The organism is Micromonospora sp. L32, from assembly GCF_052068055.1.
GTDB classification, from domain to species: Bacteria; Actinomycetota; Actinomycetes; order Mycobacteriales; family Micromonosporaceae; genus Micromonospora; species Micromonospora purpureochromogenes.
In genome coordinates this window covers 54,911-279,672 of the sequence record NZ_JBQHDD010000005.1, presented here as the reverse complement: position 1 = coordinate 279,672, position 224,762 = coordinate 54,911, and the positions used below count along the sequence as shown (strand labels likewise).

At 72.8% G+C, this 224,762-nt stretch carries 208 protein-coding genes, 2 pseudogenes and 1 riboswitch (2 of these 211 running past the window's edge); of the genes and pseudogenes, 107 read left to right on the top strand and 103 right to left on the bottom strand.

What is annotated here, in order from left to right; translation table 11 throughout:
- On the top strand, positions 1-908 hold the 3' portion of the coding sequence (locus tag ACTMTB_RS16170) for a chitosanase (RefSeq protein WP_441146410.1). Its footprint begins 298 nt before the window's first position; the window shows 908 of its 1,206 coding nt (coding positions 299-1,206); its start codon lies off the left edge, out of view; it ends in the stop codon at positions 906-908.
- A gap of 204 nt (positions 909-1,112) precedes the next feature.
- On the top strand, positions 1,113-1,706 hold the full coding sequence (locus tag ACTMTB_RS16165) for a TetR/AcrR family transcriptional regulator (RefSeq protein WP_441146408.1): 594 nt from the start codon (positions 1,113-1,115) through the stop codon (positions 1,704-1,706).
- A gap of 67 nt (positions 1,707-1,773) precedes the next feature.
- Here the strand turns inward: ACTMTB_RS16165 and ACTMTB_RS16160 are convergent.
- Positions 1,774-2,898 (bottom strand): annotated as a pseudogene (locus ACTMTB_RS16160) (IS630 family transposase).
- 78 nt (positions 2,899-2,976) lie between these two features.
- Positions 2,977-3,462: an LIC_13387 family protein gene (locus ACTMTB_RS16155; RefSeq protein ID WP_441146406.1), complete on the bottom strand. Its 486-nt coding sequence runs from the start codon at positions 3,460-3,462 to the stop codon at positions 2,977-2,979.
- Between the two features lie 66 nt (positions 3,463-3,528).
- On the opposite strand from ACTMTB_RS16155, the gene ACTMTB_RS16150 reads away from it, so the two are divergent.
- Positions 3,529-4,113, top strand: coding sequence for a TetR/AcrR family transcriptional regulator (locus ACTMTB_RS16150; RefSeq protein ID WP_441146404.1), 585 nt, complete (start codon positions 3,529-3,531; stop codon positions 4,111-4,113).
- A 21-nt stretch (positions 4,114-4,134) separates the two neighbouring features.
- Here ACTMTB_RS16150 and ACTMTB_RS16145 read toward each other — a convergent pair whose 3' ends face one another.
- From ACTMTB_RS16145 to ACTMTB_RS16135, 3 genes are read right to left on the bottom strand one after another with little or no spacing between them, the layout of a single operon-like run.
- Complete coding sequence (locus tag ACTMTB_RS16145) at positions 4,135-4,365, bottom strand: hypothetical protein (protein WP_441146402.1); 231 nt, start codon at positions 4,363-4,365, stop codon at positions 4,135-4,137.
- 20 nt (positions 4,366-4,385) lie between these two features.
- Positions 4,386-5,249, bottom strand: a complete 864-nt coding sequence (locus ACTMTB_RS16140; protein ID WP_441146400.1) for a diacylglycerol/lipid kinase family protein — start codon at positions 5,247-5,249, stop codon at positions 4,386-4,388.
- On the bottom strand, positions 5,250-6,812 hold the full coding sequence (locus tag ACTMTB_RS16135; RefSeq protein WP_441146398.1) for an FAD-binding oxidoreductase: 1,563 nt from the start codon (positions 6,810-6,812) through the stop codon (positions 5,250-5,252).
- Between the two features lie 46 nt (positions 6,813-6,858).
- On the opposite strand from ACTMTB_RS16135, the gene ACTMTB_RS16130 reads away from it, so the two are divergent.
- Both ACTMTB_RS16130 and helR read left to right on the top strand, forming a co-directional pair.
- On the top strand, positions 6,859-8,412 hold the full coding sequence (locus ACTMTB_RS16130; protein WP_441146396.1) for a glycerol-3-phosphate dehydrogenase/oxidase: 1,554 nt from the start codon (positions 6,859-6,861) through the stop codon (positions 8,410-8,412).
- A 641-nt stretch (positions 8,413-9,053) separates the two neighbouring features.
- Entirely contained in the window at positions 9,054-11,198 is a 2,145-nt protein-coding gene (gene helR / locus ACTMTB_RS16125; RefSeq protein ID WP_441146813.1) for an RNA polymerase recycling motor ATPase HelR, read from the top strand.
- 127 nt (positions 11,199-11,325) lie between these two features.
- Here the strand turns inward: helR and ACTMTB_RS16120 are convergent, their stop codons facing one another.
- The 7 genes from ACTMTB_RS16120 to ACTMTB_RS16090 all read right to left on the bottom strand — a co-directional run bounded on the left by ACTMTB_RS16120 (position 11,326) and on the right by ACTMTB_RS16090 (position 20,846).
- Positions 11,326-11,907 carry a TetR/AcrR family transcriptional regulator gene (locus tag ACTMTB_RS16120; protein ID WP_441146394.1) on the bottom strand — a complete coding sequence of 194 codons (582 nt, stop codon included), beginning with the start codon at positions 11,905-11,907 and terminating at the stop codon, positions 11,326-11,328.
- Positions 11,908-11,960: 53 nt separating this feature from the next.
- Complete coding sequence (locus ACTMTB_RS16115; protein ID WP_441146392.1) at positions 11,961-12,593, bottom strand: PH domain-containing protein; 633 nt, start codon at positions 12,591-12,593, stop codon at positions 11,961-11,963.
- Between the two features lie 69 nt (positions 12,594-12,662).
- Entirely contained in the window at positions 12,663-15,086 is a 2,424-nt protein-coding gene (locus ACTMTB_RS16110; protein WP_441146390.1) for a PEP/pyruvate-binding domain-containing protein, read from the bottom strand.
- 425 nt (positions 15,087-15,511) lie between these two features.
- Positions 15,512-16,462 carry an NADP-dependent oxidoreductase gene (locus tag ACTMTB_RS16105; protein WP_441146388.1) on the bottom strand — a complete coding sequence of 317 codons (951 nt, stop codon included), beginning with the start codon at positions 16,460-16,462 and terminating at the stop codon, positions 15,512-15,514.
- A gap of 226 nt (positions 16,463-16,688) precedes the next feature.
- Positions 16,689-18,845, bottom strand: coding sequence for an amylo-alpha-1,6-glucosidase (locus tag ACTMTB_RS16100; RefSeq protein WP_441146386.1), 2,157 nt, complete (start codon positions 18,843-18,845; stop codon positions 16,689-16,691).
- A 212-nt stretch (positions 18,846-19,057) separates the two neighbouring features.
- The gene (locus ACTMTB_RS16095; RefSeq protein WP_441146384.1) at positions 19,058-19,969 is read right to left on the bottom strand and encodes an MBL fold metallo-hydrolase; all 912 of its coding nucleotides are present in this window, start codon (positions 19,967-19,969) and stop codon (positions 19,058-19,060) included.
- 259 nt (positions 19,970-20,228) lie between these two features.
- Entirely contained in the window at positions 20,229-20,846 is a 618-nt protein-coding gene (locus ACTMTB_RS16090; protein ID WP_441146382.1) for a TetR family transcriptional regulator C-terminal domain-containing protein, read from the bottom strand.
- A gap of 138 nt (positions 20,847-20,984) precedes the next feature.
- On the opposite strand from ACTMTB_RS16090, the gene ACTMTB_RS16085 reads away from it, so the two are divergent.
- Both ACTMTB_RS16085 and ACTMTB_RS16080 read left to right on the top strand, forming a co-directional pair.
- Complete coding sequence (locus ACTMTB_RS16085; RefSeq protein WP_441146380.1) at positions 20,985-21,701, top strand: SDR family NAD(P)-dependent oxidoreductase; 717 nt, start codon at positions 20,985-20,987, stop codon at positions 21,699-21,701.
- Between the two features lie 35 nt (positions 21,702-21,736).
- Entirely contained in the window at positions 21,737-21,976 is a 240-nt protein-coding gene (locus tag ACTMTB_RS16080; protein WP_441146378.1) for a tautomerase family protein, read from the top strand.
- 314 nt (positions 21,977-22,290) lie between these two features.
- Here ACTMTB_RS16080 and ACTMTB_RS16075 read toward each other — a convergent pair whose 3' ends face one another.
- Entirely contained in the window at positions 22,291-22,800 is a 510-nt protein-coding gene (locus tag ACTMTB_RS16075) for an RrF2 family transcriptional regulator (protein ID WP_441146376.1), read from the bottom strand.
- Positions 22,801-22,855: 55 nt separating this feature from the next.
- Between ACTMTB_RS16075 and ACTMTB_RS16070 the strand changes: the two genes are divergently transcribed.
- Positions 22,856-23,668 carry an SDR family oxidoreductase gene (locus ACTMTB_RS16070; RefSeq protein ID WP_441146374.1) on the top strand — a complete coding sequence of 271 codons (813 nt, stop codon included), beginning with the start codon at positions 22,856-22,858 and terminating at the stop codon, positions 23,666-23,668.
- Positions 23,669-23,775: 107 nt separating this feature from the next.
- On the opposite strand, the gene ACTMTB_RS16065 is transcribed toward ACTMTB_RS16070, so the two are convergent.
- From ACTMTB_RS16065 to ACTMTB_RS16055, 3 genes are all read right to left on the bottom strand, one after another.
- Positions 23,776-24,357, bottom strand: coding sequence for a hemerythrin domain-containing protein (locus ACTMTB_RS16065; RefSeq protein WP_441146372.1), 582 nt, complete (start codon positions 24,355-24,357; stop codon positions 23,776-23,778).
- Positions 24,350-25,564 (bottom strand): hypothetical protein, encoded by a 1,215-nt coding sequence (locus ACTMTB_RS16060; protein ID WP_441146370.1) that lies wholly within the window; start codon positions 25,562-25,564, stop codon positions 24,350-24,352. Before ACTMTB_RS16060 ends, ACTMTB_RS16065 begins: the two co-directional genes overlap by 8 nt.
- A 97-nt stretch (positions 25,565-25,661) precedes the next feature.
- Positions 25,662-26,108, bottom strand: coding sequence for an STAS domain-containing protein (locus tag ACTMTB_RS16055; protein ID WP_441146368.1), 447 nt, complete (start codon positions 26,106-26,108; stop codon positions 25,662-25,664).
- Between the two features lie 378 nt (positions 26,109-26,486).
- Here ACTMTB_RS16055 and ACTMTB_RS16050 point away from each other — a divergent pair, with 378 nt between their 5' ends.
- Positions 26,487-28,271, top strand: coding sequence for an N-acetylglutaminylglutamine amidotransferase (locus tag ACTMTB_RS16050; RefSeq protein WP_441146811.1), 1,785 nt, complete (start codon positions 26,487-26,489; stop codon positions 28,269-28,271).
- Between the two features lie 46 nt (positions 28,272-28,317).
- Here ACTMTB_RS16050 and ACTMTB_RS16045 read toward each other — a convergent pair whose 3' ends face one another.
- Positions 28,318-29,454: a carboxylate-amine ligase gene (locus ACTMTB_RS16045; RefSeq protein WP_441146809.1), complete on the bottom strand. Its 1,137-nt coding sequence runs from the start codon at positions 29,452-29,454 to the stop codon at positions 28,318-28,320.
- Positions 29,455-29,772: 318 nt separating this feature from the next.
- Between ACTMTB_RS16045 and ACTMTB_RS16040 the strand changes: the two genes are divergently transcribed.
- From ACTMTB_RS16040 to ACTMTB_RS16030, 3 genes are read left to right on the top strand one after another with little or no spacing between them, the layout of a single operon-like run.
- Complete coding sequence (locus ACTMTB_RS16040; RefSeq protein WP_441146366.1) at positions 29,773-31,593, top strand: glycoside hydrolase family 3 protein; 1,821 nt, start codon at positions 29,773-29,775, stop codon at positions 31,591-31,593.
- 10 nt (positions 31,594-31,603) lie between these two features.
- A complete protein-coding gene (locus tag ACTMTB_RS16035) occupies positions 31,604-32,911 on the top strand; it encodes an exo-beta-N-acetylmuramidase NamZ family protein (RefSeq protein ID WP_441146364.1) in 1,308 nt (435 codons plus the stop codon).
- 11 nt (positions 32,912-32,922) lie between these two features.
- A complete protein-coding gene (locus tag ACTMTB_RS16030; RefSeq protein WP_441146362.1) occupies positions 32,923-34,743 on the top strand; it encodes a serine hydrolase in 1,821 nt (606 codons plus the stop codon).
- A 33-nt stretch (positions 34,744-34,776) separates the two neighbouring features.
- On the opposite strand, the gene ACTMTB_RS16025 is transcribed toward ACTMTB_RS16030, so the two are convergent.
- On the bottom strand, positions 34,777-36,195 hold the full coding sequence (locus ACTMTB_RS16025; RefSeq protein ID WP_441146360.1) for a WGR domain-containing protein: 1,419 nt from the start codon (positions 36,193-36,195) through the stop codon (positions 34,777-34,779).
- Between the two features lie 172 nt (positions 36,196-36,367).
- Positions 36,368-36,844, bottom strand: coding sequence for a heme-degrading domain-containing protein (locus ACTMTB_RS16020; protein WP_441146358.1), 477 nt, complete (start codon positions 36,842-36,844; stop codon positions 36,368-36,370).
- Between the two features lie 183 nt (positions 36,845-37,027).
- Here ACTMTB_RS16020 and ACTMTB_RS16015 point away from each other — a divergent pair, with 183 nt between their 5' ends.
- Positions 37,028-37,387, top strand: coding sequence for an MmcQ/YjbR family DNA-binding protein (locus tag ACTMTB_RS16015; RefSeq protein WP_441146356.1), 360 nt, complete (start codon positions 37,028-37,030; stop codon positions 37,385-37,387).
- Here the strand turns inward: ACTMTB_RS16015 and ACTMTB_RS16010 are convergent.
- Entirely contained in the window at positions 37,374-38,408 is a 1,035-nt protein-coding gene (locus tag ACTMTB_RS16010; RefSeq protein ID WP_441146354.1) for an endonuclease/exonuclease/phosphatase family protein, read from the bottom strand. The genes ACTMTB_RS16015 and ACTMTB_RS16010 overlap by 14 nt on opposite strands.
- Positions 38,409-38,673: 265 nt before the next feature.
- Here ACTMTB_RS16010 and ACTMTB_RS16005 point away from each other — a divergent pair, with 265 nt between their 5' ends.
- The 3 genes from ACTMTB_RS16005 to ACTMTB_RS15995 all read left to right on the top strand — a co-directional run bounded on the left by ACTMTB_RS16005 (position 38,674) and on the right by ACTMTB_RS15995 (position 41,540).
- On the top strand, positions 38,674-39,645 hold the full coding sequence (locus tag ACTMTB_RS16005) for a quinone oxidoreductase family protein (protein ID WP_441146352.1): 972 nt from the start codon (positions 38,674-38,676) through the stop codon (positions 39,643-39,645).
- Positions 39,646-39,741: 96 nt separating this feature from the next.
- Complete coding sequence (locus ACTMTB_RS16000; RefSeq protein ID WP_441146350.1) at positions 39,742-40,290, top strand: hypothetical protein; 549 nt, start codon at positions 39,742-39,744, stop codon at positions 40,288-40,290.
- Between the two features lie 812 nt (positions 40,291-41,102).
- Positions 41,103-41,540, top strand: coding sequence for a hypothetical protein (locus ACTMTB_RS15995; protein ID WP_441146348.1), 438 nt, complete (start codon positions 41,103-41,105; stop codon positions 41,538-41,540).
- A 166-nt stretch (positions 41,541-41,706) separates the two neighbouring features.
- Here ACTMTB_RS15995 and ACTMTB_RS15990 read toward each other — a convergent pair whose 3' ends face one another.
- From ACTMTB_RS15990 to ACTMTB_RS15980, 3 genes are read right to left on the bottom strand one after another with little or no spacing between them, the layout of a single operon-like run.
- A complete protein-coding gene (locus ACTMTB_RS15990) occupies positions 41,707-42,420 on the bottom strand; it encodes an NADPH-dependent F420 reductase (RefSeq protein WP_441146346.1) in 714 nt (237 codons plus the stop codon).
- Between the two features lie 34 nt (positions 42,421-42,454).
- Positions 42,455-43,486, bottom strand: a complete 1,032-nt coding sequence (locus ACTMTB_RS15985) for an LLM class flavin-dependent oxidoreductase (RefSeq protein WP_357613875.1) — start codon at positions 43,484-43,486, stop codon at positions 42,455-42,457.
- The gene (locus ACTMTB_RS15980) at positions 43,479-44,528 is read right to left on the bottom strand and encodes an LLM class flavin-dependent oxidoreductase (protein WP_441146344.1); all 1,050 of its coding nucleotides are present in this window, start codon (positions 44,526-44,528) and stop codon (positions 43,479-43,481) included. The genes ACTMTB_RS15985 and ACTMTB_RS15980 overlap by 8 nt, the downstream gene beginning before the upstream one ends.
- Before the next feature lie 112 nt (positions 44,529-44,640).
- Here ACTMTB_RS15980 and ACTMTB_RS15975 point away from each other — a divergent pair, with 112 nt between their 5' ends.
- The 6 genes from ACTMTB_RS15975 to ACTMTB_RS15950 all read left to right on the top strand — a co-directional run bounded on the left by ACTMTB_RS15975 (position 44,641) and on the right by ACTMTB_RS15950 (position 51,959).
- Complete coding sequence (locus tag ACTMTB_RS15975; RefSeq protein ID WP_441146342.1) at positions 44,641-45,153, top strand: MarR family winged helix-turn-helix transcriptional regulator; 513 nt, start codon at positions 44,641-44,643, stop codon at positions 45,151-45,153.
- 300 nt (positions 45,154-45,453) lie between these two features.
- The gene (locus ACTMTB_RS15970; RefSeq protein ID WP_441146340.1) at positions 45,454-46,620 is read left to right on the top strand and encodes a glycosyltransferase family 39 protein; all 1,167 of its coding nucleotides are present in this window, start codon (positions 45,454-45,456) and stop codon (positions 46,618-46,620) included.
- Positions 46,621-46,906: 286 nt separating this feature from the next.
- Positions 46,907-48,640 carry a glycosyltransferase family 2 protein gene (locus ACTMTB_RS15965; protein WP_441146338.1) on the top strand — a complete coding sequence of 578 codons (1,734 nt, stop codon included), beginning with the start codon at positions 46,907-46,909 and terminating at the stop codon, positions 48,638-48,640.
- 14 nt (positions 48,641-48,654) lie between these two features.
- Positions 48,655-49,785 (top strand): glycoside hydrolase family 26 protein, encoded by a 1,131-nt coding sequence (locus ACTMTB_RS15960; RefSeq protein WP_441146336.1) that lies wholly within the window; start codon positions 48,655-48,657, stop codon positions 49,783-49,785.
- A gap of 119 nt (positions 49,786-49,904) precedes the next feature.
- A complete protein-coding gene (locus ACTMTB_RS15955) occupies positions 49,905-51,071 on the top strand; it encodes a glycoside hydrolase family 26 protein (protein ID WP_441146334.1) in 1,167 nt (388 codons plus the stop codon).
- A 150-nt stretch (positions 51,072-51,221) separates the two neighbouring features.
- Complete coding sequence (locus tag ACTMTB_RS15950) at positions 51,222-51,959, top strand: hypothetical protein (protein ID WP_441146332.1); 738 nt, start codon at positions 51,222-51,224, stop codon at positions 51,957-51,959.
- Positions 51,960-52,012: 53 nt separating this feature from the next.
- Here ACTMTB_RS15950 and ACTMTB_RS15945 read toward each other — a convergent pair whose 3' ends face one another.
- A complete protein-coding gene (locus ACTMTB_RS15945) occupies positions 52,013-53,299 on the bottom strand; it encodes an erythromycin esterase family protein (RefSeq protein WP_441146330.1) in 1,287 nt (428 codons plus the stop codon).
- Between the two features lie 321 nt (positions 53,300-53,620).
- Between ACTMTB_RS15945 and ACTMTB_RS15940 the strand changes: the two genes are divergently transcribed.
- Complete coding sequence (locus ACTMTB_RS15940; protein WP_210775735.1) at positions 53,621-54,073, top strand: DUF6098 family protein; 453 nt, start codon at positions 53,621-53,623, stop codon at positions 54,071-54,073.
- A gap of 42 nt (positions 54,074-54,115) precedes the next feature.
- On the opposite strand, the gene ACTMTB_RS15935 is transcribed toward ACTMTB_RS15940, so the two are convergent.
- The 6 genes from ACTMTB_RS15935 to ACTMTB_RS15910 form a co-directional block, all read right to left on the bottom strand.
- On the bottom strand, positions 54,116-55,129 hold the full coding sequence (locus ACTMTB_RS15935; protein ID WP_441146328.1) for a radical SAM/SPASM domain-containing protein: 1,014 nt from the start codon (positions 55,127-55,129) through the stop codon (positions 54,116-54,118).
- Between the two features lie 84 nt (positions 55,130-55,213).
- The gene (locus ACTMTB_RS15930; protein ID WP_210775737.1) at positions 55,214-55,384 is read right to left on the bottom strand and encodes a hypothetical protein; all 171 of its coding nucleotides are present in this window, start codon (positions 55,382-55,384) and stop codon (positions 55,214-55,216) included.
- 151 nt (positions 55,385-55,535) lie between these two features.
- On the bottom strand, positions 55,536-55,943 hold the full coding sequence (locus ACTMTB_RS15925; protein WP_441146325.1) for a hypothetical protein: 408 nt from the start codon (positions 55,941-55,943) through the stop codon (positions 55,536-55,538).
- 235 nt (positions 55,944-56,178) lie between these two features.
- Positions 56,179-56,802 (bottom strand): TetR/AcrR family transcriptional regulator, encoded by a 624-nt coding sequence (locus ACTMTB_RS15920; RefSeq protein WP_441146323.1) that lies wholly within the window; start codon positions 56,800-56,802, stop codon positions 56,179-56,181.
- Positions 56,803-56,880: 78 nt separating this feature from the next.
- Positions 56,881-57,609 carry an alpha/beta fold hydrolase gene (locus ACTMTB_RS15915; RefSeq protein WP_441146321.1) on the bottom strand — a complete coding sequence of 243 codons (729 nt, stop codon included), beginning with the start codon at positions 57,607-57,609 and terminating at the stop codon, positions 56,881-56,883.
- A gap of 114 nt (positions 57,610-57,723) precedes the next feature.
- A complete protein-coding gene (locus ACTMTB_RS15910; protein WP_441146319.1) occupies positions 57,724-59,571 on the bottom strand; it encodes a glycoside hydrolase family 15 protein in 1,848 nt (615 codons plus the stop codon).
- A 106-nt stretch (positions 59,572-59,677) separates the two neighbouring features.
- Between ACTMTB_RS15910 and ACTMTB_RS15905 the strand changes: the two genes are divergently transcribed.
- Positions 59,678-60,151 (top strand): molybdenum cofactor biosysynthesis protein, encoded by a 474-nt coding sequence (locus ACTMTB_RS15905; protein WP_441146317.1) that lies wholly within the window; start codon positions 59,678-59,680, stop codon positions 60,149-60,151.
- A gap of 73 nt (positions 60,152-60,224) precedes the next feature.
- Here ACTMTB_RS15905 and ACTMTB_RS15900 read toward each other — a convergent pair whose 3' ends face one another.
- The 3 genes from ACTMTB_RS15900 to ACTMTB_RS15890 all read right to left on the bottom strand — a co-directional run bounded on the left by ACTMTB_RS15900 (position 60,225) and on the right by ACTMTB_RS15890 (position 64,137).
- Positions 60,225-60,974, bottom strand: a complete 750-nt coding sequence (locus tag ACTMTB_RS15900; RefSeq protein WP_441146315.1) for an SDR family oxidoreductase — start codon at positions 60,972-60,974, stop codon at positions 60,225-60,227.
- 44 nt (positions 60,975-61,018) lie between these two features.
- Positions 61,019-61,924, bottom strand: a complete 906-nt coding sequence (locus ACTMTB_RS15895) for a TIGR03620 family F420-dependent LLM class oxidoreductase (protein ID WP_441146313.1) — start codon at positions 61,922-61,924, stop codon at positions 61,019-61,021.
- A gap of 254 nt (positions 61,925-62,178) precedes the next feature.
- Positions 62,179-64,137, bottom strand: coding sequence for a glycosyl hydrolase family 28-related protein (locus ACTMTB_RS15890; protein WP_441146311.1), 1,959 nt, complete (start codon positions 64,135-64,137; stop codon positions 62,179-62,181).
- A gap of 348 nt (positions 64,138-64,485) precedes the next feature.
- Here ACTMTB_RS15890 and ACTMTB_RS15885 point away from each other — a divergent pair, with 348 nt between their 5' ends.
- From ACTMTB_RS15885 to ACTMTB_RS15855, 7 genes are all read left to right on the top strand, one after another.
- Positions 64,486-65,487, top strand: a complete 1,002-nt coding sequence (locus ACTMTB_RS15885) for a LacI family DNA-binding transcriptional regulator (RefSeq protein ID WP_088961541.1) — start codon at positions 64,486-64,488, stop codon at positions 65,485-65,487.
- Positions 65,488-66,002: 515 nt separating this feature from the next.
- Positions 66,003-67,379 carry an ABC transporter substrate-binding protein gene (locus tag ACTMTB_RS15880; RefSeq protein ID WP_441146308.1) on the top strand — a complete coding sequence of 459 codons (1,377 nt, stop codon included), beginning with the start codon at positions 66,003-66,005 and terminating at the stop codon, positions 67,377-67,379.
- Between the two features lie 81 nt (positions 67,380-67,460).
- Positions 67,461-68,417, top strand: coding sequence for a carbohydrate ABC transporter permease (locus ACTMTB_RS15875; RefSeq protein WP_441146306.1), 957 nt, complete (start codon positions 67,461-67,463; stop codon positions 68,415-68,417).
- 13 nt (positions 68,418-68,430) lie between these two features.
- Positions 68,431-69,318 (top strand): carbohydrate ABC transporter permease, encoded by an 888-nt coding sequence (locus tag ACTMTB_RS15870; protein WP_441146304.1) that lies wholly within the window; start codon positions 68,431-68,433, stop codon positions 69,316-69,318.
- A gap of 77 nt (positions 69,319-69,395) precedes the next feature.
- The gene (locus tag ACTMTB_RS15865) at positions 69,396-71,048 is read left to right on the top strand and encodes a glycoside hydrolase family 13 protein (protein ID WP_441146302.1); all 1,653 of its coding nucleotides are present in this window, start codon (positions 69,396-69,398) and stop codon (positions 71,046-71,048) included.
- 182 nt (positions 71,049-71,230) lie between these two features.
- The gene (locus ACTMTB_RS15860; protein ID WP_441146300.1) at positions 71,231-74,095 is read left to right on the top strand and encodes a discoidin domain-containing protein; all 2,865 of its coding nucleotides are present in this window, start codon (positions 71,231-71,233) and stop codon (positions 74,093-74,095) included.
- Positions 74,096-74,220: 125 nt separating this feature from the next.
- Positions 74,221-77,874 carry a discoidin domain-containing protein gene (locus ACTMTB_RS15855; protein ID WP_441146298.1) on the top strand — a complete coding sequence of 1,218 codons (3,654 nt, stop codon included), beginning with the start codon at positions 74,221-74,223 and terminating at the stop codon, positions 77,872-77,874.
- Between the two features lie 147 nt (positions 77,875-78,021).
- Here the strand turns inward: ACTMTB_RS15855 and ACTMTB_RS15850 are convergent, their stop codons facing one another.
- Positions 78,022-78,255 (bottom strand): hypothetical protein, encoded by a 234-nt coding sequence (locus tag ACTMTB_RS15850; RefSeq protein WP_441146296.1) that lies wholly within the window; start codon positions 78,253-78,255, stop codon positions 78,022-78,024.
- Positions 78,256-78,511: 256 nt separating this feature from the next.
- Between ACTMTB_RS15850 and ACTMTB_RS15845 the strand changes: the two genes are divergently transcribed.
- Positions 78,512-79,603, top strand: coding sequence for an NYN domain-containing protein (locus ACTMTB_RS15845; RefSeq protein ID WP_441146294.1), 1,092 nt, complete (start codon positions 78,512-78,514; stop codon positions 79,601-79,603).
- Positions 79,604-79,672: 69 nt separating this feature from the next.
- Here the strand turns inward: ACTMTB_RS15845 and ACTMTB_RS15840 are convergent, their stop codons facing one another.
- From ACTMTB_RS15840 to ACTMTB_RS15830, 3 genes are read right to left on the bottom strand one after another with little or no spacing between them, the layout of a single operon-like run.
- A complete protein-coding gene (locus tag ACTMTB_RS15840; protein WP_441146292.1) occupies positions 79,673-80,338 on the bottom strand; it encodes a DUF3618 domain-containing protein in 666 nt (221 codons plus the stop codon).
- Between the two features lie 17 nt (positions 80,339-80,355).
- Positions 80,356-80,766 (bottom strand): phage holin family protein, encoded by a 411-nt coding sequence (locus tag ACTMTB_RS15835; RefSeq protein WP_357615854.1) that lies wholly within the window; start codon positions 80,764-80,766, stop codon positions 80,356-80,358.
- The gene (locus tag ACTMTB_RS15830) at positions 80,763-81,416 is read right to left on the bottom strand and encodes a hypothetical protein (RefSeq protein ID WP_441146290.1); all 654 of its coding nucleotides are present in this window, start codon (positions 81,414-81,416) and stop codon (positions 80,763-80,765) included. The genes ACTMTB_RS15835 and ACTMTB_RS15830 overlap by 4 nt, the downstream gene beginning before the upstream one ends.
- Before the next feature lie 181 nt (positions 81,417-81,597).
- On the opposite strand from ACTMTB_RS15830, the gene ACTMTB_RS15825 reads away from it, so the two are divergent.
- Entirely contained in the window at positions 81,598-81,834 is a 237-nt protein-coding gene (locus ACTMTB_RS15825; protein ID WP_441146288.1) for a hypothetical protein, read from the top strand.
- A gap of 36 nt (positions 81,835-81,870) precedes the next feature.
- Here the strand turns inward: ACTMTB_RS15825 and ACTMTB_RS15820 are convergent, their stop codons facing one another.
- Together ACTMTB_RS15820 and ACTMTB_RS15815 are read right to left on the bottom strand one after the other, a co-directional pair.
- Positions 81,871-82,314 (bottom strand): hypothetical protein, encoded by a 444-nt coding sequence (locus tag ACTMTB_RS15820; RefSeq protein ID WP_441146286.1) that lies wholly within the window; start codon positions 82,312-82,314, stop codon positions 81,871-81,873.
- Entirely contained in the window at positions 82,307-83,587 is a 1,281-nt protein-coding gene (locus ACTMTB_RS15815; RefSeq protein WP_441146807.1) for a molybdopterin-dependent oxidoreductase, read from the bottom strand. Before ACTMTB_RS15815 ends, ACTMTB_RS15820 begins: the two co-directional genes overlap by 8 nt.
- Before the next feature lie 329 nt (positions 83,588-83,916).
- Between ACTMTB_RS15815 and ACTMTB_RS15810 the strand changes: the two genes are divergently transcribed.
- Complete coding sequence (locus tag ACTMTB_RS15810) at positions 83,917-84,978, top strand: NAD-dependent epimerase/dehydratase family protein (RefSeq protein WP_441146285.1); 1,062 nt, start codon at positions 83,917-83,919, stop codon at positions 84,976-84,978.
- 133 nt (positions 84,979-85,111) lie between these two features.
- Here ACTMTB_RS15810 and ACTMTB_RS15805 read toward each other — a convergent pair whose 3' ends face one another.
- Positions 85,112-86,623, bottom strand: a complete 1,512-nt coding sequence (locus ACTMTB_RS15805; protein WP_441146283.1) for a hypothetical protein — start codon at positions 86,621-86,623, stop codon at positions 85,112-85,114.
- Between the two features lie 145 nt (positions 86,624-86,768).
- On the opposite strand from ACTMTB_RS15805, the gene ACTMTB_RS15800 reads away from it, so the two are divergent.
- The 3 genes from ACTMTB_RS15800 to ACTMTB_RS15790 are packed head-to-tail and all read left to right on the top strand — an operon-like array spanning position 86,769 to position 88,749.
- Positions 86,769-87,443, top strand: coding sequence for a glycosyltransferase family 2 protein (locus tag ACTMTB_RS15800; RefSeq protein WP_358009356.1), 675 nt, complete (start codon positions 86,769-86,771; stop codon positions 87,441-87,443).
- Positions 87,440-88,114 carry a TIGR04282 family arsenosugar biosynthesis glycosyltransferase gene (locus ACTMTB_RS15795; RefSeq protein WP_441146281.1) on the top strand — a complete coding sequence of 225 codons (675 nt, stop codon included), beginning with the start codon at positions 87,440-87,442 and terminating at the stop codon, positions 88,112-88,114. Before ACTMTB_RS15800 ends, ACTMTB_RS15795 begins: the two co-directional genes overlap by 4 nt.
- Complete coding sequence (locus tag ACTMTB_RS15790; protein ID WP_441146279.1) at positions 88,111-88,749, top strand: methyltransferase domain-containing protein; 639 nt, start codon at positions 88,111-88,113, stop codon at positions 88,747-88,749. The genes ACTMTB_RS15795 and ACTMTB_RS15790 overlap by 4 nt, the downstream gene beginning before the upstream one ends.
- A 50-nt stretch (positions 88,750-88,799) precedes the next feature.
- Here the strand turns inward: ACTMTB_RS15790 and ACTMTB_RS15785 are convergent, their stop codons facing one another.
- From ACTMTB_RS15785 to ACTMTB_RS15740, 10 genes are all read right to left on the bottom strand, one after another.
- On the bottom strand, positions 88,800-89,828 hold the full coding sequence (locus ACTMTB_RS15785; RefSeq protein WP_441146277.1) for a sensor histidine kinase: 1,029 nt from the start codon (positions 89,826-89,828) through the stop codon (positions 88,800-88,802).
- Positions 89,821-90,516: a response regulator transcription factor gene (locus ACTMTB_RS15780; RefSeq protein ID WP_441146275.1), complete on the bottom strand. Its 696-nt coding sequence runs from the start codon at positions 90,514-90,516 to the stop codon at positions 89,821-89,823. Before ACTMTB_RS15780 ends, ACTMTB_RS15785 begins: the two co-directional genes overlap by 8 nt.
- A gap of 105 nt (positions 90,517-90,621) precedes the next feature.
- Positions 90,622-91,194 (bottom strand): sigma-70 family RNA polymerase sigma factor, encoded by a 573-nt coding sequence (locus tag ACTMTB_RS15775; RefSeq protein WP_441146273.1) that lies wholly within the window; start codon positions 91,192-91,194, stop codon positions 90,622-90,624.
- 86 nt (positions 91,195-91,280) lie between these two features.
- Positions 91,281-91,988: a RibD family protein gene (locus tag ACTMTB_RS15770; RefSeq protein WP_441146271.1), complete on the bottom strand. Its 708-nt coding sequence runs from the start codon at positions 91,986-91,988 to the stop codon at positions 91,281-91,283.
- A 1-nt stretch (position 91,989) separates the two neighbouring features.
- Positions 91,990-92,643, bottom strand: coding sequence for a GTP cyclohydrolase II (locus ACTMTB_RS15765; protein ID WP_441146269.1), 654 nt, complete (start codon positions 92,641-92,643; stop codon positions 91,990-91,992).
- Positions 92,644-92,655: 12 nt separating this feature from the next.
- The gene (locus ACTMTB_RS15760; protein WP_441146267.1) at positions 92,656-93,681 is read right to left on the bottom strand and encodes a lysylphosphatidylglycerol synthase domain-containing protein; all 1,026 of its coding nucleotides are present in this window, start codon (positions 93,679-93,681) and stop codon (positions 92,656-92,658) included.
- A 56-nt stretch (positions 93,682-93,737) separates the two neighbouring features.
- Positions 93,738-94,559, bottom strand: coding sequence for a class I SAM-dependent methyltransferase (locus ACTMTB_RS15755; protein ID WP_441146265.1), 822 nt, complete (start codon positions 94,557-94,559; stop codon positions 93,738-93,740).
- The gene (locus ACTMTB_RS15750) at positions 94,556-95,590 is read right to left on the bottom strand and encodes a glycosyltransferase family 4 protein (protein ID WP_441146262.1); all 1,035 of its coding nucleotides are present in this window, start codon (positions 95,588-95,590) and stop codon (positions 94,556-94,558) included. The genes ACTMTB_RS15755 and ACTMTB_RS15750 overlap by 4 nt, the downstream gene beginning before the upstream one ends.
- A gap of 3 nt (positions 95,591-95,593) precedes the next feature.
- Positions 95,594-95,992 carry a 6-pyruvoyl trahydropterin synthase family protein gene (locus tag ACTMTB_RS15745; protein ID WP_088961569.1) on the bottom strand — a complete coding sequence of 133 codons (399 nt, stop codon included), beginning with the start codon at positions 95,990-95,992 and terminating at the stop codon, positions 95,594-95,596.
- A 4-nt stretch (positions 95,993-95,996) separates the two neighbouring features.
- A complete protein-coding gene (locus ACTMTB_RS15740) occupies positions 95,997-96,977 on the bottom strand; it encodes a zinc-dependent alcohol dehydrogenase (protein ID WP_441146260.1) in 981 nt (326 codons plus the stop codon).
- Positions 96,978-97,072: 95 nt separating this feature from the next.
- Here ACTMTB_RS15740 and ACTMTB_RS15735 point away from each other — a divergent pair.
- Both ACTMTB_RS15735 and ACTMTB_RS15730 read left to right on the top strand, forming a co-directional pair.
- Positions 97,073-99,663, top strand: a pseudogene (locus ACTMTB_RS15735) (CDP-alcohol phosphatidyltransferase family protein).
- Between the two features lie 91 nt (positions 99,664-99,754).
- Complete coding sequence (locus tag ACTMTB_RS15730; protein WP_441146258.1) at positions 99,755-100,090, top strand: hypothetical protein; 336 nt, start codon at positions 99,755-99,757, stop codon at positions 100,088-100,090.
- 78 nt (positions 100,091-100,168) lie between these two features.
- On the opposite strand, the gene ACTMTB_RS15725 is transcribed toward ACTMTB_RS15730, so the two are convergent.
- From ACTMTB_RS15725 to ACTMTB_RS15710, 4 genes are read right to left on the bottom strand one after another with little or no spacing between them, the layout of a single operon-like run.
- The gene (locus tag ACTMTB_RS15725) at positions 100,169-101,293 is read right to left on the bottom strand and encodes an FUSC family protein (protein WP_441146256.1); all 1,125 of its coding nucleotides are present in this window, start codon (positions 101,291-101,293) and stop codon (positions 100,169-100,171) included.
- Between the two features lie 39 nt (positions 101,294-101,332).
- Entirely contained in the window at positions 101,333-102,133 is an 801-nt protein-coding gene (locus ACTMTB_RS15720) for an ABC transporter ATP-binding protein (protein WP_346539900.1), read from the bottom strand.
- A gap of 43 nt (positions 102,134-102,176) precedes the next feature.
- Positions 102,177-103,199 carry a FecCD family ABC transporter permease gene (locus tag ACTMTB_RS15715; protein ID WP_441146254.1) on the bottom strand — a complete coding sequence of 341 codons (1,023 nt, stop codon included), beginning with the start codon at positions 103,197-103,199 and terminating at the stop codon, positions 102,177-102,179.
- The gene (locus ACTMTB_RS15710) at positions 103,196-104,245 is read right to left on the bottom strand and encodes a FecCD family ABC transporter permease (protein WP_441146252.1); all 1,050 of its coding nucleotides are present in this window, start codon (positions 104,243-104,245) and stop codon (positions 103,196-103,198) included. Before ACTMTB_RS15710 ends, ACTMTB_RS15715 begins: the two co-directional genes overlap by 4 nt.
- A gap of 83 nt (positions 104,246-104,328) precedes the next feature.
- Here ACTMTB_RS15710 and ACTMTB_RS15705 point away from each other — a divergent pair, with 83 nt between their 5' ends.
- Positions 104,329-105,360 (top strand): ABC transporter substrate-binding protein, encoded by a 1,032-nt coding sequence (locus ACTMTB_RS15705; RefSeq protein ID WP_441146250.1) that lies wholly within the window; start codon positions 104,329-104,331, stop codon positions 105,358-105,360.
- A gap of 4 nt (positions 105,361-105,364) precedes the next feature.
- Positions 105,365-106,210, top strand: a complete 846-nt coding sequence (locus tag ACTMTB_RS15700) for a siderophore-interacting protein (protein ID WP_441146248.1) — start codon at positions 105,365-105,367, stop codon at positions 106,208-106,210.
- A 123-nt stretch (positions 106,211-106,333) separates the two neighbouring features.
- Here the strand turns inward: ACTMTB_RS15700 and sigJ are convergent, their stop codons facing one another.
- Together sigJ and ACTMTB_RS15690 are read right to left on the bottom strand one after the other, a co-directional pair.
- On the bottom strand, positions 106,334-107,224 hold the full coding sequence (gene sigJ, locus ACTMTB_RS15695) for an RNA polymerase sigma factor SigJ (protein WP_441146246.1): 891 nt from the start codon (positions 107,222-107,224) through the stop codon (positions 106,334-106,336).
- 134 nt (positions 107,225-107,358) lie between these two features.
- Positions 107,359-107,679: a hypothetical protein gene (locus ACTMTB_RS15690; protein ID WP_441146244.1), complete on the bottom strand. Its 321-nt coding sequence runs from the start codon at positions 107,677-107,679 to the stop codon at positions 107,359-107,361.
- Between the two features lie 123 nt (positions 107,680-107,802).
- Between ACTMTB_RS15690 and ACTMTB_RS15685 the strand changes: the two genes are divergently transcribed.
- From ACTMTB_RS15685 to ACTMTB_RS15670, 4 genes are all read left to right on the top strand, one after another.
- On the top strand, positions 107,803-108,246 hold the full coding sequence (locus ACTMTB_RS15685) for a hypothetical protein (RefSeq protein ID WP_441146242.1): 444 nt from the start codon (positions 107,803-107,805) through the stop codon (positions 108,244-108,246).
- Between the two features lie 94 nt (positions 108,247-108,340).
- Positions 108,341-108,799 (top strand): DUF4383 domain-containing protein, encoded by a 459-nt coding sequence (locus tag ACTMTB_RS15680; protein ID WP_441146240.1) that lies wholly within the window; start codon positions 108,341-108,343, stop codon positions 108,797-108,799.
- 107 nt (positions 108,800-108,906) lie between these two features.
- A complete protein-coding gene (locus ACTMTB_RS15675; RefSeq protein WP_154936336.1) occupies positions 108,907-109,458 on the top strand; it encodes a PadR family transcriptional regulator in 552 nt (183 codons plus the stop codon).
- A 24-nt stretch (positions 109,459-109,482) separates the two neighbouring features.
- Positions 109,483-111,201 (top strand): acyl-CoA dehydrogenase, encoded by a 1,719-nt coding sequence (locus ACTMTB_RS15670; RefSeq protein ID WP_441146238.1) that lies wholly within the window; start codon positions 109,483-109,485, stop codon positions 111,199-111,201.
- Between the two features lie 121 nt (positions 111,202-111,322).
- Here the strand turns inward: ACTMTB_RS15670 and ACTMTB_RS15665 are convergent, their stop codons facing one another.
- The 4 genes from ACTMTB_RS15665 to pgi all read right to left on the bottom strand — a co-directional run bounded on the left by ACTMTB_RS15665 (position 111,323) and on the right by pgi (position 115,301).
- Positions 111,323-112,006 carry a lysoplasmalogenase gene (locus ACTMTB_RS15665; RefSeq protein WP_441146236.1) on the bottom strand — a complete coding sequence of 228 codons (684 nt, stop codon included), beginning with the start codon at positions 112,004-112,006 and terminating at the stop codon, positions 111,323-111,325.
- Positions 112,003-112,842, bottom strand: a complete 840-nt coding sequence (locus ACTMTB_RS15660) for a sterol desaturase family protein (protein ID WP_441146234.1) — start codon at positions 112,840-112,842, stop codon at positions 112,003-112,005. Before ACTMTB_RS15660 ends, ACTMTB_RS15665 begins: the two co-directional genes overlap by 4 nt.
- A complete protein-coding gene (locus ACTMTB_RS15655) occupies positions 112,830-113,555 on the bottom strand; it encodes a FadR/GntR family transcriptional regulator (protein ID WP_441146232.1) in 726 nt (241 codons plus the stop codon). Before ACTMTB_RS15655 ends, ACTMTB_RS15660 begins: the two co-directional genes overlap by 13 nt.
- A 108-nt stretch (positions 113,556-113,663) precedes the next feature.
- Positions 113,664-115,301 (bottom strand): glucose-6-phosphate isomerase, encoded by a 1,638-nt coding sequence (gene pgi / locus ACTMTB_RS15650; RefSeq protein WP_441146230.1) that lies wholly within the window; start codon positions 115,299-115,301, stop codon positions 113,664-113,666.
- Positions 115,302-115,538: 237 nt separating this feature from the next.
- Here pgi and ACTMTB_RS15645 point away from each other — a divergent pair, with 237 nt between their 5' ends.
- Complete coding sequence (locus ACTMTB_RS15645) at positions 115,539-117,500, top strand: ABC transporter ATP-binding protein (protein ID WP_441146228.1); 1,962 nt, start codon at positions 115,539-115,541, stop codon at positions 117,498-117,500.
- A gap of 343 nt (positions 117,501-117,843) precedes the next feature.
- Positions 117,844-119,250, top strand: a complete 1,407-nt coding sequence (locus ACTMTB_RS15640) for an endo-1,4-beta-xylanase (protein WP_441146226.1) — start codon at positions 117,844-117,846, stop codon at positions 119,248-119,250.
- Positions 119,251-119,399: 149 nt separating this feature from the next.
- On the opposite strand, the gene ACTMTB_RS15635 is transcribed toward ACTMTB_RS15640, so the two are convergent.
- The 6 genes from ACTMTB_RS15635 to ACTMTB_RS15610 all read right to left on the bottom strand — a co-directional run bounded on the left by ACTMTB_RS15635 (position 119,400) and on the right by ACTMTB_RS15610 (position 123,186).
- Positions 119,400-119,909 (bottom strand): NUDIX domain-containing protein, encoded by a 510-nt coding sequence (locus tag ACTMTB_RS15635; protein WP_441146224.1) that lies wholly within the window; start codon positions 119,907-119,909, stop codon positions 119,400-119,402.
- 11 nt (positions 119,910-119,920) lie between these two features.
- Positions 119,921-120,511: an NADAR family protein gene (locus tag ACTMTB_RS15630; protein WP_441146222.1), complete on the bottom strand. Its 591-nt coding sequence runs from the start codon at positions 120,509-120,511 to the stop codon at positions 119,921-119,923.
- Positions 120,512-120,683: 172 nt separating this feature from the next.
- Positions 120,684-121,325, bottom strand: a complete 642-nt coding sequence (locus ACTMTB_RS15625) for an SRPBCC family protein (RefSeq protein WP_441146220.1) — start codon at positions 121,323-121,325, stop codon at positions 120,684-120,686.
- Positions 121,325-121,687: an ArsR/SmtB family transcription factor gene (locus ACTMTB_RS15620; protein WP_210776895.1), complete on the bottom strand. Its 363-nt coding sequence runs from the start codon at positions 121,685-121,687 to the stop codon at positions 121,325-121,327. Before ACTMTB_RS15620 ends, ACTMTB_RS15625 begins: the two co-directional genes overlap by 1 nt.
- 35 nt (positions 121,688-121,722) lie before the next feature.
- Positions 121,723-122,394, bottom strand: coding sequence for a peptidoglycan recognition protein family protein (locus ACTMTB_RS15615; RefSeq protein ID WP_441146218.1), 672 nt, complete (start codon positions 122,392-122,394; stop codon positions 121,723-121,725).
- Positions 122,395-122,454: 60 nt separating this feature from the next.
- Complete coding sequence (locus ACTMTB_RS15610) at positions 122,455-123,186, bottom strand: lysozyme (protein WP_441146216.1); 732 nt, start codon at positions 123,184-123,186, stop codon at positions 122,455-122,457.
- 230 nt (positions 123,187-123,416) lie between these two features.
- On the opposite strand from ACTMTB_RS15610, the gene ACTMTB_RS15605 reads away from it, so the two are divergent.
- The 4 genes from ACTMTB_RS15605 to ACTMTB_RS15590 all read left to right on the top strand — a co-directional run bounded on the left by ACTMTB_RS15605 (position 123,417) and on the right by ACTMTB_RS15590 (position 126,696).
- Positions 123,417-123,959, top strand: coding sequence for a carboxymuconolactone decarboxylase family protein (locus tag ACTMTB_RS15605; protein ID WP_334570531.1), 543 nt, complete (start codon positions 123,417-123,419; stop codon positions 123,957-123,959).
- Positions 123,960-124,040: 81 nt separating this feature from the next.
- On the top strand, positions 124,041-124,388 hold the full coding sequence (locus ACTMTB_RS15600) for a YciI family protein (RefSeq protein WP_280840507.1): 348 nt from the start codon (positions 124,041-124,043) through the stop codon (positions 124,386-124,388).
- Entirely contained in the window at positions 124,385-125,623 is a 1,239-nt protein-coding gene (locus ACTMTB_RS15595) for an RNA polymerase sigma factor (protein ID WP_441146213.1), read from the top strand. Before ACTMTB_RS15600 ends, ACTMTB_RS15595 begins: the two co-directional genes overlap by 4 nt.
- 161 nt (positions 125,624-125,784) lie before the next feature.
- Positions 125,785-126,696, top strand: coding sequence for a DUF559 domain-containing protein (locus tag ACTMTB_RS15590; RefSeq protein WP_441146212.1), 912 nt, complete (start codon positions 125,785-125,787; stop codon positions 126,694-126,696).
- A 152-nt stretch (positions 126,697-126,848) separates the two neighbouring features.
- Here the strand turns inward: ACTMTB_RS15590 and ACTMTB_RS15585 are convergent, their stop codons facing one another.
- Positions 126,849-127,277, bottom strand: a complete 429-nt coding sequence (locus ACTMTB_RS15585; RefSeq protein WP_308495234.1) for a MarR family winged helix-turn-helix transcriptional regulator — start codon at positions 127,275-127,277, stop codon at positions 126,849-126,851.
- 81 nt (positions 127,278-127,358) lie between these two features.
- Between ACTMTB_RS15585 and ACTMTB_RS15580 the strand changes: the two genes are divergently transcribed.
- Positions 127,359-129,161, top strand: coding sequence for an ABC transporter ATP-binding protein (locus ACTMTB_RS15580; protein WP_441146209.1), 1,803 nt, complete (start codon positions 127,359-127,361; stop codon positions 129,159-129,161).
- A 98-nt stretch (positions 129,162-129,259) separates the two neighbouring features.
- Positions 129,260-129,886 carry a hypothetical protein gene (locus ACTMTB_RS15575; protein WP_441146207.1) on the top strand — a complete coding sequence of 209 codons (627 nt, stop codon included), beginning with the start codon at positions 129,260-129,262 and terminating at the stop codon, positions 129,884-129,886.
- Between the two features lie 10 nt (positions 129,887-129,896).
- Here the strand turns inward: ACTMTB_RS15575 and ACTMTB_RS15570 are convergent, their stop codons facing one another.
- From ACTMTB_RS15570 to ACTMTB_RS15560, 3 genes are all read right to left on the bottom strand, one after another.
- Positions 129,897-130,580, bottom strand: coding sequence for a DUF1345 domain-containing protein (locus ACTMTB_RS15570; RefSeq protein ID WP_441146205.1), 684 nt, complete (start codon positions 130,578-130,580; stop codon positions 129,897-129,899).
- A 125-nt stretch (positions 130,581-130,705) separates the two neighbouring features.
- Positions 130,706-131,107, bottom strand: a complete 402-nt coding sequence (locus ACTMTB_RS15565; RefSeq protein ID WP_441146203.1) for a hypothetical protein — start codon at positions 131,105-131,107, stop codon at positions 130,706-130,708.
- Positions 131,108-131,228: 121 nt separating this feature from the next.
- Positions 131,229-131,714 (bottom strand): hypothetical protein, encoded by a 486-nt coding sequence (locus ACTMTB_RS15560; protein WP_441146201.1) that lies wholly within the window; start codon positions 131,712-131,714, stop codon positions 131,229-131,231.
- Positions 131,715-131,821: 107 nt separating this feature from the next.
- Between ACTMTB_RS15560 and ACTMTB_RS15555 the strand changes: the two genes are divergently transcribed.
- Complete coding sequence (locus tag ACTMTB_RS15555) at positions 131,822-132,466, top strand: hypothetical protein (RefSeq protein WP_441146199.1); 645 nt, start codon at positions 131,822-131,824, stop codon at positions 132,464-132,466.
- A 255-nt stretch (positions 132,467-132,721) separates the two neighbouring features.
- On the opposite strand, the gene ACTMTB_RS15550 is transcribed toward ACTMTB_RS15555, so the two are convergent.
- Positions 132,722-133,132, bottom strand: coding sequence for a hypothetical protein (locus tag ACTMTB_RS15550; RefSeq protein WP_441146197.1), 411 nt, complete (start codon positions 133,130-133,132; stop codon positions 132,722-132,724).
- Positions 133,133-133,230: 98 nt separating this feature from the next.
- On the opposite strand from ACTMTB_RS15550, the gene pglW reads away from it, so the two are divergent.
- The gene (gene pglW / locus ACTMTB_RS15545; RefSeq protein ID WP_441146195.1) at positions 133,231-137,658 is read left to right on the top strand and encodes a BREX system serine/threonine kinase PglW; all 4,428 of its coding nucleotides are present in this window, start codon (positions 133,231-133,233) and stop codon (positions 137,656-137,658) included.
- A gap of 21 nt (positions 137,659-137,679) precedes the next feature.
- Positions 137,680-138,048: a DUF3024 domain-containing protein gene (locus ACTMTB_RS15540; RefSeq protein ID WP_441146193.1), complete on the top strand. Its 369-nt coding sequence runs from the start codon at positions 137,680-137,682 to the stop codon at positions 138,046-138,048.
- A gap of 13 nt (positions 138,049-138,061) precedes the next feature.
- Here the strand turns inward: ACTMTB_RS15540 and ACTMTB_RS15535 are convergent, their stop codons facing one another.
- Positions 138,062-138,265 carry a type II toxin-antitoxin system VapB family antitoxin gene (locus ACTMTB_RS15535; RefSeq protein ID WP_441146191.1) on the bottom strand — a complete coding sequence of 68 codons (204 nt, stop codon included), beginning with the start codon at positions 138,263-138,265 and terminating at the stop codon, positions 138,062-138,064.
- Positions 138,266-138,308: 43 nt separating this feature from the next.
- Positions 138,309-138,899: a hypothetical protein gene (locus ACTMTB_RS15530; RefSeq protein ID WP_441146189.1), complete on the bottom strand. Its 591-nt coding sequence runs from the start codon at positions 138,897-138,899 to the stop codon at positions 138,309-138,311.
- A gap of 60 nt (positions 138,900-138,959) precedes the next feature.
- Here ACTMTB_RS15530 and brig1 point away from each other — a divergent pair, with 60 nt between their 5' ends.
- Both brig1 and ACTMTB_RS15520 read left to right on the top strand, forming a co-directional pair.
- Positions 138,960-139,844, top strand: coding sequence for an anti-phage DNA glycosylase Brig1 (brig1, locus tag ACTMTB_RS15525; protein ID WP_441146187.1), 885 nt, complete (start codon positions 138,960-138,962; stop codon positions 139,842-139,844).
- Entirely contained in the window at positions 139,841-140,755 is a 915-nt protein-coding gene (locus ACTMTB_RS15520; RefSeq protein WP_441146185.1) for a hypothetical protein, read from the top strand. Before brig1 ends, ACTMTB_RS15520 begins: the two co-directional genes overlap by 4 nt.
- Here the strand turns inward: ACTMTB_RS15520 and ACTMTB_RS15515 are convergent.
- Both ACTMTB_RS15515 and ACTMTB_RS15510 read right to left on the bottom strand, forming a co-directional pair.
- Entirely contained in the window at positions 140,740-141,759 is a 1,020-nt protein-coding gene (locus ACTMTB_RS15515) for an ADP-ribosylglycohydrolase family protein (RefSeq protein ID WP_441146183.1), read from the bottom strand. The genes ACTMTB_RS15520 and ACTMTB_RS15515 overlap by 16 nt on opposite strands.
- 270 nt (positions 141,760-142,029) lie before the next feature.
- Entirely contained in the window at positions 142,030-142,323 is a 294-nt protein-coding gene (locus ACTMTB_RS15510; protein WP_441146181.1) for a DivIVA domain-containing protein, read from the bottom strand.
- A gap of 315 nt (positions 142,324-142,638) precedes the next feature.
- On the opposite strand from ACTMTB_RS15510, the gene ACTMTB_RS15505 reads away from it, so the two are divergent.
- The 13 genes from ACTMTB_RS15505 (at position 142,639) to ACTMTB_RS15445 (ending at position 157,449) form a co-directional block, all read left to right on the top strand.
- Positions 142,639-142,878, top strand: a complete 240-nt coding sequence (locus ACTMTB_RS15505; RefSeq protein WP_441146179.1) for a winged helix-turn-helix domain-containing protein — start codon at positions 142,639-142,641, stop codon at positions 142,876-142,878.
- A gap of 71 nt (positions 142,879-142,949) precedes the next feature.
- Complete coding sequence (gene pglX, locus ACTMTB_RS15500; RefSeq protein WP_441146177.1) at positions 142,950-146,540, top strand: BREX-2 system adenine-specific DNA-methyltransferase PglX; 3,591 nt, start codon at positions 142,950-142,952, stop codon at positions 146,538-146,540.
- Between the two features lie 51 nt (positions 146,541-146,591).
- Positions 146,592-147,830 (top strand): hypothetical protein, encoded by a 1,239-nt coding sequence (locus tag ACTMTB_RS15495; RefSeq protein WP_441146175.1) that lies wholly within the window; start codon positions 146,592-146,594, stop codon positions 147,828-147,830.
- Between the two features lie 79 nt (positions 147,831-147,909).
- Positions 147,910-148,272 carry a DUF7008 domain-containing protein gene (locus ACTMTB_RS15490; protein ID WP_441146173.1) on the top strand — a complete coding sequence of 121 codons (363 nt, stop codon included), beginning with the start codon at positions 147,910-147,912 and terminating at the stop codon, positions 148,270-148,272.
- A 219-nt stretch (positions 148,273-148,491) separates the two neighbouring features.
- On the top strand, positions 148,492-151,359 hold the full coding sequence (locus ACTMTB_RS15485; RefSeq protein WP_441146171.1) for a hypothetical protein: 2,868 nt from the start codon (positions 148,492-148,494) through the stop codon (positions 151,357-151,359).
- A 32-nt stretch (positions 151,360-151,391) separates the two neighbouring features.
- Positions 151,392-151,613, top strand: coding sequence for a hypothetical protein (locus ACTMTB_RS15480; protein ID WP_280840486.1), 222 nt, complete (start codon positions 151,392-151,394; stop codon positions 151,611-151,613).
- 256 nt (positions 151,614-151,869) lie between these two features.
- A complete protein-coding gene (locus ACTMTB_RS15475; protein WP_441146168.1) occupies positions 151,870-152,409 on the top strand; it encodes a restriction endonuclease in 540 nt (179 codons plus the stop codon).
- Between the two features lie 75 nt (positions 152,410-152,484).
- A complete protein-coding gene (locus ACTMTB_RS15470; protein WP_441146166.1) occupies positions 152,485-154,257 on the top strand; it encodes a DUF262 domain-containing protein in 1,773 nt (590 codons plus the stop codon).
- A 112-nt stretch (positions 154,258-154,369) separates the two neighbouring features.
- Positions 154,370-154,882 (top strand): hypothetical protein, encoded by a 513-nt coding sequence (locus ACTMTB_RS15465; protein ID WP_441146164.1) that lies wholly within the window; start codon positions 154,370-154,372, stop codon positions 154,880-154,882.
- Positions 154,883-155,096: 214 nt separating this feature from the next.
- Positions 155,097-155,519: a YbaB/EbfC family nucleoid-associated protein gene (locus ACTMTB_RS15460; protein WP_441146162.1), complete on the top strand. Its 423-nt coding sequence runs from the start codon at positions 155,097-155,099 to the stop codon at positions 155,517-155,519.
- Positions 155,520-155,522: 3 nt separating this feature from the next.
- Positions 155,523-155,840, top strand: a complete 318-nt coding sequence (locus tag ACTMTB_RS15455) for a type VII secretion target (RefSeq protein WP_441146160.1) — start codon at positions 155,523-155,525, stop codon at positions 155,838-155,840.
- Between the two features lie 149 nt (positions 155,841-155,989).
- Positions 155,990-157,075: a WXG100 family type VII secretion target gene (locus ACTMTB_RS15450; RefSeq protein ID WP_441146158.1), complete on the top strand. Its 1,086-nt coding sequence runs from the start codon at positions 155,990-155,992 to the stop codon at positions 157,073-157,075.
- 44 nt (positions 157,076-157,119) lie between these two features.
- Complete coding sequence (locus ACTMTB_RS15445; RefSeq protein ID WP_441146156.1) at positions 157,120-157,449, top strand: hypothetical protein; 330 nt, start codon at positions 157,120-157,122, stop codon at positions 157,447-157,449.
- 82 nt (positions 157,450-157,531) lie between these two features.
- Here the strand turns inward: ACTMTB_RS15445 and ACTMTB_RS15440 are convergent, their stop codons facing one another.
- Complete coding sequence (locus ACTMTB_RS15440; protein ID WP_441146154.1) at positions 157,532-158,209, bottom strand: hypothetical protein; 678 nt, start codon at positions 158,207-158,209, stop codon at positions 157,532-157,534.
- A gap of 591 nt (positions 158,210-158,800) precedes the next feature.
- Here ACTMTB_RS15440 and ACTMTB_RS15435 point away from each other — a divergent pair.
- The 3 genes from ACTMTB_RS15435 to ACTMTB_RS15425 all read left to right on the top strand — a co-directional run bounded on the left by ACTMTB_RS15435 (position 158,801) and on the right by ACTMTB_RS15425 (position 161,057).
- Complete coding sequence (locus tag ACTMTB_RS15435) at positions 158,801-159,418, top strand: hypothetical protein (protein ID WP_441146152.1); 618 nt, start codon at positions 158,801-158,803, stop codon at positions 159,416-159,418.
- An 82-nt stretch (positions 159,419-159,500) separates the two neighbouring features.
- Entirely contained in the window at positions 159,501-159,935 is a 435-nt protein-coding gene (locus ACTMTB_RS15430; protein ID WP_441146150.1) for a DUF7008 domain-containing protein, read from the top strand.
- Between the two features lie 231 nt (positions 159,936-160,166).
- Positions 160,167-161,057: an RICIN domain-containing protein gene (locus tag ACTMTB_RS15425; protein ID WP_441146805.1), complete on the top strand. Its 891-nt coding sequence runs from the start codon at positions 160,167-160,169 to the stop codon at positions 161,055-161,057.
- Between the two features lie 244 nt (positions 161,058-161,301).
- Here ACTMTB_RS15425 and ACTMTB_RS15420 read toward each other — a convergent pair whose 3' ends face one another.
- Positions 161,302-162,144, bottom strand: a complete 843-nt coding sequence (locus ACTMTB_RS15420) for a hypothetical protein (RefSeq protein ID WP_441146148.1) — start codon at positions 162,142-162,144, stop codon at positions 161,302-161,304.
- 351 nt (positions 162,145-162,495) lie between these two features.
- On the opposite strand from ACTMTB_RS15420, the gene pglY reads away from it, so the two are divergent.
- The 4 genes from pglY to ACTMTB_RS15400 are packed head-to-tail and all read left to right on the top strand — an operon-like array spanning position 162,496 to position 172,377.
- On the top strand, positions 162,496-166,212 hold the full coding sequence (pglY, locus tag ACTMTB_RS15415; RefSeq protein ID WP_441146146.1) for a BREX-2 system ATPase PglY: 3,717 nt from the start codon (positions 162,496-162,498) through the stop codon (positions 166,210-166,212).
- Complete coding sequence (gene pglZ / locus ACTMTB_RS15410) at positions 166,209-168,950, top strand: BREX-2 system phosphatase PglZ (protein ID WP_441146144.1); 2,742 nt, start codon at positions 166,209-166,211, stop codon at positions 168,948-168,950. The genes pglY and pglZ overlap by 4 nt, the downstream gene beginning before the upstream one ends.
- On the top strand, positions 168,947-170,272 hold the full coding sequence (gene brxD, locus ACTMTB_RS15405; protein WP_441146142.1) for a BREX system ATP-binding protein BrxD: 1,326 nt from the start codon (positions 168,947-168,949) through the stop codon (positions 170,270-170,272). The genes pglZ and brxD overlap by 4 nt, the downstream gene beginning before the upstream one ends.
- Positions 170,272-172,377: a DEAD/DEAH box helicase gene (locus ACTMTB_RS15400; RefSeq protein WP_441146140.1), complete on the top strand. Its 2,106-nt coding sequence runs from the start codon at positions 170,272-170,274 to the stop codon at positions 172,375-172,377. The genes brxD and ACTMTB_RS15400 overlap by 1 nt, the downstream gene beginning before the upstream one ends.
- 58 nt (positions 172,378-172,435) lie before the next feature.
- On the opposite strand, the gene ACTMTB_RS15395 is transcribed toward ACTMTB_RS15400, so the two are convergent.
- A complete protein-coding gene (locus ACTMTB_RS15395) occupies positions 172,436-172,954 on the bottom strand; it encodes a hypothetical protein (protein WP_441146138.1) in 519 nt (172 codons plus the stop codon).
- 194 nt (positions 172,955-173,148) lie between these two features.
- Here ACTMTB_RS15395 and ACTMTB_RS15390 point away from each other — a divergent pair, with 194 nt between their 5' ends.
- Complete coding sequence (locus ACTMTB_RS15390) at positions 173,149-173,586, top strand: ribonuclease domain-containing protein (RefSeq protein WP_441146803.1); 438 nt, start codon at positions 173,149-173,151, stop codon at positions 173,584-173,586.
- A gap of 57 nt (positions 173,587-173,643) precedes the next feature.
- Positions 173,644-174,063 (top strand): barstar family protein, encoded by a 420-nt coding sequence (locus tag ACTMTB_RS15385; RefSeq protein WP_441146137.1) that lies wholly within the window; start codon positions 173,644-173,646, stop codon positions 174,061-174,063.
- Here the strand turns inward: ACTMTB_RS15385 and ACTMTB_RS15380 are convergent.
- The 3 genes from ACTMTB_RS15380 to ACTMTB_RS15370 form a co-directional block, all read right to left on the bottom strand.
- On the bottom strand, positions 174,035-174,751 hold the full coding sequence (locus ACTMTB_RS15380) for an HD domain-containing protein (RefSeq protein ID WP_441146135.1): 717 nt from the start codon (positions 174,749-174,751) through the stop codon (positions 174,035-174,037). The genes ACTMTB_RS15385 and ACTMTB_RS15380 overlap by 29 nt on opposite strands.
- 59 nt (positions 174,752-174,810) lie before the next feature.
- The gene (locus ACTMTB_RS15375) at positions 174,811-175,230 is read right to left on the bottom strand and encodes an ATP-binding protein (RefSeq protein ID WP_441146133.1); all 420 of its coding nucleotides are present in this window, start codon (positions 175,228-175,230) and stop codon (positions 174,811-174,813) included.
- Positions 175,231-175,301: 71 nt separating this feature from the next.
- Positions 175,302-176,309: a LacI family DNA-binding transcriptional regulator gene (locus ACTMTB_RS15370; protein ID WP_441146132.1), complete on the bottom strand. Its 1,008-nt coding sequence runs from the start codon at positions 176,307-176,309 to the stop codon at positions 175,302-175,304.
- Positions 176,310-176,439: 130 nt separating this feature from the next.
- Between ACTMTB_RS15370 and ACTMTB_RS15365 the strand changes: the two genes are divergently transcribed.
- Positions 176,440-176,706, top strand: a complete 267-nt coding sequence (locus tag ACTMTB_RS15365; RefSeq protein WP_441146130.1) for a TIM barrel protein — start codon at positions 176,440-176,442, stop codon at positions 176,704-176,706.
- A 159-nt stretch (positions 176,707-176,865) separates the two neighbouring features.
- Here the strand turns inward: ACTMTB_RS15365 and ACTMTB_RS15360 are convergent, their stop codons facing one another.
- The 16 genes from ACTMTB_RS15360 to ACTMTB_RS15285 form a co-directional block, all read right to left on the bottom strand.
- A complete protein-coding gene (locus ACTMTB_RS15360; RefSeq protein WP_441146128.1) occupies positions 176,866-177,621 on the bottom strand; it encodes a hypothetical protein in 756 nt (251 codons plus the stop codon).
- A 135-nt stretch (positions 177,622-177,756) separates the two neighbouring features.
- Entirely contained in the window at positions 177,757-178,215 is a 459-nt protein-coding gene (locus ACTMTB_RS15355; RefSeq protein ID WP_441146126.1) for a hypothetical protein, read from the bottom strand.
- Positions 178,212-179,147: a hypothetical protein gene (locus tag ACTMTB_RS15350; RefSeq protein WP_441146124.1), complete on the bottom strand. Its 936-nt coding sequence runs from the start codon at positions 179,145-179,147 to the stop codon at positions 178,212-178,214. Before ACTMTB_RS15350 ends, ACTMTB_RS15355 begins: the two co-directional genes overlap by 4 nt.
- Positions 179,144-179,794 carry a phage tail protein gene (locus ACTMTB_RS15345; protein WP_441146123.1) on the bottom strand — a complete coding sequence of 217 codons (651 nt, stop codon included), beginning with the start codon at positions 179,792-179,794 and terminating at the stop codon, positions 179,144-179,146. The genes ACTMTB_RS15350 and ACTMTB_RS15345 overlap by 4 nt, the downstream gene beginning before the upstream one ends.
- Positions 179,775-182,396 (bottom strand): putative baseplate assembly protein, encoded by a 2,622-nt coding sequence (locus ACTMTB_RS15340; protein ID WP_441146122.1) that lies wholly within the window; start codon positions 182,394-182,396, stop codon positions 179,775-179,777. Before ACTMTB_RS15340 ends, ACTMTB_RS15345 begins: the two co-directional genes overlap by 20 nt.
- Positions 182,393-182,851: a GPW/gp25 family protein gene (locus ACTMTB_RS15335; RefSeq protein ID WP_357610724.1), complete on the bottom strand. Its 459-nt coding sequence runs from the start codon at positions 182,849-182,851 to the stop codon at positions 182,393-182,395. The genes ACTMTB_RS15340 and ACTMTB_RS15335 overlap by 4 nt, the downstream gene beginning before the upstream one ends.
- Positions 182,848-183,186 carry a hypothetical protein gene (locus ACTMTB_RS15330; RefSeq protein WP_441146121.1) on the bottom strand — a complete coding sequence of 113 codons (339 nt, stop codon included), beginning with the start codon at positions 183,184-183,186 and terminating at the stop codon, positions 182,848-182,850. The genes ACTMTB_RS15335 and ACTMTB_RS15330 overlap by 4 nt, the downstream gene beginning before the upstream one ends.
- Entirely contained in the window at positions 183,186-184,763 is a 1,578-nt protein-coding gene (locus tag ACTMTB_RS15325) for a phage baseplate assembly protein V (RefSeq protein ID WP_441146119.1), read from the bottom strand. Before ACTMTB_RS15325 ends, ACTMTB_RS15330 begins: the two co-directional genes overlap by 1 nt.
- Positions 184,760-185,512, bottom strand: a complete 753-nt coding sequence (locus ACTMTB_RS15320) for a CIS tube protein (protein WP_441146118.1) — start codon at positions 185,510-185,512, stop codon at positions 184,760-184,762. The genes ACTMTB_RS15325 and ACTMTB_RS15320 overlap by 4 nt, the downstream gene beginning before the upstream one ends.
- Entirely contained in the window at positions 185,512-187,194 is a 1,683-nt protein-coding gene (locus tag ACTMTB_RS15315) for a hypothetical protein (RefSeq protein WP_441146117.1), read from the bottom strand. The genes ACTMTB_RS15320 and ACTMTB_RS15315 overlap by 1 nt, the downstream gene beginning before the upstream one ends.
- Complete coding sequence (locus tag ACTMTB_RS15310) at positions 187,166-187,651, bottom strand: phage tail protein (protein WP_088961616.1); 486 nt, start codon at positions 187,649-187,651, stop codon at positions 187,166-187,168. The genes ACTMTB_RS15315 and ACTMTB_RS15310 overlap by 29 nt, the downstream gene beginning before the upstream one ends.
- A 1-nt stretch (position 187,652) precedes the next feature.
- Positions 187,653-188,894, bottom strand: coding sequence for a phage tail sheath family protein (locus ACTMTB_RS15305; RefSeq protein ID WP_441146116.1), 1,242 nt, complete (start codon positions 188,892-188,894; stop codon positions 187,653-187,655).
- A 30-nt stretch (positions 188,895-188,924) separates the two neighbouring features.
- On the bottom strand, positions 188,925-189,620 hold the full coding sequence (locus tag ACTMTB_RS15300; RefSeq protein ID WP_441146114.1) for a carboxypeptidase-like regulatory domain-containing protein: 696 nt from the start codon (positions 189,618-189,620) through the stop codon (positions 188,925-188,927).
- On the bottom strand, positions 189,617-190,225 hold the full coding sequence (locus ACTMTB_RS15295; protein WP_280836563.1) for a glycine zipper family protein: 609 nt from the start codon (positions 190,223-190,225) through the stop codon (positions 189,617-189,619). Before ACTMTB_RS15295 ends, ACTMTB_RS15300 begins: the two co-directional genes overlap by 4 nt.
- 14 nt (positions 190,226-190,239) lie before the next feature.
- The gene (locus tag ACTMTB_RS15290; RefSeq protein WP_441146112.1) at positions 190,240-190,587 is read right to left on the bottom strand and encodes a hypothetical protein; all 348 of its coding nucleotides are present in this window, start codon (positions 190,585-190,587) and stop codon (positions 190,240-190,242) included.
- A gap of 117 nt (positions 190,588-190,704) precedes the next feature.
- Complete coding sequence (locus ACTMTB_RS15285; protein ID WP_441146110.1) at positions 190,705-191,439, bottom strand: LppM family (lipo)protein; 735 nt, start codon at positions 191,437-191,439, stop codon at positions 190,705-190,707.
- A 381-nt stretch (positions 191,440-191,820) separates the two neighbouring features.
- Between ACTMTB_RS15285 and ACTMTB_RS15280 the strand changes: the two genes are divergently transcribed.
- Genes ACTMTB_RS15280 through ACTMTB_RS15270 form a run of 3 tightly spaced genes read left to right on the top strand, consistent with a single transcriptional unit; the run spans position 191,821 to position 193,292 of the window.
- Positions 191,821-192,306, top strand: a complete 486-nt coding sequence (locus ACTMTB_RS15280) for an RrF2 family transcriptional regulator (RefSeq protein WP_280836566.1) — start codon at positions 191,821-191,823, stop codon at positions 192,304-192,306.
- A gap of 27 nt (positions 192,307-192,333) precedes the next feature.
- Positions 192,334-192,810: a cupin domain-containing protein gene (locus tag ACTMTB_RS15275; protein WP_154936386.1), complete on the top strand. Its 477-nt coding sequence runs from the start codon at positions 192,334-192,336 to the stop codon at positions 192,808-192,810.
- 56 nt (positions 192,811-192,866) lie between these two features.
- Positions 192,867-193,292, top strand: a complete 426-nt coding sequence (locus ACTMTB_RS15270) for an NUDIX domain-containing protein (RefSeq protein WP_441146107.1) — start codon at positions 192,867-192,869, stop codon at positions 193,290-193,292.
- Between the two features lie 52 nt (positions 193,293-193,344).
- Here ACTMTB_RS15270 and ACTMTB_RS15265 read toward each other — a convergent pair whose 3' ends face one another.
- On the bottom strand, positions 193,345-194,505 hold the full coding sequence (locus ACTMTB_RS15265; RefSeq protein WP_441146105.1) for an FAD-dependent oxidoreductase: 1,161 nt from the start codon (positions 194,503-194,505) through the stop codon (positions 193,345-193,347).
- Between the two features lie 68 nt (positions 194,506-194,573).
- Between ACTMTB_RS15265 and ACTMTB_RS15260 the strand changes: the two genes are divergently transcribed.
- A complete protein-coding gene (locus tag ACTMTB_RS15260) occupies positions 194,574-195,203 on the top strand; it encodes a TetR/AcrR family transcriptional regulator (protein WP_441146103.1) in 630 nt (209 codons plus the stop codon).
- A gap of 99 nt (positions 195,204-195,302) precedes the next feature.
- On the opposite strand, the gene ACTMTB_RS15255 is transcribed toward ACTMTB_RS15260, so the two are convergent.
- Positions 195,303-196,241 carry an AraC family transcriptional regulator gene (locus ACTMTB_RS15255; RefSeq protein ID WP_280836570.1) on the bottom strand — a complete coding sequence of 313 codons (939 nt, stop codon included), beginning with the start codon at positions 196,239-196,241 and terminating at the stop codon, positions 195,303-195,305.
- A gap of 81 nt (positions 196,242-196,322) precedes the next feature.
- Between ACTMTB_RS15255 and ACTMTB_RS15250 the strand changes: the two genes are divergently transcribed.
- The 5 genes from ACTMTB_RS15250 (at position 196,323) to ACTMTB_RS15230 (ending at position 201,030) form a co-directional block, all read left to right on the top strand.
- The gene (locus tag ACTMTB_RS15250; protein WP_441146101.1) at positions 196,323-197,144 is read left to right on the top strand and encodes an NmrA family transcriptional regulator; all 822 of its coding nucleotides are present in this window, start codon (positions 196,323-196,325) and stop codon (positions 197,142-197,144) included.
- A 48-nt stretch (positions 197,145-197,192) separates the two neighbouring features.
- Positions 197,193-198,317, top strand: a complete 1,125-nt coding sequence (locus tag ACTMTB_RS15245) for an FUSC family protein (protein WP_441146099.1) — start codon at positions 197,193-197,195, stop codon at positions 198,315-198,317.
- Positions 198,318-198,413: 96 nt separating this feature from the next.
- Positions 198,414-199,625 carry an MFS transporter gene (locus tag ACTMTB_RS15240; RefSeq protein ID WP_441146097.1) on the top strand — a complete coding sequence of 404 codons (1,212 nt, stop codon included), beginning with the start codon at positions 198,414-198,416 and terminating at the stop codon, positions 199,623-199,625.
- An 80-nt stretch (positions 199,626-199,705) separates the two neighbouring features.
- Entirely contained in the window at positions 199,706-200,602 is an 897-nt protein-coding gene (locus ACTMTB_RS15235) for an aldo/keto reductase (RefSeq protein WP_441146095.1), read from the top strand.
- A gap of 92 nt (positions 200,603-200,694) precedes the next feature.
- A complete protein-coding gene (locus ACTMTB_RS15230) occupies positions 200,695-201,030 on the top strand; it encodes a hypothetical protein (RefSeq protein ID WP_441146094.1) in 336 nt (111 codons plus the stop codon).
- Positions 201,031-201,034: 4 nt separating this feature from the next.
- Here the strand turns inward: ACTMTB_RS15230 and ACTMTB_RS15225 are convergent, their stop codons facing one another.
- Positions 201,035-201,664 carry an MBL fold metallo-hydrolase gene (locus ACTMTB_RS15225; RefSeq protein ID WP_441146092.1) on the bottom strand — a complete coding sequence of 210 codons (630 nt, stop codon included), beginning with the start codon at positions 201,662-201,664 and terminating at the stop codon, positions 201,035-201,037.
- A 429-nt stretch (positions 201,665-202,093) separates the two neighbouring features.
- Positions 202,094-202,223, top strand: a riboswitch (cobalamin riboswitch).
- A gap of 334 nt (positions 202,224-202,557) precedes the next feature.
- Here ACTMTB_RS15225 and cobN point away from each other — a divergent pair.
- The 13 genes from cobN (at position 202,558) to cobA (ending at position 219,969) form a co-directional block, all read left to right on the top strand.
- A complete protein-coding gene (cobN, locus tag ACTMTB_RS15220) occupies positions 202,558-206,235 on the top strand; it encodes a cobaltochelatase subunit CobN (RefSeq protein ID WP_441146090.1) in 3,678 nt (1,225 codons plus the stop codon).
- The gene (locus ACTMTB_RS15215) at positions 206,232-208,520 is read left to right on the top strand and encodes a putative cobaltochelatase (protein WP_441146088.1); all 2,289 of its coding nucleotides are present in this window, start codon (positions 206,232-206,234) and stop codon (positions 208,518-208,520) included. Before cobN ends, ACTMTB_RS15215 begins: the two co-directional genes overlap by 4 nt.
- Complete coding sequence (gene cobO / locus ACTMTB_RS15210) at positions 208,520-209,131, top strand: cob(I)yrinic acid a,c-diamide adenosyltransferase (protein ID WP_441146086.1); 612 nt, start codon at positions 208,520-208,522, stop codon at positions 209,129-209,131. Before ACTMTB_RS15215 ends, cobO begins: the two co-directional genes overlap by 1 nt.
- Complete coding sequence (locus ACTMTB_RS15205) at positions 209,125-210,489, top strand: cobyrinate a,c-diamide synthase (protein ID WP_441146084.1); 1,365 nt, start codon at positions 209,125-209,127, stop codon at positions 210,487-210,489. The genes cobO and ACTMTB_RS15205 overlap by 7 nt, the downstream gene beginning before the upstream one ends.
- Complete coding sequence (gene cobI / locus ACTMTB_RS15200; protein ID WP_441146082.1) at positions 210,486-211,238, top strand: precorrin-2 C(20)-methyltransferase; 753 nt, start codon at positions 210,486-210,488, stop codon at positions 211,236-211,238. Before ACTMTB_RS15205 ends, cobI begins: the two co-directional genes overlap by 4 nt.
- Positions 211,235-212,065, top strand: coding sequence for a precorrin-4 C(11)-methyltransferase (gene cobM, locus ACTMTB_RS15195; RefSeq protein WP_441146080.1), 831 nt, complete (start codon positions 211,235-211,237; stop codon positions 212,063-212,065). Before cobI ends, cobM begins: the two co-directional genes overlap by 4 nt.
- Positions 212,062-213,213 carry a cobalt-precorrin-5B (C(1))-methyltransferase gene (locus ACTMTB_RS15190; protein WP_441146078.1) on the top strand — a complete coding sequence of 384 codons (1,152 nt, stop codon included), beginning with the start codon at positions 212,062-212,064 and terminating at the stop codon, positions 213,211-213,213. Before cobM ends, ACTMTB_RS15190 begins: the two co-directional genes overlap by 4 nt.
- A gap of 5 nt (positions 213,214-213,218) precedes the next feature.
- On the top strand, positions 213,219-214,571 hold the full coding sequence (gene cbiE, locus ACTMTB_RS15185; protein ID WP_441146801.1) for a precorrin-6y C5,15-methyltransferase (decarboxylating) subunit CbiE: 1,353 nt from the start codon (positions 213,219-213,221) through the stop codon (positions 214,569-214,571).
- A 194-nt stretch (positions 214,572-214,765) separates the two neighbouring features.
- Complete coding sequence (gene cobJ, locus ACTMTB_RS15180; protein ID WP_441146799.1) at positions 214,766-216,436, top strand: precorrin-3B C(17)-methyltransferase; 1,671 nt, start codon at positions 214,766-214,768, stop codon at positions 216,434-216,436.
- Entirely contained in the window at positions 216,424-216,615 is a 192-nt protein-coding gene (locus tag ACTMTB_RS15175; protein WP_441146076.1) for a 4Fe-4S binding protein, read from the top strand. The genes cobJ and ACTMTB_RS15175 overlap by 13 nt, the downstream gene beginning before the upstream one ends.
- Complete coding sequence (locus tag ACTMTB_RS15170) at positions 216,612-217,697, top strand: HoxN/HupN/NixA family nickel/cobalt transporter (protein WP_441146074.1); 1,086 nt, start codon at positions 216,612-216,614, stop codon at positions 217,695-217,697. Before ACTMTB_RS15175 ends, ACTMTB_RS15170 begins: the two co-directional genes overlap by 4 nt.
- Entirely contained in the window at positions 217,694-218,290 is a 597-nt protein-coding gene (locus ACTMTB_RS15165) for a precorrin-8X methylmutase (protein WP_280836586.1), read from the top strand. The genes ACTMTB_RS15170 and ACTMTB_RS15165 overlap by 4 nt, the downstream gene beginning before the upstream one ends.
- Entirely contained in the window at positions 218,287-219,969 is a 1,683-nt protein-coding gene (cobA, locus tag ACTMTB_RS15160) for a uroporphyrinogen-III C-methyltransferase (protein WP_441146072.1), read from the top strand. The genes ACTMTB_RS15165 and cobA overlap by 4 nt, the downstream gene beginning before the upstream one ends.
- 69 nt (positions 219,970-220,038) lie before the next feature.
- Here the strand turns inward: cobA and crcB are convergent, their stop codons facing one another.
- Positions 220,039-220,401, bottom strand: a complete 363-nt coding sequence (gene crcB / locus ACTMTB_RS15155) for a fluoride efflux transporter CrcB (protein WP_441146070.1) — start codon at positions 220,399-220,401, stop codon at positions 220,039-220,041.
- Positions 220,398-220,877 (bottom strand): FluC/FEX family fluoride channel, encoded by a 480-nt coding sequence (locus ACTMTB_RS15150; protein WP_441146068.1) that lies wholly within the window; start codon positions 220,875-220,877, stop codon positions 220,398-220,400. Before ACTMTB_RS15150 ends, crcB begins: the two co-directional genes overlap by 4 nt.
- 184 nt (positions 220,878-221,061) lie before the next feature.
- Here ACTMTB_RS15150 and ACTMTB_RS15145 point away from each other — a divergent pair, with 184 nt between their 5' ends.
- Positions 221,062-221,499, top strand: coding sequence for a DUF6766 family protein (locus tag ACTMTB_RS15145; protein ID WP_441146066.1), 438 nt, complete (start codon positions 221,062-221,064; stop codon positions 221,497-221,499).
- A gap of 68 nt (positions 221,500-221,567) precedes the next feature.
- Here ACTMTB_RS15145 and ACTMTB_RS15140 read toward each other — a convergent pair whose 3' ends face one another.
- The gene (locus ACTMTB_RS15140; protein ID WP_441146064.1) at positions 221,568-222,617 is read right to left on the bottom strand and encodes a hypothetical protein; all 1,050 of its coding nucleotides are present in this window, start codon (positions 222,615-222,617) and stop codon (positions 221,568-221,570) included.
- Positions 222,618-222,794: 177 nt separating this feature from the next.
- On the opposite strand from ACTMTB_RS15140, the gene paaK reads away from it, so the two are divergent.
- The 3 genes in view from paaK to ACTMTB_RS15125 are tightly spaced (at most 49 nt apart) and all read left to right on the top strand, a layout consistent with a single transcriptional unit that may run on beyond the window.
- Positions 222,795-224,102: a phenylacetate--CoA ligase PaaK gene (gene paaK, locus ACTMTB_RS15135; RefSeq protein WP_441146062.1), complete on the top strand. Its 1,308-nt coding sequence runs from the start codon at positions 222,795-222,797 to the stop codon at positions 224,100-224,102.
- Position 224,103: 1 nt separating this feature from the next.
- Positions 224,104-224,532, top strand: coding sequence for a hydroxyphenylacetyl-CoA thioesterase PaaI (gene paaI, locus ACTMTB_RS15130; protein ID WP_441146060.1), 429 nt, complete (start codon positions 224,104-224,106; stop codon positions 224,530-224,532).
- Between the two features lie 49 nt (positions 224,533-224,581).
- Positions 224,582-224,762, top strand: the beginning of a protein-coding gene (locus ACTMTB_RS15125) for a dienelactone hydrolase family protein (RefSeq protein ID WP_441146058.1). The gene runs 404 nt beyond the window's last position; only the first 181 of its 585 coding nucleotides appear in the window; the start codon lies at positions 224,582-224,584; the stop codon falls past the right edge of the window.

Below are 224,762 nucleotides of genomic sequence, written 5' to 3'. Positions count from 1 at the left end.
AGCTGTACGACTGCAACGGCACCGGCGCCCAGAAGTGGGCCGCCAGCAACGGCGCGCTGGTCAACACCGGCTCGGGCAAGTGCCTCGACACCACGGACTGGAGCACGGCCAACGGCACCCGGTTGCAGATCTGGAGTTGCTCCGGCAACGCCAACCAGCGGTGGGTCCTGCCCGGCGGCGGTGCCACGCCCAGCCCGTCCGCCCCGGCCGGCGCCCCCCTCGACGACCCGGCGAAGAAGGACGTCGCCATGCAGCTCGTCTCGGCGGCGGAGAACTCCTCCCTCGACTGGCGCGCGCAGTTCTCCTACATCGAGGACATCGGCGACGGGCGGGGCTACACCGCCGGCATCATCGGTTTCTGCTCCGGCACGGGCGACATGCTCGCACTGGTGGAGGCTTACACGAGGACCAAGCCCGGCAACGTGTTGGCCGGGTACCTGCCGGCCCTGCGCGCCGTCAACGGCACCGACTCGCACGCCGGCCTCGACCCGTACTTCCCCCGCGACTGGCGGACCGCCGCCGCGGACCCGGTGTTCCGGGTCGCGCAGGAGGCCGAGCGGGACCGGGTGTACTTCAACCCGTCGGTACGCGACGGCAAGGCCGACGGCGTACGGGCGCTCGGGCAGTTCGCCTACTACGACGCGGCGGTGATGCACGGCTATGAGGGCATGCGAGGGATCCGCAGCCGTGCCCTCATCCGAGCGAAGCCGCCGGCGCAGGGCGGCGACGAGCGGACCTGGCTGAACGCCTTTCTTGATGAGCGGGTCACCGAGATGAGGAAGGAGCCGGCTCACTCGGACACCTCCCGCGTCGACACCGCCCAGCGGGTCTTTCTCAACAACGGCAACTTCAACCTGAACACGCCGCTGGTTTTCGCCGTCTACGGCGACCAGTACCGCATCGGCTGACGCCCTCCCGGTCGCGATGGGTAGGTCGTTCCCTGTCACGCCTGCCCGCCGGGCCCGCGCCGACGGCCGGCGGGCCGGTCGCGCTCCCGCGCCGGGGGAGTGGCGTCACCGGCCGCGCCCGGATCGGCACTCCCGCGGTCACCATGACCCGCATGTCGTCCACGCCCGGGGCGGCCGGAACAGGGGGCGTGGTAGACATTCCGCGTGGTGGAGGTGAGCCAGCCCGGCGAGCGCGGCGTCGACGACGCGGTCCTGGACGCTGCCCGGGACTGTGTCCTCGCCTACGGGGTGCGGCGCACGACGCTGACGGACGTGGCGCGACGTGCCGGGGTCTCGCGGATGACGGTCTACCGGCGCTGGCCCGACGTGCAGTCGCTGATCGGGGACCTGATGAGCCGGGAGTGGCATCAGGTGCTGATGGAGGCCGCGGACGACGGGCGCGCGGGCTCGGCCCGGTCGCGCCTGGTCTCGCGGGTGGTGGCGGCGGCCCGGGTGCTGCGGAGTCACCCGTTGCTGTGCAAGATTCGCGACGTCGATCCGGAGGTGCTGCTGCCGTACCTGCTCGACCGGCGCGGCAACGGCCAGGACGAGATGCTGCGGTTTCTCGTGGCGGCGCTGGTCGATGGCCATCAGGACGGCTCGGTCCGCGCCGACGATGCCGAGGTGCTGGCCCGCATGGTCTACCTGACCACGCAGTCCTTCGTACTGTCCCTCCGCACGGTCGCCGATGACGTGCCGGTCGCCGAGTTCGACCGGGAGCTGGCCCGGCTGGTCGACGGCTACCTGCGGCCGGACTAGGGCTGCCTGGAAGTCGCCGTATCCGCGGTACCTAGCGCCGTGACCAAGAAGGTTTGAGGTGTTGGGGTCAGGCTGCTCGTGCGGCGGGTTGGCCCCAGCGGCGTTGTCGTTCGCTGCGGACGCGGGCTCGTTCGCGGCGTTGGGCGGCCAGGACTTCGGGGTGGCGGGCGTTGGCGTTGCGCCAGCGTAGGTAGGCGTGCAGTTTCCGGGCCCGAACCGGGTGGTTCGGGTGGCTCGAGCCGGCGATCACGAAGGTCCGTAGCGGCCCGAACTGGGCTTCGATCGGGTTGGCCCAGGACGCATACGTCGGGGTGAAGCACAGTTCGATTTTGTTGCGGGCCGCCCAGGCGCGGATGGGTTTGCCCTTGTGCGCGGACAGGTTGTCCAGGATGACGTAGATCGGTGCCCCGTCCGGCCGGGCCCGGCGGATGGACTTGAGCGCCGCCAGGGTGTTCGCGGCGCTCTTGCGCCGGTGCACGACGCCCCAGAGCTGGTCGTCGCCAACGCTGTAGCAGCCGTGGAACTGCCGCACGCCGTGCAGCTTGTGATAGTTCGCCGGTAGCCGGTCGGGATGCCCGGCAGGCGCCCATCCGGCCCTGCCGTGCGGGCGGATGGCGAGCGGGCCAAACTCGTCGAATGCGAACGCCCGCTGCGAAAAATGGCTGCTCACATACTCGATGCGGGCGAGTTTGGCGTCCCGGTCCGGGTCGGTGGACTCCTTCCACGTCTTGGTCCGCTGGAAGGTGATGCCGTGCCGCTGCAGGATCTGCCGCAGCCGTTCACGCCCGATCACGATCGGACGGGCCGGCTGCATGGTGAGGTAGTCGGCGAGCTTGCGGATACTCTACCGGGTGAACGGCCGCCCCAACGCTTCGGGGCGGGCCGTGGCCGTCGTGACGATGAACTGCTCGTCATCCGTGCTGATCTGGCGGGGACGGCCACCCGCCCACCGAGGGTCCAGGCAGGTCATGCCCATCTCGTTGAACCGGTGGATGACCTGCCGGATCGTGTCCTCGTCGGCCCGTACTAGGCGGGCAATGGCCGGGACGGTGTTGCCGCCGGCCGAGGCGAGCACGATCATGGCCCGCCGTGATCGGATCGGTGAGCCGGTGCCCCGGCGGGTGATGCGCAGCAGCTGCTGACCTTCCTGATCGGTCAGCCGCCGTACGCGTACAGGATCTGCTACCAGCACAGCCTGAACGCCACAACGCCACCCGGCCGACAGCCCGGGCGTGTCATCCAACACCATGAACGTTGTTTGGTCACGGCACTAGCGTCCTGCCGTCGTCGGACTGGCGCCGCGAGAGCTTGGTGTGCTCGTCGGCGTCGTCGCACGGCGTGACGCGCCCAGCGCCACCGCGAAAGCCACGGACGCGACGGTCATCAGGACGATCGGAGGAGCAGGCAGCAGCAGCAGCGCCGTGGCCAGCAGCGCGAGGGACAGCGCGAGCATGAGGGCGACTTGCGCCTGCTCTGCGGCCCGGCCGTGACGAGTCATGAGCAGAATCGACACACCCCAGGCCACCAGCAGAACGGACATCGCGACGCTGAAGCCCTGCATGAGGTCGGCGACGCTGTGGCTCGGGGTCATCGGGAAGCGCGCCTGCTCCATCTGGCGCGCGACAGCGAGCATGTCACCCGTGGACGGCATGAGGCTCGCCAGGGTGACATGACCGGTCCCGGTCAGCACGAAGGCCCACCCACCGACGCGCACTGCCGTCCTCTGGCGACGGCCAACCTTGTCTTTAATGATCATCAACTCGCCCCTCTGCGTAACGACTCTACAGATGTCGAGCCGACTCTACTGTTGTAGAGTGAGGCCATGTCAACTGAGCGACTGTCAGCGATCGCAGACGCGGGACTGCGGTTGATCGCGCGAGAAGGGCTTCGCGGCCTGACGCACCGGGCAGTCGACGCCGAGGCCGGGCTGCCGGTCGGATCGACCAGCTACTACTTCCGCAAGCGCGACGACCTCGTGACAGCGTGCGTCCGGCGCCTAGTCGAGATCGACCTGCTCGAGATTGCGGCTACCGGCATCGCCGATCGCGTGATGACCGCCGAACAGCTCGCGGACATGGGCGCCGACCTGATGTGGCACTGGATCACCGTTGACGCGCACCGCCACCTCGCCCGCTACGAGCTGCTCCTGCACTCGCGCCGGCGCCCGGAGCTGGCGGCGGAACTGGTCGACGCAGGAGACAGGCTGAGGGTGGCCATTGCTGCCATGCTCCAGACGCAGAACTGCGCCCAGCCGGCATCAACCGCCGCATGGTTCGTGAGCTGCATCGACGGTGTGGTGCTGGACCAGCTGACCGGGCCGGGCCAACGTCGGATGTCCCGGTCCGACCTGCGCGCTTTTGCGATGGCCCTCGTCCGCGCAGCGCTCGCCGACCCCGACGACAGCTGAAGGTACGGGACCGGACGCACCTTAGTCGGCACTGGCAACAGTCAATGGGACGGTGTTGCCGCCGGCCGAGGCGAGCACGATCATGGCCCGCCGTGATCGGATCGGTGAGCCGGTGCCCCGGCGGGTGATGCGCAGCAGCTGCTGACCTTCCTGATCGGTCAGCCGCCGTACGCGTACAGGATCTGCTACCAGCACAGCCTGAACGCCACAACGCCACCCGGCCGACAGCCCGGGCGTGTCATCCAACACCATGAACGTTCTTGGTCACGGCACTAGCCGCAGATGATCCGCAGCGCGCGCGGGCGGAGCTTGACGTGCACCTGGTCGCCCCGGCCGATCGGGTCGCCGTCCCCGTACGCGACCACCGGCCGGTCGGCGCGTACCGTGACCGAGCTGCCGCGGTAGGACGTGACCTGCCGGCGTCCGAGGTGCCAGCCGGCGCGCATCTGTCGTAGAACGACCGGGAACAGCAGCTTCGGAGCGTGTCGGACCACGACGACGTCCAGCGCTCCGTCGTCGGGCTGCGCCATCGGGGCGATGTGCAGCCCGCGGCCGTAGTACCCGCAGTTGGCCACCACCACCGTGTAGGCGTGCAGCTCCTCCGTCCGGCCGTCCACGGTGATGGTGTACCGGGTCCGTGGCCAGCGCAGCAGCGCCCGCAGTCCGGTGGTGGGATACACCAGCGACGCGGGCAGGCGGGACCGGTTGGCCAGTTCGTTGGCGGCCGCGTCGACGCCCGTGTAGACGCTGCCGACGACCGTCTGCCCGGCGACGCGGAGCACGTCGAGGTGCCGGGGCCGGCCGTGCAGCAGCAGGTCGGCGACGGCATCGGGGGAGTGCGGCAACCGCAGCTGGCGGGCGAAGTCGTTGCCGCGCCCGGCCGGGATGACGCCGAGCAGGCCGCCCAGGTCGGCGACCACCCCGGCGAGCAGCCGGATGGTGCCGTCACCGCCGGCCGCGACCACCACCTCGTCGTCCTGCACCGCGGCGGCGGCGCGCTGGCGGGCCTGCTCGACGGTCTGCGTGTACTCCACCCGGATCCGCGCGCCGGCGGCGCGGAGCTGGTGGGCCACCGGCATCACGCGGGACAGTCCTCGGCGCGCGGCCGGCCCGAGGATCACGGTGAAGGCGCGCACCTACGGCACCAGGATGCCGGGGTTGAGGATGCCGGCCGGGTCCAGCTGCTGCTTGACCGCCCGGAGCAGGTCCACGGCGACGTCTCCGATCTCGGCCGCGTACCAGGTGCGGTGGTCCGCGCCGACTCCGTGGTGGTGGCTGATCGTGGCGCCGGTGGCGGCGATCGCCTCGCTGGCCGCCGCCTTCGCCGTCCGCCAGCGGCCGATCGGGTCCGGTCCGGGCGAGCAGATCACCGTGAAGTACAGCGAGGCGCCGGTCTCGTAGACGTGGGAGACGTGGCCCAGCACCAGCGCCCCGTCGGGCAGCGCGTCGAGGATCGCCTGGCGGACCCGGCCGTGCACCTCCGGCAGCGCCGACCAGTACGCCGCGGTCTCCAGCGTCTCCGCGAACGCCCCGGCGTCCAGCAGCGCGTCCCGCAGGTAGGGGGCGTCGAAGCGGTGCCGTGCCCACTGTTGCCCGGCCTCCTCACCCAGCGGCACCCCGCCGTGCGCGGCCAGCACATCGGCGGCGGCCTCGACGGTGGGCAGGACCTCCTCGCCCTCGTACCCGGCGACCAGCAGGCAGCCTCCCTCGGAGCGTCCGGAGCCGGCGGCCCCGATCATGGTCTCGATCTCGTCGGAGAGCCGCAGCAGCGTGGGTCGCGGCCCGTCCTGCGCCAGCCGCCGTACCGCGTGCAGGCCGTCGGCGAACGACTCGAACCGCCAGCCCTCGTAGTGTGACCGCGCGGGCAGCGGGCGTACCCGCACGGTGACGTCGGTGATGACGCCGAGCGTCCCCTCGCTGCCCAGGAAGAGCTGTCGCAGGTCGGGACCGGCGGCCGAGGCGGGAGCCCGGCCCACTTGGACCGTGCCCCGAGGGGTGGCGACGGTCAACCCCATCACCATGTCGTCGAAGCGGCCGTAGCCGGCCGACGCCTGGCCGGACGAGCGGGTGGCGGCGAATCCGCCGATGGTGGCGTACTCGTAGGACTGGGGGACGTGGCCGAGGGTGAATCCGTGCTCGGCGAGCAGCTCGGTCGCCTGCGGGGCGCGCAGCCCCGCCTGCAGGGTGGCGGTCCGGGACACCGGGTCGACGGCGAGAAGCTGGTTCAGCCGTCCCAGGTCGAGGGCGACGTGCTGAGCCGCGGCGGGGGTGAGCCCACCCACCACCGAGGTGCCGCCACCGAAGGGGACCACGGCCACCCCGAGCCGGGAACAGATGTCGAGGACGGAGACCACCTGGCGGTGGTCGGCCGGGCGGATCACCGCCTGCGGGGCCAGGCGTACGTCGCCGTGTCGCTCCCGCAACAGGTCCGGCGTCGACATCCCCGAGGCGTGGCGTACCCGGGCCTCCTGGGTGGTGATCACGTGCCCGTCGCCGACCACCTGCCGCAGCGCGTCGAGAACCGCGCCGTCCAACTCGCAGTCCGGCACCGCAACCGCCGCCAGTGCCACGACCGACGGCGGGGGCGTCAGGTCGAGCACCTGCGCCAGCAGGCGCGACGCGGAGTCCGGCAGCTTCACGTCCTTCGCGGTTCCCCAGCGAGCCCAGCCGGCGGTCGACGCTTCCCCTCGTGCATCCATGTGTGACAGAGTTACATCGGATGTCACTTGAGCGCAAGGAGGGTGTGTGAACGCATCGTTGACCGGCGCAGGCCGGGAGCGGGACCTGGCCGAGCTGGCCGCCGGCAACGTCGTCGACGTCCTCGTCGTCGGGCTCGGCGTCACCGGTGCCGGGGTGGCGCTCGATGCCGCGAGCCGTGGCCTGTCCGTGGTCGCCGTCGACGCCAACGACCTGGCCCACGGCACCTCCCGGTGGAGCTCCAAGCTCGTCCACGGCGGCCTGCGCTACCTCGCCCACGGCCAGGTCGGAATCGCCTACGAGAGCGCCGTCGAACGCCACGTCCTGCTGACCCGCACCGCCCCGCACCTGACGCGCCCCCTGCCGATGCTGCTTGCCGCGACCGGCTACACCACCGGTTGGCAGGACCGCGCCGCGGCAGCCGGCCTCCGCGCCGGAGACCTGTTGCGCACCTGTGCCGGAACCTCCCGCCGGACCCTGCCGGGCACCCGCCGGCTCGGCGCGGCCGAGGCGAGCGCGATGGCACCGGCGCTGCGCCCGGCCGGCCTCCGCGGAGCCCACCTGTCCTGGGACGGCCAGCTCTGCGACGACGCCCGCCTGGTCGTCGGAGTGGCCCGCGCCGCCGCGGCGCGATCTGCCCGCATCCTGCCCCGCTGTCGCGCCACCGAACTGCACCGCGACGGCGCCACCATCGAGGACACCCTCACCGGGGCCCGTCTGCACGTCACCGCGCGCGTCGTGATCAACGCCGCCGGTGTGTGGGCGAGCAGCCTGACGCCGCACGTACGCCTGCGCCCGTCCCGCGGCACCCACATCGTCCTGTCCGCCGCCCGCCTGGGCGGGCTCTGGACCGGACTGACCATCCCGGTACCCGGGCAGTTCACCCGCTACGTCTTCGCCCTGCCCCAGACCGACGGTCTGGTCTACGCCGGGCTGACCGACGAAGCGGTGGACGGACCGGTGCCGGACGTGCCGGAGCCCGCCGACGCCGACGTCGCATTCCTGCTCGACGTGCTCAACAGCGTCCTCGACCAGCCCCTGCGACCCACCGACGTGCTCGGCGCCTTCGCGGGACTCCGCCCGCTGCTCGCCGACGCGGACGCCCGGACCGCCGACCTCTCCCGACGACACGCCGTCATCGACGACCCGGACGGGATCATCAGCGTGGTCGGCGGCAAGCTCACCACCTACCGACGGATGGCGGAGGACGCCGTCGACACCGCCGTCCGCCGGCGCCGCCTCGCCGCCGGCGCCTGCCGCACCCGCCGCCTCCCGCTGCCCGGCGCCGCCAGCAGGGCCCAGTTGGCCCGGGTCCCCGCGCCGCGCCGGCTCGTGCAGCGGTACGGCACCGAAGCGGTCGACGTGCTGGCCGAGGCGCCGGCCGACCTCCGCCAGCCGATCGGCCCCGACATCCCGGTCACCGGCGCCGAACTGCTCTGGGCCGCCCGCCACGAACTCGCCCTCACCGTCGACGACCTGCTCGACCGACGCACCCGGATCGGACTCGTCCCGGCACACCGCGAGGCCGCGCTGCCCGTGGCGCGGGACGTTCTCGCGCTGGCTGCCGACGGCACGGCGAACCCCACCGGAGCGTCGGCCTGAACGCGCAGCACCGCCTTGGCGGGTGCGTCCACCGTCCCGCCCCGGATCCGGTGGCCTTGCGGATGAGCCTCCGGCCGACACAGCCGTCCGATCGTCAGCGCCAGGCCACGCCAGAAGCCGAACCGTTCGAACGATAGGTGTGCCCAGACCTCGGTCTGGTACCGGCGGATGAGGCCGATGGCCAACCGTCGGCCCGCCTTGGGCTGAAGCGGGTGGAGAAGTTCCCGTTCCGCGGCTGCATCCGCAGGGCCCACCGGAGATCCTCCTGGGCCACCGGTCGTACGCGGCACGCCGGGCTTCGCGGGGAGGTTGTCCGGCCAGCGGACGATCAAGGGAAGGAAACACCTACTCCCTTCCACTTTCAACATATAGCGCACCGGGGGACTTGCCGCAAGACCCGGGTCGTGCCGCAAAATTGCCGGCCGAGGCCAGAACCTACGGAAAATGGGAGTCGCGAAAACGAGTTGGTGGGGTTCCTGGACGGCGGCGCACCACCGGTAGGCGTGGGCCTCGGCAGCACGCAAGTGCGCGCATCGGAAGACGTCGCCCGGGTGGCCATCGAGGCGATCCGTGCGCAGAGCCGCCGCGCCCTCGTCTCCCTCTGCAAGCGATCTCAGATCGGAGCTGATGACGTGAATTCCCTGACCACCAGCGCGTTCGACCTTCCCGAGCACCTTTCCCCCAAGGCCGACCCGACGCTGATCGCCCGCGACGAGCAGCACTTCGCGGCCCTCGCGGCGAGCCTGGAGCAGTCGATCGCCGACCTGTCCGACCGCCTCGATGCCGCGCGCAAGGCGCCCGGCGGCAAAGGCCGGCAGGCGGTGGACCGGGACCAGGAGGTCCGCCGGCTGACCGCTCGCCTGCGTGCCCTGCGGCGTTTCGGTGTGGACCTGTGCATCGGACGCATGGTCAGCGAAGACAACCCTGAGCCGGTGTACGTCGGACGACGTGGCCTCACGGACAGCGAAGGTCGCCGGCTGCTGCTCGACTGGCGCTCCCCAGCGGCTGAGCCGTTCTTCGGGGCGACCCACGCCAACCCGATGGGTCTGGCGAGCCGCCGCAGGTATCGCTGGACCCGTGGCCGGATCAGCGACTACTGGGACGAGGTGTTCACCTCGGACGGGCTGGAAGGGCACGCCGCGCTCGACGACCAGTCCGCCTTCATCGCCAGCCTGGGCACCAGCCGGTCGGCCCGGATGCGGGACGTGCTCGGCACGATCCAGGCCGACCAGGACGCCATCATCCGCGCGGGATCGAGCGGCGCGCTCGTCGTCGACGGCGGTCCGGGTACCGGCAAGACCGTCGTCGCTCTGCACCGCACCGCCTACCTCCGCTACGCCGACCCTCGCCTCGGTCATCGCCGCGGCGGCGTGCTGTTCGTCGGTCCGCACCAGCCCTACCTGGCCTACGTCGCCGACGTCCTCCCCAGCCTCGGCGAAGAGGACGTGCAGACCTGCACCCTGCGGGACCTGGTGCCCGAGGGTGCCGCGGCAACCGTCGAGACCGATCCGGACGTGGCCCTCCTGAAGTCGTCCGCGGACCTGGTGAAGGCGATCGAGGCGGCGGTCAGGTTCTACGAGGAGCCGCCGACCAAGGGAATGACGATCACCACCGACGAGTCCGACATCTGGCTGAGCGCCGAAGACTGGGCCGAGGCGTTTGAAGCACCGGACCCCGGTGTCCCGCACAACGAGGCGCGCGACGATATCTGGGAAGAGCTGCTGACGATCCTGATGGAGAAGTACGACGGCGATGAGCCGGACGACCTGGTCCGCAGATCGCTGATGCGGAACAGGGAACTGCTCACGACCTTCAACCGCGCCTGGCCGCTGCTCGAAGCGACCGACCTCGTCGGAGACCTGTGGTCGGTGCCCGCCTATCTGCGCAAGTGCGCTCCCTGGCTCAGCCCGGACGACATTCGGAAGCTGCAGCGCGGCAACGCCCAGGCCTGGACGGTGTCCGACCTGCCGTACCTGGATGCGGCACGGCAGCGGCTCGGCGACCCGGAGGCGTCAGGGCGTAAGCGTCAGCACGAGGCCCTTGTCGCGGTCGAACGCGCGCGCATGGCCACGGTCGTCGACGAGCTGATCGAGGCCCACGCCTATGACGACGGCGAAGGGGTGCTGTCGAGCCTGCGCCAACTGGATCTCCAGGATGCTCTGGTCGACGAGACCGCACTGCCCAGCACCGACCCGGATCTGCTCGCCGGCCCGTTCGCGCACATCGTCGTGGACGAGGCGCAGGAACTGACCGACGCGGAGTGGCAGATGTTGCTGCTCCGCTGCCCGTCCCGGAGCTTCACCATCGTCGGGGACCGCGCCCAGGCCCGGCACGGGTTCACGGAGTCGTGGCAGGAACGGCTCGAGCGGATCGGGCTCGACCGGATCAACCTGGCCTCCCTGAGCATCAACTACCGGACGCCGGAGGAGGTCATGGCGGAAGCCGAGCCGGTCATCCGGGCCGTGCTGCCGGACGCCAACGTGCCGACCTCCATCCGCAGCAGCGGCGTCCCCGTCGTACCCGGATCTGCTTCTGATCTGAACTCGATCCTCGACACCTGGCTCGCGGCGCACGCCGACGGGATCGCCTGCGTCATCGGCGACCCCACATTCCAGCCGGCGTCCCGCGTCCGGTCGCTGACCCCGGAACTGTCGAAGGGGCTCGAATTCGACCTGGTCGTCCTCATCGACCCGGAGGCATTCGGCGAAGGCATCGAAGGAGCGGTCGACCGCTATGTCGCGATGACCCGAGCCACTCAGCAACTCGTCATCCTCACGACATCCTGACACCGTGATCGCCGCCTGACGATCATCAGGACCGCAGCGGGCGGGTCCAGTTAGCCTCCGGCGGAGGGAACATGGCGGCGTTGTCTCGGGGGCAGTCCTTCCTGGACTGGTCCGCCTGCCGACGAGGTCAGGCACCAGCCGACGAGCCGAAGAGCAGGTCGAGGTGGGCATCCAGCGCACCCAACGCCTCCTCGGAGGTGTACTGCCCGCCGAGCAGATAGACGCCCAGCCCTTCCATCAGCGCCAGCAGGCCGGCCGCGGCGGCGACGGCGTTTCGAGACGGGAGGACGCTGGCGATGAACGCGGTCAGCTGCACGGTGTCCTCGCGCAGGCTGGGCGCGGCCGCCGGTCGCACCGCAGTGTAGGCGAGGAACGCCAGCGCCACCCGTCCCTCGTCGCGGGTCCGCTCGTCGAGCGGCAACAGCGCGGCGATCATCGTACGCAGCAACAGCCGAGGGGACGGGTTCTCGCCCAGTCGCGCCATCGCCTCGGTGACCCGGACCTGGCTGCGCTCGCGGACCACGGCCAACGCGAACGCCATCATCTCGTCCTTGGTGCGGAAGTAGTGCTGGACCATCCCGGCGGACACGCCGGCCTCGGCAGCCACGTGACGGAGGCTGACGGCCTCCAGGCCCTGCTCCGCGGCCACCCGCATCAACGCGTCAGCGATGAGCGTACGTCGCTCCTGGTGATCGACCTTCTTGGGCATGACCTCGATCGTTTCACAGTGGATGGCCCGGACACTCCGCCAGCGGGCGGCAGCTACCGGCTGAGGGTTCCGGTCGCGGGGGTGCCCCGTGCGCTGCGCAGGAGGCCGTCGGGGTCGTCGGCGTACAGCCGCAACTCGTCCATCGGCTCAGACCGGCCCTTGGGCAGGTCGAAGGTCGTCGGCCGGCGTAGCAGGACGTCGATGCTCGTCTGGCTGCCGACCGAGATGTACAGCACCCGGCGCTCCCCCTCCTGCTCGACCTGCACCGATTTGCTGGAGGGCAGCGAGCGGTGACGCTTGCGCAGCGCCTCGACGTCCGTCCATGGGATCCAGATGTCGATGCCCGAACTCAGCCGAACCCGCAGGCCTGTGTCCCCAACGACGTGTGGGTGGATCTGCATGCTCGCGTAGAGGCCGGCCATCCAGAGCAGACCCCAGATGCCGAGGACGAGCACGATCCAGCGGGCCGGCCCCCATGGCACCACGTTGGTGACGATCAAGTCGAAGATCGGAATCTCCACGACCGACAGGCCGATGAAGATCCCGAGGATCGGCTTGACCACGCCCAGGTAGCCGAACGGCTCATCGCCCGGCGCCAGCGGCAGCGGCTTGCGCCGCGCCCACACGTACAGGCTGCGCCACATCGCGGCCTCCATCGCGGCCACCCGGCGCAGCAGCGGGCCCACTTTCGTCCGGATCGGGGGTGTCATGTCGGTCATGGTCGTCCTCGCGGTAGTGAGCTGGCGGTCAGGCGGTCAGTGGAGGGTGACGGTTCCGGCGCCGCCGTCCACGGTGACGAGCTGACCGGTGGAGATCGTTCGCGTGGCGTCGGGCACGCAGATGACGGCGGGGATGCCGTACTCCCGGGCCACCGTGGGGCCGTGCGCCATGATCGCGCCGGTCTCGGTGATCAGCGCCGAAGCGGTGAGGAACAGCGGGGTCCAGCCGGGGTCGGTGGTCGCGGCGACCAGGATCTCGCCGGGCTCGATGTGGGCGGTGGCCGGGTCGTGGACGACCCGGGCGGGGCCGGTCACCCGGCCCGCCGACGCACCCACGCCGGCGACGGTGCCGTCGAGGGCGGGCGCCGCCGGCAGTACGGTCTCGACGTCGGTGCCGTCGGAGAGCAACGCCACCGGCACAGCCCTGCGGCGCAACTCCCTGCGGTGTACCGCCCTGCGGGCGGCGACCGTCCCCCGGTGATCGATGCCCTGGTGCACCGCGGCGTGCACCTCGTCGAGGGTCAGGAACATGATGTCGTCGGGCTGCTCCAGCAGCCCGGTGCCATGCAGGTCGGCACCGATGAGCAGCAGTTGCCGGCGCGTCTCCCGCAGCGGGTACAGCCCGGCGAACTTGCCGGCCTCGCGCAGGCCGGCCAACGACCGGGCCCGGCGCAGCAGGAACCCGGCCATCGTGCCGCGTACCGGCCGCCGACGGCGGGCCCGCCTGACCAGCTCCTCGAGAGCGGCCTCGGCCTCGGCCGCGGCCCGTTGGAAGCGCTGGTCGGGCCCCTGTTGCGGATCGGTGACCCGCAGGTAGTTGGCGATCGCCGCGAAGACCGGTGCCGGATCCTCCGCCCACCGCGGTACGCCGAGGTCGACCTCGGCGACGCCGCGATGACCGTAGGCGTCCAGAAAGTCGGCCATCCCGACGTCGGGCAGCGTCCCGCGCAGATACCGCGCGGCCAGCTCGTCCGGCGGGGTGTCGAGTAGGAGCTGACGGTGTTCCCCCGCGCCCTGAGCGAGCCGCCAGAGCGCCAGGTTCATCTCGATGGTGACGTTGTGCGGCATCCCGCCCAGCACGGTGTGGATCTCATCCGGGCTCGCGACGCCCTTGAGCAACGAAGCCGGCAACGCGGCGGCCAGCATCCCGGTGACGATCGGCCACATGATCGCGTCGGCGCCGTCCTCGGAGTCCCGCGCCTGTAGGAAGCGGAGCCGGTCGGCGGCGGTCCGCAGGTCGGCGGGGGCCGCCGACCGTACCCTCATCTCCTCGATCGCCTGGAACATTCGGATCCGCGCCGCGTCGGGACGGGCCAGCGCGCGCAGGATCCCCACCACCGCGCGGCCGGCCGTCCGCAGGGACGCGGCCCCCGGCGCCGCGCCGCGCCGCGTGCTGCCCTTGGCCGGCGCGAACCGCGGATCCGCCAGGACGTGCTGCATCACCGCTTGTGCCCGCGGGCCGAAGTCGACCGCCATGAGCTTGACCAGCCGCTTGCGGGATGACCTGCGCCGGGCCAGCTCGGTCAGATCACCGTAGAGGCGACCGCCGATGTCGACGATCTCGACCCGGACGCCGAGCGAGGCGAGCATCGCCGCGATCTGTGATCGCAGGGTCGACATGCCCATCGGGGTGACCGGTTGCAGCATCCCCTGGACGTGGCCGAACTCCAGGTAGACCCGGGGGAGGGGCTCCCCGGTCTCCGGAGGGAGGGGAAACAGGCTGGTGATCGGCCGCGATTGCAGCAACCACAGCACGCCGTCTCCGTCGAACGCCCACTCCACGTCCTGCGGGCAGCCGAAGTGACCCTGCAGCCGCTCACCTGTTGCTCGCAGCTCCGCCAGGTGCGCGGATGTCAGACATCCCGCGTCGGCTCGGGTCACACCGTCGAGGACGTAGTGATCTACCGTGACCGCCCCGTCCACCACCGTCGTGCCGAGTCCCGGCGCGGCGTCGACCGCCATCTCGTCGCGGCGACCGGTCACCGGGTTCGCGGTGAACAACACCCCCGCCACCGAAGGGGCGACCATGCGCTGCACGACGACGGCCATCCGCACCGCCTGATGATCGATCTGGCGGGCGTCGCGGTAGGCGGTCGCGCGGACGGTGTGCAGCGATTCCCAGCACTTCCTGATCGCGGCGATCAGGTCCGGGGTGCCCGTGACGTTCAGGACGGTGTCCTGCTGCCCGGCGAAACTCGCCTCCGGCAGGTCCTCCGCGGTGGCGCTGGAGCGCACCGCCACCGGGCCCGCACCGAGCCGCTCGTACGCGGCGATGATCTCCGCCTGCGGAATGACGCCGAGTCGATGAGCCTCGGCCGTGACGCAGAACCCCTCGGGGACCCGCTCACCTCGCCGGATCAGCTCGCCCAGCCCGGCCGCCTTGCCGCCGACCAGGTCGACCATGTCGGCGGTTGCCTCGGACAGCGCGATCACGTGCACGTGGGCCTTCTCTCTATGCAATGCATCTGCATTGCATCCCACGCTACCCGGTTGACGATGCGACTGCAATGTCACCGCGAGGGGGCAGGCCGTACCGTCCGGAGCGGGACCTGGGTCGGCCGAGATCGCCGCCATGTCGACTGGTGAGTGAGGAACCACAGGTCAGGGCGGCAAGGACCGTGCGAGTGGTCGTGCGGCGGCCGGCGGCGGGCATCAACGCGTGTCGGCGAGCTACCGCTCGACCGGCCGTGGCACGCCGTGCCCGCCTACCCGACGGTCAGCGAGATCTGGTTGCGACTGCTCGAAGCCTACGGACGCCCCACCGTCCGGATTCCGGCGGTCGTCGACGATGGTCTCGTCCCGGGTACGCCCCGAGAGCCCGACAGGCAGGCGGCCGTCCCGTCCTCACCCCGCCGGGGGCGACATCGGCGACTTCGACACCGGCCCTAGTCGGCGACGTGGATGACGATCTTGCCGCGGCGTTTGCCCGTCTCGAGCGCCTCGTAACCCGAGCGCGTCTCGGTGAGGGGCAGTACCCGGTCCAGCACCGGCCGCAAGTGGCCGTGGTCGACGAGCTCGGCGATGGAACCCAACGCGTTCCGCTCGGGCTCGACGATGAAGTACACCCCGCGCACGCCGTGCCGGGCTGCTTCCTGCTCGTCAGGAGGCGTGGCGAGGCTGACCAGAATGCCGCCCGGCTTCAGCACGGACCAGGACCGCGACTGGGTGGCTCCTCCGACGAGGTCAACGACGACGTCCAGGTCGCGGACGTGATCCTCGAAGCGGTCCTGCGCATAGTCGATTGCCTGCTCCGCACCCAGGTCCTGGACGAACTCCAGGTCGGCCGCCGCCGCCGTGGCGCTCACGCGAGCACCGAGGCTGGCCGCGAGCTGCACCACGTAGTTCCCCACGCCGCCGGCGCCGCCCTGCACCAGCACGTGCTGGCCTTCCTGCAGATCGGCGTGGTCCACCAGCGCCTGCCAGGCGCTCAGCGCAGCCAGTGGGAGCGCTGCGGCGTGGTCATGGTCGACGGTGGCGGGTTTGGCCGCCACGACGGCCGCGGGCAGGACGACATACTCGGCGGCAGCGCCATCCCGGGTGAACGGGATCAACGCGTAGACGGCCTCCCCCACGGCGGGGCTCTCCACCCCCGCGCCGCACGCCGCGACGACTCCGGAGAACTCGTGCGACGGGATGATCGGGGTGCGCTCGGGTCCTGTCCCGTCCGAGCTGTGGGTCCAGGTTTCCGGCCAGGTGAGCTCGCGGGGTGTCATGGAAGCAGCCTTCACGGCCACCAACACCTCACCGGGCCCCGGCTCGGGCCGCGGCGCCTCCTCGTACACGAGTTGCTCCGGGCCGCCCCGGCTGTGCGCCCTCACGGCGTGCATCGTGCTCATCCGACGGTTGCTCCCTCCCCGAGGCATGGCGATCAGCGCAGCAGCCCCGGAGGATGAACCCAGGCTGACTTTCGCATTATCTGGCGGTTCGGCAGCCGCCCGCCGAACTTCCGCAATCCCGGGCGCAGACAAGCGTTGCCGAGCACCGTCACCGGCGTCCTGATTCCTGCCTGCACCCTGGCGTCGGCTCACCCGTGCCCCACAGCCCGCCGGAGGTCGGCGTGCGTCACGCCGCTTCCGTGAGGGTGGCGTGGCAGCCGATGGCGTCGACGTTCCACCGCCGGCCCCCGGCCATCACGTTGTGCAGGCGAATTCGGCCGAGTTCGTCGGGCAGATGTGGGTCGGCGACGAGGGTGTCCGCCTGCGGGTTCAGGCCGAGCATGGTGCGGAGTAGGAGCAGGGGTGCGCCGCTGGCCCAGGCCTGCGGGTTGCAGGCGGTGGGGTAGGGCACGGGTTGGCGGCCGAAGGACCGGTCGTAGCCGGAGAACGCCTCCGGCAGGCGGTGCTCGGAGTGACGGGCGGCCTCCAGCATGGCCATGGCGATGCGGTTCGCCTCGTCCCGGTAGCCGTAGCGAGCGAGGCCGGCCGCGATGATGGAGTTGTCGTGCGGCCAGACGGTGCCGAGGTGGTAGCCGATGGGGTTGTAGCCGGTGTCGGCGGTGGACAGGGTGCGGACTCCCCAGCCGGAGAACATCTCGTCGGACATGAGTTGCCGGGCGACGTGCCCGGCGCGGTCCTCGGGCACGATGCCGCTCCACAGCAGATGACCCATGTTGGAGGTCATCGAGTCGACGGGCCGCTTGTCCCCGTCCAGCCCGACGGCGTAGTAGCCGCCCCGGCGCGGGATCCAGTAGTCCCGGTCGAACTGCTCACGCAGCCGGTCGGCCTCCGTCCGCAGCCGGCGGGCCAGGTCCGGGTCCTGCCAGGGGCCGTCGGCGAGTTCCGCGAGGCGCACCTTGGCGTCGTAGGTGTAGCCCTGCGTCTCGCAGGTGGCGATCGGTAGGACCGGGACGTTCCCGTCGGCGTACTGCACGCCGTCCGGGGAGTCCCGCCAGCACTGGTTGCCCAGGCCCTGGTCGGAGCGGGTGGCGTACTCGACGTAGCCGTCGCCGTCGCGGTCGCCGTGGTGGTCGATCCAGCCAAGGGCGGCGTCGGCGTTGCCGCGCAGCCGGCGGACGAGTTCGTCGTCGCGGGTCCACCGCCAGTACTCCGACAGCAGGATCAGCCACAGCGCGGTGGTGTCGGCGCCGCCGTAGTAGGGGCGGTAGGGCTTGAGGCCGAGCCGGGTCAGCTCGCCCGACCGGTACTCGTGGAAGATCTTGCCCGGTTCCTGGTCGGTGAACTCGTCGAACGTGGTGGCCTGGTGGGCGGCCAGCACGATGAGGGCCCCGCGGGCGACGTCGGGGCCGCACATCATGGTCTGGTAGGCGGTGATCAGGGTGTCCCGGCCGAAGACGGTCAGGAACCACGGCAGGCCGGCGGCGATCAGGACGACCGGTTCCCCGGCGATGGTCTTCTCGATCCGCATCGACACGAGGTCGACCGCCGACTTGTGGTAGACGTCCCGGACCAGGTCGGCGTCCGCGTGCAGGTGCGGCTTGCTCGCCGCCCATCGGGTCGACGGATCCTCCATGCCGTGGTCGACGGCCTGTCCGAACTCGCGGGGCGTGGGGCGGTAGTCCTCCTCGCCGCAGCGCAGCGGTACCCACAGCTCACAGCCCCACTGCTGTCCGCGCGCCAGCCTCAAGTTCCATTCCAGCGTGTCTCCGTCCACCTGGTCGGCCGGCGGATCAGCTTCGATCCGTACCGTCGCCGCGTAGTCGCCGTTGCGGTACGCGAACTCGAGGGCCGACCCGTCCGGCGCGTGCCGGCGGACGATGTGTGAGCTGCGGTCCCGGCCGGACTCCTTGATCTCGAACAGGTCCGCGAAATCGGTTCCCACCGCGAGCCGCAGCCGCACCTGTGCCGGCTCGATGCCGAAGTAGCGCAGCTCGACGCGTTCGTAGAGCCCGTCGCCGACGAACCGTTGCCGCCGCACGCCGACCCGGTTGGCCGGCAGCCCCGGTAGCGCCGAGTTGGCCAGGAAGAAGGCCGCCGAGTACGGGTCGACGGTGCCGGAGGAGAGCACCAGCAGCGGTGCGTCGCCGATCGTCAGCACCCACCTGCTCACGAAGCGGGTGTCGTCGTGCACGAGCCCGCCGATGGACTCGTCCGGCACGTTTCCCACGGCGTCGGAGAGCATGAAGGTGCGCCCCTCCAACACGCCGATCGCGTCCGGCCCCAGCTCGGGCGGGAGGTCACGGCAAGCGCCGCTCGGCACGCGACGGGTGGTCCCGGTGACCATCGGATCCATGGGCGTGGGACGCCCGGAGGCTGCCGACACCGACACCTCCTTCCGCTGCGAGTGGGGCTCGCGTCAAGGCGGGCGCGTGTCCGCAGCCTATGAGCGCTCCTCAGGTCCTGCAGGCAGATCGGCGCATCTGTCTGGGTACGGCCTTGAGGGCTGGACCGCGAGGCCCGGGGCCATGCCCGCTGCCCCCGGGCGGCGTCGTCGGGGGTTCGTGTCGCGCCGCCGGTGCGGGGTCGGTGGTCGGCTCAGGGCGCGATGCCGAAGGGACCCATGCTGCCGTAGTCCAGCCGGAGGGCTTCGGCCATTGCCCATGCGTTCGGCAGGGTGAAGACGTCGGCACCGCCGAGACGCTGGCTCCACCGCGGAACGAGTTCATCGGCGGCCCGGGCGGCCACGGCGTCCAGGTAGGCCTTGAAGATGGCCCAGGCGTTGGTGGCGTCGACCGGGGCCAGGATCTTCTGCACGTCGACCGAGGAGAGCGCTGCCTCGGTGGTGGAGCGGAGGTCTTTCAGGTATTCGATCTGCGTCCTGACATCGTCCGGGGTGCCGGGCCGCGTGACGTGTCCGCCGACGAGCTTGTCGAAGGGGTAATCGAGCGTCTGTTCCTGAGCGTTGACGAAGCCGGGGATGTTCGCGGAGACGGCGAGGTTGGAGAACGGGACCCAGCCGGGGAAGATCACGTCCACGAGCATCAGCACACGTTGCGTCGGGGCGTAGATGAAGATGTTTCCCTCGGCGTGGTTGGGGCCCTTGTAGTCGAGCTGGAGGTTGTGGTCTCCCGCTTCGATGGTCAGCGTGTCGTCGAAGACGTGTGTCGGCAGCGGGCGGTTGGGGTCGCGGAGCAGCGCGAGTCGTTCCGCCGTGATCCGGTGCGCGTAGCGCGGTACATCCTCGGGATAGACCGACATCGCTCCGACGTGGTCGGAGTGCTGGTGGCTGTAGACGACCTGGGTGATGGAGCGGCTGGTCACGCTGCCGATCGCGCGGAGAATGTTGTGGCCGAGGGTGGGTGGCGCGTCGACGGCGATGACGCCTTCGTCCGTGACCACGAACATCATCTGGTACATGCCCTCACTGAGCCAGAACACCCCGTCGGCGATCTCCTCCAGGACGTACCCGGCCTTGGGGATCTCGGGGCCCAGGGCGGCCTGCGGCACCGGGGCCGTCGGTAGCTCTCGCGCTCGCGCGGCGAGGTCCGAGTACGGCGTTTCCGACACGTGTGGCTCCCTGCCTCGCCAACCGCACTGACCAACGGTGCCGCTACGGTGCGCCACGGTCGCTGGGTGACGAACCGCCTGGCGCACGCTCGATCGTCCTCGGCGGGGGTCCGGGCCGGCAGCCGTATCGCCCGATGCTCATCCGCAAGGGGACACCCGATGGCTCGGAGGCTCCGCACCCGGTTCGGCCGGGAATGGCTCAGTCGGTCGGCCGCGCGTGCGCCGGCACCTGGAGCAGGTCCAGGCAGTTGCGCCACAGCGTCTCCAACTGTCCCGGGTCGTTGAGCAGCTTCGCGAGCAGGACCCGCCCCTCGATCTGCGCGACGATGGACCGGGCGGCCTCCCGGGATTCGACCGACGGACCGGCCTGGCCCTGCTCCTTCGCCTCGAGGACCACCTGCTCGATGAGGTCGATCTGGGCCTCGAAGATCTCCTGGAGCCGACGGCGGATCTCCTCCGCCTGGTTGCTGAGTTCGAGGGCGAGGTTGCCGAACAGGCAGCCGGCGACCAGGCCGACCTGCTGCTGCCCGGTGCGCTGCACCTCCTCGGTGGCCTCGAACAGGTCCCGCAGGCGGCGCAGCGGGTCGTGTCCGCTGCCGAGCAACTCCTCCCACCGGCGGCGCTGGGTCGCCCAGTGCTCGTCGATGACGGTGAGGGCGAGTGCCTGCTTGGACTCGAAGAAGTAGTAGAAGCTGCCCTTCGGCACGCCGGCGGTCGCGCAGATCTCGGCGACCCCCAGCGCCGCGTAGCCGCGCTGCTCGATCAGCGTGGCGGCTGCGGCGAGAAGTTTGTTCCGTGCGTCACTGGTCCGACCCATCCTTTGACGATACACGACCGGTCGGCTAGCTTTTAGTCGACCAGTCGTCTAGTGGTCGTCCGGCTGCCGCGATCGCGGCTCCCGGCCCCGTCAGCCGCCGTCCTACCAGGGCTTCGGCCAGTCAGGAAGTGGTTCGTCATGAGCAGCAGTCAGGTTCAGAAGGTCGCCGTGATCACCGGTGCCTCGCAGGGCATCGGTGCCGGCCTCGTGGACGCGTACCGCAAGCTCGGGTACGGCGTCGTGGCAACCTCACGGTCGATCGGTGATGCCCATGATCCGGACATCCTCACCATCCGGGGCGACATCGCCGACCCGGACACCGCGCAGCGGGTGGTCGACGCGGCGGTGGAGCGTTTCGGCCGTATCGACAGCCTGGTCAACAACGCCGGCATCTTCGTCGCCAAGCCGTTCACCGACTACACCGACGAGGATCTCGACCAGGTCACCAAGGTCAACCTCGTCGGGTTCTTCCACGTCACCCGACGGGTCCTGCCGCACCTGCTGGCAGCCGGCGGCGGTCACATCGTCACCATCACGACCAGCCTGGTGGACCAGCCCAGCGTGCACGTCCCGTCCGTGCTCGCGTCGTTGACCAAGGGCGGCCTCAGCTCTGCGACCAAGTCGCTGGCCATCGAGTACGCCAGTCGTGGAGTCCGGGTCAACGCTGTCGCGCCCGGGATCATCAAGACCCCGATGCACCCGGTCGAGACCCACGACGCGCTCGCCGGCCTGCACCCGGTCGGTCGGATCGGCGAGACCAGCGACGTGGTCGACGCCGTCGTCTACCTCGAATCCGCGCCCTTCGTCACCGGCGAGATCCTGCACGTCGACGGCGGCCAGAACGCCGGGCGCTGACCGCCAGCACCGCAACCCGTAGACAGGAGCATCCCGTGCCGATCGTCAACATCCAGATCACCCGCGAGGGCAGCAGGCCCGGCGCGTCGGCGGCGACCGCCGAGGAGAAGGCCGCGCTGATCAAGGGCGTGAGCGAACTGCTGCGCGACGTCCTCAACAAGCCGCTGGACTCGACCTTCGTCGTCATCGACGAGGTCGAGACCGAGAACTGGGGCCGGGGCGGCCTGCCGGTCGAGCAGTACCGCGAACAGCAGCGGTCACGCGCCAGCGAATAGGACCGCGTGCGCAGTACCGCGGCGTGCGCTGCGACAGCGACAGTGGGTGACGTCGTCGTGAACCTGCACCGACAGGACCGACGGCAGCCTTGACAATTTCCCCCACCAAGGGGGGTCGGCCGGTGGGCGAAGTCATAGCTTCGCCCACCGGCCGATCATCGTCTCCGGCCCGTGCGCCCGGGCTCACCGCGCCGGCTGAGCCGGCCGCCGGTCGGGGCTTCGCCGTGATCACACCTCCGCTGATCCGCGCAGCGAGTGGTCGATGCCGGCCGAGTCCCGTCAAGGACGCCCGATCCGACCGCCGCCCTCCGCGATCACCCCTGCTCGCCGGTCGCGGTGTCGCCCGCGTTCCGCGCGGTGAGCCAGGTGCTCAAGCCGGCGAGCGCGGCAGGGCCGTAGTCGTCGTCGACACCGCTGGCGAGGTCTGCGATGGAGATCGCCTGTAGGGCGGCGCGCCAGGCGGCGTCGGCGCCGGCCATCGCGCGGGCGATGGGGCACGGCCGGGTACAGGCCTCCTGCGGTGTCGCCAGGGGGCCGCGCTGGCGGATCTCGGTGCACACGAACGCGGGCTGAGCGCCGTCGACGGCGGTGACGACGTCGAGCATGGTGATCAGTTCCGGTGACCTGGTCAGGACGTATCCGCCCGCCTTGCCCTGGACGGAGGTCACGAGGCCGGCGCGGGAGAGTGCCTGCAGCTGTTTGGCCAGATAGCTGCCGGAGACATCGTGCAGTTCCGCCAGCCGGGCAGCCGGCACGGGCTCCGTCGCCGTGGTCAGCACCACGCAGCAGTGCAGTGCCCACTCGACCCCACCTGACAGCTTCATCCGACCCCCCGCTTGACTCGGACAAAGTTTATCCGATTACTGTCTCGGACAAGAGTTGTCCGAGTTCGAGGCGGGGTCCTCGACAAATCTGGCGTGCCTGCGCGGCGCGCGTGGAAGGGTGAGAGCCATGAAGCTCACAGTCATCGGTGGTACCGGAATGATTGGCTCGCAGGTGGTCCAGAAGCTGATCGCGGCCGGACACGAGGCCGTCCCCGCGGCGCCGTCGACCGGCGTCGACCTGCTCACGGGGGAGGGCCTGGACCAGGCGCTGGAGGGCGCTGACGTCGTTGTCAACGTTTCCAACTCGCCAACCTTCGACGAGGCCTCGCTCGGCTTCTTCCGTACCTCCATGACCAACCTGCTGGCCGCCGGGGAGCGCGCCGGTGTCCGGCACCAGGTGGTCCTCTCGATCGTCGGCGTCGACCAGGTGCCCCAGCTCGACTACTACCGCGCCAAGACCCTGCAGGAAGAACTGCTCCGGCAGGGACCGACGCCGTACTCCATCGTGCGTGCCACCCAGTTCTTCGAATTCGTGAACGCGATCCTGTCCTGGACCTCCGACGACACCACGGTCCGGCTGCCCGCCACCCCTGTTCAGCCGATGGCCGCCGCGGACGTGGTCGACGCGGTCGTCGACGTAGCCACCGGGACGCCGCTGCAGGGCATCCGCAACGTCGCCGGCCCGGATGTCTTCGCCCTCGACGACCTCGGCAAGGTCACCCTGGCCGCGCAGCAGGACAACCGGAACGTCGTCAGGGACGACGGGGCCGGCATGTTCGCGGCCGTCAGCGGCGACGTGCTCATCGCGGGCCCGGACGCACACCTGGCACCCACGCACTACCAGGACTGGATGCGGTCCGCCCGCTGACCGGGTGCGCAGCCGTCAGGAGCACTGGCGAGCATCGGGGGCCGGAGTCGCCCCCGATGCTCGCCGCCCGCTTCCCGGTCGGCCGGGCTGCGTCGCCGCGTGGTTCTTCAGCCGGCGGACGGCTTGCGGAGCGCGTCGCGGACCCGGTCGACGACCGCCAGCGCGGGACCGGCCGCCAGGTTGCCCTTGGCCGACTGCGCGCTCGGGTGTGGTCGGGTCGGTGCGGTGGCCTCCGCGGCGCGTACGGTGGCGGCGAGGGTACGCAGCCGGTCGGCCGGCACGTGCTGTCGCAGCCGGGGGAACTCGTAGCGCTCCTCGTAGCGGGCGTGGGTGAGCACCGCGTCACGGAGCAGGATGATGCCGGTGTCGAAGCCGTCGGCCTCGACGCCGCCGGCGATCAAGGTCTTCAGCGTCTCCTTGGCCTGGCGCTCCTCGTCGAGCCGGTCGTCGACCATGGCGGCGCCGCCACCGCCGGGTAGGGTCCGGGCCAGCGGGTGGACGATCTCCTCCTCGGCGGTCTCGTGCGCGGCGAGGAGCCGGACCAGGTCGTCGAACGCCTCCCGGCGGGTGTCGCCGGTGCTGCCGATGACCAGCAGGAAGAGCTGCTCGACGCGCGCGTGCTGGGCGAGCAGAAGGTCGACCACGTCCTCCTCGGGCCCGGGCGTGGCCGGGGCGTCGGTGTCAGGCATGGCTACCTCCCCGGGCGCGCAGCCCCTCCACCGGGTGCGGTCCCTCGGTCTCGATGCGGTACTCGTCGCCGAAGCGCTCGCGGTGCATGTCGATGACCTGCTCGGTGGGCGGCTGCTGACCGTCATGCAGCTGCTGCTGCATCCACTCGAAGCGCTCGTGCGCCTCCGTGACGTAGCCCTCGCCGAGTTTGGTGAGGTCGATCTGGGTGGCCAGCAGGTGGCGCAGGTACTCCTTGTTCGGTTCGAAGGTGAGCGGCTCGGGCAGGCCGGCGCTGCCGACGATCTCCTCCGGCTCGCGGCCGTCGTGTCGGCGCAACAGGTCGGCCGCCTGCTGGAGGTGGGCCAGCTCCATCTGTAGGTGCAGCTCCCAGACCGCCCTGATCCGCGGGTCGCTCTCCTGCTGCAGGAACGAGTAGTACAACCAACACTCGTTGTACTCGTGGGTCAGCAGTCGCTCCCACCAGCTCTCGCCCGGGTCCAGCAGCGACTCGTAGTGGGTGACGTGCTCCTGCTCGATCAGGCTGATCTCCTGGTAGAGCTGGCGCGCGATCGGCTCCATGTACTGGGGGCCGACGTTCATGTAGTAGAACATCACCTGCTGCTCGGCCGAGAGGATCGTCAACGCGTTCAGCTTGGAGCGCGGGTCGACGGAGTTCCGGTCGTACGGGGTACGGACCTCGTCGAACGGGTGCCGGTGCTCCTGCACAGTCGGCCGGCCCGGCATGACCTCGGTGAGGCCGTCGACGATCTTCTCCGCCTTGCGCCGCTCGACCATCTCGTAGAGGTTCGCGTAGCGGTACAGGTGGTCGAAGTCCTCCAGCACCCCGAACTCGTACGCCTGCTTCAGGTAGGGGTCCGGTTCGTGCCGGGCCACCCAGGCCGTCAGGTCGACAGCCACCTGTTCGTAGCCGAGGGTCGTCTCCAGCACGCTCGCCACCCCCGGCAGCAGCCAGTTCACCACCCGCTGCTGCTGGCTCTCCACGTACCGCACGTACGCGAGCTGCCGCCGGACCTCCTGGTCCGGGCAGACGCGGGCGAACTGGTGCTGGAAGTTGATCGCCTCGACCTCGATGCCGTTCATCGTGATGATCCGGCACCGGGTGTAGGGGTCGACCGCCTCGGGATCGATCGGTTCGACGTTCAGTTCACGCCAGTTGCGGATCTGGCTCTCCAGGGGGATTCCCTTGTGATCCAGCGGGTTGAACATGTCTCTCCATTCGCGTCGGGGTGCGCTCGTCGGGTGCTGCCCGGGCTCGTCGAGCGGAATCGCCCGAACAGGCGCTGGTGTCGAGGGGACGTGTCGGTCAGCCGGCAGACGCCGGCTGGTCGGCAGGGACAGTGCCGTCGAAGGAGCCTCGTGGCGCCAACCGCCGGCTGCCGCCGTGCCCGCGGGCCAGCGGGAAGCGAGTGACGACCGGAGGTACCGTCGCCGTGGCGCGGGCCGAGGCGATGTCGAGATCGGGCTGCGCTGGCACGCCGGTCACCCCGAGGATGTTGCGCACGAAGGGTGGGGCCGCACGGAGGGTCAACCGCCCACCGGCCGAGGTGACCAGCTCGCGCACCTGCCGCAGGGCATCGATTCCCGGCGTACCGAGGTAGGTCACCGTCGACAGGTCGAGCGCGATCGGGGGCAGCGGAGGACGGCAGAGGAACTCCACCAGCTCCACGAGCAGGTGCGCGTTGCTCATGTCGATCTCGCCACCGGCGGTGATCACCTTGGTGGCGCCGTCGCAGCTCAGCGACAACGACATGATGGGTTGACGTGTTCCTGGTCGCCCTTCGGCGCAGGATGGGGCAGGCCCTCGTTCTTCGGGAGAGTCCGGATCTGTTGACATGGCGCCTCCGCCCTTCACCGGGGATCACCCGCTGCCCACAGGACGGTGCGGCAGCGGCGGTTCAGGGCGCATTTCTTGACCCGGAGTTGTCCCTACCCCCGGAAGCCCGTCGTACACCCGTCCGTCGCCGCCGGCGGCGTGCGCCGAAGAACGCGAGGTCGGCAGCCGGGTTTCCCGGGATGGGCTTCGGGTAGTCGCCGGCTCCGGTACCGCCGGCCGATCGCCGAGCGGCAGACGACGGTGGCAGGAGTGTTGTCGTGTTGCGTGCACGTCGAGCGATCGGGCACCGGTGAGATGTGCGGGATCAGCGGTGAGGCGAGGTTCGACGGCACGACCCCCGACGCCGGCGCGGTGACCCGGATGGCCGAGGCGATGCGCTCCCGGGGCCCCGACGGCGAAGGGTTGTGGAGCGACGGCTGGGTCACCCTGGGACACCGCCGGCTGACCGTCATCGACCTGTCCGAGGCGGGCGGCCAGCCCATGGTGCGCGAGGACCTGGGGCTGGGGCTCGTCTTCAACGGATGCGTCTACAACTACCACCAGCTGCGCGACGAGCTGCGGGAGGCCGGGCACACCTTCCACTCCACCAGCGACACCGAGGTCATCCTCGTGGCGTACGCGCAGTGGGGTGAGCATTTCGTCGACCACCTGGTCGGCATGTTCGCCGTGGTGCTCGTGGAGCGGCCGCGGCGCCGGCTGGTGCTGGCCCGGGACCGGCTGGGGATCAAGCCGCTCTACCTGGCGGAGTCGCCGGGGCGGCTGCGGTTCGCCTCCACCCTGCCGGCCCTGCTGGCTGCCGGGGACGTGGACACCGGCATCGACCCGGTGGCGCTGCACCACTACCTCTCCTGGCATTCGATCGTGCCGGCGCCCCGGACCATCCTGCGCGGGGTGCGCAAGCTCCCCCCGGCCACGGTGCGGGTGGTGGAGTCCGACGGAAGCAGCCGCGAGCGCGTCTACTGGCAGCCCGACTACCAACGGGACCCGGCACACGCCGGCATGGACACGCGGGACTGGCAGGCCGCGACCGGCGACGCGCTGCGCACGGCCGTGCGGCGGCGGCTGGTGGCGGACGTACCGGTCGGGGTGCTGCTCTCCGGCGGCCTGGACTCCAGCATGATCGTGGCGTTGCTCGCCGAGGCCGGGCAGCACCACCTCCAGACGTTCAGCATCGGCTTCGACAGCCGCGGCGGCGAGGTGGGCGACGAGTTCCACTACTCCGACCTGGTCGCCGCCACCTTCGGCACCGACCACCAGCGCATCCAACTCGGCAACGACGACCTGGTGCCGGCGGTCCGCCGGACGATCGAGGCGATGACCGAGCCGATGGGCAGCCACGACGTGGTCGCCTTCCACCTGCTCTCCGAGCAGGTGGCCCGCCAGGTCAAGGTGGCCCAGTCGGGTCAGGGCGCCGACGAGGTCTTCGCCGGCTACGCCTACCACCAGCCCCTCACGCAGGTACCCCGCGACGGCGCCGCCGAGGCGTTCGCCGCCGCGTTCTTCGACCGTGACCACGCGGAACTGGACCGGGTGGTCGACCCGGCGTACGCGTGCGACCACGACGCCAGCCGCGAACTGCTGGACGCGCACCTGGCCGCGCCCGGCGCGGACACCGCACTGGACGCGGTGCTGCGCCTGGACACCCACCTGATGCTGCCGGACGACCCGGTGAAGCGGGTGGACAGCATGAGCATGGCGTGGGGGCTGGAGGTGCGCACGCCGTTCCTGGACCAGGACCTCGTCGCCCTCGCCGCAGCCTGCCCGCCGGAGCACAAGGTGGCACAGGGCGGCAAGGGGTTGCTCAAGGAGGTGGCCCGGGAGGTGCTGCCGGCCGAGGTGATCGACCGGCCCAAGGGCTACTTCCCGGTGCCCGCCCTGCGTAACGTCGACGGGCCGGTGCGGCACCTCGTCGAGGAGGCCCTGACCGCGCCGGCCGCCCGGGAGCGCGGCCTGTTCCGGCCCGGGTACGTCGCCGACCTGCTCGCCGATTCGGCCCAGGCGCAGGCCGCAGCCGGCAGCAACAAGCTCTGGCAGCTCGGCCTGCTGGAACTCTGGCTCCAAGCCCACGACATCCACTGACTCCCGGCGCGCTCGCTCGTCCGGCTCGGTCGACCGGGCCGCGGGTTCAGTGGGCGGTGGTCTGGGCGGTCAGGTGTTCCAGAACGGCCTGGACGTCGCCGTCGGTGCGGGCCATGATTCGCCGCTGTCGGGTCGCGCCGGTGCCGTCCCGGCGTATCCGGTCGAGCTGGGGCAGCACCAGATCGAGATCGCCGTGCCGGGTCAACGCGGACGCGACGGTGACGAGGAGTTCGTCGATCAGGTCCCAGGCGGGACGGGCGCCGCCGCCCCGCAGGTCGATGAGGTCACCGTCGACCCCGTTGTGGGCGGCCCGCCAGTGGGCGGCGGCGACCAGGCAGTCCCGGACCGGAGTGGCGCGGACCCCGGCGCGGACGTCGTCGGCCATGGTGGCGACCAGCGCCCTGACCAGCGCGGCGACCAGCACCGTGTCGTCAACGGTGGGGCAGACATCGCCGACCCGGACCTCCACGGTCGGGTACGCCGCGGACGGGCGGGCGTACCAGTAGACCATCGCCGCGTCGAGCATGATCCCTGCGGCGATCAACTCCTGCACGGTGGCGTCGTAGTCGGCGACCGACTCGAAGTGCGGGGTGGGTCCGATGCTCGGCCAGCGTTCCAGCTGCATGGACCGCCAACTGGCGTGCCCGGTGTCCCTTCCGTCGTGCAGGGGGGAGTTGGCGGTGAGCGCCTGCACCACCGGCAGCCACAGGCGCAGGTGGTTGCACACCTGCACGGCCAGCTCCCGGTCCGGCACACCGACGTGGATGTGGCAGCCGCAGACCGCGGGGTCGTGGGCCACCGGACCGAACCGGCGGGACATGGCGTGGTAGCGCTGCTCGTCCGGCACCGTACGGTGGGCTTCGCACACCGGGGTGGCCCCTACCGCGACGAGGCGCGCCCCGGCCGCCTCCGCCGCCCGCGCGGCGGCATCGCGCAGCGCGACCAGGTGTTCGCGCAGCTCTGTCAGGTCGGTGCAGGCGGGGGTGACCATCTCCACCATGCTGTGCCGGAACTCCTGCCGGCTCTGCTCCCGAGCGGTCCCCGACAGCGTGTGCAGCACCCGGTCGGCGACGGGCAGGCTCTCCCCGGTTGCCGGGTCCAGGAGCAGGAACTCCTCCTCCACTCCCAGGGTGAGAGTGGTGGGAGTGGCTGCCGCGGGGGCGGCGACTCGGTGCGGCTTCATGGTCACGTCCGATCGTAGTCGCGCGACGACCTCGGTGTTGCCGATCGTCAAGCGCCTGCCGTCGCAGTGGTGGTTCTCCCCGGCACGGGAGAGATAGGCCACCAACAGGGTGCCGCCGGGGGAGAGGGGCCGGCTGGCGGCGGGGTCGCCTGGTTTTCGCCACTGCGCCACCGCCACCTCAGTCGCGGCACTGACAGAACCACCCAGGCGGGGCTGGGCCGGCCGGTCGGCCCAGTCCCGAGTTTCGTAGCTAATCTTCTTGACTGCTCATTCATATGTAGCTAAGTTTCAGCCACCCGGACTGAGAGGTCGTCGTCTATGAAGACCCGATCCGTCACCGCGACCGTCCTGATGGCCACCCTGGTGACCACCCTCGCGCCGCTCCCCGTCCACGCCTCGGCCGAGCCCCCGCTCCCGCCCACCGCCGAGCAGGGCTGGGTCACCTCGACGCTGCGGCACATGAGCCTGGAGCAGAAGGTCGGGCAGCTCTTCTCCACCTACGTGTACGGCAGTGACGCCACCGAGCCCACGGCCGCCGACCGCGCCGCGAACCGCGCCGCGTTCGGCGTCGAGACTCCGGCCGAGGTCATCGACCGGTTCCACCTCGGCGGCGTCTGCTACTTCTCCTGGTCGCACAACCTGGACAGTCCACGTCAGATCGCCGGCCTCTCCAACGGGCTCCAGCGGGCCGCCCTCGGCGACGGCAGCAAGGGGCGCGTCCCCCTGCTCATCTCCACCGACCAGGAGCAGGGCACGGTGCTGCGGATGCCCGCTCCCGCCGCGCAGTTCCCCGGCGCGATGGCGCTGGGCGCCGGGCGCTCACCGCAGGACGCGCGCACGTCGGCGGACATCACCGGGCGTGAGCTGCGCGCGGTGGGCATCCACCAGCCGTACGCGCCGATCGCCGACGTCAACGTCAACCCGGGCAACCCGGTCATCGGGGTACGGTCGTTCGGCGCCGACCCCACTTTGGTGGCCGAGCTGACCGCCGCGCAGGTCGCCGGGTTCCAGGACGGCGCCGGCGTGACCGCGGTGGCCAAGCACTTCCCCGGCCACGGCGACACGGCCACCGACAGCCACACCGGCCTGCCGGTGATCAACCACAGCCGGGCGGAGTGGGACCGGATCGACGCGCCGCCGTTCCGGCGGGCGATCAGTGCGGGCGTCGAATCGATCATGACCGCGCACATCGTGGTGCCCGCGCTCGACCCGTCCGGCGACCCGGCGACGTTGTCGCCGACGATCCTCACCGGCGTGCTGCGCGGTGAACTCGGCTTCCGGGGAGTCATCGTCACGGACGCGCTGAACATGGCCGGCGTGCGGCAGAAGTACGGCGACGAGCGGGTGCCCGTACTGGCGATCAAGGCCGGCGCCGACCAGTTGCTGATGCCGCCGAACCTCGCGCTGGCCCGGGACGCGGTGCTGCGGGCCGTGACCACGGGCGAGCTGACCGAGCGGCGGATCGACGAGTCGGTGCGGCGCATCCTCGGCATGAAGTACCGGCAGGGGCTGGCCCGGTCGCCGCTGGTCGACGTCGAGCAGGCGGTACGGACGGTCGGGGCGCCCGGGCACCTCGCCGCCGTCACCCAGGTCACCGACCCGACGCTCACCGCGGTGCGCAACGACGCCGGGCTGCTGCCGCTGGCCGGCACCGGCCGGTCGGTGCTGGTCACCGGCTGGAACAGCGCAGCCTTCGCTCCGGTCGCGACGGTCGCCGACGGGTTCACCGCCCGCGGCGCCCGGGCCACCGCCCGGCCGGCCACGCTGCCGTCCGACGCGGTGATCGCCGCGACCGCCACCCAGGCGGCCGAGCACGACCTCACCGTCGTGCTGGTCAACAAGGCGTGGGACACCACCATCACCGATCCGCGGGCCACCCAGCAGCGCCTCGTCGCGGCGTTGCTCGCCACCGGCAAACCCGTGGTGGTGGTGGCGGTGCGGGACCCCTACGACATCGCCCACCTGCCGGACGTGACCACCTATCTGGCGACCTACTCGTACACCCGGGCGGCGATGGACGCACTCGTCCGCGCGCTGCACGGCGAGCTGTCCCCCCGGGGGCGGCTGCCCGTCACGATCCCCACGGCCGAGGGTCCGGGCACCGTGCTCTACCCCTACGGCCACGGCCTGACCTGGTAGGAGGCAACCCATGCAGCGTAGGAATTTCCTCGCCGGCGCGGTCGGCGCGGGAGCGCTCGGCACCGGCGCCGGGGCGCTCGGCGTCGGCGCGGCCCTGACGCCCGCGGCGGGCAGCCCCGGTGTCCGGCGGGTCCGCACCGGTCTGGACCAACTGGTGGCCTCCGACTTCGCCGTGCTCGCCGGCCAGCGGGTCGGCGTCGTCTCGAACCCGACCGGCGTCGACGGGGCCTACCGCCACCTCGTCGACCTGATGCACGGCTCGGGCCAGGTCCGGCTGACCGCGGCGTTCGGCCCCGAGCACGGCTTCCGTGGCTCGGCCCAGGCCGGAGGCAGCGAGGGCACCGGCGTCGACGCGCGCACCGGCATCCCCGTCTACGACGCGTACGGCGCCTCGCTGGCCCGGTGGGAGAGCATGTTCACCGAGGCGGGCGTGGACACGGTCGTCTTCGACATCCAGGACGTCGGGGTCCGCTTCTACACCTACATCTGGACCATGTACACCTCGATGGTCGCCGCGGCCCGGGTCGGCAAACGCTACGTCGTGCTGGACCGTCCGAACCCGATCGGCGGGCGGGCCTACGGGCCGATGATGACCGCGCCGTACACCTCCGGGGTCGGCCTCAAGGAGATCGTCCAGCAGCACGGAATGACCGTCGGGGAACTGGCCCGGTTCTTCAACGGCACGTTCCTGCCCGTCGAAGCCGGACGACCGGTGGACCTGCACGTGGTGCGGTGCGAGCACTGGAAGCGGGACCGCCTCGCCGCCGACACCGACGTGCCCTGGGTGATGCCCAGTCCGAACATGCCCACCCCGGACACCGCGCTGGTCTACCCGGGTACCGGCCTCTTCGAGGGCGTCGCGTCGATCACCGAAGGCCGCGGCACCTGCCGTCCGTTCGAACTGATCGGCGGGCTGGCGACCGACTTCGACCACCACTGGAGTGATCGCCTCAACGCCCGGGACCTGCCCGGAGTCGAGTTCCGCGAGGCGTACTTCGCACCGACCTCGGCCGGGCAGAAGCCGGCGCTGTTGAACAAGCTCTGCGCCGGCGTCGAGGTCAAGGTCGTCGACCGGGCGGTGTACGACCCGATCCGTACCGCGGTGGCGATGCTGGTGGAGGCGCACAAGTACCCCGCGTTCGCCTGGCGGCGTGACTCCTGGGACGCCGTCCGCCCGTACTGGATCGACAAGCTCACCGGGTCGCCCCGGCTGCGTACCCAGATCGACGCCGGGGCCGACGTGGACGACGTCGTCGGCGCCTGGGCCGACGAACTGGCCGCGTTCGACCGCCAGCGCCAGCCCTACCTGCTCTACTGAGGAGTGTGGCCATGACCACGTCGTCCCGCCCGCTGCACCGCCCGCCCGCGCTCCGCCGGCTCGCGCTCGGCCTGGCCGTGGCCATCCTCGGTACGACCGCGCCGGCCACCGGGGCGGCCGGCGCGCCGCTGCGCGACGAGGCCGGGCCGCCGGCCGTCACCCCCGCCGACATCCACTTCCGGCAGGACACGCTGCGGCCCGGCAGCGCCCGCGAGGTCGGTCTGCTCCCCGCGCCCGTGGACCGCCTCCCCGCCGACCTGGCGGCTTATCTCCAGCCGACGCCGGACCACCCCGGGTATCCCGCGTACGCGGGCGCGGTGGTCCTGGCGGCCAAGGACGGCGTGGTCGTGCAGCACGCCGCCGTGGGCACCGCGGTCCGGTACGCCGCTGTCGGACCGCCGCCCGGGCTGGTCGGGGTGGAGCTTCCCGCCGACCAGCAGATCCCGATGCGGCCCGACACGGTCTTCGACCTGGCCTCGGTGTCGAAGCTGTTCACCACGATCGTCACCATGCAGCAGGTCGAGCGGGGGCGGGTGGAGCTGGACGCCCCGGTCGCCCGCTACGTCCCGGAGTTCGCGGCCGGCGGCAAGGAGGCGGTCACGGTACGGATGCTGCTGACCCACACCTCGGGTCTGCCCGCCTTCACGCCACTGTGGAGCAGGTACCCGACGCCGGCCGAGCGGTTCGCCGCCGCGCTGGCCACGCCGCTCGCGGCCGGGGCGACGCCCGGCACCCGCTACGTCTACTCGGATCTCGGCCTGATCGCGCTGGGCGTGCTGGTGGAACGGGTCACCGGGCGGCCGTTGGCCGACCTGGTCCGCGACGGTGTCACCGCGCCACTGGGCATGACCGACACCGGCTACAACCCGGGGCCGGAGCTGCGGTCGCGGATCGCCGCCACCGAGTACCAGCCGTACGCCGGGCGCGGCATGGTCTGGGGTGAGGTGCACGACGAGAACGCCTGGTCGCTCGGGGGCGTGGCCGGGCACGCCGGGGTCTTCTCCACCGCGGCCGACCTGTCGCTCCTCTGCCAGTCACTGCTCAACGGGGGCGAGTACCGCGGGCGACGGATCCTCCGGGCGGACACGGTGCGCGCGATGCTGGTCAACTACAACGCGCCGCTGGAGGCGGCCTACCCGGAGAGCGATCGCGGGCTCGGCTTCGAGCTCAACAAGCACTGGTACATGATGGGGCTCTCCTCCCCGGTGGCGTTCGGGCACACCGGCTTCACCGGCACGTCGCTCGTCATCGACCCGCTCTCCCACTCCTTCCTCATCCTGCTGAGCAACCGGGTGCACCCCGACCGCGGCTGGGGCAGCAACAACGTCGCCCGGCGCGCGGTCGCCCGCGACCTCGCCGAGGCGATGCCGGTGCGGCCCCGGTCGCGGGAGGCCTGGCGGGCCGACCCGCGCGACCTCGCGACGGTCACCCTCACCGCCCCGCTGCGCCGGGCCGCGCACGGCGGCGCCGCGAGCTTCCTGCTCTGGTACGACACCGAGCCCCGCTACGACAGCATGCGGTTCGAGGTCTCCACCGACGGGGGCCGGACGTGGGCTCCGGCGCGGATGCTGCTGCGGCACGGGGACCGGCGCTGGACCAGCGACGGCACGGTCACCGGGTACGGCGGCCGGGTCTGGTGGCAGGCCTCGGTGGCGCTGCCCGACCAGGCGACCCACCTGCGCTGGAGCAGCAGCACCGACGGCTCCGGCCAGGGTCGTGGGGTGTACGTCGACCGGGTCGTCGCGGGGGACCGGGACGGGGTGCTCTTCGACGGCGAGGGCGTCGACGCCGCCCTCGCCGTCGCCGACGGGTGGTCACCCGCCCGCACCTGACCGGAACAACACGGCGTCGACAGGCGGGCGTGCTCAGCGCAGCCGGCGGATGTCGCCGTACGCCCGGTAGAACCCGCCTCGGCCGGACTCGCGGACCTCGGTCACCAGGTAGCGGGCGCCCGGCTCGCGGATGCCCTTGGGGAACTGCACCGACCAGTCACGCCGGTAGCCGTCGGAAACCACCTGGACCCGCAGCCGCCCCCGATCGTCCAGGCACTGCACGACGACGCCCACGCCGGCGTCGCTGGTCACCTCGACCACCGTCGGCTCCACGGTCCGCGGTGCCTGGCGGGGCGCCTTGACGTCCAGCACCTGCGGCACGTCGCCGACCTGGGCCGCCCGGATCGCCGGCTCGCTGGCGTCGATGCAGGCCAGATGGCCGCCGGTGGTGACGACATAGAGCCGATCGTCGTGGTACTGCATGGAGTACGCCGAGCCGCAGCCCGTGCCGAGCTTCCACAGTCGGGTGCCCGCCGCGTCGAAGCAGTAGATCGAGGACTGGCTGTCGCCGGCGAAGACGTACCGGCCGCCCTGCGCGGTCGCGCAGGAGAAGACCGGGGCGTCGCACCGGTAGCGGCGTTCGACCCGACCGTCCTTGGCCAGCCGCACCACCTCGCGGGTGCTCGTCCCGGCGAACACGCTGCCGCGCTCCTGCCACCCGAAGAGCACCGAGCCGGTGCTGGTGTGCCAGAGCTCGCGGCCGGTACGCCAGTCGTAGCCGGTCACCCCCTGGGAATGGCCGTGGTAGAGCGCGTCGGTGTCGCAGCGCACCATCCAGGCGGAGCGGCCCCGCCCGGGCCGGCGCCAGAGGAACTCGTCCTCGTGGTCGATTGCGGCGATCCCGCCGTCGGCGTCCGAGACGCCCAGGACGCCGTCGTGGATGTCCAGCCAGTAGATGTCGATCTCCGGGGCGATCGCGTACGCCACCCGGGGCACCTTGCCGGAGAGGTCGTAGACGTTGCCGTCGTCGCAGCCGGCGTAGATCCAGGCGTCGTCGGCGACGATGCACTTCACCCCGTCGGGGAGGCGGACCTGGCTGCGCACCTGGGCGTCGTGGCCGAGGGTGGTGATCACCCCGTGCTCGTTGCCCACCATGCAGTGCTGCCCGTCGACGAAGATGCCGAAGGCGGGGGCACCGGAGTCGTAGCGCCACAGCACCGGGGCGGTGCGGGCGGTGGAGCGGGTGCTGACGATCTGCCGTCGGGAGACGCTGCGCTTCTTTCTGACGCCGGGGACCGCCGGGGCGTACCCCTTGCGGACCTTCTCCCCGATCTTCTTCGCCGCGGCCGCCCGGGCCCGCGCGTTGTCCGGATAGGCGCTCGCCTTGACCTGCCCCTGGTCGCCGATCCGGCCGTAGCGCACGGTCAGCGTGGCGTCCTCGACGACGACCTCGTAGAACTTGTGCGCACCGTCCACTTCGGACAGTTCGAGGTAGGTCGTCTCCTGCGACATGAGGGCCTCCGAGGGGTCAGCGACCGGCCCGACGTGGCCGGCGCGGCGACAGTGACCACACGCTAACCGCCGCCCCCGACAAGATCGTCGGGGTTGACGAGCCGCTGGCGGTGGCCCGTCAACCCCGACCCGTGCCCACCAACGCCCGGGTGCCTACCGCCCCGGTGTACGACTAGCGCGAGGTTCCGCGAAGCATCTCGACGACGAAGCGGTGGTCGTCCAGTTGCGGAAGTCCGGAGACGCCGAACCAGCCGACCACGCCGGTGCCGCGCACGCGCAGTGGCACCGCGCCCCCGGCGGCCGCGTACTTAGCGGCCGGCAGTCCGAATCTCTCCGCCAGGGTCACCTGCTTGTCCTGGCACAGCCGTGCCATGTACAGCGACGAGTGCTCGAACCGCATCACCACTCGTCCCTTGCGGCGCAGCCACCCGTCGTTGTCCAGCGTCGAACCGGGCAAGCCGCAGTGGAACAACTGGCGCCCGGTCCGCCACACACCCACCGAGATCGGCAGCTGCCGCTCCCTCGCGGCGGCGACCGCCCGCATCCCCAACTCGTACGCGTCCGACTCCGACAGAGCCGGCAGCTCCAACTCGCCCTCCTCGCGCAGCAGCTCCTCCAGCGTCGGCCACGCGTCATGGTCAAGTGGCATACGTACCTCTTCTTGGTCGAGTGGCGGACTGCGCCGGGTTCGGTGTCCGTGCCTGTTGATTGTCGCAAACCGGATGGGTGCCTCCTCCGCGATGGGCGAGACGCCGGCAACGTGCGCACATGATCAATGTCGGTGCTGCGGCGTAACCTCGGCCCGGTGAGGATCCGACCGGGAGGGACCCCGATGGCTGACGCCGATGATGTCCGCCGGATAGCCCTGGCGCTGCCGCACGTGGTGGAGGTCGACAGCGAGGGCTTCGACTTCCGGGTCGCCGACAAGGGATTCGTCTGGTCCTATCCCGAGCGCAGGCCGGGGAAGCCACGGGTGATCCGGACCGACGTCGCGGTGCTGTTCGTCGGCGACGAGGCCGAGAAGCAGGCTCTCCTTCTCGGCGAGCCCGACCTCTTCTTCACCACACCCGGCTACGAGGGGTGGCCGCTGGTGATGCTGCGTCTGGCAGAGGTCGATGTCGAGCGCCTACGGGAGCTGGTGACCGATGCGTGGCGGATGCGGGCCCCGGACGCGCTCGTCAGCGACCGTTGACGGCCGCCTGACCGGCGCGGTGCCGCGTCCACCGTGCTCGCCGGGGCGGGGCGACGCGGGCGGGTGTCCAGCGCGGCGCGATGGCGGCCCAGGCGGGGCGTCGGTCGTCAATCGTGAGGGTGGCCAACAGCCCTGGGTGGTCGGTAGCCCCGCGCATGCCTATCGACCTGCTGCAACAGATCGTGACGTCGGTTGTCGCCATGATCTGTTGCACCGCGCCGTCATCGATCCGCAGGTAGCCCGGCGGCACGCAGGACCGCACGTCGGGGGAGCCGCCGTGCCGGAGGTTGAGGTCGCCGCTCAGCACGGTGGGCGCGTATCCGGTGCTCCTGCGGATCATCGGTACGACCGTGTCGAGCAGGTGGGCGCACTGGGCGAGCGCGACGGTGGCACTGGTCGCCGCCAGGTGTGTGGTGCAGGCGTGCAGCACGCCGGCGACGTGGACGCAGAGCCAGGCTCGTTCCTCGGGGTCCGTGACATCCTGCGTCGGGTGGATCCCGCTGTGCACCGTGTGCCCCGGGTACGGCGCGGCAAGGTGGGTCAGCAGCCCGACGCCGTACGGCTGCCCGTTGCGGCACTCGGTGACGGCGCCGGTAGGGCGGTCACCGGCAGCCTTGAAGGCGGAGACGACTGTGCCGCCGCCGTGCCCGGCCGCGAACGCGTGCTCCAGCGCGGCCACGTCGTCCTGGCAGATCTCGTTGAGGGTGACCAGGTCGGGCAGCTCGGTGCCGATCACCTCCGCGGCCTCGGTCACCGATCGGCCCGTGTAGCAGCCGGCCCGGCCGCTGTTGCAGAGGTTCAGCTGGAGCACCCGCAGGGCCTTGGATCCGGTGGCGTCGGCCACCGACGATCCGGCCGGCAACCCGGCCGCGGCGATCAGGCACACCACGACCAGGGCCGGGCGGAGAGTTCGGTACGAACGATCAGCCCCGCCCCGACGAAGGAGTCCGACCAGGGCCCGACCGCGCAGACGACGGCACCTGCGGGGGCGGGTGACGTCGGTGGCGGGCTGCTCGGACATGCGGGCTCCGGGTGGGGGAGGACGTGTCTTCGCCGGGGTGCCAGCGATCTTACTGCTGCCGATCGGTCGCCGGACCCTGTGCCGGCCCGGGTGTTCCGGGCGCCGGCAACGCGGAGTTGGTCCACGGCGCAGGCCCGGTGGGCTCGCGGCCGGTAGCCCGACCGGGTGAACGGCGCTCGCGCAGGGACCCCCGGCGACGGGTGCACCGGCATGCTGCCTTCGACGATGCGGTGCCCACACGACACCGGGGCGGAGAGGATTCCAGATGGCAGACGGCGACGTGCCGGAGCAGATGCAGGCCGCGGCCTTCGACGAGTTCGGCGGTCCGGAGGTGATCACCCCGCGGATCCTGCCGGTGCCGCAGATCGCCGACGACGAGGTTCTGATCAAGGTGTGGAGCGCCGGCGTCGGGGTGTGGGACGCCATGACACGGGAGGGCGCGCTGGTGCCCGAGGGATCCACCTTCCCGATGGTGCCCGGCGCCGAGGCCGCCGGCAGCGTCGCCGCAGTCGGACGGCAGGTCACCAACGTCGCCGTGGGCGACGTGATCTACGTGTACGGCTACACCCGGCCGAAGGGCGGCTTCTACGCCGAGTACGCGGCGACCAGGGCCGAGTACGTCGCGAAGCTGCCGGCGGGCCTGCCGGTGGAGCACGCCGGGGCCATGCCCACCGACGCGCTGACCGCCCTGACGGGCCTGGACGTGCTGGGCCTGTCCGCCGGCGCGTGGTTGCTGATCTTCGGAGCGAGCGGGGGACAGGGTCACCTGGCCGTGCAGTTGGCCAAGCGGCAGGGGCTCAACGTGGTCGCCGTGGCGTCCGGGGCGGAGGGCGTGGCGCTGGTGAGCCGGCTCGGCGCCGATCTGGCCGTCGACGGTCACGGTGACCTCGCCGAGGTGCTCCGGCGGATCCGGGAGGTGACGCCGGACGGCGTGGACGGCCTGCTGGCGATGGCCGGTGGCAAGACGCTGGACAAGCTCACCGAGGCGCTGCGCGACGGCGGCGTGCTCGGGTACCCCCACGGGGTGCAACCGGAACCGAGCGAACGGCCCGGCGTGACGGTGCGGGCGTACGACGGCGAGACCGGGCCCCGGCAGTTGCAGCGCCTCAACGAACTCATCGAGGCCGGACCGTTCGAGGTGCACGTCGCCGAGAAGTTCCCGCTGGGGCGGGCGGCGGAGGCGCACCGTCGCCTGCAGACCTCCTTCCCGGGCAGGCTGCTCCTCACGGTGGTCTGACCGCCGGGCGTCGCGACGCTGCTCGACACCTCGCACGATCCCGGCTCGCGTACCGATCTCGGGTGTGGGGGCGCGGCCGGCGGGTAGGGGTTCGCCATGGTGAAGCGCGCGGTGTGGCAAGGGCTGGTGGCCGGGCTGGCGGGGGCGGCGGTGATGACCGTGGCGGAGAAGCTGGAGCAGCGGGTGACCGGGCGGCCCGACTCCCATGTGCCGGCCCGCGTACTGGCGCGGCTCACCGGCCTGCCGGAGGCACCGACGCGTCAGCCGCGGTGGCGGAACCTCGCGATGCACTACGGCCAGGGCGCGCTCGTCGGCGTGGTGCGCAGCATCATGGCGCAGGCCGGTCTGCGGGGTGCCTGGGCCTCGGGGATGTTCGCCGTGGTGCGGTTGACCAACGATCAGATTCTGGAGAACGCCACCGGCGTAGGGGCGCCACCGCAGACCTGGCCACGCGGCGAGCTCGCCGTCGACGTCCTGCACAAGTCCATCTACGGATTCGCCACCGGAGCGGTCGCGGACATCCTCGCCGCCCGCGACGGCGCCGGCCCCGGCCAGCGGCACGCGGCGCTGCGCCCCGGCCGCCGCTCTGACGTCGGCCCGCTGCCCCGAGGCGACGCATACGGCGTACGGGCCCGGCGGGGATAGCCAATTCACCGGGCGGTGATCCGGTGTGGCCGGCAGGTCCAGCACGGCGTGGAGCCCTCGTCCCGGAAATTCATCGAGCTTGCGCAGACCGGGTGACCCATCTCCATTTGTGTCGAGGTTTCGACCATTTCCAGCGTGCGGTAAGCGGGGACTGGCTTCGGAAGCTGCCCCGAGGCTGAGCGGGGGGAGTTCCCGCGCAACAATTCGCATTATTACGTCAGCGGGAAGAGAGTAATTTCTTCCATCACCGAACTCGCCGGGTCGGCTCGTCCGTCGGTGATTTCGGCGTAGCTGCCGCCTCGCCATTTCTTTGCCGTGCGGCGCTGGGGGCATGATCGGGTCGGACGTGCGGCCGGTGCCGCGCGAGGCAACGGGTGGGGACGCCGGGATCCGCTGAGCGGTGCTCGATGCTCGCCGCCTGCGGTGCGCCGCCCGGAGGCAGCGGCCGGCGTCGCCGGCAGCGAATATGTGGATGAGAAGAATTCGCTGCGACAATCGTGAAATCGTGCGGAGCGGCGCCGAAGTGAAGCAGGACACATCCGTCGGCGCTGTTTTGTCGGCGGCGTCGACGCTGAACAGCGAAAGGGACCCGTCGTGCCGGTCGCCGCGTCGCCGGAACCCGTCCGAGCCTCCTTGACGGCGTATCCGGGATGCGATCTCATCGGGGCCGGCGCCGACGAATCATCAAACGGCCGGCGCCGTCCGGCGTCCCGTCATCGTGGTCGGGCCATTCACCCTTGGCCTGCGACCACGGTGGACGCCGCCCATTTCGCCCGCCCCGATCGGTGGGCCCTTTCGAAAGGGAGTGCACAATGACGTCACTCGATGTCAAGATGCTCGGTGCGGTCGCCGTCACCGGTATCGCTCTCGCGGCCGGCGCCTCACCCGCCACGGCCTCCGCCGACAGCGACTTCGCACTGGAGAGCGCCGGGGTCAGCGCCTACGGCAGCTACGACATGATGATGAGCATCCCGGAGCGGCCGGTACCGCCGGTGGCGGTCAACGGGACGCTCGCGGTCAACGCTCCCGGGCGGTGCGGCGTGGTCCAGATCGCCACCAACGGACCGGCTGACGAGCTCGTCTGGCGGACCTTCGCCGCGCTGTGCACTCCTGGTAAGACGACCGCCCAGACCCGTTCCGAGTTGCTGTGGGGTGGGTTCAAGCCACGGCTCCGGCTGTGCGTCGGCACCACGGTGGCCCGGGCGGAGCGTGGCCGGGTCTGCGACACGTACACCCCTCCGGTCGACTGACCCGGACCGCGCAGCACGGCCCGGGCCCCGCGACCAGCGTGGCCCGGGCACGTGCGGGTGGTGAAGCCGCCCGACGGTGTGACCTGTCGACGGGGAACCAGCTCGCCGCTTTCGTGGCTGGTTGCCCCACCACCGGCGGCCTTCCGCCAGGTGTCAGCGCCGGGGCCTACCCCGCCTTCGGCGTGGCCGCCCGTGCCAGGGCGACGACCCGCCCACGCTCCGACTCCGCGAAGCGGTCGAGCATGGCCCGCACCTCGTCGGCGCTCACGTTGGCGCCGAACAACTCGCTGCCCGGTTCCAGTCGCACGCCCTCGGCGAGGGGGCCGGCGACGACCGGATCGAAACCGAGCCGGTCGACCAGGGACGCGACGACGTCGAGATCAGCGCGGGCGTCGCCGGCGATGGCGATGGCCTTGCGGCCGGGTGTGCCGGCCGGCCGCGCCCCGTCCTCGAGATCGTGGTAGCCCATGTGGTTGAACGCCTTGACGACGCGGGAGCCGGACAGGAACGCCTGGACGGTCTCGCTCGACGAGGTGCGCGGGTCGGTGAGGTCGTCGCGAATGCCGTCGATCTCCCACCAGTAGTTCATCGCGTCGACGACGAGCTTGCCGCGCAGCGCCTCGGCGGGGATGCTCCGGTACTTGCCCAGCGGGAGGGCGAGAATGACGATGTCGGCGCCGGCCACGGCGTCGACCGCGGTGGTGGCGACCGCTCCGGGCGTGAGCACCTCGATGGTGAGGGCGATCTTCTCCGGGTCGCCGGAGCCGGCGATCAGCACCCGGTAACCGGCGGCGAGGGCGAGTCGAGCGAGCACGGTGCCCACCTTGCCGGCACCGAGGATGCCGAGCGTCTGGGGCCCGCTCCGGGCGCTGTCGTTCATGTCTTCCTTCCGCTTTCCGATCGGCCGTCCGTGATCAACTGGCCAGGATGTCACGGACCATGGGGATCACCTTGGTGCCGTACAGCTCCACCGCGCGCATCCGGGCGCTCACCGGCTGCGCTCCGGCGGTGTAGATGAGGTCGAACCGGCCGACGCCGAGACTGCGGATCGCGCGAGCCACCCGGCGGGCGACGGTCTCCGGGGAGCCGATGTAGAGGGAACCGTGCTCCACCTCCGCGTCGAACTCCGCGCGGCGGATCGGTGGCCAACCGCGCAGCGCGCCGATCCGGTCCCGCATGACCCGGTAGTACGGCCAGTACAGCTCCTTCGCCTCCTCGTCGGTGTCGGCGATGAAGCCGGGCGAGTGCATGCCGACCGGGTGCGCCGTCGTGCCCAACTGCTCGGCGGCCCGGCGGTAGAGGTCGATGTAGGGCGCGAAGCGCTCGGGAGCGCCGCCGATGATGGCGAGCATCAGCGGTAGGCCGTATCGGGCGGTACGCACGACCGACTGCGGCGAGCCGCCGACGCCCACCCAGGTGGTGAGGCGTCCCGACTCGGTCTTCGGGAAGACGTCGGCGCGCTCGAGCGGGGCACGCTTGGTGCCGCTCCAGGTGACCGGCTTCTCGTCCAGCAGCTTCACGAACAGCTCGATCTTCTCCTCGAAGAGCACGTCGTAGTCGCGCAGGTCGTACCCGAACAGCGGGAAGGACTCGGTGAACGACCCGCGGCCGAGGATGACCTCGGCCCGGCCGTGCGACAGCGCGTCCACCGTGGCGAAGCGCTGGAACACCCGGACCGGGTCGTCCGAACTCAGCACGGTCACCCCGGAGGCCAGCCGGATCCGCGAGGTACGCGTGGCGATCCCGGCCAGCACGGTCTCCGGCGTGGACACCGAGTACTCCGGCCGGTGGTGCTCGCCGAGGGCGATGACGTCGACCCCCAGTTCGTCCGCCAGCACCGCCTCGTCGACGACCTGACGGATCGCCGCGGCGTAGGAGACGAGCTTGCCGGAGTCGTCCTCCGGCACGTCGCCGAAGGTGTCGAGGCCGAACTCGAGATCAGACATGGATGGGCTCCTTCGCCAGCAGCTCCCGGACCCGCGGCGCGACCTCACTGCCCAGCAGTTCGATGGTGCGCGCGCGTGCCTCGCGGGGCAGGTGCATGATGTCGTACTTGAGATCGAAGCGGCTCAGCCGCAGGTCACGGGCCATGGTGGCGATCTTCTGCGCGACCGTCTCGGGTGACCCGACGAACAGCGCGCCGCCGTCGAGCTCGGCCTCGTAGCGTTTGCGGTCCGGCTTGTAGAAGCCGCGCTCCTCGGCAAGCGCCGCCACGACCGGCTGCCAGTACCGCCACCACGTCTCCACGGCCTCCTCGTCGGTGTCCGCGACGAGGCCGAGCGAGTGCTGCCCGATCGGCTGCACGGGATGCCCGAACTGTTCGAGTGCCCGGAGGTAGAGATCGACATTACCGGAGAACCGCTGCGGGCGCCCGCCGATGATCGCCATCATGAGCGGGAGTCCGTAGCGGGCCGCGCGGACCACCGAGTTCGGGCTCCCGCCGACGCCGATCCACGTCGGGATGCCGCCCGGCTGCATCCGCGGATGCAGCCGCTGCGCGACCAGCGGGCTGCGTACGGTGCCCGACCAGGTGACCTCTTCCTCCCGCTGAAGCCGGACGAAGAGGTCGAGCTTCTCCTCGAACAGGCGCTCGTAGTCCGCCAGGTCGTAGCCGAACAGCGGAAACGACTCGGTCGCCGATGCCCGCCCGAGAACCAGCTGGGCCCGGCCGTTCGACACCGCGTCCAGGGTCGCGAACTCGTGGTAGAGCCGGACCGGGTCGTTGGTGCTGAGTACCGTCACGGAGGTCCCGAGGCGGATCCGCTCGGTCGCCGTCGCGATCGCCGCGAGCAGCACCGGCGTCGCCGAGTCGGTGTGGCCCTCCCGGTAGTGCTCGCCCACGCTGAACACGTCGAGGCCGACCGACTCCGCGAGCCGTGCCTCGTCGACGAGGAGCCGCACCGTCTCGGCGTCGCTCAGGACCCGGCCGCCGTCGGTGGCGACCTCCCCGAACGAGTTGAGCCCCAGTTCAAAACCTTGAGCTGTCATCGTCTCCTCCTCACGCTCGCTCCCCGGCGGCGACCTCGCCGCAGGAAGCCCTCGACGATTGACACGTCAACCATGCTAGCCTCAGGATTGACATGTCAACCAGGAGCGGGAGATGACGAAAGCCACACCTGACCGGCGGAAGGGACGACAGCTCCCGAGCGCGGCGGAGCTGCGGGCCTGGCGCGACTACATCGAGACGGCGGAAGCGCTCAGGTCCCAGCTCGCGTCTCGCCTCCAGACCGAGTCTTCCCTCTCCCCGGGCGACTACGCCGTGCTGCTCGCTCTCACCGAGGCGCAGGAACGGCAGATGCGCTCCTCCGAACTCGCGGCCCACATCGGCTGGGAGCGCAGCCGGCTCTCCCACCACCTGGGGCGGATGGAGCGGCGCGGGCTGATCCGCCGCCAGGAGTGCGCAACCGATCGCGGTGGAGCGGAGGTCCTGCTGACGCCGGCCGGAGCCGACGCGTTCCGGCGCTCCACGGTTCCGCACCTGCGCGCCATCCGCGAACTCTTCGTCGACGCTCTCACGCCGGATCAGCTCGTCGCGGCGGGCGAGATCGCCGCAGCGCTGCGCGCGCACCTCGACCCGCACCAGACCCCTCAGGCGCCGCCAAACGTCCGGTGAGCCCGGACTCTCGTCGCACTGAGGGTGGGACCAGGGCAGCCTGCGGTTGAGCCCGGGACACGATTGGCTCCCCGACCGCTGAATGGCGGTTGATCCCCGATTCGGTGCTTGTGACGCATACGGGCTATGTGTCCGCCGGTGTTCCCTATGCTCCAGGTGACATTCCTACTCGATCCAGGACTCCGGCCGGTCCTGCGCCGCGTGCTGCCCACGCCACGGGACCGCTGGCCTGGCGTCGCCTCGGGGCGCGCCCCTGCAACGGCTTCGACCGCTGGCTCCGACAGAAATGCGTGAGACACGATGAAGGACGCGGACACCATAGTCCTGCCCCGGCTGACGTCGACGGAGGTCGACGTCGAGGACCCTTGGGGCGAAGGCCACGACGTGGCCCCCCAGCCGGCGACCCACCCCGTCCGGTGGCGGGTCGCCGCCTGGCTGGTACCGGCACTGCTGACGGCCACGCTCTGCCTCGTCCGGGCCGGCGCGCCCGCCCCGCCCACCGGCGACGCCCCGGCCTGGGGCATCGCCGGTTCGGCGCTGATGCGCTGGTGGGCGGAGGTCCTCGGCACGCCGGGCCCGGCGGTGCGGGCGGTGTCGATGGTGGCCGTCACCGCCGCGGCGGCCCTCGTCGGGCTGTTGGCGGCCCGACTGTTCACGCCACGGGTCGGCCTGCTGGCCGGGGTGATCTTCGCGCTGCTGCCGACGTCGACGCGGTACGCGCAGGAGGTTCAGCCGTACGCGCTGACGGTGTTCGCCGCCGTGCTCGCCACGTTCCTGCTCGTGCTGGCCGTCGACCGGCCGACGGTCGGACGCTTCGCCGGCTACGGCGCCTCGGTGCTGCTGCTGGGCCTCTCCCACGGTCTCGCGCTGCTGTTGCTGGCCGGGCACGGCTGGACCGTGTTCGCCTTCCGGCGCGGCGTGGCCGGCCGTTGGTCGGCGGTGGCGCTCCTGGGTGCGCTACCCGCGGCCGCCGCGCTGGGACTGTTCGGCGGGCGACCCGGTGCGCCGATCGCGCGGGGATCGAAGCTCACCCCGGACGTGTTGGCCGCGACCCCCCGGGAGTTGTTCGGCGTCACCGCCCTGGGGATCGTGCTGCTCGGGTTGGCGCTGTTCAGCCTTCCGTTGCGGCGCTCCGCCGCCGTCTACACCGCGTGGGCGGTGGTGCCGCCGCTGGGGTTGCTGCTCGTCGCGCAGGCGACGCCGGTCTGGGGGCCGGAGGTGCTGCTCTTCACGCTTCCGGCGTGGGCGACGCTCGGCGCGGTCGCCCTGGCCCGGGTGCGTGCCCGGTGGTGTGCGATCGCCCTGGTGGCGATCGCGGTGCTCGGTGCGCCGGCACAGCTGGCCCGGCCGGCGCCGGAGGGACCCGAGCAGGCGACCGGCGAACTCGCGAGGATCATTCAACTGTGGACCCGGCCCGTGGGCGGTGAGACGCCGCACAGGGCTCGGCCGGCCTCCGACGGTGAATGAGGACGGCCGACGGAACAACGCTCATGACCATTTGAGCAACCCGCACTCTTTGGGCAGATTGCCCGAATAGCATCAGCTCCGGTCGAGTTCGTGTCGGGCAGAGTCCATTGGGGGCAACGTGGGGATCGCCAGCGATACCCGGCTGTCTCACCTCGCGGGGGAGGTCAGCGCGGGTGCTCCGGCCGCCGCCTCGCCCCGGGCCTCGTCGGAGCAGCCCCCCGACCGTCGACAGCGCAACGTCAGAGCGCGTCGTGCCTACGCGGGGTGCGGCACGACGGCCGGACCGTTGGTCGCGCCGCGGCACCCGGAGGCAGCGGTCGAGTTCCGGCACGCCGTCTCGCCGGCCGCACGGCTGGTCCTGACGCTGTTCGTCCTCGTCAACAGCGCGGCCGGTGTGCTGTTCATCGGCTGGCTGTTGCTCCCGGCGCACGTGCCGGGGCCGGGAGTGACCGGGATCGGGAGCTGGCAGACGATGGCGGCCCGGCTCGGCTTCTGCGTGGTCGTCGGTGTGGAGTTGATCCGCCTCGCGCAGAACGTGGTGATCTGGGTTTTCGCGTACCACGCCAAGGATCCGATCCCGGTCGATCCGCCGGTCGGCCTGCGGGTGGCCCTGCTCACCACGATCGTGCCCAGCAAGGAGCCGATCGACGTCGCCGAGCGGACCCTGCGGAGGATGACGCAGATCGTGTACTGCGGGCAGGTCGACGTCTGGATCCTCGACGAGGGGGACGACCCGGCGGTGAAGGAGATGGCCGCGCGGCTCGGGGTGCGGCACTTCAGCCGTAAGGGCCGCCCGGAGTACAACCAGCCGAGCGGCGAGTTCCGGGCCCGGACGAAGTCGGGCAATCACAACGCCTGGCGGGCGGAGCACGAGCACTGCTACGACGTGGTCGCCAACGTCGACCCGGACCACGTGCCGTTGCCGGGCTTCCTCGAACGGACCCTCGGCTACTTCCGCGACCCGGACGTCGCCTTCGTGGTGACGCCCCAGGTGTACGGCAACATGCACCAGAACTGGGTCGCGCACGGCGCGTCGGTGCAGCAGTACCTGTACAACGGGCTCATCGCGCGGGGCGGGAACGGGCTGGACGCGCCGCTGCTCACCGGCACCGGCCACCTCTACCGACCGGCGGCCTGGCGGACCATCGGGGGCTACCAGGACTCGATCATCGAGGACCATCTCACCAGCATCCGGGTCCACGCCGCCGTCAACCCGCAGACCGGCAACCGGTGGAAGGGCGTCTACACCCCGGACGTGGTGGCCATCGGGGAAGGCCCGACGTCGTGGGCGGACTACTTCAACCAGCAGAAGCGGTGGGCGGCCGGCATCTGCGAGATCCTGGTCCGCCCGGAGCTGCGCGCACCGCGCGAACTGAGTGGACGGCGCCGCTGGCACTACCGCCTGCTCCAGTTCTACTACCCGAGCGTCGCCGTCAGCCTGTTGCTGGGCAACCTCGCCACGGCCATGTACCTGCTCACCGGGGTGAGCACGGCCCAGCTCGACGTCACCGTGTGGTCGGTGCTCTGGGGCTCCACCATCGGCTCCTGGTTCGCGCTCTGGCTCTGGCTCCGCCGCTTCAACATCGCTCCCCACGAACGGGAGGAGATCGGGGTGGTCGGCATGGCGCTGGCGTTGTTCACCGGTCCCGTCTACGTCGCCGCCGCGGTCGGTGCGCTGCTGCGGCGAAAACTCGCGTTCGTGGTGACGGCCAAGGGAAAGCTGCGCTCCACCGAGTCGCTCGCCACCTTCCGGCTGCACTTCGGGTGGGCGGCCTTCGCCGCTGCCCTGCTCGGCGCGGGCTTCGTACTGGACACCAGCTTCACCATGCTCCACGTCTGGCCGATCCTGACCCTCCTGACAGGTCTCGGTCCGCCGCTGATCGCGCTCCTGTCGAACATCACGGCGCGCCGAGAGCAGCACGACGACAGGGCCGAGCAAGCCGCGCGCGCCGGCAACGAGGAGCGCCAACCGCCGAAGTCGCGGGTGGCGGCGAACGGGGGTTTGCCATCGCCAAGCTGACCGTCCCGCGGGTCATGATGGTGTTGATCGCCGCGCTGCTGCTGGCCTACGCCTTCGCCATGGCGCCGAAGACGACGGCCGAGGGCCGAAAGGAGGCGCCGTCCGACCGGGTTGCCGCGGCCGGACCAAGCGCGGTGGCGACGGCCGAACCAGGCTCGTCGCTCGGACCGGACCGGAAAATCTTCCCTCCGGCTGGCAAGGCGTTCATCGGTGTCATGACCCATGAGGGCCCGCACGACTTCACCGCGGTGAACATGTTCACGGCGGCCGCGAAGCGCCAGCCGCAGGTCATGCTCTTCGGCTCCGGATGGGCATCCGACACATTCGACCGGACGCCCTTCGACCGGATCAAGAACCGCGGCATGCTGCCCATGCTGGGCTGGGAACCGTGGGACTACCGATTGGGCGAAGCGGCCATCAAGAAGGGGCTCCCGACCCGCGAGGTCGACAGGTTACGGAACGAGCAAACCCGGTACCGGTTGTCCCACATAGCGCGCGGGGACTTCGACAGCTACCTGCGATCCTGGGCCGAAGGGATCAAGTCACTCGGCTACCCGGTGGCCATCCGGTTCGCCCATGAGATGAACGGCTACTGGTACCCGTGGTGCGAGCTGGTCAACGGCAACCGACCGGGCGACTACGTCAAGGCGTGGCGCCACGTACATGATCTGTTCCGGGCCGCCGGGGCCACCAACGTCACGTGGGTGTGGAGCCCGAACAACATCTGGGACGACTCGCTCCCGAAACTCTCCACGTTCTACCCGGGCGATGCCTACGTCGACTGGGTGGGCGTCTCCGGCTACTACACCACCGTGTTCACCCCGGACTACCGGCCCTTCGACGTGATCTTCGACAGGATCATCAAGGAGATCCGCGCCTTCAGCAGCAAACCGCTGGTCATCACCGAGACCGGTGCCTCCGACGCCTACGCGCGCAAGGCCGAGTGGATCACGCAGACATTCCGGCTGCTGCCCCGCTACAAGGACATCATCGGCGTCATCTGGTTCGAAGTGAACAAGGAGGTGGACTGGCGCATCGTCAGCTCACCGGCCGTGGCAAAAGCCTTCGCCAAGGGAGTCGCCGATCCTCGCTACCAGGTCACCTGGTCGCCAGACATGCTCCTGCGCACGAAACTCGAGGACTAGATGTTCCGTACCCTGCCTCGTCCCCGGGTTGACGACATGGCCGAGCCGGTCGCTCGCGCCGACAGCGAGGAACGCCCCCGCCGAGGTCGCGGGTGTCGGGTCGAGGGGGTTCTGCAACGATGAGGTTGAGCGTTCCGCGGGTCCTGATGGTGCTGATCGGCGCGCTGCTGCTGACCTACGCGTTCGCCATCGCACCGACCACCATGTCCGGGAGCCGGGAGGACGGCCCGTCCGGCCGGATTGCGACGGCCGAGCCCGGTGCGGCGGTGACGGCCGGAGCCACGGCGGCACCGAGCGCGCCGCCCCGACCGGCTGCGGAACTCTTCCCGCCGGCCGGCAAGGCGTTCATCGGTGTCATGACACATGAGGGCCCGCACGACTTCACCGCGGTGAACACGTTCACCGCGGCCGCGAAGCGCGAGCCGCAGGTGATGCTCTTCAGCTCGGGGTGGGCGTCCGACACATTCGACCGGACGCTCTTCGACCGGATCCGTGACCGGGGCATGCTGCCGATGCTGGCCTGGGAACCGTGGGACTACCGCCTGGACCAGGCGGCCCGCAAGAAGGGCTTCAGCGCCCGCAAGATCGACAGGATCCGCTCCGACCAACCCCACTACCGGTTGTCCCGCATCGCGCGGGGGAGCTTCGACCCGTACCTGCAGTCCTGGGCACAGGGCATCAAGTCACTCGATTACCCGGTGGCCATCCGGTTCGCCCACGAGATGAACGGCGACTGGTACCCGTGGTGCGAGACGGTCAACGGCAACCGGCCGGGCGACTTCGTGAAGGCCTGGCGTCACGTCCACGACGTGTTCGAAGCGGTCGGGGTCACCAACGTCATCTGGACGTGGAGCCCGAACGTCAGGTGGGACGACTCCACCCCCAAACTCTCCACGCTCTACCCGGGCGACGACTACGTCGACTGGGTCGGACTCTCGGGGTACTACGGCACCGGGGCGCTCTCGACGTACCGGTCCTTTGACGCGATCTTCAACTCCACGATCAAGGAGATCCGCACCTTCACCGACAAGCCGTTGGTCATCACCGAGACCGCCGCCTCCGAGGGTAATGGGCGCAAGGCCGAGTGGATCAAGCAGACCTTCCAGCTGCTGCCCCGCCACCGGGACATCATCGGCCTGATCTGGTTCGAGGCGAACAAGGAGGTGGACTGGAGGATCGTCAGTTCGCCGGCCGCCGCCAAGGCCTTTGCCCGGGCGGTCGCCGCCCCCCGGTACGACTTCGGCTGGTCGCCGACCATGCTGCCGCGTACCCAGATCGAGGAGTAGGCCCGCGGACCGGACGCTGCCCGCGTGACGCACCGGTCGGCGGGCCAGAAGTTGATCGGCCCCCTACAATCCTGTGGCACCTGTCACACCCGGCTCCGGTCGTCTCCGCTGCCGGGCGCACCACTCGGCGCGCGGAGGGGAGCCTCGGGAGTGAGTCCACGTCACGGATCCGGTCCGCACGGCATGTGGCGGATCGGGCCGGTCCGCCTGCTGGCGGTGGTCGGAGTCGGCTACCTGATCATCGTGCTGACGCTGGCGGCGGTGAACGTGGATCTGGGTTTCGGGGGGTCGCCGGCGGCAGATCGTCCCGGCCCGGCCGGCCCGGCGACCGACCTTGATCCGGCCTTCCCGACGCTGGACCCGGCCACCGCCACCCCGGTCGAGGGCGGCGGGGAGGTGCGTGTCGGATCGGTGGCGACCCGACCCGCCGCGCCGTCGACGGCACCTCCGACCACCCGCCCGCCGGCCACCCGCCCACCCGCCGCCCCGGCGGCACCGATGGTGGTGCGCTCCTACGAGGCCGAGTCGGCGGAGAACGGCCTGAACGACATCAGGATCTACAACTGTCCCGGCTGCTCCGGCGGGAAGAAGGTGGGCAACATCGGGCGCGACATGGGAACGCTGCAGTTCAACGGCGTGACCGCCCGCACCGGCGGGTCGGCCACCGTGACCATCGCGTACGTCAACGGCGAGGCCCCCCGCGTGGGGCGGATCAGCGTGAACGGCGCGGCCCCGATCACGCTGACCTTCCCGGGGACGGGCGGGTGGAGCACCGTCGGCACCATGGTCGTGACGGTGCCCCTCCGACCCGGGCCCAACACGCTGAAGATGTTCAACCCGGACTCGCCGGCACCCGACTTCGACAAGATCACCGTCGCCGTCCGATAGTCCCGCCCCGCCCACCGGACGCCCCGACCCGGTCGAACCGCTGGCCGGTGTGCTCAGACGCCCGAGGGGTAGCTCTCGGGCTCGGCGAGGCTGGCGGGCCGGATGTGCAGCGGCCGGACGGCCTGGGACTCGTCGACCCAGCAGAGGGCGTCGTAGCGGTCGCCGAGCACCGTCGCGACGTAGTTGCCCCAGCTCTCCCGTTCCGGGTGGTAGACCACCCCGACCGCCCGATGGTCCAGTTCGTCGGTGAGCAGGTCGGGACGGCCGTCCCGGGGAAAGACGAAGAGCGCCTCCGCCGGCGCGGCGGCGTGCAGCGCGTCCTCCAGCGAGTGTCGCCGGCCCGGCGGCATCCTCATCACCCGCATCGGCGCCCCCCAGGCGTCGCCGGCCACCACGGTCCCCCGATGGGTGGCGAAGCCGACCAGGACGACCTGGTCGACGCCGTGCCGCTCGCGGGCGAGCTGGCCGATGTTGACCTCGCCCGCCTCGACCATGTCGGTGGCCCGGGCGTCACCCACGTGGGTGTTGTGTGCCCAGACGACCGCCTTCGCGCCCGGGCCGTAGTGCGTGAGCAGCCGGTCGAGGGTGTCGTCCATGTGCCGGTCACGGACGTTCCACGACTCGCGGCCGCCCCGCACCATCGCCCGGTAGTAGCGCTCGGCGCCGGCGACCACCTCGGCGTTCTGCCACGCCCCGAAGCGGCCCGCGCCGTCGGTGGCGGCCCGCTCGCGCAGCGCGGCGAGCAGGTCGACGACCTCGTTCTCGCAGCTGTTCGGCACCAGCCGGGTCGCCAGCGCGTACTGCTGCGGGTCCTCGTCGTACGGCTGGAAACAGCGGTAGGCGGCCAGCGCCGCCGGCACCTGTTCCGGGTCGTGCTCGCGCAGGTAGACGAGGATCTCGTGCAGCGACTCCCACAGCGAGTACACGTCCAGGCCGTGGAAGCCGACCCGTGCCGTCTCGTCCAGTTGGGCGTTGTGGGACCGCAGCCAGCGGGTGAAGTCGACGACCTCCTCGTTGGCCCACATCCAGGTCGGCCACCGCTCGAACGCCGCGAGGGCCGCCCGCGGGTCCTCCGGCGCGTCGCTGCGGCACCGGACGCTGCGGTCGACCCGGTCACAGTCGGGCCAGTCGCCCTCGACGGCGACGAACGAGAAGCCCTTCTCCTCGATGAGCCGCCGCGTGATCGCGGCCCGCCAGGTGTAGAACTCGTGCGTGCCGTGGGTCGCCTCGCCCAGCATCACCACCCGGGCGGCACCGACGCGGTCCATCAGCACGTCCAGGTCGCCCGGGTCGGTCAGCGGCGCCGCGAGCCCGGTCACCTCGTCGTCGTAGCGTCCCATCGCGCACTCCCGCCGCCTCGGATCCGGCCCGTGACCACCCGGCAGGGGCTCGGGCCGTACCGGCGGACGCCCCGCAGCTCTCGCGGGTGCCGCACCGCCGTCACGGACACGTCGACCCGTGCCTACCCGCACCGGCTGGGCGCATGCGTACCGGCTGCCGTCGTGCGCCGGCTGCCGTCGCCGGCGGGCGGGAAGGTGTCGACCGCCCGGGGACGTGCGGGTGCGCCGGCCCGACCCCCAAAAGGCCCGGAATCAGGAGGAATGGCCAGGGGGCCGGCAGGGCACATGGACGGGGTGAGCAAGGCACACAACGAAGCGGGCATGTGGGTCGTCGACGACCTGGATCAGCTCGTCACCCTGGTGCAGAAAGCCGCGGACGAGTCGCTGTACGTGCGGTGGTCCCGGGGACCGCAGGCGGACCTGACCGACGAACGGCAGGCCAGCCAGTCCAGCCGGGACGCGCTGACCGGGACGGAGCTGCCGGGCCTGTCCGCCAACCCGCTCGCCGTGGAGTCGTGGTGGGGTGACCGTTCCCTGCGGCTGTGGATCGCCCGCCGGCTGTACGACTACTGCCACCTGCGGGACCTGCGTGGGCCCGGCGTACGCCCGTGGGTGCTGCTGGGCGAGCAGATCGGCCGGGGGCCCGACAACGAACCCCTGGTGATCTGCCAGCGGCCGCTGGCCTGGGTCAGCGAGGCGGCCCTCAGCCAGGCCCATCGGGCGGTGGAGGAGCAGGCGTCGCACGAGTGGGGTCCGCTGCACCGCGCGGACTGACCGGTGCGCGTCCCGCCGGTACCCGCTGGCGGCCCGGCGGGGTCAGAAGGCGCGCCGGTACAGCGAGCAACCCCGGCACACCTCGGGCGGCTCGCCGCCGAGGAGGCGGTGCCGGAACTCGCGGTAGCGCTCGCCGTACCAGATCTGTGGGAAGCTCTGCTCGGTCAACCGGCCCAGGGACATCCGGTCGTCGCCCATCACCATGCAGCACGGCTGCACCACGCCGGTGCTGGTGATGTAGGCCGCCTCCCAGGGCCAGGAACAGCCCCGGCCCGAGGGCGTGCCGGCGTCGGCCGGGACGCCGGGGCGCGGCAGGCGCAGTCGCACCCCGTGCTCCCGCGCCGCCTCGCCCGCCTCGTGGAAGGCGGTCGCGGCGCGATCCGCGTCCGCGCCGGTCCACAGTGCCTGGTCCGCGGTGAACTGCCGGATGCCGTCGTACCCGCTGGCGGGGTCGGCGTCGGAGAAGTTGTGCGAGAGGTTCTGCACGTGCAGCTCGTCCACCCCGACGCGGGCCAGCAGACGCACCAGGTCCGGCAGTTCGGCGACGTTGTCCCGCATCGCCACGAACACCACCCGGATCCACGGGGTGACGCTGCCCGCAGCCTGTTTGGCGTGCACCAGCCCGGCGAGGTTCGCCACCACGCGGGCGAAGTCGGCCCCCTCGCGGACCGCCTCGTAGACGCCCGCGCCGGCCCCGTCGAGGGAGACGTGCAGCCAGTCGACCCCGCTGTCCACCAACTCCTCCGCGCGGCCACGGGTGAGCAGGGTGGCGTTGGTGTTGAACCCGACGGTGATCCCGCGGGCGACCGCCGCCCGCACCATCTCCATCAGGTACGGCGACAGCAGCGGCTCGCCCAGACCCTGCAGCGTCAGCCGGTTCAGCGCGGGTACCTCGGCCAGCAGGCGGTGGAACAGCTCCGGCCGCATGGCCCCGGCGAGCTTGTTGACCGGGGGCCGGTACCGGACCAGACACATGACGCACCGCAGGTTGCACGCCGAGGTGACCTCCAACTGGAGGTGCGGCGGCAACGGCGGAGCGTCGATGTCGGTCGACATGCCACCTGATGCCCGGACGCCACCCGATGAAACCCGGCCGCGCGCCGGGTCCCGGCGGGCCGACGGCCGGGCGGCGTCAGCCGGTCACTGTTCGTCGTCGATGACCTCGGTCCGGTCGTCGCGCGTGACGGTCACCGGAAGGTGCTCGTCGGGCTGGGGCGCCTGCGCCAAGGTGTGGTGGGGATCCCCGTCAGGGGAGTAGAGCACCCGGTCGGTCTTGCCGGTCTTCTCCCGGTCTTCCTCCGGCTCCGTCACGTCACCCTCCTGCTGCCGCTCGTGTCGCCCACGCTACGCGGCCGGCCCGCTGATTGGTCCGGTTTCCGCCCGGTACGTGCCGGTCGGCGGACGGTGGCGGTTGCCCGGCGGGCGGGACCGGCGGGGTAGCGGCTGGGCCCGGGCGGCGGGCTCAGCCGGGCAGCCGGGCCGCCGGACGGCGCTGCTCGCCGGCCAGCAGGGCGTACGAGGCGAGCGCGCCGGCGAGGACCACGTCCACGGAGATGACGAAGCCCCGGTCCATCCCGTCCGGCGCGAGGGCCGTGCCGGTCACCAGGGCGGTGACGGCCACCAGCACCATCGCCACCCGGACGAGCTGGTGGGGGTCGGGTCCGCTCCGGTCGGTGTGCCGGGACGGGCGCCCCGCCACCAGCAGCAGGGCGCCGACGGCTCCGGCGGAGCCGATCATCAGCGAGGGCACGGCGAGCCCGTCCACCCCCTGGCGCAGCATGCTGCCCCCGGACCAGGCCAGCAGCCCGAAGATCACCATCGCCAGGAGGTGCGGGAGGGCGCTCCGGCCCAACCGACGCGACCGGTTCACCGCCGGATCTCTTCCGTCTGCCACGACAGTCCTCCGCTCGGCCAGAATGCCGTCGATGTCATCGTCGCACCACGACGCCCGGATGGCAGCAGCCGATGAGCGCGGACAACCGGCGGACCCGCCCGGTTCGGCCGGGCGGAGCGCGCGGACCGGCGTGGAGGAGCGTCGGCGCGGTCGAACCCCGGCGGTGGCCCGGGCCGGTGAAGATCCGCCGGGCCGCGGACGTCGCGGCGGCTCAGCGCGCGGGGCTGGGCGCCCCGATGCCGGCCACCGCCGCGAAACCGGCCAGCGCGATCTCGGCCGACTGCTCGAGGTCGGCGCGGGCGACGCCGGCCGCGGCGTGCACGGCGTGCCCCTCGGTGACCACCGCGACGAACCGGGCCAGCGCCGCCGGATCCGCGTCCGCGGGCAGGTCGCCCTCGGCCACCGCGCGGGCGAGGCGGTCGGCGAGGGCACGTTCCCCGGTCAGTCGGCTGGCGGCGAGGAACTCGGCGACCGGGGCGCTGCCGGTACCACCGGCGGTGCCGCCCTGGATCGACAGGCACCCGGCCGGACAGTCCGAGCGGGTCAGGGCGAGCACGTTGTCGCGCAGCAGGGCGGCCACCACCTCGTACGCGGTGGGCTGGGCGAGCGCGTCGCGCGCGTACGCCATGTCCCGCTCGGCGTACCGGGCCACGACCTTGCGGAAGAGCTCCTCCTTGCTGCCGTAGGCGGCGTAGAGGCTGGGCTTGTTGATGCCCATCGCGGCGGTCAGGTCGGTCATCGAGGCACCCTCGTAGCCCTGGCGCCAGAACACCTTCATCGCGCGGTCCAACGCCTCGTCGGCGTCGAATCCTCGCGGTCGCCCCCGTTGCGGCATGGTGGCACCTCCTCCGGTGCACCATGGTACCTCCGGCGCGACCGATCGGTACAAAATTGCTCGGCCGGCGGGGAGTGGTCAGCGCTTGACGCTGTCGAGCGCCTGCATGATCACGTCGGTGACGGCCTGGGGTTGGCTGACCATGATCACGTGGGAGCCCTCGACCTCGGTGACGGTCGCCCCGGCCCGCTGCGCCATGGACCGCAGGACGTCGGTGCCGGCGGCCTTGTCGCCGGTGGCGACCGCGGCCCAGGACGGCAGGTTGCGCCAGGCCGGCGTCCCGGTGGGTTCGCCGAAGGCCAGCGCCGAGACGGGGCGCTGGGTGGCCGCCATGACGGCGGCGTCCTTCTTCGACACGTCGGCGGCGAACGCGTCGTGGAACTTCGCCGGGTCGATGAGGAACTCCGTCTCCGTGCCCTGGGCGGTCGGGTACTTCACCTCCATCAGGGCGGTGGTCAGCACGCTGTCCTTGGAGTCGCTCTCGATCGACAGCAGGGTCTCACCCTCGTCGGGGGCGAAGGCCGCGACGTAGACCAGGCCGACCACGTTGTCGACCCGGGCCGCGGCGTTGGTGATGACCGCCCCGCCGTACGAGTGGCCCACGGCCAGCACCGGGCCCTCGGTCTGCTTCAGCGCGCTCGCGACGTACGCGGCGTCCTCGCTGACCCCGCGCAGCGGGTTCGGCACCGCCTTCACCGTCACATCCGCGGCCTGGAGGCGCTCGACCACGCCGTTCCATCCCGAGCTGTCGGCGAAGGCGCCGTGGACCAGGACGACGGTCGGCGTGCCGTTCGGTGCGGTGGCCATGGCGGTTCCCCTCATCGCAGTCGTGCGGCGCGGGCGCGAATCCACGCCGGCACCGGTCAACTACCGAGGGTAGTCAGAGTGGTGCGGGGAGATCGGCGTTTCCGCGCCGCCGACTCACCCGCGCGAACCGGCGCTCCGCAACTCGCCGGCCGGGATGAGCCGGGGTGGCGCGGGCGACAGGACGTCGTGGCCGGCGTCGACGTCGGCGAGAGCTCCAGCGGCGTTGATGAGCCCGATGTGCGAGAAGGCCTGGGGGAAGTTGCCGCGCGCCTCCCCGGTGCCCGGGTCGATCTGCTCGGCGAAGAGGCCCAGGTCGCTGCTCCGCCCGGCCAGGCTCTCGAACAGCCGCCCGGCCCGGTCCCGCTCGCCCGCCAACGCCAGGCACGCCACCAGCCAGAACGAGCAGATGACGAAGCCGGCGGGGTCGCCCTCCCAGCGGCGCAGCAGCCCGTCGTGGGCCAGCCGCTCCTCGATCGCCCGGATGGTCGAGCGCATCCGCGGATCGTCGGCGGGCAGGAAGCCGACCAGGGGCATGAGCAGGGCCGACGCGTCCAGATCGGCGCCGCCCACGGTGCCGGTGAACGCGCCGGCCCGGTCGTCGAAGCCCTCGGTCAGCACGGCGTGCCGCACCGCGTCCCGGGCCGCCGCCCAGCGGGCCGTCTCCGCCGGCGTGCCGAGCCGGTCGCCGAAGCGGACCGCCCGGTCCAACGCCGTCCAGCACTGCACCTTCGACGACAGGTGGTGCCGCTCGACGTCCCGCTCCTCCCACATCCCGGCGTCCGGCAGCCGCCAGTCCCGGGCAGCCCGCTCGGTCATCCCACGCAGCAGTTGGCGGGTCTCCGGCTCCATCGGATCCAGGTGTTCCCGCATCAGCCAGGCCGCGCAGAGCGCCTCGCCGACCACGTCGGTCTGCCGCTGCCGCCAGGCGTCGTTGCCGAGCAGCACCGGCCGGCTGTCGGCGAATCCGCCGAGGTGCTCCAGGCGGTGCTCGGTCAGATCCCGTTCCCCCTCGACGCCGTACATGATCGGCACCACGCCGTCCTGCACCACGCCCATCGACCGGGCCAGCCACCGGAACTGCCGGCCGACCTCGTCTGCGCAGGCCGAGCGCCACAGCGCCTCCAGAGTGAAGCTGAAGTCGCGCACCCAGACGTAGCGGTAGTCGTAGTTGCGCTCGCCGCCCAGTTCCTCGGGCAGCGCCATCGTCGCGGCGGCCACCACCGCCCCGCTGGCTTGATAGGTCATGCCCGCCAGGACCAGCGCGCTGCGGCGCACCTCGTCCCGGTACAGGCCCTGGTAGTCGTGCTGGTGGATCCAGGACTGCCAGCCGGCGACCGCGTCGTCGACCGCCTGCGCGGCGTCGAGTCGGACCGGTGGGTCCGCGGCGTAGGCGGGCCCGTAGCCGACGGTGAAGCCCCGGCGCTCGCCCGCCCGGACGGTGAACGTGGCCGACGCCTCGCCGGTGCCGACGGAAAGCGGTGTGTCGGCGTGCAGGACCAGACGCGTCGCGCCGGCGGTGGCCACGACCTCGTCGCCCTGCCGGTCCAGGCGCGGGACCACCCGGCCGTACTCGAACCGGGGCCGGAACTGCGAGCGGAGCCGCACCTGGCCGGAGAGCCCCTGCACCACCCGGGCCAGTACCCGCGGCGAGTGCCGGCCGACCCGGTGGCCGCGCGCGCCCGGCTCCAGGGCCAACCCGTCGGTCACCGCCACCGCGCCGGTCGCCGTGGTGAAGACGGTACGCAGCACCAGCGAATCGGTCACATACGCCCGTTCGCTGGTGAAGTCGCCCTCGGGGCGGAGCGACCAGTGCCCGGCGTCGTGGTCGAGCAGGCGCCCGAACACCGCCGGCCCGTCGAAGCGCCCGGGGCACCACCAGTTCACCGAGCCGTCCCGGTCCACCAGCGCGGCACTGTGGCCGTCGGCGAGCAGCCCGTGGTCGGCGATCCCTGTGACGCTCATCCGGCCGCATTACCCGACCGGCAGGCAGGCAGTCCCGGTCGTCGTCGTCGTCCCCGGCTCGCCCGAGTCCGCCCGGCGGGCGCCGTCGGCTCCGTAGAATCCCGCTGTGCCGCGCATCGTCCAGTTGCTGGCCTCGCCGGTACACCGCTACGTGGGGCGGCCCGCCGACGGCCCGCTGCCCGCCCCGCCCGGCGAGCTGGTGACGGAGGTCCGGCTCCGGGCCGAGCTGGGCATCGTCGGCGACCGGTACTTCGGTCGGCCGGCGCACCGCGCGGCGAGCGTGACCGTGATCGCGCAGGAGTCGCTGCCGCCGGGCGTCGACCTGGTGCAGGTCCGGCGCAACATCCTGACTACCGGCATCGCGGTGGACGAGCTGGTCGGATCGGTGCTCGTCCTCGACTCGGGGGAGGGCCCGGTCAGGCTGCGGGTCAACCGGCCGGCCAACCCGTGCGCCTGGATGGACGTCACGATCGGCCCGGGCGGATGGCGGGCGCTGCGGCGCCGGGGCGGCGTGCGCTGCACGCCGCTGAACGACGGCACCCTGCGCGTCGGCCCGGTGGACGTCGCGGTCGAGCGCTAGCGACGCCGCGACCGGGGCGAGCCAGGCGGCTCGCCCCGGTCGCGCCACCCGACCACGGGCGTGCGGTGTCGCCTCAGACCTGGTTGGAGCCGCCGTCGACGAAGATCTCGGCGCCGGTCATGAAGCTGCTCTCGTCGGAGGCGAGGAACAGGGCGGCGTTGGCGATCTCCTCGGGCCGGCCCATCCGGCGCATCGGCACGGAGGAGGCGAGCATCTGCACCAGCCCGGCGGCCTCCTCCGGGGTGGCGGCCAGTCCGGTGATGCCCGGGGTCTCGGTCGGACCCGGGATCAGGGTGTTGACCCGGATCCGGCGGTCGGTCAGCTCGGCGGCCCAGGTGCGGCCGAACGAGCGGATGGCGGCCTTGGAGGCGGCGTAGACGCCGAAGGCCGGGGTGCCGGTGGTGGCGGCGGTCGAGCCGGCCAGGATGACCGACGCGCCGTCGTTGAGTACCGGCAGCGCCTTCTGGACGGTGAACAGGGTGCCCCGGACGTTCCGATCGAACGTGTCGGTGTAGTGCTCGAGGCTGATGGTGCCCAGGGCGGCGAACTCGCCACCGCCGGCGTTGGCGAACAGCACGTCCAGGCCGGCGCCGCGGGCGGCGATCGCCTCGACGAGGGTGTCGAGGTCGTCGAGGTTGCTCACGTCGCTGCGGATGCCGGTGGCGGCCGAGCCGATCGAGGCCACGGCCTCGTCCAGCTGCTGCTGGCGGCGTCCGGTCAGGAAGACGTGCGCCCCCTCGGCGGCGAAGCGGCGGGCCGCCGCCAGCCCGATACCGGTGGTGCCGCCGGTGACGAGCGCGGTCTTGCCGTTGAGCTGTCCCACTGTGGTGCTCCTTCTATGTGGTGGTGCGGTGAAAAGGGGATTGATCAGGTGGTGCGGTGGAGCTGCGGCAGCAGCGCGGCGAGTTCCCGCCACTGCTTCCGGGGCAGGTCCGTGCGCTCCGGGGTGGCCGGCTGCAGGACGTGCAGGGTGACGTGGTCCGCGCCGGCGTCCAGCTGGGCCTGGACGCGGCCGGCGATCCGGTCGAGGTCTCCCCAGGCGACCAGGGCGTCGATGAGCCGGTCGCTGCCGCCCGGGACCAGGTCCTCCTCGGTGAAGCCGAGCCGGGCCAGGTTGGACCGGTAGGCGGGGAACCCGATGAACATGCCGATGCCGTCGCGGGCCGCCGCCCGGGCCCGGTCCGGGTCGCGGTCCAGGACCACCGCCAGGTGCGCGGCGACCAGGGGCCGGTCTCCGACGCGGGCGCGGTGGAGCGCGGCGTACTCGGGTGTCACCAGGAACGGGTGCCAACCGATGCTCCGGGCGGTGGCCAGGTCGACCATCTTCGGGCCGAGTGCGCCCAGGAGACGCCGATCGGCCGGGACCGGGTGCGGTGCGGCGTCCAGCCCGTCCAGGAACCGGCCCATCGAGACCGTCGGCCGGCCGTAGTTCTGGCCGGCGTTGGCCGCGGAGTGGGCGTTGCTGATGCCCGGCCCGACGAGGGTGCGGCGGCCGTGCGCCGCGTCCAGGTCGGCCAGCCACGCGCCCAGCGCGGCCGGGTCCTGGCCCCAGATGGAGAGCACGCCCAGCGCGACGGTGGCGCGCGGAGCGGCGGCGAGCAGCTGCCCGACGTCGTCCAGCGCCCCGCGGCCGTCCAGCCCCGGAAGCCACAGCGCCGGGTAGCCCAGGTCGTCCAGCTCGGCGACCGCCTCGCGGACCTCGGGCCGGCCGGCCCCGCGCAGCTCCATGCTCCAGATGCCGACCGCGCCGAGCGCCTGCTTGATGTCGCCCATCTCGCCTCCCCTGTTCTGTACCGGTCGGTACACAAAAACCTAGCAGGCGGTCCGGGGATTCCCAAATTTCTGTACCGATCGGTTGGGCGAGGGTCGCGCCGCCACGGGGGTGGGGGAGGAGGGCACGTCCGCGAGGTTTGTCCGGGGCGGCAGGTCGGCGGAAGCGCGGCGGCGCCGGCCGGAATCCGGGGGGATTCCGACCGGCGCCGCTCGGCGGGGTCAGCCGGGGTGGGAGCAGGTGTCCGGGACGGCGGTCACCAGGTGGACGGCGGTGGCGGCGCCACCACCGGCGGTCGGTCGTCGCAGGTGATCGTGTTGGGCAGCAGCCACGGGGCGAGCCACCCGCCGTCGTTGCCGCCGAGGTCGGTCAGGCTGAACTCGGAGCCGGCGGGGGTGAAGTGGAAGGAGCCGCAGTTGTTGACGCCGACCGCGCCCACGTTGCGCGCGTCGACGTTCGCGAACGAGGCCGAGCCTGCCGTGCGGGCGCTCACCACGGACGTCCCGGCGCCGTCGACCCGGACGTCGCGGAAGTGCACGTTCGTCATCGAGTACCGGTCCTTCACCGGCCAGTCGCTGACCAGCATGATCGCGTTGTAGGTGTTGTCCAGGTAGTGGTCGCCGACCACCTGGATGTCGGCGTCGATGCTGCGGTCGAGGGCGTAGAACCAGATGGCGCCGAGGCCGATGTTCCAGTTCAGCTCGTAGGTGCCGGCCCGGGCGGTGGTGTTCTCCGTGATCCACAGCTGCCCGGTGAACGGCTCGGCGCCGAACCGGGAGCCGACCTGGATGGCGCTGCCCTCGCGCACCGGGTCGGCGACCAGGTTGCGCGAGACGGTGTTGTCCGTGCCGCCGTACACGGCGATGCCGTTGGCCAGGACCGGCGACTGCACGGTGTTGCGGTCGATGATGTTGCCCGCGTTGCCGGTCTTCTCCGACCACATGGCCAGGCCGTCGTCGCCGCTGTTGCGGACGAAGTTGTTGCGCACCACGGAGTTGGTGACGCCGGTGTGGAAGTTCAGGCCGTCGGCGATCTGGTCGACGATGACGTTGTTGGTGACCCGCAGGTCGGTCATCGGCCCGTCGAACCAGAGCCCCACCTTGGTGTGGTGCAGGTAGAGGCCGTCGATGCTGGAGTGGCTCAGCGCGCCACCGACGCCGTTGACCTGGTCGGTGTCGATGCGCTCGCGGACGTCGCCCTCGATCGCGAAGCCGGACAGGTGCACGTTGCGGCTGCCGCCCGCCGACGCGGGCCGGCCGTAGAAGCCGACCCCGGTGTGCACCGAGCCGTCCGGGGCCGGGGTGTCGAGCGGGACCTCGCGTCCCTTGACGATCGTGTACCAGTTGCCGGCGCCCTCGATGGTGACGTCGTCGACGACGATGTGGCGGTTCACCTGGTAGGTCCCCGGCGGCAGGTAGACCTTCAGCTTGGTACGCCGGGCGAAGGCGATCGCCCGGTCGAAGGCGCCGGCGGAGTCGCGGCGGCCGGTCGGGTCCGCGCCGAACGCCAGCACGTTCGCCGCGACCGGCACGACGCGCGGCGGGGCGACCAGTTCCGAGTCGAGCAGGTCGATGACCGTCCACGGCGCGACGCTGCTCGCCGGGACCGCGAGCCGCAGCACGCTGCCCGCCGGGTACGTCCGGCCGAGCAGCATGCGCTGCTCGTCGTAGAAGTGGTGCGGGCGGAACGGCCTGGTGATCGTCGGGGTGGGCGTGGTGGCCGCGGGGACGCAGGAGCATTCGGTGATCCACCAGTCCGGGTGCAGCAGGCCGGCGGTGGGGTCGTTGGAGAACGGGTACTGGTTGTACAGCCAGGCGTACTGCGAGGTGAGGGTCATGGTCCGGGCGGCTCGGCGACCGACCGAGACGTCCAGCGGCGCGGTGATGCCGCCGCCGGTGGGCGCGTCCGGGATGCTGTAGCGCACGGTGATGGCGTTGGTCGCGGCCGGCAGCGTGAACTCGACGAACTGGCCGGGCGCCAGGCTCACCGCCCGGCGACCGGAGGCTTCCGACGCCAGGGTGTACGCCGTGCGCCCCGGGCCGATCAGCGTGCCGTTCGTGGTGGCATGCTCCGCCTCCTGCTCCAGGAAACCGACGTCGGCGCCCCGGCCGGCGACGAGCGACGGGTCGAGAGCGGCCCGGGTGACCACCGGGGGCGCGGGCGGGGTGGCCTCGGCCCGGGCCGCCCCGGCCCCACCGGTCACCGTGGCCGCCATGACCGCCGCTACGGCCGCCGCCCCGACGGTTCGCCGGCGCGCCGGTCCGCCCGGCCGTCCTGTGCTGATTCGAGACATCGCGTGATCCGTTCTCCCGAGGACCCGACGACCGTCATCGACGCCGCGGGCAGTCCCCGTCGTGCCGCGGTGGATGTCAGAAGCGAGGCGAGTTGGTTGCGGCGATGTTATTTCTACAACCTGTCAATATTCAAGCAGGTGTTTGTGCAGTAATTGCAGAGGCGGCCCGCCGGCCTGCGGACGGCTTCGAACTGTCCTGTCGTCGAACGCTGACGTGACACGTCAACGTGCAGTTCATTTCTTGCAGAGTCGGTGACGTATCATCGCGGCGTGACGAAGCGACTGACCGAGGTGGCGAGGAAGGCCGGCGTCAGCGAGGCCACCGTCAGCCGGGTGCTCAACGGTCGTGGCGGCGTCTCCGAGTCGACCCGTACCGCCGTGCTCACCGCGCTGGACGTGCTGGGCTACGAGCGGCCGACCAAGCTGCGGGGGGAGCGGGCCCGCCTGGTCGGGCTGGTGCTCCCGGAGTTGCAGAACCCGATCTTCCCGGCACTCGCCGAGGTGGTGACCGGGTCGCTCGCCCAACGGGGTTACACCCCCGCGCTCTGCGCCCGGACGATCGGCGGCGTCTCCGAGGCGGACTACGTCGAGATGCTGCTCGACCACCAGGTCTCCGGCGTCATCTTCGCCGGTGGCTCGTACGCGCTGGCCGACGCCTCGCACGAGCACTACCGCCGGCTGACCGACCGTGGGCTGCCGGTGGTGCTGGTCAACGCCGGTGTCGACGCGCTGGACTTCCCCCGGGTCTCCACCGACGACGCGGTCGCGGTCGAGCAGGCGTACGGGCACCTGCGCTCGCTCGGGCACGAGCGGATCGGCCTGGTGCTCGGCCCGGAGGGGCACGTGCCGTCCCGGCGCAAGCTGGACGCGATGGTCCAGGCCGCGAACTGGGGCGACGACCGGGAGTGTGTCGAGCGCTCCAGCTTCTCGATGGAGGGCGCGCGGGTCGCCGCGACCAAGCTGGTCGAGCGGGGCGTGACCGGCATCATCTGCGCCAGCGACGTGCTGGCCCTGGGCACCATCCGGGCCGCCCGGCGGCTGGGTCGGGCGGTGCCGACCGACGTGTCGGTGGTGGGCTTCGACGACTCCGCGTTCATGACCTGCACCGACCCGCCCCTGACCACCGTGCGGCAGCCGATCGAGACGATGGGCCAGGCCGCGGTGGACCTGCTGGTCACCCAGATCGAGGGGGCCGGCGTGCTGCACGACGAGTTGCTGTTCGAGCCCGAACTGGTGGTACGCGGCTCCACCGCGCCCGCCCCCGGCCGCTGACCCGGGTCCGCCGCCTCGGTCATCGGTCGGCCGCCGGCCGCCGTTCCCGCCGCTGACCGTCCCGGCGGCCACTGACCGACGGCCCGGCCACGAACCGCCTCCCTGACCGCCGAACGGTGCTCCCGGCCGTCGACCGCTGCTCGCGGTCGGCGGCCACCTCGTCAATGCTCGGTCCCGCGCTGACCAGGTTGGACGCCGCCCGGACACCGGAAGGTTCCGGCGCAGGCGACTGACCGAGTACGCGCGTCAAAAGCTGCCAACATCCCACAACCCGGGCGCCACCCACGGTCCTGTCAGTATCTGCCACGTCTGCGTCGCGTCCTTTCAGGCCACGATCGAAACCTTGCTGAAATGAGTCGGCCTCGCTACAGTGACTCCACTCACAGCTGGCCCCGACGTAGCTACTGGCGGTCAGGTCACTCGATCGATGCAGATCACTGGCAGGGCAGCGCCGCGGTGCGTCCACCGCAGGTCGGCGACGTCCTGAAGACACCCGTTTTCGAAGGGATGGACAGATGTCCGTACCGCAGTACCGGAAGGCTGCGGCGTTGGCGCTCGTGGCCGGCCTGGGGCTCAGCCTCACGGCGTGCTCCACGAAGAGCGACGACACGACGAGCGATGCCGGTGGCAAGGTCACCATCACCGTCGACTGCCAGCCGGTCGGCTCCCAGAAAGAGCTGCTGAAGAACTGGAACGACGATGTCGTCGAGTTCCAGCGGCAGAACCCGAACATCGTCATCAAGAGCGTCAGCGTCGGCGAGCAGTGCAACAACCCGCCGGACTTCACCGCCCGACTCGCCGGCGGCACCGTGACCGACGTGTTCTACGGGTACATGACCGATCTCCAGCAGGTGCTCGACTCCGGTCAGGCGATGGACATCACCCAGTACGCCACCAAGGACACCGTCCCGACCTGGGACAGCGTCGACCCGGAGCTCAAGGAGGTCTTCACCGACGGCGGCAAGCTCTACGCCGTCCCGGTGAAGAACTACTCGATGGGCCTGGTCTACAACAAGGTCCTGTTCCAGCAGGCGGGGCTCGACGTCAACAACCCGCCCAAGACCTGGGGCGAGGTCCGCGACGCCGCCAAGAAGATCTCCGCGCTGGGCAACGGCATCGCCGGGTACGCGGAGTACAGCGCCGGCAACACCGGAGGCTGGCACTTCACCTCCCTGCTCTACTCACAGGGCGGCCAGGTGCTGACCCCGGACGGCAAGAAGGCCGACTTCAACAACGCGATGGGCAAGCAGGTTCTGCAGAACCTCAAGGACATGCGGTACGGCGACAACAGCATGGGTGCCCGCCAGCTGCTCCAGTGGGGCGACCTGCTGACCAACGCCGGCGCCGGCAAGGTGGGGATGTTCATCGGCGCGCCGGACGCCACCCAGGCGATCGTCAGCCAGTTCCAGGGCAAGTTCCAGGACTGGGCGATGGGCCCGCTGCCCGGCCAGGACGGGCAGGCGAAGGCGACGCTGGGCGGTGGCGAGGGCTACTTCTTCAAGAAGGGCCTCTCCCCGGAGCAGGTCAAGGCCGGTCTGAAGTGGATCGCGTATCAGAAGCTGACGCCGGGCAAGGGCCAGCTCGACTACGTCCGGGCGAAGCCGCAGAACTACCCGGTGGGCCTGCCCCAGCCGCTGCTGTTCGCGAACGGCAGCGAGGCGCAGAAGCAGGAGCTGGAGCTGCGGAAGGCGAACGCGAACGTCGACACCGCGAACTTCGCGATCTTCGAGGCGAACCCGGTGCCGATCAAGGGTGAGCCCCGCAACGCGCAGGCGATCTACGCGGTGCTCGACGCCGTGATGTCCGGGGTGCTGACGAACCCGAACGCGAACATCGACGCGCTGCTCAAGACGGCCGAGGACAAGGTCAACAAGCTGCTCGTCGAGAGCTGATCCGATCGTGTGGGGGCCGGCGCGCCGGCCCCCACACCCTCCGCGCCGCACCGTCGGCCGCTGACTCACGCAGGAGTTGCCTTGGTGATCACCACCGTCCCGGGGAAAACGAGGGGAGCGGGTCGCCCCGCGTCGCCGTACCCGACCGGACCGCAGCGTACGAGCCTGGGCCGCAAGGTACGGGACAACCTCACCGGACACACCTTCCTGATCGGCGCGGTGCTCTGCTTCGCCGTCTTCTCCTGGTACCCGATGATCCGCGGCATCGTGATGAGCTTCCAGCGCACCCGGCGGGGCGAGACCACCTGGGTGGGCTGGGACAACTACCTGCGCATCATCGACGACCCCAGCTTCTGGACGGCCTGGAAGAACACCCTCTACTTCACGGTTCTCGCGCTCGTCCTCGGGTACGCGGTGCCGTTCTTCGTGGCGATCCTGCTCAACGAGTTCCGCCACGCCAAGGGGTACCTGCGGATCCTGGTCTACCTGCCGGTGATGCTGCCGCCGGCCTCGGCGCTGTTCCTCTTCAAGTTCTACGCGTACGACCCCAGCGAGGCGGGACTCTTCAACGCGATCCTCACGGCGCTGCACCTGCCGACGTCGCAGTGGATGCAGTCACCCGGGATGACGATGCCGGCGATGGTGCTCGCGTCGACCTGGATGAACATGGGCGGCGCGGTGCTGATCTACCTGGCGGCGCTGCAGAACATCCCCGGCGAACTCTACGAAGCGGCCGAGCTCGACGGCGCCGGGATCTGGCGGCGGATCGTCCACGTGACGATCCCGCAGACCCGGCTGATCCTCGCGCTCCTGGCGATGCTCCAGATCGTCGCCACGATGCAGCTCTTCATCGAACCACTGATCCTCGCCAACGGTGCGGGCGCGGAGGACTCCGCGACCTCGGTGGCGTACCTCATCTACCAGCACGGGTTCTTCCAGAACGACCTCAACGGCGCCGCGGCGCTCGGCGTGATCATGCTCGTGGTGCTGGCCGGCTTCTCCGCCGCCTACCTGCGGCTGAGCGCGAAACAGGACTAGGACGGGGCGAGCAATGGCACAGGACTCCGGGACCCGGACCCTCATCTCTCCTGCCCAGCTCCGGCGGGGGCGCGGCAAGGTCGTCTACTGGACGCTGCTCGCCGTCGTCGTGGTGGGCTTCACGCTGATCTTCCTCGGGCCGCTCTACTGGATGGTCACCGGCGCGCTGAAATCCGGCCAGGAGATCGCGCAGACCCCGCCGTCGCTGTTTCCGAAGGATCCGCAGGCGCAGAACTACGTCGACGCGTGGACCAACCTGGACCTCGCCAAACTGCTGTTCAACACGTTCTACTACGCGGCCGGCGCGCTGCTGTTCCAACTCGTCCTCGACACCGCCGCGGCGTACGCGCTGTCGAAGCTCCGACCCGTGTTCGGCAACCTGATCCTCGGCCTGATGCTGGCGACGCTGATGATCCCGGCGATGGTCCTCATCGTCCCGCAGTACGTGACCGTGATCGACCTGCCGATCCTGCACCTCAACCTGCTCGACTCGCCGTTCGCGATCTGGCTGCCCGCGGTCGCGAACGCGTTCAACATCTTCCTGCTGAAGCGGTTCTTCGACTCGATCCCCGAGGAGCTGATGGCGGCGGCCCTCGTGGACGGCGCGACCCCGCTGCGCACGCTCTGGTCGATCATCCTGCCGATGTCGCGTCCCATCCTCGGCGTGGTCTCGATCTTCGCCGTGACGGCGGTCTGGAAGGACTTTCTCTGGCCGAAGCTGGTGATGCCGTCGCCCGAGACCCGGACGGTCAGCGTCGGCATCTACGCCTTCTCGGGTGGTACGCCGATGAACGTGGTGATCGCCGCGTCGGTCATCGCCGCGATCCCGACCGTCGTCGTCTTCCTGATCTTCCAGCGAAACATCATGTCCGGACTGACCACCGGCAGCCTCAAGGGCTGACTCCGCGGTCGCGGACGCCCGATTCACATTCTTCTCCGGCGAACCCGCCGACGTACCGACGCAGAAAGCAGGTGCTCGTGTCCACAGCAGACAAGGGTCCGTGGTGGCGTGGAGCCGTGATCTACCAGGTGTACCCGCGTAGCTTCGCCGACGGCAACGGCGACGGCATCGGCGACCTCGCCGGCATCCGGTCCCGGCTGAGCCACCTGTCCGCGCTCGGCGTCGACGCGATCTGGTTCAGCCCCTGGTACCCCTCCCCGATGGCCGACGCCGGCTACGACGTGGCCGACCACCGCGACATCGATCCGGTCTTCGGCACCCTGGCCGAGGCGGAGGCGCTGATCGCGGAGGCACACGCGCTCGGCATCCGGATCATCGTCGACGTGGTGCCGAACCACTGCTCCGATGCGCACCCCTGGTTCCAGGCGGCGCTCGCCGGCGGGCCGGACGCGCCCGAGCGGGAGCTGTTCTGGTTCCGCCCCGGCCGGGGCCCGAACGGCGACCAGCGGCCCACCGACTGGGTCGGCGAGTTCGGCGGCGAGACCTGGACCCGGACCGTCAACCCGGACGGCACCCCCGGCGACTGGTACCTGCACCTGTTCACCGCCGAGCAGCCGGACTTCAACTGGGACCACCCCCGGGTGCGGGCGGAGTTCGAGGACATCCTGCGGTTCTGGTTCGACCGGGGGGTGGACGGCATCCGGATCGACTCGGCGGGCCTGCTGGTCAAGGACGGGACGCTGCCCGAGGCCCTGGCGGACCGGCCGCACCCGTTCCACGACCTCGACGGGGTGCACGAGATCTACCGCGCCTGGCGACGGATCGCCGACTCCTACCCCGGGGAGCGGGCGCTGATCGGCGAGGTGTGGCTGCCGGACCAGGAACGGTTCGCCCACTACCTGCGTCCGGACGAGCTGCACTCGGCGTTCAACTTCGACTTCCTCGGCTGCGCCTGGGACGCGACGGCGCTGCGCCACTGCGTCGACGAGACGCTCGCCGCGCACGCCCCCGTCGGCGCGCCCGCCACCTGGGTGCTGTCCAACCACGACGTGACCCGCCACGTCACCCGCTACGGCCGGGCGGACACCACGTTCAGCTTCGCCAGCAAGCGCGAAGGCGTCCCCACCGACCTGGAGCTGGGCACCCTCCGGGCCCGGGCGGCGGCGCTGCTCACCCTCGCCCTGCCCGGCGCGGTCTACGTCTACCAGGGTGAGGAGCTGGGCCTGTGGGAGGTCGAGGACATCCCGCCCGCGCTGCGCCAGGACCCGATGTGGGAGCGCTCGGGTCACGGCCGGGACGGCTGCCGGGTCCCGCTGCCCTGGGCCGGCGACGCACCGCCGTTCGGGTTCAGCCCGGACGGCACGACCCGGACGCCCTGGCTGCCCCAACCGGCGGAGTGGAAGGACCGGACCGTCCGGGCGCAGACCGACGACCCGCACTCGATGCTGGAGCTGTACCGGGCTGCGATCGGCGTGCGGCGTACCGAGGCGGACCTCGGTGACGGGACGCTGCGCTGGCTGCCGGCCCCCGACGGGGTGCTCGCCTTCGCCCGCGGTCCCGCCTTCGCCTGCCTGGTGAACCTCGGCACGACCCCGGTGCCGCTGCCCCCGCACGAGGCGCGACTGCTCGCCAGCGCGCCCCTGGACGACGACCTGCTGCCGCCGGACACCGCCGTCTGGCTGCGTACCCGGGAACGGCCGGCCCACCCCGGCGCCGCGCCGGCCTCCTGAGGTGTCCCCGGCGCCGGCCGGTCCGTCCCGACCGGCCGGCGCCACCCCCACCGGCCGGTCCGTCCCGACCCGCCGCCACGTCGCCGGCCCCCTCGCCGGCGCAACGGAACGGAGGTACCGCAGAGCGCAACGCCCGCATCACGGGGGACCCGGCCCGCCCGACGAAACGGAGAGCTCCGCTCATGGCCCACCACACCATCGGCACCCCCGCTCCACCCCCGGGACGATCCGCCCGCTCCCTGCTGGCCGCGATCGTCGGCACCACGCTCGTGGCGGCGTGCGTCAGCGCCGTCGCGGTCTCCACCGCCACCCCGGCACACGCCGCCGGGCTGTCCCCGTTCGACATCGCCGGCCGCGGCGCCACCGTGCCGTTCGTCGAGCACGAGGCCGAGCGGGCCACCCACAACGGTACGAAGATCGGCCCCACCCGCTACTACGGTCAGTTGCCGTCCGAGGCGTCCGGCCGGGAGGCGGTCACCCTCGACACCGTCGGCGAGTACGTCGAGTTCACCCTGACCGCCCCGGCCAACGCGGTGACCTTCCGCTACAGCCTCCCGGACAACGCCGCCGGCACCGGCCGGGACGCCAGCCTCGACCTGCGGGCGAACGGCAGCCTGGTGAAGGCGGTGCCGGTCACCTCCCGGTACGGCTGGTTCTACGGCGGATACCCGTTCAACAACAACCCCGGCGACACCAACCCGCACCACTTCTACGACGAGACGCGGACCATGTTCGGGACCACCTACCCGACCGGCACCAGGATCCGGTTGCAGGTCTCCTCGACCGCCCAGTCGCCGAGCTTCACCGTCGACCTGGCCGACTTCGAGCTGGTCGGCGCGCAGATCACCAAGCCCGCCGGCGTGCTGGACGTGGTCACCGACTTCGGCGCCGACCCGAGCGGCGCCACCGACTCGACGGCGAAGTTCCAGGCCGCCGTGGACGCCGGGAAGGCCCAGGGCCGGGCGGTGTGGATCCCCGCCGGCACCTTCACCCTCTGGGACCACGTCGTCGTCGACGGGGTGACCCTGCGCGGCGCCGGGCCCTGGTACTCGGTGCTCGGCGGCCGGCACCCCACCGACCGCACACGCGCCGCCGGCATCTACGGCAAGTACGTGCCCGGCGGCGGGTACAGCGGGGGGATCCGGCCGCACGAGGCCGGTGGCCCCAGCCGCAACGTCACCCTGCGCGACTTCGCCATCATCGGCGACATCCGGGAACGCGTCGACGAGGACCAGGTCAACGCCATCGGCGGCGCGATGAGCAACTCGGTGGTCGACAACGTCTGGATGCAGCACACCAAGGTCGGCGCCTGGATGGACGGCCCGATGGACAACTTCACCATCCGCAACAGCCGGATTCTCGACCAGACCGCCGACGGGGTGAACTTCCACTGGGGCGTCACCAACTCGACGGTGACCAACACGTTCGTCCGCAACACCGGCGACGACGCCCTGGCGATGTGGGCGCAGAACGTGCCGAACGTCGGCAACTCCTTCACCCACAACACCATCGGCGTGACCGTGCTGGCCAACCACCTGGTCACATACGGCGGCCGGGACATCACCATCGCCGACAACGTCACCGCCGACTCGGTGACCAACGGCGGCGGCATCCACGTCGCCAACCGCTATCCCGGGGTGCAGGGCCCGACCGCGGTCGCCGGGACGATCACCGTCGCCCGGAACACGTTGATCCGCAACGGCAACTCCGACTACAACTGGAACTTCGGCGTCGGCGCGATCTGGTTCTCCGCGCTGAACGAGCCGATCCAGGGCGCCAGCATCCGGGTCACCGACACCGACATCCTGGACAGCTCCTACGCCGCTCTGCACTGGATCGAGGGCCAGACCAGCGGGATCAGCTTCGCCAACGTCCGGATCGACGGCGCCGGCACGTACGCGCTGCAGGTGCAGGCGCCGAGCCAGGTGTCGTTCACCGGCGTGCGCGCCACCGGCATCGCGCAGAGCAACCCCATGCACAACTGCGTCGGCAGCGGCTTCCAGATCAGCCAGGGCGCCGGCAACTCCGGCTGGTACCCCGCCACCCCGTACTGCGGACCGTGGCCGACCCCGCAGTGGGGCAACGGCCCGACCAGCCCGCCCACCGGCACCCCGACCACCCCACCGCCGACCACCCCGCCCCCGACCACCCCGCCGCCGACGGGCGGGAATCTGGCGCAGGGCCGGCCGGTGACCGCGTCGAGCGTGTCGCAGAACTACGTGGCGGGCAACGCCGTGGACGGCAACGCCGGCAGCTACTGGGAGAGCGCCAACGGCGCGTTCCCGCAGACGCTCACCGTCGACCTCGGCGCGGCGGTCGACACCGACCGGATCGTGTTGAAACTGCCCGCGGGCTGGGAGTCCCGCACCCAGACCCTCTCGGTGGCCGGCTCGACGGACGGCGCGGCGTACTCGACGGTCGTCGGGTCGGCCGGGTACACGTTCAACCCCGCCACCGGCAACACCGTGTCGGTCACCCTGCCGGCCGGCAGCCGGCGGTTCCTGCGGCTGAGCTTCACCGGCAACACCGGGTGGCCGGCGGGCCAGGTCGCCGAGTTCGAGGTGTACGGCGGCGGCACGACCCCGCCGCCGACCACCACGCCGCCGCCCACCACCACCCCGCCGCCGTCGGGGAACCTGGCGCTGGGCCGGCCGGTCACCGAGACCAGCCACGCCGACGTGTACGGCGCCGGCAACGCGGTCGACGGCAACCCGGCCACCTACTGGGAGAGCGCCAACAACGCCTTCCCGCAGTCGCTGACCGTCGACCTGGGGGCCGCCCGTTCGGTGTCCCGGGTGGTGCTGAGGCTGCCGCCGGTGACGGCCTGGCAGACCCGTACCCAGACCCTCGCGGTCCTCGGCTCGGCGGACGGCGGGACGTTCACCACGCTGAAGCCCTCGGCCGGATACAGCTTCAACCCGGCCACCGGCAACACGGTCACCGTCACCTTCCCCGCCACCACCCAGCGGCACCTGAGGTTGACCTTCACCGGCAACACCGCCTGGCCCGCCGGCCAGGTCTCCGAGTTCGAGGTCCACGCCGTCTGACGGCACCCGTCTCCGGGCCGGTCGGCCGTCCCCGCGACCCGGCCGGCCCGGCAGCTCCACCCCGCCGGGGCACCCCCCGCCCGCCGGCGGGCACCACCACCCCCGAGAGAAGGTGCAGCTCCGCCATGCCCGGAAACAGCACGAGACGACGTACCCCCGGCCGGTGGCTGACCGCCGGCCTGCTGGCCACCGCACTGCTGGTCACCGGCGGGCCCGCCGTGCCCGCCGCCGCGGCCCCGGCCGGCCCCCGCGACGGCGCCCCCCGGGCCGCCGCGCCGGCCCCCGCCACCGCCGCGGCACTCGCCGGGATCGCCGCCACCATGACCGCCAGCAGCGTCAACCAGGTGTACGGCCCGGCCAACGCCAACGACGGCAACCCGGACACCTACTGGGAGAGCGCCAACAACGCCTTCCCGCAGTGGATCCAGGCCGACCTCGGCGCCACCGTCACCGTGGACCGGCTGGTGCTGAAGCTGCCCCCGGCCGCCGCCTGGCAGACCCGGACCCAGACGCTGTCCGTGCAGGGCAGCACCAACGGCTCGACTTTCACCACCCTGAAGCCGTCCGCCGGCTACACCTTCGACCCGGCCACCGGCAACACGGTGACCGTTCCGCTGACCGCCACCGGCAGCCGCTACGTCCGGCTCACCTTCACCGGCAACACCGGCTGGCCCGCCGGGCAGCTCTCCGAGTTCGAGGTCTACGGCACGGCGACCGGGGACACCCAGGCGCCGACCGCCCCGACCAACCTGGCCTACACCGAACCCACCAGCGGGCAGATCAGGCTGACCTGGTCCGCCGCCGGCGACAACGTCGGCGTCACCGGCTACGACGTGTACGCCAACGGCGCACTGCGCGGCAGCGTCACCGGCACCGTGCTGACCTTCACCGACAACCAGCCCACCAGCGCCACGGTGAGCTATCACGTGCGGGCCAGGGACGCCGCCGGCAACCAGTCGGCGAACAGCAACACGGTCACCCGCACCGGCAGCGGCACCGGCGGCAGCAACCTCGCGGTCGGCCGCCCGATCACCGCCTCGTCGCACGTGCACACCTTCGTCGCGACCAACGCCAACGACAACAACACCGCCACCTACTGGGAGAGCGCCGGCTACCCGGGCACGCTGACCGTCCAGCTCGGGGCGAACGCCAGCGTGAGCGCGGTGGTGCTGAAGCTGAACCCGGACCCGGTGTGGGGCACCCGGACGCAGACCGTGCAGGTGCTCGGCCGGGAGCAGAGCGGCACGTCGTTCACGAGCCTGGTCGGTGCCGCCGGGTACACCTTCAACCCGGCGTCCGGCAACACGGTGACCATCCCGGTCTCCGCCACCGCCGCCGACCTGCGGCTGACCTTCACCGCCAACTCCGGCGCCCCGGGCGGGCAGGTGGCCGAGTTCCAGGTGATCGGCGTGCCCGCCCCCAACCCGGACCTGACCGTCACCGCCCTGTCGGCCAGCCCGGCCAACCCGACCGAGGCCGACGCGGTCACCCTGTCGGCCACCGTCCGCAACGCGGGCACGGTCGCCTCCACCGCCACCGCCGTCAACCTCTACCTCGGTGGGGTACGGGTGGGCAGCGCGCCGGTCGGCGCCCTGGCCGCCGGCGCCTCGACCACCGTCACGGCGAACATCGGGGCCCGCGCGGCCGGCAGCTACCCGCTGAGCGCCAAGGTCGACGAGGCGAACGCCGTCATCGAGTCCGACGAGACGAACAACAGCTACACCAGCCCGTCGGAGCTGGTGGTGAACCCGGTGGCCAGCTCCGACCTGGTCGCCGCGTCGGTCGCCTGGACCCCGGGCAACCCGTCGGCGGGCAGCGCGGTGGCCTTCTCCGTGACGCTGCGCAACGCGGGCAGCGTCGTCTCGGCCGCCGGCACGCACGCGATCACGCTGACCCTGCTCGACCAGTCGGGCGCGGTGGTCCGCACGCTGACCGGCGCTTACTCCGGGGTGATCAACGCGGGCGCCACCACCGGCCCGGTCGGACTGGGCAGCTGGACCGCGGCGAACGGCCGGTACACCGTCCGGGTGGTGGTCGCGGCCGACGCCAACGAGCTGCCGGCGAAGCAGCAGAACAACACCAGCGAGCGGCCGCTCTTCGTCGGGCGGGGCGCGAACATGCCGTACGACATGTACGAGGCCGAGGACGGCGTGGTCGGTGGCGGCGCGGCTGTCGTCGGACCGAACCGGACCGTCGGCGACCTGGCCGGCGAGGCGTCCGGCCGGCGGGCGGTCACCCTCAACTCGACCGGCAGCTACGTCGAGTTCACCACCCGGGCCAGCACCAACACGCTGGTCACCCGCTTCTCCATCCCGGACGCCCCGGGCGGCGGCGGGATCGATGCGACGTTGAACGTCTACGTCAACGGCGCCTTCCACAAGGCCATCGACCTCACCTCCCGGCACGCGTGGTTGTACGGCAACGAGGCCAGCCCGGGCAACTCCCCGGGGGCGGGCGGACCGCGGCACATCTACGACGAGGCCAACGTCATGCTCAACGCGACCGTGCCGGCCGGCAGCCGGATCCGGCTCCAGAAGGACCCGGCCAACACCACCACGTACGCGATCGACTTCATCAACACCGAGCAGGTCGCGCCGATCGCCAACCCGGACCCGGCGCGGTACCTGGTACCGGCCGGCTTCGGTCATCAGGACGTGCAGAACGCGCTGGACGCCGCCCGGCAGAGCGCGACGGCGCTCGGGGTCTACCTGCCGCCGGGGACGTACGCGACCGCCCAGAAGTTCCAGGTGTACGGCAAGGCCGTCAAGGTGCTCGGCGCGGGCCCCTGGTACACCCGGTTCGTCGCGCCGCGCAGCCAGGAGAACACCGACGTGGGCTTCCGGGCGGACGCCACCGCCAACGGCTCGACGTTCTCCGGCTTCGCCTACTTCGGCAACTACACCTCCCGCATCGACGGGCCGGGCAAGGTGTTCGACTTCGCCAACGTGGCCGACATGGTGATCGACAACATCTGGGCCGAGCACCAGGTCTGCCTCTACTGGGGCGCGAACACCGACCGCACGACGATCCGCAACTCCCGGATCCGCAACACCTTCGCCGACGGCGTGAACATGACCAACGGCAGCACCAACAACCTGGTCAGCAACAACGAGGCGCGGGCGACCGGCGACGACAGCTTCGCGCTCTTCTCGGCGATCGACGCCGGCGGCGCCGACATGAAGGACAACGTCTACGAGAACCTGACGTCGCTGCTGACCTGGCGCGCCGCCGGGGTGGCCGTGTACGGCGGGTACGGCAACACGTTCCGCAACATCTACATCGCCGACACGCTGGTCTACTCCGGCATCACGATCAGCTCGCTGGACTTCGGCTACCCGATGAACGGCTTCGGCGCCGACCCGCCCACCCGGTTCGAGAACATCTCCATCGTCCGGGCCGGCGGGCACTTCTGGGGCGCGCAGACCTTCCCGGCGATCTGGGTCTTCTCCGCCTCGAAGGTGTTCCAGGGCATCCGGGTCAGCGACGTCGACATCGTCGACCCGACCTACAGCGGCATCATGTTCCAGACCAACTACGTCGGCGGGCAGCCGCAGTACCCGGTCACCGACACCGTCTTCACCAACGTCTCGATCAGCGGCGCCCGGCGCAGCGGGGACGCCTTCGACGCCAAGTCCGGCTTCGGGATCTGGGTCAACGAGATGCCGGAGGCCGGACAGGGCCCGGCGGTCGGCTCCGCCACCTTCACCAACCTGCGGCTGAGCAACAACGACCAGGACATCCGCAACACCACGTCCACCTTCACCATCAACCGGAACTGACCGTCGGGGGACCGGACGCCGTCGGCGGGCTCACCGCCGTCCGGCGGCGTCCGGTCGCCCCGGGCCGGCCGGCTCCGCGTCCCGGCCCGGCGGCGCCGCTCACCCCGCGCGGCGCCGTCGCCGGGCCACCGCGCGGGGCGGGTCCGCTCAGAACGGCACCCGGTGCGGCACCCAGCCGAGGAAACGGTCGCGCAGGCCGGCCGGGTCGGCCGCGAGGTCCTGGGTGGCCGAGGTCAGGCAGGTGGCGAGGTACACCCGCAGGTTGGTCGACTGCTGCCGGTACTCGTCGAGCAGGATCTGCCGGCGGCTGGGGCAGGGCCACTCGTGCCCGCAGTCGCGGCACCGCCACGACGGACTCACCGGCTCATGCGGATCGGGCATCGGTCTCCGATCTCCGTACTGCTGTGAACGATTCTCGGACATTCGGGCCGTCAATCCCACCGCCGATGAGTCCCATTCGCAGGACGAGCGGCTGATGGCCGGTGACGGTCCTGGCTCGTTGCGGCCCGCCCGCGCTGGGTGCTGCGGGGCGGCCCGGACTGGCGGGGGGCGGTGGAATCACCGGCCGGGGGTGCGGCGCGGGCGCGCCGGGCGACCTCGGCGGTGTCCGGCCGACCCCGGGCGTAGGCTGACCTGCGTGGATCACGAAGACCGGATCGCCCTGTTCCTCGACTACGAGAACCTCGCGCTGGGGGCGCGCGACCACCGCGGCGGCATGGCCTTCGACTTCCGCCCCATCGCCGACGCCCTCGCCGAGCGGGGCCGGGTGGTCGTGCGGCGGGCGTACGCGGACTGGTCGTACTTCGACGAGGACCGTCGGATGCTCACCCGGTCGCACGTCGAGCTGATCGAGATACCCCAGCGCATGGGCGCCTCCCGCAAGAACGCCGCCGACATCAAGATGGCGGTCGACGCGGTGGAGCTGGCCTTCGAGCGCGAGTACATCTCGACGTTCGTGATCTGCACCGGGGACAGCGACTTCACTCCGCTGGTCCACAAGCTCCGCGAGCTCAACAAGCGGGTGATCGGCGTCGGGGTGGAGAAGTCGACCTCCGCGCTGCTGCCGCCGGCCTGCGACGAGTTCCTCTACTACGACCGGCTGGAAGGTGTCGACATCCCGCCGACCCGGGCCCGGCGGGCCCGTCCGGCGCGGGTGCCCAGCCCGGAACCGCAGCAGGTGGAGCAGGAACAGGTCGAGCAGGAACCCGAGCCCCAGGCGGCGGTCGAGGAACCGGTCCGCGACGTGGACACCCTCGCGGGCCTGGTGGCCCAGACGGTGGCCGGTCTCCAGGGCAGCTCGGGGGGCGAGGTGACCGCGTCGACGTTGAAGCGCACCCTGTTGCGCAAGGACCCGACCTTCACCGAGTCCGACTACGGGTTCCGCACCTTCGGCGAACTCTTGCGCCACCTCGCCAAGCAGAACGTCGTCGAGCTGGCGGAGGGTCCGGCCAAGGGCGACCCGGAGGTCTCCCTGCCCGAACACGGCGACCGGGAGGAGGCGTTCGGGCTGCTGCGCGCCGTGGTCCAGGACCTGGCCGGCGCCGACGGCGCGGCGGCGCTGTCCGGCCTGAAGAACCAGCTCCGGCGGGCGCGGCCCGACTTCAGCGAGAAGAAGCTCGGCTACCGCAGCTTCCTCCAGTTCTGCAAGGCGGCCGCCACCAGCGGCGTGGTCCACCTGGAGTGGAACGCCGACGCCGACGACTACCTGCTCACCCCGCAGGCCTCCTGACCGAGCGCGCCGGCCGGGACCACCCGCGGACTGACCGCCAGCACCGGGTGGACCCCTGCCGACCGGCTCTCACCACCTGCGTGGTGCCTCCCGCGCGTCCTCGCGGATGTGCTGCGCCTCCCCGACGCCCGTGTCGCGGACCGAGGCCACGCCCTGGGCCGCGGTGGACCTGACCTGCTCGGTCGCCTGCTGGACGGGTTCGCGCAGGTTGTCCTGCACGCCGTGCATCACGCCGCTGGCCTGCTGCTTGAACTGGTCCGAGTGTTCCATGGCCTGGTGCTTGACGCGCTCGGCCAGCTCCCGCTCCTTGCGGCTGGGCCGCAGGAGCGACGAGGCCAGCGCGCCCACGCCGAAGGCGATGAGGCCCGCGGCGAGCGGATTGCCCTCGGCACGTTCCCGCGAGGCGTGGGTGAGGCCCCGCGCCCGCTCGCCGGCGGTGGCGGCGCCGTGCTGCGCCGTACCGGTCAGGTGTTGCGTGGTGTCGGACAGCCGGTGCGTGGTGGCCGAGGCCCGCTGCGTCACGCCGGACGCCTGGTGGCTGGCCATGTCCCGCGCGTGCCTGGCGTTGCCCATGATCGTGTCGACCATGCGGCTGAGCCGGCCACGGGCCCGGTTCACCGGCGCGGCCGCGATCCGACGCGGGTTGACCCGGTCGGTCAACGCGTCGACGTCACTGCTCAACTCCGCTCTGGCTGCCTCGATGTCGTACCGGATCCGGTCCGGATCGGTGGACATGACGTCTCCCTTCGGTTTCAGCGGCCTCTGACCGCGTCCGGAATCTCCTGCGCGGTCTGCTTGGTACGCGGTACGGCTTTCACCGTGCGTAGCTGCTTGCGCGCCCGGGAGGCGAGCACGGCGCCGATCACCGCCCAGATGATGGCGACGATCAACGCGGCCCAGCCCTGGTCCATGACGTTGGACAGCGCCCACCACAGGGCGTGGGACAGGAACACCAGGGTCAGCAGCGCCGCGATCGCCGCGGCGGCGAACATGGCTGCCACCATGCCGAGGCTGCGTGCCTCCTCCCGCACCTCGGCCTTGGCGAGCTCCACCTCCTTGCGCAGGAGGTAGGAGAAGTTGCGGGTGGCGTCGGCGAGCAGCTCACCGATGGAGGCCTGGGTCTTGTCCGAACCCCCGCCCGGGCCCATGGGCGATGCGCTCATGGGCCCACCTCATGGCCCATCGGACCGTGGCGGACCGGCGCGGTCATCCCCGGACTCGCCGGCACGTTCAACGGCGTCCGGGCCGCCGCCGGCGGGCCCTCGCCGGCGAACCTGCCGCCTTCACCGCCACCGCCCTGGCCGTCCTGACCGCCGGTGAGGGCGCGGCCCAACCGTCCGGCTAGCAGCCCGGCGATCGCGGCCCCGGCGAGGAAGGCCCCGGGGTGCCGGCTGGCGTAATCGCGTACCTCGCGCACCAGGGCGCCGGGTTCGCGCTCGTCCAGCCAGCCCGCGGCCTGCTGTGCGGCGTCCGCGCCCCGGCGGACGACGTCGGCGGCCATGCCGCCCTGGTCGGCGCCGTCGGCCATGGACCGCAGTTGCGTACCCAGCGTGCGCAGGCTGTCGGCGGCCCGCCGCTGCTGCTCCTCGGCCTGCGTCCGAGCTTGCGCGGAGGCCTCGCTGAGCAGGTTGCGGGCCTGCTGGCGGCCCTCCGAGGCGACCTGCCGGCCCTGTTCCATCGCCTGCCGGGCGGTGTGTCCGCCGGCCTGCGCCGTCTCCTGGCCGAAGCGGCCGGCCTCCTGCCGGATCTGTCCGACCTTGCCGCCGCGCGATCCGTCACCGGATACAGGAGGTGATTCCCGACCCGTCGTCATGCGATCTCCCTTCGTCGGGGCCCGCCCTTCGGGCAGGAACGGGAACGCCGGTTACCCCTCGCCGCCCGGTGTATACGTCCAACCGGCCGCCGGCCGTCCTCGCGACCTGGCACCCGCCAACCGAACGGGTGTAGGTGCCGATTTCACCGCCGGCGCCCCGACGGATTTGGACAATGGACGCATGAGAATGACGATGTTGCAGAAGAGGCGGGCGGCGCGGATGCACCGCCGGAACTGGTGGCCGCTGGCGGCGGTCGTCCTCACCGCGGGAGCGGCCGGTGCCGCGGCGCTGCGGCGGCGCAAGGGCGCCGGTGCCGAGAACTGGGTGGGCTCCGGCGGCGAATCCACCACCCCGTCCCCGGAGGTCATGACCCCCGCCGGCAGCCGCATGGACAACCCGTTGTCGCCCAAGCGCTGACACCGGGCGGCCAGCCGTCCGACGGCTCCCCCCGGCTCAGCGGTGTCGCCACCGGCGCAGCGCGTACAGCGCCGCGCTGGCGGCGAAGAGCGCCCCGCTGATCGCCAGCCAGCGGGTCAGCAGCGGCCGGGGGGTCAGGCCGGTCGCCGCGGTGTACGTGCCGTCGCCGAGGCCGAGGACGCCGGGCAGGTAGACGAGCAGGAGCAGGCCGGCGGCGAGCGCGGGCACCCGGACGTGGTTCAGCGCCGACGGGCCGTCCCGACGGCCCGCTCCGGCTCGCAGCGCCCGGTCGGCCAGCGCGTACACCGGGAACAGCAGCAGGTCGTGGGCGATCACCGCGCCGAGGAACCAGAGCAGCATCGGCACCGCCGACTCCTCCCCGGCCAGCCGCAGCACGATCCAGCCGGTCACCGCGAAGCAGCCGAGCAGGAGCAGCAAATGCCAGGGCGCGGCGCCGTAGGCCCGCCGGAATCTAGCCATCGGCACGCCCCTCGAAAACGATCTCCCGGACCCACTTGGTGCAGTGCACGCCCGGCAGCGCCGGCACGATGATCCGCGCCGGATAGCCGTGGTCGGGGGAGAGGTCGACCCCGTTGACCCGCAGGGCGAGCAGCGAGTCGGGGTCGCGGACCTGGTTGGCCTGCAACCGGGCCTGGCGGAACAGGCCGGCCCGCTCCAGCGACCGGACCGACGCCGTGGCCGCCGCCGGCGCGCCGACCAGCGCGGCGAGGTCGCGCAGCCGCACCCCGGTCCAGGTCTGCGCCGTCGACCAGCCCTCCACGCAGGCGATCGGCAGGTCCGCCGTGTGCTGCGCCATCGCGAGCAGGCGGTCCCGGTCCAGCTCGACGCTGCGCCCGCCGCCGCGTACGGTCAGTCGCCAGCCGGCGCCGGTGTCGGTGGGCTGGACGCCGGCCGCCGCGGCGCTGCGGTTGACCGGGAAGCCGTTCGGCCCGTCGCCGGGCTGCCGACCCCGGGGCAGCAGCAGCGCGGTGCGGCGCAGCACCCCGTCCAGGCTCTGCCCGACGGTCAGCGCGGCCAGCAGCAGCGCGCCACCGCCCGCCAGGGCCAGCACCCCGCGCCGGCTCATCGTCGCCGGGCCGGGCCGCCGGGACACCAGGCCGTCCGGATCCGCCGGCTCCGGCCCGGTCCGCTCCACCGGGGTACGCGCGAAGCCCGGCCCGCGCAGTGCCGTGACCAGCCGGGGCAGCTTGATCGCCACGTGGGTGACCAGGGCGGCGGTGAAGACCCAGGCGCCGTACCAGTGCGCGGTGTAGAAGTCGAACCCGAACAGGTAGGCGTACTGGATGTTGAGCAGGCCGGTGGCCGTCTCGAAGAGGATCCCGCCGATCAGCAGCAGCAGCGACAGCCGTTCCAGCACCTGGGCCACCGAGCGGGCCGGCGGCCAGTCGAAGAGCTTCGGCACCACCGACCAGAGCTTGCCCAGCACCACCGGGACCAGCACGATGCCGAGCGTCACGTGCAGGCCCTGGGTGAGCCGGAACAGCCAGGCCGGCCGGGTGGGCCAGTCGAAGACGGGCGGGTGCAGCCAGCCCACGTCGCGGGGGAACGCCTGGCCGAGCCGGGGGCCGTAGGCGATCCAGTCCAGCAGCCCGGTGACGATCACCAGCGGCAGGGCGGCGAGCAGCACCGCCCCGAACACCGAGGTCAACCACGGGCCGCGCACCGGGCTGCGCCAGGCGTCGGCAGTGGCGTCGACGCCGGGTGGGCGGTGCCGGTCCAGCGCCCGCCACAGTCGCGCCGGGTAGGCGTACCCGTGGGTGTCGGTGGCGCCGGCGGACGTGCCGGCGGCGGCCCGCGGCGCGGACCGGTCGGCCGCCCGGCCCGGCCCGCCGCGCCCGGGCGTCGGGTCGCCGGGCGGTGGCGGCGGGTCGGCGGGCACGGGACCTCCTGCGGGCGGGACTGCTCGGGCACGGTGGCCCTCGTGCTGGACGCTAGACGGCGACCCCGCCCGCCGGCCCGCTTTGCCGCATTACCGAAGGCTTACCGCGGGTCCCTTACGGAGTGCTGACGTCCGGCCCGAACCGGCCCGCCGGGCCGCCGCGCTGACCTAGCGTGTCGGGAATGCGGGTACTGGTCACCGGCGCGGCCGGGTTCATCGGATCGCAGGTCGCGGACCTGCTCGTCGCCGAGGGGCATCAGGTCGTGTGCCTGGACGCCCTGCTGCCGCAGGCGCACGGCGGCGCGCTCCCGGAGTGGTCGCGCCGGCACGACCCGGTGATCGGCGACGTGCGGGACCCGGAGCTGCTCGACGACCTGCTGGCCGGGGTGGACGCGGTGTGCCACCAGGCGGCGATGGTCGGGCACGGGCTGGACCCCTCGGACGCCCCCGACTACGCCAGCCACAACGACTACGGCACGGCGGTGCTGCTCGCCGCGATGCACCGGGCCGGTGTGACCCGGCTGGTGCTGGCCAGCTCCATGGTGGTCTACGGCGAGGGGCGCTACGGCTGCGCCCGGCACGGCGTGGTCCGGCCCGCCCCGCGCCGCGCCGCCGACCTGGCCGCCGGCCGGTACGACCCCACCTGCCCGGAGTGCGGCGGCACCCTCGCCGCCCTGCTGGTGCCCGAGGACGCCCCGCTGGAGCCGCGCAGCACGTACGCGGCCAGCAAGCTGGCGCAGGAGCACCTGGCCGCCGCCTGGGCCCGGCAGACCGGGGGCGGGGTGTGGGCGCTGCGCTACCACAACGTCTACGGTCCCCGGATGCCCCGCGACACCCCGTACGCCGGGGTCGCCTCGATCTTCCGCTCGGCGCTGGCGGCCGGCCGGCCGCCCCGGGTGTACGAGGACGGCCGGCAGCGCCGCGACTTCGTGCACGTCACCGACGTGGCGCGGGCGAACCTGCTGGCGCTGACCGCACCCGCCCCGGACGGCCTGCTGCCGCTCAACGTCTGCTCCGGCGAGCCGCACACCGTCGGCGACCTCGCCGCCGCGCTGGCCGCCGCGATGGGCGGGCCGGCCCCGGTGGTGGTCGGCGGCGCCCGCGCCGCGGACGTACGGCACGTCGTCGCCGACCCGGGCCACGCGCGCGAACTGCTCGGCTACACCGCCCGGGTCGGCTTCCTCGACGGGGTGACCGCCTTCGCCACCGACCCCCTCCGCGCCCCAGCCGCCGTACCAGCCTGACCCCCCCCGCACCCCGCCGCCCCGCGCCGGCCGCGCCGCGAGCGCGCACTTTCTCGGAAAGAGTGGCCTCGGGCGGCGGAATGGGCGCTCTTTCTCGGAAAGTGCGAGCGGGCGTCGGGGGAGGGGCTGCCGGTCAGGAGACGGTGAAGAGGAGGTGGTTGACGGTCAGGGCGGTGAGCGCCTGTCCGGCCAGCCACCAGCGGCGGGCCGGCGCGGGCAGGTACGCGGCGGCGACCAGCAGCCAGACCGCGAACGGCAGCCAGATCCGCTCCACCTCGGCCTTGCTCATGCCGGACAGGTCGGCGCCGATCACCGCCAGCGCGGCGGCGGCCGGCAGCAGCACGGTCGGCCCGAGCAGCCGCATCCGGGACGCCGGCGCGACCGGCCGGCGGTGCGCGAGGAGGCCGCCCACCAGCCGGCCCGCAACCCGGCCCGCAACCCGGTCCGCGACCCGGCCCGGAGCCCCGGCCGTCGGGGCGGAGCCGGACGGCTCCGCCGCACCCGCTCGGGCCGTGCCGCGCCAGCTCACCCGGGCCGCCAGCAGCGTGCGGCGCAGGGCCGGCCCGACCACCGGCCCGGCCGAGAGCAGCAGCGCCGCCAGATTGGCCCAGACCCAGTACCCGTACGGGCGGTCGGCGGCCCAGCCCTGGTAGTAGCGCTCGACCACCCGGTCGTACCCCTGCCACCACTGGAAGCCGGCGAGGGTGAACCCCAGCACCACCGCGCTCACCCCGGCCGACCCGGCGAGCAGCGCACCGCGTCGACCCGAGGGGCGCAACGCCAGCACGGCCAGGGCCAGCGGCCCGACCAGCACGAAGCCGTACGACAGGTGCAGCGCGAAGCCGAGCAGCAGCCCGCCGGCCAGCGCGGTCGCGGGTCCGCGTACCGCCAGCAGGGCCAGGCCGGCGGCGACCACGCCGGTGAAGACGCCGTCGGCGGAGGCGCCCACCCAGACCGCCCCGGGCAGCAGCACCAGGAACGGCAGCACCGCCCGGGCCGCCTCGCCGGCGCCCAGCGCCCGCAGCGCCAGCGGTACGGACACCACGATGCTCGCGCCGACCAGGACGCACGCCAGCGCCGCCGCCGTCCCGCCGCCCAGGCCGACCCGGTCCAGGCCGACGAAGAACAGCAGCGCGCCCGGCGGGTGGCCGGCGGTGTGGGTGGACCACGAGTCCGGCTGGAAGTCGAGGATCCGGTCGGTGAAGCCGGCCAGCATCCGCCGGACGTCGGTCACCCCGGGCACCTCGTGCAGGTACTCCGCCTGCGGGGTGAGCCGCCGGGTCAGCCCCGCCGACCAGCCGTCGACCAGCGCCAGGGCCAGCGTCCAGGCGACCGCCGCCAGGTAGCCGGCGCCGAGCAGCGGGCCCCACCGGGCGGTCCGGGCCCAGCGCAGCCCGGGGCCGAGCACGACGCCGGCGACCAGCAGCGCCGCCGGCGTGCCCCAGCCGAGGTGCGGCCGCCAGGTGGCGTAGAGCGGCGCGGCGTCGGCGTGCAGGCCCACCCCCCGGTGGTTCAGCACCGCGCCGACGGCCACCGCGGCGGCCAGCAGCGCCGCCTCGACCGCCAACACGACGACATCGCCCCGGTCGCGGGCCGGGGCACGGTCGGGGGCGGGCGAGCGGGGGAGGGTGGCACCGGGTCTCATGTCGACCGGACGGTACGCACCTGCGCGCCGGCTCGTCAGCCGAACCACCGGTACGTCACCGGACGGTAAGAAATGCCTGCTCGGTAAGCGTTCCGTAAGGCCGAACGCGGCGCGGGCGGCCCCGGGCGGACCTAGCGTCGGCGGTATGCCGACACAGATCGACGTGGTGCTGCCGTGCCTGGACGAGGCCGCCGCCCTGCCCGGCGTGCTGACCGCGCTGCCGCCCGGCTATCGGGCGATCGTGGTGGACAACGGCTCCCGGGACGGCTCGCCCGAGGTGGCCGCCCGGTACGGCGCCCGGGTGGTGCACGAGCCCCGCCGGGGGTACGGCGCGGCCGTGCACGCCGGGATCGAGGCCGCCGGGACGGAGCTGGTCTGCGTCCTCGACGCCGACGGCTCCTTCGCCCCTCGGGAGCTGCCCGCCCTGGTCGCCCCGGTCGCCGAGGGGATCGCCGACCTGGCCGTCGGCCGCCGCCGCCCGGTCCGCGTCGGGGTGTGGCCCTGGCACGCCCGCGCCGGCACCGCGCTGGTCGCCGCGCTGCTGCGGCACCGGGGCGTGCCACTGCGCGACCTGAGCCCGATCCGGGTGGCCCGGCGCGAGGCGCTGCTGGGTCTCGGCGTCACCGACCGGGCCTTCGGCTACCCGCTGGAGCTGCTGATCCGGGCCGCCGCGGCGGGCTGGCGGATCCACGAACTCGACGTCGCCTACGCCCCCCGTGCCGTCGGTACCCGCTCCAAGGTCTCCGGCTCGGTCCGCGGCACCCTGCGCGCCACCCGCGACTTCGCCGCCGTGCTGCGCAGCGTGGACGGTCCCCGGTGACCGTGCTGCTGGTGGTCGCCAAGGCGCCCGTGCCCGGCGCGGTGAAGACCCGGCTCTGCCCGCCCGCGACCGGCGTGCAGGCCGCCCGGGTGGCCGCTGCCGCGCTGCGGGACACCCTGGACGCCGTCCGGGAGACCCCCGGGGTGACGCCGGTGCTGGCGTTGGCCGGACTCCTCGCCGACGCCGAGGACGCCGCCGCGCTGACCGCCGCCGTCGCCGGCTGGCCGGTCCTGCCGCAGCGGGGCGCGGACTTCGCCGCCCGGCTGGTGCACGCCCACGCCGACGTCGCCGACGCCTTCCCGGGCCGTCCGGTGCTCCAGATCGGCATGGACACCCCGCAGCTGACCCCGGCGCGGCTGGCCGCCGCCGTACGCCGGCTGGCCGACGCCGACGCGGTGCTGGGGCGGGCCGCCGACGGCGGCTGGTGGGCGCTGGGGCTGCGCGACCCCCGGCAGGCGGTGGCGCTGCGCGCGGTGCCGATGTCGACCCCGGACACCGGCCGGTCGACCTGGTCGGCGCTGGCCGAGCGAGGGCTGCGTACCGTGCCGCTGCCGGTGCTGCGGGACGTGGACGACTGGTCGGACGCCCGGGCGGTGGCCGCCGCGGCCCCGGACGGCCGGTTCGCCCGGCAGGTCGCCGCGGTACGCCGGGCCATGGTGGTGCGGGCGTGACCGCGCCGACCGTGGACGGCTTCGCCGCCGCCCTGCGCGACCGGGGCGTGGACGCGCACTGGCTGGTGCCCGCCGACGGACTGCGCCGCCGGCTGCCGGTGGACCGCTGGCACGGCTCGGCCGACCCGGCGGACACGGCGGTGCTCGCCCGCTGCGCCGGCCCCACCCTGGACCTGGGCTGCGGACCGGGCCGGGTGACCCTGGCCCTGACCCGGTCCGGGCTGACCACCCTCGGGGTGGACGTGTCGGCCCGGGCGGTGGCGCTGACCCGGGCCCGGGGCGCGGTGGCCGTACAGGCCGACCTGTTCGGCCCGCTGCCGGCGGAGGGACGCTGGGCGCACGCGGTGCTGCTGGACGGGAACATCGGCATCGGCGGCGACCCGGCGGCGCTGCTGCGCCGGTGCCGGGCGCTGCTGCGGCCGGCCGGCACGGTGCTGGTGGAGCTGGAGCCGCCCGGGTCCGGCGCCTGGCAGGGGCAGGTCCACGTGCTGACCGGTCGGCGTCCGGGGCCGAGCTTCCGCTGGGCCTGGCTGGACACCGGCGCGGTGGCGGGCCCGGCCGCGGCGGCCGGGCTGGCCGTCGGCGAGGTGTTCCGGGCCGGCCGCCGCTGGTTCGCCGAGCTGACCCGCCCCTGACCGCCCGGCCGCGCCGGCCCGCCGGTCCGGGCGGGTGGGGTGTCCGACGGTCAGCCGTCGGCCAGCGGCAGCCGGACGACGAACCGGCACCCGCCGGCGACGTTGCGCACGTCGACCCGGCCGCCGTGCGCCTCGACCAACCCGCGCACGATCGCCAGGCCCAGCCCGCCGGAGCCCTCGGCGCCGCCGTTGCCCGGCCGGGGCGTGCGGGCCGGCTCGCCCCGGAAGGCCACGTCGAAGAGCCGGGGCAGGTCGTCCTCGGGGATGCCGCCGCAGGTGTCCGCCACGGCCAGCCAGGCGGCGTCGCCGTCGCGGCCCGCGTCGACCCGCACGGTGCCGTCGTCGGGCGTGTAGCGCACCGCGTTGAGCAGCAGGTTCCCCACCACCCGGGCCAGCTCCGGCTCGCTGGCGGTCACCGTCGGCCAGCCCGACTCGGCGGCGACCAGCCGGATCCGGCGGGCCGCGGCCAGCGGCGCGGTGCCGGCCAGGGCGTCGGAGACCACGTCACCCAGCGGCACCGCGGACAGCGACAGCCGCAACGCCCCGGCGTTGATCCGGGACAGTTCGAACAGGTCGTCGACGAGGCGGGTCATCCGGTCGGTCTCCACCCGGATCCGGCGGTGGAACTCGCGCACCGTCGCCGGGTCGGCGACCACCCCGTCCTCCAGCGCCTCGGCCATCGCCCGCAGCCCGGCGAGCGGCGTGCGCAGGTCGTGCGACACCCAGGCGACCAGGTCGCGGCGGCCCTTCTCGATCCGCCGCTCCCGCTCCCGCGCCTGGTCCGCCCAGACCGCCGCCGCGGCGAGCCGTCGGCCGAACAGCCAGCCGACGGCGAGGCTGACCACCGCCGCCGCGGAGACGGTGATGAGCACCACCTCCAGGTCGTGCGGGGAGAGGAACATCGCCTCGGCGATCACCGCGACCCCGGCCGCCACCGCGCTCACCGTCATCGCCAGCAGGACGGAGATGTGCACCGTGATCGACCGGCCGCGCAGCAGCCGCAGCGCCCCCGCGCCGAGCAGCCCGACGCAGCAGGCCGCGGCGAGCGCGGCCCCGAAGATCAGCGCGAGGTCAGCCATCGACCGGCTCGTACCGGTAGCCGACGCCCCACACCGTGACGATCCGGCGCGGGTCGGCCGGGTCGGCCTCGATCTTCTCCCGCAGCCGGCGCACGTGGACGGTGACGGTGGACTGGTCGCCGAAGCTCCAGCCCCAGACCCGCTCCAGCAGCTCGGCCCGGCGGAACGCCCGCGCCGGGTGCCGCATCAGGTGGGCCAGCAGGTCGAACTCGCGCAGCGTGAGGGCCAGTTCCCGACCGTGCAGCCGAGCCACCCGGGGGCCGGTCTCGACGGTGAGGCCGCCGTCGGTGAGCACCTCCGCCGCCGCGCCGGCCGGCTCGCCGCCGGCGCGGCGCAGCACCGACCGCACCCGCAGCACCAGCTCGCGCGGGGAGAAGGGCTTGCTCAGGTAGTCGTCCGCGCCCAGTTGCAGGCCGAGGATCCGGTCGGCCTCGTCGCCGCGCGCGGTCAACATCACGATGGGTACGCCGTCCGGGCGCTCCCGCAGCCGTCGGCAGACCTCCAGCCCGTCGACCCCGGGCAGCATCACGTCGAGCACGACCAGCTGCGGCGGCGCCGCGGCGACGGCGGCCAGCGCGGCGGCGCCGTCGGAGACGTGGTCCACCTGGTAGCCGGCGTGTTCCAGGTAGCGGCAGACCACGTCGCTGACCGTCCGGTCGTCGTCGACGACCAGCACCCGTTGCGGCACGGCGTACCTCCCCCTCGTGCCGGTCAGCGTAGCCGTGGGCCGGTCCGGCGCCGGGGCGCGGAAACCTTGCGATGTCCTTACGAACGATCCGGGCCGGCGGCGGGATCAGCCGGCGCGGGTGTCCGTCCGGGTGGCGCGGTCGGCCATGGCGTCGACCAGGTCGGCCCGGGCCCGGGCCACCCGCGACCGGATGGTGCCGACGGGACAGTCGCAGACCTGCGCCGCCTCGGCGTACGACAGGCCGAGGAGCTGGGTGGCGACGAAGGCCTCGCGCCGCTCGGCCGGCAGTTGCCGCAGCAGGGCGTCCAGCACCACGACGTTCTCGAACCGGCCCGCCGACGGCGGGTCGTACCCGTCGATGGTGGTGGCCGGTGGGCGGGCCCGCCGGGACCGGAGGTGGTCGGCGGCGACCCGCCGGGCGATGCCGAACAGCCAGGTCCGCGCCGAGGACCGGGCGGCGAACCGGGGCAGCGCGCGCATCGCCCGCAGGTACGCCTCCTGCACCAGGTCGTCGGTCTCCGCGTCGGCCAGCAGGTGGTGCAGGAACCGCCAGGTCGGGCCCTGGGTGGCCCGGACGAACGCGGCCAGCGCCAGCGGGTCGCCCCGCCCGGCGGCCAGCGCCCACGCGGTCACCTGCTCGTCGCCCTCGTCCACCACAGCCGCTCCCTCGTCCGCCACGCCCCCACCCCCTACGACGAAGCGTAGTAGGTCGGTTCTCCGGGTCGGCCGGTGGTACGGACGAACGGGCCCGCCGGTTCACCGGCTCAGGCGTCCGGGCAGCGTTCCGACAGGGCGTACCGGACCAGCACCACGTCACCGATCTGGCGGGCCTCGACCACCCGGGCCCGCCGGCCGGGGTGCCACGGGAACGGGCCGTCGCGGACGAAGCGGGGCGCCCGGGGATCGCCGACGAAGAACGGCGCGACCACCAGGTGCAGCTCGTCGGCGAGCCCGGCGGTGAGGAACTGGGCGTGCACCGACCCGCCGCCCTCCACCATCAGCCGGTCCACCCCGCGCCCGGCCAGGTCGGCCAGCGCCCGGGCCGGGTCCAGCGGGTCGCCGGCGTCCACCACGGTGGCCAGCCCGTCCAGCACCTCGCTGGTCTTCGCCACCGCCGGCGAGGCGCAGTACACGATCCGGTCGGCGTCGCCGACGGTGAAGAACCGGGCGCTCGGGTCGAGGTCGCCCCGCCCGGTCAGCGTCACCTTCACCGGCGACGGCGGCAGCCCGCGGTCCATCCGCGCCCGGCGCAGCCGCTCCGAGCGGATCACCAGCCGCGGATCGTCGCGGCGGACGGTGCCGGCGCCGACCAGGATCGCGTCGCAGCCGGCCCGGACGGCGTCGACCCGGGCCAGGTCGTCGGCATTGGACAGCAACAGCCGCTGCCCGGTGGCGTCGTCGATGTACCCGTCGATCGACGTGGCGCAGCTCAGCAGCACGTACGGCCGCGGGCCCGCCGGCACGGCGTCCATCTCAGGTCAGCGACGGCGAGTCGGCGGTGCGGGCGGCCGCCCGGCTCGCCTTCGCCGCGAGGTAGTCGGCGTTGGCGGGGGAGAGGTAGACCCCGGTGGGGACCACCTCCGTCACCGTCACGCCGAGCCCGTCGAGCTGCTCGGCCTTCTCCGGGTTGTTGCTCAGCAGCGCCAGCCGCCGCACGCCCAGCACCGCCAGCATCTGCGCGGCCGCCCGGTAGTCGCGTTCGTCCTCGCCGTGCCCGAGCGCCACGTTCGCCTCGTACGTGTCGAGGCCGGCGTCCTGCAACGCGTAGGCGTCCAGCTTCGGGTACAGGCCGATGCCGCGCCCCTCCTGCCGCAGGTAGAGCAGGAACCCGCCGGCGTTGGCGATGCGCTCCACCGCCTCGCGCAGCTGCGGACCGCAGTCGCAGCGCTGGCTGCCGAAGACGTCCCCGGTCAGGCACTCGCTGTGCGGGCGGACCAGCGGCGCCGGCCCGGCCGACTGCCGCCGCAGCGCGCCCGCCCAGTCGCCGAGCCCGAACGCCAGGTGCTCCCGCCCGTCCACCAGCCCCTCGAAGGTGAAGACCCGGGCCGTGGTGGCGTACCCGTCGGGTAGGCGGAGGGGGACCGTGACCTGGGTGCGGACCGTGGCGACCGGAAGTGCTCCGTACATGTGTCTCCTCCGTCAGGCGCTGCCGGCCAGCCCGGCAGCGGGTACCGCGGCAGAACCGCCCTGGCCCACCGTACGAGGCGTGGACCGGTACGGGTACCGGGCCGGAAGCCGGCCCAGCAGCAGCACGGCGGCGCCGGGCAGGGCGGCGACGACCACCAGCGCCCCGTACACCAGCGCGGTGGACACCCCCTGGGCGGCGCCCAGGCCGGCGGCCCCGAACGCCCAGGCGGCCACCCCCTCGCGCGGGCCGAACCCGGCCACGTTCGCCGGCAGCCCCATCGCCAGCAGCGCCAGCAGGGTCAGCGGCAGCAGTTGCGCCAGCGGGGCGGTCGCGCCCGCGACCCGGGCCGCCACCAGGAAGGTGCCCAGGTGGCCGACGACCGCCACCGCCGAGGCGAGCAGCACCCCCGGCCCGGTCCGGCGGGTCAGCAGGCCGGCGCGGACGTCGGCGGCGGCAGCGCGCAGCGCGCGGGCCCGCCGGGACGGGCCGGAGCGGGGCAGCGCCCGCGCCACCAGCACCACGCCGAGGGCGACCGCCAGGGCCAGCGCGGTGGCCTCCGGCAGCCAGGGCCGCACCGGCGACGGCAGCGCCAGCAGCAGCGCCGCGGCGAGCGTGACCTGGACGACCTGACCGGCGCTGCGTTCCCAGACCACCGCCCGCACGGCCCGGCCGAGGTCGCCGGCCTCCCGGCCGTGGCGGACCGCCCGGTGCACGTCGCCGAGCACCCCGCCGGGCAGGGTGGCGTTGAGGAAGACCGCCCGGTAGCAGTCCGCCACGGCGGTGCCCAGCGGGAGTCGGACGCCGAGCCCTCCGGCGACCAGCCGCCACCGCCAGGCGCAGCAGACGGTGCTGAGCGCCCCGAGCAGCAGCGCCGCGACCACCGCTGCGGTGTCGATGCGGCGTAGCGCGGCCAGCGCCGGGCCGGTGCCCAGCCACCACAGCAGCGCCGCCACCAGCGCGACGCCGCCGAGGTTGCTCACCCAGGCCCACCTTGGACGGACCGGGGTGCCGGGGGTGTCGTGGGCAGCCTGTGGCACGCGGGGCCTCCTGTCGAAGATCTCTCCCTCCTCCACGTACCGGCCGGCCGTCGGGTTCATTCCACCCCGGCGAGCAGGTCGTCGTGGCCCACCGTGACGGTCAGCCGGCCCGCCGCCGCCTCGGCCAGCCGGCGGCGGGCGTACCCGGTGATCCGGGCGGCCAGCTCCGGGCGCTGCTCGACGGCGGCGTCGCACCAGCCGGTGAACCACTCGGCGATCAGCGCGTCCTGCCCGGCGCCCAGCCGCCAAGGGCTGGACCGGACCGCCACGGGAACCCCGTGCCGCCGGAACGCGGCGACGGTGGCCGCGGCGGCGTCCGGCCCGAGCAGCCGCCGGCCGTCGACGGTACGGCGTTGGTGCGCGTCGAACGCGGCGGCGACCGCCGCGTCCAGATCATCCGGCGGGTCGAGCCGCACCCGGCCGATGACGGAGAGCGTGAACAGGGTCGGGCGGCCCGCCCCGACGCAGGCCGTCACGATCGCCTCGATCTCCTCGGCGGTCAGCATGTCCAGCAACGCCGAGGCGGTGACCAGGTCGCCGCCGGCCAGGTCGGCGGCGGTGAGCCGGGTGATGTCCGTGCGCCGCGTCTCGACGCGCACCGGGCTGCCGTCGGCGGCGCACGGCGGGGCGGCGAGGGCCCGGTCGAGCAGCCCCGGGTCCCGGTCGTAGAGGACCCAGTGCTGCGGGCCGGGCAGCCGGGGAGCCAGCCAGCGTGCCATCGAGCCGGTGCCACTGCCCAGGTCGTGCACCACGAGGGGCTGACCGGCGGCCAGCCGGGCGCGGACCCGGTCCACCAGGTCGTCGGCGCGGGCGGCGGCGTCGGCGGGCTCGCGCAGCGCGAGCCAGTCGGCGAAGGGGTCGGTGACGTGCGTGGTCATTCCCTCACTCCGTTCAGGACGTGGGCGATCGCGGCGGCGGCGTCCGGCCAGCCGGCCAGGCCGTCCCGGCGGGCCAGGGCCGCCTGCCGCAGCCGGTGCCGCAGCGGCGCCCCGGTGAGCCAGCGCCACAGCGCGCCGGCCAGCGCGGCCGGGTCGTCGGCGGGTACCAGCAGGCCGGGCGGCTCGCCGTCCGGGGCCCGGCCCAGCGCCTCGGGCACCCCGCCCACCCGGGTCGCGAGCACCGGCAGGCCGCGGGCCAGGGCCTCGGTGACCACCATCCCGTACGTCTCGGCGTGCGAGGCGAGCACCAGCAGGTCGGCGGCGGCGTACGCGGCGTCGAGGTCGGCCCCGGTGCGCGGTCCGGCCAGCCGTACCCGCCCGGCCAGCCCCCGCTCGTCCACCAGCCGGCGCAGCCCGGCGACGAAGCCGGGATCGCGGGTGAGCGCGCCCACGCAGTCCAGCGTCCAGGGCAGGTCGGCGACCTCGGCCAGGGCGCGGACCAGCACGTCGTGTCCCTTGTGCGCGGTGACCGCCGCGACGCAGAGCAGTGCCGTGCCGGCGCCCGTGCCAATCGCCGGTGGTGCCGGGTCCACCCCGGGGGTGGCCACGTGCACCCGGTCGGCGGGCAGCGGGTACCGGTCGAGCAGGCGGCGGCGGGTCCACCCGCTGGTGGTGACCACCGCGACGGCGCAGGCCAGCGCGGCGGCCTCGGTGTCGTCCTCCAGCGGCATGTGTACCAGCACCACCAGCCGCAGCCGCCGGGCGTGCGGGGCCAGCACCTCCGGCACGGCCGAGGCGACCAGCCCGTCGAGCAGCACCACCGTGCCGTCGGGCAGCGTCGCGAGCACCCCGGCCAGGCGGGTCCGCGCCGGCGGGTCGGGGCGCGGCCACCGCCCGGGTACGCCGTGCTCGCGCACCGCCCACCCCCGCTCGGCGAGGCCCCGGCAGACCCGGCGGTCGTACGTGTTGCCGCCGCTCGGGGTCGCCGGGTCGTCGATGTCGCCGGGGAGGACGACGTGCACCACGGGCACCGGCTACAGCGACCGCTCGTAGCTGGCCCAGGCGATGTGCGACTCGTGCAGCGTCACCGTGATCCCGGCCAGCTCGCGGGCCCCCGGGCCGAGCCCACCGGCGTGCGCCCGCTCGGCCAGCCGGTCCGCGACCGTGCGGCACAGCACCTCGGTGGTGGTGTTCACCCCGGCGAAGGCCGGCTCGTCGTCGAGGTTGCGGTAGGTCAGCTCGGCGAGGACGGCCCGCAGCTCCTCGGTGGCCCGGCCGATGTCCACCACGATGCCGTCCGCGTCCAGCTCGGCGCGGCGGAAGGTCGCGTCCACCACGAACGTCGCCCCGTGCAGCCGCTGCGCCGGCCCGAAGACCTCGCCCCGGAAGCTGTGGGCGACCATCATGTGGTCCCGTACGGTCACGCTGAACACGGCGTCACTCCCCGTCGTAGGTGATGAGGTGGCACAGCGCGGGGAGGCTCCCCGCGGCCAGTCGGTCGAGCACGTCGGGCAGGTCCGCGAAGCCCGACCGGCCGGTGAGCAGCGCGTCGAAGGCCGGGTCGGCGAGCAGCTCCAGGGCCAGCGCCATCCGGTCGGCGTAGCTTCGCCGCCCCGCCCGGGCCGGCGAGACCGTGCCGACCTGGCTGCTGCGGATGGTCAACCGGCCGGAGTGGAACGACCCGCCCAGCGACAGCCGTACCGGCCGGTCGCCGTACCAGCTCAGCTCGATCACCGTGCCCTCCGGGGCGAGCAGGTCGATCGCGCGCTGCAACCCCGGGCCGGTCGCGCTGGCGTGCACCACCAGGTCCCGCCCGTCGGCCGCGTCGTCGGGTGACGCGAACCCGACGCCCAGCGCCGCGGCCACCGCCGCCCGCGCCGGATCGGGGTCCACCAGCTCGACGCGTACCCCGGGGAAGCGGGCGAGCAGCGCCGCGACGGCGCAGCCCACCATGCCGGCACCCACCACGCTGACCCGGTCACCGACCAGCGGCGCGGCGTCCCAGAGCGCGTTCACCGCCGTCTCCACCGTGCCGGCCAGCACCGCCCGGGCCGCCGGCACGCCGTCGGGGACCGGCGTCACGGCCGAGGCCGGCACGACGTACGCGCTCTGGTGCGGGTGCAGGCAGAAGACGGTACGCCCGCGCAGCCGCGCCGGACCGGCCTCGACCACGCCGACGCTGAGGTAGCCGTACTTGACCGGGGCGGGGAAGTCGCCCTCCTGGAACGGGGCGCGCATCGCCGCGTACTGGTCGGCCGGCACGCCGCCGGTGAAGACCAGCGTCTCGGTGCCCCGGCTGACCCCCGAGTACCGCGCGCGGACCAGGACCTCGTCGGGGCCCGGCGCCGGTAGCGCCACCGGGCGGATCTCACCCACGCCGGGGGAGCGGAGCCAGAAGGCGTGGGCGTCGCGGATCACGCGGATGTTCTCCTCATCTGGCTGCCGGACCGAACCGAACGGCCACCCGCTCCGTGTTTCCTGTCGAGGCCGTCGATCATAAACACGGAGGCAGGGTGTCCAAGGTTCGAACCGGTCCGGTGATCGGCCTGACCGCCCAGATCGTCCTGCTCGCCGGGCTGGCCGCGACCGTCGGGCTCGACGTCGCCGGCTGGCTGGCCGGCGTCGCGTACGGCATCGGGCTCTGCGGGGCGCTCGACCGTGGCCTGCGCCGGCGCGGCGCGCACCGGTTGGGCCCGGCCGACCGGGTGACGCTGACCCGGGCGGTGCTCGTCGGCGGGGTGACCGCCCTGGTGGTGGACGCCATCGACGCGGCGGCGCCGCTGGCCGTGCTGGTGCCGATGGCCACGGTGGCGCTCGCCCTGGACGCCGTCGACGGCTGGGTGGCCCGGCGCACCGGCACCGCCAGCGCGCTCGGCGCCCGCTTCGACATGGAGGTCGACGCCTTCCTGATCCTGGTGCTCAGCGTCCACGTGGCGCCGTCCACCGGCGGCTGGGTGCTCGCCATCGGCGCGATGCGGTACGCCTTCGTCGCGGCGAGCTGGGTGCTGCCCTGGATGCGCGGGACGTTGCCGCCGCGGTACTGGCGCAAGGTGGTGGCCGCGGCCCAGGGGGTGCTGTTGCTGGTCGCCACGGCGGAGGTGCTGCCCGCGCCGGCGACCGCCGTCGTGGTGGCGGCCTCGCTGGCGTTGCTGGTCGAGTCGTTCGGCCACGACGTCGGCTGGCTCTGGTGGCACCGCCGGGTCCGGACCGCCCCCGTACGCCGTCCGACGCCGGCTCTCCGGCCGGTGCCGGAGACCGTCGCCGAGCGCCCGCTCGCCGCGCACCAGCCCGTCTGAGCCGCACCGATCACCCGGCCGGACGGCCGGGGACAGCCCAGGGAAGGGACATCGCAGTGTCACTGCTGTCGCGCCTGCGCCGCCGGGCCACGGTGGACGGACCGGCCGATCCTCCCGCCGCGGGGGATTCCGTCGACGCTGTGGCGGATGACGCCGTGGCCGGTGGACGGGGACGGGGGCGTACCGTCGCGGCGCGGGTGACCACCGTGGCGGCCGGCCTGCTCGTGTTCGCCGTGCTGGTGGCGCCGAACCGGCTCGACCAGCTCGGCCCCGCCGCGTTCCTGCGCATCCCGGTCGAGGGGCTGGTCGCCGCCGCGCTGCTGCTGGTGCTGCGCAACGCGGCCCGGCGGGCGGTGGCGGTGCTGTGCGGCGTCGCGCTCGGGCTGCTCGCCGTCGTCAAGCTGCTCGACATGGGCATGTCCGCCAGCCTCGCCCGCCCCTTCGACCTGGTCCTCGACTGGGTGCTGCTGGACGACGCGTACGGCTTCGTCCGCGACTCCGTCGGCCGGGCCGGCGCGGTCGGCGCGATCGTGGCGCTGGTGGCCGCGGTCGGCGCGCTGCTGGTGCTGACCACCCGGTCGGTGCTCCGGCTGACCCGGCTGGTGGCCCGGCACGACCGGCGGGCGGTCCGGGTGCTGGCCGGGTGCGCCGCGGTCTGGGTCGCCGGCGCGACGATCGGCGTGCCGGTCGCCGACTCGGGCACGTCCAGGCTGGTCGGCCAGCATGTCGGTCAGGTCGGTGCCGGGCTGCGGGACCGGGAGGCCTTCGCCGCCGAGGCCGCCGCCGACGCCTTCCGCGACACCCCGGGCGATGAGTTGCTCACCGCCCTGCGCGGCAAGGACGTGATCGTCGCGTTCGTGGAGAGCTACGGCCGCGACGCGGTGCAGGACCCGGAGTTCGCCCCGCAGGTCGGCGCGGTGCTCGACGGCGGTACGCGCCGGCTCGCCGAGCGGGGTTTCCACGCCCGCAGCGGTTTCCTCACCTCACCCACCGCCGGCGGGGGCAGTTGGCTGGCGCACGACACCCTGCTGTCCGGGCTCTGGGTGGACAACCAGCAACGCCACCTCAGCCTGCTGGCCGGCGACCGGCTCACCCTCAACGGCGCGTTCCGGCGGGCCGGCTGGCAGACGGTGGGGGTGATGCCGGCGGCCACCCAGCCCTGGCCGGAGAAGACCTTCTTCGGCTTCGACCGCTACCACGACGCGGCCGGGCTCGACTACCGCGGCCCGAAGTTCAACTACGCGCCCATGCCGGACCAGTACACGCTGGCCACCTTCCAGCGGCGGGAGCGGGCCACGCCGGGGCACGCGCCGATCATGGCGGAGATCCCGCTGATCTCCAGCCACTCACCCTGGGCGGCGATCCCCCGGATGCTCGACTGGGACCACGTCGGCGACGGGTCCATCTACCGCCGGCCGACCTCGGTCGCCGCCAACCCGAAGGACGTGGTGGGGCGCAGCGCCACCGAGGTCCGCACCGGCTACCGGCGCTCCATCGAGTACTCGCTGAACAGCCTGATCTCCTACGTGGAGACGTACGGCGACGACGAGCTGGTGCTGGTCTTCCTCGGCGACCACCAGCCCGCGCCGGTGGTGACCGGGGAGAACGCCAGCCGGGACGTGCCGATCACCATCCTGGCCCACGATCCGGCCGTGCTGGCGCGGGTCGCCGCCTGGGGCTGGGACGACGGGCTGCGGCCCGGCCCGAGCGCGCCGGTCTGGCGGATGGACACCTTCCGGGACCGGTTCCTCAGCGCCTTCGGCCCGCAGCCGCCGGCCGGGGCGGCCGCCCCGCCGTCGCCCCGCTGAGCCGGAGGGGTTCCGGACGGAGCGGACGAGCCTCCGGCGAGCCAGCCCGGATAGGCTGATCGGCCCCGGCGAGACGACAGACAGGAGCACCGTGGGTAGGCGGTCGGAGGTCGCCCAGGCGGTCACGAGTGGCGGCCTGGCGGTCATCGCCCACACCTGGTGCGGCACGGCCGCCGCAGATGCACTGTGGATCGGAAGGGATTCGCCCGCCGAGTGGACCTTCTACTTCGGCGCAGCCAGCTGTCTTCTCCTGCCGGTGACCGTGGCTGCGGGTTGGTTGCTGACCCGCCTGCCCCGGACCAGGTACCTCGGGCGGGGTGCGCTCGTGGGGACAGCGACCGTGACCGTCCTCGCCGCAGCGGCGGCGGTGACGGGGTGGGCGCCACCGTGGATCAGCGAAGGCTGGACCGGCACCGGCTGGACCTGACGGCGAGCGGGGCGGGCACACTCACCCGGCACGCCGTCGCGACACCCGCCGGACTTCGGCCGGGAAACGACCGGCGGCTCAGGTGTTCGGCAGGCCCAGCGCCTCGTCGACCCGGCCCAGCACGGCCGCGTCGTCCACCCCGACCCCGCGCAGCAGGTCGATGGCGGTGGCCCGGATCTGGCCCACGATCATGATCAGTGGCAGCGGCGGGTCGGCCCGGAGCATCCGGGCGGCGAGGCGTACCGCCTCCAGGGCGGCGTGGTCGGCGCGTTCCGCGTGCCGGTCCGCGTCCGAGTGTCCACCGAGGTCGGTGGAGAGGGCGTCGGCGGCGGCGCGCACCGCCTCGCCGAGCGCCCGGATCGCCTCGCCCAGCTCCGGCGGGGCCGGCGTGCCGAGCCGGGTCAGCGTCACGCCGTTGCGGGCCAGCACCCGGATGTTGCGTACCGCGTAGTCGAGCTGGTGGCAGGTGGCCTCGACCTCCGCCACCTGGTCGAGGTGGCGGCGCTTGCGGACCCGCAGCCGCAGCGACTCGCTGCAGGCCTGCACGGCGACGCGGAAGCGGTCCACGCAGCCGTCCACCTCGCGGGCCCGGTCCAGCGCCGCGCGGGCGGCCTGCTCGTCGGCGCCGGCCAGGGCCCGGTCGATCCGGTCGAGCAGGTCGGCCAGGTCGCCGTAGGTGCGCCGGGCCTCGGCGACGAGCGGGCCGAGCGGGTCCCGGGCCACCATGAGCTGGCTGGCGGCCAGCGCCACCGCACCGCCGATCAGCGCGTCGACGAACCGGAACGGCACCAGCCCGCCGCCCTGCGGCGCGGCCACCGCGACCAGGTAGAGGGCGGAGACGGCGGCCTGGACGGTGAGCGTGCTGCTCGCTCCGATGGTGAGCATGAGGCCGATGGTCAGCAGCAGCACGAGGAAGACGGTGCCGGTGCCCGGGCCGAGCGACTGCACGGCCAGGTCCGCGGCGAGCACCCCGGCGGCCACCCCGAGCACCATCTCGACGGTCTGCCGCAGTCGCTTCCCGCGCGCCTCGCCGAGCACGATCAGCGCGGCGCTCGGCGCGAAGAACGGATCCGGGTGGCCGATCAGCCGGGCCGCGACGATCCACGCGACGGTGGCCGCCGCAGCCGCCTCCAGCGCCGGCCGCCAGCCCTGCCGCAGCCGGCCGACGGCGGACCCCGCCCACTTCCGGGCCATGCCCGCCATCGCGACTCCTCCGGCCGTACGCCGGATCTTGGTGTCCGGTCAGGACGTCGGCACTACCCGGGAGGCCGCAGCCGGCAAACGTGGACGGCGGGTGGCGGGCACCACCAGCGGCGTGCCGGTCTCTGGGTCCTCGACGATCCGGCACGGCAGCCCGAACACCTCCTGGACCAGTTCGGCGGTGACCACCTCGCGCGGGTCGCCCTCGGCGACCACCCGGCCGTCGCGCATGGCGATCAGGTGGGTGGCGTAGCGGGCGGCGTGGTGCAGGTCGTGCAGCACCGCCACCAGCGTCCGGCCCTGCTCCTCGTGCAGCCGGGCGCACAGGTCCAGCACCTCGATCTGGTGGGCGACGTCCAGCCAGGTGGTCGGCTCGTCGAGCAGCAGCAGCGGCGTCTGCTGGGCCAGCGCCATGGCGATCCAGACCCGCTGCCGCTGCCCGCCGGAGAGCTCGTCGACCGGCCGGTCGGCCAGTTCGGCGACGCCGGTGGCGGCCATCGACTCGGCGACCACCCGTTCGTCCTCCCGGGACCACTGCCGCAGCAGCCCCTGGTGCGGGTACCGGCCGCGGGCGACCAGGTCGGCCACCGTGATGCCGTCCGGCGCCACCGACGACTGGGGCAGCAGGCCGAGGGTACGGGCCACCGCCCGGGACGGCAGCGCGTGGATGTCCCGCCCGTCGAGCAGCACCGTCCCGGCGCGCGGCCGCAGCGTCCGGGCCAGGGCCCGCAGCAGCGTCGACTTGCCGCAGGCGTTCGGCCCGATCACCACGGTGAACGACCCGTCCGGTACGGCCACCGACAGCCCTTCCGCGACGATCCGCCGCTCGTACGCCAGGGTCAGCCCGACCCCGTCCAGGCGTGGGTTTCCCGACACGTGATCTCCCTCAGTTCCGTCCGGCCCGCCGCGCGGCGAGCAACCACACCAGGTACGTCCCGCCGAGCACGCCGGTCACCACGCCCACCGGCAGTTGCTGGCCGGCGAGGGCGCGCTGCGCCACCAGGTCCGCCCCGACCAGCAGCACCGCACCGGTGAGCGCCGAGGCCACCAGGTTCGGCCCCGGCGCGCGGGTGAGCCGGCGGGCCAGGTGCGGGGCGGTGAGCGCCACGAAGGAGACCGGCCCGGCGGCGGCCGCGGCGACGGAGGCGAGCAGCACCGCCGCGCCGAGCAGCACCTGCCGGACCCGGGTCACCGGCACGCCCAGCGCGGTCGCGGTCTCGTCGCCCAGCTCCACCATGGCCATTGCCCGGCCGCCGGCGAGCACCACCGGGGTGAGCGCCGCGAGGGCGCCGAGCAGCGGCACCGCCTGCGACCAGCCGCGCCCGTCCAGGCTGCCGGTGAGCCAGAGCACCGCCCGGGCGGCGTCCATCAGCGGCGCCCGGGTGAGCAGCCAGCCGTTGACGCCGGTGAGGATCGCCGTGAAGCCGATGCCGACCAGCACGAGCCGGTGACCGGCCAGGCCCCGGGCGCCGGCGACGGCACGGATGAGCAGGCCGGTGCAGATCCCGGTGGCCAGCGCCGCGCCGGACAGCGCGAGGCTGCTGCCGCCGAGCACCACGGCGATCAGTCCGCCGGTCGCCGCTCCCTGGGTGATACCGATCATGTCGGGGCTGCCCAGCGGATTGCGCAGCAGCGTCTGGACCACCGCGCCGGACAGCGCCAGGGCGGCCCCGACGCCCAGCGCGGTGACCAGCCGGGGCAGGCGCAGCTCGCCGACGATGAACTCCTCGGCCGCGGTGCCGCCCCCGGTCAGCGTGCGCAGCACGTCGGCCGGGCTCATCGGGTAGTCGCCGCCGCCGACGGCGAGCACGCCGAGGCCGGCGGCGAGCAGCACGGCGGTGGCGACGACGACCAGCGATCGGGGACGCCAGCGCAGTGACCGGCCGCCGGGGGTGCGGAGCACGGTCATCGCCGGGCCACCAGACGCAGGAAGAGCGGGCCGCCGAGCACGGCGGTGACCAGGCCGACCTGGAGTTCGCCGGGGCGGCCCAGCACTCGGCCCAGCACGTCGGCGCCGAGCAGCAGGACGGGCGCGTACAGCGCGCAGGCGGGCAGCAGCCAGCGCAGGTCCGGCCCGGTCAGCACGCGGACCAGGTGCGGCACGAGCAGCCCGACGAAGACGATCGGCCCGCAGGCGGCGGTGGCCGCGCCGCAGAGCAGCGTGATCGCCGCGATGGCGGCGCCGCGCACCAGGGCCGGCCGGGCGCCGAGCGCCCGCGCGGTGTCGTCGCCCAGGGCCAGCGCGTTCAGCGACCGTGCGCCGGCCAGGGCGACCAGCAGGCCGGCCAGCACGAAGGGCGCCACGGTACGCAGGGTGGCGAACTCGGCGTTGGCCAGCGAACCGACCGTCCAGAACCGCAGCCGGTCCAGCGAGGCGGAGTTGAGCAGCATGACCGCGCTGACGTAGGAGTAGAGCACCGCGTTGAGCGCCGCCCCGGCCAGCGCGAGGCGGTCCGGGGTGGCCCGCCGGCCGCCGCCGACGGCGTACACCCCGACGGTCACGGTGGCGGCGCCGAGCAGGGCGAACCAGATCCAGCCGCCGGCGGTGCCGACGCCGAGCAGGGCGGTGGCGGAGGCGACCGCGGCCGCCGCGCCGGCGTTGATGCCGAGCAGTCCCGGGTCGGCCAGGGGGTTGCGGGTGAGCGTCTGCATCAGCGCCCCGGCCACCCCGAGCGCCGCGCCGGCGACCAGGCCGAGCAGCGTGCGGGGCAGGCGCATCCGGTGCACCACCGCGTGTTCGGGGGAGGCGGCGGAGACCAGGCCGTGCCAGACCTCGGTGGGGGAGAGCGGTCGGGCGCCGATGGCGATGCTCAGCACCGCGACGACGAGCAGGAGCAGCAGCCCGGCGGCGAGCGCCGCGGCCGGGCCGGCGCGGCGGGTGGGTGGCGCCGGCGCCGGGGCGGCGGCGAGCGTGGTGACGGACAGGGTCGGCTCCGGGGGGAAACGGCATGGCACCGGTTGACTTCGGGTTAGGTTAGGTTAACCTAACCCCGCCATCGCGGATCATCGCGGTCCTGTCCTGATCGAAAGACGTCATCATGCCTGCTTCCATGTCCGCCCGCGGACTCTCCCGCCGGGGCCTGCTCGCCGCTGGCGGCGCCACCCTCGCGACCCTCCTCGTCGGCTGCGGCCAGGCCGACAAGCCCGGCTCCACCAGTGCCAAGGGCTCGACCGGCCCCTGGTCGTTCACGGACGACCGCAACCAGAAGATCGAGCTGTCGAGCACCCCGACCCGGGTCGTCGCCTTCACCGGGGTCGCCGCCGCGCTGGTCGATTTCGGACTCGACTCGCAGATCGTCGGCGTGTTCGGCGAGACCACCCGCAGCGACGGCTCCGTCGACCCGCAGGCCGGCGGCCTCGACGTCGACCGGGTCACCGTGCTCGGCAACGTCTGGGGCGAGTTCAACGTCGAGAAGTACGCGGGGCTGCGCCCCGAACTGCTGGTCACCCACATGTACGACCCCGGTGCGCTCTGGTACGTGCCGGACGAGAGCCGCGACAAGATCCTCGCCCTGGCGCCCAGCGCCACCGTCACCACCGCCCGGGTGCCGATGACCCGGCCCATCGAGCGGTACGCGGAACTGGCCCGCTCCCTCGGCGCCGACCTGAACGCGAAGAAGGTCACCGACGCCAAGGCGCGCTTCGAGGCCGCCGCCGAGTCGGTCCGCCAGGCGGTCAAGGCCAACCCCGGCATCCGGGTACTCGCCGCCTCCGGCAGCCCCGACCTGTTCTACGTCTCCAACCCGAAGGTCAGCACCGACCTGATGTACTTCGCCGAGCTGGGCGTCGACATCGTGGTGCCGAACAAGCTCGCCACCGGCGACTACTTCGAGAGCCTGAGCTGGGAGAACGCCGGCAAGTTCCCCGCCGACCTGATCCTGCTCGACAACCGGTCCACCGCGTTGCAGCCCAAGGACCTCGCGGCCAAGCCCACCTGGCAGCAGCTGCCCGCCGTCCGTGCCAACCAGGTCACCCCGTGGGACGCGGTGCCCCGCTTCTCGTACGCGGGCGCGGCGCCGCTGCTGGAGAACCTCGCCACCGCCATCCGGTCGGCCAAGCGGGTCGGCTGACGCCGTGACGACCGGCTCCGCGACCCGGGTCGCTCTCCGCTACCGCTTCTATCAGGCCCAGGTCCGGCACACCCGGCGCATCGGCGCCTCGCTGATCCGGGTCACCCTGACCGGCGAGGAGCTGGCCGCGTTCGCCGGCGGCGGCCGGGACCAGAGCGTCTCGCTCTTCCTGCCCCACCCGGGCCAGCCGGAGCCGGTGGTCCCGCTCGATGCCGGGGACGACTGGTACGCGCGCTGGCGGGCCACCGACCCGGCCGTCCGCGCGGTGATGCGCTCCTACACCATCAGCGGGCAGCGGCCGGAGGCGTCCGAGGTGGACGTCGACTTCGTCCACCACGGTGACAGCGGCCCGGCCACCCGGTGGGCGGGGCGGGCCCGGCCGGGGGACCGGATCGTCCTGCTCGGACCCGCCGAGCGGGACAACCGCAGCGTCTGCTTCCGGCCCCCGCCCGGCACGGACCATGTCCTGTTGGCCGCCGACGAGACGGCGCTGCCGGCCGCCGCCGGCATCCTGGCCTGGCTGCCCGCCGGTGCCACCGTCCGGGCGTGGATCGAGGTGCCGGACGCCGCCGACGTGCGCGAACTGCCCACCGCGGCGAACGCGGAGGTGTGCTGGCTGGTCCGGGGCACCACCCCGCCCGGCAGCGGCCTGCTGGTCGAGGCGATCCGCGCCGCCCGGCTCCCGGCCGGCGTCCCGTACGCGTGGATCGCCGGCGAGTCCTCGACGGTCCGGGCGGTCCGCCGGCACCTGGTCACCGACCGCGGCCTGGACCGGCGGCGGGTGACCTTCGCCGGCTACTGGCGGCGCGGCGCATCCGAGGAGCAGCTGCGCGCGGAGGCGGACGCCTGACCGGCCTGGCTGTCCGCGGCCGCGGCGCGTGCCGCGGGGCCGGTCCGCGGCTGCCCCTCGGTGCGGCGACGTCGCTCCCCGGCGGGGCGACCGAGGTCCCGCGCCCCGCCGGGCCGCATGTCGTCAGTCGTCGAGGACGGCCAGGTCGAGCCGGCGCAGCCGGTCGCTGTCGGAGAGCACGTCGATGGCGACGATCCGGCCGTCGGTGACGGTGAAGCCCATCACCGAGATCGGCCGGCCCTGCGCCGCGACCACGGCGCCGGCGGCGCCGTTGACCAGCGCCGGCCGCATGAACGGGTAGAGCCGTCCGAAGGTGACCGCCTGCCCGGCGACCGTCTCCGCGCCGGTGAGCACCACCGTGTGGCGGCTGCCCGGGCCGCCGTCGGAGCGCAGCACGACGTCGGGGTGCAGCACGGCGACGAGCGCGTCGAAGTCGCCGTCGCGGGCGGCGGCGAAGAACGCCTCGACGACCTCCCGCTGCCGGGCGAGGTCCGGGTCGGGCACGGGGGCCTGCCCGCGTACCCGCCGTCGGGCGCGGCTGGCCAGTTGCCGGGCCGCGGCCGGGGACCGCTCGACCATCGGGGCGATCTCCTCGAACGGCACGGCGAACATGTCGTGCAGGACGAACGCGAGCCGCTCGGCCGGCGTCAGCGTCTCCAGCACCACCAGCAGCGCCAGCCCGACCGAGTCGGCCAGCACCGCGGCGTGTTCGGGGTCGTTCCCGGGCTCGCGGCTGATCACCGGCTCGGGCAGCCGCACGTCGAGGGGTTCCTCGCGGCGGCGCTCCCGCGAGCGGAGCGCGTTCAGGCAGACCCGGGCCACCACGGTGGTCAGCCAGCCGCCGATGTTCTCGACGGCGCCGGTGTCGGCCCGGCTGACCCGTACCCAGGCGTCCTGGACGGCGTCGTCGGCCTCGCTCACCGAGCCGAGCATCCGGTACGCCACCGCCCGGAGCCGGGTCCGGTGCTCCTCGAACCGCTGCGTCAACCACTCCTGCTCGTCGACCGCTGTCACGTCGCCCCCTCGTCGCGTCTCACAGCAGTAGACACAGCCGAGCCGGCCGATGTGACCCCGGGTCGGTGAGTGGGTGCGGCAGCAGCCGGCCTGGACGGGTGCGGACCCGGGCGAGCGGTCCCGCCCGGGAAGCGTCAGGCGGCCTCGGCGGCCGTCCGGGAGCGGCGGTGGGGCAGGGCCGTCAGGTCGCCCTGCGACTCCTCCCGCCGGTCGTCGCGAACCGGGCCGGTGACCTCCTCGGGGGCGTCGCCGGAGAGGGCCAGCGCCCGCTGCGCCTGGCGGGCGGCGTCGCACGGCCACTCCTGGTGGTCGCAGAGCAGGTTGTCGCAGTGCCCGGTCTCGTCCGGCTGGTGCGCGTCCGCCACGCCGGCGGCGAGCCGCCACAGGAGCGGATCGGTCACCCCGGCGGGCGCGGTGCCCCGGTCGCGCGGCTCTGGGCGGTCGGTCTCGGACACGGTCTCCCCCTCTGTCGGTACCGGGGGAAACTCTCCACCTCCCGCGTCCGGTAAACGCCTTCGTGGAGTGGTCAACGCCACGTTGACTGATTGACCTGTGCCGGTCCTGGGCACCAGCACCGGATGACGACTCGACGGGTGACCCCGGAAAGCCTCGGCGCCTGGCTGGTCAAGGGCAACGCGGACGCGGTCGACCTGGGGTCCCGCTTCGCCGCCGACCCCAGAGTGCGGAGCTGGTGCGTCCGCCCCGGCTACCGCACGGCGCTGATGCGGGCGGGTCAGCCGGTGGTCCTCTGGGCCAGTGGCAGCCGACGCCGGCTGGCGTACGGGGTGTGGGGTGTCGGACGCCTGGCCGGGCCGGCCGTGCCGGGGGCGCCGGGGGAGCCCTGGTCGGTGCCGCTGGAGTTGACGGTGCTCGACCCGGGTGACCGGGTGCCCCGGGAGCGGCTGCGCGCCGACGCCCGGCTGGCCGGGGCGGAGGTCCTCCGCCAGCCGCAGGGCGCCAACCCCTCCTGGCTGACCGTGGCCGAGTTCGCCGCGCTCCGGGAGCACCTGCCACCGGCCTGAGCCGGCCTCCGCTCACCACCGCCCGGTTCCGGAGGTTTGCGGCGTGTGGTCCGGGGCATCCGGGGCCACACGGCCTTCGACGGAGGTGGTTGACATGGTGAACAGACCCGGCCGAGGGGCATCGGCGACCGCCGTGTCGCCCGTCCGTCGCGCCGCCCAGGCGGCCGGCGTGCTCTTCCTGCTGATCGGGGTGCTGGGTTTCATCCCCGGCGTCACCACGAACTTCGACACGATGATGTTCGCCGGGCACCACTCGAAGGCGAATCTGCTCGGGCTCTTCCAGGTGTCGATCCTGCACAACCTGGTACACCTCGCGTACGGCGTCGCCGGGCTCGCCCTGGCGCGCACGGTCTCCGGCGCGCGCACGTTCCTGCTCGCCGGTGGGGCCATCTACCTGGTGCTCTGGCTCTACGGCGTGGTCGTCAACCACGAGAGCGGCGCCAACTTCGTTCCGCTCAACAACGCGGACGACTGGCTGCACCTCTTCCTCGGCCTCGGCATGATCGGGCTGGGGGTGGCATTGACCCGCCGCCCCGCCGGCGGCCGCCGCTGATCCTCGTCCGACGACGCCGCGCTCCCGCGAGGGGCGCGGCGTCGTCGTGTGTGACCGACGCCCCTGCAGCCTTGCCTATGCAACTCGTTGCATAGCAGGATGCCCGCATGGCCCTCGAGCACGCGATCCTGGTCTCCCTGTTGGAGCAGCCGGCCTCCGGCTACGAGCTGGCCCGCCGCTTCGACCGCTCGATCGGCCGGTTCTGGACCGCCACCCACCAGCAGATCTACCGGGTGCTCAAGCGGATGGAGACCGACGGCTGGGTCACCGCCGAGGAGGTCGGCCAGGACGGCCGCCCCGACAAGCGGTGCTGGTCGGCCACGGCCGCCGGGCAGAGCGCGCTCGCCGACTGGCTGCGCGCGCCCGTGCAGCCCGAGGCGGTCCGGCACGAGCTGGCCGTCAAGATCCGCGGTGCCGCCTTCGCCGACCGCGCCGGCCGCGCCGACCTGGTCGCCGAGGTCGAGCGCTACCGCGCCGACCACGAGGCGGTCCTCGCCAGCTACCTGGCCGGCGAGCGCCGCGACTTCCCGGCGCCCGACCCCGGCGACGCCCGCGCGGCACTCCAGCACGTCGTGCTGCGCGGCGGCATCGCGTACGAGCGGATGGTGCTGGCCTGGCTCGACGACGTCCTCGCCACCCTGCGCGACCTCGCCCGCTGACCCCACCCTCCGGAAAGGACCCCCATGGCCGACCCGTTGCTCAACCCGCGCACCTACGACCCCGCCCACCTCGACTCCGAGTCCCGCCGGCTGCTGCGCGCCACCGTCGACTTCTTCGAGCAGCGCGGCAAGAAGGTCCTGGTCGACAGCTACAACGACCACACCTGGTACGGCGACTTCCTCGACTTCGCCGCCAAGTCCGGTCTCTTCGCGGCGTTCTGCACCCCGGCCGCCGACGGTGCCGGCGACCCGGCCAAGCGCTGGGACACCGCCCGCAACGCCGCGCTCAGCGAGGTGCTCGGCTTCTACGGCCTCGGCTACTGGTACACCTGGCAGGTCACCGTCCTGGGCCTCGGCCCGGTCTGGCAGAGCGACAACGCCGCCGCCCGGGCCCGCGCCGCCACCCTGCTCGACGCCGGCCACGTGATGGCGTTCGGCCTCTCCGAGCGCAGCCACGGCGCCGACATCTACTCCACCGACATGCTGCTCACCCCGGACGGCGAGGATGGCTTCCGGGCCACCGGCGGCAAGTACTACATCGGCAACGGCAACGTCGCCGGCCTGGTCTCGGTCTTCGGCCGCCGCGCCGACGTGGACGGCCCCGACGGGTACGTCTTCTTCGCCGCCGACAGCCGGCACCCCGCGTACCACCTGGTGCGCAACGTGGTGAACGCGCAGATGTACGTCAGCGAGTTCCGCCTGGAGGACTACCCGGTGCGCGCCGAGGACGTCCTGCACACCGGGAAGGCCGCCTTCGACGCCGCCCTCAACACCGTCAACGTCGGCAAGTTCAACCTCTGCACCGCCTCGATCGGCATCTGCGAGCACGCGATGTACGAGGCGGTCACCCACGCCCACAACCGGGTGCTCTACGGCCGGCGGGTGACCGACTTCCCGCACGTGCGCCGCGAGCTGACCGACGCGTACGCCCGGCTGGTGGCGATGAAGCTGTTCAGCGACCGGGCGGTGGACTACTTCCGCTCGGCCGGCCCGGACGACCGCCGCTACCTGCTGTTCAACCCGATGACCAAGATGAAGGTAACCACCGAGGGCGAGAAGGTCGTCGACCTGCTCTGGGACGTCATCGCCGCCAAGGGCTTCGAGGCGGACACCTACTTCGACAAGGCCGCGCGGGACATCCGGGGCCTGCCCAAGCTCGAAGGCACCGTGCACGTCAACCTGGCCCTGATCCTGAAGTTCATGGCCAACTACCTGTTCCGGCCGGCCGAGTTCCCGCCGGTGCCGACCCGGCACGACCCGGCCGACGACGAGTTCCTGTTCCGGCAGGGCCCGGCCCGGGGGCTGGGCGCGATCCGCTTCCACGACTGGCGGGCCGCGTACGACGCGCACGCCGGCGTGCCGAACGTGGCCCGGTTCCGGGAGCAGGCCGACGGGCTCTGCGCGCTGCTGGCCGCCCACGCGCCGAGCGAGGAGCAGCAGCGCGACCTGGACTTCCTGCTCGCCCTCGGGCAGTTGTTCGCGCTGGTCGTCTACGGCCAGCTCATCCTGGAGCAGGCCGCGCTGACCGGCCTGGACGCCGACCTGCTGGACGAGATCTTCGACATCCTGGTCCGCGACTTCTCCGGCCACGCCACCGAACTGCACGGCAAGGCGGCCACCACCGACGCGCAGGCGGCGTGGGCGCTGACCCAGGTCCGCCGACCGGTCGCCGACCCGCAGCGCACCGCCCGGGTCTGGTCCCAGGTGGAGGCGCTCTCCGGCGCCTACGAGATGAACCCCTGACAGACCGCCGCCCCTCGCCGCCCCCCGCCGGCGCAGGGTTGGCGCACGGTTTGCGGCGTGTCGGGGTGTCCGAGCGCGCTGACACCCCGACACGCCGCAAAGCGAGTGGATCAAGCGCCGGTCACGGCCCCGTCGACGCGGGCCCCGTTGACGCGGCGCCCGTCGGGGACGGAGAGGGGGCCGGCGCCTCGGTGCGGTGCGCGGTGGCGTCGCGTCGGGCCCAGGCGGTGGTGAGCAGGACCAGGGCCGCGATGTAGGTGACCATCACCGCCAGCCGCCGCCCGGGCGGCTCCACCCCCGCCGCACCGAGCCCGATCAGCGCGTCGGAGACGAGGAAGAGCGCCCCGCCGGCCGCCGCCCGGCGGGACACCCCCACCGATGCGGCGGCCATCAGGCTCAACGCCAGGCTGTAGCCGAGCACCGGCAGCCGCAGGTCGCCCAGCCGCTCCCAGAGCAGCGCGTTCGCGCCCGCCCAGACCGCCAGGTAGCCGGCGAACGCGGCCAGCGGCGCCCGCCGGTGCCGCAGGAAGGCGGTCAGGAAGCAGAGCTGGGTGCCGAGGAAGCACCCCATCCCGACCAGGAACGCGGTGGTGCCGGGCAGCAGCAGCGCCACGTCACCCGCCGTCGCGAACACCAGGCCGGCCGCCACCAGGTCCCACTTGCGGCGTACGCGCAGCAGCCAGGCCAGCAGCAGCGGCGCGAGCAGCGGCTTCGCCGCCCACTGCAGCGCGGGTACGTCGAGTGCGACGCCGGCCAGCTCGACAGCGACGACCGCCGCGTACAGTCCGGGCCAGAGCCGCCTCATCGGGCGGGCTGCCAGCCGGGCCGGCCGAGGACGTGCCCCAGCCGGTGCCGCCAGGACGTGTCCCGCCGGACGTCGGCCCAGATCGCGGCGTACTCGTGGGTGGCCACCCGCAACGGGTTGTAGGTGTTGATGTTCTTGGTCAGGCCGTAGCGGACGGCGGCGCGTTCGGGCTCGAAGCTGCCGAAGAGCCGGTCCCAGACGATCAGGATGCCGCCGTAGTTGCGGTCGAGGTACTCGGTGTTGGCGCCGTGGTGGACCCGGTGGTGCGACGGGGTGTTGAAGACCCATTCGATCGGCCGGGGCAGCACGTCGATCCGCTCGGTGTGCAGGAAGAACTGGTACAGCAGGCTGATCGACTGCTGGAGGAAGATCATCCACGGCGGGATGCCGAGGAGCGCCAGCGGCAGCCAGAACGGCAGCGAGGTCATCGGCGTCGTCCAGCCCTGCCGCAGTGCGGTGGAGAGGTTGTAGAACGTGCTGGAGTGGTGCACCACGTGGGCGGCCCAGAACAGGCGTACCTCGTGGTGGGTGCGGTGGAACCAGTAGTAGGCCAGGTCTTCGGCGAAGAAGAGCAGCACCCAGGTCCAGACGCTGGTGGGGGAGAGCTGCACCGGGGCGAGGGTCCACAGCCCCACGTAGAGGCCGACGGTGAGCAGCCGCCAGGGCGTTCCGATGAGCACGCTCCCGACGCCCATGGTGAGGCTGGTGGTGGTGTCGCGCAGCTCGTAGCCGCGTTCGTCGTCGTCGGGGGCGAACCGGTACGACAGCGCTTCCACGACGACGAGCAGCAGGAACGCCGGTACGGCGTAGAGCACGGCGGGGATCATGCTCGGCATTCCCTTCCTGGTGGGGTGGCGGGGGAGGTGAGCGAGGCGGTGAGCAGGGCGTGGGCCTGCGCGGCGGCGTCGTCGCCGCGCCCGTCGGCGATCGCCTCGGCCAGCCGGCGGTGGCCGGTGACGTCCAGCAGCTCGGCGGCGCGCCGCTCGGGCGGCACCTCGCCGACGGCCACCGCCCCGGCGACCAGGCTGTTGAAGGCCAGCAGGTACGCCGTGTTGCCGGAGCCGTCGACGATGTCCCGCCAGAGCACGATGTTCGCCTTGTCCATCGCGTGCAGGTCCGGGGCGAGCGCCGCGTACGCCTCGACGTCGCGGATGACGCTGCCCCGCAGCTCGGCATCGGCCCGCTCGGCGCAGAGCCGGGCGGCGTCCACGCCGACGCAGGCGCGCATCTCCAGCATGTCCCGTACCAGCGTGTCGACGGGGAGCACGTCGCCGGACTGTACGAGGGACAGCGCCAGGTCGAGACCGGCGTGCACCCGCCAGTCGAGCACCCGGGTGGCGCCGCCCTGGCTGACCCGGAGCAGGCCGAGCTGTTGCAGCCGCCGCAGCGCCTCGCGCACGGCGTGCCGGTTGACCGCGAACGCGGCGGCCAGCTCGCGCTCGCCCGGCAGCGGTTCGTCGGGGCGGTAGCGACCGCTGACGATGGCGTCGCGGAGCTGGCCGAAGACGTGGTCGGCGACGGAGCTGCGGGGGACGGGAACGAAGGCCACGGCAGCAGTGTGACCCCGGGCACATCAACCCGTCAACTGGTTGGACCAGTCCGCGTACCCGAAAAGGACGGCGGCCGGGTCTACGACCCGGCCGCCGTTTCGCGGGGTTCAGTCCCGGCCGCGCTCCCGTCGGTAGCGGCGGATCAGCGCGGCGGTTGAGGAGTCCACGTCGGACAGGTCCGGGTCGCCGCCGGTCAGCTTGGGCGCGAGCTGGTTGGCCATCACCTTGCCCAGCTCCACGCCCCACTGGTCGAACGGGTTGATGTCCCAGATCGCGCCCTCGGTGAAGACGATGTGCTCGTAGAGCGCGATCAGCTGACCGAGGGTGCCCGGGGTCAGCTTCGGCGCGATGATCGAGGTGGTCGGGTGGTTGCCCGGCATCACCCGGTGCGGCACCACCTTGGCCGCGGTGCCCTCCGCCTCGACCTGCTCCTTCGTCCGCCCGAACGCCAGCGCGGCGGTCTGCGCGAAGAAGTTCGACATGAACAGGTCGTGCATGTCGCCGAGGTCGTGGTTGGGCTGGCTGAACCCGATGAAGTCCGCCGGGATCAGCAGCGTGCCCTGGTGGATCAGCTGGTAGAACGCGTGCTGGCCGTTCGTGCCCGGCTCGCCCCAGAAGATCTCGCCGGTCTGGTGGTCGACCGCGGTGCCGTCCAGCGTCACCGACTTGCCGTTGCTCTCCATCGTCAGCTGCTGCAGGTACGCCGGGAACCGGTGCAGGTACTGCGAGTACGGCAGCACGGCGTGGGTCTGCGCGCCGAGGAAGTTGGTGTACCAGACGTTCAGCAGGCCCAGCAGTGCCGGGATGTTGCGCTGCACCGGCGTGGTCCGGAAGTGCTCGTCCACGGCGTGGTAGCCGGCCAGCAGTTCGCGGAACCGGTCCGGCCCGACCGCCAGCATCACCGACAGGCCGACGGCCGAGGGCAGCGAGTACCGGCCGCCCACCCAGTCCCAGAAGCCGAACATGTTCTGCGGGTCGATGCCGAAGTCGCGGACCCGCTGCTCGTTGGTGCTCACCGCGACGAAGTGCTTCGCGATCGCCGCGTCGTCGTCGGCGTCCAGCCCGGACAGCAGCCACATCTTCGCCTGGTTGGCGTTGGCCAGGGTCTCCTGGGTGGAGAAGGTCTTGGAGACGATCACGAAAAGGGTGGTCGCCGGGTCCAGGTCGTGGGTCTTGTCGTGGATGTCGGTCGGGTCGATGTTGGACACGAACCGGCAGCTGATCCCGCCGTCCCGGTACGCCTTCAGCGCCTCGTACGCCATCACCGGTCCGAGGTCGGACCCGCCGATGCCGATGTTGACCACCGTGCTGATTCGCTCGCCGGTGTGCCCCCGCCACTGCCCGGAGCGGACCCGCTCGGCGAACGCCGCCATCCGGTCCAGCACCCGGTGCACGTCGGCGACCACGTCCTGGCCGTCGGCGATCAGGTTGGCGTCGCGGGGCAGCCGCAGCGCGGTGTGCAGCACCGCGCGGTCCTCGGTGGAGTTGATGTGCCGCCCGGCGAACATGGCGCAGATCCGGTCGTTGAGCCGGGCCCGCTCGGCCAGCGCGGTGAGCAGCTCCAGCGTCTCGTCGGTGACCAGGTTCTTGCTGTAGTCGACGTGCAGGTCGGCGACCTCGCCGGTGAGCCGCTCACCTCGGCGCTGGTCGGCGTCGAACAGCTCCCGCAGGTGGGTGCCGCGCAACGTCTCGGCGTGCTTGCGCAGCGCCTGCCATTCGTCGGTGGTGGTCACACTCGCAGCCATCGGGTCGATCTTCTCCTTTGCGACGGGACGCCGGTGGCGCTCCGCGCGCCGCCGCCGGCTCGGCTCCAGCCTGCCACCCCGGCGGGGTCGGCGCGACGCGACGCGGCAGACCCGTCCCGCACCGTGGTCGGCGACACGCCGTTGCGACACGTGTACGACACGCCGGTCACGCCACGACACCGCGTGGTCGCCGACAGTAGGCTCTCCCCTGCCCTGTCCCTCGGCCCGGGAGGACCCATGGCGACGGTGATCGGCCCACGCCGCTCGTCCCGACAGGACGGCCCGTCCGACGACGCCGACGAACTGGAGCTGCCGGAGCTGGAGGACGGCCACTGGATGCACCGGGCGACCGAGTTCGCCCACACCAGCTTCCGGTCGGTCGCCCGGCGGCTGCCCCACCTGGTCCGGGAGGCGGTCACGCTGGCCTGGGCCACCAGCCGGCGGGACACCCTCGCGGCGATCGGCCTGAACCTCGCGGCCGGGGTGATGACCACCCTCGGGCTGCTCGCCACCACCGGCGTGCTGCGTGAGCTGTTCGCCGCCGGCCCGACACCCGACCGGGTCCGCGCCGCGCTGCCGTCGCTGGTCCTGGCCGCGCTGGCGGTGACGGCCCGGGGCGCCCTCACCGTGACCGCCGGCTGGGCCCAGGCCCGGCTGATGCCCCAGATCAACTACGAGGTGGAGCTGCGGCTCTTCGAGGCCACCACGGCGGTGGAACTGGCCGCCTTCGACGACGCCGGCTTCGCCGAGGAGATGGACCGGGTCCGGGACCGGGGGATGGCCGAGGCGGCGTCCATCGTCGACCACACGGTCAACCTGCTCACCGGCGTGGTCGGCGTGCTGGCCACCGCCGCGGCGGTGACCGTGATCCAGCCCGTGCTCCTGCCGTGCCTGCTGCTCGCCGCGGTGCCCGAGGCGGTCACCGCGGTCCGGATGGCCCGCCGGAAGTACCTGGCCATGCTGGCCCGGATCACCCGCCGCCGCCGGATGTGGATGCTGGCGCACCTGATGGCCAACCGGCGCACCGCCGTCGAGGTCCGGGCCTACCAGATGCGCGACTTCCTGCTGGGCGAGTTCCGCCGCGTGATGGCCGTGGAGACCCGGGCCGAGCTGCGCCTGGTCCGGGCGCAGAGCGCCACCCGGGCGTACGGCATGTCCGCCGCCGGGGTGGCTGCCTTCGGCATGTACGCCGTGCTCGGCGGGCTGCTGCTCACCGGCGTGGTCGCGCTGGCCGCCGCCGCGACCGCCCTGCTGGCGCTGCAGTCCGCCCGGTCCAGCCTCGGCATCGCCGTCTTCGCCACCAACAACCTCTACGAGGACGCCCTCTACTACCAGGACTACCGGGACTTCCTCGAGCGGGCGCGGGGGCGGATCGGGGTGGGGGAGGGCCGCCCGGCACCCGGGTTCGACACCATCGCACTCGACGGGGTCAGCCTCCGCTACCCGGACACGGACACCCCGGCGGTGGACGAGGTCAGCCTGACCGTCCGCCGGGGCGAGGTGGTCGCCCTGGTCGGCGAGAACGGTTCCGGCAAGACCACCCTGGCCAAGCTCATCGCCGGGCTCTACCGCCCCACCGGTGGGACGGTCCGCTGGGACGGCGTCGACCTCGCCGAGCTGGACCCGGCGCAGACCGCGGCCCAGGTGGCGGTGATGACCCAGGAGTACTGGAAGTTCCCCTTCACCGCCGGGCAGAACATCCGCATCGGCCGGCACGACCGCCGCGCCGACCAGGCCGGCCCGACCGTGGAGGACGCCGCCCGCGCCGCCGCCGCGCACGACATGATCGCCGACCTCCCGTTCGGGTACGACACGTTGCTCGACCGGGAGTTCAAGAACGGCCAGGACCTCTCCGGCGGCCAGTGGCAGCGCCTCGTCGCCGCCCGGGGCCTCTACCGGGAGGCCCGGCTGCTGATCTGCGACGAACCCTCCGCCGCTCTCGACGCCCGGGCCGAGCACGCCCTCTTCAAGCATTTGCGCCGCCGCCCCGACCGGGCGGTCGTCCTGATCACCCACCGGCTGGCCAACGTCCGGCACGCCGACCGGATCTTCGTGCTGGACCACGGCCGGCTGGTCCAGCACGGCACCCACGACGAGCTGATGGCCGCCGACGGGCTCTACCGGGAGCTGTTCGAACTCCAGGCGAGCGGCTACCTCGCGGCGGCCGGCACGGAGCCCGGGGGATCGTCGACCGGATGACGGCCGGGTGGGATCGGGCCTCCTCGCGCTGCTTCCCGCCGGCATCGGTCCGTCCACCCCGAAAGTTTCGGCGTCCCGCAGCCTCCGGCTCGTCGCCAGCTCCGCTGACACGCCGGGTGCGATCACTCGACGTGCGAGACATCGATTTTCGTTGAAGTGTCGGAAAGCTTTCGGTACCGTCAGGACGGGACCCCTCGACCCTCGCGGTGACAGTCGCAGCACGGCGGATCCCGGCGCGGCCTCCGGGCGGTCACGTCGGGCGACGGAGCCGGTCACCGCGTCGGGCGACGGTCGAGGCGCGACGTCCCACCCCCCCCCATCACTGTCGAAAGGTTGACCTGCCATGACCCACGTCCCCGCCCGCCCGGGCGGACGTCCGACGACCCGAGCCCGGCTCCGCGCGACCCTCATGGCCGCCACCGCGGGCGTCGCCGCCCTCGGCACGACACTCGCCCTGGCGCCCGGCGCCAGCGCCGCCACCACCCTGGGCGCGTCCGCCGCCCAGACCGGCCGCTACTTCGGTGCGGCGGTGGCCGCGAACAAGCTCTCCGACGCCACCTACGTCGGGATTCTCAACCGCGAGTTCACCTCGGTCACGCCCGAGAACGAGATGAAGTGGGACGCGACCGAGCCCACCCAGGGCCAGTTCACGTACGCCAACGCCGACCGCATCGTCAACCACGCCCGGGCCAACGGGATGCAGGTGCGCGGGCACGCCCTGGCCTGGCACTCGCAGCAGCCCGGCTGGGCGCAGAACCTCAGCGGCAGCGCCCTGCGCTCGGCGATGGTCAACCACGTCACCCAGGTGGCGACCTACTACCGGGGCAAGATCCACTCCTGGGACGTGGTGAACGAGGCGTTCGCCGACGGCGGCACCGGCGCCCGGCGCGACTCCAACCTCCAGCGCACCGGCAACGACTGGATCGAGGTGGCCTTCCGTGCCGCCCGGGCGGCCGACCCGACCGCCAAGCTCTGCTACAACGACTACAACACCGACGGGCAGAACGCGAAGAGCAACGCGGTGTACGCGATGGTGCAGGACTTCAAGGCCCGGGGCGTGCCGATCGACTGCGTCGGCTTCCAGTCCCACTTCAACAGCGCCTCCCCGGTGCCGGCCGACTACCAGGCCAACCTCCAGCGCTTCGCCAACCTCGGCGTGGACGTGCAGATCACCGAGCTGGACATCGAGGGGTCCGGGTCGGCCCAGGCCGACAACTACGCCCGGGTCGTCCGGGCCTGCCTCGCCGTGAGCCGCTGCACCGGCATCACCGTCTGGGGCATCCGGGACACCGACTCCTGGCGGGCCAGCGGCACCCCGCTGCTCTTCGACGGCAGCGGCAACAAGAAGCCGGCCTACACCGCCACGCTCGACGCGCTCAACGCCGGCGGCCCCACCACGCCGCCGACCACCACACCCCCGCCCACCACGCCCCCGCCGTCGACCCCGCCGCCCGGCGGTGCGTCCTGCACGGCCAGCGTGTCGCTCGACTCCTGGACCGGTGGCTTCGTCGCGACCGTCCGGGTCACCGCCGGCGCGTCGGCCGTCCGCGGCTGGACGGTGGCGCTCACCCTGCCGGCCGGCGCCGCGGTCACCAACTCCTGGAACGCGCAGCCCAGCGGCACCAGCGGCAGCCTGACCTTCCGCAACCTCAGCTACAACGGTCAGCTGGGCGCCGGCGCCAGCACCACCTTCGGCTTCCAGGGCACCGGCGTGGGACCGTCCGCCACGCCCACCTGCTCGGCGAGCTGAGCGGGTGATCCGGCGCGGAGGGCCGACCCTCCGCGCCGGCTCGGCCGGTCGGGCGCCGAGGACGCGTCCCGGTAGCCAAGCGGAACAACCCTCCGCACCACTCGGCGTCGGGCCGCCCGTCCGGCCGGTGTCCCGGTCGCCTCGGGCGGTCAGCCCTGCCGGGCGAAGAACTCCGCCATCGCCTGGGTGTGGGTGGAGAAGGCCAGCTCGACGGGCTCGGTGAGGACGAGCCACTCAGTGGCCTCCTCAGTCGGCGCCGACGGCGGCAGCCCGTCAGCCGGCCGCTCGGGCAGCTCCCCGAAGATCATGATGGTGCCGCCGGCCGGTGCCCCGTGCACCGCGAACAGCCGGGCCTGGTCGGCCTCGCCGATCAGGCCGGTCTCCTCGCGCAGCTCCCGGACCAGCGCGTCGGCCCACTCCTCGCCGTACTCGATGAAGCCACCCGGCAGCGCGAGCAGGCCGCGCGCCGGCTCGATGTCCCGGCGGACCACCACCAGGCCCAGGCCGGCGTCGGTGCGCACCGGCAGCAGCGCCACCGCTACCGGCAGCGGGTTACGCCAGACCGTCTCGCCGCAGGCCGCGCAGACCCGCGGCCAGCCGGCGTCCGCCGGGTAGCCGGCGCCGCAGAAGGAGCAGTGCGCGTACGGAGAGCCGGTCATGTCGCCGCACGTTACCGGCCCGGTGGCCGCTCCGGCGACCGATCAGCCTGCTCCCGGAGCGTCTCCCGGGCCTGCATCAGCGCGAAGCCGAGCAGGTTCAGCCCCCGCCACCGGGCCGGGTCCTCCGCACGCGGGTCGTCGGCGGCCAACCCGATGCCCCACACCCGGTCCACCGGGCTCGCCTCGACCAGCACCCGATCCCCGGTGCCCAGCAGATACGCCCGCAGGTCGTCGTGCTGGCCGAACTTGGCGACGCTGCCGGCGACCACGATGTCGTACCGCCGGGCCTCCCACACCGCCTGGTCGAAGCCGCGCACCTGGCGGCCGAGCGCCTTGGCGCGGTGCGGGTGGCCGGCGGCGAGGATCCGCTCGCCGGCCTCCTCGTCGCCGAAGAGCGCCGCCTTCTGCCACATCATCCAGTGCTCGGCGGTGGTGAAGCGGCGGCCGTCCACGGTGAACGCCGCCGGCCACCACTGGCTCAGGCAGCCCGCGCCGACGGTGCCGTCGCGCCGGGGCCGGTGCCCCCAGAAACAGAGGTACTTCACCGGCTGTCCGCTCTGGACGAGGGCGGCGAGGTCGGCGGCACTGCGAGGCGGCGGCATGCTCCACAGTGTCGCCCCGGGCACCGACACTCCGCCTCCCGGTTTCCCTCCGGCCCGCCGAAACCGACTCGTCCGGTGGCTCGGCGGGGACCTGGGAGCGCGCCGGGCCGTGTGTACCCGTACGGCCTGGCGCGTTTCCCGAGCTGGCCCGCGTACCCGGAAGGTCTGGTGGTCAGGCGGCGGGCGCGCCGGTGTAGAAGGCGGTGGTGCGTGCCGTCGCGGCCCGCGCGGCCTCCGGGTCGGTGCCGGCGGCGACGCTGGCCTCGCCCCAGCTCTCGCTGCTCAGGGTGACGAACCGTCGCCCCTCCTCGGAGCCCATCCAGGCTTCGGCCTGCTCGGGCGAGATCCCGCTGCCGTCGGCGGCCAGGTGCGAGGCGAGGCCGAGCAGCCCCAGGTCCCAGCCCACGCCGACCGCGCCCGGGCCGAACTCGGCCCAGCGCTCGTCGTCGACGTGCGCGACGTGCTCCAGCTCGAACCGGGTACGCCCGTCGCCCTCCGGCGTCAGCCGCACCTCGATCCAGCTGACCTCGTCGCCGTACTCCCAGGTGGCGGCGAAGCTCTTCGGCGGGTCGCAGCGTTGGATCGTGCCGCCGGCGTTGCCCTCGAGCTGGTAGCGGCCGTGCAGCCGCAGCTCGCCGGAGACCGGCAGGAACCAGCGGGGGATGCGTTCGGCGTTGGTGCAGGCGTCCCAGAGGTCCTCCAGGGGCGCGTCGTACGTCTGGCTGATCGTCATCACCCGGGCCTCGCCGGCTTCCAGGGTCCGGCTGCCCACGGTGCGCCGCACGGCGCTGATCTGGTGCGTGACGTCGGTCATCAGGGTTTCTCCTCGGTCGGGTCCTGCGGTGGGTGCAGGCGCCGTTCGCGTCGGCCGCGCGCCAGCTCGGTGGCGAGGGCGTCCAGGGCCGGGGCCCAGAACCGGCGGAAGCCGGCCAGCCACTCGTCGACCTCGCGCAGCGGTCGCGGGTCGACGGCGTAGAGACGGCGGGCGCCCTGCGGTCGGACGGTGGCGAAGCCGTTGTCTCGCAGCACCCGGAGGTGCTGCGAGACGGCGGGCTGCGAGATGCCGTACTCCCGCTGGATCACCGCGCAGACCTCCCCGGCGCTGAGCTCGCCATCGGCGAGCAGCTCCAGGATGCGGCGGCGCACCGGGTCGCCGAGGACGTCGAAGGCGTGCACGGACCCTTTCTATCAGCCGGGGCTTATATAAGCAATCACCCCAGTCGCGCGGCGACGGCGGCGCGTAGTTCGGGGAGCCGGCCGTGCAGCAGGCCGGGGCACTGGGTGTTGTTGAAGTCCTTGTGCCCGTAGATCTCGCTGGGCGCGATGCCGTACTGCTGGCAGGTGAAGGCGCAGAAGACGATTAGGCTGTTCCAGAGCGCCGCCGGCGGCTGCACGTTCAGGTAGATGCCGTCGTTCTCGATGCCGATCGCCTGGCTGTTCTGCCCGACGCAGTGCGCGCCCTGCACCATGGTCTGCCCGTGCAGCAGCGCGTAGAGGCTGCCGTGCCGGCCCTCGGTGAGGTATCCGCCGCGGCTGTTGGTGAAGTGCTGCCCGGAGTCGAGCCAGCCGTTGCTGTCCATGTGCAGATTCTGGATGTCGCGCGAGTTCGCGTACGCCTTGGCCAGGCTGTAGTCGGTGGTGTTCGGGAAGGCGGTGTGGTGCACGATGATCTTGTTGGGTCGGCTCTGCACCACGCTGACCGGCGACGACGGGGGTCGGGCGCCCCAGGTCGCGCAGTTGGCGATGACGGGCTGGTCGACGCGGGTGGCGACGGCGCGCGCGTCGCGGCCCCCGCCGAACTGGGTCAGGGCGGAAGCGCCGGCGGCGGCGCCGAGCAGGACCGCGCCGCGCAGCGCGGCCCGGCGGGACACGGGTACGGACATGGGGGTGCCTCCTTCGTCGGTGGTGCCGACGGCGGGCCGGCGGACCGCCGCCGGTGGGGGTCAGCAGGGTCCGTTGCAGGCCAGCACCCGGAGCCGGTCCAGGGTGCCGTTCCAGACGTTCTGGTCGCCGGGGAAGACGCCCGAGGACGACCACTGCCAGAAGGAGTACGTCGGCCAGCCCGCCGGCAGGGTGCCCACCGTGCTGGCGTAGCGGGCGATCCACAGCGGGTTGTTGGCGGCGAACTGCGACGTGTTGCCGGTGCAGGTGATCCACCAGTCGGTGGTGGTGTAGATGGTGGCCCACCGGCCGGTGCGCGCGTGGTACTGGTTGACGAAGGACGCGATCCAGCTGCGCATCGCGCTCTGGCTCAGGCCGTAGCAGGTCGCGCCGTACGGGTTGTACTCGATGTCGAGCGCGCCGGGCAGCGTCCGGCCGTCCTTGGACCAGCCCCCGCCGTGGTCGACGAAGTAGTTGGCCTGGGTGGCGCCGCTGGTGGTGTCCGGGCGGGCGAAGTGGTACGAGCCCCGGATCATCCCGACGTTGTAGGAGCCGTTGTACTGCTGGGCGAAGTACGGGTTGGTGTAGTAGGTGCCCTCGGTGGCCTTGACGTACGCGAACCGGGCGCCGTTGTTCCAGGCGGCCGACCAGTTCACGTTGCCCTGGTGGCTGGAGACGTCCATGCCGGGCAGGCCGGCGGGGGCGGCGCTGGCGGAGCCGGCGACGAGGCCGACGGCGGCGACCGCCGTGACGGTCGCCAGCAGTGCGGCCGTGGCCGCGCGGAGACGGTTCATCTTTCCTCCCTGGGGGGCGCCGCGGGGGCGGCGGGAGTGACGAAAGGAACTGTCAGTATTAGGTCACGATGCGTAGATAAATTTCAATAGACGAAGTCAAGATTATCTATGCGGTGTTCCCTGCCGTCCACACCTGACCGTCCGGCCATGGATCCGCGTCGACGTACCCGCCAGAATGGCGGGGCCAGCTGCCGAGCCCGGTGGGCGCGGCCAACGGAGAGGGTGACCGGATGGCGCACATCGACCTCGGCGTGGACGAACGGCGCGAGCCCGGCATCGTCGGCCTGCTGCGGTACCGGCCCGAGACCGCGGGACCGCTGATGGACCTGGCCGAGGTGCTGCTGCGCGGGCCGAGCAGCCTGAGCCGCGGTGAACGCGAGCTCATCGCCGCGTACGTGTCGGGCCGCAACGGGTGCGACTTCTGCCGCGCGTCGCACTCCGCCACCGCCGGTGCCCAGCTCGACGACGGCCCCGACCTGGTCGACCGGGTCCTCGCCGACCTGTCGACCGCCCCGGTGCCGGAGAAGCTGCGCGCCCTGCTCCGCCTCGCCGACACCGTCCGCGAGGACGGGCGCGCCGTCACCGGCGAGCTGGTCGACGCGGCCCGTGCCCACGGCGCCACCGATCGGGAGATCCACGACGTGGTCCTGATCGCCGCCGCCTTCAGCATGTACAACCGGTACGTCGACGGGCTCGGCGCCGCCACCCCGGACGACCCCCGGGCGTACGCGATGTCCGCGCAGCGGATCCTGACCGCCGGCTACCGCGCCTGAGGAAATCCGTCGCCGGAGTGTCGATCCGGACGCCCGCCGTTCGTGTGGAGAGTGGAAGCCGATCCACACCAGGAGGACGACATGAAGCAGTACCTGTTGAGCATGTACCAGCCCGAGGGCGGGACGCCGGACCCGGAGTTCCTGGCCGGGGTGATGCGGGAGCTGGGCGCCATCCGCGAGGAGCTCGAGGCGACCGGCTCGTGGGTCTTCGGGCAGGGGCTGCACGCCCCGGAGACCGCCACCGTGCTGCGCCCGAAGGACGGCGAGGTGCTGGTCACCGACGGCCCCTTCGTCGAGGGCAAGGAGTACCTGGGCGGGTTCACCATCATCCGAGCCGCCGACCTCGACGCCGCCCTCGAGTGGGGCCGCCGGTACGCCCTCGCCACCACCCTGCCGATCGAGGTGCGCCCCTTCCAGGGCGAGGGGTGACCCTCGACGTCGAGGCGACCTTCCGCGCCGAGTACGGCCGGGCGGTCGCCGCGCTGGTCCGCGTCCTCGGCGACATCGACCTCGCCGAGGAGGCGGTCCAGGACGCCTTCACCGAGGCGGTGCGGCGCTGGCCGGAGACCGGACTGCCGCCCAGCCCGGCCGGCTGGATCATCACCACCGCCCGCCGCCGCGCCATCGACCGGCTGCGGCGGGAGGCCTCCCGGGCGGACCGGCACGCCCAGGCCGCGCTGCTGTACGCCCAGGAGCCACCGGCCGAGGAGGGACCCGTGCGCGACGACCGGCTCCGGCTGATCTTCACCTGCTGCCACCCGGCGCTCGGCCCGGCCGTCCGGGTCGCGCTCACGCTGCGCCTGCTCGGCGGGTTGAGCACCGCCGAGATCGCCCGCGCCTTCCTGGTCCCCGAGGCCACCATGGCCCAGCGGCTGGTCCGCGCCAAGGCCAAGATCCGCGACGCCGGGATCCCGTACCGCGTCCCGCGCGACGCCGACCTGCCCGACCGGCTCCGGGCGGTGCTTGCCGTGGTCTACCTGATCTTCAACGAGGGGTACACGGCGAGTTCCGGGGATCGGCTGGTCCGCACGGAGCTGTGCGCCGAGGCGCTGCGGCTGGGTCGGCTGCTGGTCGATCTGATGCCCGACGAGCCGGAGGCGCTGGGCCTGCTCGCGCTGATGCTGCTCACCGAGGCCCGGCGCCCCGCCCGGGTCACCGCCCAGGGCGCACTGGTCCCACTCGCCGAGCAGGACCGCACCCGCTGGGACCAGGCGCTGATCGCCGAGGGGCAGGCCCTGGTCCGCCGCTGCCTGCGCCGCAACCGGCCCGGCCCGTACCAGCTCCAGGCCGCGATCAACGCCGTGCACAGCGACGCCCCCACCGATTGGGGTCAGGTCCTCCAGCTCTACGACCAGCTCCAGGCGCTCGCCCCCGGCCCGGTGGTGGCGCTGAACCGGGCGGTGGCCGTCGCCGAGGTGCACGGCCCCGCCGTGGCGCTCGCCCTCGTCGACGACCTGCACCTCGACACATACCACGTCTTCCACGCCGTCCGCGCCAACCTCCTCCGCCGCCTCGGCCGCCCGGCCGAGGCGGCCGCGGCCTACGAGGCCGCCATCGCCCACACCGCCAACGAACCCGAGCGCGCCCACCTCCGCGCCCAGCTCGCCGCCCAGCTTGATCGGCTACGCCTCAGCGACCCGACACGCCGGGGGATGAGCCGCTGACACGTAGCCGATCACGGTGGCCGTAGCAGGCCGCGGGGGCGAATGGGGGCTGTCCACAGGGGGGTTGGGCTTCCACAGGAGTCTTGTGGGGGTGTGGGGGGCGCGGCAGGGTCTGCGGGGTGAACGAGGTGCTCGGGTCTCTGGTCAGGCATGGAGGCGGGGTGGTCACCTGGGCTGTGGCGCGGCAGGTGGTGCCGGAGTGGATGCTGCGCCGAGCCTGTCGAGCCGGCCACCTCGTCCGGGTGCTGCCTCAGGTCTACGTCGACGCCCGGTTGATTCGCGATCCGGTGCTTCCAGGGGATCCCGTACTCGCCCGCCTCGATCCACCGGCAGCGCAGCGCGCCGCGCTGGCGTACGCCGACGGGCGGGCTGCGCTGAGTCTGTTGAGCGCCCTCGACGTGTGGGGGCTGCGCCGACAGGCCCTCGGTGAGCCGGTGCATCTCGACGTGGCCGCCGGCTCCGGACTCCGCCCACGGCCACACCTCCTCATTCACCACCGCCGGGGGTTCTCCCTCGCCCCACCGCAGGTTCTGAGTCGAGGCGGTCTCCCGCTCGTCCGGCTCGAGCGGGCGCTGGTCGACGCGTGGCCGCTGCTGCCCGCCGTGGAAAGACCCGATGCGGTCATCCGCGCGGTGAACGATCGCCTGACCACACCCCAGCGGCTCGGCGCCGCCCTGGGTGCGACTCCGCGACTGCCTGGCCGCGCCGAGCTGCGGGCTCTGCTGGCAAAGCTCGATGCCGGCTGCCGCAGCCCGTTGGAGATCTGGGGCCACGACCACGTCTTCACCGGCCCGGGGATGCCGCCGTTCCAACGGCAGACGCGGATCGTCGTCGGTCGCCGGACGATGTACCTGGACGTCTGGGCCGAGCGGGAGCGGGTCGACTTCGAACTCGACGGCGCCGCGACCCACGGTGACCGGCGACAACGCGAGGTCGACCTGCGGCGGGACGCGCTGCTCGCCACCGCCGGCATCCTGGTGGTGCGCTTCGCCCACCGCCGCCTGGTGCACGAGACCGACGCGGTACGCCGCGAGGTGCTGACGATCCTGGCCAGCCGCCGCCTGAGCGCGTGACGGTGTCGGCGGGCGCGAGGCGGGCGGGCCTCGCCGTCGAACCCGATCAGGCCGCACGTGGCAAAGCTGGCAGCGGGTGCGCGCCGGCGTCGCCGAAGGCCTGGCAAGCCGGCAGCTCCGCCGCGCCCCGCCCCGGGCAAGACGGGATGAGGTCAGTCGCGGAGGGTGCGGAGGATGCGGGTCAGGTGCGCGTGGTCGGCGGGGGAGAGGTGACCGAAGAAGCGGTCCGCCTCGGCGGTGCGGGCCGCGCGGATGGCCGCGCCGATCCGCGTACCCTCGTCGGTCAGCGTGACCAGGGTCGCGCGCCGGTCGGCCGGGTCGGGGTGGCGCGCGACGAGCCCGCGTTCCTCCAGGCCGTCGACGACCTCGGTGGTGGAGCGGGGGGCGATGTGCAGGTGGTCGGCGAGCGCGCTGAGCCGCATGGGCCCGTGCCGGCCGAGCACGGCGAGGGCGCGGGCGTGGCCGGGGTTGATCTCCCACGGTTCGAGGGTCTGCCGGGACTGGTGGCGCAGCCGGCGGGCCACCGCCCAGAACAGCTCGGCCAGGCTCTCCTCGTGCGCCTCGCGCTCGTCGGCGTCCACGGGAATACGGTAGCAGAACTTCCTGTTGTTCCCTCATGATGAGGTAACCTCAGCAATAGCCCCGACAGGAAGAGGCACTCCTTGGATCCGACCCCCAACCATCGGGAGGGCCGCGGCGGCGCCCCCCGTACCGTCTCCGCCGCCGAGAAGGCCCAGGCCCGCGACGTGTCGCTGCGCCGCATCGGCCGGCTCTTCACCGCGTACCGCTGGCAGTTGGCCACCATCACGGTGATCATCGTGGTCTCGTCGGTGCTGGCGATGGCCACGCCGTTCCTGCTGCGTGCCGTGATCGACCGCGCGCTGCCCGAGCGGGACCTGACCCTGCTGGTCTGGCTGGTCGTCGGCATGGTCGCGGTCGCGGCCGTGACCGCCGTGCTCGGCGTCGTGCAGACCTGGATCTCCACCCGCGTCGGCCAGCTGGTGATGCACCGGCTGCGCACCGACGTCTTCACCCACCTGCACCGCCAGTCGATCGCGTTCTTCATCCGCACGCGCACCGGCGAGGTGCAGTCCCGCATCACCAACGACATCGGCGGCATGCAGACCGTCGTCACCTCCACCGCCACCTCGATCGCGGCCAACCTGACCACGGTGGTGGCCACCGCGGTCGCCATGGTGGCGCTCTCCTGGCGGCTCTCCCTGGTCTCGCTTCTGGTGCTGCCCCCGGCGATCTGGCTGACCCGCAAGGTGGCCCGGATGCGCCGCGAGATCACCGCCCAGCGCCAGCGCGAGCTGGCCGATCTCAACGTCACCATCGAGGAAGGGCTGTCGATCAGCGGCGTGCAGCTCAGCAAGACCCTCGGCGCCGGCGCCGCGCTGATCGACCGGTTCGCCACCTCGTCGGCCCGCCTGGTCGACCTCGAACTCCGCTCCGAGCTGGCCGGGCGCTGGCGGATGGCCACGATGACGGTCATCTTCGCCGCCATCCCGGCGGTGATCTACCTCAGCGCCGGCCTGCCCGGCACCGCCGGCACCCTCAGCATCGGCACGCTGGTCGCCTTCACCGCCCTGCAGGGCGGGCTGTTCCGCCCCCTGATGGGGCTGCTCAACGTCGGCGTCTCGCTGACCGCGTCGCTGGCGCTCTTCGCCCGGATCTTCGAGTACCTGGACCTCCCGGTGGAGGTGGACGACCCGGCGCGCCCGGTCGAGATCGACCCCGCGCGGGTCCGCGGACACCTGCGTCTCGAGGACGTCACCTTCAGCTACCCGGGCAGCGACACCGCCGCCGTCGCCGGGATCACCCTGGACGTGCCGGCGGGCACCAGCCTGGCCCTCGTCGGCGAGACCGGCTCCGGCAAGAGCACCCTGGCCGCCCTGGTCAGCCGCCTGCACGACCCGGGCAGCGGCCGGATCACCATCGACGGCGTCGACCTGCGCGACCTGCGGCTGACCGACCTCGCGGCCGTGGTGGGCGTGGTCAGCCAGGAGACCTACCTGCTGCACACCACCGTGCGGGAAAACCTCCGGTACGCCCGGCCCGACGCCACCGACGCCGAGATCGAGGACGCGGCCCGCGCCGCGCAGATCCACGACCTCATCGCCGGCCTTCCCGACGGGTACGACACCGTGGTCGGCTCCCGAGGGCACCGCTTCTCCGGCGGGGAGAAGCAGCGCCTGGCGATCGCCCGCACGCTGCTGCGCGACCCGCGCATCCTGGTGCTGGACGAGGCCACCAGCGCCCTGGACACCGAGACCGAACGGGCGGTGCAGCGGGCCTTCGACCAGCTCGCCCGGGGTCGTACCGTGATCACGATCGCGCACCGGCTCTCCACCGTGCGCGACGCCGACCAGATCGCCGTGGTCGACCACGGGCGCATCGTCGAGTCCGGCACCCACGACATGCTGATCGACCGCGACGGGCGCTACGCGGCGCTCGCCCGCTGACCCGGCGCCGCCGGCGGGGGCCCGAGCATCGGGCGGTGCCTGGCAGCCACAACGGGGCTGTCGATCACTTGGGATCTTGTCGTACTAGTCTTCGCCGCATGGCCTTGCGACCGGACGAGTTCTATGACCACGCAGTCGCCGTCGCGGACAGCGAGCGCCGGCTTCCGTTGGCCCGCATGACGGGATGGGAGATCAGCCCGTTCGAGCCGGACGGACTGCGCGTAGCGCCGTTGCGCCCGCCGGTGCTCCCGGAGCCCGCGCGGCACGGCGAGGATCCGTCGGACTGCAACGCCTGCCGCGACCGGGACGAAGGGATCTGGTTCAACGATCACTGGCGGCTGGCCCGGATTCCGGGCGTGGGCGTCCCGCTGGTGCTCATGCTGTACCCGCGCGATCACTACGACATGGCGGATCTACCTGACGAACTGGCCGCCGAACTGGGGCTGCTGAGCACTCGCATCGTCCGCCACATCCAGGCACTGCCGCACATCTCGCGGGCCCACGTCTACCGCATCGGAGATGGTGGCGCCCACCTGCACGTCTGGTTCTTCGCTCGGCCCGAGGGGCAGGCCCAGTTGTACGGGTCGTGGCTGGTCGTCTGGGACGACCTGCTGCCGGAGTACCCGGCGGACGTCGCCGAAGCTGACGCTGGAATCGTGGCGGACGCGTTGATCGCGTGCCACGGCGGCCACCGGTCGCCCACCAGCGAACCGGCCGGTCGGTAGTCCGACATCGTCAGCGGGCCAGGTCGGCGATGAGGCTCACGGAGCCCGCCACGATCACCACACCGAATATGTACGACAGGACGGCATGGGACAGCACGCTGCCCCGGATCTTCGGATCGCTGATGGCCGTGTCCGACACCTGGTAGGTCATGCCGATCGTGAAGGCGACGTAGGCCAGGTCGCGGTAGGTGGTCTGCCCCTGCACAGGCTGGCCTTCGAAGCCGATCCCCCCGATCGTCGATCGGAACTGCAGGTCGGCGTAGCGCAGGGTGAAGACCGTGTTGACAACGGTCCACGACAGCAGGACGGTCAGCATTGCGACGCCGACGAGCAGCACCCGCGTCGAGCCGCTCTGCTTGCCGGCGAGGCTGAGAGCAAGGCCGACACCCAGCAGGCTGGTGACGCCCGCTGCTACCAGCAGCACTGCGGCGGTCACCCGCGTCTCGTCCTCACGCATGGCCATCTCCTCGGTGTGGGAGCTGTCCGCTCGGATGATGACCGGCCAGATGCTGAGGAGGAAGGCGAGCGCGGCGGCGTCCCAGCCCCCGACCGCGGCCAACTGCCACGTCATGAACGGCAGGAGCGCGAGAGCGACAATGAGCCCGATGGAGGCGACGAGGACGGCTCGCCGCAGGGCAGGGGCGTGCCAGCCCAGGCATCGGTGATACAACGTCTCCGGGGGCATGCCGGTCATCGTCCGAGTGTCGCCCATCGCATCGCACGGCGTGCTCATTGCCGCGCACAGCGAGCCCCTTGGTCACCTGGATGGCCCACTTGCGTCGTCGTCAGCTGCAGGCGCGGCCCGGAGAGGTGCGGACCTTACGGTTGCTCTGGCGGCCGTACGTGCGGAGCCAGGCGTTCGCCCGCAGTGAGGTTGTCGCGCCAGTAGCGGTAGACCAGGCCGGGTACCACCTCGACCGACCCTGCTGCGACGAGGCAGGTAAGAAGATCACCGCCGGCCGGTGCGTCGATGTCGAAGGCGACGATCACTGGTGGTTCTTCACCGACGTGCCGACGCACGAGTGCGCGCTCGTCGAGGGTGGGTTCCCGGAACCGAGGATCCCGGAACTGGGTCGGGCAGGCCAGGTATGCGACGTCGGTGAAGACCACCTCCAGACCGTGGTGGTAGGTCAGGTCGTGTCCCGCGGCCAACCGAAGCTGAGAGCCGTCGAAGTGCAGCGCGTCCCAATCCCACCAAGATCCCTCAGGCAGTTCGATCACACCGCCGATCCTCCCATCGGTGATCAATCAACAGGTGGGACGCGGTCAAGCATCTCCCGGGACACGACACGGCGGGGTCGCGCCCAACTGCGAAGCGACGGGAGATCCGGGTACCACCGGTTTAGGCGGTCGGCGGCCCGGCGGCGCGTACCCGAGGGTCGGCCAGGGCGCGCGCCATGGCGGCGATCAGCCCGCTCGCGCACAGGGTCGGGGCGCCGACCAGGAACTCCTCGCGTTCCATCCACTCGACCCGCTCGACGCCCGGACGATCCAGCAGCGCCTGGTCCAGCGAGCGCTCGGAGTCGTCGTCGTAGCACGACCGGGCCTCGTCGCCGAGCCACAGACCCCAGTGGAAGGGGCCGAGACGCGCCGGCCCCGAGTCCGACTCGTCGTGGATCTCCAACCAGCGGTCGCGTGGTTCGGCGAGCAGGACGCCGAGGGCGTTCGCGGCGACGAGGTCCGGCAGCGTCATCGGCGGCTCGCCGGGCTCGGTGGAGGGCAGCACCAGGCCGGCGAGGTCCTCGTCGTGCTCGGGGCAGGAGCACTCCGGCCGTCGCGGCGGCGCCCAGTGGGCGGTATCGGGGCTTGGTGCGGCTGAGAGGGGCATGGGCGCATCGTAGGGGTGCCGACGCCCCCGTGGGGTCCGCGAGGAGCCGATCTCGAATACCTGGCTTGTGCGTCCCGCATCGATTGAATGGCGCGGCGCAGAGCCGAGTGCAGGCGCAGGTGCCGGTGCTGTACGCCGAGGACGCCGACGCGGCGCGACGCCGCTACGAGGTGTTCGGCCACACCGGGGCCCGCACCGGCGGCGACGGGGAATCCCGCTGGTCGTACCTGCAGTGCGGCGAGCTGACCCTGCTGCTGGCCGCGGTGACGCCGCGCCTGGTCACTTCAGGGTTTCGGCTAGGGGCGAACAGAGATCACCAGAACCTCATCGTGAAGTTCTTCCGCGCTCAGTGGGAGTCCCGCCCAGGCTGCCATCGCGGCGAGGAGATTAAAGGAGCGGTGAGGCGAGCAGCGCACGTCGGACGCGAGACGGCCGAGTCCTGCGAGCCGTCTGACCATCTCCAGCCCGGCTGCTCCGGCATCGGCCGCATCTTGACCATCCGGCAGCGGCACCGGTTTCCCCGTAGCGGACACGAAGGCCTCCGCCAGCAGCAGTTGGGCGCTTCCGGACTGCCACGCGTCGGGGCGGGTGGTCGCCGTCAGGCCGGGGGCGACCTCGGCCACCCGTCCGAGCATCCACGCCGTCTGGGCGAGTCCTGTCGCCAGTACGCCCGCCCCGGCTGCGGCGGACCAGGCACGATTCGCCTCCCCCGCGCGGGCCTTACCGAGCAGCGGCCACGCCGCATCGCCTGACGGGACTGGCACCGACATCGGTGACTCGAGCAGCAGCACTGCCCGACCGCCGTCGCGGAGTCCCGCCGTGAGGTGAGTGACCGCGGTTCCGGGGTCATCTCCGCTCGCCACGGACTCCGGGATGGGTGCATCGAATGCTGCCCAGGCGAACTTCGAGGGCGGACCGACCGATCCGATATCCACGGCTACGACACGAACGCGCATGGTCCGCCATCAAACCAGCCGTCGCCGCACAACGCTGTCCCCGACAACGTCTCAGCCGTCGGTGATCAACTTCGCGTTCACTTCGTTCGCGAGATCCCAGAGCGGACCGCCGATGACGATGCCGTCACCTCGCCCGCTCTTGCCGGGAGAGGCCTGGTAGAGGGTCCGTACGGTGTCCCGGAAGCCGACTACCACCCACCAGTCCGCGTCGGGATAACTCCGTCGCCACGTGGTCGACACGAACCTGCCCGTGTCGGTGCGGGCCTCGATGAGCATGAGCTCCCACGCATCGGGTTCGAATGTCTTCAGGTCGTCGAGTGGGGCGTCCCGGCCGCCGGCCCGCTCCCGCAGGTGCGACCCGTGCAGTCGTAGCTGACGCGGGCCGGTGAACACCTGACGGACGCGGGCGAAGAGCGGCTCGGGGCCGGTCTGTACGTGGAAACGAGCGACCTGAACTCCCACCGAACCACCCTCACCGCATCTCCGTACTGGCAGGCGAGACTCTAGATCACCTGACACGGGGTCCAGTGACGTCGTGAGCTGGCTCTAGGATCTTCCGCATGCAGGAGGGCCGGTGGACCACGATCACGCCGTCGCAGTTCGCGCACGAGCGGGAGGCGCTGGCGCACGTCCAGGCGCTGCTGCCGGATACGGAGCCGTACCGGGCGTGGTCCAACTTCACCTTCACCGCGCAGACCGGTCACCCCTACGAGGTGGACCTGCTGGTCGCCGGGCCGGGCGGGCTCTACCTGATCGAGATCAAGAGCCTGACCGGCCGGCTGATCTCCAGCGGCTCCAACTGGATCCTGAACGGGCCGAACAAGACCCGGGTCTTCGAGAACCCCCTGCACCTGGCCGACGCGAAGGCGAAGAAGCTCAAGTCGCTGCTTCAGGTCGCCGCCGGACGCCGGAAGGGGGCGAAGGTCCGGATCCCGTTCGTGCAGGCGGCGGTGTTCCTGTCGAGGCCGGGGCTGCACATCGGGCTCTCCGATCACCACCTGCACGGCGTCTACGGGCCCGAGCCGGCGCCCGGCCACCAGCCGGGCCAGTTGCCGACCATCGGCTCGTTCCTGCAGCGCCCGCCGCAGGACGAGCAGCAGCGGGTCACCAAGGAGATGTCGGCGGCGTTGCCGGACCTGCTGGAAGAGGTCGGCATCGCCCGCAGCCGGCGGCACTACCAGATCGGCGCGTGGAAGCTGGAGCCCCGTCCGTTCGATGTCGGCCCGACCTGGCAGGACCACGAGGCCCGGCACAGTGACCTGGAGCGGGAGCGCCGCCGGGTCCGGATCTACCTGGTCGAGCGCAACGCGGTGCAAGCCGAGCGGGCCAGCATCGAACGCGCCGCCAAGCGCGAGATGCAGGTGATGCACGGCATCAACCACCCCGGGATCGTCCAGGTGGACTCGATGGAGTCGCACGAGGCCGGGCCGGCGTTGATCTTCCGGTACGACCCCCGCTCGATCCGCCTCGACCACTACATGGCCCAGTACGGCGACCGCCTCGACGCGTTGAGTCGCCTGGCGATGATCCGCCAGCTCGCCGAGACGGTCGCGTACGCGCACCGCCGGCGGTTGCACCATCGTGCCCTGTCGGCGCGCAGCGTCCTGGTCAGCCCGGGACGCCAGCGGCGGGGTGGCAGCGAGGACGAGGCGTGGCTGACTCCGCAGCTGCAGATCAGCGACTGGCAGGCGGCGACCCGCGGTGTCGACGGGAGCGGCGGGGGCAGCAGCGGCGACCCGGTCACCCTGTCCACGCACGCGGCCTCGCACATCGAGCGCTCGGCCGAGGCGTACCTCGCGCCGGAGCTGACCACGCCGAAGCCGGACGCGGTCGCGATGGACGTCTTCGGCCTCGGCGCGCTGAGCTACCTGATCCTGACCGGCCAGCCGCCGGCGGCGAAGCGTGCCGAACTGCTCACCCGGCTGGCGAGGGACAACGGGCTGCGTGCCTCCGCGATCGCCGACGGGATCATCGAGTTCGCCGACGAGCTGATCCAGGCGGCCACCGCCCCGGTGCCGACCCAGCGCCTGACCACGGTGGCCGAGTTCGTCGAGATGCTCCAGGTGGTCGAGGAGGAGCTGACCGCACCCCCGCCGAAGTCGGTGCATCCGGAGGAGCCGGAGCCTGAGCAGGTCGACCCCCTCGAGGCGCGCGGCGGCGACCGGGTCGGCGAGTGGAAGATCGTCCGCAGTCTCGGTACCGGCTCGACCTGCCGGGCGTTCCTCGGCTTCAACGAGCGCACCCGGCGGGAGGAGGTCCTCAAGGTCGGGCTCTCCGACGAGAAGGGCGCCCGCCTGGCCCACGAGGCGAGGGTCCTGGGGCCGCTCACCGACTCGCGGGTGATCCGGCTGGCCCGGCCGGAGCCGCTGCAAATCGGCACCCGCACGGTCGTCGTGCTCGAGCATGCCGGGGACCGCACCCTCGCCCGGAAGCTGCGCGACGACGGCCGGCTCACCGTCGACGAGCTGGAGACCTACAGCGACTACCTGTTCGGCGCCCTCGACTACCTGGAGGGGGAGGGCGTCTACCACCGGGACATCAAGCCCGACAACATCGCCATCCGGGTACGCCCCAACCGCACCAAGCAGCTGGTGCTCTTCGACTTCTCCCTGGCCGGCGTCTCGGTCAAGGAGATCACCGCCGGCACCCCCCGCTACCTCGACCCGTTCCTCGGCACCGCCAACCGGCCCGGCTACGACAAGCACGCCGAGTGGTACGCCCTCGGGGTCACCCTGCACGAGATGGCCTCCGGCGAGCTGCCCGTCTGGGGTGACGGCGGCACCGAGCCGCAGCTGACCGAGGGCCCGCCGGTGCTGGCCGTCGAGGCCTTCGACCCGGCGATCCGCGACGGCCTGGTGGATTTCCTCCAGCGCGCCCTGCACCGCGACCACCGCCAGCGGTTCGCCTCGCTCAAGGACATGCGTGACGCCTGGCAGCAGGTGTTCCGCCGCTCCGACGCGAGCGCCCCGGTCGGCACCGACCACCCGGAGATCGAGGCCGACGAGCCGGACGAGAAGGCCGCCGAGGCGGCCCGCGACGAGGCCGCCGGCAAGGTGACCCGGGCCACGGCCCTGGAGGCGGCCGGGCTCACCCCGCGCGCGGTCTCCGCCGCCCACCGCCTCGACGCCACCACCGTCGGCGAGCTGCTCACCGTCGCCAACAAGCTCGCCCACCTGCCCGGCCTGGGCGCCAAGACCCGGCAGGAGCTGCAGCGTCGGGTGAAGGAGTGGCGCGGCCGGCTGGGGGAGCGGGAGACCATCCCCACCACGCCCGCCGCCCGCAAGGCCGCGACGGAGGAGGTGGCCTCCGAGGCCGCCGCCGGGGACGGCGACCCCGATCTGGTACGCGTCGGACTGGACGCGATCGCCACGCTGCTCGTCCCGGCCAGCCGCAACCCCAACGACGTCGAGGCCACCCGGCTGGCGCTGCACCTGCCCGACGCCACCGGAGCCCTGCCGGACCTGCCACTGTGGCCGCAGCACCCGCAGGTGGCCAAGCCGCTCGGCGTCACTCCAGCCCGGATCGCACAGATCCTCGGCAAGCAGCGCAAACGCTGGCACGACATTCCGGTGGTCGGCAGCGTGCGTACCCAGATCATCGAGCTGCTGCGTGACGGCGGCCGGGTGATGGGCGTCGCCGAGCTGGCCGCGGCCCTGCTGAGCAGCCGCGGCTCGGTGCGTACCGGGGATGCGCTGCGGCTCGCGGTGGCGGTCGCCGCGGTGCGGGCCGCCGTGGAGGTCGACGCGCTCGCCGACGAGCCGCGCCTGCTGCTGCGCCGGCATGCCCGCGCCGACATCAACGGCAAGCCACACCCGCGCGGTGACCGGCTGCTGGTGGCCGTGGAAGCGGGCGAGGACGACGCGCCGGACACCCCGGCCGCGCCGGCGCTGCTCGACTACGCCGACGCGCTGGGCAAGGCCGCCGACAAGCTCGCCGCGAGCGAGGTGCTGCCCAGTCCGGCGACGGTGCTGCGTACCCTCGCGGCGGTCACGGCGCCCGGTGGCGCGGCCGATGTCATCGACGAGCGGCGACGCGTGCTGCTCGCCGCAGCGGCCTCGGAGCGCGCCGCCGCGACCGCGCGGCTGGAGCTCTACCCGCGCGACCTCGATCCGGTCCGCGCGCTGCGGCTGGCCCAGGCCGGCGTGGTGCCTCCGGCGACCTCGGCAGAGGGGGGCCGTGGGCTGACGCCGGAGCAGGTGACCCAGCGGGTGCGGACGCGCTTCCCGGAGCTGGACCCGCTGCCTCCGCACCCGAAGCTCGACCGGCTGCTCGCCGAGGCCGGCTTCGAGCTGCGCTGGGACCGCGACCGCTACGTCCCGTTGCCACCCCGCAACGCCTCGTCCTCCATGTCGATCATGCAGCGCCGCCCGTCGGTGACCGTCGCGCCGAGCCGGTGGACGGCCGAGTCGCCGGAGCTGGCGGCGGCGATGCGGGCCGAGGAGCGGCTGACCGGCGCGAGTTCCGCCGGGGGGTTCCGGGCGCTGACGGTACGACTGTCCCGGTACGGCCTGGCGCGGGAGGAGTTGGCCCGGCGCTTCGACGCACGGCCCGTCAACGTCGCGGCCCGCTTCCTCGACCACCTGCACGCCCTGGTCGACGCGCACCCCAAGCCGACCTGGGAGACGGTGGTTGGCGCGGACATCGCGCCGCCCGGCTCCCGGGGCGCGATCAAGCTGGGCGAGTACGTCGAGCGGGCGTGGCAGTTGGCCGCGCCGGAGCTGCGCGCCGAGCTGTCGGCCGAGGCGGGGCCGGTGCTGCTGCACGACGCTGCGGTGCTGGCGCGGTACCGGGCGATGGACCGGCTCTACGAGCTGGCCGACGCGGCGCGCGGTGGGGCGGGGGGCGTGTGGCTGCTCTGCCCCATGGAGGATCCGGCGTTGCTGCCGAAGCTGGACGGTGCGGTGGTGCGGGTGGGCGACAACGAGTGGATCGCCCTGCCGGACGCCTGGGTCGTCAACGCTCATCGCAGCGCAGTGGCCGCCTCCTGACGCGCCGCGCTGCTCGACTGGATGTGGCGGGAGGTCGAAATGGCGGCAGCTCAAGGGCTACCGGAAGCGGATGTGGCTCAGGCGCGTCAGTGGTGCCACCAGCGTGTCCCGGAGCGGGTCCGTGACCAGGTGCGGATCGAGTGTGAGGAGGCCGCCCGCCACCTGACGATCGTCGAGTGCCGGGCCCCGTGGCGAACCGAACTGGGGTCGGAGTGGACGCGGCTTCCCGTCGCGCGCCTCCGGTACACCAGGAACACCGGGACCTGGACGCTGTACTACCGGGACCGCAACCTCCGGTTCCATCGGTACGACCTGACCCCGCCCACCAGCAACATGGCGGACCTTCTCGACGAACTCGATCGGGACCCGACAGCGATCTTCTGGGGCTGACTGCTCCGATCAGTCAACTGCGCCGGGAGGCACCACCCAGGCCGGTCAGGTCGGGAAGCCCGCCGGTTCTGAGCCAGTCGGCGAACTCGCGCCGATTCTCCCGGTTGACCACGGCCGCAAGAGCGGCGTCGACCGTCGCCTTCTTCGTCGTGGTACCGAGAATCTTCGACGCTGCCGCGAGCAGGTCGTCATCGACGTCCAGGGTCGTTCGTGACATGGTCAGGGACCTCTCCGGTGGCAGCGAGCCAGCTCCGATGACATCAGGAATCCTGGTAGTTGATATCACTGCCTGGCTGGTCGCCGGCGGGACGGGAGGTGACTTGCGCGCCGAACAGGGACAGCAGGGCCGTCTGCTCGGGTGTCAGGTGCAGCGCGGGTGTCGCGTTGGTGCCGGGGAAGATCCGAGCCGCGTCGAGGTCGGACCGGCGGATGCTCGTCGCGATGCCGATCTTGACGCCCCGACTGGTCAACGTCTCGAGCAGGCGCGGCGTGTCGAAGAGGTACGCCGCGGATATCTGCCACTGGTGGTGCCGTACGGCGCCGAGTGGCCGGGGCGGACCGCTGAACACCAGGTAGAACTCGCAGGGATGCGGGCTGATGTCGATGCCGGTAAACGCGTCGCCGTACGTCTTGACGTTCACGGTCCGACCGGCGAGCGGACCGGACCGGAAGACGCCGTCGTAGCCGGCCTGGATCGCCGTGCTCGCCAGCTCGATGTCGAACACCTGCGCGGCGATGAACTCGCCGATGTCGCCCGGTCGGGCTGATCGCCCGGTGAGTGCCGCGATCCTGGTGTCTAGGTCGTCGCGCGCCTGCAGCAACGCCGCCAACCGGTGCAACTTCTCTGTCACGGGGTTCATTCTCTGCGTTGCGTACTGGCTTGACCAGTGAGGCATCGATAACTTTTCGTCATGACGACCTCCGCACGGCAGCGGGTTGCCGCCTTCTGGGACGCCCACATCGAGTCCTGGCTGAAGGGCAAAGATCCACTACCGCCACCACTGCCCGAGTGGTTCGGCTCGCTTGTAGGCGTAGGGCCCGGGCAGGTCACCCGGGACGGATTCCCCGAGCCCTACCATGGCGACCTGCTCGGGCTGGAACAGACGCCCCGGATGGTGGTGCTCGGGCTGAACCCGGGTGAGTACCGGCAGCGCTTCCAGTCGAGGGAGGGCATCTTTGCCGGCGAGATTCGGGAGGCTGGGTCGTACAGCAGGTGGGCTACAACCTGCCCGTACAACCGGCCGCCGTGGACTCTGCCCGACGAGATGGGGCGCAACCGGTACTACCGGGCGCGCCTTGAGTTCACCCGCCGGTGGCTGCAGGACCCGAGCGCCGACCACCGTGACTTGCTGATCTTCGAGTGCTACCCATGGCACTCGAAGGCCATCACGTCTCCGCTGAGGCCGCCACCCGAGGTCATCGAGGAGTTCGTCTGGCAGCCGATCGCGGAATTGCCGGTGCAGGACGTGTTCGCCTTCGGTAAGCCCTGGAACGACCTTGCCCAAGCGCTCGGGCTGCCGCTGAAGGGCAAGCTGGGATCTGGCGGCACAGACTACGGATCAGCGGTGCCAAGCCGGGCGGTGCGGGCGTACTCGCTGCCCTCGGGCCAGCGGCTCGTCGTCGAGTGGCACGCCGGAGCGGCCGGACCGCCGAGCGCGAAAGAGACTGCGCTCCTCCGAGAAGCCCTCACCGGAGTGGGAGTTGATGGCAGCGAGCCACGGGCGCCTCGACCCAGGGCCGGAGGTTCTGTCGAACCCGGACTCCTCGTCAGCTCGGCCGAGGAGCCGTCGCCATGAGCGTGGCCAGCGACGCGTCGGCCACAGCCGGGCGAGTCGACCAGCTGCGCCGGTACATGGCCGAGCAGGTTCTCGGACCATCCGGGGACTGCGTCTGCCGGAAGTTGGGCAGTTGTCAACGGGCCGTACTGTTCGACGGACGTGGGGCGCGCCGCCCGGAGGTGGAGTTCGCTGCCGGGCAGCTTTCGCACGTCGGCCGCCACTACGACCTGATGCTCGACGGGGCACCGAGCCGGATCCTGGTCATCGCCATGGACACGGCGCGACTGCGAGAGAGCGTGTCCCTCGAACAGCGGCATGCCGAGGTGATGGAATCTGCCAGGTTGCCGTTCAACAGCCGGAATCCGCATATGCAAGGCACCGCCAGCGCTCTCAGGCTGGCGGTGGGCCGTGAGCCAGGGTCCGATCGAGCAGGCGAGCTGCTTCACCTGGACGGCGTACCGGCTCCCGTTCACCTCTTTGACGCCTACGCCATGGCGAACATGCGACTCTGCTCGGCCACAGTCGGGGAGACGATGAAGTCGCTGAGCAATCCGACGATGAGCCGCAACTGTCTCCCGCACATGGCCGCGACGATCAAGATTCTCCAGCCGACCTTGTGCATCGTGCAGGGGGTCGAGGTCTACAAGACAATCACCGCGCTGATGACCAGCCGCCGCCAGCTTGCTCCGCATCTGGAACAGGCGCGACTGGCGGGCGTCGATACGCTCGTCGCGGCGTTCACCCACCCCTCGGCCCGAGGCGTTCACCGCTGGGGACGGTTGACCGGCGTTCCGTACCTCTACGAGACGGTCGTCCCGGCGCTCTGGGCCGCACACCGGCTGATGGCGGGCCGACCTGCCCCAGCCGGCAACACCACTGTGCAGCAGCAACGGAGGCCGGCGGTGACGACTCGTCAGCCGCCGGGGTAGCGGCTCCACCAGTGTGGGTCGGTCGCGTCGACGTACTCGCCACCGGACGGGCTGTCGGCCATCTGGGTCACGAGGTCTCGGGTCAGGGTGTCAGCCGGCCACGCCAGTTCCAGTCGGGATAGCCAGTCGACGGGTAGCGCGTCGGGTCCGTGTGCCGTTCCCAGTAAGGCGCCGGCAACCGTCGCGGTGTGGCCGCCGTCGCCGGCCGAGGCGGCGAACAGGAGTGCCTCGCGGACCATGTCCCGCTCAGGAAACGATGCGGCTGTGTAGACCCCACCGGCCAGTGCGGAAACCGCCCTCGCGTCGGTTGCGAGGCGGGTGAATTCCTGGAGCGTGCCCGGGCGTGCCCTGGCCGCCGCCAGAGCCGGAGCCAGTGATCGCTCTGCCACGGGGAACCAGTCCGCAGCGTGCAGCCGCGTACTCTCCAGGGCCTCGCTGAGGCGATTGCCTGCGGCGAGGAGCCGAACCACCGTGGCACCCAGCCATGCCGCCCCCAGCGCCTCACCCGAGTGCGTGAGCGCGGCGACCTCCACCGGGTTACAGGACGGGTACAAGCCGACCGGCAGCGTCCGCGTGAGGGCGTGCGCCCCGGTGCTCTTCCCACCGGGCTTGGCGATAGTGCCCATCGTCTGCTGCTGCAACGCCGCCACCGTTGCCGGCGCTGAACCACGTCGCGCCGCCAGCGCCGGCACCCTGGACAGCCAACCGGTCGGCCAGTTCTTGTCCGGCATCGGCTCCAGGCCGGCGATGCCCTGGATCGCGGCCCAGCGATGGTACGAGCGCCAGACGACGCTGGGTGGGTGGCAGATTCCTTTGTGGGAGCCCCGCACATCAGCGCGGATGAGGCCCTCGACGGTGAAGCAGGCGAGCTGGCCGGCGCTGGTGGCCTGCAACGTCCCGCTGGCCGGCACCTTGCCGCCGGTCGCGCCGATCGCGTCACCGAGCATCAGCCCGAGCACGCAGCCCCGCGCCGTCGCGAGCTGCGCCGCCGTCACCTTGGTCATTCCGCGAAGCATAGGGGCGGGTGACACGGGGCAGCCTCGGGGCGGGGGTGCTGGGCGCGGGGCGGAGGCCGCCGAGTTGGACGTAGACCTCGCGCCTGGCGGTCGCCTCGCCCCGGCGGTTGAGGACGTAGCCGGTCAGCCAGATCCAGCCGTGGTACGTCGGCTGGTCGGAGACCGATACGACGCGGAAGGTCAGGGCGCGGTTCCCGGCGAACTGCACCGAGGCCCGGCCGTCGATGACGAGCAGGTCGCCGGGGGAGGGCCGCACGGTCACCAGTGGCCGGAGTTGGGGTGGTGTTCCTGCGGGGGCCGGCACTCCCGCGCGTGCAGGGTCTGCCAGTCGCGCAGCGCCCGCTTGATCCGGTCGTTCTCCTGGCTGAGGAGCCGTACCGCCTCGTTGAGGTCGGCCAACTCGTCGGCCACCCGGACCTGGAACTCCCGTACCTCCATGGGGTCGACGCCGCGCCGGCGCGCGGCGAACTCGCGGGTCCGCACCTCGTGCGGCGTCAACCGGCCGGGGTGGCCGGCCGGGTAGGGCTGGCCACCTCGATACACCTGTGCCACGACGATCCTCTCTCCGGGCAGGCGGGAACGCGGAAGCTCCCGGCAGGGGGTGTGGAAGGGCGGGCCGTCCGCGCGGGGGCCGCGGGCGACCCGCCCGCTCGGCCGCCGCAGCTCGATTCAGCGATACGACAGCAGAGCAGTCCGACGGGTCGGGACGGGCACGTGCACCCGCCCCGACCAGGGGATGAGCCGAACTCGTTGCCACGCGAGGAGCGGCCCGGCATCAACTTAGCTGTCCCAGTCATCTCAGTCAAACATTCGGTTGTTGGGACGTGCCCTTGCGTGATCGAATTGGCGTGCCACGCAAGGAGAGCCATGCCAGTTACCGCCGACTACATCCGGATCGCGGACGACATCGCATACCAAGTAAGGGCTGGGAGGTTGAGAGCAGATGGCCAGCTTCCGTCAATCTCGCAGCTCGCTGCGAAGTACGGGGTGAGCCAGTCGACGATCAAGCAGGTCTACGTGCGGCTTGAGGCGTTGCGCGTCATCCGTCGGCACCAGGGGAAGGGGGTCTTCGTGAACGACCCAAAGCTCTGGATGCGGGAGCCGTAGTAGCGGGCTGTCGGCCAGAACGGGCCCTACGGGTAACTTCGTCACCCCGGCGGCGCGACTAGAGTCATCCCGTGATCGACCGGAAGCTGCTCTTGTTCGACCTGCAGAAGCAGGTCAAGTCCCTGGAGAAAGACCTGCGGGAGCAGGCCGAGGCGGTCGAGGAGGTGCGCCTCAAGCTGCGGGGCGAGTACGACCACGCCTTCAAGGTCGGGCGTACCGCCGCCACCTGGGCGGCGTGGCGGGACGAGCGGGTCACTCAGGTCGCCGTCGCATGGGTGCTCGGCACCGTGTTTGTGCGCTTTTGCGAGGACAACGGTCTGCTGGCCGAGCCGTACCTTGCGGGGCCCGGGGACCGGCTGGTGCTGGCCGAGGAGGCTGAGGCGCAGTTCTTCCGAGAGCACCCGGACGAGACGCTGCGCGGCTGGCTGCTCGAAGGCTTCGAGACGATCCGCCGCACTCAGGCTGGGCGGTCGATGTTCGATCGGCGGCACAATCCGCTTTACCAGATCGACGTGTCCCACGACGCGGCCAAGGAGTTGATTGGCTTCTGGCGTCGGCGCGGCGAAACTGGCGTCTTGGTGCACGACTTCACCGACCCGGAATGGGACACCCGCTTCCTCGGTGACCTTTACCAGGACCTCTCCGACTTCGCGAAGAAGACCTACGCGCTGCTGCAGACGCCGGAGTTCGTCGAGGAGTTCATCCTCGACCTGACGCTCACCCCGGCGATCGACGAATTCGGCCACGACGTGGTCAGGATGATCGACCCCACCTGCGGCTCTGGCCACTTTGTACTCGGCGCGTTCCAGCGAATGCTGAAAGAGTGGGAGCAGCACGCCTCCAACCGTGACCCGCACGAGCGGGTACGCCTCGCCCTCGATGCCGTTCACGGCGTTGACATCAACCCATCCGCGGTGGCTATCGCCCGCTTCCGCCTCTTGGTCGCGGCTCTCAAGGCGTGTAATGTCAAGACACTCGCTGACACGGCTAGCTATGTCTTCCCACTCCACCTTGCCGTCGGTGATGCCTTGATCAAGTCTCGGCAGGGAACGCTCTTTGGTGAGGACCCGATGGTCGAGTTTGCCTATGCGACCGAAGACCTCAAGGAGCACCCTGGCATCCTCGGCGTCGGCAGTTATCACGTCGTCGTAGGGAACCCGCCCTACATCACGGTCAAAGACCGCAAGCTCAGCGACGCTTACCGTGAGATGTACAGCGCCTGCTACCGCGAGTACGCGCTCTCAGTTCCTTTCGCGCAGCGCTTCTTCCACTTGGCCAAGACCGCCGGTGCGGACGGCAAGGGTGCGGGTTATGTGGGGCAGATCACCGCAAACTCGTTCATGAAGCGCGAGTTCGGCAAGAAACTAATTGAAAAGCTGTTCGCGATCGAGGTCAACCTAACTCATGTTATTGATGCGTCAGGTGCATACATTCCGGGCCACGGCACGCCGACATTGATTATGGTAGGTCGCAACACCAATCTTAAGCGGTCAGGGACCGTCCGCGCCGTAATGGGCATCCGCGGCGAGCCCTCCGCTCCCAATGACCCGAGTCAGGGACATGTTTGGCGGGCCATTGTGAGCCAGGTCCACCACCCTGGATCAGAAAGCCAGTGGGTCAGCACGGCCGACATTGATCGCGCTTCCTTGAACACACATCCCTGGAGCCTCACAGGCGGTGGTGCGAGCGGTTTGCAGGCGGCGATGGAGGCGGCGGGAAGACAAATCCTCGGCTCAGTGGCTCAGGAGATCGGGTTCGGTGCCGTCACCCGAGAAGACAGCGCTTACATGGTCGGAAAGGGTTTCCATCGCCGACGTCGGATTCCTCAGAAGTACTCACGGCCCATCGTCGAGGGCGATGTAACGCGAGATTGGGCAGTAACTGACCCCATTGAGTCGATCTGGCCCTACCACGAGCACAGCCTCAAGGCCAGCCTGGACCCAGCCGTGCACTCTGCGCTCTGGCCGTTGCGGCGGATTCTTGTTAACCGGGTTGCATACGGCAAGGATCAACTGGCTCGTGGGCTCCAATGGTTCGAGTACTCGATGTTTTTTGCAGAGCGTTACCGGACGGCGCTGTCGATTGCCTTTGCGTTCGTGGCTACCCATAACCACTTCGTGCTAGACCGAGGTGGGAAGGTCTTCAAACAGTCAGTGCCAGTGATTAAGTTGCCTAAAGGGGCGTCGGAGAACGAGCACCTTCGGCTGCTCGGGGTGCTCAGCAGCTCAACCGCTTGTTTTTGGCTTCAACAGGTCAGCCACAACAAGGGCGAAGGTGGCGGGGCGCGAGTCGATGCGGGCTATGCGGCAATGGGAAGCGAAGCATGGAAGAACTGTTACGAGTTCACCGGTACCAAGTTGCAGGAACTTCCTTTGCCGGAGGCGTACCCCCTCGAACTGAGCCGGGAGATCGACGGCCTGGCGCAGCGGCTCGCCACGGTGACTCCGGCGGCGGTCGCGGCTTCTGGGGTGCCCACCCGTGAGCGGCTGGCTGCAGCTCGCGACGAGTGGCATTCGATCCGGGCGCGGATGATCGCGTTGCAGGAGGAGTTGGACTGGCAGGTGTACTCGCTCTACGGGCTGCTGGACGAGGAGTTGACCGCCCCGGCCGGCTCGGTGCCGGAGTTGAAGCTGGGGGCGCGGGCGTTCGAGATTGTGCTCGCCCGCAAGGTGGCCGCCGGTGAGGCGGAGACGCAGTGGTTCGCGCGGCACGGGTCGACGCCGATCACGGAGTTGCCGGCGCATTGGTCGGATGAGTACCGGACGATCGTGGAGCGGCGGATCGCGGTCATCGAGGGCAACCGCAACATCGGGTTGATCGAGCGGCCGGAGTGCAAGCGGCGCTGGGCCACCGAGGGCTGGGAAGCGATGCAGGCGAAGGCGCTGCGCGACTGGCTGCTGGACCGGTGCGAGGCGCGTGTGCTTTGGTACCACCACGTCGATGGCCTGGAGCAGCCGCGCCCGTTGACCACCGCTCAGCTCGCCGACGAGCTGCGCCGCGACGCCGACGTGCTCACCGTCGCCAACCTCTACGCGCCCGGTCAGGATCTCGGCAAGGTGATCGCCGACCTGGTCGCCGACGAGCACGTGCCGCACCTGTCCGCGCTGCGCTACAAGGACTCCGGGCTGGCCAAGCGGGCCGACTGGGAGCAGGTGTGGGACCTGCAGCGGCAGGAGGACGCGCTGCCCGACGAGGCGGCAAAGCGGGAGTTCCGCAAGCAGATCCCGGTGCCGCCGAAGTACACCTCGGCGGACTTCCTCAAGACCAGCTACTGGCGGCACCGGGGCAAGCTCGACGTACCCAAGGAGCGGTTCGTGTCGTACCCGGGTGCCAGCCGTGACGGTGACCCTTCGCTGCTGGTCGGCTGGGCCGGCTGGGACCACCGCGAGCAGGCCCAGGCCCTCGCGACCCTGATCGTCGCCCGCGAGCAGGAGGACGGCTGGGCCGCCGACCGGCTGCTGCCGCTGGTCGCGGGGCTGCGCGAGATCCTTCCCTGGGTACGCCAGTGGCACGGCGACTTCGACCCGGAGTGGGGCGCCTCGCCGGCGGACATCTACGCCGGCTTCCTCGCCGAGACCACCAACCGGCTGCACCTCACCGACGAGGCGCTCACGTCGTGGCGCCCGCCGAAGGCCACCCGTGGCCGTAGAGCGAAGCAGTGAACAGAGCAGAAGGCGTCGCTGCTCACCCCGCCCGCACGTCAGGAGCCGACAATGGGTAACGAGATTCAGCTGATCAGTGACGGCGACGGGCTGGCAGTCATCGGGGATCCGGCGGCTGTCGAACGCTTCCTCGTCTCCGAGGGACTGCCGTCGAAGGACCTCGGAATGCCACGGCTCGGCTCCGTCCTCAAAGCCGGGTCTACCGCCGCACAGATCGGTTCCGAGATTGCCGCCAACTCCGGCCGCTGGGTGCAGCTGACCAAGGAGTCCGCAGAGCTTGTCCAGAAGTATGGGCTGATGCAGAGCAAGACTCCCGGCGTCAGCCATGCGATGGTGGGGCAGCCGGGCTCGATCCAGTCATGGCTCCAGATCTCGAAGGGGCCGGCGGCGATCGCGGGCAACCCGGCGGTGCTGGCCGGCGCCGCGGGGATCATGGCGCAGCTTGCCATGCAACAGAGCATGAAGGAGATCACCGACTATCTCGCCACCATCGACGAGAAGGTCGACGATGTGCTGCGCGCCCAGAAGGATGCGGTGCTGGCCCGCATGATCGGTGTCGGCTTCGTTATCGAGGAGGCCATGACCATCCGAGAGGCGAGGGGCCGGGTCGACGAGGTCACGTGGTCGAAGGTGCAGGGCGCGCCGGCGACGATCGCAGAAACCCAGGCGTACGCGTTGCGTCAACTCGACGCACTCGCGGAGAAGCTGGAGCGCAAGACCACGATCGGTGATCTCGCCAAGGCGGCCAAGGAAGCAGAGTCCAAGGGGCAGGAGTGGCTCGCTGTCCTGGCTCGCTGCTTCCAGCTGCAGGACGCGATCGCCGTGCTCGAACTCGACCGGGTGCTGGACGCGTCGCCGGGAGAGTTGGACGGGCATCGCCTCGGGCTGAGGGCTGCCCGGCAGAACCGGCTGGAACTCATCTCACGGTGCACCGCGCGCCTGCTGGACCGGATGGATGCGGCTGCCGGCAGGGCCAACACCAAGGTGCTGCTGAATCCGATGGACTCCCCGGCTGTGGTGAAGTCGAGCAACAGTGTCTCGATCGCCATCGTCGAGTTCCACGGGCGGCTGGGGATCGAGGGCGATCGACAGTCATCGGAGGCGAGACGATGGACGGACGCGGCCATCGAGGCGAGGGACAAGGCGCTCGAGACAGGAGCAGACGGCGTTGGTGTCGCGAAGCGTCTCGGCAACGAGACCCTCGGCCGGGCCAGATGGGCGACGGGCAAGCTCTCCAGCCGGATCGCCGAGCGAGCGCTCCGCCAGCGCGGGGACGACAAGGAAGAGTGAGTGGGCGCCGACCGTCAGCCACGCGGGCTCTCCGATGGGACTGCAGGCTCCGCCCGCACCCTCGATTGCGGTAAGCGCGATGTGGGACCGGTTCGTGTCGTACCCGGGCGCCAGCTGCGACGGTGACCCGTCGCTGCTGGTCGGCTGGGCCGGCTGGGACCACCGCGAGCAGGCCCAGGCCCTGGCCACCCTGATCGTCGCCCGTGAGCAGGAGGACGGCTGGGCTGCCGACCGGCTGTTGCCGCTGGTCGCGGGGTTGCGGGAGATCCTTCCCTGGGTACGCCAGTGGCACGGCGAGTTCGACCCGGAGTGGGGCGCCTCGCCAGCGGACATCTACGCCGGCTTCCTCGCCGAGACCACCAACCGCCTCCACCTCACCGACGAGGCGTTGACGTCGTGGCGCCCGCCGAAGGCCACCCGCGGCCGTAAGGCCCGCCAGTAAGCACTGAAGACGACGTGCCGGTCGACTGACCGACCGGCCAGATCCTGAACACTGGGAGCCGCGCCGCAGGCGGGGTGACTGCCAGGGTGGCGCAGCTCGTGACCGGACAGGTTGGTGCTACGGGGAGGCAGGATGGCGTCACGGAAATCCTCCGCACACCGGATCGTGCGGGCGTTTCCTCCGCAGGGAGCACTGCAGCGGTTCACCCTCGACCGACCGATGACACTGCGCTGCATCCTGTGCCAGCAGACCAGCATGTCCGATTCAGTCGTGACGGTGGCCGGCAACTGGTCCCGGCTGCTGTGCAGCCGGTGCTACGGCCAGCCGGACGCGGTGCGCCGAGCGGCGGCCGGCACGGCGCAATCTGCGAAGACGAAGGCTCCGTCGACCACCAAGAAGAAGCCGTCCACCGCGAAGAAGCCGCCAACCGCCAAGAACAAGCCCGCGCCGGCCCCGCCGACCTACTCCGAACCGCCGCCGGTCGCCAGTCCGCTGCCTCGGGACATGATGTGGCTCGCCTCGCTGCACCGGACGAAAGCCGAGGGTACGGAGCTGTCACCGGCCGAGGAGGATCTGCTGCGGCGCAGGGCCGGTCAACCGGCAGCGATCGCCGCCGCGCGCTACGCCGAGCATCTCGTCGACACGGAGGCGCGTCTCGCCCGGCTGGCTGGCGACAGCGAGACCGCAGGGCGGTTGCACCGAACGCGCGACCAGCTCAGCAACGCCTGTCACACAGCGGCCCTGGCCTTCAGGTACTCCTACCAGGCGGAACTGACGGCGCTGGAACGGCCGCCCGCCGCACCGGAAGGGCTGGAGATCACGGTCATGCGGACGGTCGCTGCGGACCCGTTCAACGAGGCGCTGGCCCGGGTGCTGAGGCGGCGCGGCCTCCCCCCGCACGCCCTCGAACGACCGACCGAAGACCTGTGGGGTTGGCTCGACGCTCACGAGACAACCGTTCAGGAGCCGTTGACCGCCCCCGTGGAGCGGGTTCGGCAGATGAACGCTGCCAAGTTCGTTCGCACTGCCCTGGACGACGTCAATGGACGGCAGGCACATGCGGGCCTGGCCCATTTGGCGGTGGCGGAGCAGTGGATGACCTGCGCCGACGAGATCATGTCCGCTCTGGGCGAGGCACGTGACTCGGCAGAGACCGACCTCCGGCGGGCGGAAGCGCGCGTCAAGACTGACCTGGCGACCCGGCTGCGGCAGGCGGGGGAGGCGTACGCCCGGGGAAGCGCCCTGTGCCTGGAAGCCAGACTTGTCGTCGGTAGCTTCCACCTCCGGATCGCGCGCCTGGTGTGCGGTGACTCTGTGCGGCAGCTCCGCACCGACTGCCTCGCCGAGGCGTTGATGTCGCTGGCCGAAACCCACCCCCGGCTCACCCGCGTCGCGCTGGAGGCGTGCCGGGAACATCGCGCGGGCTGCGCCGATGCGGATGCACCCAACCCGTGCCCGTCCTGTGCGCCGACGGTGGCGGAGGTGGTACGGCAGCGGAGGACGCGCGCGCTGACGGAGCCGGAGCCGGCCCCCCGCGTTCGCGACCCTCAGCCGGCCACCGTCGAGAAAGAGTTGCCCCCGCCGAAGCCACCGGTCAAGCATTTACCCGACGACAACCTTGTCTGTCCGACTGTCCTCAAGCAGCCCCCGAAGAAGCTGGTCGTGGTCGCCGAGACGTTCTCACGGGGCGACGGCTGGTTCGGTTACGGCTGGGTCGACCGGAGCGGCCGGACCGGCCAGGGAAACGGCCGGGCCGTCAACAAGTTGGACGAGGTGGTGCAGGCGCTGTGCCGGGTAGCTCTCGACCTCGGCACTGGGTCCAACGTACATCTCGTCACCCGGCACGCGAGGGCGGCCAACGTCATCCAGCTCAGCCTCAGCGCTGGTCGAGCGGTCACTCCGCTCGACACCACCCTGTCGGCTGGCACGCGGCGCCGGCTCCATGAACTTGTCGCGGGCCGACGGTCTGTCACCGTCTCGGTAGAACCGTGCTCGGGGCGCCACGGCGGTTCGGTGCGGGCGGAAGACCTGGCGCAGCGCGCCGGGCAGCCGGGATACGCCACCGGGGAGCAGAAACCAGTACCCGCCCTCGTCCTTCCGTCGCAGGCAGCCGTGGTCGAGGACCGGCTCACCGGTCCCGACGACGAGGACGGCCCCGCCCGCTGGCTGGACGTCAACGGGCGGAAGCGGGCAAAGATGTCTTGGATGGTCGCCCTGCACCGGGCGCACCTCGACGCTAAGTGGTGCCCGTTGCCCGACGGGTTGAGCGACGACTTGCCTGGACGACAGCTCCGCCTGCACCTCGACCACGAAGCACGCAGCGGGTCGTCCTTCGCGCGGGTGCAGCGGGTGGCACTGCGGCGCCGCGACGGCCGGTGGGAGATCGCCGGCATCCAGTGGCCGGCGGAACTGAGTCCGGGAACCCTGGTCACCGTCACCGTGAAATCCGACCCGGACGTCGCCACCGTCCGGACTACGCTGTTGCCGAGGCCGGAGCGCATCGACGGTGTCCAGTTCGCCCACCAGTACGATCCGCGCGTGGTGACCCGGCAGAACGGGCCCGGGGCGGACGCCCGCGGTCGCGTGCCGGACCTCACCGACATGAGCTGGGTCCTGCACACGCTGCGGAAACTCGGTTACCTCACCGAGGACGGCGCCGCGATCCTCGCCGAGGACGCCCTGGTGCAGAACTGCCTGCGGCTGGGACTGCCACCCCAGCGGGCAAAGGGCATCCACCAGGCTGTTCAACGGCTCGTCGCCGACCGGGCGCTGCAGCGGGTCGAGGGCAGCGTCGACCCTGACGATCGTCCCTGGCACCCGCCCCGTCCGGAAGACAGGCGAGTTCCCCTGCTGCGATACGTGCCCCGGGTGGAAAAGGTGACGGCGCCAAGGGAGACACCCGGCGAGTGGCATCCGCACCGGCGGGGACACCAGGTGGCCGGGCACCTTCGTCGTCTGCCGCCCGGCGCAGAGGCATCGCCGGAATCGGAAGAGGAATACCTCGAAGAAGTCCGAGACGCGCGGATCGTGGGCCGAGGCCTGCCCAAGGGCGTCACGTACGTGAAGTCCCACTACCGCAAGCGCTGACAATGGCAGATCGATCAGTACGGAGGGTTGGAGTGTCCGACCTGACGGAGGAGCGGACCGGCGCGAGCTGGTGGAACTCCGACGATGTGGCCGAGGTCGCCGAGATGCTGGCGTCCCGCAAGTCGCGGCTGTGGCAGAGCACCGCTCCCGACGACTTGGCGGCCTGGGTGTTCGCCGACCCCGAGCCGGCGCCGTTGCACCCGTCGCCGGCTGGCGCCGACGAGCGTAGCGGCACTGAAGTGGCGGGTACCTGACAATATCGACGCTCGTGCACGCCGATTGTCGGACCCGGTGCCGAGACTGAGGCTCCCTCGACTCGGGAGGTGCCTCGTGCCGTACGTCAGGTCACACACCAGGAAGAATGGAGCCCGGGTTCGGGCGCACTACCGTAGGCGGCGCCCCGGCAGGGTTCGGCGGCGATCGACGGTCCGCCGCGTGTCCGGGGGCGGTAGGTCTGCTAACGGCTGGGGTCTGGTGCTATGTGCCGTCGCCGTCCTCGTGGTGCTCGGGATGGTCGTAGATTTCGTGGAGCGGCATCCGTACTGGTCGATCTTCCTGGCGAGCCTCGTCGTCGCGGGGGCGGTCGCGGTGGGCTTTGCCGTGTCGAAGCAGCGTGCCCGCGAGCGGGCTGACCAGGCCCAGCGGGACAGGCTGATCGCGGTGACCGATGCGATGAGCGGGCCCGAGTTCGAGCAGTGGTTCGCGCGGATCCTGGTCGCGTCCGGGTTTCGGCAGGTGAAGGTGTGCGGCGGTTCCGGTGATCGTGGCGCGGACGTCATGGCGGTCGCCCCCGACGGTCGCCGCGTGGTGGTGCAGTGCAAGCGGCAGAGCATCAGCAACCGGGTGGGCAGTGCCGCGATCCAGCGGTTCGCCGGCACCTGCCGGGACATCCACGGTGGCGAGATCTGCATGCTCGTGACGAACAGTTTCTTCACCGCGGGCGACGGCATCCAGTTGGCCCGGCGGCTCAACATCACGCTGGTCGACCGGCACGCCCTGGAGATGTGGGCATGGACGGGGAAGCCCACGACGGGGATCGTAGTGGGCTGATCCCGGGTTGACCTGGGGGCGTTGTCATACAAGGCTTGGTCCTGCCTCAGCCTTCCGTGACATGGAGGACCACCCGTGGGTTTTCAGACAGCGATCACCATCGTCGACGCAGTCAAGAAGATCCAGCGACGGGAACTGGTGCTGCCGGCGATCCAGCGTGCCTTCGTGTGGAACGACGACCAGATCACCCGGCTCTTCGACAGCATCCTGCGGGGCTATCCGATCGGATCCTTCCTTTCGTGGCATGTCCGGTCCGAGACCTCGGCACAGTTCAAGTTCTACGAGTTCATGCGGGAGTACCACGAGAAGGACAACCGCTACAGCAAGGAGTTGGACGTCCCCAAGGGACAGGCCGTCGTCGCGGTGCTCGATGGCCAGCAGCGGCTGACCTCGCTCAACCTGGCGCTGCGCGGCTACTACGCCAGCAGGGTCCGCTATGGAAAGAAAAACCAGGCCAAGTCGTACCCGGCTCGACGGCTGCACCTGAACGTGCTCCGAGAGGCTGCCGAGAACGAGAGGGGTGTGAAGCACGACTTCCGGATGATGGCCGAGCCCGTCGCCCAACCGGCTGACGGCTCCGCTTACTGGTTCCCGGTCTACCAACTCTTTGACGCGACCGACCTCGGCGAGTTGATGGGCATGCTCGCCTCGCACGGTCTGGGCAACAACGGCTACGCCTCGAAGCTGGTCGGTACCCTCTTCAGCGCAATCCACAGTAAGCCCATGTTGCATTTCTATGAGGAATCCGACCAGGACATTGACAAGGTGCTGGACATCTTCATCCGGGTCAACTCGGCGGGCACGGTGCTTTCGCAAAGCGACCTGCTGCTCAGCATTGCGACCGCCCAGTGGAACAAGCGGGATGCCCGCAAGGAGATCCAGTCTCTCGTCGACACGCTCAACGGCACAGACCAGCGCTTCTGGTTCAGCAAGGACGTGGTCCTCAAGAGTGGACTCATGCTTACCGGCGTGACCGATGTCGGCTTCAAAGTCCGCAACTTCAACCGTGGCAACATGCTGCGCCTGGAAGAGCGGTGGGACGAGGTAAGCGACGCGTTGACCGTGGCCGCTGGCCTTCTGGGGGACTTCGGACTTTCGGCCGCGAACCTCACCGCCAACAGTGTTCTCATCCCTATTGCCTACTACATCCACCGACGGGGGCTCGACGAGCATTACCGTGACCGACCGGCAGAACGGGACGACCGGGCTGCTGTCCGCTCCTGGGTCATTCGGAGCTTGCTGAAGCATGGCGTGTGGGGTTCCGGCCTCGACACGCTGCTCCGAGAGTTGCGTGAGGTCATCGACAAGCACGGTGCCAACCACTTCCCGGTGGTGCAGCTTGAGGAGAGGATGACCGCCCGCGGTAAGACACTGACCTTCACGCCTGGGGAGGTTGAGGATCTAATGGAGTCCTGGGCGTACGGGACCGCGGGCATCTTCCCGATCCTTGCCCTGCTCTTCCCGCACGTCAACACTCGCAATGTCCACCACATTGATCACGTCTTCCCGCGGTCGCTGCTTACCAACGCGAAGTTGAAGAAGCACAGGAAGTACACAGAAGACGAACTCAGCGAGGCCATCTGGTACCGCGACAGCCTCGCTAACCTTCAGCTCCTCGAAGGCCCGGAGAACATTGCGAAGAAGGACCGTGTCCCCCGAGAGTGGGCCCAAGAGACGTTCACTCCCGCTGGCTACAAGAACTACCTGGAGCTGAACGCACTTCCCGACTTGCCGGGATCGATTGACGAGTATCTGGGCTGGTGTGAGCGCCGCTACCACCTGCTCGGACAGCGTCTTGCGAAGCTGCTCGGCACGACTTGGGAGGCACCCTTGGGACAGGCGCCCTGAGCCGCGTCGCCGCGTCGCCACGTAGATCACATGGGTTGTTACTTGGTTCGCCCAGGGTTAGGACGACTTGCGGCACTCTGGGCGCGGCAGCGACCAAGGGCCGCCGGCGATCATGAACGATGGCTACGCTCTCACGGTGACTTGGGCAAGTGACCATGCAACGGACGCGACGGTGTGCGGCGAGTGCGGCGTGATCGCCGTGCGGAGGGATTCGCAGGTTTGGGAACATCCCGCCGCCCTTCGGGAAAGGTTCAGCCGCGACGTCTGCGCCCAGCCTTGTTCCGGCCGGCCCCCAAAGCCACGTGAACTGACCAGCTCGCAGGAGGTCGTTGATCTCATCGACAAGTGGCGAGCGGGCAGTGAGGAGATGCCTCCGGGCTACACGCTTGAGCGCGATAGTGGCTTCCAGCCGAAGATGCTGATGCTGGCGCAGCAGTTTGCGGCGGACCCAGACTGGCTGCAGGTGCGGCAAGCGTCCGGTAATCGGCTTCAATTGGCGGCGAGAGCGCTGGCGCAGACGGCACGGTTGTATGCCATCAAGGAGATCGGCAAGGACGCCGCGTACGAAGCCGCGGAGGGACATGCCAGGTGGGCGCTGGAAGGACGCGGTCACTCCGAGGGTTAGGTGCGGAGTTCGGCGCGGTGGCGCGGTGACAAGCGGGCCTACACCAAAGTCGTGCCTGACGAGGATCCGGGGGTCGTCGCGAATTGCGACCCGATCGGTGCGGTATGCAGCATTCTTCAGGCCGGCCGGTTCGCGCGCCGGCCGGTCGCCGCTTCGCGGGACTGCGATCGAGCCGCCCCGGTCGCTAAGGTGACGGCATGGGGAAGCGACGGTGATGGATGCGCCCTTCGGCGCGGGAGCGGATGCGGCCGAAGAGTGGGTGCGATCCTGGTCGGCATCCGTGTCGGAGCGGGCGGCCCAGGCGCAGGCCATGTCGCAGCGCATCGCTGACCTGACAGTCTCGGCGACCGGCGGCCACGGCGCCGTGGAGGTCACCGTGGCCGGCAGTGGCACCGTCACGGAGCTGCGGCTCGACGATCGGGTGTGCGGGTGGTCAGGAAAGCGGATCGCCGCGGAGATCATGGGTACCATGCGCCGGGCGCAGGCCCGCCTCGCCGAGGCGGTGGCCGACGTTGCCGCCCAGACGGTCGGCGCTGACTCCGAGACCGGGCGGGCAGTCGTGGGTAGCTACGCCACCCGGTTCCCCGCGCCGCCCGACGACGGCGACGATGATCGACGCAATCCCCACCGTCGGTGAAACGTGGCTGGTCACCAGGGCTTCGAAGTCGACAGCCAGACGCTGCTTGCGCATTCCGGCACGGTCGACGGCGTCGCCGACGAGGTCGAGCAGTGCCGGCGCGCCGCAGCGTCCGTGCAGCTGGGACGCGACGCGTACGGCCGGCTGTGCCAACTGATCCCCAGCCTGATCGACCCGATCCAGCAGGCCACCATCGACACCTTGAACGGCGCTACCGACGCCCTGCAACGTGCCGCCGACGACCTACGATTCACCGCCCGCGAATACGAGAGCGGTGACCAGGCGGTGGCGACGCGTTTCAACCGCGGAGCCGAACAGTGAGCCAGGCGGCGAACCCGCTCATCGCCACCCGCCAGGACAGCACCACCGCGTTCAGCGGGGTGTTCATCGCTGAGGACATCGACAGCCTGGCGGCGAGCTACGCCGGCGGTGGCTGGATCGACACCGGGATCGGTGGGTTGGCCGTCTCCATGGACGCCCTTGCCTTCGTCACCGACCCGCTGGGTCAGCTCGTCGCCTGGGGTGTGGGCTGGCTGATCGAACATGTGAAGCCCTTGTCCGACGCCCTCGACGAACTGGCCGGCGACCCCGACCAGATCGCCGCCTACAGCCAGACCTGGCGCAACCTCAGTAACAAACTGACGGACGTCGGCACGACCCTCGACGATGCGGTCAGGACCCAGATCGCTGACTGGACGGGCAGCGCCTCGGACGCCTACCGACGCCACAGCGCGGAGCACCGGTCCGCGCTGGAGGCCCTCGCGAAGGCCACCGGCATGATGGCCGAGATCACCACCGGTGCCGGCCTGCTCGTCGCCATGGTTCGTACCCTCGTCCGTGACCTCATCGCCGAGTTCGTCTCGGTGCTCGCCGTCCGTCTGTGGGAGTGGCTCGCCGAAGCCGGCGTCACCCTCGGCCTGGCCACCCCGTGGGTCATCACCCAGGTCACCGCCCTCGCCGGCAAGTGGGCCGCCCGGATCACCCGACTGCTGCACGGCCTGATCAACAGCCTGCGTCGACTGGCACCCATCCTCCGCCGGCTCGGGGAGCACATCGATGATCTCAAGGCCCTGCTCCGCCGCCTCGCGACCCCGGGCGGCACCACGGCACCCGCCCCCCACCGGGGAACGCATCTGCTCCACTCCGAGGCCGACCCGCTCCGCAAGTGGGGCCCGGCCCAACAGACCCACCCGGAACAATGGGAGGCCGCCATCCGGCAGGCCCGGGAACTCGGGGTCGAGGTCACCTTCCGCGAAGGCGCGCTGGCGTACGGACCGAGTCCGTCACCGGGGAATCCAGGCCACCTGATCCTCGACCCCGACGCCTCGTACGGAGCCCTGCTGCACGAGATGCAACACCTGCGGGATGATCAGGCGGTGGGCTGGGCCGGGATGAGAGGCTGGTTCGAAGATCCTGTCGTCCGTTACGAAAACGAGGTCCGTGCCTACCAACAGGAGATCAGACACGCGGAGTCCCTCGGCGACCAGGAGTCGGTGGACCGCCTGAACCAGTTGATCCGCGAAGAGTATTCGAAGATCTTTGGAGAGGAACCATGACGGCGCCGCCCCCACCACACAGACCGGCGCCGCCGGTGCGGCAGATGTCCAACGAGGATCTGGCAGAGCTGGTCCAGCGGGGCGGGCCGTACCGAGGCAAGGCCGTTTTCGAGCTGGTCGACCGCGCCGCCACCGATGACGACGCGGCAACGCGGCTGGGCGACCTGAGCCGGCTTCCGGCGCTGCGCGACGACCGCGTGTTCCACCTGGTCTCGCTCTCGTGGGCGGCGATCATCGGACTCCTCGCCGCGGAGACCGCGCACTCGCGGAGGGTCGCCTACGCCGCTTTCCAGGCTCTGCCCGCTGCGGACCAGGCGGATCTCCTTGCCTACGTCAAGGCCGAGCGGATCGAGGATGCGCACCCTCGGGTCTGATTGACGCCGGAACAGCATCCCGACACCGGCGCTCTGCGCGGGTGACTGTCAGGGCTCAAGCGCCAGTCTGACCGGCTGGCGGCTACGCCTCGCCCGACTGCCCGGATGTCTCGTGGTCCTGGCCCTGCGATCTCTGCTGGATGATCTCGATCGCGGTGAAGGGCTCGAAGATGCCTTCGTGGCGTCGCCGCTCGCGTAGCAGGTCCTCACTCCACTGCGCGGCGGCCTTCTGTTCCGCCATCATGTGTTGGCGGGCGCGGTCCAACTCCTCCTTGATCGCCTGCGCCGCCTCGTCGGAAGCGGGATGGTCGACGAACTCGTCCATGATTGCCACCCACCGCTGGTTGAGCCGCTCGGCGTACTGCGCCCGCCTCGTGTAGAGGTCGTTCTGGCATTCCAGTTCGATCAGGCGTTCCCAGTGCGGCTGGAGGAGCTGCCTGACCCGTCCCTCGAGCCGTACCGACACCTGCGGGCGGCACTTGACGTGCACCGTCCCGCGCTTGTACCTCCACAGGGCCGGGTCCTGCTCGTCCAGCGCCCGCTGCAGTGCCACCTCCAGTTCGCCGGCCCGGTGTGCGGGCAACTTGCGGGCCTGCTCGGCGGCGACCTCCCGCACGCGTTGGATCGCGTCTGACATGAAGTGGTGCGCGTACCAGCGCAGGGCCTCCGGTCCCACGCCCCTGGACGACCAGGTGAGGGTGGCGAGGACGGTGAAGCCGAACACGTACCCTTGGGCAGCGACCAGGATCGGTCCCGACACATCCTGTCGCTCGACGAGTTCGTCGGGCGGTGGCGAGAGGGGTTCCGCCGCAGGGGCATTCAGTCTCCTCGCCGCGGCAGCCAGGTACTTCCAGAGGGACTTGAACCCATCCGAGACCTGAGCGCCCAGATCCGGCCCGCGGTCGACCCGCCGCCGATCGGGCCTCTCCGACGTCGGCTCCCCGCCTGAAGCCTCGGTCACGCCACCCCTCCCTCGTTGCGGAATCCCTCCACCCCGGTCCTTGGGGCGCGTAGGTCAGCGCACCAGTGCGGTGGTTCGCGCAGAGGTGGCTGATGGGAGCAGTCCCTCTTGAAGGATCGACGCGATGACCGTCTCTTATCCACACAACACGCCCATCGAGGGCAAGTCGTACGCCACTTTCATGGGCGCATCGATGCGGTCGCCGAAGGATTCGGCCATCAGCGTCTGAAGCATCTATCCGAAAGGATGGTCTTCGTTCCCCCGTTTCTATGCGGGCGGCGGGGTAAGCGCCTCGCTTGGACCGGAGCGCCGAAGATATCCATGATGGAGAGCAGCCGAGCAGGATCAATGACGAGCGTGGTGTGATCACGCGGAGGTGTGGAGGTGGTGATGAGCGTTGTGGATGGTCTGGTGACCCAGGGGCCGGCGCTGCTCGGTGTCCTGGTCGGCGTGGCCGGCACCATGTTCGCCACGACCGTGAACGAGCGTGCCCGCTGGCGGCGCAGCCAGACCGTGCGGTGGGACGAGCGCCGCCTCGATGCATACGTCGATTTCACCCGGGCGGTCAAGGAAATCCACACCGTGGCGACTCAAATGCTCGGCAACCACCGTCCCGAGTCGCGCCGGCCGTCCCTGGACCGGGACGACGGGTTGGCCCGGCTCGCTGAGGCGGATGTCCGTCATACCCTGGCCTGGGAGGCCGTTCTCCTGCTCGGCGACCAGGTCACCGTTCGCGCTGGCTCCGCATGGCGGGACGCCGTCCGGGACATTGAACGGGCAGCACGAGCGCTGCCGAATCCGCCGACCGACCTTCCTGACTTGATTCGCCGCGCCGACCAGGGGCGAGACAACTTCTACCGTGCCGCTCGCGGGAGTCTCTCCGTCCGCGGCGGATCAGTGGAGCAGGTCCGGCGCCCGTTGTCGGAGCCGACCACGGCCGAGCCGGGAATACTGGCACAGCGGCGGAGATCCTATCGGGACCGCGGCGAACCGGCACCGCCAGCCTGACAGCGGGTCGGTCTCGGCGGCCCTCGCCACATCGGTCACCGTGAGGCGAGGGCCGGGGACACCGCGGCGGACCAGGCGACCGGTGCCGCCGAAGTACACCTCGGCGGACTTCCTCAAGGGCAGCTACTGGAAGCACCGGGGCAAGCTCGACGTGCCCAAGGAGCGGTTCGTCTCGTACCCGGGTGCCAGCCGCGACGGTGACCCGTCGCTGCTGGTCGGCTGGGCCGGCTGGGACCACCGCGAGCAGGCCCAGGCCCTCGCGACGCTGATCGTGGCGCGCGAGCAGGAGGACGGCTGGGCCGCCGACCGGCTGTCGCCGCTGGTCGCGGGGTTGCGGGAGATCCTGCCCTGGGTACGCCAGTGGCACGGCGAGTTCGACCCGGAGCGGGGTGCCTCGCCGGCGGACATCTACGCCGGCTTCCTCGCCGAGACCACCAACCGGCTGCACCTCACCGACGAGGCGTTGACGTTGTGGCGCCCGCCGAAGGCCACCCGGGGTCGTAAGGCGAAGGCCTGAGTGAGCGTCCGGAAACAACCGGCTGATGAGATCGCCCCTGCGGTACGTGCGATGTAGGTCGGCGGGCGCTGCTGCCGGTGGTGATCCGGGATGAGTTGGGTGAGTTGTTCGCCGACGAGGCGTTCGCGGCTGCCGTGCTAGCCGGCGTCGGTCGACAACCTTACGATCAACGTGACTGGTGAAATTGGATTCCTCATCGGTGGCTCCGCGCATCGTGTTAGCTTGATTCTCGTGATTACCGGTGCGAGATCACTGTTGTTTGTTGCCGGTCTTCTGACGATCGGCATGACAGCGTCCGGCACGCCTGCGTCCGCCGGAGTGGCGTCCGGGGGTGCGGCGTTTTATGGCGCGGCCGCCGCGTTCGGGCCTTTCGGACCCTCCACATGCACGTCCGGAAACGTGTGGCGGGAGGCCAGGCCGGACGACCACGTCTGCGTGGACCCAAAGACCCGGCATTTCGTGAAGCTGGATAACAGAAATCCCAATCAGTTCCGCAACCCGGCCGACCAGACCTATGGGCCCGACACATGCCAGCAGGGGTTCGTGTGGCGCGAGGCGACGCCCGAGGACCACCTCTGCGTCGCACCCCGGGTCCGCGAAGCACACAAGAGGTTCAACGAGAGTGCATCCAACCGTTGGGCGGCCACCGTTTCGAAACGGGGCGAAACCACGTCCGTGCCATTTGTTCAATTCGGCGAACTCGACCGACTCCACAGCGCCTTTTCCGGCCGGAATGAACTGGTCGTCGACGTGGCGGACATGAAGGTACGACCGGATATGAACCGGTCGACCCAGCGAGTCCGTTTCCTGCGTCGGGGCGAACGGGTCGCCTACCAGAACGCCTTCGAGATCATGGACGCCGCCAGCGGGCAGTGCCTGAGCGTGCGCGGCGGCGGGACGGAGAACGGGGCCGGTCTGGTGCTGGAGAACTGCGGCTGGCGCCCGAACCAGACCTGGCACCTTCAGCGCCGTGCGGATGACAAGTGGGAGCTGCGGGCCGGGCACAGCGACAAGTGCCTCGACGCGGCCAACCCCGCCCTGACGGCCCCGCCGCCCGGCGCCTTCGTGCAGCAGTGGGAGTGCGTCGGCGGCCAGAACCAGGCATGGAACTTCACCGGCTGACTCCCGGGGCGGCCCACCCGGTCAGCCGTGACGCGCCCCGGGTGGGCATCAGCGCAGGCTGTGTGCCGAAGCCTGCTGCGCTGCCCGGACTCCGTACCGCGCAGTGGTTGCTGCGGCAGCCGCCGGTCATGGCCGGTGCGCGGATGCTCAACGGGTGGGTGGCCACCGGATCCGTCGGCGTCCGAGGTTCGGCTGCGCTTCGTATCCCGCGTCACCCACGACCGGGACTGCGGGATGCGTCCCATCACCGGGTCGGGTTGCTGCCGGAATCTGCGGCGGTCGCCTGGTCGCCGTCCGTCTTCGGCGTGTCGACCGCCGGCTCGGGCTGGCCGTTCGCCCGCCCCTCGTCCCGTGCCGGAGAGGCGGGATGGTCGAACCAGGTGTGCGGATGGAACACGTCGGCGTTGACGGGGCCCGCCGTCCGCAGTTTTCTGCTCCACTCCGCGGCGGCCTCGGCGTCCCGCTTGACCTGCTGGAGGGTGCTGATCAGGTCGTCCTTGACGTCCTGCCCGAAGGTTTCGGCCGCCGGGCTGTCGACGAACAACTCCATGACCGTGATCCACTGCCGGCAGATCCGCTCGGCAGACTCGGCCCGCCGCCGGTGTACGTCGTACTCGCGCTCCACCTTGATGATCTGTTCACCGTACGGTCGGAGGAGTTCCCGCACCTGCTCGTCGAGCTCCACCGAGATCTCGGGTTCGCAGGTGACCACGGCGTCTGCTCGCCCGAAGGTCCACCGGCCCCGCCTGGCCAGTTCGTCCTGCAGCGCCACCTCGAGCTTCCCGGCCTGGGTCGCTGGGAGGTTGCGGGAGAGCTTCGCCGCGGCGCGTCTGACCCGCTGGCTCGCCTGCGGTGTCCAGGCCTGGGCGTACCAGCTGAGCCGGTCCGCGCCCATCCGATTCGACGACCAGGTGAAGGTGACGCGGACGATGAAATGGAAGACGTAGTCCCGAGCCGGCACCGTGAGCGGCCCCGACGCGGTTCGTCGTTCAACGAGCTGGCCGGGTCGGGCTGGTGGGACGGTCGGTGCCGCGGCGGGCTCGGCGTCCTCCAGCGCCGCGAGAAGCTGTTCCCAGCGCGTCTTCACCCACTGTCCCGTCCGGACGGTCGCCTTCCAGGTCAGCTTCAGCCCACGCAGCCCCCGTTGGGGCCATCGAGCAGGCGGCCTGGTGCTGGAGGTGTCCGTCATGTCGTCCCCTGGCAGCCGGGGGCGCGATACCGCGCTCAACAGCGGAAACCCGTCGTCGTTGACGCGTCGATGAACGTGTTCACCGCACGCTAACAAGCAGGCCGTCGCCTTCGCGGCGGTCGTGCCGGCTCGAAAGCGTCGCACCCAGACAATCCGACAAATGCCGTGAACCGGCCAGATCTCGACCTCGCCGCACGTTGACCTGCTCGGGTCATGACGGCATGTTCGGTGATCGGTACGGTATGCAGCATGTCTTCGCCCAGCCCTGCGCCGCTGCTCCGGGAGTTCATCGACATCCCGGAGCGCACGAGCGTGAGCGACTTCGTGCTCAGGCTCTCCGACAGTGTCGCCGACGCCGATGCCACCCTCCGCGACTACGTCGTCACGGATGGGCTGCTCGGCAATTTCGACGAGGCGCTCGGGCTGATCCGCTCCGCGGTCGACGGCCACGCCTCCAAGGCCGCGTACCTGCACGGCTCCTTCGGTTCCGGTAAGTCGCACTTCATGGCGGTGCTGCACGCGCTGCTGCGCGGCGAGGCAGCCGCCCGGGGCCGCGACGAGCTGGCCCCGCTGGTCGCCAAGCACAGCGTCTGGCTGGACGGGCGAAAGTTCCTGCTCATCCCGTACCACCTGCTCGACGCCCGCTCGCTGGAGCAGCGCGTCCTCGGCGGCTACGTTGACCGGGTCCGCGCGCTGCACCCCGAGGCGCCGATCCCGGCGGTGCACCGCACCGACGCGCTGCTGGAGCAGGCCGCCTCGCTGCGGGAGAAGATCGGCGACAAGCAGTTCATCGACGGCCTCCCCGGCGGGGACGCCGAGGACGAGTGGGGCGAGACCGAGACCTGGACGCCCGAGCGCCTCGACCAGGCGTTCGCCGGCGCGTACTCCGACGAGCTGCGCCGCAAGCTCGTCAACGACCTGCTGACCAGCTGGAACAAGGGCTTCTTCAGCAACGCCCGGGAGGACGCCGAGGCCTTCGTCTCGCTTGACCGGGGGCTTACCGAAATCAGCCGGCACGCCAAGGAACTCGGCTACCACGGTCTGATCCTCTTCCTCGACGAGCTGATCCTCTGGCTGGCCAACTCGATCGGCGACCAGCAGTTCGTCTCCCGCGAGATCCAGAAGATCACCAACTTCGTCGAGGGCGGCGACACCCGCCGGCCCATCCCGGTGATCAGCTTCATCGCCCGCCAGCGTGACCTGCGCGAACTCGTCGGCGAGGAGGTCACCGGCGCTAACGAGCTGAGCTACCAGGACACCCTCAACCTGGCCAGCGGCCGGTTCGACGTGATCAAGCTGGAGGACCGCAACCTCCCGGAGATCGCCCGCCGCCGCCTGCTCAAACCCCTCGACACCACGGCCGCCGAGGCGATCCGCAAGGCCTTCGACGCCACCACCAAGGTACGGCGGGAGGTGTTCGACACCCTGCTCGGCACCGACTCCGGCAGCGGCGCCGACATCGACGCCTTCCGGTCGACGTACCCGTTCAGCCCGGCGTTCCTCTCCACCCTCGTGCACGTCTCCAGCGCGCTGCAGCGCTCCCGGACCGCGCTGAAGCTGATGCGCCAGCTCCTGGTGGACCGGCGGGAGACCCTGCGCCTCGGCCAGCTCGTGCCGCTCGGCGACCTCTACGACGTGATCAGCGGTGGTGGCGACCAGCCGTTCACCGAGAAGCTCAAGGCCGAGTTCGAGATGGCCCAGAAGCTGTACGACCTCAAGCTGCGCCCGTACCTCCTGGCGCAGTACAGCCTCACCGACGACGACCTGGACTCCGCTCGTCGAGGCGAAGCGCTGCCTGCCGAGACGGCCGGCCGGATCCGTGCCTTCACGGGTGACGACAGGCTGATCAAGACTCTGTTGCTTGGCGCGCTGGCCCCCAACGTGCCCGCTCTTCGAAACCTCAATGCTCGCCGCCTCTCCGCTCTCAACCACGGCAGCATCACCAGCCCGATCCCGGGCGGCGAGGTCGCTCAGGTCAGCCGCAAGATCGAAGAGTGGGATCGGCAGTTCACCGAGATCCGGGTCAGCGAGGGCGACGACCCGGTCGTCTCCATCGAGCTTGTGGGCGTGGACGTGACCAGCGTCCTGGCTACGGCAAGGCACTATGCAAATGACGGTGCTCGGAAGCTTATGGTGCAGCGGATGCTCTGGGAGCAACTGGGCGTGCCGTGGACCGACTCGTTCTTCGCCGAAGCGGTGCTCGCCTGGCGGGGCAGTCGCCGGAGCATCGAGTTGGTCTATGCAAACGTGCGCGACCCGAATGACATCCGGGATGAGGCGTTTGCCCCGGGCGACCCGGCCTCGTGGCGCCTGATCATCGACTACCCGTTCGACGACAGCAGTCACGGACCTGCGGACGATCGGCAGCGGGTGCAGGAACTGGCGAGCCGGATGACGGCTCGCACGGTGTGTTGGATTCCGGCCGCGTTGTCTGTCGAGCGTTACGCGGACCTGAACAACCTCGTCATCATCGATGCAGTCCTTACCGGTCAACGCTTCGACACCCACGCGGAGCATCTGAACCCGGATGACCGGCGACGGGCGCATGCGGTTCTCACCAATCAGCGCACCTCGCTGCGAAACGGGCTGCGCAAGGTGTTGCGCGAGGCCTATGGGCTGGCCCAGAAGCAGGAGGGTGACGTCCGGCTCGGGTTCGATGATCATTTGTTGTCGCTGACTCGCGCACTCGAGCCGAAGCTGCCGATGGGTGCGGCGTTCAACGACGCGCTGCGTAGCCTCGGCGACCAGATGCTCAGTCAGCAGTACCCGGCCCATCCAGACTTCGACCCGGACCGCAAGGGCGAGACCGTTCGGCCGCAGGAAGTTAAGGACGTCCTCAGCTATGTGCGCCGGGCCGTTGAGTCGCCCGAGGGGCGCGTCGAGGTAGACCGCAATCACCGGCAGACCCTGCGGCGGATTGCCAATCCGCTCGGCCTGGGCACCATGCACGAGGCAGCCTTCGTCATCGAGGGGGAGTGGGCCCGGCACTTCGAGCGCAAGGCGTCCGGCGAGGGCATCACCGGTGAACTGCGGGTGGCTGATCTGCTTCGCTGGATTGACGATCCGAACCCGCGTGGGCTTGATCCAGTTGTGGCGCACCTAGTCGTTGCGACCTTCGCGGAGCAAACCGACCGAGCCTTCTACCTGCATGGCAGCGAGGTCGTGCCGCCCCCCGAGCCGGCTCGGATCACGGCCGATCACACGCTGCGGGAGCAACGCCTGCCCAGCGAGCAGGACTGGCAGGCGGCCCGCTCCCGGTCCGCTGCCATTTTTGGCTTCCAGCCGCTCGACCTGCGCCGGGGCCGGCTGGTGGCGCTCTTCGGTCGGGACCTGGCCGATCAGGCCAGACAGCACCAGGATGCCGCTCGAGCCTTGGTCGACCAACTAATTGAAGGCGCGAGTCGGCTGGGGATCGACCAGGAGTCGACCAGCGGACGGCTCACCACCGCCCGCGCTGCCGCCGACCTCCTGGACGCGCTCGCCGAACGTCGGCAAGCGGTGGAAACCGTTGAGCGGCTAGCCCACGCCGAGCTGGGCGGCCCAGCCGACCGGACCGGGACGAGTGTCAAGAGCGCTGCGCAGTTGTCATCTGCGCTGGCCAACGCATCGTGGGAAAACCTCGAGATCATCACCGGTCTCAGCGAGCCGTATGCGGCGCGGGCACGGGCAATCCTCGCCGAGCTGCGCCGGGTGGCTCAGGCCGATGAACTGACATTGCCGCTGGCCCCGGCCCTACGACGTGCCCAGAGCGACGCGATCGCACTCATCCGTGAGGCGACCCGGAAGCCGCCGATCGTGGATCCCGATCCCGACCTGCCACCCATCGACCCGGATCCCACAGTTGTCCCGCCCGGCAAGCAGCGTGTGCGGGCTGATGCCCTGGACGACGCGATCGGTCAGTTGCGAAAGTACGCGGACGCCAATCCGAATGCGACCATCGAGGTGACCTGGAGAATCGTGCAGTGACTCAGGCACCCGCACCAGCGCAGGCGCTGCGGATCAACCCCGTAGCCCTGGCCCAGAAGGTGGCGCAGCAGCTCGGTCGGCACCGCAACGGTGAGGCGTACCCGGTGATGGTCGTGCGCGCCGAGCCGGTCTGGCCGCACGACCCGGCGTTCCTGTTGCCCGACGGACGCCAGGTCCGGGTCGTGCCGTGCGTGTCCCCGCTGGCCATCTGGGAGCACCTCGTCGCCGACCGCGGCGACGAGGTGCTGGTGCTGCTCACCGACATCCCGGAGTCCGATCTCGGGCACGGGGTACGCAGCCGGATCTTCCGGCAGAAGGTCCACACCATCGAGCCCTGGGACCTGGTCGTGGACGCCTTCGGCGCCCAACTGCCCGACAGCGCGCTGGAGCGGGAACGCTGGGCCGGCCCGGCCCTGCTCGACGCCATGCCGCCGGCGGGATGGCCGAAGCTGACCACCGCGGTGCTGACGCGCGACGTGGCGTTGCGGCACCTTGCCGCCGTACGCCTGGGACTGGACCGCCGCGGCGGGAGCCCGGACGACCTCGACGTGGCGGCCCTGCTGCGCTGGAGCGCCGAGCCGTCGGCCGTCGACGCGTACGCGCTGCTCGGGCAGGAGGAGCGGGACGGCCTGGCCGGGTGGCTGGTCGAGCAGCTCGGCCGGCCGGCCCGGGCGCTCTTCGCCCTCATCGACGCCGGCCACGGCGCGGACGCCCTACCACTCGGTCTCGTGTGCGACGCGCTGTGGACCACGGACAGTGCGGAGGCGGTGCGGGCGCAGGGGCGGATCGACCAGTACTTCGGCAACCTCAACGACGATGCCACCGTGCAGGGCTTCGCCGCAGCGGCGGTGCAGCTGGTGGGCGCGATGCTGACCGCTCGCGAGCGGGAGACGCGGCTGCAGGGAAACGCGGTGCTGGACCGGGCCGAGGAACTCCTCATCCAGTTCAACGCGACGGCCAGCGCCGGCCACAGCCCGATCCTCCGCACCGGCTTCGCCCGACGTGTCACCGCCGCCGCGCAGGCGCTGCGGGCCGCGCTCCGTGACCCGGCCGACCGCGCGCTTGACGGCGCGGTCGACGCGCTGGCCGGGCACCGGCTGGCTGACGTGGAAGCCACCCGGGTCAACCGGATTCGGATGGGCCAGCGGCTCGTGCGGTGGCTCGGCACCGAGCAGGAGCCGCCGGCGAGTGTGGCCGACGGGGTGGACCGGCAGATCGGCCAGTGGGGCTGGGTCGACGTGGCGCTCAACCACGTCTGGGCCGGCGACGACGCCAACCCGGAGCTGCAGGCCGCGTTCCGGGAGATCCACGACCGGGCGCAGCAGCGGCGGCGGGACCTGGATCAGGCGTTCGCCGGGCGTCTCGCGGCGTGGGCGACCGCCGGCCCCGGCAACGACGGTGGCCTGCTCACCGTGGAGAACCTGCTGCCCCGAGTCATCGACCCGCTGGTCAAGGCCGACCGGCCGGTGCTGCTCGTCGTGCTCGACGGGATGAGCGCCGCCGTCGCCGTGCAGCTCGCCGACGAGCTGTCCCAGCACTGGGTCGAGTACGACCCGCTCGCCGGTGCCACCTCGGGCCGCCGACGGGGGGTCGTGGCCGCCCTGCCCACCCTGACGGCGGTGTCCCGGACCTCACTCTTCGCCGGCGCTCTCCGCGAAGGCAACCAGGCCCACGAGAAGAAGCTCTTCGCCGACGGTCGGTGGGGCAAGGGTTCCCGGATCTTCCACAAGGGGCCGGCCAAGGGCGGGGCCGGCTGGGCGTACGCCGGCGAACTGGCCGACGAGGTGGCCGGCACGGCGCCCGTGGTGGCCGTCGTGATCAACACTGTGGACGAGTCGCTGACCCACGGCCGCGAAGGCGACGAACCCGGCTGGCAGCTCGACGACCTCGGCTTCCTGCGCAGCCTGCTCGACCAGGCCCGCTCCTCCGGACGCGCCGTCGTCCTCACCAGCGACCACGGGCACGTGCTGGAGCGGGGTGGGCAGCACGTCAAGGCCACCGACGCCGCCTCCGCCCGGCACCGCACCGGACCCGGCCCGGCCGCCCCCGGGGAGGTGGAGCTGACCGGCCCCCGGGTGGTGGCCGACGGCAAACGGATCATCGCGCTGTGGGATCCGATGCTGCGCTACCGCCCCAGCAAGGCCGGCTACCACGGCGGCGCCTCACTCGCCGAGGTCACCATCCCGCTGCTGGCGTACCTGATGCCGAACGCGACGCAGCCGCCGACCGGCTGGGCTCCCGTCGAGAGCAGCCGACCGGACTGGTGGGAGGCGTCCGCGCCCGCTCCGGTTCCGGCTGCCCCCACGGCTCCCGCGCCCGCACCTCGGCCGCGCCGCAAGGCGCCTGCCGTCACCGGAGACGCGCTGTTCGACGTACCGGAGGCACCCAGCGCCCCCGCCGCGGCACCGCCGGCTGGAGACGGCGATCTGGTGGCCGCGGTGCTGGCTACCGAGCTGTTCGAGGCGCAGCACGGCCTGACCCCGCGCAAGGTGGACCGCAAGAAGATCGAGGCGGCGTTGCGTGCGCTCGTCGACGCCAAGGGCGTGCTGCCGCTGGCCGTGCTCGGCCAGCGGGCCGGTGAGCTGCCCGGGCGGGTGGGTGGATTCGTCAACACCCTGCAGCGGATCTTCAACGTCGACAACTATCCGGTGCTGTCGCAGATCGACGAGGGGCGCACGGTCAAGCTGGACATCGCGTTGCTGCGGACGCAGTTCGGCCCGCCGGGGGGTGCGCCGTGACCGCCGTCAGCCCGGCGCGGCGGCGAGAGGTCATCGACGCGTTGCGCCGGGGTGCCGTCCCGTCGGCGGGCCTAGACCTCTTCGCCGTCGGGCTCGACCGGTTCACTGTCGCGGTAGGGGAGGATCTCGACGCGGTCACCGGAGGCGGTTCGGTGTTCAAGGCCGTCCGAGGTGAGTACGGCTCGGGCAAGACCTTCTTCACCCGCTGGATCGCCGAGCGGGCGAAGCGCGCCAACTTCGCCACCGCCGAGGTGCAGGTCTCCGAGAACGAGACCCCGCTGCACAAGCTCGAGACGGTGTACCGGAGATTGACCGAGCGGCTCACCACCTCGACCTTCCCGCCGAGCGCCCTGCGACCCGTGGTGGACGGCTGGTTCTACGCGTTGGAGGAGGACGTCCTCGCGGCGGGGGAGGTGGCGGCCGAGGACGCGGACGCCCTCGACCGGGCGGTCGGAGTCCTGCTCGACCAGCGGCTCGCCGCGGTCAACCGCACCGCCCCAGCCTTCGCCGCCGCGCTCCGCGGATATCGGACCGCCGCGCTCGCCGGTGACCAGGCGACCGCCGACGCGGTGCTGGCCTGGCTGGGCGGACAGCCGCACGTCGCCGCGTCCGCCCGGCGGGTCGCCGGGGTACGGGGCGACCTCGACCACTTCGCGGCGCTCAGCTTTCTGCAGGGTCTGCTCGCGGTGCTGCGTGACAGCGGCCATCCCGGGCTGCTGCTGGTCCTCGACGAGGTGGAGACGCTGCAACGGGTCCGCTCGGACGCGCGGGACAAGGCCCTCAACGCGCTGCGTCAGCTCATCGACGAGGTGCACTCCGGCCGCTTCCCCGGGCTCTACCTCGTCATCACCGGCACGCCGGCGTTCTTCGACGGGCCGCAGGGTGTGCAGCGACTCGCCCCGCTGGCCCAGCGACTTGCGGTCGACTTCACGACCGACGCCCGGTTCGACAACCCTCGGGCGGTGCAGATCCGGCTCGCGGGCTTCACCGTCGACTCGCTGGTCGAACTCGGTGGCCGGGTGCGGGACCTCTACGCCGACGGCTCCACCGCGCCAGACCGGGTGCGTGCACTGGTCGACGACGCGTACCTCGGCCAGTTGGCGCAGGCCGTCGCCGGTGGGCTGGGTGGCAAGGTGGGGGTGGCGCCGCGGCTCTTTCTCAAGAAGCTGGTCGGGGAGGTGCTCGACCGGGTCGACCAGTTCGACAGCTTCGACCCTCGACAGCACTACGCGCTCACTCTGTCGGCCGCCGAGATGACCGACGTCGAGCGCAACGCGACCAGGGCCGACGAGATCTCGCTCGACCTCTCCGCGGAACGCTGATGGCCGGTGCAGACCTGCTACACCCGGTCGTGCTGCACCACGTGGTGAACTCGCTGCAGTGGCCCGGACTGCGCCCCTTGCAGGAGGCCGCCGTCCAGCCACTGCTCGACGGGGACGACGCCCTGCTGCTCGCGCCGACGGCCGGCGGCAAGACCGAGGCGGCGGTGTTCCCGCTGCTGTCGCGGATGGCTCAGGAGAACTGGTCGGGCACCTCCGTGCTCTACGTATGTCCGCTCAAGGCGCTGCTCAACAACCTCCTGCCGCGGCTCGAGACGTACACCGGCTGGCTGGGGCGGCGAGCCGCGTTGTGGCACGGGGACACCACGATGGGGCGCCGTCGGACGATCCTCCGCGAGCGGCCCGACGTGCTGCTGACGACACCCGAGTCGTTGGAGTCGATGCTGGTCAGCGCCGCCGTGGACGAGGGTGATTTCTTCCGCCACCTCCGTACGGTCGTCGTGGACGAGGTGCACGCGTTCGCGGGCGACGACCGCGGCTGGCACCTGCTGGCCGTGCTGGAGCGGCTCAGCCGGGTGGCGGGTCGGCCCGTCCAGCGGGTCGGGCTCTCCGCGACCGTCGGAAACCCGGACGAGCTGTTGAGCTGGCTGCAGGGCTCCGGCCGAGCTCGTCGGCCAGCCCGCGTGGTGTCACCGGTCGCTGTCGCCACCGCGTCCGCGCCGCCCGGCGAGGTGGAACTGGACTACGTCGGTTCTGTGCACAACGCCGCCAAGGTGATCGCGACGCTGCATCGGGGCGAGAAGCGTCTGGTGTTCTGCGACTCGCGGGCGCTGGTCGAGGAACTCGGTCAGAAGCTGCGCGAGATGCAGGTGAAGACGTTCCTCTCCCACGCGTCGCTCTCCGTCGAGGAACGGCGCCGCGCCGAGGAGGCGTTCGCGCAGGAACGCGACTGCGTCATCGTGGCGACCAGCACGTTGGAACTGGGCATCGACGTCGGCGACCTCGACCGAGTCATCCAGATCGGTGCTCCACGCAGCGTCGCTGCGTTCCTGCAGCGCATCGGTCGGACCGGTCGGCGGCCGGGCACCGTCCGCAATTGTCTGTTCCTCGCTCTGGATGGTGACGGGCTGCTGCACGCGGCCGGGTTGCTCAACCTGTGGCAGGAGGGCTGGGTCGAGGCCGTCGTGCCGCCGCCTGAGCCGCGGCACATCGTGGCCCAGCAGGTGCTCGCCCTGTCGCTTCAGCGGCACCGGGTCGGTGACCAGTTGTGGCCGGAGGAGTGGAACGGACTCCCACCGTTCGACAGGAGCGCCGAGGTCATCGTGCGGCATCTGGTCGAGCACGGGTACCTCGATTCGGACTCCGGCATGCTGTTCATCGGCCCGGAAGCCGAACTGCGGTTCGGACGGCGCCACTTCATGGACATGCTCGCGGTCTTCACCGCACCACCGGAGTTCACCGTGCTCTCGGGGCGTGCCGAGATCGGCCGGACAGACCCGGCGCTGCTGACCGCGAAGGTGCAGGGACCCCGCCTGCTCCTGCTCGGCGGACGCAGTTGGCGGGTCACCCACATCGACTGGAAGCGGCGCCGCTGCTTCGTCGAGCCGGCGGACGGTGGTGGCAAGGCGTTGTGGATGAGCGGAGCCTCACCGCAGGGCCTGTCGTACCGGATGACCCGGGCCATGCGGGATGTGCTCGTCGGCGCCGACCCGAAGGTCGCGCTCACCGCTCGCGCCACGACGAGGCTGGCGGCACTTCGCGATGACGCAACCGCCACGGTGCACCCGGGGGGCTCCGTGGTGGTTCGGGACAGAGAGGGCGAGGTCCGCTGGTGGACCTGGGCCGGTTTCCGGGCCAACGCGACCCTGATCGCCACCCTGAGCAAGTTGGCTGACCCGACGCAGCGGTACGACGACGCCAGCATTCGACTCCGCTCCGATCTGGATCGGGAGATGTGGCGGGTGGCGACGGCGGACGCTGACCAGCGGATCTGCTTGCCTGACGTCACCGACAAGGCGCTCGCCGGGCTCAAGTTCAGCGCCGCCCTACCGCCGCGCCTGGCCGCTGCAACGCTTGCTGTGCGGCTCGCGGACGTCGAGGCAGCCGCCGCGGTCCTCAAGGAACCCGTGCGGTTCGCCTACCTCTGATCTGCCGGTCGGGGCCAGGGCTCTCCGCAGGGTGCTGGCGCGCTCTGGCAAGCAACCGCTAGGTGGCGGCGCCGCAGTACACGCACTCGTTGCGCTCGGACCAGTCCTTGCGGTCCAGCGTCCCCGGATCGATCGCCCGGTGCCCGAAGTGCCGGCGCACCGCCATCCGGAACGTCCACAGCGCCTCGGCGAACCGGTGGTACGCCTCGTGCCCGGCGTCGGTGCGCACGTCCTCACCGGCGCGGATCAGCCGTTGCATGTCGACGAGCCGGTGGAACGCGTCCTCGCCCGCCACCACCAGCTCCGGCGTGCCGGACATCAGCAGCCGTTCCCGTTCCTGGTACGCCCCGGACTCGCTCATCGCCCGGGTGGTCGCGGCGCGATCACCGGCGGCGGTGTTGCGCAGCATGCTGTGCGCGGTGCCCAGGGCGAGCGCGAAGTCGATGCAGGTGCGCCACCGGTCGAGGTCCCGGTCCCGGTCCCGGGTGTCCCGTTCCCGCCGCAGGTCGACCAGGAAGCTGCCGGAGAGCGCGATGATGGCGCCCGCTCCCGTGCTCAGCAACGGCATCCAGTCCATGCCGGACATCGTGCCATCCCCAGGGAAGCAGCCAAGATCGCGCCGACGCTCCACCGGACGGCGGCACCGGGATGTCATCGACCGTTGTGGACGAATTCGGGCACCGGGACTTCCCGCGCGAGCCCGCCGGGTCGGACACTGGGGCTCGGCATCGATCGATGCCTAGTGATCCGGAGGGCTCGTTGACCACTCTTGTGACCCCGCCCGCCCCGCTCACCCGCCTGCGCCGCCTGGTCGGCACGTTCGCCCTGCTCACCGCCATGGTCGCCGGGGCGCTCGTCGGCCCGTCCGTAGTGACCCCGGCGCTCACCGACGCCGCGTCCGCCGCGGTCTACAGCTCGTGCACGATGACCCGCTGCGCGGACGCCCGCACCGCCCGGTCCGGCTGGGCCGCCAAGGGCTTCCCGACCAGCCGGGGCTGGTACACCTGGAGCGGCGGCCTCTACAACTTCGCCGGCGGCCAGTTCTACAACCGGGAGGGCCAGCTCCCCGCCAACGCCACCTACCACGAGTACGACGTCTACCCCCGGGCGTACGGGGCCTCCCGGGACGCGTACCGGATCGTGGTCAACCGGAGCACCGGGGTCACCTGGTTCTCGCCGGACCACTACGCGAACTTCTACCGGCTCTGAGCCGGCAGTGGTCGGGCCGGTACCGGCCGGCCCGACCGGAGCGGGGAGGATGACCGGATGGACGCGCCCGACCTGCCACCGTGGCTGGAGCTGACCGCCGACCCCATCGCCGACCCGACCGCCGGCACGGTCGTCGTGCCGGGCGCCGACGCCCGCAGCCGCGCGGACCTGTTCGGGCTGCTCGCGCAGGTCCTCGACCTGCCCGAGTGGTTCGGGCGCAACTGGGACGCGCTGGCCGACTGCCTGCTCGACCGAGACGACGCCGGCCCGCTCGCCCTGCGCGTCGATGACGCCGAGCAACTCCTCGCCGACGAGCCGCCCGCGCAGCTCGCCACCCTGCTCCAGGTCTGCGACGACGTGTGGTCGCACGGCCGGTACCCGTTCCGGCTCGTCCTGCGCACCACCGGCGACCGGCTGCCCGCGCTGGACCACCGGGTCCGGACCGGGCTCAGTTGGGCTGGTCGAGGATCGCGCTGAACCGCTCTTCGGCCAGGTCCAGTTGGGCGAAGATGTGTCGCTTCACCGGCGCCGACAGCGGGGTGTCGGGCCGGCTGATCAGGTCGCGGAAGACGGGCACCAGCGGCCGGTACTTCGCCGCCGACCGGGCCACCTTCGGCCCGATGGTGTAGACCACGCCCACCCCGTTGTCGGTGAAGTCGGACACCTTGATCACCCGCGCCCAGGGCTCCCGGTCCAGGCTGGCCGCCACGTGCTCCCGGTACTGGGCGTTGCGGTCGCGGTCGGGGTCGTACTCCGGGTTGGTGACCGCGGCGACCAGCCGGGCGACCCGCGGGCCGAAGCGCGCGGCCAGCGTGGCCAGCGCCGCCGCCGTCGGGTCGGCGACGTCGGTGCCGGCCAGCTCGCCCGGATGGTCCTCCACCGCGTCGTGCAGCAGGCCGGCGATGATCACGTCCACGTCGCGCACCTGGTAGTGGTGCATCATCCGGATCGCCACCCGCAGCAGGTGGTTGAGGTACGGCTCGCGCACCCGCCGATCGTCGCGGTGCAACTCGGCGGCGAGGTCGAGGGCGGCGCCGAGCCGCTCCCGCGCGGCCGGGTCGAACGCCCGGATCTCCAGCCGGAACCGTTCCAGCAGGCCGGGTTCGCCGTGGATCTCGGTGATCGCGTGCATCGGCATGGTGGCGAGGTACGGCGGGAACTCCATGCACCACTTATAGCCGATCTTCACTACCGGCCCGACCCGGGCGTCGCGTACGCGACCGCTCAGGCGGTGCCGGAGAGCCGCTTGACCAACCGCACGACCGTCCCCTGCGGCGTGCCGTCGATGACCGCCTCGTCCATCAGCCGGGCCATGATCAGCCGGCCCCGGCCCCGCTCCCCGCCGTCCACGCCGTAGCCGTGCTCGATGGCGTTGGCGCAGGCCTCCCCGACTGCGATCAGCACCGCCTCGACGTCCGACGCACCCACCCCGAGCCCGGCCAGCCAGCCCCGCAGCGCCTGCCGGGTGTGAGCCGGCCACGGTGCCGGGCGGCGGTACGGCCGGCACCGGGTGCTGGTCGCCGACGGCACCCTCGAGGCGCCCCGGCACCGGTCGACCGGCTGCTCGACCTGCCCGCCCGAAAGTGGGCGGAGCTGGACCTCGACGCGCGGGGACCGGTCCGCCCGGCCGCGCCCGTAACCCACGACCAGGAAGGGAGCGGCGCATGACGTCGGTCGCCAGCCCGCTGCCGGAGCTGCGGTTCGAGCGAGGACGGTCAGGCGGGGGCCGGGCCGAGGCTGTCGCGGCGGACGAGTTCGGCGGGAAGCACCTCGACCCGGGGACGGTCGACGGCCGGTTCCAGGGCCAGGGTCATCGCGCGGGCGCCCAGTTCCACCATGGGCAGCCGGACGGTGGTCAGCGCGGGCGTGACGTCGGCGGCCACCGGCATGTCGTCGAAGCCGACGACGGAGACCTCCTCGGGGACCCGGACGCCCCGGGCGCGCAGCAGGGTCAGCGCGCCCACCGCCATCGAGTCGTTGAGCGCGGCCAGCGCGGTCAGCCCCGGCACCGCGGCCAGCAGCTCGTCGGCGGCACGGGCACCGCCGTCGCGGGTGAAGTCGGCGTACCGGACCCGCTCCGGCGGCAGTGCGGTTGCCAGCCCCTCGGCCACCCCGGCGAGGCGGTCGCTGGTGGTGGTGAGTTCCCGCGGACCGGCGATCACGCCGACCCGCTGGTGCCCCAGCCGGCGCAGCTCCGCGCCGAGCCGGCGCGCGCCGTCGGCGTTGGCCGGCATCACCGCGTCGCCGGGGTGCTCGTGCCGGCCGATCACCGCCACCCGGCCGCCGGTCGCCTCGTACGCGGCCAGCTTCTCGGTGAGCCGGGCGGTGAAGTCGGGGTCGTGGTAGCCCGAGCCGGCCAGCACGATGGCGGCGACCTGCTGGCCCCGCAGCATCTCGACGTACTCCAGCTCGCGCTCCGGGTCGCGGTAGCTGTTGCAGATGATGACCAGCCGGCCCCGGTCGGTGGCCACCCGTTGCAGGCCCCGGGTCACCTCGGCGGAGTACGGGTCGGAGACGTCGTGCACCACCACGCCGACCACGCTGCGCTGCGGCCGGGCCAGCAGCTGGGCGTGCGCGTTCGGGACGTACCGGAGGTCGGCGACGGCCCGCAGCACGCGCTCGCGCAGCTCGTCGGCGACCGGCTTGCTGCTGCCGTTGATGACCCGGGAGGCGGTGGCGGGGGAGACGCCCGCACGGCGGGCGACGTCGGCCAGCGTCGCCAATGGCCACCCCCTGCCCGCCTCGGTCCCGCGTCCCGCGGTCGGGCACAGGCTACCGTACGGGTGTCAGGAAAGCCCTTGCCTGAGCTGCGGGCCGCCGCCTACGACTGCTAGGAAGGCGCCTGCCTGAGCCGTGCACGAGCAGATCGCCCGCGCCGGCGCGCGGATCGCCGCGTTCCAGGTGGCGGACTGGGTTACCCCGCTGCCCGAGGGGGTGCTGCTCGGCCGGGCCCTGCCCGGGGAGGGCTGCGTCGAGCTGCGCCGGCTCTGGCAGGCGGTCGACGCGGCCGGCTACACCGGCCCGGTCGAGGTGGAGGTCTTCCGGGCCGACCTCTGGTCCCGCCCCGGACCCGAGATCCTCGCCGCCGCCATCACCGCCCACCGCACCCACCTCGTCTGATCCCCTCACCCCCCGTCCCCGCGCCGCGGGGTCGGCAGTCGGGATCGTGGAGGGTTGTTGTCGCAGGGACGACAACAACCCTCCACGATTGCGCCGACGCGATCGAGGGGCGGCGGGCCGCTGGTGGCGGGCCGGGTGGGTGGGGCTGGGCGAGCCGGGTCAGCGGGTGGGGAGGGCGGCGGTCACCCGGACGGCCTTGACGATGGCGGGGATCGAGCCGATCAGGAGGACCAGGCCCCAGACGATCGCGACCACCGCGAAGACCAGCGCGCCCACGTCGTCGAGGATGCTCACCACGACGACCGGCACCAGGTTGTGCAGGAACTCCAGCAGCACCGTGCAGAGCAGCGTGGTCAGCGCCAGCAGCACCAGCCCCTTGTTCTGCAGGAAGCGGGGCTGGGCGAGCAGCAGCAGCGCCACCCAGACCAGCTTGAGCAGCAGCACCAGGCCGAGCAGCAGGCTCGCCTCGCCGACCGGGAAGAAACCCCACAGCGCCAGGTACGCCAGCGTGCCGAAGGGCGCGGCCAGGAAGAGCGAGACCATGATGGACAGCTCCACGAAGGCGAGCACCAGCATCAGCAGCGACACCAGGATCAGCACGATCGAGAAGACCAGCGTCGCCACACCCTGCACCCGCCCCTGGACCCGGTCCGGCACCACCAGGCTCAGGCAGAACAGCCCCGTGGTCCAGAGCGCCACCACGTCGATCAGCGCCAGATAGCCGATGCCCCGACCGGAGGGCTCGTCGACCCGGCCCACCTCGCCGACGTCCACCCCCAGGTCCTGCGCGCTGGCCCGCAGCGAGCCGCCCGCGTCCCCGCCGCCGGTGAGCAGCGACGAGCCCAGCTCCACCCCGACCACCAGCGCCACGGCCAGCAACGCCAGCAGCAGGAACGGCTTGCGCAGCTCACCCACGACGGGCCTCCTCGCGGGTCGGGCCGAGCCACGGCAGGGGCCTTCGGTCGCCCGTCCTCGGGCCCGGCGCGGCGTTCGCTGTCGAGGCCGCCGCGATGCCGGACCGGCCGCCACGGCCCGGCGACGGCCTCAGGGTCAGGATCCGATCGTGACCGCGCACGCCACACCTCCCGCACAGCCGACGGTGACCTCGCTGGGCCGGTCGACGGCGACCTTCGCCACGGCCGTGCCGTCCTCGGCCGGCTCCACCTCGTCGTCCACGGTGAAGCCGGCGTCCCGGGGCGCCGGCGCGGTGACCCGGAACCGGCTCGGGCTGCGCAGCACCAGGGTGCGCAGTCCGTCCGGGTCGGCGACGCGCAGCACGCAGGCGCCGACCACGGTGAGGGTGTCCCCGGTACGGTCGCAGCCGGCCCGCACCGTCGCCGGATCGACCGTGGCGCTGTCGCCGACCAGCCGGCCCAGCCAGCGGACGGCGCCGTCGTCGTCCGGGCCGCCCCGGTCGCCCCGACCCGCGCCCACGGCCACGGCCACCGCGAAGAGCACCACCAGCAGGACGGCCAGCCCCACCAGCAGCAGCTTGCGTCGCCCGCTCATCGCCGGGCCGCCGCCGCCCCGCCGACCTCGGTGAACCGGATCTGATCGATCCCGGCGAAGTACCGGTCGAAGGCCTGCGTCTTGCTCACCGCCACCAGGGTCACCTGGTGCGGCCCCTTGCCGAGCCGCAGCGTGCCGACGTCCTCGAAGTCGGTGCGGACCACCTTCGGCGTGAAACCGAGGAAGGTCCCGCCGACCTGGACGCCGTCGATCTGGAAGATGGTGTTGGCGTAGTCGAACGAGGTGGTGCGGGCGGCGGAGAACCGCCAGACCGCGTCCTTCGGCAGGTCAACGGTCATCGTGACCTGGTCGCCGACCGCCAGGCCCTGGAAGAACAGCTGCCGGTCCTGCGACCAGGTGACCCCGCAGCAGTTCGGCTGGACCACCACCTTTGCCGCGGCGCCGGTCGGCGACTCCACCTTCGCCTGCGCCACCAGGCTCTCCGCCTCCAGCGTGACCACCTGCGGCTCACCCGGGGCGGGCGCATCCTCCGGTCGGGTCACCAGCCAGCCCACCACCGCCCCGACCAGCACCACCAGCGCCACGGCCGCGGCGATCCACGGCCAGGGGGCGCGGCGGGGCGGGGCGACGGCGCGGACCTCGTACGTCACCCGGCCGCTGGAGCGGGAACTCTCCTCCGGCGCGGTGTTCGCCGAGTAGGCGAAGCCGGTCATGTCGTAGCGGCGGGGCGCGGTGCCGGGCGGCACGGCGAGGCGGACCAGGAAGGAGACCGACCCCTGGCCGGGTACCACCCGCTGCGGCTCGGCGACGGTGAACCAGGACCGCTGGGTGCCCTCCCCGGGGGCGACGTCGAAGACCACCGTGTCCGGGGCCGCGCCGGGGTTCGAGACGGTGAAGGTGAGTTCGCCGTGGTTGCCGGTGTCGAGGGTGAACTGCTCGGCGGCGGCGACGACGGCCCATTCGGTGGTCATGACGGCTCCTCTGCGGACGGTCCCGGAGGTGGAAGGGTGCGTGGGGGCGGGACGGAGGCCCGGCCGACCGCCGGCCCGGTGGGCAGCGGCGACGGGTCGACGGGCGGTTCGGGGTCGGCCGGCGGGTCGACGGGGTCGGTGTCGCCGAGCAGGACGACCTCGGCGGTCACCGCGGCCGGCTTCTCCGCCGCCACGATCCGGCTGATCAGGGCGAGCGAGCCGGCGGCGGCCGGCGGCACCCGGACCACCAGGTGGAAGGGCCGGTCGACCGGTTCGTCCAGGACGAACCCGATCACCCCGGTGGCCAGCTCCAGGGCGCTCCGCATCCCGTACGGGGTGCCCCGCCAGCGAGCCAGGTGCGCGCCGTGCGCCACCAGGTCCCGCAGCCGCCCCACCGGCAGCGCCGGCGGCGCGTCCGGGCGGGGCGAGGCGAGCACGTGGTCCATCGCCACCCACCGGGTCAGGTACCCGACGAACCCGTCCGGCGCCCGGTACGGGGCGAACAGCGCGTCGACGTCGGCGAGCACCGCCTCGTCCGGGGCGTGCAGCGCCTCCATCACCTCCAGCAGCGCGAACAGCACGCTGCCGGGGACGCTGGCCCGCTGGTACGCGGCGGGCAGCAGCCGCTCAATCGCCGCTCGGCGCATCCTGCCGCACCACCTCGATGTCGTGCTCGCCGGAGCAGAGCAGCCAGGTGTCGGGGACGGTCACCACGTCGGCGGTGGCCTGGTTGGCGCTGGGCGACCAGTCCACGGCGTCGCCGCTGCGGTACACCCCGCGCTCGCCGCCGGCCAGGATCAGCCGGTCGGTGCCGCCGGTGGCGGCGATCGCGTCGACCGGTACGAACCGGGATCGGTCCCGCAGCGGCAGCCCGCAGTTGACCATCACCGGCTGCCACTGCGGCTGCGCGGCGAGGGTGTCCAGTCGCACCACCCCGCCGCTCTGGGTGGCCGCCAGCGCGAGGGTGCCGGCGAAGGCCAGGTCCCGGCAGGTGCCGCCGATCCAGCCGGCCTGCACCGACTGCCACTTCACGTCCGACTCGAACAGCCGGGTGCGGTGGCAGCCCTGCCCGGGCTTCTTCGGGTCCGGCTCGCCCGCGCCCGACCAGAGCAGGGTGGCCGGGCCGTCGTACTGCACGGCGAGGACCCGGTTGTCCACGTTGGCCAGGCCGACGTGGGTGAAGCTGCCCGGGCGGCCGGCGGCGGTGGAGAGGTAGACGCCGAACCCGGCCTGCGCGGCGACCGCCACCCCGGGCGCGCCCCGCTCCGAGACGAAGGCGCGCACGGCGTAGAAGCCACGGTCGGCGTCGGCCGGGTCGACCAGGATCTGCAACGGCACCGAGCCGGGCAGCAGGGAAACCTCGTACAGGCCGGTGTCGGTGGCCAGCAGCAGCGCGCCCGCGCCGTCCCGGTCGATCCAGGCCACGTCGGAGATGCGGGAGTCCAGGTCGGTCAGGAGTGACCAGTTCTCGCCGAGGTCGGTGCTCAGGTGCACCCGGGAGCCACCGGCGGCCCGGACGGTCACCGCCGCCACCGAGCCGGGGCGGGCGGTCACGCCGGGGCGTACCGGGGCGGGGGCGGGGGACACCCGCACCACCGTCTCGCCCTCGAACCGGCCGGCCGGCTCCCAGCCCGCACCGGCGTTGGTGGAGCGGAACAGCACCTCGCCGCGGCCCGCGTACCAGGTGCGGGCCTGGTACTGGTCGACGGCGAGGGTGCGTACCTCGGCGTCGGGGGCCTCGTCGACCACGAACCGGACCGACTCCACGTAGCGGACGCCCGGCTCGGCGTGCTCCAGCATCCGGTACACGTTGGAGGCCCGCAGCGGCTCGCCGAACGCCCAGCCGGCCGGGTTCAGCGTGGTGGGCAGCGGGCTCAGCGTCTGGTGCAGCCGGTCGTGGATGCGCCGCCGCACCGCCTCGGCGTCCTCCTCCCGGCGCACCACCACCCGGGCCCGGATGGAGACCGCCTTGTAGCGGGCCCAACCGGCCCGGCAGCTCGTGCCGAGGGCGCGGCGCTGGTCCAGGTCCGCCTCGACCCGGCGGCGCGCCTCCTCCACCTCGTGCTCGCGCAGCACCGACACCGGCAGCCGGCCGCCGGGCCGGGCCTCGTCCGGCACGTACGGCACCAGCACCACCTCGACCTCGCCCGGCCGGGCGAAGCTGTAGACCGCGGCCCGGGTGAAGGCCCGCGCCCGAGCCACCGCCCCGGAGCCGGCGGCGAGGATCTCGAAGTCCCGGGCGGTCACCGCCCGCTGCTGGGCGAAGAACTCGTACGGCCCGCGGACCAGCGCCGAGTCCAGCGTCTCCATGTCCCGCCCGCCGCTGGCCGGCTCCGGGTTGTCCGCCCGTACCCCGGGCAGCGGGTCGCGCAGGCTGGTCAGCGTGCCGGCGGCGACGTTGCCGGTGCGCCCGCCGCCGGCCCGGTACCAGAGCCGGATCCCCGCCCCGGCCGGCGGCACCGCGGCCACCGTCACCAGTCCGGAGCCGGCCGCGCCGGTCGCCGCCGCCCCGGCCGGCCCGTCGCCGGACGGGCGCAGGTCCAGGGCGGGGGCGAAGGTGACCACCCCGGAGCAGCGGTCCACCAGGTACACCTTGGCCTGCGGGCCGACCCCGGCGAAGCTGTCCACCGGCCGCCAGATCTCGTACGTCCGTCCCTCGTGCTCCCGGGCGGCCGCGCCCAGCTCCACCGAGCCCGGCGGCACCTCCACCCCCAGCAGCAGGTCCAGCGGTTCCGCCGTCCGGGCCAGCGGCGCCCGGGCGGCGCGCAGCGCCTGCCCCGGCTGCCCGGTGCCGGTGCCGAGCAGTTCCGCCTCGACCGGCTCGCAGTGGTGCATCCGCACGGTCACCTCGGCCTGCCCGGCGGGCAGCGTCGCCGGCTCGGTGGTGACGAAGACGACTGGTCTCGGGTCGGCGCCGCGCGCCGCGGCGACCCGGGCGCCGGCGGGGATGCGCACCGCGCCGTGCTCGCCGCCGGTACGGGTGAACCGCACGTCCGCCCAGGCCGCCGACGGGGCGTGCCGGGCCACCCCGAGCAGGTTGAGGAACTGCACGTACGCCTTCTCCGGCAGCTGGTTCAGCCGGTAGATCATCACCTCGGTGAGGTGCGCGAACGCCTCCACCAGGGCGATTCCCGGGTCGTGCGCGGACAGGTCCGTCCAGGCCGGGCAGGACTGCCGGATCCGCTCCCGGGCCTCGGCGACGAGGTCGAGGAAGGCGCGGTCGTCGAGGTGCGGCACGGGTAGCGTCATGACCGGTCCCCCTCGGCGTGGTCGCGAACCGGCCCGTCGGTCTCCTCGTCGTCGGGGAGCAGGTCGACGGAGAAGACCAGCTGGCCGGGGGAGAGGCTGGCCCGGACCCGGTAGTCGAGCCGGATCACCAGCCGCCACGGATCGTCCGGGTCCGGTCCGGCGTCGACGTCGATCACCTCGACGCGCGGCTCCCAGCGCCGGATCGCCTGCCGGACGTAGTGGATGGCCAGGCCGGCGGTGGTGTCGTCGTTGGGCGCGAAGACCAGCCGGTGCAGGCGGGAGCCGTACCCGGGGCGCATCAGCCGCTCGCCCGGGGTGGTGGAGAGCAGCAGGTACAGCGCCTGGCGTACCGTCTCGTCGCCCTCGGTCATCGCGAGCCCGCCGGCCGCGGTCAACGCCAGACCGCCGGTGCGGCCGGCGTCGAAGCCGGCGCCCACGAAGCGGAAGGCCCTCATCGGTCCGCCTCCACCAGGTGCTGCCGCGGGTCGCGGACGGTGTGGTGGACCAGGCCCGGCGGGGTGCCGTCGGTGAGCCCGTCCAGGTGCGACAGGACGATCCGATGCCCGTCGACGCGCAGCCAGTCGCTGTAGCCGACCCGCACCGGCAGCGTCTTCGTGCACGGCTTCACCGTCGGCCCGTAGTTCGGGCAGGCCACGATGTCCCGCCCCTGTGGGTCGTCGTCGACCAGCACCGGTACGCCGGTGACGCTCACCCAGCGCTGCGACGCCCGGTTGGTCACCCGGCCGTCGTGGTCGCAGGTGATCACGGATTGCAGGTGGATCCAGCGCATCAGCCGCCTCCTGAGCTCTGCCGGGCGAGCGCGGCGGCCCGCTCCCGCGCGGTCGGACCGTCCTCGGTCGTGTCGGCGTGCAGGAAGTCGACGCTGCGGGCGCGTACCACCATCGCCCGGCCCGGCGCGGAGAGCACCAGGTCGGTGGCGGCGTGCAGGGTGGTCAGCTCCGGCGTCAGCTCCAGGAAGCTGCCGGCGTCGGTGGCGAGCTTCAGGCTGCGCGCCGCGTCGTCCACCACGATCGTCTGGCCGCTGCCGGTCCGCACCGACCACCGGCCGGACCGCCCGTCGGCGATGCCCGCGTCGTACGGCTCGACGGCGCCGAAGAGCGACCCGAGGACGATCCCGGCGGCCGGCTCGCCCCCGGGCAGCGCCACCAGCACGGTGTCCTCCGGGTCGGGCAGCGCCACGATTCCCTTGCCGGCCCCGGCGCCGGGGCAGAGCACGGCCAGCCAGCCGGCGTCCAGGTCCCCGTAGGCGGGGAGGGTGAGCCGGACCCGGCCGAGCCGGTCCGGGTCGTCGACGTCGGTGACCGTGCCGAGGGTGACCACCGCGCCGGCGACCGGGGCGGGTGCCGGGGCGGGCGGCGGGGCGGTGCTGAACCGGGTCAGGTGGCCGTTGGCGTCGATGGTGTGCACCACCTCGGTCAGCACGTACACCCCGGCGACCGGGTCGGCGACCCCGGCCAGCTCGACGCGGCGGCCGGGCCGCAGCGCCGGGTCGCCCTCGGCGACTCCCTCGGCGGTGACCAGCGCGGCCACCCGGGCGTCCAGGCCGGCCTGGGCGATGGCGGCCAGCTCGTCGTCGCTGCGGCCGGGCTGGTCCACCGCGGTGCGTACCCCGTCCGCGCCGACGGCGGCCGGGTCCGGGTCGAGCGGGATGCGCCGGCCGGTGCGCGCCGCGTCGGCCCGCTGGCTGATCGGCTCGGCGCGCTGCGGATGCCAGCCCAGCGCCGCGCTCTGCCCGGCGGCCCGGTCCAGGTTGGCCGCGATCCGCAGCGAGTGCAGGGTGTGGCCGAGGGTCAGGGTGACCGGTTCGCTGTGCCCGTCCAGGGTGACCAGCCGCAGCCGGTCCTCGTCGTCGGCGAGGTGCAGCCCGGCCCGGCCGGCCACCTCCAGCAGCAGGTCGAGGTCGCTGTGCCGGTGCTGGAGCACCCGCTCCAGGCGCGGGCCGTCCTCCTCGGCGTCGACGTCGAGGCCGACCTCCGCGCAGAGGTCCCGGGCCAGGTCGGCGGCGGTCAACGACTCGAACACCCGCAACTGCTGCCGCTTGCGCAGCCGGTGCAGCGGCTGGTAGCCACGCAGCCGGACCAGGGCGACGCCGTCGGCGGCATACTCCACCTCGACGCAGGTCACCTCCCCGGTGAACAGGCGCGCGTCGTCCAGCCGGACGTCGAGGGTCGCGCCGGTCGGCACCGCCGGGGCGGGGCCGAGGTCCAGCGCGGTGGGGCCGGGGCCGGCGGCGTAGCCGATCTCGCACTGGGTCGGCTGGTCCAGCCGCCCAGCGATCCGCACCGACCGGAGCCGGCGCCCGTCCAGCGGTACCCCGTCGAGCAGCACGGTCGGCCAGGCGGTCACGGGGCACCTCCCGGAGGGGGCGGGGTGGTCGCGGCGGCGGTCAGCGGGGGCACCGCGAGGGCGGTGCCGGCCGGCACGGTCAGCGGATCGGTGATCCGGTTGTGCTCGGCGAGCAGCCGCCACCGCAGCGGCGAGCCGAGCGCGTCGTGGGCGAGCAGGTCGAAGCGGACCCCGGAGTACCCGGGCACGGCGGAGCCGTCCCCGGCGGCCACCACCGCCGAACCGGGCGCGGCCACCGGAGTGGTGGCGGCGGCCAGCTCCTCGTCGAAGCCCTCCTGGGCCTCGTCGGCGGACTCGGCCACCCGCACCAGCTTCAGCCGCAGCCAGGACCGGCGGGGCGAGCCGGTGAGGGTGAACGCGTCGAACCGTTCGGCGATCGCGACGATCACGCCGGGCACGTTCCAGGTCTTGCCCCAGACCAGCCGGACCAGCGGCGGTCGCAGCCAGCCGTGCGCGGTGGCGGAGTTCTCCGCCAACATCCACAGTGGACGGGTCAGGGCCCGCACGTCCTCCGGGCGGGTCGGCGCGTCCACCAGGTCCGTGTCGAAGAGCAGATCGAGCACCAGCTCGGTGCGGCCGCCGCCGGTGAAGACCAGCGGGTCGTCGGCGAGCCCGGCGCCGGTGAGCTGCCCGTCGCCGGCGCCGCGCGGGCGTACCCCGGCCAGCCGGGTCACCTGCACGGTCTCCGGGTTCAGCAGGCAGTCCACCCGGACGCCGGAGGAGTCCACCAGGAAGGCCACCCGTTCCATCAGGCCCCCCGCTGCTCGTGGTCGAGGCGGCGCAGCCGCTCGCCGTCACCGTCGCCGGTGGCCGGCCGCCACGCCGGGTCGTCGGGCAGTGCCGGCCACGGATCCCCGGCCCACCGCCCCGCCGGCCCCGTCGTGGTCGCTCCCGTCGGGGGTACGCCCCCGGTGCCGCCCGCCGGCCCGTCCGGCAGGACCGGCCACGGGTCGGGTGCCGGGGCGGCGTCGGGCCACTCCTTGCCGGGCTGTGCCGGCAGCCACCGGTCGGCGGACCAGGATCCGCTGTCGAAGTCGGTGCGTGCCGGTGCGGTGGCGCGCTCGGCCGTCCGGGTGGGCTCATCCGGTCCGGCCCCGCGCGCCCGGCCCGCCCAGAGACCGGCCGGCGGTGCGGTGCCGGCTTGCGCTCCCGTCGGAGCGGACCAGGGGGCGGGGAACCGGAACGCACCGACGTCGTCTCCGCCGGTCGTGAATTGCCGGTGCGCCGGGTCCGTGGCGGCGCGCGCTCGGCCATCGGCTGTCGTCCCCTCGACGGATGCGGCCGGATCCTGGCCGGTGGGTGGTCCGGACTGGTCGACCCGGCCGACGCGGGGCTCGTCGGGACCGGCGGGCGGCACGTCCGGGTGCCAGCGGGTGCCGCCGTCGCCCTGCCCGGTCTGCGACAGGTCGCTCCTGAATCCGGCGGCGGGGCCGGGTACCGCCGGCCGGATCCGCCAGGTTGCCGGCCCCGGCTGAGCGCCGGCACCAGACCCCGGCGACCGGTCGACGTCGTCGACCGACTGCCCGACCCGTCGCGCGGGCGGTGGGTACCGGTGGTGCCCTGGCCCGCCCGGCGAGGAATGCGCGGGCGGCGGTCCCGGCCGGGAGTCCGGCGTCGGGGCTCCCGGCCGGCCGCTCGGATCGGGGACGCCGCGCAACCTGCCGGCGGCTGGAGAACCGGGCCCGGCTGGGCGGTTGACGCCGTCGGGCCGGTTGCCCGCAGTCACGGATCCCGGACGGGGATCCGCGCCGGAGTCGCCGGCCCACGAACCCACGCCCCTGCCGGGGTCGCCGGGCCGGGAGCCCACGCCTGTGCCGAGGTCACCGGGCGACGAGCCCACAGTTCCGTCGGGCTCGCCGGGCCACGCGCCCCCATCCGGGTCGCCCCGCGACGCGCCCACGGTGTCGGCGTCACTGGGCCACGAGCCCGGAACCCCGTCCGGGTTGCGGGGCCACGAGCCCGCGGCCATTCCCCGCCGGACCGAGCCGGTCGGGGGCAGCGCCGGCGTACCGGAGCGGGCGGGCGGCCGGTTGCCAGCCACCCCGTCGGCGGGCCCGCCCAGCAGGCCGCGCGCAACCGTCGACGGCCCGGCGTCCGGAAGGGCGTCCGGGTCGACGTCCAGGCCGCGCAGCAGGCCGGGGGCGTGCGCGGCGACCAGGCGCAGCCAGTGCTCGGGGGGCTGGCCCGGCCGGCGCGGCACGTCCCGCGTCGCTTCGGCCGGCGGCACCTCCGGCCTCGCTCCGGGCAGCGGCAGGCCCGGCGTCGCGTGGGCCGGCGGCCCGGCCTCGGCCGGCGGCAGGCCCGGCGTCGTCCCGGCCGGCGAGCCACCGGCGGTCGGGGCGGGATCGTCCGACCACCGCTCGGCGGCGTCGGCGGCGTCCCGCAGCCGCCGAGCCAGCCAGCTACGCGGTCCTGGGCGCGGCGGCGGCACTGCCCGACTCCAGCTCCAGGCCCTCGTACGCCAGGGTGAGCGCCTCGATGGCGATCTCCTGGGAGAGGGTGTGCAGGTGCGCGCCCCGCCACCGCATGGGCCACGCGTTGATCATGTTCCAGCGCAGCGCTTCGCTGGTGCCGGCGGCGTCGAGCAGCACCACCGAGACGTTGCGGCGGTTCACCGTCCCCCGGGCCGCGGCCTGCACCCAGTCCCACAGCTCGCGGGAGGAGGTGAGGCCGAAGTGCAGGGTCACCGGGGCGTAGTCGACCTGGCCGGGCACGGCCCGGATCCGGTCGTTGCCGGCCTCCCGGTACGCTCGCCGGGCGATCGTCACCTCCAGGCCGCTGACCTCGGTGAAGTGCCCGTTGGTGATGCCGTTGATGAGCAGCTTGAAGTTGTAGGCCCGGTACGGGTCGACCGGTGCGCCCGGTTGCGGGGTGGCGGGGGTGGTCATCTCAGCCTCCGATCGTCTCGGTCTCGGTGCCACCGGCCCACTGGCTCAGCTTGAACACCACGAACTCCGCGGGCTTGACCACCGCGATGCCGATGTGGGCGACCACCATGCCGGCGTCGCGGACGTCGGCCGGGTTGGTCTCCTCGTCGCACTTGACGAAGAACGCCTCCTCGGGCGTACGCCCGAGCAGGGCGCCGTCGCGCCAGACCCGGGTGAGGAAGGCGCCGATGTCGCGGCGGATGGAGCGCCACAGCGAGAAGTCGTTCGGCTCGAAGACCATCCAGCGGGTGCCGTTGGCGATGGCCTGCTCGATGGAGATGGAGAGCCGCCGCACGTTGAGGTAGCGCCACTCGCTGGCCTCGGCGGCGAGCGTACGGGCGCCCCACACCCGGATGCCCTCGCCGGCGAAGTAGCGGATCACGTTGACGCCCCTGGGGTTGAGCACGTCGTGCTCGGGGCGGGTGACCAGGTACTCCAGGTCGACGGCGCCGCGTACCGGCTCGTTGGCCGGGGCCTTGTGCACCCCGCGCAACCCGTCGGTGCGGGCCCAGATGCCGGCCATGTGCCCGCTCGGCGGGGTGAGTACCAGCTCGCCGCTGAGCGGGTCGCGCACCCGCAGCCAGGGGAAGTAGCAGGTGCCGAAGTCCGACTGCCGGGGCCGGTACGCGGTGGTGCCGCCACCGTCGTCGTCGGCGGGCTTCGCCGTACCCTCGGCGGGTTTGCCGTCGGCGGCGCGGGGGGCCCGGGCGGAGCTGGGGGTGGCGACGCGGGTCAGCGCCGAGATGTCGTCGATGCCCGGGGGCGGGTCGCAGATCGCCACCATGGTGCGCAGCCGCTCGGCCATGCTCAGCAGGGCCTCGTGCGAGACCGGGTCGTGGAAGCCGGGGGCGGCGAGGATGGAGACCTCGTCGACGGCCTCCAGCAGTTGCAGGCCGGCGCGGCGCTGGCCGCCGCCGGTGAGCTGGCCGCCCTCGCCGACGTTGACCACCCAGCACCGGGTGCCGCCGTTGTCGAGGAAGCCGAAGACGGCGCGGGCCAGCGGGGTGCTCTCCGGGCGTTCGCCGCCGGCGTAGAGCCGCAGGAACTCCGACCAGCTGTTCACCGGCATCGCCCGGTCGACGTGGGCGCCGCGGTCCGGGGCGATGCCGACGAACGCGGCGGTGCTCATGCCGACCGGCCCGATCGGGTGGGCCCCGCTCGGCACCTCCTCGACGTAGATGCCGGGGGAGAAGTAGTTGGGCATCGGTCCTCCTGGTGCGCGGGGCGGTCCGGGTCAGCGGGCCGGGGGTTCGCAGACGATGACGAGGTCGGTGTCGGCGGGGTCGACGTCGGCGGTGAGGGTGTGGCCGCGGCCGACCAGGCGCAGCCGGACCGGGCCGGGCTGCTCGGGGTCGTCCGGCACGCCGGTGAGCCGGAACCGGCCGGCCGGGTCGGTGTGCGTGGCCTGCGAGGTGCCGACCAGTTCGACCCGCATCGCGGCGAGGGGCTGCTCCTGCGGGCCGACCACCCGGCCGTCCAGGGTGCGCATCGGCAGCTGCCGCAGCCGCAGCGGGCGCAGCACCGGCGGCGCCGCCGGCAGCGGCCGGGCCACCTGCGCGGGTACGTCGATCAGCAGCGCCGGCCGGGGCGGCACGCCGAACGCCCGCCACAGCTCCGGGTCGCCGGCCTCCAGCAGCACCTCCTGCTCCCCGTCGACGACCGCGGCGGCGAGCACCCGGTCCAGCCGGGGCAGCGCCGCCGGGCCGGCGGCGCTGAGCAGGTAGCGAACCGTGAAGCGGTACGGCTCCCGGTTGCCGGTGCCGCGGGTCTGCCGGCCGGGCCGCAGCTCCAGCGGCCAGACCGTCAGCCCGTCGGCGGGTCCGCCGTCGGCGGGCGGGCCGACCGGGACGACCTCGCCCGCGGCGGTGGCCAGCCACGCCGCCAGGTCGGCGGTGGTCGCCTCGACCGGTCCACGCCCGTCGTCGGTCATCGCGGCGGGCTTCCCTGGATCCGGTACGCGATGGCCTCGTTCCAGACGTGCGGGTAGACGCCGATCTCGAAGTACCGGGTGAAGGCGTTGATCGGCGCGTTGGTGTGGTCGTGCCAGAGCAACCAGACCGGGGCGATGGTGAAGAGCACGTAGTTGAGCAGCACCAGTGGGATGTAGAGCGGGCCGAGCAGCCGGCCCTGGAAGATGTGCACGTCCTCGTGCCGCTGGATGCCGGGGCTGGAGCCGGCGCAGACCGTGCCGATGGTGGTGGCGTACCTCGGGGATACACCCTCCACGACGTCGACCCGGCAGCTGTGCTGCGAGGTGGTCCGGTCGAGCTGGTGGCCGAAGATCAGGTGTACGGCGAGGTAGACGGCGCCGACGGCGGTGTTCAGCAGGCTCCAGGTGTGGTCCACCACGAAGAGCCAGACGCCGCGGGCGTCCGGGCCGTACACCCGGGCGGAGGCGACCGCCCAGCCGAACGGGCCGCCGACGAGCAGCCCGGCGACGGCGCCGATCAGCAGGCCGAGGGTGCCGCCGGCCCAGCCGCCGAGCGCGGCGCCGAGGACGATGTGGACGGCGGCGCTGATGATTCCGAAGACCATGACGCTCACCTCTCTCAGACCCAGGAACGGATGTAGCGGGGCTCGCCACCGCCCTGGGCGATCCGGCTCGGCGACGTCTGCGTCGCCTGCCGGTTGCCCGGCGGCAGCTGGTTGATGCCGAGGGCGGCGGAGAAGATGATCAGCCCGTTGAAGAAGGCGATGATCCACTTCTCGGCGCCGACGTCCGTGGCGAACGCCGCGGTCAGGTAGGACAGCGCCAGGGCGACGCCCAACGCGATCCACTTGCGGGCCTTGTCGCCCGCGGGTCCGAGCAGGCCGCCGACGACGTTGGCGGTGAGCAGGGTGGCGGCGCTCGCGCCGGTGAGGCTGCCGAGGGCGGGCCAGGTGAAGAGATCGTTCACGGCGATCTCCCTTCGGGTGGTGCCGGGAGGGTGGTGTGGTGGTGGTGAGGTACGGCGGCCGGGTTGGTGTGCCCGGCCCGGCCGCCCGGGTGGTGGCGATGTCCGGCCCTGACGGGGTCAGACCGGCCTCGGATGCTCCGCCGGTGGCGTGGCGGCCGGCGCGACGGCCGCGCCCGTCGGCGCCGCGGCGGGGGCGGCGGCGGACCGGCCCCGTCGGCGCAGCAGCAGGACGGCGACGACCGCGCCGACCACGAGCAGTACGACCACGGCCCCGACGACCAGGAGCCATGGGAACGACCCGCCTTCGTCACCGCCGGGGGAGGCGGCCGCCGTGGCGGACGGCGAGGGCTTCGGCGCCGCCTCGGCCACCGCCCGCAGCTCGAGCGGCTTTTCCTGGTTGGCGACGACCTTCCAGGTGACCGAGCGGCCGATGCGCGTGCCGTTGGTGTCGATCACCCGACCGGGAAAGGTCAGGGAAATCTCGAACGACATCAACTGCATGAACCGCGCCTGGTTCAACGGATCCTGTTCGGCCACCTTCCCGCCGTATTTCTTCGGATCGAGCGGGAGGCTGAACCGGTAGAGATCGTCCTCCCGGACCAGTTTCACGCTCTCGCTGGTGAAATCCTTCAGCGGAGTGTGGTGGTAGGTGATCAGGGAACCGTAGAAGCCTTCATTCTCGTAGACCCGCTCCTCGCCCTTCGGCAACGTGGGGATGTTCTGCCGGAGTTCGGCGAAGCCGACCTGGACGGTCCTGTTGTCGGTGGTCAGGAACCGTTTGTCGGCGGTCAGGAGCAGTTGCCCGTCGATCGTGTCGTCGGCGTTGACGGTCAGGCCGATGTTGAGCTGCATGCACCCGGTGAGCATCGCCACCAGGGCGAGACACACCGCGAGGCGGAATGCCCTGCCGCGGTCGAGTCTCGTATTCATGCCAGCAGTGTGTGTGATCGCCCTCACTATCCGCAGTCAGCGATCAGTCACAACGGTGTCACCGATCTTACCGGCCCGTTCTCCCTTTCGGCTGACGCCGAAAATGGGTGCGATCGATATTCTGGAGGGTTGGCCGGACGCAATTTCGACGCCCCGGGGGGCGGTGACGGAATTCGGCCAGGGTGGACGGTGCCCGCGACGAGCCGCCGGGCGACGGGCCGACCCGACGACGGCGGGCCGGCATCGGCGCCCGGCTGTGCGGAACGCTTGCCGAGCGGATCCTGGACATCTAGTATCCAGAATATGAAGATGGCGGAGGGCGTCGAGTGGGCGCTGCACAGCTGCCTCAACATGACCTGGTTGGAGCCGGGGCGGGCGGTGTCGGCGGCCCGGCTGGCCGCGTTCTACGGGCTGCCGACGGCGTACCTCAACAAGCAGTTGCAGGCCCTGGTGCGGGCCGGGATCCTCCGGTCCGTCTCTGGCCCGCGCGGCGGGTTCCGACTGGCCCGCGCCCCCGAGGAGATCACCCTGCTCGACGTGGTGACCGCCATCGAGGGGGCGGAGGAGGCGTTCCGCTGCGCGCAGCTCCTCCGCCAGGGGCCGGGAGGTCGCGCCGACGTCGACTACCGGCAGGCCTGTCTGATCTCCCAGGCGATGCGCCGCGCCGACCTGGCCTGGCGGCGGGAGCTGGCCGGGCAGACCCTCGCGCAGCTGCGGGAGGCGGTCGGCGACCGCTACCCGGACACCCCGCGGAACACCCGCGAGCGCCTCGTCGCGCCCCCGTCCTGAGCATCGTCCCATCGGAAGGTGAGCACCATGACCACGGCACCCCTGCATGTCCGCGCCGACGACGCCACCGTCCTCGCCGACGGCCCGACCAGCCTGATCACCCTGCTCGGCGACGCCGGCGAGACCGGCGGCGCGCTCACCGCCAATCGGGCCACCCTGCACACCGGCTCGCCCGGCGCCCCACCGCACCTGCACACCCGCGCCGCCGAGACGTTCTTCGTCCTCGACGGGGTCCTCGACGTCCTGGTGGCCGACGAGATCCGCACCCTGCGCCGCGGCGACTTCCTGCTCGTCCCCGCGCACACCCCGCACGCCTTCGCACCGGCCCGCGGCGAGTCCGCCGACGTGCTGGTGGTCTTCACCCCCGGCATCGACCGGTTCGACTACTACCGGCTCCTCGAGCGGGTGTACCGGGGCGAGGCCGACCCGGCCGAGATCGCCGCCAGCGGACAGCGCTACGACAACCACTACGTCGACAGTCCGCTGTGGCGCGACCGCCCCTGACCGCCCCGCCCGCCGGGCCCGGCCGCCGTGGCGGGCCCGGCGACTAGGCTGAGCGGGTGCGTCTCGTCGCCTGCGTGCTGCTCGTCGACCCGACCGGCCGGCTGCTGTTGCAGCTACGCGACGGGCACGCCCCGTACCATCCGCACGTCTGGGGGCTGCCGGGCGGGCACGGGGAGCCGGGGGAGGCGGCCGCGGAGACCGCGAGCCGCGAGCTGTACGAGGAGACCGGGCTGCGCCCCGACGGTGAGCTGCGGCTCTTCGCCCGCCAGGAGCTGCCGGAGCTGGACCGGGTGAAGCACTACTTCTGCGCCGCCACCCGGGCCCGGCAGGAGGACGTGGTGCTCGGTGAGGGCGCGGCGATGCTCTTCGTCCGGCCCGGCGAGGTGCTCGACGGTCGCCCGTACACCCCCGGCACCGTAGAAGTGCTGACCCGCTTCCTGGCCTCGCCCGAATACGCCGGCCTGGCCGCCGCTGGTCGCTGACCGCCAGGCCCGGTTCAGGCCGCCGGGTCGGTCGAGGCCGGGGCCGGTCGGCTCAGTCGCATGGCGGGTGCCAGTCGGCGTACCGGGCCGCCTGGCGCAGCGCGAGGCGGGACGGGGTGAGCCGGATCAGGGTGTCGCGGAGAGTGACCGCCACCGGGTGGCGCAGCTGCTGGCCGAAGCGGCCGGCGCGGGCCGAGGCCCGGGCCACCGCCTGGCTGCGCGGGCGGCGCTCCCGGTCGTAGCGGGCGAGCGCGGCGTCGAGGTTCGCCGGGCCGCCGGCGCAGGCCGCGCCGAGGGTGACCGCGTCCTCGATCGCCTGGCAGGCGCCCTGACCGAGAAACCGGGTCATCGCGTGCGCCGCGTCGCCCAGCAGCGCCACCCGACCGCGCACGTAGGACGGCAGTGGCGTGCCCAGGTGGTGCAGGTCGTGCCGCAGCACCTGCTCGGGCCGGGTGGCGGCGAGCAGCGCCGGGACCGGGTCGTGCCAGTCGCCGAAGCGCTCCCGCACGGCGGCCAGCTCGTCGGGGGCCCGCCCGCCGGGTGGGGCGGTCACCGCGGCGTACCAGTAGACCTGGTCGGCGCCGAGCGGGACCATGCCGAACTCGGCGCCCGGGCCCCAGCTCACCGCGGTCGGCAGCGGGTCGTCCCAGCGGATCGCCGCCCGCCATGCCGTCGTCCCGGCGTAGGTGGGTCCGGGGTGCTCCGGCCAGAGCCGGGAGCGCACGGCCGAGCGCAGCCCGTCGGCGCCCACCACCAGGTCGGCGGCGAGCTCGGCGGGCTTCCCGCGCCAGCGGTGCTGCACCCGGGCGCCGTCGGGGCCGGTCGTCACGTCGACCACCTCGGCGTCGGTGCGCAGCGCGGCCGCCGGCAGGGCGTCGCGCAGGACGCCGTGCAGCCTGCCCCGGTGGACGCCAAGCGCAGTGGTGCCGAGCTGCCGGGTCAGGTCGGCGCCGTCGACCCGGGACAGCCAGCGCCCGCTCCGGGTGCGCAGCCCGCCGGGAGCCTCGGCCCGGCCGTGCGCGCGGACGGCCGCGCCGACGCCGAGCGCGTCCAGCCCCCGCAGCGCGTTGGACATCAGGGTCAGCCCGGCGCCCACCTCGCCCAGTTCCGGCGCGCGTTCGAGCACGGTGACCCGCCAGCCCGTCCGGTGCAGGGCGAGGGCGGCGGCCAGGCCACCGATCCCGCCGCCGACCACCACCGCGTGTCCGTCCATCCCGACCGCCCTTTCTACAACTGTAGAAGTTCATACTACAGCTGTAGAACACCGAGGAGGAGGCCCGGATGAATGCTCGGTCCGCGCGGGTGGCGGCGTTGGCCGACACGGCGATCGCGCTGCTCGCCGAGGGCGGGATGCGGGTGCTGACCCACCGGGCCGTCGACGCCCGCGCCGGGGTGCCGGTCGGCACCACGTCGGCGTACCTGCGGACCCGGCAGGCGCTGATCGAGGCGGTGGTACGCCGCCTGGTCGACCTGGACCGCGCCGACCTGGTGGACCGCGAGCTGCCCACCGCCGCGCCGCCGCCCGGGCCGCCGCCGCGGCTCACCCCGGCCGACCTCGACCACCTCGCGGTGGCCACGGCGCAGGTGCTGGACCGCTGGCTCACGGTCGGGCGGGACCGCAGCCTCGCCCGCTACGCCTGCCTGCTGGAGGCCGTGCACCGACCCGAGCTGCGGCCGATCCTGGCGCACGGCACCGTGCTACGCGAGCAGGCCCGGGCGCTGCTGGCCGGCGCCGGCGCATCGGACCCACGGCGGCAGGGTGACCAGTTCGTCGCCTTCATCGACGGGCTGCTCTTCGACCGCCTCGTCGGCGCCGGTGCGCTCAGCGCGCCGCCGCCCGGCAGCCCGGAAAGCCGCGAGGACCTGCGCTCCGCCGTCCGCGCCCTGCTCCGCGCCTTCACCGGCGCCTGACCTCTCCGACCGGCCGGGTGTCCGGTCCTCGGCAGGCCGTGATCGCCTGGCGGTCGGCCGAGCATCCTCAGTGAATCGACGGCCCGGCGGTGAGTTCGGTCAGGCGACCGGGGTGCGGGTGCGGTGGTCGCGGGGGCTGATGCCGCGCACCCGGCGGAAGGCGGTGCTCAGCGCGAACGGGCTGCCGTAGCCGACCCGGCGGGCGACCGCGCCGAGGGTGGCGTCCGGTTCGCGCAGCAGGTCCGCCGCGAGGCTCAGCCGCCAGCCGGTCAGGTAGGCCATCGGCGGCTCGCCGACCAGCTCGGTGAAGCGGCGGGCCAGCGCGGCCCGGGACACCCCGACCTCGGCGGCCAGCGACGCCACCGTCCAGGGACGCGCCGGATCGTCGCGCAGCAGGCGCAGGGCCGGTCCGACCACCGGGTCGGCCGCCGCCGCGTACCAGGAGGGGGTGGCGCCGGGCCGGTCGAACCAGGTCCGCAGCACGGCGATCAGCAGCAGGTCGAGCAGCCGGTCGAGGACGGCCTCCTGGCCGGGGGAGTCCCGCACCACCTCGTCGGCGAGCAGCCCGACCAGCGGGCTGTGCCACTCGTCGGCCCGGACCACCAGCAGCGCGGGCAGCGCGGCGAGCAGCCGCCGGTTGACCTCGCCCGGCAACTGGTACGTCCCGGTCAGCAGCGCCGTCCTGCCCGGCGTGCCGGTGCCCCAGGTGCGCACCCCTGCCGCCGGGGTGGTGGTCAGCGGCTCGCCGCGCAGCGTGGTGCACCGCTGTCCGGGGTGGATGACCACCTGCGGCGCGGTGGCCGGGTCGTCGGCGACGGTGTACGCGTCCGGGCCGCGCAGCACCGCCACGTCCCCGGGGTGCAGCAGCTCGGCGGAGCTGTCGTCGGGCACGACCCAGGCGGTGCCGCGCACCACGGCCACCACGGTCAGCGGCGCGCGGTCCTCGATCCGCAGCGCGAACGGCGGGTCCAGCAGCGAGCGGAGCAGGAACGCGCCCCGGGCGCGGGGGCCGTCGAGCAGACCGGTCAGGAGATCCACGGTGGCGAGCGTAGACGCCTGCGTATGCCTGCACGACGGCGAACCATTCAGCGTCTCACCGCCGATCGGTTGACTGTCCCCATGACGGAACACCTGACGACACTCGTCCTCGGCGGCACCGGCAAGACCGGTCGACGGGTCGCGCGGCGGCTCACCACGATCGGCGTACCGACCCGGATCGGCTCCCGCGCCGGCACACCACCCTTCGACTGGACCGACCGGGACACCTGGACGCCGGCGCTGCGCGGCGTCGGCGCCGTCTACCTCGCGTACCAGCCGGACCTGGCCGCGCCCGGCGCGGTCGCGACGGTCGGCGACCTCGCCCGGCTCGCCGTCGCGCACGGCGTGCGGCGGCTGGTGCTGCTCTCCGGGCGGGGCGAGCCCGAAGCGGCCGAGGCCGAGCGGGCCGTCGCGGCGAGCGGGCTCGACCCCACCGTGCTGCGGGCCAGCTGGTTCGCCCAGAACTTCAGCGAGGGACACCTGGTGCAGCCGCTGCGCGCCGGCGTGCTCGCGCTGCCCGTCGGCGACGTGCCGGAGCCGTTCGTCGACGCCGACGACATCGCCGAGGTCGCCGTCGCCGCGCTCACCTCCGACCGGCACGCCGGCGCCACGTACGAGCTGACCGGCCCCCGACTGCTCACCTTCGCTCAGGCGGTCGACGAGATCGCCGCGGCGGCCGGCCGTCCGGTGCGCTTCGTGCCGGTCACCAGCTCCGCGTACGCGGCCGAGCTGACCGCCGCGGGTGTCCCGGCGCCGGCGGTGGCGCTGCTGACGTACCTGTTCACCGAGGTCCTCGACGGCCGCAACGCCCGGCTGGCCGACGGGGTGCAGCGGGTGCTCGGCCGGCCGCCGCGCGACTTCCGGGCGTACGCGGCGGAGGCAGCCGGGGCCTGGCGGCCCTGACCCGCCGGCCGGGCTACGGTGGGGCCCGAACGGGGCGAGGAGGCGGCGATGGTCCGGTGGGGCTGGTTCCGGGACGCCGCCGGGCGGCTGCGGCAGGGCTGGCTGCCGGTGGTCGAGACGACCCTGGCCGCGACGGTGGCGTGGATCCTGGCCACCCGGCTGGTCGGCCACCCGCAGCCGTTCTTCGCCCCCGCCGCCGCGCTGATCGTGCTCGGCCAGGCCCGGGGCCAGCGGGTCCGCCGGGCGGTCGAGGTGCTGCTCGGGGTCGCCGCCGGCGTCCTCGTCGCCGACCTGGTGGTGCAGGCGCTCGGGCCGCGCACCAGCTGGACGGTGTTCACGGTCATCCTGCTCACCATCGCGCTCGCGGTGGCGGTCGGGGCGAGCACGGTCGCCGTGGTGCAGGCCGCGGTCTCCGCCCTCTACCTGGTGGTGGTCTCGCCACCGACCGAGTCGCTGGTGCCGTTCCGGTTCGTCGACGCGCTCATCGGTGGCGCGGTGGCGGTGGTGGCCAGCCAGCTGATCGACGCCCGGCGGCCGCTCGCCCCGCTGGTCGCCGAGTTCCGCCGCACCTATCAGGGGATGGCCGAGGTGCTGGAGGAGGTCGCCGCGGCCCTCGACGCCCGGGACGAGCCCGCCGCGCTGGCCGCCCTGGACCGGGCCCGCCAGCTCGACGCCGCGGTGGAGCGGCTGCGCACGGCGGTGCTCGCCGCCGGCGAGGCGGTCCGGCTCAACGTCCGGCGCCGGCGGCACATCGGCCGGCTGCGCACCGTCGACGCCACGGTCGGCCAGCTCGACTACGCGGTCCGCAACGTGCGGGTCCTCGCCCGGGCCGGCGTGACGTTCAACCGGCTGCCCACCCCGGTGCCGCCCGAGCTGGGCGCGGCCCTGCGGGACCTGGCCGAGGCGGTCCGGGCGGCGGGCGAGGCGCTCGCCGCCGACCTCGACGGCGCCGAGGAGGCCGGCGACCGGCACGCCGCCCGCGCCGAGGCCGCCGCCCTGACCGCGGTACGCGTCGCCGGGCGGCTCTTCACCGCCGGCCAGACCCTGCCGCTGGCGATGATCGTCGGGCAGGTCCGGGCCACCGCCATCGACCTGCTGCGGGGCGTACGGGCCGACGACGACGCGGCGGTGCTGGCCCGGGTCGACGAGGCGCTCGGGCTGCCCGCGCTCTGACCAGCATGTGGTAAGGAGCGCATCCGGCTTGTGGTCGTGACGAAACCGGTGTGTGATCGACGGCGAGACGCCGTACCACCGGAAGGACCGCAAGCCGTGAGCCCACTCGTCACCGCGCCGAGCCCCGCCGTACCCCGGCAGGTGCTGGCCGCCCGCACCGGCGTCGCGGTGGTCTTCGCCCTCAACGGCCTCGCCGTGGCGTCCTGGTTCTCCCGGGTCCCCGCGGTCCGCGAGGCGCTCGGGCTCAGCGCCGGCCGGCTCGGCCTGCTGCTGCTGGCCATGTCCGGTGGCGCGGTGCTCGCCCTGACCACCGCCGGGCTGGTCACCCAGCGCCTCGGCGCGGCCCGCACGGTGGTGGCGTCCACCGTGCTGGTGGCGGTCGGGATGGCCGGTGTCGGGGTGGCCGCGGGGGTGGCCGGCTCGCTGCCCGGCGTGGCGGTCGCCCTGTTCGCCCTCGGCTACGGCTCCGGCACCTGCGACGTGGCGATGAACGTCGAGGGCGCCGCCGTCGAGAAGCGGCTGGGGCGCACCATCCTGCCGCGCTTCCACGCCGCCTGGAGCCTCGGCTCGGTGGCCGGCGCGGGCATCGGCGCGGGGGCCGCCCGCGTCGGGCTGCCGATCGGCGTGCACCTGGCGGTGCTGGCGGCGGTGGTGCTCGGCGGCACGATCCTCGGCGCCCGGGCCTTCCTGCCCGCCCAGCCGGCACCGGACACCGCCGCCACCCGGCGCGGTGGCCTGCTCGCCGCCTGGCGGGAGCCGCGCACCCTGCTGCTCGGCCTGCTGGTGCTGGTGATGGCGTTCGCCGAGGGCAGCGCGAACGACTGGCTCGCGGTCGCCTTCGTCGACGGGTACGGCACGAGCGAGGCCGTCGGCGCCGCCGTCTTCGGGGTCTTCGTCACCGGCATGACCATCGGGCGGACCGCCGGCACCGTCGCCCTCGACCGCTGGGGACGGGTGCCCGTCCTGTTCGCCACCATCCTGCTCGCCGCCTTCGGCGCGGCGGTGGCGGTGCTGGCCGGCTCCGGGCCGGTGGCGATCGCCGGGGTGGCGCTCTGGGGGCTCGGTGCCTCGCTGGGCTTCCCGGTGGGGATGAGCGCCGCCGCCGACGACGAGGAGCGGGCTCCGGCGCGGGTCAGCGTGGTCGCGGTGCTGGGCTACACGTCGTTCCTCGCCGGGCCGCCGCTGCTCGGCCTGCTCGGCGACCGGGTCGGCATCCTGCACGCGCTGCTGGTCGTGCCGCTGCTGCTGCTGCCCACCCTGGCGCTGGTTCCGGTGACCCGGCCGCCGGCGCACCCCGCCAGCACATAGAACCTAACAGCGGCCGGCCGTGGCCGGTATCGGGTACGCGGCCGACTGCGCAGCCCAGCCGTGCTGGCTAGGGTCGCCGGATGCCTACCGAAGAGATCACCGCCGGCGCCGCGGGCAGCTGGACCCTGGGCGACCGCGTCGTCCGCCGGATGGGGTTCGGCTCGATGCGGACCACCGTCGACCCCCATCCGGACCGCGCGGTGCGGGTGCTGCGCCGCGCCGTCGAGCTGGGCGTGAACCACATCGACACCGCCGCCTTCTACGTCTCGCCCGGCGGCACCCTGAACGTCGGCACCGGCCCCGCCCGGTACGCCACCGAGCTGATCCGCGCCGCGCTCGCCCCGTACCCGGCGGACCTGGTGATCACCACCAAGGTCGGCTTCGCGTACGACCCGGCGACCGGACTGCGCGAGGACGTTACGCCGGCCGGGCTGCGCGCCCAGGTGCAGGAGAACCTGCGCCGGCTGGGCCGCGACCACCTCGACGTGGTGAACCTGCGGATCGTGAAGCGCCCCGGGCGGGACTCGGTGGCGGAGTCCTTCGGCGCGCTGGCCGAGCTGCGCGACGCCGGGCTGATCCGCCACCTCGGCCTGTCCAACGTCCGCCTGGACCACCTCGACGAGGCGCAGGCCATCGCCCCGGTCGTCTGCGTGCAGAACAGCTACGCCGTCGACAACCGGGGCGACCAGGACGCGCTGCTGCGCGAGTGCGGGGCGCGCGGGGTGGCGTACGTGCCGTTCTTCGCCCTCGCCGGCGTCCGGCGGGAGGCGGGCGCGGCGGCCGAGCACACCGCCGCCGTCCACGAGATCGCGCGGGCCCACGGCGCCACGCCGCACCAGGTACGCCTCGCCTGGACCCTGCACCAGGGGCCGCACGTGCTGGCCATCCCCGGCACCGGCGACGAGGCGCACCTGATCCAGAACGTCGCGGCCGGCGCGCTGCGGCTCTCCGCCGAGGAGCTGGCCGCGCTCGACTGAGCACGCCCGGTCAGCTCACGCTCACCGGCCTCGCAGCCGACTGTCAGGTGACGGTGCTCCACTGGAGGGACGCCGAGGAGAGGAGCGGGCAGATGGGCTGGTTCAGCCGGCGGTCGCGGGCCGCCGTCCCCACCCCGACGAAGCTCGACCGGGAGGCCACCCGCGAGGACCTGGCCGCGCTGGAGGAGTTCGTGACCAGCCGGCAGGGCGTGGAGTTCTACCTGGAGCCGGAGACCACCGCCACGGACACCACGGTGGTGGCGATCGCCCACGACGGCGAGTGGATCCGCCGCCGGACCGGCTCGCCGCAGGTGGCGGCGAAGCTGGCCGGCCGGCACGCCGTGCCGCTCTACGAGGCGACGAAGACCGGGTACCCGGAGCGGATGCGGGTCTGGAACCGGGCCCACCCGGAACGCCGGATGCGCTGACCGCTCACCCCTCGACGGCGGCGCGGGCCTCGTCGAGGGTCATCGGGTCGGCGTGGCTGGAGACGTACCAGTGGTAGCGGTCGTCGAGCAGCCGGCGCACCAGCGCCAGGTCGGGGCCGTCCCCCTCCTGGCGCAGGTGCGCCGGCGGCGGGTAGAAGCAGTCACCGAGCAGCATCACCGCCGAGTCGGGCACCAGCACCACGGTCGAGTCGGGGGCGTGCCGGCCGCCGACGTGGCGCAGCCGTACGCCGGTGGGCAGCTCCAGTTCGTCGGTGAAGGTGCGGGTGGGCGGCAGCACCGCGAAGTCGTCCCAGGAGTCCATGGCCAGGGCCCGGGCCCGGAAGCTGGGGCCGAGTCGCGGCTCGGCGCGGACCTGCTCGCGCAGGTAGCGGTGACTCCACGGGCGGGCCGCCTCGGCGCGCAGCGGAGCCTCCCCGGCGACGTGGCCGACGATCTCCACGCCCGGCCAGGCGCAGGCGCCCCACACGTGGTCCCAGTGGTGGTGGGTGTAGACCAGCCAGTGCGGCTCGGGCAGCCCCGCCGCCGTCAGCGCGGCGCGGATCTCCCGGGCGTGGCCCGGGCTGTGCCCGGCGTCGACCAGCACGCCGCCGCGCTCGTCGGTGATCAGCGCCACGCTCGGTTGGATGGTGCCCGGGTCGGGATCGCCCGGGTAGAGCCAGACCCGGCCGGCGAGGTGGTGGAACGTGGGCTCGGCGATGGCTGGGGTCCTTTCCCGATCGACCGGCGATTCTTCGGCCGGCGGGACCGATCGTAGGCGTTCGGCCCCCGGCCGATGGCCCCGCCGTCGACGCTGACCGGCGGATACCCGCCCGCACCGTCCCCTTTGCTCTGCTGCCGCCGCGGCAACAGCGAAGCGCTCCCAGTGGTGCCTCCGAGGCAGCAGAGCAAAGGGGGCGCGACATCGAGGTCGGACATTGTCCGAAGTGCGGGGACGGTCGCTGATGATCGTCGGGCTTCGATGGGCCGGCCTGCCCGGCGCGAGCCGGGGCGGCGTTGACCCGGCGCCGAGGGGTGTGGCAGCATTCGCGGCCTGACGGCAGTGAAGGAAGCCGGTGCGATTCCGGCGCGGTCCCGCCACTGTCACCGGGGAGCGATCCCCCCTCGCGCGTCACGGCCGTGTTCCTGCGGTTGGAAGGCCGGGGGAGAGCGTTGATCCGGAAGCCAGGATACTTCGGCCGTCGGAGCGACCCCAGGGCGTGGACACCCGAGGAGGACCCCGATGACGCGCAGCGTCTCCACCGCCGACGAGCTCCGTCGTACCCGTTCCGGGCGCGCTGACGCGCCCCTGCCCGGCCGCGCCGTCGCGCCGGCCGACCGTCCGGACACCCCGTCCGGCGCCCGCGCCCCGCGTTCCGCCGTTCACCGCTGACCGCCGCACCGTGCCGCCCACCGGTTCACCGCCGGTGATCCGCCCGGCGGCCCGTCGTACCCGCTGAACCGCGCCCGTCCCCTCGCCTCGCCCGACCGGCCCCGCGCCGGTCCGGGCGTCACTCTCCGGAGCCGTCCGTGCGCATCCTGCTGCTCTCCACCGCCGACACCGACCTGCTCGCCGCCCGCGCCAGCGGCGCCGACTACCGGCTGGCCAACCCCGCCCGGGTCGCCGCCGACGCCGTGCCGGCGCTGCTCGACGGCGTCGACCTCGCCGTCGTACGCCTGCTCGGCGGCCGGCAGGCGTGGCCGGACGGGCTGGCCGCCGTGCTCGCCTCGGGCGTGCCCACGGTGGTGCTCGGCGGCGAGGCGGTGCCCGACGCGGAGCTGATGGCCGCCTCCACGGTGGCCTCCGGAGTGGCCACCCAGGCGCTGTCCTACCTGGTCGAGGGGGGTCCGGAGAACCTGGCCGAGCTGGCCCGGTTCCTCTCCGACACGGTGCTGCTGACCGGCGAGGGCTTCGACCCGCCCGCGCCCACCCCCGCGTACGGGGTGCACGGCGACCGGGCCGCCGCGGTGTCGACGGCGACCCGCCCCACCGTCGGGATCGTCTTCTACCGGGCGCACGCCCTCGCCGGGAACACCGGCTTCGTCGACGTCCTCGCCGACGCGGTCGAGGCGGCCGGCGGCGACCCGCTGCCGATCTTCTGCGGCTCGCTGCGCGGGCTCACCCCCGGCGACGGGCCGCTGCCCCTCTTCGCCCGCTGCGACGCCCTGGTCGTCACCGTGCTCGCCGCCGGCGGTGCCGTCGCGGCGGACGCCTCCGGCGGGGGCGACGAGGATGCCTGGGACGTCGGCGCGCTCGCCGCCCTCGACGTGCCGATCGTGCAGGCGCTCTGCCTCACCAGCACCCGCGAGCAGTGGGCCGGCAGCGACGCCGGACTTTCCCCGTTGGACGCCGCGATGCAGGTGGCCATCCCCGAGTTCGACGGGCGGATCGTCACCGTGCCGTTCTCGTTCAAGCGCGTCGACGCCGACGGGCTCTCGGTCTACGCCGCCGATGCGGAGCGGGCCGCCCGGGTGGCCGGCATCGCCGTCCGCCAGGCCCGGCTGCGGCACGTGCCCAACGCCGACAAGCGCCTCGCCGTCGTGCTCAGCTCGTACCCGACCAAGCACTCCCGGGTCGGCAACGCGGTCGGCCTGGACACCCCCGCCTCGGCGGTACGGCTGCTCGCCGCCCTCGCCGACGCCGGTTACGACCTCGGCGACGAGCCGGTCCCCACCGACGGGGACGCGCTGATCCACGCGCTGATCGCCGCCGGCGGGCACGACGTCGAATGGCTCACCCCCGAGCAGCTCGCCGCCGCCGAGGCGCGGGTACCCGGGCAGACCTACCGGCGCTGGTTCGCCCGGGTGCCGGCGCCGCTGCGGGACCGGATGCGCACCCACTGGGGCGAGCCGCCCGGCGAGCTGTACGCCGACGGCGGCAACCTGGTCCTGGCCGGGCTGCGCTTCGGCAACGTGGTGCTGATGATCCAGCCGCCGCGTGGCTTCGGCGAGAACCCGATCGCCATCTACCACGACCCCGACCTGCCGCCCAGCCACCACTACCTGGCCGCGTACCGCTGGCTGGCCGCGCCGGTGGCCGACGGCGGCTTCGGCGCCGACGCGGTGGTGCACCTCGGCAAGCACGGCACGCTGGAATGGCTGCCCGGCAAGGGGCTCGGCCTCGCCGCCGACTGCGCCCCCGACGCCGTCCTCGGCGACCTGCCGCTGGTCTACCCGTTCATCGTCAACGACCCCGGCGAGGGCACCCAGGCCAAGCGCCGGGCGCACGCCGTCGTCGTCGACCACCTCGTCCCGCCGATGGCCCGCGCCGAGACGTACGGCGACCTGGCCAAACTCGAACAGCTCCTCGACGAGTACGCCACCGTCCAGGCGCTCGACCCGGCCAAGGTGCCGACCGTGCGGGCGCAGATCTGGGAGCTGGTCCGGGCCGCCGAGCTGCACCACGACCTGCACACCGATGACATGCCGGCCGCCGACGACTTCGACGACTTCGTGCTGCACCTCGACGGGTACCTCTGCGAGGTCAAGGACGTGCAGATCCGCGACGGGCTGCACATCCTCGCCGAGGCGCCCACCGGCGAGGCCCGGGTCAACCTCGTCCTCGCCGTGCTGCGCGCCCCCCAGGTCTGGGGCGGCACCCGCGCCCTGCCCGGCCTGCGCCAGGCGCTCGCCGCCGCGTACGGGCTGGACGAGCAGGACCTGCTCGCCGAGCCGGGACGGCGGATCGCCGTGCCCGAGCCGCTGACCGAGGCGGCCGACGGGCCGGCCGCCACCGCCGCCGACGCCGTCGACCTGGTCGAGGCCCTGGCCCGCCGGCTGGTCGTCGGCATGGAGACCCTCGGCTGGGACGCCGACAAGGTCGACGCGGTGGTCGAGGAGGTCACCGGCCGGGCGATCGGCGACGCCGCCGACGTGCTGCGCTTCGCCGCCCGCGAGGTGGTGCCCCGGCTGGCCCGGACCACCGACGAGATCGACCGGGTGCTCGGCGCGCTGGACGGCCGGTTCGTGCCGCCCGGCCCCTCCGGCTCACCCACCCGCGGCCTGGTCAACGTGCTGCCCACCGGCCGCAACTTCTACTCCGTCGACCCCAAGGCCATCCCGTCCCGCAACGCCTGGGACGTCGGGGTGGCCCTCGCGGACTCGCTGCTCGCCCGGCACCTCGCCGACACCGGCGCGTACCCCCGCTCGGTCGGGCTCACCGTCTGGGGCACCAGCGCCATGCGTACCCAGGGCGACGACATCGCCGAGGTGCTGGCCCTGCTCGGCTGCCGGCCGACCTGGGACGACCGGTCCCGGCGGGTCACCGGCGTCGAGGTGGTGCCGCTGGCGGAGCTGGGCCGCCCCCGGGTGGACGTGACCGTGCGCATCTCCGGCTTCTTCCGCGACGCCTTCCCGCACGTCGTGGCGCTGCTCGACGACGCGGTACGCCGGGTCGCCGCCCTCGACGAGCCGGCCGGGGAGAACTTCGTCCGGGCCCACGTGGACGCCGACCTCGCCGAACACGGCGACGCCCGCCGGGCGACCGCCCGGATCTTCGGCTCCAAGCCGGGGGCGTACGGGGCGGGGCTGCTGCCGCTGATCGACGCCCGGAACTGGCGCACCGACGCCGACCTCGCCGAGGTGTACGCCGTCTGGGGCGGCTACGCCTACGGCCGGGACCTGGACGGGCGGGAGGCGCGCGCCGACATGGAACGCTCCTTCGCCCGCATCGCCGTCGCCGTGAAGAACCAGGACACCCGCGAACACGACATCGTGGACTCCGACGACTACTTCCAGTACCACGGCGGGATGGTGGCGATGGTCCGCCACCTCACCGGCGCCGCGCCCGCCGCGTACGTGGGCGACTCGGCGATGCCGCACGACGTACGCACCCGCACCCTCGGCGAGGAGACCCGGCGGGTGTTCCGGGCCCGGGTGGTCAACCCGAAGTGGATCGCCGCGATGCGCCGGCACGGCTACAAGGGCGCGTTCGAGCTGGCCGCCACCGTGGACTACCTGTTCGGCTACGACGCCACCGCCGGCGTCGTCGACGACTGGATGTACGAGCACCTGGCCGCCGCGTACGTCTTCGAGGAGACCACCCGGGAGTTCCTGGAGCAGTCCAACCCGTGGGCGCTGCGCGGCATCACCGAGCGGCTGCTGGAGGCCGCCGACCGGGGCCTGTGGGCGGCGCCCGAACCGGCCACCCTCGACCGGCTCCGCGAGACGTACCTGGCCAGCGAGGGCGACCTGGAGGACCGGCAATGAGTGGCTACCCGTTCAGCGCGGTGCTCGGCATGGACGACATGCGCCTGGCCCTGCTGCTCAACGCCGTCTCCCCGGCCATCGGCGGGGTGCTGGTGCGGGGCGAGAAGGGCACCGCCAAGTCCACCGCCGTGCGGGCTCTCGCGGCGCTGCTGCCCCCGGTCGACCGGGTCGCCGGCTGCCGCTTCGCCTGCGACCCGGCCGCCGCCGACCCCGCCTGCCCGGACGGGCCGCACCCGGCCGAGCCGGCGGCCGAGCGCCGCCCGGCCCGCCTGGTCGAACTGCCGGTCGGCGCCGCCGAGGACCGGGTGGTCGGCTCGCTCGACCTGGAGAAGGCCCTCGGCGAGGGGGTACGCGCCTTCGAGCCGGGCCTGCTCGCCGCCGCCCACCGCGGCGTGCTCTACGTCGACGAGGTGAACCTGCTCCACGACCACCTGGTCGACCTGCTGCTCGACGCCGCCGCGATGGGCCGCTGCCACGTCGAGCGGGAAGGCGTCTCGGTCAGCCACGCCGCCCGGTTCCTGCTGGTCGGCACGATGAACCCGGAGGAGGGGGAGCTGCGCCCGCAGCTGCTCGACCGGTTCGGGCTCACCGTCGCCGTCGGCGCCAGCCGCGACCCGGCCGTCCGCGTCGAGGTGGTCCGCCGCCGGCTCGCCGCCGACGCCGACCCGGCCGGGTTCGCCGCCCGGTGGGCCGACGCCGACGCCGAGATCGCCCACCGGGTCGCCGCCGCCCGGCGGCGGCTGGACCGGGTACGGCTGCCCGACGCCGCGCTGCGCCAGATCGCCGAGGTGTGCGCCGCGTTCGACGTGGACGGGATGCGCGCCGACATCGTCACCGCCCGTACCGCCCTCGCGCACGCCGCCTGGCAGGGCCGGGACCGGGTGGGCGCCGAGGACGTCCGGGTCGCCGCCCGGCTCGCACTGCCGCACCGTCGCCGCCGCGACCCGTTCGACAGCCCGGACCTGGACGAGAAGCGCCTGGACGAGGCGTTGCGGCGGGCCCAGGACGAGCACCCGGACGACGACCCGCCTGGCGGCGGCCCGGCTGGCGGTGCCGGCCCCCAAGACGGTCCGGACGGCCCCGGCGGGGGCGGGGGCGAGGGCGGCCACCCGGCCGGCGGCCACGCCGACGACCACGGTCCCGGCGGTTCGGGCCCGGCAGGGCGCGGCGAACCCGGCTCGACCGAGGCCGACGACGACGGACGCTCCGGCGAACGGAACGACCGCCCCGACCCGGCCGGCCGCAGCGACGGCGGCTGGCCGGCGGACGACGACGACCGGTGGCTGGACCGTACCGACGGCGGTCCCGGCGACGGCCCCGACGGCGGCGACGGCCACGGCTCCCGCCCCGGAGGCGACGCGGGAGACGGCCGGACCGAGGGCCGGCCGGCGAGCGGGGCGCAGCCGGTGGCCGTACCCCAGGGTGGGTTGCGGGCCCGGCTGCTCACCGCGCCCGGGATCGGCGACGGCGTGCCGGGACGGCGCTCCCGCGCCCGGACCGGGCGCGGCCGGACCACCGGCGAGCGGGTGCCGGCCGGTCGGCCCGGCGCGCTGCACCTGCCGGCGACGCTGCGGGCCGCCGCCCCGCATCAGCCGGGCCGGGGCCGGCGCGGTGGCCCGCTGCTGCTGCGCCCGGACGACCTGCGCGAGGCGGTCCGGGAGGGACGCGAGGGCAACCTCGTGCTGTTCGTGGTCGACGCCAGCGGGTCGATGGGCGCCCGGCAGCGGATGTCCGCCGTCAAGGGCGCGGTGCTCGCCCTGCTCACCGACGCCTACCAGCGCCGGGACAAGGTCGCCGTGATCGCCTTCCGGGGCGCCGGCGCGCGTACCCTGCTGCCGGCCACCTCCTCGGTGCTGGCCGCCTCGACCCGGCTGGCCGAGCTGCCCACCGGCGGGCGCACCCCGCTGGCGGAGGGGCTGCTCGCCGCCGCCGAGCTGCTGCGGGTGGAGCGGCTGCGCGACCCGAAGCGCCGCCCGCTGGTGCTGGTCGTCACCGACGGGCGGGCCACCGCCGGCGACCGCCCGCTGGACCGGGCCGCCCGTGCCGCGGCGGTGCTCGCCGCCACCGGCGCGCCCAGCGTGGTCGTCGACTGCGAGTCCGGCCCGGTCCGGCTCGGCCTCGGTCGCCGCCTCGCCGCCCAGCTCGGCGCGGACCACCACCGCCTCGACACGGTCGCCACCGACCCCCTCCGCCAACTCGCCACCGGTCGGGCCTGCGCCTGCCGTGCCGGCACCCACCACAACTGCGCGAACGGACCCGCCACCACGACCAGAAGGAGCGCCTGATGCCGCAGGGCAAGCCGTCCACGGTGCCCGCCGACGGGCTGACCACCCGGCAGCGGCGCCACCGCCCGTTGCTGGTCGTGCACACCGGACAGATGAAGGGGAAGTCCACCGCCGCGTTCGGGCTGGCGCTGCGCGCCTGGACCGCCGGGCTGCCGATCGGGGTGTTCCAGTTCGTCAAGAGCGCCAAGTGGCGGGTCGGCGAGGAGAACGCCTTCCGCGCCCTCGGCGAGGTGCACGAGCGCACCGGCCAGGGCGCCCCGGTCGCCTGGCACAAGATGGGCGAGGGCTGGTCCTGGATCCAGCGCGGCGGCGCGGCCGACCACGCCGCCGACGCCCTGGAGGGCTGGCGGCAGATCCAGCGCGACCTGGCCGCCGAACGCTACGGCCTGTACGTGCTCGACGAGTTCACCTACCCGATGAAGTGGGGCTGGGTCGACGTCGACGAGGTCGTCGACACCCTCGCCGGCCGCCCCGGCTTCCAGCACGTGGTGATCACCGGCCGGGACGCCGACCCGCGGCTGGTCGCCGCCGCCGACCTCGTCGCGGAGCTGACCAAGGTCAAGCACCCGATGGACGCGGGCCAGAAGGGTCAGAAGGGCATCGAATGGTGAGCCCGGACGCGCCGTGGCCGCTGCCCCGGCTGGTGGTGGCCGCCCCGGCCAGCGGGCACGGCAAGACCACCGTGGCCACCGGCCTGCTCGCCGCGCTGCGCCGGCGCGGCCTGACCGTCAGCCCGCACAAGGTCGGCCCCGACTACATCGACCCCGGCTACCACGCCCTCGCCGCCGGGCGGCCCGGCCGCAACCTCGACCCCTGGCTGGTCGGCGAGGAGCGGATCGCGCCGCTGCTGCGGCACGGCGCGAGTGTCCCCACCCCCGCCGACGTGGCGGTCGTCGAAGGGGTGATGGGGCTGCACGACGGGGCGGTCGGCCGCGGGTCGTACGCCTCCACCGCGCACGTCGCCCGGCTGATCGACGCGCCCGTGCTGCTGGTCCTCGACACCACCGCGCAGGGCCGCTCGGCCGCCGCGCTGGTGCTCGGCATGCGCGCCTTCGACCCCGGCGTGCGCATCGGGGGAGTGCTGCTCAACCGGGTCGGCTCGCCCCGGCACGAGACCCTGCTGCGCGACGCCCTCGCCGAGGTGGGCGTACCGGTGCTCGGGGCGGTCACCCGGGCCGCCGAGGTGACCGCGCCGTCGCGGCACCTCGGGCTGGTGCCGGTCGCCGAACGGGCCCCCGAGTCGCTCGCCGTCGTCGACGCCCTCGCCGACCTGATCGAGTCCACCGTGGACCTCGACGCGCTGCTCGACCTCGCCCGGACCGCCCCGCCGCTGACCGTCGGAGCCTGGGACCCGGCCAGCGCCGTCGGCGGCCCCGCCGGCCGGGACCGTCCGGTCGTCGCGGTGGCCGGCGGCCCGGCCTTCACCTTCTCGTACGCCGAGACCACCGAACTGCTCGCCGCGGCCGGCGCCGTCGTGGTCCGCTTCGACCCGCTGCGCGACCCCGCCCTGCCCGCCGGCACCCGCGCCGTCGTCGTCGGCGGCGGCTTCCCCGAGGTGCACGTCGAGGCCCTCGCGGCCAACTCCGCGCTCCGCGCCGAACTGGCCGACTTCGACGGGCCGATCGTCGCCGAGTGCGCCGGCCTGCTCTACCTCGGGCGCTCCCTCGACGGGGTGCCGATGTGCGGGCGGCTGCCGCACACCGCCCGGATGACCGGCACGCTCACCCTCGGCTACCGGGAGGCCGTCGCCGCCGCCGACTCCCCACCGCACCGGGCCGGCGAGCCGGTACGCGGCCACGAGTTCCACCGCACCGCCACCGACCCCGGCCACGGGGACCGGCCGGCGTGGCACTTCGACGGCGGGCGGCACGGCTTCGTCGACGGCCGGGTGCACGCCTCCTACCTGCACACCCACTGGGCGGCGCACCCGTCGGCGGCCCGCCGCCTGGTCGAGGCGGCGGCCCGGTGAGCGCGCCGACGCTGACCGGGGTGGGCGTCGGCCCGGGCGACCCCGAACTGCTCACCCTCAAGGCGGTGCGGGTGCTGCGCGAGGCCGACCTGGTGGTCGTACCGGTGATGGACCGGCTGGCCGCGGACGGCGACGCGCCCCCCGGCCGGGCGGAGACCACCGTGCGCGCGCACGTCGATGCGGACCGGCTGCGCCGGCTGCCGTTCGCGCTGGACGACCGGGGCGGGGTGACCGCCCGCCGGGAGCGGGCCTGGGACGCCGCCGCCCGGGCCGTGGTGGCCGCCCTCGACGGCGGCGCCGCCTCGATCGCCTTCGCCACCATCGGCGACCCGAACGTCTACTCCACCTTCGGCTACCTGGCGCAGAGCGTCCGGGCGCTGCGGCCGGCCGTCGAGGTGCGCACCGTGCCCGGGATCACCGCGATGCAGGAGCTGGCCGCGCGCAGCGGCGTGCCGCTCTGCGAGGGCCGTGAGCCGCTCACCCTGCTGCCGGCCACCGCCGGGCTGGCGCTCGTCTCCGACGCGCTGGCCGGGCCGGGCACCGTCGTCGTCTACAAGGGCTGGCGGCGGCACCCCGAGCTGGTCGACGAGCTGCGCCGCCACGACCGGTTGCCGGACGCCGTGCTCGGCCGGTCGGTCGGCCTGCCCGGGGAGCGGATCGGGCCGGTCGACGCCGCCGCCGACGACCTGCCGTACCTGTCGACACTGCTGGTCCCGGCGCGCCGGGACCGCCGGGGAGGAAAACTGTGACGACCACCGGAAAGGTCTGGTTCGTCGGGGCCGGACCCGGCGCCGCCGACCTGCTCACCCTGCGCGCCGCCCGGGTGATCGGCGCCGCCGACGTGGTGATCTGGGCGGCCAGCCTGGTGCACGCCGACGTCCTCGCCCACGCCCGCGCCGACGCCGAGATCGTCGACTCGTCGCAGCTGCCGATCGAGGGGGTGCTGCCGCTGTACCGGCGGGCCGCCGCCGAGGGGCTGACGGTGGCCCGGATCCACTCCGGCGACCCGGCGCTCTGGGGCGCGGTGCAGGAACAGCTCGACCTGTGCCGGGCGCTCGACCTGGCCGTCGAGATCGTGCCCGGGGTGTCCTCGTTCACCGCGGTGGCGGCCATCGTCGGCCGGGAGCTGACCATCCCCGAGGTGGCCCAGTCGGTGATCCTCACCCGCCTCGAGGGCGGCAAGACGCCGATGCCGCCGGGGGAGCGGGTCCGCGACTTCGCCCGGCACGGCACCACGATGGCGCTGTTCCTCTCCGCCGCCCGCTCCGGGCAGGCGCAGGCCGAGCTGCTGGCCGGCGGCTACCCGCCGGACACCCCGGTCGTGGTGGCGTACCAGGCGACCTGGCCGGACGAGCTGGTGGTGCGCTGCGCGCTGGCCGACCTGGAGGCCACCGTCAAGGAGCACCGGCTCTGGAAGCACACCCTCTTCCTGGTCGGCCCCGCGCTCGCCGCCACCGGCACCCGCTCGCACCTGTACCACCCCGGGCACTTCCACACCTTCCGCCGGGCCGAGCCGGCCGCCCGCGTCGAGCTGCGCCGCGCCCGCGCCGCCGGGTCGGGGGACGGCCCCCGGTGACGTACGCCGAGCCGCCGCTGCGCGAGCCGGACCTGCCGCGTACCGCAAAGGTCCGGCCCACCGCGCTGCGTACCGGTTGGACCACCGGCGCCTGCGCGACGGCGGCGGCCAAGGCCGCGATGACCGCCCTGGTCACCGGTGTGCCGCAGCCGGAGGTGGAGATCGGGCTGCCCGGCGGCCGGCGGGTCAGCTTCCCGGTCGCCCGGTGCGACCTCACCCCGGCGCCGGAGGCGCGCGCCGAGGCGGTGGTGGTCAAGGACGCCGGCGACGACCCGGACGTCACCCACGGCGCGCACCTCACCGCCACCGTCTGCTGGCGCGCCGAGCCCGGCCTGGACCTCGCCGGCGGCCCCGGCGTCGGCACCGTCACCAAGCCCGGGCTCGGCCTCGCCGTCGGCGGCCCGGCGATCAACGAGACCCCGCGCCGGATGATCGGCCAGGCCGTGGCCGAGGTGGTCGACCTCACCGAGGTGGGCGTCCGGGTGGTGATCAGCGTGCCGGGCGGCGAGGTGATGGCCCGCAAGACCACCAACCGGCGGCTCGGCATTCTCGGCGGCATCTCGATCCTCGGCACCACCGGGATCGTCCGGCCCTTCTCCACCGCCTCCTGGCGGGCCAGCGTGGTGCAGGCGGTGCACGTGATGGCCGCCCAGGGCGAGTCGACCGTGGTGCTCTGCACCGGCGGGCGGACCGAGCGGGCCGCCCGGGAACTGCTGCCGGAACTGCCCGAGGTGTGCTTCGTCGAGGTCGGCGACTTCACCGGCGCCGCGGTCACCGCCGCCGTCGGCGACGGGATGACCGGGGTGGTCTTCGTCGGGATGGCCGGCAAGCTGGCCAAGCTCGCCGCCGGCATCCTGATGACCCACTACACCCGCTCCAAGGTGGACCTGTCGCTGCTCGGCGCGGTCACCGCCGAGGCCGGCGGCGACGCCGACCTGGTCGCGGCGGTCACCGCGGCGAACACCGGGCGGCACGCGTACGAGCTGTGGGAGGCCGCCGGCCTGCTCGGCCCCGCCGGGGACCTGCTCTGCCACCGGGTACGCCAGGTGCTGCTCCGCTTCGCCGAGCGGGCGGTCACCGTCGACGTGGCCATGGTCGACTTCGCCGGCTCCCGGGTCGTCGCCTCCTCGGGCCGGTGGGCCGCGTGAGCGCCATGCCGTCGCGGGACGGTGAGCCGGTCACTCAGGGTGGTGGCGGACGACGGCAATCCACCGGCGACCGATATGACTCTCAGTCATATTTATGCCTGACAGGAATACCGCTCACCGAAGACCTTCCTTCCGGCGCCGCCGTGACCGTGGTGGGGATCGACGCCGCCGGTCGGCCGGCGTACCCCGGGCTGGCCGAGGCGCTCGCCACGGCCGGGCTGGTGGTCGGGGGGGCCCGGCATCTCGCCGCCGTGCCGGTGCCGCCCGGCTGCCCGACCGTGACCCTCGGGCCGCTCACCCCCGCCCTGGACCGGCTCCGCGCCGCCGTCGCCGCCGGCGAGCACGCCGTCGTGCTGGCCAGTGGCGATCCCGGCTTCTTCGGCATCGTCCGGCGGCTGCGGGCGGCCGGGCTGCCGCTGCGGGTGCTGCCGGCGGTCTCCAGCGTGGCTGCCGCGTTCGCCCGCGCCGGACTGCCGTGGGACGGCGCCGCCGTGGTCACCGCGCACGGCCGCGACCCCCGGCCGGCGCTCAACGCCTGCCGCGCGCTGCCCGCCGTCGCGGTGCTCACCGCGCCCGGTGCCGGAGCGGCCGAACTCGGCGCCGGCCTCGTCGGCTGGTCCCGCCGCCTGGTGGTGGCCGAGCACCTCGGCACGGCCGACGAGCGGGTCACCTGGGCCACCCCCGAGGACGCCGCCAGCCGCTGCTGGGCCGACCCGCACGTCCTGCTCAGCCTCGCCCCGCCCGCCGGTGACGCGGACGCCGGGGCCGGGATGGGCCCGATGCGCGCGGACAACCAGCCGGCCGCCGCGCCGGCCGGCGGCTGGGCGCTGCCCGAGTCCGCGTACGCCCACCGGGACTCGATGATCACCAAGGCGGAGGTACGCGCCCTCGCGGTGGCCCGGCTCCGCCCCCGGCTCGGCCGGCTGGTCTGGGACGTGGGCGCCGGCAGCGGTTCGGTGGGCATCGAGTGCGCGCTGCTCGGCGCGGCGGTGATCGCGGTGGAACGCGACCCGCGGGCGCCGGTGCGGGCCAACGCCGCCCGGCACGGCGTCGACGTCCGGCTGGTGACCGGCTCCGCCCCCGAGGCGCTGCGCGGGCTGCCCGACCCGGACGCCGTCTTCGTCGGCGGCGGCGGCACGGACGTGCTCGCCGCGGTGGCCGAGCGCCGGCCGGACCGGGTGGTGGTCACCCTCGCCGCGCTGGACCGGGTCGCCCCCGCCGTTCACCTGCTGCGCGACGCCGGCTACGCGGTCGAGGGCAGCCAGCTCGCCGCCGCCCGCCTCGCCGACCTGCCCGGCGGCTCGCTGCGCCTGGCCGCCACCAACCCGGTGGTCGTGCTGACCGGAGAGCACCGGTGACCACGCCACTCACCCACCACACCGGACCCTCGCGGGGAGCACACGTGCACCAGACCGCACCACCCGACACCGTTCCGACCGGAGCCGACACCGCGCCCGGCCCGGCTGCGATCGTGCCCGGCCCGGTCGGGGACACGACCGTTGCGGCCGCGAGCCCGACGGTCGGGACCCCGGCCGGTCCCGCCAGCGTCGGGCTGGTCGCCGCCACCGCCGCGGGCCGGCGGCACGCCCGTACCCTCGCCGACGCCTGGCCGCACGCCCGGGAGATCCCCGGGGAGACGGTCGCCGACGCGCTGCGGACGGCCTGGGCGCAGTGCGACGCGGTGGTGGCGTTCCTGGCCACCGGGGCGGTGGTCCGGATCCTCGCGCCGCTGCTCGGCGACAAGCGCACCGATCCGGCCGTGGTGGTCGTCGACGAGGCCGCCCGGCACGCGGTCGCGTTGCTCGGCGGGCACGCCGGCGGCGCGAACGCCCTCGCCGCCGAGGTGGCCGTGCTGCTCGACGCCCGCCCGGTGGTCACCACCGCCACCGACGCGGTCGGCCTGCCCGGCCTGGACACCCTCGGTTGGCCGGTCGAGGGGGCGGTGGCCGCCGTCTCCCGGGCGATCCTCGACGGCGAGCCGGTCCGCCTCGACTCCGACGCCACCTGGCCGCTGCCGCCGCTGCCCGAGAACGTGCGCGCCGACGCGCCGGACGGCGGGTACCGGCTGCTGGTCACCGACCGGGTCGTGCCGCTGGACGGGCGGACCGCCGTGCTGCGCCCGCCGTCCCTGGTCGCCGGGATCGGCTCCAGCCGGGGCGTGGCCGCCGCCGAGGTGGCCGGGCTGCTGCGCCGGGCGCTCGCCGGGGCCGGGCTGGCCGAGGCCAGCCTGCGCTGCCTGGCCAGCGTCGACCTCAAGGCCGACGAGGTGGGCATCGTGGACACCGCCCGCGCGCTCGGCGTACCCCTGCGGACCTGGCCGGTGGCGGAGCTGGCCGCCGTCGAGGTGCCGCACCCCAGCGAGGTGGTCCGCGCCGCCGTCGGCACCCCCAGCGTCGCGGAGGCCGCGGCGCTGCGCGGCGGCGACGCCATCCTGCTGGTGCCGAAGACCGCCTCGGCGATGGCGACGGTCGCCGTCGCCCGGCACGCCCCGCGCGGCCGGCTGGCGATCGTCGGGCTCGGCCCCGGCGCGCCCGACCTGCGCACCCCGCGCGGGGTGGCCGAGTTGCGCCGGGCCGCCGTGGTCGTCGGCCTCGACCAGTACGTCGCGCAGGTCCGCGACCTGCTGCGGCCGGGCACCCGGGTGCTCGCCAGCGGGCTCGGCGCGGAGGAGGAGCGGGCCCGCGCCGCCGTCGCCGAGGCCACCGCCGGCCACGCGGTCGCGCTGATCGGCTCCGGCGACGCCGGGGTGTACGCGATGGCCAGCCCCGCCCTGGAGTACGCCGACGCCCGCGTCGACGTGGTCGGCGTGCCCGGGGTGACCGCCGGGCTGGCCGCCGCGGCGCTGCTCGGCGCGCCGCTCGGGCACGACCACGTCTACCTGAGCCTGTCCGACCTGCACACCCCGTGGGAGGTCATCGTCCGGCGGATCACCGCCGCCGCCGAGGCCGACCTGGTCGCGCTGCTCTACAACCCGCGCAGCCGGGCTCGGGACTGGCAGCTCGGTGAAGCGCTGGAGCTGTTCGCCGCGCACCGCCCGCCGGACACTCCGGTCGGCGTGGTGCGCAACGCCAGCCGCGCCGGCGAACGGGTCCACCTGGCCACCCTGGCCACCTTCGACCCGGCCCTGGTCGACATGTACGGCGTGGTGGTCGTCGGCAGCACCCGAACCCGGCTGGTCGCCGGCCGGATGGTCACGCCCCGGGGGTACCGGTGGCGGGGGTGATCATCGGCGCCTGCCAGGGCTGCGGCGCCTGCCTGCTCACCTGCCCGACGCACGCCATCCGGCCGACGCCGGGCGGCCTGACCGTCCGCGACGACCGCTGCACCGGCTGCCTGGAGTGCTTGGAGATCTGCCCGGTGGACGCCATCCGCGCCACCGCCGAACCACGAGGAGACCGATGACTTCGACCCCGACCACCGCCCCGCCCGTCGGCCGGTGGAGCCGCGCCGAGCGGGTCCGCCTCGGGGGCGTGGTGGCCGCCGTCGCCGCCCTGCACGTCGCCGGGTGGAGCCTCTACCTGTACTGGAACGACCAGCCGGCGGCTGCCGGCGGGCTGGCCGGCGCCGGCGCCCTCGCGTATCTGCTCGGGGTGCGGCACGCCTTCGACGCCGACCACATCGCCGCGATCGACGACACCACCCGGCTGATGCTGCTGCGCGGCCGCCGGGCGGTCGGCGTCGGCTTCTTCTTCGCCCTCGGGCACAGCGCGGTGGTGCTGCTGCTCGCCCTGGTGATCGGGCTCGCCTCGGCCACCATGACCGACGGCGGCCTGGCCGGCATCCGCGAGGTCGGCGCGGTGGTCGCGGCGGCCACCGCCACCGCGTTCCTGCTGCTGGTGGCGGTGCTCAACGCGGCGGTGCTGGCCGGGATGGCGAAGCTGTGGCGGCGGCTGCGCGCCGGCGCGCTGGACGAGTCCGAACTGGACCTGCTGCTGCTCAACCGGGGCCTGGTGCACCGGATCCTCGGCTCCCGCGCCCGGTCGCTGGTCCGCTCCTCCTGGCACATGGCCCCGGTCGGTTTCCTCTTCGGCCTGGGGCTGGAGACCGCCAGCGAGGTCACCCTGCTGTCGCTGTCGGCGAGCACCGCCGCCGGCGGCGGCCTGCCGGTGCTGGCCCTGCTCACCCTGCCGCTGCTCTTCGCCGCCGGGATGTCCGCCATGGACACCGCCGACAGCCTGCTGATGGCCCGCGCCTACTCGTGGGCGTACCGGCACCCGGCCCGGCGGCTCTGGTACAACCTGGCCACCACCGGGATGACCGTGCTGGTCGGTGCCCTGGTCGCCAGCGTCTACCTGGCCAGCCTGCTGGTCGACCAGCTCGGGCTGACCGCGCTGTCCGGGTACGCCGCGCTGGGCGACCACTTCGAACAGCTCGGCTACGCGGTGGTGCTGCTCTTCGTGCTGGCCTGGGTCGGCGCGGTGGTGCTGTGGAAGCTGCGCGGCCACGACCGGCGCTACGGCGGCGCGGCCGAGGAGCGACCGTGACCCGCGTCGTGCACCCCATCGAGCGGGAGTCGTACCGCATCCTGCGGGACCGGGTCGACCTGCGTCACCTGCCCCCGCTGAGCCGGGCGGTCACCGAGCGGGTGGTGCACGCCAGCGCCGACCTCGGCTACGTCACCGAGCTGGTCTGCGACGAGGCGGCGCTGGCAGGTGGGCTGGCCGCGCTGCGCGCCGGCGCGCCCATCGTGGCCGACGTCTGGATGGTCGCCGCCGGGATCACCGGGGCCGGTCGGGACATCGTCTGCCCGGTCGCCGAGCCGGCCGCCGCCGAGCTGGCCCGCGACACCGGCCTGACCCGCTCCGCGGCGGCGGTGCGCATCGCCCTGGACCGGGTCGGGCCGGGCGCCGTCTGGGTGGTCGGCTGCGCGCCGACCGCACTGGCCGAACTGATCACGCTCGACGCGGCGCCCGCCCTGGTCGTCGGGCTGCCGGTCGGCTTCGTCGGCGCCGCCGAGAGCAAGGCGGCGCTGCGGGCCAGCGGCCTGCCCGCCGTGTCCAACGTCGGCGAGAAGGGCGGCTCGGCGGTCGCCGCCGCCGCCCTCAACGCCCTGCTGTACCAGGAGGAGGCGCCATGACCGCGCTGGTCATCGTCGGGCACGGCACGCGCAGCGCGGCCGGGGTCGACCAGTTCACCGCGCTCGTCGACCGGGTCCGGCGGCGCGCCGCCGGCAGCGCCGGCGACGTCGAGGGCGGCTTCATCGAGCTGTCCCGCCCGCCGCTGACCGACGCGGTCGGCGCGCTGGCCGGCCGGGGCCACCGGTCGCTGGTGGCGCTGCCGCTGGTGCTCACCGCCGCCGGGCACGGCAAGGGCGACATCCCCGCCGCGCTGGCCCGCGAGCAGGACCGCCACCCCGGCCTGACCTACCGCTACGGGCGGCCGCTCGGGCCGCACCCGTTGCTGCACACCGCCCTGGCGGAGCGGATCGACGCCGCCCTGGCCGGGGCCGACCGGGCCGGCACCTGGGTGGCGCTGATCGGCCGGGGCTCCACCGACCCGGACGCCAACGCCGAGGTGGCGAAGGTGGCCCGGCTGCTCTGGGAGGGGCGCGGCTACGCCGGGGTCGAACCGGGCTTCGTCTCCCTGGCCGAGCCGTCCGTGCCGGCGGTGCTGGAGCGGCTGCGCCGGCTCGGCGCCCGGCGGATCGTGGTCGCCCCGTACTTCCTCTTCGCCGGGGTGCTGCCGGACCGGATCGTCGCCCGGTCGACCGAGTTCGCCGCCGCCCACCCCGACCTGGACGTGCGGGTGGCCGACCTGATCGGCGACTGCGACGCGCTGGCCGACCTGGTGCTGGAACGGCACGCCGAGGCGCTGCGCGGGGACATCCGGATGAACTGCGACACCTGCGCGTACCGGGTGCTGATGCCGGGCTTCGCCGACAAGGTGGGCCGGCCGCAGACCCCGCACGACCACCCGGACGATCCGGTGGGCGGCCATGAGCACCACCACCACGACGGGCACCAGCACCACGGGCACCACCAGCACGGCCAGGACCCCGGCCTGCGCCCGGGCCAGGTCGCCGTGGTGGGCGGCGGCCCCGGCCCGGACGACCTGATCACCGTACGGGGGCGGGCGCTGCTGGACGCCGCGGACGTGGTGGTGGCCGACCGGCTGGCCCCGCAGGGCCTGCTCGCCGGGCTGCGCCCCGGGGTGCTGGTGGTCGACGCGGCGAAGGTGCCGCGCGGGCCGTCGATGGGGCAGGACACCATCAACGACACCCTGATCGCGCACGCCCGCGCCGGCCGGCGGGTGGTCCGGCTCAAGGGCGGCGACCCGTACGTCTTCGGCCGGGGCCACGAGGAGGTCCAGGCCTGCGCGGCGGCCGGGGTCCAGACGGTGCTGGTGCCCGGGGTGAGCAGCGCGGTCGCCGCGCCGGCCCTGGCCGGTGTGCCGGTCACCCACCGGGGGGTCGCGCACGAGTTCACCGTCGTCTCCGGCCACCTGCCGCCCGGGCACCCGGACTCGCTGGTGGACTGGGCGGCGCTGGGCCGGGCCCGGGGCACCCTGGTGCTGATGATGGCGGTCGACACGGTGCAGAAGATCGCGGCGGTGCTCATCGAGCACGGCCGGGCGGCCGACACCCCGGTCCTGGTGGTGCAGGACGCCGGCCAGCCGGGTCAGCGGTCGCTGTCGTCCCGGCTGGACGAGGTGGGGGAGCTGGCGGCCCGGGAGGACGTCCGGCCGCCGGCGGTCTTCGTGGTGGGCCCGGTGGTCGGGCTGACCGGGCGCGCCCGGCCGGCCGATCCGGTTCCGTAGCCGCCGACCGGCCGCCCCGGACGGGTGGGACCTGCCGCGTGGCCCCGCCCGCCGGGGCCCCGGTCGACGTCAGCCCGTCAGCGCCCGGCCCAGCGCGTAGCCGAGGGTCGCGGCGGCCAGCCCGGCGGCCACGCTGAGCAGCACGTTGGCCAGCGCGTGGCGCCGGGCGCCGGCGCGGGCCAGCCGCAGCGTCTCGTAGCCGAAGGTGGACCAGGTGGTCAGCGCGCCGCAGAAGCCGGTGCCGACCAGGGCGGTGACGGCCGGCCCGGCGGGTACGGCGAGCAGCACGCCGAGCAGCAGCGAACCGGCCACGTTGACGGTGAGGGTCCCCCAGGGCAGCAGCGAGTCGTGCCGGGCCTGCACGGCCCGGTCGGTCAGGTAGCGCAGCGGCGCGCCGAGCGCCGCGCCGACGGCGATGAGCAGGACCGTCACCGGTCGACGTCCCGGTCCAGCAGCCGGGCGGCCAGCGCGTCCCCGACCCAGACCGCCAGCAGGCCGGCGACCAGCGTCGCCGCCAGGTACGCCAGCGCGACCGGCGCCGCCCCGGCGGTGACCGCCCGCTGGGCGTCCACCACGTACGCGGAGAAGGTGGTGAACCCGCCGAGCACGCCGACGCCGAGGAACGGGCGGACCAGCGGGGCCGCGTCACGCCGGCCGAGCACCGCCATCAGCGCCCCGATCAGCAGGCACCCGGTCACGTTGACGCAGAAGGTCGACCACGGAAAGCCGGTGGGCGGGTGCGGCAGCGCCGCCTGGACGCCCGCCCGGGCCAGCGCGCCGAGCACCCCGCCGGCGGCGACGGCGCCGAGCACGGCCGCCGGGCGTGCGCCCAGCTCGCGCCGGTCGGCGGGTACGCGCAGGTCGACGTCGGGGTCGATGCGCCGGGGTGCTGACACCCGTCCTCCCATCAGTGAACGGACCACCGGTCGACCCCGGGCGCAGGGCCTGACCTGCCCGATCGGGTCCACCATACGGTCGTCGGCGGTTGCGTCGGTTCGGCGTGGAGCACCGCCCGCGCCGCGCCGCGTCGGTTTCGGCTGACGGGCGTCGGGGCACAACCGCGCGACAACGATCGTCGAGAGGGGGTTCGTGATGGCGGGAAGCAGCACCACAGCCGGCACACGCGCGGCGGGGGACGGGGAGAAGAAGGGGTCCCATGGCGGTCGCCGGCGGCCGGACGGCCCGCCGTTCCGCAAGCCCGGGTGGCCGAAGGCGTACTCGTTCGCCCTGGTCACCGGCGCGTTCTTCCTCCTCTCCTGGGGCGGTCAGTTCATCTTCCAGATGGTCGTGGAGAGCAACGAGGCCAGCCAGCACGGGCAGTCCTTCGCCTGGAGCGAGTTCCTGCCGCAGTTCTTCGCCTCGACGCTCGAGAACTGGCAGTCGGAGTTCCTCCAGCTGATCTGGCAGGCCGCCGGGCTGGCGCTGTTCTACCACTGGGGATCGTCGCAGTCCCGCGAGTCCGACGAGCGCATCGAGGCGAAGCTCGACGCCCTGCTCCGGGACCGGAACCTGGACCCGCAGAACCCCTGACAGCGGTCGGCGGACGAGCCACGGCGGGCCCGGCCGGACCATCCGCCCCGGCCCGGCCCGTCGGGGAATCAGTTCGCGTCGGGCAGCGGGCGGGCGGCCAGCCCACCGAGCAGCGCGCCCTCGACCGCGGTCAACGTCACCACCCCGCTGGACACCTCCGGCGTCCAGCCGATCCCGTCCGCCAGCGCCAGCCCGGCCAGGTGCCCACCCCAGACCAGTGCGGCCAGCACCGCGCCGGCGACCGGCAGCCGCAGCGCCGCGTCCGGGCCGCGTACCGCGTCCGACCGGCACAGCACCAGGTCGGCGAGGGCGGCGCCGGCGACCGCGCCGACCGCGCCCCAGGCCTGCGGCACCGGGAACTCGAACATCACCAGGGCGAACAGCGCCACCCCGGCGACCACGGCGGTGGCCGCCCCGGGCGTCGCCCGGCGGCGGTGCGACAGCAGGAACGGCACGCCGATGACCACCGTGGTGACCAGGTACGCGTCCACGCCGAGGACGGCCGCCTGCTGGGCACCGGAGGCCCCCGTCTCCCGGGTGGCGGCGGCGCTGAGGAACGCCGAGGAGTGGCCGAGCAGAATCGTGGTGGCCATCGTGCCGAGCGCCAACGAGGCGAGCCCGGTAGCCGCCCGCGCCCCGCCCTCCCGGCTGGCCCACCAGGAGCGCAGCGGGCTCGTCAGCAGCAGCACCGCCCCGCCGTCGAGGAGCAGGTGACTGGGGCTGAACTCGGCGTCCAGCCCGACCTCCACCCCGAGCGTCTCGTGCCACACCAGGTCGGCCAGCCCGCCGGCGGCGAAGACCGCGACGCCGATCGCGCCCACCCGGTACCCCCGCGGCCAGCCGTCGCGCCACCACCGCGGCGCGCGATCCCGACGCCGGTACGCCAGCCAGCAGATCCACCCCGCGCTGCCGGCGAAGCCGGCGTACAGCAGGCCGTGCCACGGCGTGAAGAAACCCTCGATGGTCTCGAGCAGGCTGGTGTGCGCCCACCCGTCGGCCAGCGCCCCGCCCACCAGGCACGCGCCGAGCAGGACGGCGACCAGGTCCTCCCGCCGGCTCGTCGGGGCCACCCCCGCCCGCCCGCCGATGCCCGCCGGTGCCGTGTCGGTACGCGTCATCGTCGCCACCCTCCCACGCCGTGTGCCACCCTGCGCCATTGTGCCGCTTCGCTGCGTGATGGGGCGGCAGGCTCATCGACCGTCGCCGCGCTGGTCGGCCGTCCGGGGCGGGGCGTACGGTACGCAACGTCGCCTCGGCGCGGACCCGCGCCGGTACCCGCGCGCACAGGAGGCACCGTGCAGGACCGCACCCCCTCGCCGGAGGAGCTGGAACCCGTCGAGCGGGTCGGCGTCGACGAGCTGCGTGCGTTGCAACTCGACCGGCTGCGCTGGTCGCTGCGGCACGCGTACGACAACGTGCCGCACTACCGGCGGGCGTTCGAGGCGGCCGGCGTGCACCCCGACGACTGCCGGGAGCTGGCCGACCTGGCCCGGTTCCCGTTCACCGGCAAGGCGGAGCTGCGGGAGAACTACCCGTTCGGCATGTTCGCGGTGCCCCGCGAGCAGGTGGCGCGGCTGCACGCGTCCTCCGGCACCACCGGCCGGCCCACCGTGGTCGGCTACACCCGCGAGGACCTGCGTACCTGGGCGCGGCTGATGGCCCGCTCGATCCGCGCCTCCGGCGGGCGGCCCGGCGACCGGGTGCACGTGGCGTACGGCTACGGCCTGTTCACCGGCGGCCTGGGCGCCCACTACGGGGCCGAGGAGCTGGGCTGCACCGTCATCCCGGTCTCCGGCGGGATGACCGAGCGGCAGGTCCTGCTGATCCGCGACTTCCAGCCCGAGGTCATCATGGTCACCCCCAGCTACATGCTGGCCATCGTGGACGAGATGGAGCGGCAGGGCGTCGACCCGCGCGCCACCTCGCTGCGGGTCGGCATCTTCGGCGCCGAGCCGTGGACCGAGGACATGCGCCGGGAGATGGAGCAGCGCCTCGACATGCACGCGGTGGACATCTACGGCCTGTCCGAGGTGATGGGCCCGGGGGTGGCCACCGAGTGCGTGGAGACCAAGGACGGGCTGCACCTCTGGGAGGACCACTTCTATCCCGAGATCATCGATCCGGTCACCGGCGCGGTGCTGCCCGACGGCGAGCAGGGCGAGCTGGTGCTCACCTCGCTGACCAGGGAGGCGATGCCGGTCGTCCGCTACCGCACCCGCGACCGCACCCGCCTGCTGCCCGGCACCGCCCGGCCGATGCGCCGGATCGAGAAGATCACCGGCCGGACCGACGACATGATGATCGTGCGCGGGGTGAACGTCTTCCCGACCCAGATCGAGGAGCTGATCCTGCGTACCCCCGCGCTGTCGCCGCACTTCCAGTGCGTGCTGGCCCGCGAGGGGCGGATGGACACCCTGACGGTCAAGGTGGAGCGCCGCACCGGAGTCGGCGTCGAGGAGGCCGCCCGCGCCGGCCGGGCCCTGGTGGAGCAGGTGAAGAACACCATCGGGGTCAGCGTGGCGGTGGAGGTGATCGCGCCGGACGGGGTGGAGCGCTCGATGGGCAAGATGCGGCGGATCGTCGACCAGCGGCGGGTGGGCTGAGATGGCGGAGAACGGCCGGGTCGCGGCGGGGCGTACCGCCGCGCACGACATGTTCGACGCGGACGTGGCCTCCCGCGCCCTGGGCATCGAGCTGGTCTCCGCCGGTGACGGCGCCGCGGTGGCCCGGATGCGGGTGACCGCGGCCATGCTCAACGGGCACGCCATCGGCCACGGCGGCTTCGTCTTCCTGCTCGCCGACACGGCCTTCGCGCTGGCCTGCAACAGTCACGGCCCGGCCACGGTCGCCGCCGGCGGCGAGATCAGCTTCCTGCGCCCGGTGCGCGAGGGCGATCTGCTGACCGCCCGGGCCACCGAACGGACCCGCTACGGTCGCAGCGGCATCTACGACGTCACCGTCTCCCGGGGTGACGAGGTGGTCGCCGAGTTCCGGGGCCGCAGCCGGACGCTGGACCGCGGGACCGGGGGCTGACCGCGCGGCGTGCCCCCCCGCCGTCGGCGGTCTCCGGCACGATGACCGGATGACACACATCGTGCTCTTCCATTCCGTGTACGGGCTCCGGCCGGCCGTGCTGGCCCAGGCTGACCGGTTGCGCGCGGCCGGGCACCGGGTCGTCACCCCCGACCTCTACGGTGAGCCGCCCACCGACACCGTGGAGGCGGGTTTCGCGCTGTTCGACAAGATCGGCCACGACGAGGTGC

What these genes read in the sequence shown, in the direction of transcription:
- ACTMTB_RS16145 (WP_441146402.1), bottom strand. Translation starts at nt 4,365, where the DNA reads ATGGTGTTGGATGACACGCCCGGGCTGTCGGCCGGGTGGCGTTGTGGC.
- ACTMTB_RS15535 (WP_441146191.1), bottom strand. Translation starts at nt 138,265, where the DNA reads ATGTCACGAACGACCCTGGACGTCGATGACGACCTGCTCGCGGCAGCG.
- ACTMTB_RS15980 (WP_441146344.1), bottom strand. Translation starts at nt 44,528, where the DNA reads ATGACAGCTCAAGGTTTTGAACTGGGGCTCAACTCGTTCGGGGAGGTC.
- cobA (WP_441146072.1), top strand. Translation starts at nt 218,287, where the DNA reads ATGACCGCGCTGGTCATCGTCGGGCACGGCACGCGCAGCGCGGCCGGG.
- ACTMTB_RS16085 (WP_441146380.1), top strand. Translation starts at nt 20,985, where the DNA reads ATGAGCAGCAGTCAGGTTCAGAAGGTCGCCGTGATCACCGGTGCCTCG.
- ACTMTB_RS15685 (WP_441146242.1), top strand. Translation starts at nt 107,803, where the DNA reads ATGACGACTCGACGGGTGACCCCGGAAAGCCTCGGCGCCTGGCTGGTC.
- ACTMTB_RS15835 (WP_357615854.1), bottom strand. Translation starts at nt 80,766, where the DNA reads ATGAGCGCATCGCCCATGGGCCCGGGCGGGGGTTCGGACAAGACCCAG.
- ACTMTB_RS16030 (WP_441146362.1), top strand. Translation starts at nt 32,923, where the DNA reads ATGACCACGTCGTCCCGCCCGCTGCACCGCCCGCCCGCGCTCCGCCGG.
- ACTMTB_RS15145 (WP_441146066.1), top strand. Translation starts at nt 221,062, where the DNA reads ATGGCGGGAAGCAGCACCACAGCCGGCACACGCGCGGCGGGGGACGGG.
- ACTMTB_RS15810 (WP_441146285.1), top strand. Translation starts at nt 83,917, where the DNA reads ATGCGGGTACTGGTCACCGGCGCGGCCGGGTTCATCGGATCGCAGGTC.
- ACTMTB_RS15890 (WP_441146311.1), bottom strand. Translation starts at nt 64,137, where the DNA reads ATGGCGGCCACGGTGACCGGTGGGGCCGGGGCGGCCCGGGCCGAGGCC.
- ACTMTB_RS15640 (WP_441146226.1), top strand. Translation starts at nt 117,844, where the DNA reads ATGACCCACGTCCCCGCCCGCCCGGGCGGACGTCCGACGACCCGAGCC.
- ACTMTB_RS15915 (WP_441146321.1), bottom strand. Translation starts at nt 57,609, where the DNA reads ATGGCCACCGCACCGAACGGCACGCCGACCGTCGTCCTGGTCCACGGC.
- ACTMTB_RS16005 (WP_441146352.1), top strand. Translation starts at nt 38,674, where the DNA reads ATGGCAGACGGCGACGTGCCGGAGCAGATGCAGGCCGCGGCCTTCGAC.
- ACTMTB_RS15770 (WP_441146271.1), bottom strand. Translation starts at nt 91,988, where the DNA reads ATGGACGCCGTGCCGGCGGGCCCGCGGCCGTACGTGCTGCTGAGCTGC.
- ACTMTB_RS15805 (WP_441146283.1), bottom strand. Translation starts at nt 86,623, where the DNA reads ATGAGACCCGGTGCCACCCTCCCCCGCTCGCCCGCCCCCGACCGTGCC.
- ACTMTB_RS15235 (WP_441146095.1), top strand. Translation starts at nt 199,706, where the DNA reads ATGCCTACCGAAGAGATCACCGCCGGCGCCGCGGGCAGCTGGACCCTG.
- ACTMTB_RS15855 (WP_441146298.1), top strand. Translation starts at nt 74,221, where the DNA reads ATGCCCGGAAACAGCACGAGACGACGTACCCCCGGCCGGTGGCTGACC.
- ACTMTB_RS15755 (WP_441146265.1), bottom strand. Translation starts at nt 94,559, where the DNA reads ATGACCACGCACGTCACCGACCCCTTCGCCGACTGGCTCGCGCTGCGC.
- ACTMTB_RS15275 (WP_154936386.1), top strand. Translation starts at nt 192,334, where the DNA reads ATGACCACGGCACCCCTGCATGTCCGCGCCGACGACGCCACCGTCCTC.
- brig1 (WP_441146187.1), top strand. Translation starts at nt 138,960, where the DNA reads ATGACGACCTCCGCACGGCAGCGGGTTGCCGCCTTCTGGGACGCCCAC.
- ACTMTB_RS15335 (WP_357610724.1), bottom strand. Translation starts at nt 182,851, where the DNA reads ATGAGGGCCTTCCGCTTCGTGGGCGCCGGCTTCGACGCCGGCCGCACC.
- cbiE (WP_441146801.1), top strand. Translation starts at nt 213,219, where the DNA reads ATGCCGTCGCGGGACGGTGAGCCGGTCACTCAGGGTGGTGGCGGACGA.
- ACTMTB_RS15305 (WP_441146116.1), bottom strand. Translation starts at nt 188,894, where the DNA reads ATGCCCAACTACTTCTCCCCCGGCATCTACGTCGAGGAGGTGCCGAGC.
- ACTMTB_RS15610 (WP_441146216.1), bottom strand. Translation starts at nt 123,186, where the DNA reads ATGAACCGTCTCCGCGCGGCCACGGCCGCACTGCTGGCGACCGTCACG.
- ACTMTB_RS15215 (WP_441146088.1), top strand. Translation starts at nt 206,232, where the DNA reads ATGAGTGGCTACCCGTTCAGCGCGGTGCTCGGCATGGACGACATGCGC.
- ACTMTB_RS15920 (WP_441146323.1), bottom strand. Translation starts at nt 56,802, where the DNA reads ATGCCGCAACGGGGGCGACCGCGAGGATTCGACGCCGACGAGGCGTTG.
- ACTMTB_RS15495 (WP_441146175.1), top strand. Translation starts at nt 146,592, where the DNA reads ATGGGTAACGAGATTCAGCTGATCAGTGACGGCGACGGGCTGGCAGTC.
- ACTMTB_RS15635 (WP_441146224.1), bottom strand. Translation starts at nt 119,909, where the DNA reads ATGACCGGCTCTCCGTACGCGCACTGCTCCTTCTGCGGCGCCGGCTAC.
- ACTMTB_RS15265 (WP_441146105.1), bottom strand. Translation starts at nt 194,505, where the DNA reads ATGGACGGACACGCGGTGGTGGTCGGCGGCGGGATCGGTGGCCTGGCC.
- ACTMTB_RS16120 (WP_441146394.1), bottom strand. Translation starts at nt 11,907, where the DNA reads ATGCCCAAGAAGGTCGATCACCAGGAGCGACGTACGCTCATCGCTGAC.
- ACTMTB_RS15970 (WP_441146340.1), top strand. Translation starts at nt 45,454, where the DNA reads ATGAAGGACGCGGACACCATAGTCCTGCCCCGGCTGACGTCGACGGAG.
- ACTMTB_RS15660 (WP_441146234.1), bottom strand. Translation starts at nt 112,842, where the DNA reads ATGCCGAGCATGATCCCCGCCGTGCTCTACGCCGTACCGGCGTTCCTG.
- ACTMTB_RS16015 (WP_441146356.1), top strand. Translation starts at nt 37,028, where the DNA reads ATGGCTGACGCCGATGATGTCCGCCGGATAGCCCTGGCGCTGCCGCAC.
- ACTMTB_RS16055 (WP_441146368.1), bottom strand. Translation starts at nt 26,108, where the DNA reads ATGTCGTTGTCGCTGAGCTGCGACGGCGCCACCAAGGTGATCACCGCC.
- ACTMTB_RS15475 (WP_441146168.1), top strand. Translation starts at nt 151,870, where the DNA reads ATGGTCGTAGATTTCGTGGAGCGGCATCCGTACTGGTCGATCTTCCTG.
- ACTMTB_RS15625 (WP_441146220.1), bottom strand. Translation starts at nt 121,325, where the DNA reads ATGACCGACGTCACGCACCAGATCAGCGCCGTGCGGCGCACCGTGGGC.
- ACTMTB_RS16040 (WP_441146366.1), top strand. Translation starts at nt 29,773, where the DNA reads ATGAAGACCCGATCCGTCACCGCGACCGTCCTGATGGCCACCCTGGTG.
- ACTMTB_RS15460 (WP_441146162.1), top strand. Translation starts at nt 155,097, where the DNA reads ATGGATGCGCCCTTCGGCGCGGGAGCGGATGCGGCCGAAGAGTGGGTG.
- ACTMTB_RS15820 (WP_441146286.1), bottom strand. Translation starts at nt 82,314, where the DNA reads ATGGCTAGATTCCGGCGGGCCTACGGCGCCGCGCCCTGGCATTTGCTG.
- ACTMTB_RS15205 (WP_441146084.1), top strand. Translation starts at nt 209,125, where the DNA reads ATGGTGAGCCCGGACGCGCCGTGGCCGCTGCCCCGGCTGGTGGTGGCC.
- ACTMTB_RS15280 (WP_280836566.1), top strand. Translation starts at nt 191,821, where the DNA reads ATGAAGATGGCGGAGGGCGTCGAGTGGGCGCTGCACAGCTGCCTCAAC.
- ACTMTB_RS15870 (WP_441146304.1), top strand. Translation starts at nt 68,431, where the DNA reads ATGGCACAGGACTCCGGGACCCGGACCCTCATCTCTCCTGCCCAGCTC.
- ACTMTB_RS16150 (WP_441146404.1), top strand. Translation starts at nt 3,529, where the DNA reads ATGTCAACTGAGCGACTGTCAGCGATCGCAGACGCGGGACTGCGGTTG.
- ACTMTB_RS15575 (WP_441146207.1), top strand. Translation starts at nt 129,260, where the DNA reads ATGGCCTTGCGACCGGACGAGTTCTATGACCACGCAGTCGCCGTCGCG.
- ACTMTB_RS15320 (WP_441146118.1), bottom strand. Translation starts at nt 185,512, where the DNA reads ATGGAACGGGTGGCCTTCCTGGTGGACTCCTCCGGCGTCCGGGTGGAC.
- ACTMTB_RS15945 (WP_441146330.1), bottom strand. Translation starts at nt 53,299, where the DNA reads ATGGGACGCTACGACGACGAGGTGACCGGGCTCGCGGCGCCGCTGACC.
- ACTMTB_RS15935 (WP_441146328.1), bottom strand. Translation starts at nt 55,129, where the DNA reads ATGTCGACCGACATCGACGCTCCGCCGTTGCCGCCGCACCTCCAGTTG.
- pglY (WP_441146146.1), top strand. Translation starts at nt 162,496, where the DNA reads ATGTCTTCGCCCAGCCCTGCGCCGCTGCTCCGGGAGTTCATCGACATC.
- ACTMTB_RS15445 (WP_441146156.1), top strand. Translation starts at nt 157,120, where the DNA reads ATGTCCAACGAGGATCTGGCAGAGCTGGTCCAGCGGGGCGGGCCGTAC.
- ACTMTB_RS15560 (WP_441146201.1), bottom strand. Translation starts at nt 131,714, where the DNA reads ATGCCCCTCTCAGCCGCACCAAGCCCCGATACCGCCCACTGGGCGCCG.
- ACTMTB_RS15450 (WP_441146158.1), top strand. Translation starts at nt 155,990, where the DNA reads ATGGACGCCCTTGCCTTCGTCACCGACCCGCTGGGTCAGCTCGTCGCC.
- ACTMTB_RS15465 (WP_441146164.1), top strand. Translation starts at nt 154,370, where the DNA reads ATGAACGATGGCTACGCTCTCACGGTGACTTGGGCAAGTGACCATGCA.
- ACTMTB_RS15860 (WP_441146300.1), top strand. Translation starts at nt 71,231, where the DNA reads ATGGCCCACCACACCATCGGCACCCCCGCTCCACCCCCGGGACGATCC.
- ACTMTB_RS15960 (WP_441146336.1), top strand. Translation starts at nt 48,655, where the DNA reads ATGATGGTGTTGATCGCCGCGCTGCTGCTGGCCTACGCCTTCGCCATG.
- ACTMTB_RS15990 (WP_441146346.1), bottom strand. Translation starts at nt 42,420, where the DNA reads ATGAACGACAGCGCCCGGAGCGGGCCCCAGACGCTCGGCATCCTCGGT.
- ACTMTB_RS15170 (WP_441146074.1), top strand. Translation starts at nt 216,612, where the DNA reads ATGACTTCGACCCCGACCACCGCCCCGCCCGTCGGCCGGTGGAGCCGC.
- ACTMTB_RS15230 (WP_441146094.1), top strand. Translation starts at nt 200,695, where the DNA reads ATGGGCTGGTTCAGCCGGCGGTCGCGGGCCGCCGTCCCCACCCCGACG.
- ACTMTB_RS15245 (WP_441146099.1), top strand. Translation starts at nt 197,193, where the DNA reads ATGGTCCGGTGGGGCTGGTTCCGGGACGCCGCCGGGCGGCTGCGGCAG.
- ACTMTB_RS15800 (WP_358009356.1), top strand. Translation starts at nt 86,769, where the DNA reads ATGCCGACACAGATCGACGTGGTGCTGCCGTGCCTGGACGAGGCCGCC.
- ACTMTB_RS16135 (WP_441146398.1), bottom strand. Translation starts at nt 6,812, where the DNA reads ATGGATGCACGAGGGGAAGCGTCGACCGCCGGCTGGGCTCGCTGGGGA.
- ACTMTB_RS15570 (WP_441146205.1), bottom strand. Translation starts at nt 130,580, where the DNA reads ATGACCGGCATGCCCCCGGAGACGTTGTATCACCGATGCCTGGGCTGG.
- ACTMTB_RS15715 (WP_441146254.1), bottom strand. Translation starts at nt 103,199, where the DNA reads ATGACCGTGCTCCGCACCCCCGGCGGCCGGTCACTGCGCTGGCGTCCC.
- ACTMTB_RS15515 (WP_441146183.1), bottom strand. Translation starts at nt 141,759, where the DNA reads ATGACCAAGGTGACGGCGGCGCAGCTCGCGACGGCGCGGGGCTGCGTG.
- ACTMTB_RS15345 (WP_441146123.1), bottom strand. Translation starts at nt 179,794, where the DNA reads ATGCGCCGAGCGGCGATTGAGCGGCTGCTGCCCGCCGCGTACCAGCGG.
- ACTMTB_RS15250 (WP_441146101.1), top strand. Translation starts at nt 196,323, where the DNA reads ATGACGGAACACCTGACGACACTCGTCCTCGGCGGCACCGGCAAGACC.
- ACTMTB_RS15940 (WP_210775735.1), top strand. Translation starts at nt 53,621, where the DNA reads ATGTGGGTCGTCGACGACCTGGATCAGCTCGTCACCCTGGTGCAGAAA.
- ACTMTB_RS16010 (WP_441146354.1), bottom strand. Translation starts at nt 38,408, where the DNA reads ATGTCCGAGCAGCCCGCCACCGACGTCACCCGCCCCCGCAGGTGCCGT.
- ACTMTB_RS15895 (WP_441146313.1), bottom strand. Translation starts at nt 61,924, where the DNA reads ATGGGCGACATCAAGCAGGCGCTCGGCGCGGTCGGCATCTGGAGCATG.
- ACTMTB_RS15840 (WP_441146292.1), bottom strand. Translation starts at nt 80,338, where the DNA reads ATGTCCACCGATCCGGACCGGATCCGGTACGACATCGAGGCAGCCAGA.
- ACTMTB_RS15385 (WP_441146137.1), top strand. Translation starts at nt 173,644, where the DNA reads ATGGACGCGCCCGACCTGCCACCGTGGCTGGAGCTGACCGCCGACCCC.
- ACTMTB_RS15985 (WP_357613875.1), bottom strand. Translation starts at nt 43,486, where the DNA reads ATGTCTGATCTCGAGTTCGGCCTCGACACCTTCGGCGACGTGCCGGAG.
- ACTMTB_RS15675 (WP_154936336.1), top strand. Translation starts at nt 108,907, where the DNA reads ATGGCCCTCGAGCACGCGATCCTGGTCTCCCTGTTGGAGCAGCCGGCC.
- ACTMTB_RS15150 (WP_441146068.1), bottom strand. Translation starts at nt 220,877, where the DNA reads ATGGGAGGACGGGTGTCAGCACCCCGGCGCATCGACCCCGACGTCGAC.
- ACTMTB_RS15400 (WP_441146140.1), top strand. Translation starts at nt 170,272, where the DNA reads ATGGCCGGTGCAGACCTGCTACACCCGGTCGTGCTGCACCACGTGGTG.
- ACTMTB_RS16025 (WP_441146360.1), bottom strand. Translation starts at nt 36,195, where the DNA reads ATGTCGCAGGAGACGACCTACCTCGAACTGTCCGAAGTGGACGGTGCG.
- ACTMTB_RS16105 (WP_441146388.1), bottom strand. Translation starts at nt 16,462, where the DNA reads ATGAGCACGATGCACGCCGTGAGGGCGCACAGCCGGGGCGGCCCGGAG.
- cobO (WP_441146086.1), top strand. Translation starts at nt 208,520, where the DNA reads ATGCCGCAGGGCAAGCCGTCCACGGTGCCCGCCGACGGGCTGACCACC.
- ACTMTB_RS15435 (WP_441146152.1), top strand. Translation starts at nt 158,801, where the DNA reads ATGAGCGTTGTGGATGGTCTGGTGACCCAGGGGCCGGCGCTGCTCGGT.
- ACTMTB_RS16045 (WP_441146809.1), bottom strand. Translation starts at nt 29,454, where the DNA reads ATGAAGCCGCACCGAGTCGCCGCCCCCGCGGCAGCCACTCCCACCACT.
- ACTMTB_RS15975 (WP_441146342.1), top strand. Translation starts at nt 44,641, where the DNA reads ATGACGAAAGCCACACCTGACCGGCGGAAGGGACGACAGCTCCCGAGC.
- ACTMTB_RS15355 (WP_441146126.1), bottom strand. Translation starts at nt 178,215, where the DNA reads ATGAGCGGGCGACGCAAGCTGCTGCTGGTGGGGCTGGCCGTCCTGCTG.
- ACTMTB_RS15995 (WP_441146348.1), top strand. Translation starts at nt 41,103, where the DNA reads ATGACGTCACTCGATGTCAAGATGCTCGGTGCGGTCGCCGTCACCGGT.
- ACTMTB_RS16075 (WP_441146376.1), bottom strand. Translation starts at nt 22,800, where the DNA reads ATGAAGCTGTCAGGTGGGGTCGAGTGGGCACTGCACTGCTGCGTGGTG.
- ACTMTB_RS16065 (WP_441146372.1), bottom strand. Translation starts at nt 24,357, where the DNA reads ATGCCTGACACCGACGCCCCGGCCACGCCCGGGCCCGAGGAGGACGTG.
- ACTMTB_RS15825 (WP_441146288.1), top strand. Translation starts at nt 81,598, where the DNA reads ATGAGAATGACGATGTTGCAGAAGAGGCGGGCGGCGCGGATGCACCGC.
- ACTMTB_RS15505 (WP_441146179.1), top strand. Translation starts at nt 142,639, where the DNA reads ATGCCAGTTACCGCCGACTACATCCGGATCGCGGACGACATCGCATAC.
- ACTMTB_RS16035 (WP_441146364.1), top strand. Translation starts at nt 31,604, where the DNA reads ATGCAGCGTAGGAATTTCCTCGCCGGCGCGGTCGGCGCGGGAGCGCTC.
- ACTMTB_RS15350 (WP_441146124.1), bottom strand. Translation starts at nt 179,147, where the DNA reads ATGACCACCGAATGGGCCGTCGTCGCCGCCGCCGAGCAGTTCACCCTC.
- ACTMTB_RS15380 (WP_441146135.1), bottom strand. Translation starts at nt 174,751, where the DNA reads ATGGAGTTCCCGCCGTACCTCGCCACCATGCCGATGCACGCGATCACC.
- ACTMTB_RS15600 (WP_280840507.1), top strand. Translation starts at nt 124,041, where the DNA reads ATGAAGCAGTACCTGTTGAGCATGTACCAGCCCGAGGGCGGGACGCCG.
- ACTMTB_RS15540 (WP_441146193.1), top strand. Translation starts at nt 137,680, where the DNA reads ATGTGGCGGGAGGTCGAAATGGCGGCAGCTCAAGGGCTACCGGAAGCG.
- ACTMTB_RS15630 (WP_441146222.1), bottom strand. Translation starts at nt 120,511, where the DNA reads ATGCCGCCGCCTCGCAGTGCCGCCGACCTCGCCGCCCTCGTCCAGAGC.
- ACTMTB_RS16050 (WP_441146811.1), top strand. Translation starts at nt 26,487, where the DNA reads ATGTGCGGGATCAGCGGTGAGGCGAGGTTCGACGGCACGACCCCCGAC.
- ACTMTB_RS16155 (WP_441146406.1), bottom strand. Translation starts at nt 3,462, where the DNA reads ATGATCATTAAAGACAAGGTTGGCCGTCGCCAGAGGACGGCAGTGCGC.
- ACTMTB_RS15955 (WP_441146334.1), top strand. Translation starts at nt 49,905, where the DNA reads ATGAGGTTGAGCGTTCCGCGGGTCCTGATGGTGCTGATCGGCGCGCTG.
- ACTMTB_RS15645 (WP_441146228.1), top strand. Translation starts at nt 115,539, where the DNA reads ATGGCGACGGTGATCGGCCCACGCCGCTCGTCCCGACAGGACGGCCCG.
- ACTMTB_RS16060 (WP_441146370.1), bottom strand. Translation starts at nt 25,564, where the DNA reads ATGTTCAACCCGCTGGATCACAAGGGAATCCCCCTGGAGAGCCAGATC.
- ACTMTB_RS15140 (WP_441146064.1), bottom strand. Translation starts at nt 222,617, where the DNA reads ATGACGCGTACCGACACGGCACCGGCGGGCATCGGCGGGCGGGCGGGG.
- ACTMTB_RS16000 (WP_441146350.1), top strand. Translation starts at nt 39,742, where the DNA reads ATGGTGAAGCGCGCGGTGTGGCAAGGGCTGGTGGCCGGGCTGGCGGGG.
- ACTMTB_RS15490 (WP_441146173.1), top strand. Translation starts at nt 147,910, where the DNA reads ATGTGGGACCGGTTCGTGTCGTACCCGGGCGCCAGCTGCGACGGTGAC.
- ACTMTB_RS15285 (WP_441146110.1), bottom strand. Translation starts at nt 191,439, where the DNA reads ATGCAGCTCAACATCGGCCTGACCGTCAACGCCGACGACACGATCGAC.
- ACTMTB_RS15485 (WP_441146171.1), top strand. Translation starts at nt 148,492, where the DNA reads ATGACACTGCGCTGCATCCTGTGCCAGCAGACCAGCATGTCCGATTCA.
- ACTMTB_RS15615 (WP_441146218.1), bottom strand. Translation starts at nt 122,394, where the DNA reads ATGTCCGTACCCGTGTCCCGCCGGGCCGCGCTGCGCGGCGCGGTCCTG.
- ACTMTB_RS15310 (WP_088961616.1), bottom strand. Translation starts at nt 187,651, where the DNA reads ATGACCACCCCCGCCACCCCGCAACCGGGCGCACCGGTCGACCCGTAC.
- ACTMTB_RS15295 (WP_280836563.1), bottom strand. Translation starts at nt 190,225, where the DNA reads ATGGTCTTCGGAATCATCAGCGCCGCCGTCCACATCGTCCTCGGCGCC.
- ACTMTB_RS15910 (WP_441146319.1), bottom strand. Translation starts at nt 59,571, where the DNA reads ATGAGCGTCACAGGGATCGCCGACCACGGGCTGCTCGCCGACGGCCAC.
- ACTMTB_RS15395 (WP_441146138.1), bottom strand. Translation starts at nt 172,954, where the DNA reads ATGGACTGGATGCCGTTGCTGAGCACGGGAGCGGGCGCCATCATCGCG.
- ACTMTB_RS15705 (WP_441146250.1), top strand. Translation starts at nt 104,329, where the DNA reads ATGCCTGCTTCCATGTCCGCCCGCGGACTCTCCCGCCGGGGCCTGCTC.
- ACTMTB_RS16020 (WP_441146358.1), bottom strand. Translation starts at nt 36,844, where the DNA reads ATGCCACTTGACCATGACGCGTGGCCGACGCTGGAGGAGCTGCTGCGC.
- ACTMTB_RS15850 (WP_441146296.1), bottom strand. Translation starts at nt 78,255, where the DNA reads ATGCCCGATCCGCATGAGCCGGTGAGTCCGTCGTGGCGGTGCCGCGAC.
- ACTMTB_RS16090 (WP_441146382.1), bottom strand. Translation starts at nt 20,846, where the DNA reads ATGGGTCGGACCAGTGACGCACGGAACAAACTTCTCGCCGCAGCCGCC.
- pglW (WP_441146195.1), top strand. Translation starts at nt 133,231, where the DNA reads ATGCAGGAGGGCCGGTGGACCACGATCACGCCGTCGCAGTTCGCGCAC.
- pgi (WP_441146230.1), bottom strand. Translation starts at nt 115,301, where the DNA reads ATGGCTGCGAGTGTGACCACCACCGACGAATGGCAGGCGCTGCGCAAG.
- ACTMTB_RS15665 (WP_441146236.1), bottom strand. Translation starts at nt 112,006, where the DNA reads ATGAGGCGGCTCTGGCCCGGACTGTACGCGGCGGTCGTCGCTGTCGAG.
- ACTMTB_RS15680 (WP_441146240.1), top strand. Translation starts at nt 108,341, where the DNA reads ATGGTGAACAGACCCGGCCGAGGGGCATCGGCGACCGCCGTGTCGCCC.
- ACTMTB_RS15880 (WP_441146308.1), top strand. Translation starts at nt 66,003, where the DNA reads ATGTCCGTACCGCAGTACCGGAAGGCTGCGGCGTTGGCGCTCGTGGCC.
- ACTMTB_RS15605 (WP_334570531.1), top strand. Translation starts at nt 123,417, where the DNA reads ATGGCGCACATCGACCTCGGCGTGGACGAACGGCGCGAGCCCGGCATC.
- ACTMTB_RS15300 (WP_441146114.1), bottom strand. Translation starts at nt 189,620, where the DNA reads ATGACCGACGACGGGCGTGGACCGGTCGAGGCGACCACCGCCGACCTG.
- ACTMTB_RS15830 (WP_441146290.1), bottom strand. Translation starts at nt 81,416, where the DNA reads ATGACGACGGGTCGGGAATCACCTCCTGTATCCGGTGACGGATCGCGC.
- paaI (WP_441146060.1), top strand. Translation starts at nt 224,104, where the DNA reads ATGGCGGAGAACGGCCGGGTCGCGGCGGGGCGTACCGCCGCGCACGAC.
- ACTMTB_RS15725 (WP_441146256.1), bottom strand. Translation starts at nt 101,293, where the DNA reads ATGGCGGGCATGGCCCGGAAGTGGGCGGGGTCCGCCGTCGGCCGGCTG.
- ACTMTB_RS15520 (WP_441146185.1), top strand. Translation starts at nt 139,841, where the DNA reads ATGAGCGTGGCCAGCGACGCGTCGGCCACAGCCGGGCGAGTCGACCAG.
- ACTMTB_RS15670 (WP_441146238.1), top strand. Translation starts at nt 109,483, where the DNA reads ATGGCCGACCCGTTGCTCAACCCGCGCACCTACGACCCCGCCCACCTC.
- ACTMTB_RS15340 (WP_441146122.1), bottom strand. Translation starts at nt 182,396, where the DNA reads ATGACGCTACCCGTGCCGCACCTCGACGACCGCGCCTTCCTCGACCTC.
- ACTMTB_RS15330 (WP_441146121.1), bottom strand. Translation starts at nt 183,186, where the DNA reads ATGCGCTGGATCCACCTGCAATCCGTGATCACCTGCGACCACGACGGC.
- ACTMTB_RS15765 (WP_441146269.1), bottom strand. Translation starts at nt 92,643, where the DNA reads ATGTACGGAGCACTTCCGGTCGCCACGGTCCGCACCCAGGTCACGGTC.
- ACTMTB_RS15260 (WP_441146103.1), top strand. Translation starts at nt 194,574, where the DNA reads ATGAATGCTCGGTCCGCGCGGGTGGCGGCGTTGGCCGACACGGCGATC.
- ACTMTB_RS15785 (WP_441146277.1), bottom strand. Translation starts at nt 89,828, where the DNA reads ATGGCTGACCTCGCGCTGATCTTCGGGGCCGCGCTCGCCGCGGCCTGC.